At 63.2% G+C, this 230,686-nt stretch carries 194 protein-coding genes, 1 tRNA gene, 1 pseudogene and 1 riboswitch (1 of these 197 cut by a window edge); of the genes and pseudogenes, 67 read left to right on the forward strand and 129 right to left on the reverse strand.

Annotation, left to right across the window (positions count from 1 at the left end):
• The first annotated feature begins 222 nt into the window (after positions 1 to 222).
• On the forward strand, positions 223 to 1,434 hold the full coding sequence (locus QD172_RS02985) for a DEAD/DEAH box helicase (protein ID WP_279854899.1): 1,212 nt from the start codon (positions 223 to 225) through the stop codon (positions 1,432 to 1,434).
• Positions 1,435 to 1,508: 74 nt separating this feature from the next.
• Here the strand turns inward: QD172_RS02985 and QD172_RS02990 are convergent, their stop codons facing one another.
• From QD172_RS02990 to QD172_RS03000, 3 genes are all read right to left on the reverse strand, one after another.
• Positions 1,509 to 2,639 (reverse strand): GGDEF domain-containing protein, encoded by a 1,131-nt coding sequence (locus QD172_RS02990; protein WP_167593029.1) that lies wholly within the window; start codon positions 2,637 to 2,639, stop codon positions 1,509 to 1,511.
• Between the two features lie 198 nt (positions 2,640 to 2,837).
• On the reverse strand, positions 2,838 to 4,547 hold the full coding sequence (locus QD172_RS02995; RefSeq protein ID WP_271302007.1) for a potassium/proton antiporter: 1,710 nt from the start codon (positions 4,545 to 4,547) through the stop codon (positions 2,838 to 2,840).
• A 121-nt stretch (positions 4,548 to 4,668) separates the two neighbouring features.
• Entirely contained in the window at positions 4,669 to 5,628 is a 960-nt protein-coding gene (locus tag QD172_RS03000) for a hypothetical protein (RefSeq protein ID WP_176502673.1), read from the reverse strand.
• 125 nt (positions 5,629 to 5,753) lie between these two features.
• A riboswitch (TPP riboswitch) is annotated at positions 5,754 to 5,867 on the forward strand.
• A 61-nt stretch (positions 5,868 to 5,928) separates the two neighbouring features.
• On the opposite strand from QD172_RS03000, the gene QD172_RS03005 reads away from it, so the two are divergent.
• From QD172_RS03005 to QD172_RS03015, 3 genes are all read left to right on the forward strand, one after another.
• On the forward strand, positions 5,929 to 6,681 hold the full coding sequence (locus QD172_RS03005) for an ABC transporter ATP-binding protein (protein ID WP_077372784.1): 753 nt from the start codon (positions 5,929 to 5,931) through the stop codon (positions 6,679 to 6,681).
• Positions 6,678 to 7,445: an ABC transporter permease gene (locus QD172_RS03010; RefSeq protein ID WP_077372781.1), complete on the forward strand. Its 768-nt coding sequence runs from the start codon at positions 6,678 to 6,680 to the stop codon at positions 7,443 to 7,445. Before QD172_RS03005 ends, QD172_RS03010 begins: the two co-directional genes overlap by 4 nt.
• 65 nt (positions 7,446 to 7,510) lie before the next feature.
• Positions 7,511 to 8,698 (forward strand): ABC transporter substrate-binding protein, encoded by a 1,188-nt coding sequence (locus tag QD172_RS03015; RefSeq protein WP_279854909.1) that lies wholly within the window; start codon positions 7,511 to 7,513, stop codon positions 8,696 to 8,698.
• A 116-nt stretch (positions 8,699 to 8,814) separates the two neighbouring features.
• On the opposite strand, the gene QD172_RS03020 is transcribed toward QD172_RS03015, so the two are convergent.
• The 3 genes from QD172_RS03020 to QD172_RS03030 form a co-directional block, all read right to left on the reverse strand.
• On the reverse strand, positions 8,815 to 10,065 hold the full coding sequence (locus tag QD172_RS03020; RefSeq protein ID WP_157109485.1) for an MFS transporter: 1,251 nt from the start codon (positions 10,063 to 10,065) through the stop codon (positions 8,815 to 8,817).
• Positions 10,066 to 10,106: 41 nt separating this feature from the next.
• The gene (locus QD172_RS03025) at positions 10,107 to 10,943 is read right to left on the reverse strand and encodes an alpha/beta fold hydrolase (protein WP_279854911.1); all 837 of its coding nucleotides are present in this window, start codon (positions 10,941 to 10,943) and stop codon (positions 10,107 to 10,109) included.
• Between the two features lie 148 nt (positions 10,944 to 11,091).
• Positions 11,092 to 12,000, reverse strand: a complete 909-nt coding sequence (locus QD172_RS03030) for a LysR substrate-binding domain-containing protein (protein WP_077372772.1) — start codon at positions 11,998 to 12,000, stop codon at positions 11,092 to 11,094.
• Between the two features lie 168 nt (positions 12,001 to 12,168).
• Here QD172_RS03030 and QD172_RS03035 point away from each other — a divergent pair, with 168 nt between their 5' ends.
• The 3 genes from QD172_RS03035 to QD172_RS03045 all read left to right on the forward strand — a co-directional run bounded on the left by QD172_RS03035 (position 12,169) and on the right by QD172_RS03045 (position 15,695).
• Positions 12,169 to 13,221: a YeiH family protein gene (locus QD172_RS03035; RefSeq protein ID WP_240499556.1), complete on the forward strand. Its 1,053-nt coding sequence runs from the start codon at positions 12,169 to 12,171 to the stop codon at positions 13,219 to 13,221.
• A 178-nt stretch (positions 13,222 to 13,399) separates the two neighbouring features.
• Positions 13,400 to 13,666, forward strand: a complete 267-nt coding sequence (locus QD172_RS03040) for a GrxA family glutaredoxin (RefSeq protein ID WP_077372769.1) — start codon at positions 13,400 to 13,402, stop codon at positions 13,664 to 13,666.
• A 274-nt stretch (positions 13,667 to 13,940) separates the two neighbouring features.
• Entirely contained in the window at positions 13,941 to 15,695 is a 1,755-nt protein-coding gene (locus QD172_RS03045) for a monovalent cation:proton antiporter-2 (CPA2) family protein (RefSeq protein ID WP_077372766.1), read from the forward strand.
• Between the two features lie 92 nt (positions 15,696 to 15,787).
• On the opposite strand, the gene QD172_RS03050 is transcribed toward QD172_RS03045, so the two are convergent.
• Positions 15,788 to 16,687: a DMT family transporter gene (locus tag QD172_RS03050; RefSeq protein WP_077372763.1), complete on the reverse strand. Its 900-nt coding sequence runs from the start codon at positions 16,685 to 16,687 to the stop codon at positions 15,788 to 15,790.
• A 116-nt stretch (positions 16,688 to 16,803) separates the two neighbouring features.
• Between QD172_RS03050 and QD172_RS03055 the strand changes: the two genes are divergently transcribed.
• The gene (locus QD172_RS03055) at positions 16,804 to 17,574 is read left to right on the forward strand and encodes a DUF1338 family protein (protein WP_279854921.1); all 771 of its coding nucleotides are present in this window, start codon (positions 16,804 to 16,806) and stop codon (positions 17,572 to 17,574) included.
• Positions 17,575 to 17,928: 354 nt separating this feature from the next.
• Here QD172_RS03055 and nhaD read toward each other — a convergent pair whose 3' ends face one another.
• On the reverse strand, positions 17,929 to 19,236 hold the full coding sequence (nhaD, locus tag QD172_RS03060) for a sodium:proton antiporter NhaD (RefSeq protein ID WP_191236773.1): 1,308 nt from the start codon (positions 19,234 to 19,236) through the stop codon (positions 17,929 to 17,931).
• 274 nt (positions 19,237 to 19,510) lie between these two features.
• Here nhaD and QD172_RS03065 point away from each other — a divergent pair, with 274 nt between their 5' ends.
• The 5 genes from QD172_RS03065 (at position 19,511) to QD172_RS03085 (ending at position 24,213) form a co-directional block, all read left to right on the forward strand.
• On the forward strand, positions 19,511 to 20,413 hold the full coding sequence (locus QD172_RS03065; protein WP_176493044.1) for an acyltransferase: 903 nt from the start codon (positions 19,511 to 19,513) through the stop codon (positions 20,411 to 20,413).
• Complete coding sequence (locus QD172_RS03070) at positions 20,400 to 21,350, forward strand: LysM peptidoglycan-binding domain-containing protein (RefSeq protein ID WP_255304395.1); 951 nt, start codon at positions 20,400 to 20,402, stop codon at positions 21,348 to 21,350. Before QD172_RS03065 ends, QD172_RS03070 begins: the two co-directional genes overlap by 14 nt.
• Before the next feature lie 345 nt (positions 21,351 to 21,695).
• Positions 21,696 to 22,853, forward strand: coding sequence for a glycosyltransferase family 1 protein (locus QD172_RS03075; RefSeq protein ID WP_279854931.1), 1,158 nt, complete (start codon positions 21,696 to 21,698; stop codon positions 22,851 to 22,853).
• Positions 22,825 to 23,376, forward strand: coding sequence for a phosphatase PAP2 family protein (locus tag QD172_RS03080; RefSeq protein WP_077372749.1), 552 nt, complete (start codon positions 22,825 to 22,827; stop codon positions 23,374 to 23,376). The genes QD172_RS03075 and QD172_RS03080 overlap by 29 nt, the downstream gene beginning before the upstream one ends.
• A 75-nt stretch (positions 23,377 to 23,451) precedes the next feature.
• On the forward strand, positions 23,452 to 24,213 hold the full coding sequence (locus tag QD172_RS03085) for an alpha-ketoglutarate-dependent dioxygenase AlkB (RefSeq protein ID WP_279854933.1): 762 nt from the start codon (positions 23,452 to 23,454) through the stop codon (positions 24,211 to 24,213).
• Here the strand turns inward: QD172_RS03085 and QD172_RS03090 are convergent.
• Positions 24,205 to 25,128, reverse strand: coding sequence for a LysR family transcriptional regulator (locus QD172_RS03090; protein ID WP_136938128.1), 924 nt, complete (start codon positions 25,126 to 25,128; stop codon positions 24,205 to 24,207). The genes QD172_RS03085 and QD172_RS03090 overlap by 9 nt on opposite strands.
• A 427-nt stretch (positions 25,129 to 25,555) precedes the next feature.
• Here QD172_RS03090 and QD172_RS03095 point away from each other — a divergent pair, with 427 nt between their 5' ends.
• The 3 genes from QD172_RS03095 to QD172_RS03105 all read left to right on the forward strand — a co-directional run bounded on the left by QD172_RS03095 (position 25,556) and on the right by QD172_RS03105 (position 27,805).
• Entirely contained in the window at positions 25,556 to 26,257 is a 702-nt protein-coding gene (locus QD172_RS03095; protein WP_077373240.1) for a CoA transferase subunit A, read from the forward strand.
• A 92-nt stretch (positions 26,258 to 26,349) separates the two neighbouring features.
• Positions 26,350 to 27,012, forward strand: coding sequence for a 3-oxoacid CoA-transferase subunit B (locus QD172_RS03100; protein WP_084209001.1), 663 nt, complete (start codon positions 26,350 to 26,352; stop codon positions 27,010 to 27,012).
• A gap of 586 nt (positions 27,013 to 27,598) precedes the next feature.
• Positions 27,599 to 27,805 (forward strand): cold-shock protein, encoded by a 207-nt coding sequence (locus tag QD172_RS03105; RefSeq protein ID WP_077372737.1) that lies wholly within the window; start codon positions 27,599 to 27,601, stop codon positions 27,803 to 27,805.
• 276 nt (positions 27,806 to 28,081) lie between these two features.
• On the opposite strand, the gene gcvT is transcribed toward QD172_RS03105, so the two are convergent.
• A complete protein-coding gene (gene gcvT / locus QD172_RS03110; RefSeq protein WP_084209002.1) occupies positions 28,082 to 29,215 on the reverse strand; it encodes a glycine cleavage system aminomethyltransferase GcvT in 1,134 nt (377 codons plus the stop codon).
• A 145-nt stretch (positions 29,216 to 29,360) separates the two neighbouring features.
• Positions 29,361 to 30,728 (reverse strand): sodium:alanine symporter family protein, encoded by a 1,368-nt coding sequence (locus tag QD172_RS03115; protein WP_077372732.1) that lies wholly within the window; start codon positions 30,726 to 30,728, stop codon positions 29,361 to 29,363.
• 867 nt (positions 30,729 to 31,595) lie between these two features.
• Here QD172_RS03115 and gcvH point away from each other — a divergent pair.
• A complete protein-coding gene (gene gcvH / locus QD172_RS03120; protein WP_077372729.1) occupies positions 31,596 to 31,988 on the forward strand; it encodes a glycine cleavage system protein GcvH in 393 nt (130 codons plus the stop codon).
• 209 nt (positions 31,989 to 32,197) lie between these two features.
• Entirely contained in the window at positions 32,198 to 35,092 is a 2,895-nt protein-coding gene (gene gcvP / locus QD172_RS03125; protein WP_279854941.1) for an aminomethyl-transferring glycine dehydrogenase, read from the forward strand.
• 169 nt (positions 35,093 to 35,261) lie between these two features.
• On the opposite strand, the gene QD172_RS03130 is transcribed toward gcvP, so the two are convergent.
• From QD172_RS03130 to QD172_RS03160, 7 genes are all read right to left on the reverse strand, one after another.
• On the reverse strand, positions 35,262 to 36,914 hold the full coding sequence (locus tag QD172_RS03130) for an ABC transporter substrate-binding protein (RefSeq protein ID WP_240499748.1): 1,653 nt from the start codon (positions 36,912 to 36,914) through the stop codon (positions 35,262 to 35,264).
• 317 nt (positions 36,915 to 37,231) lie between these two features.
• The gene (locus QD172_RS03135; protein WP_279854943.1) at positions 37,232 to 39,253 is read right to left on the reverse strand and encodes a DUF4955 domain-containing protein; all 2,022 of its coding nucleotides are present in this window, start codon (positions 39,251 to 39,253) and stop codon (positions 37,232 to 37,234) included.
• Positions 39,254 to 39,456: 203 nt separating this feature from the next.
• Positions 39,457 to 39,729: a DUF2160 domain-containing protein gene (locus QD172_RS03140; RefSeq protein WP_043334560.1), complete on the reverse strand. Its 273-nt coding sequence runs from the start codon at positions 39,727 to 39,729 to the stop codon at positions 39,457 to 39,459.
• 73 nt (positions 39,730 to 39,802) lie between these two features.
• Positions 39,803 to 40,603, reverse strand: coding sequence for a carbohydrate ABC transporter permease (locus tag QD172_RS03145; RefSeq protein WP_077372718.1), 801 nt, complete (start codon positions 40,601 to 40,603; stop codon positions 39,803 to 39,805).
• 11 nt (positions 40,604 to 40,614) lie between these two features.
• Complete coding sequence (locus QD172_RS03150; protein WP_077372715.1) at positions 40,615 to 41,484, reverse strand: sugar ABC transporter permease; 870 nt, start codon at positions 41,482 to 41,484, stop codon at positions 40,615 to 40,617.
• Positions 41,484 to 42,698 (reverse strand): ABC transporter ATP-binding protein, encoded by a 1,215-nt coding sequence (locus QD172_RS03155; RefSeq protein WP_279854945.1) that lies wholly within the window; start codon positions 42,696 to 42,698, stop codon positions 41,484 to 41,486. Before QD172_RS03155 ends, QD172_RS03150 begins: the two co-directional genes overlap by 1 nt.
• On the reverse strand, positions 42,698 to 43,864 hold the full coding sequence (locus tag QD172_RS03160) for an ABC transporter ATP-binding protein (RefSeq protein ID WP_279854946.1): 1,167 nt from the start codon (positions 43,862 to 43,864) through the stop codon (positions 42,698 to 42,700). Before QD172_RS03160 ends, QD172_RS03155 begins: the two co-directional genes overlap by 1 nt.
• 438 nt (positions 43,865 to 44,302) lie before the next feature.
• On the opposite strand from QD172_RS03160, the gene QD172_RS03165 reads away from it, so the two are divergent.
• Positions 44,303 to 46,381 carry a sigma 54-interacting transcriptional regulator gene (locus tag QD172_RS03165; protein WP_279854947.1) on the forward strand — a complete coding sequence of 693 codons (2,079 nt, stop codon included), beginning with the start codon at positions 44,303 to 44,305 and terminating at the stop codon, positions 46,379 to 46,381.
• Positions 46,382 to 46,522: 141 nt separating this feature from the next.
• Here QD172_RS03165 and QD172_RS03170 read toward each other — a convergent pair whose 3' ends face one another.
• The 6 genes from QD172_RS03170 to QD172_RS03195 form a co-directional block, all read right to left on the reverse strand.
• On the reverse strand, positions 46,523 to 47,374 hold the full coding sequence (locus QD172_RS03170; RefSeq protein ID WP_077372706.1) for an ABC transporter permease: 852 nt from the start codon (positions 47,372 to 47,374) through the stop codon (positions 46,523 to 46,525).
• A gap of 3 nt (positions 47,375 to 47,377) precedes the next feature.
• Complete coding sequence (locus tag QD172_RS03175; protein WP_077372703.1) at positions 47,378 to 48,679, reverse strand: ABC transporter permease; 1,302 nt, start codon at positions 48,677 to 48,679, stop codon at positions 47,378 to 47,380.
• A 158-nt stretch (positions 48,680 to 48,837) separates the two neighbouring features.
• Entirely contained in the window at positions 48,838 to 49,995 is a 1,158-nt protein-coding gene (locus QD172_RS03180) for an extracellular solute-binding protein (protein WP_240499558.1), read from the reverse strand.
• 100 nt (positions 49,996 to 50,095) lie between these two features.
• Positions 50,096 to 51,229, reverse strand: coding sequence for an ABC transporter ATP-binding protein (locus tag QD172_RS03185; RefSeq protein ID WP_279855229.1), 1,134 nt, complete (start codon positions 51,227 to 51,229; stop codon positions 50,096 to 50,098).
• Positions 51,230 to 51,658: 429 nt separating this feature from the next.
• Positions 51,659 to 51,820 (reverse strand): YqaE/Pmp3 family membrane protein, encoded by a 162-nt coding sequence (locus QD172_RS03190; protein ID WP_043334518.1) that lies wholly within the window; start codon positions 51,818 to 51,820, stop codon positions 51,659 to 51,661.
• A gap of 82 nt (positions 51,821 to 51,902) precedes the next feature.
• Positions 51,903 to 52,163: a hypothetical protein gene (locus tag QD172_RS03195; protein WP_240499559.1), complete on the reverse strand. Its 261-nt coding sequence runs from the start codon at positions 52,161 to 52,163 to the stop codon at positions 51,903 to 51,905.
• A 335-nt stretch (positions 52,164 to 52,498) separates the two neighbouring features.
• Between QD172_RS03195 and QD172_RS03200 the strand changes: the two genes are divergently transcribed.
• The 4 genes from QD172_RS03200 to QD172_RS03215 all read left to right on the forward strand — a co-directional run bounded on the left by QD172_RS03200 (position 52,499) and on the right by QD172_RS03215 (position 57,569).
• Positions 52,499 to 53,248, forward strand: a complete 750-nt coding sequence (locus QD172_RS03200) for a glutathione peroxidase (protein ID WP_077372697.1) — start codon at positions 52,499 to 52,501, stop codon at positions 53,246 to 53,248.
• 114 nt (positions 53,249 to 53,362) lie between these two features.
• Positions 53,363 to 54,847 carry a dihydrolipoyl dehydrogenase gene (locus QD172_RS03205; RefSeq protein WP_077372695.1) on the forward strand — a complete coding sequence of 495 codons (1,485 nt, stop codon included), beginning with the start codon at positions 53,363 to 53,365 and terminating at the stop codon, positions 54,845 to 54,847.
• Positions 54,848 to 55,059: 212 nt separating this feature from the next.
• The gene (locus QD172_RS03210) at positions 55,060 to 55,479 is read left to right on the forward strand and encodes a CBS domain-containing protein (RefSeq protein ID WP_084209010.1); all 420 of its coding nucleotides are present in this window, start codon (positions 55,060 to 55,062) and stop codon (positions 55,477 to 55,479) included.
• Between the two features lie 653 nt (positions 55,480 to 56,132).
• Positions 56,133 to 57,569, forward strand: coding sequence for a D-serine ammonia-lyase (locus QD172_RS03215; protein ID WP_279854953.1), 1,437 nt, complete (start codon positions 56,133 to 56,135; stop codon positions 57,567 to 57,569).
• Here the strand turns inward: QD172_RS03215 and QD172_RS03220 are convergent.
• Positions 57,546 to 58,130: a VTT domain-containing protein gene (locus QD172_RS03220; RefSeq protein WP_084209012.1), complete on the reverse strand. Its 585-nt coding sequence runs from the start codon at positions 58,128 to 58,130 to the stop codon at positions 57,546 to 57,548. The two genes, QD172_RS03215 and QD172_RS03220, sit on opposite strands and share 24 nt — an antisense overlap.
• 137 nt (positions 58,131 to 58,267) lie before the next feature.
• On the reverse strand, positions 58,268 to 59,083 hold the full coding sequence (glcC, locus tag QD172_RS03225) for a transcriptional regulator GlcC (protein WP_218015034.1): 816 nt from the start codon (positions 59,081 to 59,083) through the stop codon (positions 58,268 to 58,270).
• Positions 59,084 to 59,443: 360 nt separating this feature from the next.
• Between glcC and glcD the strand changes: the two genes are divergently transcribed.
• The 4 genes from glcD (at position 59,444) to QD172_RS03245 (ending at position 64,123) form a co-directional block, all read left to right on the forward strand.
• A complete protein-coding gene (gene glcD / locus QD172_RS03230; RefSeq protein ID WP_279854956.1) occupies positions 59,444 to 60,943 on the forward strand; it encodes a glycolate oxidase subunit GlcD in 1,500 nt (499 codons plus the stop codon).
• A 148-nt stretch (positions 60,944 to 61,091) separates the two neighbouring features.
• On the forward strand, positions 61,092 to 62,294 hold the full coding sequence (gene glcE / locus QD172_RS03235) for a glycolate oxidase subunit GlcE (RefSeq protein WP_279854958.1): 1,203 nt from the start codon (positions 61,092 to 61,094) through the stop codon (positions 62,292 to 62,294).
• Positions 62,295 to 62,322: 28 nt separating this feature from the next.
• A complete protein-coding gene (glcF, locus tag QD172_RS03240; protein ID WP_279854960.1) occupies positions 62,323 to 63,648 on the forward strand; it encodes a glycolate oxidase subunit GlcF in 1,326 nt (441 codons plus the stop codon).
• A gap of 67 nt (positions 63,649 to 63,715) precedes the next feature.
• Positions 63,716 to 64,123 carry a heme-binding protein gene (locus QD172_RS03245; RefSeq protein ID WP_077372671.1) on the forward strand — a complete coding sequence of 136 codons (408 nt, stop codon included), beginning with the start codon at positions 63,716 to 63,718 and terminating at the stop codon, positions 64,121 to 64,123.
• A 123-nt stretch (positions 64,124 to 64,246) separates the two neighbouring features.
• Here QD172_RS03245 and QD172_RS03250 read toward each other — a convergent pair whose 3' ends face one another.
• Positions 64,247 to 65,152: a LysR family transcriptional regulator gene (locus QD172_RS03250; protein WP_279854961.1), complete on the reverse strand. Its 906-nt coding sequence runs from the start codon at positions 65,150 to 65,152 to the stop codon at positions 64,247 to 64,249.
• Between the two features lie 192 nt (positions 65,153 to 65,344).
• Between QD172_RS03250 and mgrA the strand changes: the two genes are divergently transcribed.
• Positions 65,345 to 66,373, forward strand: coding sequence for an L-glyceraldehyde 3-phosphate reductase (mgrA, locus tag QD172_RS03255; RefSeq protein ID WP_054556771.1), 1,029 nt, complete (start codon positions 65,345 to 65,347; stop codon positions 66,371 to 66,373).
• Between the two features lie 188 nt (positions 66,374 to 66,561).
• Here mgrA and xylB read toward each other — a convergent pair whose 3' ends face one another.
• The 10 genes from xylB to QD172_RS03305 all read right to left on the reverse strand — a co-directional run bounded on the left by xylB (position 66,562) and on the right by QD172_RS03305 (position 77,652).
• Positions 66,562 to 68,079 (reverse strand): xylulokinase, encoded by a 1,518-nt coding sequence (xylB, locus tag QD172_RS03260; RefSeq protein ID WP_279854963.1) that lies wholly within the window; start codon positions 68,077 to 68,079, stop codon positions 66,562 to 66,564.
• A 24-nt stretch (positions 68,080 to 68,103) separates the two neighbouring features.
• On the reverse strand, positions 68,104 to 68,805 hold the full coding sequence (locus QD172_RS03265) for a nucleoside/nucleotide kinase family protein (protein ID WP_307722823.1): 702 nt from the start codon (positions 68,803 to 68,805) through the stop codon (positions 68,104 to 68,106).
• Between the two features lie 60 nt (positions 68,806 to 68,865).
• A complete protein-coding gene (locus QD172_RS03270) occupies positions 68,866 to 69,708 on the reverse strand; it encodes an L-iditol 2-dehydrogenase (RefSeq protein ID WP_176502882.1) in 843 nt (280 codons plus the stop codon).
• 26 nt (positions 69,709 to 69,734) lie between these two features.
• Positions 69,735 to 70,445, reverse strand: coding sequence for an HAD family phosphatase (locus tag QD172_RS03275; RefSeq protein ID WP_240499560.1), 711 nt, complete (start codon positions 70,443 to 70,445; stop codon positions 69,735 to 69,737).
• A gap of 26 nt (positions 70,446 to 70,471) precedes the next feature.
• The gene (gene ugpC, locus QD172_RS03280) at positions 70,472 to 71,719 is read right to left on the reverse strand and encodes a sn-glycerol-3-phosphate ABC transporter ATP-binding protein UgpC (RefSeq protein ID WP_279854967.1); all 1,248 of its coding nucleotides are present in this window, start codon (positions 71,717 to 71,719) and stop codon (positions 70,472 to 70,474) included.
• 89 nt (positions 71,720 to 71,808) lie between these two features.
• Positions 71,809 to 72,696: a carbohydrate ABC transporter permease gene (locus QD172_RS03285; protein ID WP_205632704.1), complete on the reverse strand. Its 888-nt coding sequence runs from the start codon at positions 72,694 to 72,696 to the stop codon at positions 71,809 to 71,811.
• A gap of 28 nt (positions 72,697 to 72,724) precedes the next feature.
• Positions 72,725 to 73,612: a sugar ABC transporter permease gene (locus tag QD172_RS03290; RefSeq protein ID WP_043334545.1), complete on the reverse strand. Its 888-nt coding sequence runs from the start codon at positions 73,610 to 73,612 to the stop codon at positions 72,725 to 72,727.
• 258 nt (positions 73,613 to 73,870) lie between these two features.
• Complete coding sequence (locus tag QD172_RS03295; protein ID WP_279854969.1) at positions 73,871 to 75,214, reverse strand: sugar ABC transporter substrate-binding protein; 1,344 nt, start codon at positions 75,212 to 75,214, stop codon at positions 73,871 to 73,873.
• Positions 75,215 to 75,916: 702 nt separating this feature from the next.
• Positions 75,917 to 76,873, reverse strand: a complete 957-nt coding sequence (locus QD172_RS03300; RefSeq protein ID WP_077372656.1) for a sugar-binding transcriptional regulator — start codon at positions 76,871 to 76,873, stop codon at positions 75,917 to 75,919.
• A 185-nt stretch (positions 76,874 to 77,058) separates the two neighbouring features.
• On the reverse strand, positions 77,059 to 77,652 hold the full coding sequence (locus QD172_RS03305) for a Yip1 family protein (protein ID WP_077372653.1): 594 nt from the start codon (positions 77,650 to 77,652) through the stop codon (positions 77,059 to 77,061).
• Between the two features lie 289 nt (positions 77,653 to 77,941).
• Between QD172_RS03305 and dctP the strand changes: the two genes are divergently transcribed.
• Both dctP and QD172_RS03315 read left to right on the forward strand, forming a co-directional pair.
• Positions 77,942 to 78,937 carry a TRAP transporter substrate-binding protein DctP gene (gene dctP / locus QD172_RS03310; RefSeq protein ID WP_167593030.1) on the forward strand — a complete coding sequence of 332 codons (996 nt, stop codon included), beginning with the start codon at positions 77,942 to 77,944 and terminating at the stop codon, positions 78,935 to 78,937.
• A gap of 163 nt (positions 78,938 to 79,100) precedes the next feature.
• Positions 79,101 to 80,096: a TRAP transporter substrate-binding protein gene (locus QD172_RS03315; protein WP_170877354.1), complete on the forward strand. Its 996-nt coding sequence runs from the start codon at positions 79,101 to 79,103 to the stop codon at positions 80,094 to 80,096.
• A 109-nt stretch (positions 80,097 to 80,205) separates the two neighbouring features.
• Here QD172_RS03315 and QD172_RS03320 read toward each other — a convergent pair whose 3' ends face one another.
• Complete coding sequence (locus QD172_RS03320) at positions 80,206 to 80,844, reverse strand: LysE family transporter (RefSeq protein WP_191236754.1); 639 nt, start codon at positions 80,842 to 80,844, stop codon at positions 80,206 to 80,208.
• A gap of 329 nt (positions 80,845 to 81,173) precedes the next feature.
• On the opposite strand from QD172_RS03320, the gene QD172_RS03325 reads away from it, so the two are divergent.
• Positions 81,174 to 81,626: an HIT family protein gene (locus tag QD172_RS03325; protein WP_279854977.1), complete on the forward strand. Its 453-nt coding sequence runs from the start codon at positions 81,174 to 81,176 to the stop codon at positions 81,624 to 81,626.
• A gap of 579 nt (positions 81,627 to 82,205) precedes the next feature.
• Here the strand turns inward: QD172_RS03325 and QD172_RS03330 are convergent.
• The 3 genes from QD172_RS03330 to QD172_RS03340 all read right to left on the reverse strand — a co-directional run bounded on the left by QD172_RS03330 (position 82,206) and on the right by QD172_RS03340 (position 84,489).
• Entirely contained in the window at positions 82,206 to 82,841 is a 636-nt protein-coding gene (locus QD172_RS03330; protein ID WP_279854979.1) for a hypothetical protein, read from the reverse strand.
• Positions 82,842 to 83,214: 373 nt separating this feature from the next.
• Positions 83,215 to 83,288: transfer RNA gene (locus QD172_RS03335), tRNA-Gly, on the reverse strand.
• Between the two features lie 160 nt (positions 83,289 to 83,448).
• On the reverse strand, positions 83,449 to 84,489 hold the full coding sequence (locus tag QD172_RS03340) for an adenosine deaminase (RefSeq protein ID WP_347882023.1): 1,041 nt from the start codon (positions 84,487 to 84,489) through the stop codon (positions 83,449 to 83,451).
• Positions 84,490 to 84,798: 309 nt separating this feature from the next.
• On the opposite strand from QD172_RS03340, the gene QD172_RS03345 reads away from it, so the two are divergent.
• Positions 84,799 to 85,869: a tripartite tricarboxylate transporter substrate-binding protein gene (locus tag QD172_RS03345; protein WP_279854980.1), complete on the forward strand. Its 1,071-nt coding sequence runs from the start codon at positions 84,799 to 84,801 to the stop codon at positions 85,867 to 85,869.
• A gap of 50 nt (positions 85,870 to 85,919) precedes the next feature.
• Here QD172_RS03345 and QD172_RS03350 read toward each other — a convergent pair whose 3' ends face one another.
• Positions 85,920 to 87,530: an MFS transporter gene (locus QD172_RS03350; RefSeq protein WP_279854982.1), complete on the reverse strand. Its 1,611-nt coding sequence runs from the start codon at positions 87,528 to 87,530 to the stop codon at positions 85,920 to 85,922.
• Between the two features lie 392 nt (positions 87,531 to 87,922).
• Between QD172_RS03350 and QD172_RS03355 the strand changes: the two genes are divergently transcribed.
• From QD172_RS03355 to QD172_RS03365, 3 genes are read left to right on the forward strand one after another with little or no spacing between them, the layout of a single operon-like run.
• Positions 87,923 to 88,909 carry a tripartite tricarboxylate transporter substrate-binding protein gene (locus tag QD172_RS03355; RefSeq protein WP_084209024.1) on the forward strand — a complete coding sequence of 329 codons (987 nt, stop codon included), beginning with the start codon at positions 87,923 to 87,925 and terminating at the stop codon, positions 88,907 to 88,909.
• Complete coding sequence (locus tag QD172_RS03360) at positions 88,909 to 89,346, forward strand: tripartite tricarboxylate transporter TctB family protein (RefSeq protein ID WP_077372626.1); 438 nt, start codon at positions 88,909 to 88,911, stop codon at positions 89,344 to 89,346. The genes QD172_RS03355 and QD172_RS03360 overlap by 1 nt, the downstream gene beginning before the upstream one ends.
• Positions 89,346 to 90,866 carry a tripartite tricarboxylate transporter permease gene (locus QD172_RS03365; protein WP_077372623.1) on the forward strand — a complete coding sequence of 507 codons (1,521 nt, stop codon included), beginning with the start codon at positions 89,346 to 89,348 and terminating at the stop codon, positions 90,864 to 90,866. Before QD172_RS03360 ends, QD172_RS03365 begins: the two co-directional genes overlap by 1 nt.
• Positions 90,867 to 90,957: 91 nt before the next feature.
• Here QD172_RS03365 and QD172_RS03370 read toward each other — a convergent pair whose 3' ends face one another.
• On the reverse strand, positions 90,958 to 91,626 hold the full coding sequence (locus tag QD172_RS03370; protein WP_170877353.1) for a helix-turn-helix domain-containing protein: 669 nt from the start codon (positions 91,624 to 91,626) through the stop codon (positions 90,958 to 90,960).
• Positions 91,627 to 91,804: 178 nt separating this feature from the next.
• Here QD172_RS03370 and QD172_RS03375 point away from each other — a divergent pair, with 178 nt between their 5' ends.
• The 4 genes from QD172_RS03375 (at position 91,805) to putP (ending at position 98,578) form a co-directional block, all read left to right on the forward strand.
• The gene (locus tag QD172_RS03375) at positions 91,805 to 92,170 is read left to right on the forward strand and encodes a hypothetical protein (protein WP_077372617.1); all 366 of its coding nucleotides are present in this window, start codon (positions 91,805 to 91,807) and stop codon (positions 92,168 to 92,170) included.
• The gene (locus QD172_RS03380; RefSeq protein ID WP_077372614.1) at positions 92,170 to 92,928 is read left to right on the forward strand and encodes an AraC family transcriptional regulator; all 759 of its coding nucleotides are present in this window, start codon (positions 92,170 to 92,172) and stop codon (positions 92,926 to 92,928) included. The genes QD172_RS03375 and QD172_RS03380 overlap by 1 nt, the downstream gene beginning before the upstream one ends.
• Before the next feature lie 501 nt (positions 92,929 to 93,429).
• Positions 93,430 to 96,627: a bifunctional proline dehydrogenase/L-glutamate gamma-semialdehyde dehydrogenase PutA gene (putA, locus tag QD172_RS03385; RefSeq protein WP_279855231.1), complete on the forward strand. Its 3,198-nt coding sequence runs from the start codon at positions 93,430 to 93,432 to the stop codon at positions 96,625 to 96,627.
• A gap of 469 nt (positions 96,628 to 97,096) precedes the next feature.
• Complete coding sequence (gene putP, locus QD172_RS03390; protein ID WP_077372611.1) at positions 97,097 to 98,578, forward strand: sodium/proline symporter PutP; 1,482 nt, start codon at positions 97,097 to 97,099, stop codon at positions 98,576 to 98,578.
• A gap of 114 nt (positions 98,579 to 98,692) precedes the next feature.
• Here the strand turns inward: putP and QD172_RS03395 are convergent, their stop codons facing one another.
• The 10 genes from QD172_RS03395 to QD172_RS03440 all read right to left on the reverse strand — a co-directional run bounded on the left by QD172_RS03395 (position 98,693) and on the right by QD172_RS03440 (position 108,840).
• Complete coding sequence (locus tag QD172_RS03395; protein ID WP_279855232.1) at positions 98,693 to 100,426, reverse strand: glucosyltransferase domain-containing protein; 1,734 nt, start codon at positions 100,424 to 100,426, stop codon at positions 98,693 to 98,695.
• 169 nt (positions 100,427 to 100,595) lie between these two features.
• On the reverse strand, positions 100,596 to 101,435 hold the full coding sequence (locus QD172_RS03400; RefSeq protein WP_255317653.1) for a mechanosensitive ion channel domain-containing protein: 840 nt from the start codon (positions 101,433 to 101,435) through the stop codon (positions 100,596 to 100,598).
• Between the two features lie 186 nt (positions 101,436 to 101,621).
• Positions 101,622 to 102,347, reverse strand: coding sequence for a hypothetical protein (locus tag QD172_RS03405; RefSeq protein WP_279854990.1), 726 nt, complete (start codon positions 102,345 to 102,347; stop codon positions 101,622 to 101,624).
• The gene (locus QD172_RS03410; RefSeq protein ID WP_279854992.1) at positions 102,322 to 103,533 is read right to left on the reverse strand and encodes a hypothetical protein; all 1,212 of its coding nucleotides are present in this window, start codon (positions 103,531 to 103,533) and stop codon (positions 102,322 to 102,324) included. Before QD172_RS03410 ends, QD172_RS03405 begins: the two co-directional genes overlap by 26 nt.
• A 5-nt stretch (positions 103,534 to 103,538) precedes the next feature.
• Positions 103,539 to 103,958: a GtrA family protein gene (locus QD172_RS03415; protein WP_084209029.1), complete on the reverse strand. Its 420-nt coding sequence runs from the start codon at positions 103,956 to 103,958 to the stop codon at positions 103,539 to 103,541.
• Positions 103,948 to 105,036: a glycosyltransferase family 2 protein gene (locus QD172_RS03420; protein WP_279854995.1), complete on the reverse strand. Its 1,089-nt coding sequence runs from the start codon at positions 105,034 to 105,036 to the stop codon at positions 103,948 to 103,950. Before QD172_RS03420 ends, QD172_RS03415 begins: the two co-directional genes overlap by 11 nt.
• Before the next feature lie 509 nt (positions 105,037 to 105,545).
• The gene (locus QD172_RS03425; RefSeq protein WP_167593034.1) at positions 105,546 to 105,848 is read right to left on the reverse strand and encodes a cyd operon YbgE family protein; all 303 of its coding nucleotides are present in this window, start codon (positions 105,846 to 105,848) and stop codon (positions 105,546 to 105,548) included.
• A 58-nt stretch (positions 105,849 to 105,906) separates the two neighbouring features.
• Positions 105,907 to 106,008, reverse strand: coding sequence for a cytochrome bd-I oxidase subunit CydX (cydX, locus tag QD172_RS03430; protein WP_024951692.1), 102 nt, complete (start codon positions 106,006 to 106,008; stop codon positions 105,907 to 105,909).
• 90 nt (positions 106,009 to 106,098) lie between these two features.
• Positions 106,099 to 107,232 (reverse strand): cytochrome d ubiquinol oxidase subunit II, encoded by a 1,134-nt coding sequence (gene cydB, locus QD172_RS03435; protein WP_279854997.1) that lies wholly within the window; start codon positions 107,230 to 107,232, stop codon positions 106,099 to 106,101.
• Between the two features lie 6 nt (positions 107,233 to 107,238).
• Complete coding sequence (locus tag QD172_RS03440; protein WP_084209032.1) at positions 107,239 to 108,840, reverse strand: cytochrome ubiquinol oxidase subunit I; 1,602 nt, start codon at positions 108,838 to 108,840, stop codon at positions 107,239 to 107,241.
• Between the two features lie 554 nt (positions 108,841 to 109,394).
• Here QD172_RS03440 and QD172_RS03445 point away from each other — a divergent pair.
• The 3 genes from QD172_RS03445 to QD172_RS03455 all read left to right on the forward strand — a co-directional run bounded on the left by QD172_RS03445 (position 109,395) and on the right by QD172_RS03455 (position 112,199).
• Positions 109,395 to 110,258 (forward strand): lipopolysaccharide kinase InaA family protein, encoded by an 864-nt coding sequence (locus tag QD172_RS03445; RefSeq protein WP_279854999.1) that lies wholly within the window; start codon positions 109,395 to 109,397, stop codon positions 110,256 to 110,258.
• Positions 110,259 to 110,622: 364 nt separating this feature from the next.
• A complete protein-coding gene (locus QD172_RS03450; RefSeq protein WP_065392614.1) occupies positions 110,623 to 111,216 on the forward strand; it encodes an OmpW family outer membrane protein in 594 nt (197 codons plus the stop codon).
• Positions 111,217 to 111,494: 278 nt separating this feature from the next.
• A complete protein-coding gene (locus QD172_RS03455) occupies positions 111,495 to 112,199 on the forward strand; it encodes an OmpW family outer membrane protein (protein WP_240499562.1) in 705 nt (234 codons plus the stop codon).
• Positions 112,200 to 112,280: 81 nt separating this feature from the next.
• On the opposite strand, the gene QD172_RS03460 is transcribed toward QD172_RS03455, so the two are convergent.
• Positions 112,281 to 113,243, reverse strand: coding sequence for a DMT family transporter (locus QD172_RS03460; protein WP_279855003.1), 963 nt, complete (start codon positions 113,241 to 113,243; stop codon positions 112,281 to 112,283).
• A gap of 160 nt (positions 113,244 to 113,403) precedes the next feature.
• Here QD172_RS03460 and QD172_RS03465 point away from each other — a divergent pair, with 160 nt between their 5' ends.
• Positions 113,404 to 115,047 carry a PLP-dependent aminotransferase family protein gene (locus QD172_RS03465; RefSeq protein ID WP_279855005.1) on the forward strand — a complete coding sequence of 548 codons (1,644 nt, stop codon included), beginning with the start codon at positions 113,404 to 113,406 and terminating at the stop codon, positions 115,045 to 115,047.
• Here the strand turns inward: QD172_RS03465 and QD172_RS03470 are convergent.
• The gene (locus QD172_RS03470) at positions 115,044 to 115,931 is read right to left on the reverse strand and encodes a carboxylate/amino acid/amine transporter (RefSeq protein WP_084209035.1); all 888 of its coding nucleotides are present in this window, start codon (positions 115,929 to 115,931) and stop codon (positions 115,044 to 115,046) included. The two genes, QD172_RS03465 and QD172_RS03470, sit on opposite strands and share 4 nt — an antisense overlap.
• A 28-nt stretch (positions 115,932 to 115,959) precedes the next feature.
• Between QD172_RS03470 and QD172_RS03475 the strand changes: the two genes are divergently transcribed.
• Entirely contained in the window at positions 115,960 to 116,484 is a 525-nt protein-coding gene (locus QD172_RS03475) for a DUF6314 family protein (protein WP_279855008.1), read from the forward strand.
• 78 nt (positions 116,485 to 116,562) lie between these two features.
• Here the strand turns inward: QD172_RS03475 and QD172_RS03480 are convergent, their stop codons facing one another.
• The 4 genes from QD172_RS03480 to QD172_RS03495 all read right to left on the reverse strand — a co-directional run bounded on the left by QD172_RS03480 (position 116,563) and on the right by QD172_RS03495 (position 119,828).
• On the reverse strand, positions 116,563 to 117,246 hold the full coding sequence (locus tag QD172_RS03480; protein ID WP_279855010.1) for a carboxylesterase: 684 nt from the start codon (positions 117,244 to 117,246) through the stop codon (positions 116,563 to 116,565).
• A gap of 605 nt (positions 117,247 to 117,851) precedes the next feature.
• A complete protein-coding gene (locus tag QD172_RS03485; protein ID WP_279855012.1) occupies positions 117,852 to 118,613 on the reverse strand; it encodes a haloacid dehalogenase type II in 762 nt (253 codons plus the stop codon).
• A gap of 424 nt (positions 118,614 to 119,037) precedes the next feature.
• A complete protein-coding gene (locus tag QD172_RS03490) occupies positions 119,038 to 119,370 on the reverse strand; it encodes a hypothetical protein (protein ID WP_176502704.1) in 333 nt (110 codons plus the stop codon).
• A 116-nt stretch (positions 119,371 to 119,486) separates the two neighbouring features.
• The gene (locus QD172_RS03495; protein WP_279855015.1) at positions 119,487 to 119,828 is read right to left on the reverse strand and encodes a hypothetical protein; all 342 of its coding nucleotides are present in this window, start codon (positions 119,826 to 119,828) and stop codon (positions 119,487 to 119,489) included.
• Between the two features lie 991 nt (positions 119,829 to 120,819).
• Here QD172_RS03495 and QD172_RS03500 point away from each other — a divergent pair.
• Both QD172_RS03500 and brnQ read left to right on the forward strand, forming a co-directional pair.
• Positions 120,820 to 121,971 carry a DUF1853 family protein gene (locus tag QD172_RS03500; RefSeq protein ID WP_279855016.1) on the forward strand — a complete coding sequence of 384 codons (1,152 nt, stop codon included), beginning with the start codon at positions 120,820 to 120,822 and terminating at the stop codon, positions 121,969 to 121,971.
• A gap of 274 nt (positions 121,972 to 122,245) precedes the next feature.
• Positions 122,246 to 123,586, forward strand: coding sequence for a branched-chain amino acid transport system II carrier protein (gene brnQ / locus QD172_RS03505; RefSeq protein WP_219815740.1), 1,341 nt, complete (start codon positions 122,246 to 122,248; stop codon positions 123,584 to 123,586).
• Between the two features lie 114 nt (positions 123,587 to 123,700).
• On the opposite strand, the gene QD172_RS03510 is transcribed toward brnQ, so the two are convergent.
• Positions 123,701 to 124,201, reverse strand: a complete 501-nt coding sequence (locus QD172_RS03510; protein WP_279855020.1) for a gamma-glutamylcyclotransferase — start codon at positions 124,199 to 124,201, stop codon at positions 123,701 to 123,703.
• Positions 124,202 to 124,229: 28 nt separating this feature from the next.
• Entirely contained in the window at positions 124,230 to 124,595 is a 366-nt protein-coding gene (locus QD172_RS03515) for a YqcC family protein (protein WP_084209041.1), read from the reverse strand.
• A gap of 76 nt (positions 124,596 to 124,671) precedes the next feature.
• On the opposite strand from QD172_RS03515, the gene QD172_RS03520 reads away from it, so the two are divergent.
• Both QD172_RS03520 and QD172_RS03525 read left to right on the forward strand, forming a co-directional pair.
• A complete protein-coding gene (locus QD172_RS03520) occupies positions 124,672 to 126,660 on the forward strand; it encodes a cation:proton antiporter (RefSeq protein WP_084209042.1) in 1,989 nt (662 codons plus the stop codon).
• A 137-nt stretch (positions 126,661 to 126,797) separates the two neighbouring features.
• Positions 126,798 to 127,055, forward strand: a complete 258-nt coding sequence (locus QD172_RS03525) for a late competence development ComFB family protein (RefSeq protein ID WP_084209043.1) — start codon at positions 126,798 to 126,800, stop codon at positions 127,053 to 127,055.
• Positions 127,056 to 127,229: 174 nt separating this feature from the next.
• On the opposite strand, the gene QD172_RS03530 is transcribed toward QD172_RS03525, so the two are convergent.
• The 3 genes from QD172_RS03530 to QD172_RS03540 form a co-directional block, all read right to left on the reverse strand.
• Entirely contained in the window at positions 127,230 to 127,994 is a 765-nt protein-coding gene (locus QD172_RS03530) for an amino acid ABC transporter ATP-binding protein (RefSeq protein WP_077372546.1), read from the reverse strand.
• On the reverse strand, positions 127,991 to 128,665 hold the full coding sequence (locus QD172_RS03535) for an amino acid ABC transporter permease (RefSeq protein WP_077372544.1): 675 nt from the start codon (positions 128,663 to 128,665) through the stop codon (positions 127,991 to 127,993). Before QD172_RS03535 ends, QD172_RS03530 begins: the two co-directional genes overlap by 4 nt.
• 229 nt (positions 128,666 to 128,894) lie before the next feature.
• Positions 128,895 to 129,629: an amino acid ABC transporter substrate-binding protein gene (locus tag QD172_RS03540; protein ID WP_103751385.1), complete on the reverse strand. Its 735-nt coding sequence runs from the start codon at positions 129,627 to 129,629 to the stop codon at positions 128,895 to 128,897.
• 764 nt (positions 129,630 to 130,393) lie between these two features.
• Between QD172_RS03540 and QD172_RS03545 the strand changes: the two genes are divergently transcribed.
• The 4 genes from QD172_RS03545 to QD172_RS03560 all read left to right on the forward strand — a co-directional run bounded on the left by QD172_RS03545 (position 130,394) and on the right by QD172_RS03560 (position 134,267).
• Positions 130,394 to 131,512, forward strand: coding sequence for a DUF3549 family protein (locus QD172_RS03545; RefSeq protein ID WP_279855024.1), 1,119 nt, complete (start codon positions 130,394 to 130,396; stop codon positions 131,510 to 131,512).
• A 515-nt stretch (positions 131,513 to 132,027) separates the two neighbouring features.
• Entirely contained in the window at positions 132,028 to 132,537 is a 510-nt protein-coding gene (locus tag QD172_RS03550; RefSeq protein ID WP_077372535.1) for a RimK/LysX family protein, read from the forward strand.
• A gap of 151 nt (positions 132,538 to 132,688) precedes the next feature.
• Complete coding sequence (gene rimK / locus QD172_RS03555) at positions 132,689 to 133,597, forward strand: 30S ribosomal protein S6--L-glutamate ligase (RefSeq protein WP_077372532.1); 909 nt, start codon at positions 132,689 to 132,691, stop codon at positions 133,595 to 133,597.
• A 211-nt stretch (positions 133,598 to 133,808) separates the two neighbouring features.
• Positions 133,809 to 134,267, forward strand: coding sequence for a hypothetical protein (locus QD172_RS03560; protein ID WP_077372529.1), 459 nt, complete (start codon positions 133,809 to 133,811; stop codon positions 134,265 to 134,267).
• Between the two features lie 111 nt (positions 134,268 to 134,378).
• Here QD172_RS03560 and QD172_RS03565 read toward each other — a convergent pair whose 3' ends face one another.
• The 19 genes from QD172_RS03565 to QD172_RS03655 all read right to left on the reverse strand — a co-directional run bounded on the left by QD172_RS03565 (position 134,379) and on the right by QD172_RS03655 (position 157,158).
• The gene (locus QD172_RS03565; protein WP_279855233.1) at positions 134,379 to 135,005 is read right to left on the reverse strand and encodes an ElyC/SanA/YdcF family protein; all 627 of its coding nucleotides are present in this window, start codon (positions 135,003 to 135,005) and stop codon (positions 134,379 to 134,381) included.
• Positions 135,006 to 135,223: 218 nt separating this feature from the next.
• Complete coding sequence (locus QD172_RS03570) at positions 135,224 to 135,829, reverse strand: YceI family protein (protein WP_279855029.1); 606 nt, start codon at positions 135,827 to 135,829, stop codon at positions 135,224 to 135,226.
• 166 nt (positions 135,830 to 135,995) lie between these two features.
• Positions 135,996 to 136,571 carry a putative Fe-S cluster assembly protein SufT gene (sufT, locus tag QD172_RS03575; RefSeq protein WP_077372522.1) on the reverse strand — a complete coding sequence of 192 codons (576 nt, stop codon included), beginning with the start codon at positions 136,569 to 136,571 and terminating at the stop codon, positions 135,996 to 135,998.
• 165 nt (positions 136,572 to 136,736) lie between these two features.
• A complete protein-coding gene (locus QD172_RS03580) occupies positions 136,737 to 137,981 on the reverse strand; it encodes a cysteine desulfurase (RefSeq protein ID WP_077372519.1) in 1,245 nt (414 codons plus the stop codon).
• On the reverse strand, positions 137,978 to 139,390 hold the full coding sequence (gene sufD, locus QD172_RS03585) for a Fe-S cluster assembly protein SufD (RefSeq protein ID WP_279855030.1): 1,413 nt from the start codon (positions 139,388 to 139,390) through the stop codon (positions 137,978 to 137,980). Before sufD ends, QD172_RS03580 begins: the two co-directional genes overlap by 4 nt.
• Positions 139,390 to 140,139, reverse strand: coding sequence for a Fe-S cluster assembly ATPase SufC (gene sufC / locus QD172_RS03590; RefSeq protein ID WP_077372513.1), 750 nt, complete (start codon positions 140,137 to 140,139; stop codon positions 139,390 to 139,392). The genes sufD and sufC overlap by 1 nt, the downstream gene beginning before the upstream one ends.
• A gap of 75 nt (positions 140,140 to 140,214) precedes the next feature.
• Positions 140,215 to 141,657 carry a Fe-S cluster assembly protein SufB gene (sufB, locus tag QD172_RS03595; protein ID WP_077372510.1) on the reverse strand — a complete coding sequence of 481 codons (1,443 nt, stop codon included), beginning with the start codon at positions 141,655 to 141,657 and terminating at the stop codon, positions 140,215 to 140,217.
• Between the two features lie 125 nt (positions 141,658 to 141,782).
• A complete protein-coding gene (locus QD172_RS03600) occupies positions 141,783 to 142,313 on the reverse strand; it encodes an SUF system Fe-S cluster assembly regulator (RefSeq protein ID WP_084209053.1) in 531 nt (176 codons plus the stop codon).
• A 325-nt stretch (positions 142,314 to 142,638) separates the two neighbouring features.
• Positions 142,639 to 143,934: an adenylosuccinate synthase gene (locus QD172_RS03605; protein ID WP_077372504.1), complete on the reverse strand. Its 1,296-nt coding sequence runs from the start codon at positions 143,932 to 143,934 to the stop codon at positions 142,639 to 142,641.
• 134 nt (positions 143,935 to 144,068) lie between these two features.
• A complete protein-coding gene (locus tag QD172_RS03610; protein WP_077372501.1) occupies positions 144,069 to 145,253 on the reverse strand; it encodes an ATP phosphoribosyltransferase regulatory subunit in 1,185 nt (394 codons plus the stop codon).
• Positions 145,254 to 145,653: 400 nt separating this feature from the next.
• Positions 145,654 to 146,535, reverse strand: a complete 882-nt coding sequence (gene hflC, locus QD172_RS03615) for a protease modulator HflC (protein ID WP_077372498.1) — start codon at positions 146,533 to 146,535, stop codon at positions 145,654 to 145,656.
• On the reverse strand, positions 146,532 to 147,764 hold the full coding sequence (hflK, locus tag QD172_RS03620) for an FtsH protease activity modulator HflK (RefSeq protein ID WP_077372495.1): 1,233 nt from the start codon (positions 147,762 to 147,764) through the stop codon (positions 146,532 to 146,534). Before hflK ends, hflC begins: the two co-directional genes overlap by 4 nt.
• 287 nt (positions 147,765 to 148,051) lie before the next feature.
• Entirely contained in the window at positions 148,052 to 149,422 is a 1,371-nt protein-coding gene (gene hflX, locus QD172_RS03625) for a ribosome rescue GTPase HflX (RefSeq protein WP_065392482.1), read from the reverse strand.
• 15 nt (positions 149,423 to 149,437) lie between these two features.
• Complete coding sequence (hfq, locus tag QD172_RS03630; protein ID WP_065392483.1) at positions 149,438 to 149,686, reverse strand: RNA chaperone Hfq; 249 nt, start codon at positions 149,684 to 149,686, stop codon at positions 149,438 to 149,440.
• Positions 149,687 to 149,801: 115 nt separating this feature from the next.
• Positions 149,802 to 150,737, reverse strand: a complete 936-nt coding sequence (gene miaA / locus QD172_RS03635; RefSeq protein WP_077372492.1) for a tRNA (adenosine(37)-N6)-dimethylallyltransferase MiaA — start codon at positions 150,735 to 150,737, stop codon at positions 149,802 to 149,804.
• 108 nt (positions 150,738 to 150,845) lie between these two features.
• Positions 150,846 to 153,122, reverse strand: a complete 2,277-nt coding sequence (gene mutL, locus QD172_RS03640) for a DNA mismatch repair endonuclease MutL (RefSeq protein WP_279855034.1) — start codon at positions 153,120 to 153,122, stop codon at positions 150,846 to 150,848.
• A 195-nt stretch (positions 153,123 to 153,317) separates the two neighbouring features.
• Positions 153,318 to 154,727: an N-acetylmuramoyl-L-alanine amidase gene (locus QD172_RS03645; protein ID WP_084209056.1), complete on the reverse strand. Its 1,410-nt coding sequence runs from the start codon at positions 154,725 to 154,727 to the stop codon at positions 153,318 to 153,320.
• 168 nt (positions 154,728 to 154,895) lie between these two features.
• Positions 154,896 to 155,381 carry a tRNA (adenosine(37)-N6)-threonylcarbamoyltransferase complex ATPase subunit type 1 TsaE gene (gene tsaE, locus QD172_RS03650; RefSeq protein ID WP_136938177.1) on the reverse strand — a complete coding sequence of 162 codons (486 nt, stop codon included), beginning with the start codon at positions 155,379 to 155,381 and terminating at the stop codon, positions 154,896 to 154,898.
• Positions 155,362 to 157,158 (reverse strand): NAD(P)H-hydrate dehydratase, encoded by a 1,797-nt coding sequence (locus tag QD172_RS03655; protein WP_279855035.1) that lies wholly within the window; start codon positions 157,156 to 157,158, stop codon positions 155,362 to 155,364. Before QD172_RS03655 ends, tsaE begins: the two co-directional genes overlap by 20 nt.
• 324 nt (positions 157,159 to 157,482) lie before the next feature.
• On the opposite strand from QD172_RS03655, the gene queG reads away from it, so the two are divergent.
• A complete protein-coding gene (gene queG, locus QD172_RS03660) occupies positions 157,483 to 158,553 on the forward strand; it encodes a tRNA epoxyqueuosine(34) reductase QueG (RefSeq protein ID WP_279855234.1) in 1,071 nt (356 codons plus the stop codon).
• Between the two features lie 19 nt (positions 158,554 to 158,572).
• Here queG and orn read toward each other — a convergent pair whose 3' ends face one another.
• On the reverse strand, positions 158,573 to 159,145 hold the full coding sequence (gene orn / locus QD172_RS03665; RefSeq protein ID WP_084209058.1) for an oligoribonuclease: 573 nt from the start codon (positions 159,143 to 159,145) through the stop codon (positions 158,573 to 158,575).
• Between the two features lie 183 nt (positions 159,146 to 159,328).
• Between orn and rsgA the strand changes: the two genes are divergently transcribed.
• Positions 159,329 to 160,339, forward strand: a complete 1,011-nt coding sequence (rsgA, locus tag QD172_RS03670) for a small ribosomal subunit biogenesis GTPase RsgA (RefSeq protein ID WP_077372474.1) — start codon at positions 159,329 to 159,331, stop codon at positions 160,337 to 160,339.
• A gap of 128 nt (positions 160,340 to 160,467) precedes the next feature.
• Here rsgA and pepN read toward each other — a convergent pair whose 3' ends face one another.
• The 6 genes from pepN to QD172_RS03700 all read right to left on the reverse strand — a co-directional run bounded on the left by pepN (position 160,468) and on the right by QD172_RS03700 (position 167,645).
• On the reverse strand, positions 160,468 to 163,119 hold the full coding sequence (pepN, locus tag QD172_RS03675; RefSeq protein ID WP_279855036.1) for an aminopeptidase N: 2,652 nt from the start codon (positions 163,117 to 163,119) through the stop codon (positions 160,468 to 160,470).
• Between the two features lie 127 nt (positions 163,120 to 163,246).
• The gene (locus QD172_RS03680; RefSeq protein WP_240704164.1) at positions 163,247 to 163,717 is read right to left on the reverse strand and encodes a YbaN family protein; all 471 of its coding nucleotides are present in this window, start codon (positions 163,715 to 163,717) and stop codon (positions 163,247 to 163,249) included.
• Positions 163,718 to 163,890: 173 nt separating this feature from the next.
• Positions 163,891 to 165,042 carry a glycerate kinase gene (locus QD172_RS03685; protein WP_279855235.1) on the reverse strand — a complete coding sequence of 384 codons (1,152 nt, stop codon included), beginning with the start codon at positions 165,040 to 165,042 and terminating at the stop codon, positions 163,891 to 163,893.
• Between the two features lie 316 nt (positions 165,043 to 165,358).
• Positions 165,359 to 166,201, reverse strand: coding sequence for a S1-like domain-containing RNA-binding protein (locus QD172_RS03690; RefSeq protein WP_279855037.1), 843 nt, complete (start codon positions 166,199 to 166,201; stop codon positions 165,359 to 165,361).
• Between the two features lie 250 nt (positions 166,202 to 166,451).
• Positions 166,452 to 166,940 carry a YajQ family cyclic di-GMP-binding protein gene (locus tag QD172_RS03695; protein ID WP_077372461.1) on the reverse strand — a complete coding sequence of 163 codons (489 nt, stop codon included), beginning with the start codon at positions 166,938 to 166,940 and terminating at the stop codon, positions 166,452 to 166,454.
• A 78-nt stretch (positions 166,941 to 167,018) separates the two neighbouring features.
• Entirely contained in the window at positions 167,019 to 167,645 is a 627-nt protein-coding gene (locus QD172_RS03700) for an N-acetyltransferase (RefSeq protein ID WP_279855038.1), read from the reverse strand.
• A gap of 220 nt (positions 167,646 to 167,865) precedes the next feature.
• Here QD172_RS03700 and QD172_RS03705 point away from each other — a divergent pair, with 220 nt between their 5' ends.
• Positions 167,866 to 169,419, forward strand: a complete 1,554-nt coding sequence (locus tag QD172_RS03705) for a RimK family protein (RefSeq protein ID WP_084209062.1) — start codon at positions 167,866 to 167,868, stop codon at positions 169,417 to 169,419.
• 151 nt (positions 169,420 to 169,570) lie between these two features.
• Here QD172_RS03705 and QD172_RS03710 read toward each other — a convergent pair whose 3' ends face one another.
• The 5 genes from QD172_RS03710 to QD172_RS03730 form a co-directional block, all read right to left on the reverse strand.
• Complete coding sequence (locus QD172_RS03710; RefSeq protein WP_240499565.1) at positions 169,571 to 170,518, reverse strand: DUF2797 domain-containing protein; 948 nt, start codon at positions 170,516 to 170,518, stop codon at positions 169,571 to 169,573.
• The gene (locus QD172_RS03715) at positions 170,506 to 170,784 is read right to left on the reverse strand and encodes a DUF1315 family protein (RefSeq protein ID WP_176493003.1); all 279 of its coding nucleotides are present in this window, start codon (positions 170,782 to 170,784) and stop codon (positions 170,506 to 170,508) included. Before QD172_RS03715 ends, QD172_RS03710 begins: the two co-directional genes overlap by 13 nt.
• 108 nt (positions 170,785 to 170,892) lie before the next feature.
• Positions 170,893 to 171,783: a rhomboid family intramembrane serine protease gene (locus QD172_RS03720; RefSeq protein WP_176502719.1), complete on the reverse strand. Its 891-nt coding sequence runs from the start codon at positions 171,781 to 171,783 to the stop codon at positions 170,893 to 170,895.
• 316 nt (positions 171,784 to 172,099) lie between these two features.
• Complete coding sequence (locus QD172_RS03725; protein WP_279855040.1) at positions 172,100 to 173,167, reverse strand: metallophosphoesterase; 1,068 nt, start codon at positions 173,165 to 173,167, stop codon at positions 172,100 to 172,102.
• Between the two features lie 16 nt (positions 173,168 to 173,183).
• Entirely contained in the window at positions 173,184 to 174,068 is an 885-nt protein-coding gene (locus tag QD172_RS03730; RefSeq protein WP_077372443.1) for an NAD(+) kinase, read from the reverse strand.
• A 321-nt stretch (positions 174,069 to 174,389) separates the two neighbouring features.
• Between QD172_RS03730 and QD172_RS03735 the strand changes: the two genes are divergently transcribed.
• Positions 174,390 to 175,046 (forward strand): sigma-70 family RNA polymerase sigma factor, encoded by a 657-nt coding sequence (locus QD172_RS03735; RefSeq protein ID WP_205700458.1) that lies wholly within the window; start codon positions 174,390 to 174,392, stop codon positions 175,044 to 175,046.
• On the forward strand, positions 175,043 to 175,846 hold the full coding sequence (locus tag QD172_RS03740; RefSeq protein WP_279855042.1) for an anti-sigma factor: 804 nt from the start codon (positions 175,043 to 175,045) through the stop codon (positions 175,844 to 175,846). Before QD172_RS03735 ends, QD172_RS03740 begins: the two co-directional genes overlap by 4 nt.
• Before the next feature lie 216 nt (positions 175,847 to 176,062).
• On the opposite strand, the gene QD172_RS03745 is transcribed toward QD172_RS03740, so the two are convergent.
• A complete protein-coding gene (locus QD172_RS03745; RefSeq protein WP_077372437.1) occupies positions 176,063 to 176,449 on the reverse strand; it encodes a histone-like nucleoid-structuring protein, MvaT/MvaU family in 387 nt (128 codons plus the stop codon).
• A gap of 684 nt (positions 176,450 to 177,133) precedes the next feature.
• Here QD172_RS03745 and bioA point away from each other — a divergent pair.
• Positions 177,134 to 178,438 (forward strand): adenosylmethionine--8-amino-7-oxononanoate transaminase, encoded by a 1,305-nt coding sequence (gene bioA / locus QD172_RS03750; protein WP_191236734.1) that lies wholly within the window; start codon positions 177,134 to 177,136, stop codon positions 178,436 to 178,438.
• A gap of 185 nt (positions 178,439 to 178,623) precedes the next feature.
• Here bioA and QD172_RS03755 read toward each other — a convergent pair whose 3' ends face one another.
• Positions 178,624 to 179,244: a YrbL family protein gene (locus tag QD172_RS03755; RefSeq protein WP_077372434.1), complete on the reverse strand. Its 621-nt coding sequence runs from the start codon at positions 179,242 to 179,244 to the stop codon at positions 178,624 to 178,626.
• A 299-nt stretch (positions 179,245 to 179,543) separates the two neighbouring features.
• Between QD172_RS03755 and QD172_RS03760 the strand changes: the two genes are divergently transcribed.
• Both QD172_RS03760 and dinB read left to right on the forward strand, forming a co-directional pair.
• Entirely contained in the window at positions 179,544 to 180,890 is a 1,347-nt protein-coding gene (locus QD172_RS03760; RefSeq protein WP_077372432.1) for a Na+/H+ antiporter family protein, read from the forward strand.
• A gap of 154 nt (positions 180,891 to 181,044) precedes the next feature.
• Positions 181,045 to 182,103, forward strand: coding sequence for a DNA polymerase IV (gene dinB / locus QD172_RS03765; protein WP_191236732.1), 1,059 nt, complete (start codon positions 181,045 to 181,047; stop codon positions 182,101 to 182,103).
• A 396-nt stretch (positions 182,104 to 182,499) separates the two neighbouring features.
• Here the strand turns inward: dinB and QD172_RS03770 are convergent, their stop codons facing one another.
• Positions 182,500 to 184,290 (reverse strand): EAL domain-containing protein, encoded by a 1,791-nt coding sequence (locus QD172_RS03770; RefSeq protein ID WP_254696435.1) that lies wholly within the window; start codon positions 184,288 to 184,290, stop codon positions 182,500 to 182,502.
• Positions 184,291 to 184,963: 673 nt separating this feature from the next.
• Between QD172_RS03770 and QD172_RS03775 the strand changes: the two genes are divergently transcribed.
• Positions 184,964 to 185,830, forward strand: a complete 867-nt coding sequence (locus tag QD172_RS03775) for a 2OG-Fe dioxygenase family protein (protein WP_279855043.1) — start codon at positions 184,964 to 184,966, stop codon at positions 185,828 to 185,830.
• 390 nt (positions 185,831 to 186,220) lie between these two features.
• Positions 186,221 to 186,838: a LysE family translocator gene (locus QD172_RS03780; RefSeq protein WP_279855044.1), complete on the forward strand. Its 618-nt coding sequence runs from the start codon at positions 186,221 to 186,223 to the stop codon at positions 186,836 to 186,838.
• Positions 186,839 to 186,958: 120 nt separating this feature from the next.
• Here the strand turns inward: QD172_RS03780 and QD172_RS03785 are convergent, their stop codons facing one another.
• From QD172_RS03785 to leuC, 15 genes are all read right to left on the reverse strand, one after another.
• Positions 186,959 to 187,576 carry a YceI family protein gene (locus QD172_RS03785; protein ID WP_279855045.1) on the reverse strand — a complete coding sequence of 206 codons (618 nt, stop codon included), beginning with the start codon at positions 187,574 to 187,576 and terminating at the stop codon, positions 186,959 to 186,961.
• Positions 187,577 to 187,635: 59 nt separating this feature from the next.
• Positions 187,636 to 188,178 carry a cytochrome b gene (locus QD172_RS03790; RefSeq protein ID WP_077372418.1) on the reverse strand — a complete coding sequence of 181 codons (543 nt, stop codon included), beginning with the start codon at positions 188,176 to 188,178 and terminating at the stop codon, positions 187,636 to 187,638.
• A gap of 290 nt (positions 188,179 to 188,468) precedes the next feature.
• Positions 188,469 to 189,686: an O-succinylhomoserine sulfhydrylase gene (locus tag QD172_RS03795; RefSeq protein WP_077372415.1), complete on the reverse strand. Its 1,218-nt coding sequence runs from the start codon at positions 189,684 to 189,686 to the stop codon at positions 188,469 to 188,471.
• 232 nt (positions 189,687 to 189,918) lie between these two features.
• Positions 189,919 to 191,433, reverse strand: coding sequence for an amidophosphoribosyltransferase (gene purF, locus QD172_RS03800; RefSeq protein ID WP_077372413.1), 1,515 nt, complete (start codon positions 191,431 to 191,433; stop codon positions 189,919 to 189,921).
• 245 nt (positions 191,434 to 191,678) lie between these two features.
• A complete protein-coding gene (locus tag QD172_RS03805) occupies positions 191,679 to 192,356 on the reverse strand; it encodes a CvpA family protein (protein WP_279855046.1) in 678 nt (225 codons plus the stop codon).
• Positions 192,353 to 193,045 carry an SPOR domain-containing protein gene (locus QD172_RS03810; protein WP_279855047.1) on the reverse strand — a complete coding sequence of 231 codons (693 nt, stop codon included), beginning with the start codon at positions 193,043 to 193,045 and terminating at the stop codon, positions 192,353 to 192,355. The genes QD172_RS03805 and QD172_RS03810 overlap by 4 nt, the downstream gene beginning before the upstream one ends.
• Positions 193,046 to 193,096: 51 nt before the next feature.
• The gene (locus QD172_RS03815; RefSeq protein WP_279855048.1) at positions 193,097 to 194,542 is read right to left on the reverse strand and encodes a bifunctional folylpolyglutamate synthase/dihydrofolate synthase; all 1,446 of its coding nucleotides are present in this window, start codon (positions 194,540 to 194,542) and stop codon (positions 193,097 to 193,099) included.
• Positions 194,535 to 195,566: an acetyl-CoA carboxylase, carboxyltransferase subunit beta gene (gene accD, locus QD172_RS03820; protein WP_136938199.1), complete on the reverse strand. Its 1,032-nt coding sequence runs from the start codon at positions 195,564 to 195,566 to the stop codon at positions 194,535 to 194,537. Before accD ends, QD172_RS03815 begins: the two co-directional genes overlap by 8 nt.
• Positions 195,567 to 195,910: 344 nt before the next feature.
• Positions 195,911 to 196,543 (reverse strand): phosphoribosylanthranilate isomerase, encoded by a 633-nt coding sequence (locus QD172_RS03825; protein WP_279855236.1) that lies wholly within the window; start codon positions 196,541 to 196,543, stop codon positions 195,911 to 195,913.
• 22 nt (positions 196,544 to 196,565) lie between these two features.
• On the reverse strand, positions 196,566 to 197,639 hold the full coding sequence (gene truA, locus QD172_RS03830) for a tRNA pseudouridine(38-40) synthase TruA (protein ID WP_279855051.1): 1,074 nt from the start codon (positions 197,637 to 197,639) through the stop codon (positions 196,566 to 196,568).
• On the reverse strand, positions 197,639 to 200,404 hold the full coding sequence (locus QD172_RS03835) for a FimV/HubP family polar landmark protein (RefSeq protein ID WP_279855052.1): 2,766 nt from the start codon (positions 200,402 to 200,404) through the stop codon (positions 197,639 to 197,641). The genes truA and QD172_RS03835 overlap by 1 nt, the downstream gene beginning before the upstream one ends.
• Before the next feature lie 591 nt (positions 200,405 to 200,995).
• The gene (asd, locus tag QD172_RS03840) at positions 200,996 to 202,117 is read right to left on the reverse strand and encodes an aspartate-semialdehyde dehydrogenase (protein ID WP_141392275.1); all 1,122 of its coding nucleotides are present in this window, start codon (positions 202,115 to 202,117) and stop codon (positions 200,996 to 200,998) included.
• Between the two features lie 220 nt (positions 202,118 to 202,337).
• Positions 202,338 to 203,420 (reverse strand): 3-isopropylmalate dehydrogenase, encoded by a 1,083-nt coding sequence (leuB, locus tag QD172_RS03845; RefSeq protein ID WP_279855053.1) that lies wholly within the window; start codon positions 203,418 to 203,420, stop codon positions 202,338 to 202,340.
• Between the two features lie 142 nt (positions 203,421 to 203,562).
• Positions 203,563 to 204,216, reverse strand: a complete 654-nt coding sequence (leuD, locus tag QD172_RS03850) for a 3-isopropylmalate dehydratase small subunit (protein ID WP_191236725.1) — start codon at positions 204,214 to 204,216, stop codon at positions 203,563 to 203,565.
• 11 nt (positions 204,217 to 204,227) lie between these two features.
• Positions 204,228 to 205,679, reverse strand: a complete 1,452-nt coding sequence (leuC, locus tag QD172_RS03855; protein ID WP_141392273.1) for a 3-isopropylmalate dehydratase large subunit — start codon at positions 205,677 to 205,679, stop codon at positions 204,228 to 204,230.
• A gap of 320 nt (positions 205,680 to 205,999) precedes the next feature.
• Here leuC and QD172_RS03860 point away from each other — a divergent pair, with 320 nt between their 5' ends.
• The gene (locus QD172_RS03860) at positions 206,000 to 206,890 is read left to right on the forward strand and encodes a LysR family transcriptional regulator (protein WP_077372378.1); all 891 of its coding nucleotides are present in this window, start codon (positions 206,000 to 206,002) and stop codon (positions 206,888 to 206,890) included.
• A gap of 1,159 nt (positions 206,891 to 208,049) precedes the next feature.
• Here the strand turns inward: QD172_RS03860 and phaC are convergent.
• The 5 genes and pseudogenes from phaC to prmB all read right to left on the reverse strand — a co-directional run.
• Positions 208,050 to 209,780, reverse strand: a pseudogene (phaC, locus tag QD172_RS03865) (class I poly(R)-hydroxyalkanoic acid synthase); the annotation flags it as partial.
• A 505-nt stretch (positions 209,781 to 210,285) separates the two neighbouring features.
• Complete coding sequence (locus QD172_RS03870; RefSeq protein WP_167593039.1) at positions 210,286 to 210,735, reverse strand: phasin family protein; 450 nt, start codon at positions 210,733 to 210,735, stop codon at positions 210,286 to 210,288.
• 170 nt (positions 210,736 to 210,905) lie between these two features.
• Complete coding sequence (locus tag QD172_RS03875; protein WP_279855055.1) at positions 210,906 to 211,415, reverse strand: hypothetical protein; 510 nt, start codon at positions 211,413 to 211,415, stop codon at positions 210,906 to 210,908.
• A gap of 290 nt (positions 211,416 to 211,705) precedes the next feature.
• Positions 211,706 to 212,797 carry a chorismate synthase gene (gene aroC, locus QD172_RS03880; protein WP_054554938.1) on the reverse strand — a complete coding sequence of 364 codons (1,092 nt, stop codon included), beginning with the start codon at positions 212,795 to 212,797 and terminating at the stop codon, positions 211,706 to 211,708.
• Positions 212,798 to 212,908: 111 nt separating this feature from the next.
• Positions 212,909 to 213,871 carry a 50S ribosomal protein L3 N(5)-glutamine methyltransferase gene (prmB, locus tag QD172_RS03885; protein ID WP_054554939.1) on the reverse strand — a complete coding sequence of 321 codons (963 nt, stop codon included), beginning with the start codon at positions 213,869 to 213,871 and terminating at the stop codon, positions 212,909 to 212,911.
• A gap of 251 nt (positions 213,872 to 214,122) precedes the next feature.
• Here prmB and QD172_RS03890 point away from each other — a divergent pair, with 251 nt between their 5' ends.
• Both QD172_RS03890 and QD172_RS03895 read left to right on the forward strand, forming a co-directional pair.
• Positions 214,123 to 214,728: a Smr/MutS family protein gene (locus tag QD172_RS03890; protein ID WP_279855056.1), complete on the forward strand. Its 606-nt coding sequence runs from the start codon at positions 214,123 to 214,125 to the stop codon at positions 214,726 to 214,728.
• A 130-nt stretch (positions 214,729 to 214,858) separates the two neighbouring features.
• Positions 214,859 to 215,701 (forward strand): transporter substrate-binding domain-containing protein, encoded by an 843-nt coding sequence (locus QD172_RS03895; RefSeq protein WP_279855058.1) that lies wholly within the window; start codon positions 214,859 to 214,861, stop codon positions 215,699 to 215,701.
• 96 nt (positions 215,702 to 215,797) lie between these two features.
• Here QD172_RS03895 and QD172_RS03900 read toward each other — a convergent pair whose 3' ends face one another.
• From QD172_RS03900 to QD172_RS03925, 6 genes are all read right to left on the reverse strand, one after another.
• The gene (locus tag QD172_RS03900; RefSeq protein WP_279855060.1) at positions 215,798 to 217,036 is read right to left on the reverse strand and encodes a patatin-like phospholipase family protein; all 1,239 of its coding nucleotides are present in this window, start codon (positions 217,034 to 217,036) and stop codon (positions 215,798 to 215,800) included.
• A gap of 48 nt (positions 217,037 to 217,084) precedes the next feature.
• A complete protein-coding gene (locus QD172_RS03905) occupies positions 217,085 to 218,041 on the reverse strand; it encodes an alpha/beta hydrolase (RefSeq protein WP_279855062.1) in 957 nt (318 codons plus the stop codon).
• Positions 218,038 to 218,973: an alpha/beta hydrolase gene (locus tag QD172_RS03910; RefSeq protein WP_279855063.1), complete on the reverse strand. Its 936-nt coding sequence runs from the start codon at positions 218,971 to 218,973 to the stop codon at positions 218,038 to 218,040. The genes QD172_RS03905 and QD172_RS03910 overlap by 4 nt, the downstream gene beginning before the upstream one ends.
• Before the next feature lie 100 nt (positions 218,974 to 219,073).
• Complete coding sequence (locus QD172_RS03915; RefSeq protein WP_279855064.1) at positions 219,074 to 220,321, reverse strand: DUF4340 domain-containing protein; 1,248 nt, start codon at positions 220,319 to 220,321, stop codon at positions 219,074 to 219,076.
• Positions 220,318 to 223,026: a GldG family protein gene (locus QD172_RS03920; RefSeq protein WP_279855065.1), complete on the reverse strand. Its 2,709-nt coding sequence runs from the start codon at positions 223,024 to 223,026 to the stop codon at positions 220,318 to 220,320. The genes QD172_RS03915 and QD172_RS03920 overlap by 4 nt, the downstream gene beginning before the upstream one ends.
• Complete coding sequence (locus tag QD172_RS03925; protein WP_279855066.1) at positions 223,023 to 224,207, reverse strand: ABC transporter ATP-binding protein; 1,185 nt, start codon at positions 224,205 to 224,207, stop codon at positions 223,023 to 223,025. The genes QD172_RS03920 and QD172_RS03925 overlap by 4 nt, the downstream gene beginning before the upstream one ends.
• A 209-nt stretch (positions 224,208 to 224,416) precedes the next feature.
• On the opposite strand from QD172_RS03925, the gene QD172_RS03930 reads away from it, so the two are divergent.
• Both QD172_RS03930 and QD172_RS03935 read left to right on the forward strand, forming a co-directional pair.
• On the forward strand, positions 224,417 to 224,605 hold the full coding sequence (locus QD172_RS03930) for a hypothetical protein (RefSeq protein WP_084209085.1): 189 nt from the start codon (positions 224,417 to 224,419) through the stop codon (positions 224,603 to 224,605).
• A 29-nt stretch (positions 224,606 to 224,634) separates the two neighbouring features.
• Positions 224,635 to 225,585: an AEC family transporter gene (locus tag QD172_RS03935; protein WP_077372342.1), complete on the forward strand. Its 951-nt coding sequence runs from the start codon at positions 224,635 to 224,637 to the stop codon at positions 225,583 to 225,585.
• A 117-nt stretch (positions 225,586 to 225,702) separates the two neighbouring features.
• Here QD172_RS03935 and sixA read toward each other — a convergent pair whose 3' ends face one another.
• From sixA to QD172_RS03960, 5 genes are all read right to left on the reverse strand, one after another.
• Positions 225,703 to 226,212 carry a phosphohistidine phosphatase SixA gene (gene sixA, locus QD172_RS03940; RefSeq protein WP_136938215.1) on the reverse strand — a complete coding sequence of 170 codons (510 nt, stop codon included), beginning with the start codon at positions 226,210 to 226,212 and terminating at the stop codon, positions 225,703 to 225,705.
• A gap of 141 nt (positions 226,213 to 226,353) precedes the next feature.
• Positions 226,354 to 227,481, reverse strand: a complete 1,128-nt coding sequence (locus tag QD172_RS03945) for an NAD(P)H-dependent glycerol-3-phosphate dehydrogenase (RefSeq protein ID WP_279855067.1) — start codon at positions 227,479 to 227,481, stop codon at positions 226,354 to 226,356.
• Between the two features lie 309 nt (positions 227,482 to 227,790).
• On the reverse strand, positions 227,791 to 229,179 hold the full coding sequence (locus tag QD172_RS03950; protein ID WP_077372333.1) for an NAD(P)(+) transhydrogenase (Re/Si-specific) subunit beta: 1,389 nt from the start codon (positions 229,177 to 229,179) through the stop codon (positions 227,791 to 227,793).
• Entirely contained in the window at positions 229,179 to 229,511 is a 333-nt protein-coding gene (locus QD172_RS03955) for an NAD(P) transhydrogenase subunit alpha (protein ID WP_077372330.1), read from the reverse strand. Before QD172_RS03955 ends, QD172_RS03950 begins: the two co-directional genes overlap by 1 nt.
• Positions 229,508 to 230,686: the 3' portion of an NAD(P) transhydrogenase subunit alpha gene (locus QD172_RS03960; RefSeq protein WP_279855068.1), read on the reverse strand. It continues 54 nt past the right edge of the window; 1,179 of the gene's 1,233 nt are visible here — the last part of the coding sequence; the start codon falls outside the window, past its right edge — the gene reads right to left on this strand; its stop codon occupies positions 229,508 to 229,510. Before QD172_RS03960 ends, QD172_RS03955 begins: the two co-directional genes overlap by 4 nt.

Consider the following 230,686-nt stretch of genomic DNA (forward strand, 5'->3'; position numbering starts at 1 on the left):
GGCGTAGGTTAATAGCCTACCCAGGGTTCGAATCCCTGTCCCTCCACCACCTTGAATTCCGAAAGCCCCGTCTACTTCAGGTAGACGGGGCTTTTTCATTGCACACCTGCCTGCAGTGGCCATTCCTCATGGCATCCTCCCGGGGAGGTACAATGGATCACTCAACGCCTTGCGACACCCCGTGGTCGTACAATCCCTCCTCCCTTGAAAAATCGAGACACCATGCCATTTTCCGCCCTTGGATTGAGCGACCCCATCGTCAAGGCCGTTACCGAGCAGGGTTATCAGACCCCGACCCCGATTCAGGCGCAGGCGATTCCCATCGTGCTGGCCGGCGACAACCTGATCGCCGCCGCGCAGACCGGCACCGGCAAGACGGCAAGCTTCGTGCTGCCCCTGCTGCAACAACTGATAGACGCCCCCGAGGTTCGCGCCAAGCGAGTGCATGCCGTCATCCTGACGCCGACGCGTGAGCTGGCCATCCAGGTGGAAGACAACATCCGCCAATATGCCGCACATCTCACGCTCAGCTCCATGGCGATGTATGGCGGCGTGGACATCGCCCCGCAGCAACAGCGTCTGATCGAAGGCGTGGACATTCTGGTCGCGACGCCAGGGCGTCTTCTCGACATGTTGACCCGACGCGCGATCCATCTCGACGAGACACGCACCCTCGTCATCGATGAAGCTGACCGCATGCTCGACATGGGCTTCATCGCCGACATCAACAAGATCGTCGAGAAACTGCCCAGCCAACGTCAGAATCTGCTGTTCTCCGCCACTCTGTCGACCCAGGTACGCATGCTGGCCAGAACGGCGGTGACGGACGCCGTGGAGATTTCCATCGCGCCGGAAAACACCAGCGCTCCCGAGATCACCCAGAGCCTGATCACGGTCGACAAGGAATTCAAATCCGCGTTGCTCAGCCACCTGATCCAGAGTGGCGAGTGGCAGCAGGCGCTGATCTTCATCGAGACCAAGCGCGGTGCGGCCAAGCTGGTCAGCCAGCTGGAGAAGCGCGGCATAGCCGCCGAATCCTTCCACAGCGGACGCAGCCAGGCGATCCGCGAGCAGCTGCTGGCAGACTTCAAGGCAGGCAAGGTGCCATTTCTGGTGGCGACGGGCGTCGCGGCGCGCGGCATCGACATCGATGACCTGCAGCGGGTGGTCAACTATGACCTGCCGGATGAGGCAGAGAACTATGTGCACCGTATCGGACGCACCGGACGCGCCGGGGCAAGCGGTGAAGCCATCTCACTGGTATCGCGTGATGATTTCCGCAACCTGTGCGCCATCGAGCAGCATCTGGGCAACTTCATCGAGCGTGTGGTGATCGAAGGGTTCGAGCCCGGACTCGCCGTGCCCGCCTCGACGATGGACCCGCTGCCACGCAAGCCGGCCCGCGCTCGCCGCCGACCTGCCGGCAAGCGCTGAGCCATTCGCGCACCGTACGCGACACCGCGACAGTGGAACCTCCTCCACTGTCGCTCTCACTGCTGATCACCGCCTCACGACCTGCTGCCGTGAGATTCGCTGCTGCGCGATACCGGCCCCAGCTGGTTGTCGCTGACGAAACGATTGCAGCCTTCGCGCTTGGCGCGGAACAGGTTGACGTCCGCCTTGGCGATCAGGCTTTCCAGATCCTTGTCCCCGGACTGGCGTTGGGCGACGCCGATCGAGAGACTGACATCGAGACTGTTGATGCCGTCATTGATGACGAAGGGCAATGCCGAGGCCCCCTTGCACAGACGCTCCGCCACCTGGTCGGCGCGCTCACCATGCAGCCGCGGACTCAGCAGCACGAACTCCTCCCCGCCATAGCGACCGATCAGATCCTCTCCGCGCAGGATACTGCGCATGCGCTTCACCAGCTCCTTGAGCACCTGGTCGCCCGCCGCGCGTCCCCAGGTCTCGTTGATCAGCCCCAGGTGGTCGACATCCACCATCATCACGCTGATGGGCTGTGTCCCCATCAACATCTCACGCCCCTTGTCGATCAGTTCCGCGCGACTCAGCGCCCCGGTCAACTCATCGAACCGCTCGCGTGACTCGAAACGCTGGCGCAAGCGATCCGCCGACCACCCCATCTGTACCAGCACGAGGGTGAAGAACACGGTCAGAACGCAGAGATTGATCAGTCGGAACGCGAATGCCCACCCGGGCGGCAGCGGATTGGCCACCCCCTGGAACATCAGCACGACATAGGCCAGCAGCGGCATGCTCAGGCAGATGAGACACAGCAGCAGACGTCGCGTGAAGGGCATACGAATGCAGTAGATGCACAGCAGCGCACCGAAATAGAAATAATCGAAACCGGGGGCTGGACCGAAATAGCCCAGAGACAGACTTATCTGGGCACAGGTACCCAATGCCAGCAGGTTGGCGGCCAGCACCTCTCGGCGCGCGCGATGCAGCTGCAGACAGACAAGGTCCACCACCAGCATGCCCAGATCCAGCGCCAGAATGCCCATCTCTCCCAGCCAGAGCATCAGACCGGCATACAGCAGGTGACTCGCTATCGCGAGCACATACACCACATTGAAGGTGGCGTGGAAGGTCTTCTCGTCCTCGGTGAGGCCTGGTGGGAAATCCTCGAATCGCAACAGCCAGCGCGCAAGGTGTGGATGTGGACTGCCCATGAGACTATCTCCTTGGCTGCTGACCACCATTCGTGGCCAGCCAGACCAGGCGGGTAAAGGCCTGACGAGCCAAGGGTACGTCATCCCTCAGTCGAAAGGAGATCAGCACATTACACGCAATGCATAAACCCGCCACCAAGCGCCGAGCCAGCCTGGCGTCACGACAGGCAGAACCGGGTCACGACGCAAAGAACCGCGTCAATGCAGGCGCAGCCCCACCTTGGTGATGCGATTGCCCTCGACCTCATTCACCACCCAGTGAATGCCATGCCAGTCGACATCATCCCCGACCACCGGCACCCCGCCGACTCTGCGGGTGATGAACTCGGCAATGGTCAGGTGCTGCTCGCCCTGAGAGAGCGTCAGTCCGTAGACATCGGCGATATCCTGCATGTTGGCATCCCCTTCCAGGGTGAAGGTGCCGAAGAAGGCGCGCTGTTCATGCTGCAGACTCTCGCCATTGAACATGCGATTGAGGCTTGGCACATCGCAGGAGCGCCCGACGACGCACAGCACGTCCTTCTGATGCAGACAGGTGCTGCCCTTGGGATGGATCAGCACCTTGTTGCGGAACAGCGCCCCGACCTTGGCCCCGGAGGGGAAGCGCAGCATGCGCAATGCCACGCCTTCCAGCGCCGTGTTGTCGACCCGGTAGACCAGCATCTCGTAATCGTTGACGGGCATGATGCCCAGCAGATTGCGGCGGCTGGGCTGTGCACCCGGCGGCACCACCACCCTGAGCTTGCGCGCCATGGGAGCCAGCGACGAGCCCTGCACCAGCAGCGAGATGATCACCACGAAGAAGGCGACATTGAAGTAGACGCCGGCATTCTCGACCCCGGTGATCACCGGGAAGATCGCCAGCACGATCGGCACCGCTCCCCTCAACCCGACCCAGCTGATGAACCACAGTTCTCGCCAGCGGAAGCGGAAGAAAGGCTTGAGACACAGGATCACGGCCAGGGGGCGCACGAACAGGATCAGCGCCACGCTCAGAATGGCGGCCGGCAGCGCGAACTGCAGCATCGTGGAGGGTGAGACCAGCAGACCCAGCATCAGGAACAGCACGATCTGGGACAGGTGGGCCAGTCCATCATGCACCGGCAGGATGTGTTCGAGGTGGCGCCCCGGATGATTGCCGATCATCAGGCCACACAGATAGATGGCCAGGAAGCCACTGCCACCGAGCTCATTGGTCGTCGCGAACAGGCTCAGGCCCAGCGCCAGCGCCAGCAGGGAATAGAGGCCGGGCGCCAGATCCAGATAGCGCATCAGACGGGCGATCAACCAGCCACCGGCGATCCCCATGCCCGCGCCGACCCCGAACTGCAGCGCGAAGCTCATGAGTCCGGCGGCGACCCCCGTCAGCTGTCCGGTCAGTATCTCGGCCAGGGTGATGGTGAGGAAGATGGCCATCGGGTCGTTGGTACCGGACTCGATCTCCAGCGTCGCCCCGACCCGCTCGTTGAGGTGCACCCCCTGCCCGCCCAGCAGCGAGAACACGGCGGCGGCATCGGTGGAGCCTACGATGGCCCCGACCAGCAGGCCTTCGATCAAGGTCAGGTCAAACAGCCACATGGCCAGCAGCCCCACCAGCCCGCTGGTCATGAAGACCCCGACGGTCGCCAGCACCAATGCCGGCTTGAGACCCGCACGGAAGGTCGAGAGGCGGGTGCGCAGCCCCCCATCGAGCAGAATGAGTGCCAACGCCAGGTTGCCGATCAGGTACGCGGTAGAGGCATCATCGAACTGGATGCCGAGCACGCCATCCTCCCCCGCCAGCATGCCGAGTCCCAGGAACAGCAACAGCAGGGGCATGCCGAGACGAGCCGAGACCCGACTTGCCAGCACGCTCAAGGCGATGAGCATGCCCGCCAGCAAGAAGTAATAGTTCAGATTCTCTACCACGTGTGCTCCCCCGCCATTCCCGGCACCAAGTCTCGAATCACGTCTGCGACGGCCCAGAGACAGTATTCCATGTCAGCGACGAGGCTGCAGAGAAATTTCTCAAATATTCATGGACTTGCGATCAACATGTCAGGCTTCTCGGCGACACCCAAGCCGGGGCTGCCGCCAGCTCGGCGTAGCGGGTCGGACCGAAGGCTTCCATCGCCCACAACAGGGCTCGGCACAGCTCACGCTGACCGCCGATATCGACCATGCGCCCATGACGCGAATAACCGGCGAGGAAGGCCTCACGCTGACTCGGCGTCTCCAGCAACAACTCGATCAGTGCCCAGTCGAACTCGATCGGGGCCCACACCAGTGCCTCCCAGTCGCTCCATACCCAGCCGGTGGCGGCGCACAGATATTGGTCCGCGCGCAGGTCCGGCAGACTCCAGACGGCGCGAGCGGGATGCGAGAAGGTGCGTGATGGCAGGTCCCCCAGCTCGTGGGACAGGGGATGGCGCGCGAGAAAACGCGTCACGCGGGCATTCCAATGCAGCAACGGCATGGGCTGGGCAAGGGGCTGACCAAAGCCGGACACGGTGTCCTGATGCAGCCGCCCGACCTGATCTCCCAGCAACTCACAGAAGGTGTCACTGAGATCACTGGGCTGACCGCTGGACCACGGCAGATGCCAGACGGGCGCGCCATCGAGACGCCCCAGATAGGTCAGCGGCAGCGGAGGGATGGGCAAACGCGCCGGCAACGCGCCCGCCAGCCGTGTCAGGGCCTCAGGTTGCGCCCAGCGATCGGCGCCGAAGACACCGCGCATCGCTCGCCAGAAGGGGTCGTGATCCGGGCCGGTCCGCGCCAGCTTGATCAGGCCGGGGGTGCCGCCACGCTGTCGCCACAACCAGTTGGCACTATCCGGCCAGGCAAGTGCCAGCGGCTCCAGCGCATGCCCCAGATAGGTGGAAAGACGGCGAGTCAGCGCATCCTCCGGCCAGCCATTGGGCACGGATGTCGCGTCTGGCATCACGGGTCGCCGCGGTGGCACGGGATAACCGCTGGAGCAGGTCGAGAGATCCGGGGTATCAGGCATGTTGATCTCCTTGAGGCTGCGATACCTCGATAGCATACCCAACACCGGGCCATGCAGCATAGCCACACGACAGCCACCCCGACGATGGCAGGGATGCAACCGGCGGGCAGGTGACGGTACACTGTCGGCCTGGATGGGGGTGCCCGAAAGTGGGCTGAGAGCCGATGCGTCACGTCGCATGGCAACCCCTGGAACCTGATCCGGTTGATACCGGCGGAGGGAATTCCGGTCACCTGCCCAAGCGTCAGGCGCCCTGCGTGCTTCCTCCCCTCGGCATGCCGCCTGACCACGGATGACACTGTGTCGCTGGGACTCTCCCTCAACAACGCTCGCATCGATTACGCCAGCCATACGCTGTTTCGTGATCTGTCGGCGCGTCTGGATGCCGGAAGCTGGACGGCCCTGCTGGGCCGCTCGGGCTGTGGCAAGAGCTCACTGCTGCGCCTGCTGGCCGGCCTCGAGATGCCCGACCATCATACGCTGGAACTCACCACCGATGATGGCAAGCCACTGGCGGGTCGCGTCGCCTGGATGGCGCAGCAGGACCTGCTGCTGCCCTGGCGCCGGGTGCTGGACAACCTGTGTCTGGGAGATGACCTCCATCGTCGCCCTCGCGATACCGAGCGGGCCCGCGAACTGCTGGCAGCGGTGGGTCTGGAGGGGCGCGAGCAGGCCTGGCCAGACGCCCTCTCCGGCGGGCAACGCCAACGCGTCGCATTGGCGCGAACGCTCTACCAGCAGGCTCCGGTGGTGATGATGGATGAGCCCTTCTCCGCAGTGGACGCCATCACGCGACTCGAACTGCATGATCTCGCCAGCCGGCTGCTGGACGGACGCACCGTGCTGATGGTCACGCATGACCCGCTCGAGGCGCTGCGCCTGGCCGACCAACTGCTGGTACTGCGCCCGGGCCGCGACAGCCAGCAGGGGGCAGTGCTCGACTGCCTGCCCGGGCTCTCGCCGCCTCGCCCGGTGCCGCTGGACCTGCCCGCCCTGCAGCAGGCCCAGTCCGAATTGATCACACGCCTGCGCGACGGCGAGGAGACGCCATGAAACGCCTGCATGCCCTGCGTCATCTCGCCATCAGCGCCGCCGTCCTGCTGGGACTCTGGCAACTGGTGATCATCACCACGGCCGTACCGCCCTACATCCTGCCAGCGCCACTGGCAGTCGCGGAGGTGCTGGTCCGTCAGGCCCCGATGCTGGCACACCACGCCGGCATCACCTTCGCCGAGATTCTTGGCGGGCTGGTACTGGGGGTCCTTCTCGGACTGAGCACCGCGCTGGCACTGGCGTTCATCCCTCGTCTGCGGCGCACCCTGCTGCCATTGCTGCTGATCAGCCAGGTGATCCCGCTGTTCGCGATCGCTCCACTGCTGGTGCTGTGGCTGGGCTATGACATGCTCTCCAAGGTCGTGATGGCCACGCTGATCATCTATTTCCCCGTGGCCTCCACCGGCTACGACGGCCTGCGCCAGACCCCTCAGGGCTGGCTGGATCTCGCCCACACCCTGGGTGCCAGCCCGTGGCGACTGCTGCTGCATGTCCAACTGCCCGCCGCGCTGCCGGCATTGGCCTCCGGCGTGCGCATGGCAGCGACAGCCGCCCCCATCGGGGCCGTCATCGGTGAGTGGGCCGGCGCAAGCCAGGGCCTCGGCTATCTGATGCTCAATGCCAATGCCCGCATGGAAATCGACCTGATGTTCGCCGCCCTGCTGGTGCTGGTCGCCTTTTCGCTGCTGCTGTATTTCACGCTGGATGCCCTGCTGCGTCGCCTGATGCCCTGGCATCGGGATCGCCTGACCCGTTTGAACTGAGCGCTTCCGGCTGTCAGGCGATGTCTTGACGGCCTCACATTCTCGACACCACAAGGAATACCGCCATGCCATTCTCGCCATCGGCGATCCGCCGTTCCAGCAAGCTGTCCTGCCTCTTCGCGACGCTGCTGACAACCCTCAGCTTGAGCACCTTCGCCCTGTCAGCCGAGACTGGCGCCAGCGCCGAGCCCCAGGCCCCGACCGCCAGCGATAGTGCAGCGGCAGCGGTCACCAAGACCGGGCAGGACGGTGCCACCCTCGAGCCAGACGCTTCTGCCAAACAGGCTGCCGAGACCGAGCAACAGACCCGCCCCGCCGCTGGCGATGCGCAGGACCCGCAAGCGGCCGCCACCGATGCCAAGCCCCTCACGCACCTCAAGGTCATGCTCGACTGGTACACCAATCCCGGCCACGGGCCGCTGGTGCTGGCTCAGGAACTGGGCCTGTTCAAGCAACATGGTCTGGACGTCGAGCTGATCGCCCCGGCAGACCCCAGCGTCCCCCCCAAGCTTGCCGCGGCGGAGCGCGTCGACATCGCCATCAGCTATCAGCCCCAGCTGCACCTGCAGGTGGATCAAGGGCTGCCGCTGGTGCGCATCGGCACGCTGGTGGCCACCCCGCTCAACGTGGTGGTCGTGCGCGCGGACAGTGACATCCAGTCGATGGCCGACCTCAAGGGCAAGCGTGTCGGCTATTCCGTCGGTGGCGTGGAGGAAGTCCTGCTGTCCACCATGCTCCAGAACAGCGGCCTGACACTGGATGACATCACCCTGACCAACGTCAACTTCTCGCTGACGCCGTCACTGCTGACCCGCAAGGTCGATGCCGTCACCGGGGCATTCCGCAACTTCGAACTCGCCCAGATGGCACAGGAAGGCGTCAAGGGCCGCGCCTTCTACATCGAGGAAGAAGGCGTACCGACCTATGACGAACTGATCTTCGTCGCCAACAGCGACAGCTATTCTCGCAAGCACGAGCAGTACGCCGCCTTCCTGTCCGCCGTCGGTGAAGCCACCGCCTGGATGATCAACCACCCTGACAAGGGCTGGAAGCTGTTCCGCGAGTCCGACCCGGCACTCGATACCGCGCTCAACAAGAAAGCCTGGTATGCCACCTTGCCGCGCTTCGCCCTGCGTCCGGCCGCACTGGATGCCGGCCGCTACCGTGACTTCGAGAACTTCCTGTACGAGCGCGGCATGATCAAGCAGCGCCAGTCACTCGACCACCTGGCCATCGACGTCAACGCGCCCTGAATAGACGGCCGATGACAGACACGACGACGCCCTGCCGGTTTCCCGACAGGGCGTCGTTTGCTTTCCGCCAGATGACGCGAGGATGCCCCCGCCCCTTGCCTCCCGAGACCTTCCTGTCAGCGCCTGCCATCCACCGGACTGCCGGCTGACGCCCGCCTGGCCAGACGCCGCGCCAACCACGCCATCAGCACAGGCTGGATCACCAGCGCGACCACCAGCACCGCCACGAGCAGTGGCATGCCCTCAAGGGCGCCACCCGGCGAGCTGACCAGCAGCGCCGCCCCGAGATAACTGCCCGCGGCAGAACTCAGGTGCTGAACGGCGCTCTGGGTGCTGGTGAAGGCGGCCCGCTCGTGCTCGGCAGGAATGAAGCTGTTGAGCGTGTTCTGTGCCACCCGCCGCGCCGAGGAGAACAGCATGTAGGCACCAAACCCCACCCACACCAGCGACGGCCCCGGCGAATGAAGCAGGAAGGCCCAGCCCACCAGCGCCGTCAGCAGACAGGTAATGGTGCCGGGCCAGACACTGCCGAAGCGATCACACAGCCGCCCGGTCAGCTGCATGCCCACCAGCGACAGTCCGCCTCCGATCATGTAGAGCCCGCCGAGATCCTCGCGAGGCAGATCGAGATTGAACAGCAGATAGCTGGAGAGATTGGGAATCACCAGGAAGTTGCTGAACATCGCGGTGGCGATCAGCGCCAGCCCGAGCCGGTGATTCGGCTGCGCGAGAATGGTGGCGATGGAGGTACCGGCGCGACTGCGAGGATTGTCCAGATGCCCCCGGATCGGCGGCAGCACCCAGGCCAGCAACCCGCAGACCAGCAACGCCAGCAGCGCAACGGCCCGGAACGGCGCCTGCCAGCCAAAGCCTTCGGACAACCACAGCGCGAAGGGCAGCCCCAGCACCGAGGCCACCGAGAAGGCCCCCATCACCATCCCCATGGCGCGCCCACGCCGGATTCCCGGCACGACATCGATCACGATGGCCAGTGCCGTGGCCGCCGCCGGCCCACCGAACAGCCCGCCCAGCATGCGCGCGGCCAGCAGCGTCTCGAATCCGGTGGCGAAGCTCGCGATCAGATGACACAGCGCAGCACCGAACAGAAAACCCAGTACGGCCCAGCGACGATCGAAACGATCCGCATGCCGCGTCCACAGCAAGGTACCCACCGCCGCCGCCAGCGGGTAGCTGCCGACGATGTAGCCCAGGTGGTCCAGCGGAATGCCCAGCGACTGCGCGAAATCCGGCCCCAATGCCATCACCATGGTGAAACCCATGATGACGGCGAACTGCAGCAGCGTGACCAGCGCGATCACCAGACGCTCGTGACGCGTCACCGGTATCGTGCCGTCTTCGTCAGGCACGCGAGGCGCCGCCAACGGTGCAGGCGTATGACGTGAGCCGCTCAAGCGCGTGCGACGCGTTCAAGAAACGTCTCGACGGCCTGCTGGAACTCGCTTGCTCGCTCGGCATGCAGCCAGTGGCCGGCATCCAGCGAGGCATCTTCCAGGCGCGGGAAGCGCTCACGCATTGCCTGGAGCCCGTCGGCTTGCACGTAATTGGAACGTTCGCCCCACAGCAGCAGGGCCGGCAGTTCCACCTCGCCGTGTGCCTGAGGCGCCTCGACGATCTGGGGGTAACCCGCCGCGATGTGATCGAGCCCGACTCGCCAGCCCATACTGCCGTCCTCATCGCGCACCAGGTTGGTGGCGAGGAACTGACGGATAGCCGGCGTTTCCACATGGCGTGCCATCACGTTGTCAGCGTCCTTGCGCGAGGCAGGACGCGCCTCACGCACGGCCTCGAAGGCCGCGAATATCTCATCGTGCCCGTGTCCGTAGGCGATGGGCGCGATATCCGCCACCACGAGACTGCGCAGTCGTTCAGGTGCCTGCAGTGCGACCTGCATGGCCACCTTGCCCCCCATGGAGTGCCCCATGAGATCACAGGTGGGGATATCGAGCTGATCGAGCAGAGCGATCATGTCAGCGGCCTGCTCCGGGTAGCTCATGCCCGCCACATGCGGGCTGCGACCATGATTGCGCAGATCCACCGCGATGACGCGACGCGACTGCGACCAGAACTTGATATGCGAGCGCCAGTTGTCCGCGCTCCCGAACAGGCCATGCAGAATCACCAGCGGCGTCGCATCCTGCTCACCCGCCTCATTGCCCTGTGCGGCTTCACGGGCATCACTCTCGTTGTAGAAAAGCTCGACCGTCGTGCTTGTCGCAGTGCTCATCATCATCTCCATGGACGCTAGACAGACCCTCAGACGCTCCCGACCCTCACGCATCGCCCGCGATGGCACGCGCCAGTGCGAAGCGGCAACCTCGTGGCCGAGTGTCAGAAAACGCTCATGTTAGCAGACTATCAAGCCGCCGCGCGGCTCACCGCGGACTGGCTTCCAGATAGACCTTGACCGCCTGCCACAGGGGGCTTCGATAGCGCTCCGGATGCCAGAGCATGGAAAAATGCCGCTTGAGGTTGAGCTGGGGCGTCTCCAGCACGACCAGCTCCCCGCGGGACAGCTCCGCATCCACAGACAGGCGTGAAAGGCAGCCCAGCCCGAGACCGGCAAACACAGCCTGCTTGATGGCCTCGTGCTGCCCCAGCTCCATGCGCACCTTGAGGCGCTCGATTCGCCCGTGCAGTGCACGCTCGAAGACCGCCCGCGTGCCCGACCCTCCCTCGCGCAGAATCCAGTCGGCATTGGCCAGATCCTCGTCATCGAGTGCCGTTGCGCGTATCGCCAGCGGGTGGGACGGCGGCGCCACCACCACCAGTTCATCCTCACGCCAGGTCTGGCTCATCAGGCGTGGCGCGTGACAATCCCCTTCGATGAGCCCCAGCTCGGCATCGTAGTTGAGCACCGCCTCCACCACCTGATGGGTATTGCGCAGGCGCAGGTTGAGCTCGGTCCCGGGGTTTTCACGCATGAAGGCCCCTGCCAGGCCGGGCAACAGCCAGGTCCCGATGGTCGCGCTGGCGGCGATTTCCAGCTCGCCTCGCAGGAACCCCTCCTCCAGCCCGGGCTCACGGGCCTCCAGCTCCAGTGCATGGGTCTGTTCCAGCAGCTGTTCGGCACGCGCCAGCAGACGACGGCCATTGGCATTGAGGGCCAACCGTCGCCCGAGCCGCTCGAACAGCGCGACGTCAAGATGACGCTCCAGCTCTGAAAGCGCCTGGCTCGCCGCCGATTGCGAAAGTCCTATCTCTCGGGCGGCACCACTGACCGAGCCCTGGCGAGTCACGGCGACGAAGACCTGTAATTGGCGCAGGGTGATATGGATCTGCATATCGGTTTTTCCGGTAAGTGGTAAAGGAATAATCGACTAACTGCCCAATAATATTCCTGCATAAACTATTCATCAAACCAGAAGCACTAAGCATGCAACGCCCTCACATGCACTCAAGACCTTCACACGACAAGACCTGACCCGACACGCCCACCAAGGAGAAAGCCAATGGACGCACAGACGCTGACTGCCCCCCCTGTCACGGAACGGCTGCGCCGAATGGTGCCGGGACTCGCGCTGTGCGGCGGGCTGACACTGGCGGGGCTGGGGCTGCACGCCATTCCGACCCTCGCCGCGACCGGCGTCAGTCCGCTGGTCTTCGCGCTGCTGTGCGGCATCGTGGTCGGCAACCTGCCCGTCACCAGCCGCCATGCCCGGGCACTGGCACCAGGGCTGCATGTCGCGACCAAGAAGCTGCTGCGACTCGGCATCATCCTGTTCGGACTGTCGATCACCTTGCAGCAGATTCTCGGCCTGGGGTGGAGCGTGGTCGTGCTGGATGTCATCGTCATCGCCGCCGTGTTGAGCTGCGGCTATTTCCTGGGCACGCGCTGGCTGGGTCTGGATCGCGATACCGCCTTGCTGACCAGTGCCGGCTCTGCCATCTGCGGCGCCGCGGCCGTGCTGGCGACGGAATCCATGATCAAGGCACGCCCGGCAGCCACCGCCATGGCCGTGGCCACGGTGGTACTGTTCGGCTCGCTGGCCATGCTGGCCTACCCCTTGCTCTACCCGCTGACCGGCATGCATGAGGGGCTGTTCGGCATCTACATCGGCTCGACCATTCACGAGGTCGCTCAGGTCGTGGCGGCAGGTGAGGCGGTAGGCCCGGATGCCCTGGCCAATGCCCTGATCGTCAAGTTGATGCGCGTGATGATGCTGGTCCCCTTCCTGCTCCTGCTGCCCAAGCTGTGGGCCATGCGCAGCCGCAGCGAAGGGGATGACCGCGATGCCGGCGGCAGCATGACCATTCCCTGGTTCGCCCTCGGTTTCATCGCCATGGCCGGGATCAACAGCACCGGCGAGATTCCTGCCGCCCTGCACGCCAACCTGTCCGTGCTGGGGAGCGTCGCCCTGACCATGGCGATGGCGGGACTCGGGGTCGAGACACGCATGGATCGCCTGCGCTCACTGGGCATGAAGCCCTTCCTGCTGGCACTGATCCTGTTCGTGCTGCTCATGGTCGGCGGCTTCGGGGCCAACCTGCTGTTGATGGGGTGATACACGTCGGCAATGATTGAGTGTCGCAATCACCCAATTAGTGCCGCTCAATTGGCAAACCCGGTGAGGCTCAAGCACAATGGCACCCATCCATTGACTCACCGGTTCTGCCGGAAGCCCACGAACATCACGTCACGGTGGGCTTGACGAGTATCACGTACCCTCCAAGGAGAATCTCATGCTGGCAGTCATCTTCGGTCGTCCGGGTTGCCCGTTCTGCGTCCGCGCCAAGGAACTCGCGGAAGAACTTACCGCCAAGCGCGATGATTTCGATTTCCGTTACATCGACATCCACGCCGAGGGCATCACCAAGGCCGACATGGAAAAGACCATCGGCAAGCCGGTGGAAACCGTGCCGCAGATCTTCGTCGATCAGACCCACATCGGTGGCTTCACCGAGTTCAACCAGTACGTTCAGGACGAGGCACTGATGCCGCAGGCCTGATCATCGCCTCGACTTCTGTCTGATCCTGAAAAGCCCTCGCCCATGGCGGGGGCTTTTTTTGCAGCCTGCATGCCAGTTGCTCAGCTGATGCCCCTGCCACGCGCGCCGTCAATCAAGGGGCCAGCTTCCCACCTCTCGCCAGTGCCTTGACTCGTGCCTCCCTCAGGGCAGCCACTCACGGCAACGGGAAAGTGCGCAGCGGAGCGCTTGCGGCGCTTGCAAGCTGCGGCGACAATTCGCCTTTCTCCGCACGTAGCTGGACAAGGAAGCAAACATGAACATGTTGATGGAAGGCGCCGTGCTGCTGGGCTGCGCCGTGGTTGCCGTGCCGCTCTTTCAGCGCCTGGGGCTGGGGTCCATCCTGGGGTATCTGGCGATCGGGGTGCTGCTGGGGCCGTCATTGATCGGCTTCATCTCGGAACCGACCGAGGTGCTGCACTTCGCGGAATTCGGCGTGGTCATGCTGCTGTTCATGATCGGACTGGAACTCGAACCCAAGCGCCTGTGGGACATGCGCCTCAAGCTTGCCGGGCTTGGCAGCGCACAGATGCTGCTATGCGGAGCGCTGCTGACGCCCGTCGGGTTATGGCTGGGCCTTGAACTGCCGGCCGCCGCCTTGCTGGGCCTGATTCTGGCACTGTCCTCTACCGCCTTTGCGCTGCAGGTGCTCAGCGAGAATCAACAACTGGCGACACCCCATGGCCAGTCAACCTTCGCCATCCTGCTGTTCCAGGACCTGGCCGTGATTCCGCTGCTGGCGCTGCTGCCGCTGTTCGCCGACAACTTCGACGCTTCCACCGGCTCCGGCTGGGCCGGTGTCGCCAAGGGCATCGGCATGGTGGCGGCGGTCATCATCGTTGGCCGCTTCGTCGTTCCGCGCCTGTTGAAGATGGTGGCACGCAGCGAGATCCACGAGATCTTCACTGCCGCGGCACTGTTCGTGGTGATCAGTACTGCCCTGCTGATGGAATGGGTCGGGCTTTCCATGGCACTGGGGGCCTTCCTCGCCGGGGTGCTGCTGGCGGATACCGTCTATCGCCACGAACTCGAAGCCAACATCGACCCCTTCAAGGGCCTGCTGCTGGGGCTGTTCTTCATGGCGGTCGGGATGTCGGTGGACGTCTCGCTGGTCATGGAGCGCCCGCTGACGGTGCTGGGCCTGACACTGGCGCTGATGGTCGGCAAGGTGCTGGTCATCACGCTGGTGGGCCGCGTCGCACGCCTGAAGCTTGCCGAGGCACTGCCACTGGCCGCCGTACTGGCTCAGGGCGGAGAATTCGACTTCGTGTTGCTGACCGCCGGCATGGCCGCCGGCATCTTCGATCAGACGCTTACCAGTCTGGTCATCAGCGCCGTGACGCTGTCCATGGCCGCTACGCCCTTCCTGTATCGCTATGCGCGCAAGTTCGGTGCCGCGCGCGAAGCCAAGCGTCCCTACGATGAAGACTTCGGCCAGGAGGCGCCGCCGGTATTGATTGCCGGTTTCGGACGTTTCGGTCAGATGAGCGCGCGCATTCTCAAGACCCAGGGCATCAATTTCACCGCCCTCGACCCCAACATCACCCAGGTCGAGTTCGTGCGTCAGTTCGGCTCGCGCATCTTCTACGCCGACGCCAGCCGATCGGAGCTGCTGCGAGCGGCTGGCGCCGAGCACGCACAGATCATGCTGGTGGCGGTCGATGACGCCAGGATGACCACCCAGATCGTGCGTACCGTTCGACAACAGTTCCCGCATCTCAAGCTGTTCGTGCGGGCCCGCAATCGCCACCATGCCTGGGAGCTGATGGAGCTGGGCGTGGAACACGTGATCCGCGAGACCTACGCCAGCAGCCTGGAAATGGGCAACGAACTGCTGGTTGCCATGGGCTATCCAAGCGCACGTGCCGCCGAAGTGGTCCGCGCCTTCCGCGAGATGGATGACACCATGCTCAAAAGCGATTTCGAGAACCGCCATGACCCCGAGGCGCTGGTCACCAGCGCCAAGAGCGCCATGGAAGAGCTCAAGCGCCTGTTCCAGACCAAGGGCTGATGTCCACTCTCGCCAGCTGCTGTCGCTCCAGAACCGAAAACGCCGCCCCGAGAGGGCGGCGTTTTCAGTTCTGGCATCCACTGGCGTGCCATTCAGCTGCGAGTCACGGCTCCCCCGCGCAGGCGAGCGCGCCACTGCGGCCCGAAGAGATAGGCACACAGGCCCACGACGATGAAGAGCGCCCCCGCCAGCACGCGGCTGGAGACTATCTCGCCATTCAGGGCAGCGCCGAGACTCATGGCGAATATCGGCGTGATCAGGGTGGCCAATGCCACGGTACTGGCGGACAGGCGTGCCAGCACGAAGTAATAGCACAGATACCCGATCAACGAGCCGAAGATACCCAGGTAGACGATCGCCCCCAGCGGGCGCTGTGTCGGCCATGCCTGCGGCACACCATCGACCAGCAGGGCCGCGAGAAGATAGAGCGGAAGCGAGACGAGCAGCGCGCCCTCGGTCTGCACCAGCGGATGAAGCCCTGCTCGCTCTCGCTGGACCAATACGCCGGAAGCGGCAAAGCAGTTGACCGCCAGCAACATGGTCACCACCCCCTTCCAGCTGCCCGGTGGTAGCGCCAGCGAGTCCGAGACGGCGATGGCCAGTCCGCCCAATGCCAATGCGAAACCTAACCATTGCAGCTTGTCAAGAGGCGCACTTTTCAACCACCAGCGCGCGTAAAGTCCTGATAGCAGAGGAGCTAAGCCGAAAAGTAACGACATGATACCGCTTGGTAACCAACCGGCAGCAATATAGGCGAAGTACATCCCACCCCATATCCCCAGTGCAGCCGCCACGTAGCTGCGAATTGCCACGCGACCGAAATCCATTTTCAGCCCGAGCATGCGTAACAATGGGTAACCGATACATGCGGCAATTAACATTCTCCCCATGGCAGACCAGGCCGGCAGCCACCCGGAAGCACTCCATGAAATCGCCAGCGGTGTGGTTGACCACACCATGAGAACCACGCAATACGCCACCAGCACTGGCATTTTCACACTCCGAACAGTCGGTCAGAAAAAAAGGACAATGTCGTTGAATGGCCTTATCTGGCAGGTACCTATAATCGCTCCAGCACAGGGTGCCGATATCCCGTCAAGGAGGCTTCATGCAACGCGAGGAATTTCTACAACAGCTATGGCTGGACTTCGTTCACCGCCATCCGGATATCGGAGCGCTGGACATCTGGCCGGATGGCATCAGGCCCGAATATCTGATGTTCGTGACACTGGATCAGGGGCCATTTCGCAGCGAGAAACTGCGTCCCAGCCTCTATCATCAGGGCTATCGACGCGTGAAGCAGTACGCCATGGCCGACCGTGGCCTACTGGTGGATCTGCTGCTGCCGCCGGATGGCGGCTCGGCAGTCATGCTGGCCGAACTTCAGGCCAATAGCCTGCCTCCCCTTCACCGAGACCTGCTGAAGACGCTCATCAGCCAGAGTCACCGTGACGACTGCAAGGGACAGAACCTGCTGGCGCCGTGCCGCCCATGGGACATGCCGGACTGGCCCACCTTCGAGCGTCTGCTGGAAGCCAACCCGCTGGCGGCATGGCTATCGGTGATGGGCCCGCGCCTGCATCACGTGGGCTTCAACGCCGACGAGCTGGGAGAAACGCTTGAAGCTGTCTGCGAAGGCATGCTGATGCACGGCATGGCGCCGCAGAGCGGGCGCCACCATGCCGTACTCCCCATCAACCCCAAGCTGCAATACCACTACTATCCCGCGCACGCACAACGCATGGTATTCGCCGAAGGTGATGAGCACATGGTGGTGCTGGGAGGGCTGGCCCTGCTGGCAACGGCCGACAGTGGCCAGCATCAGCGCGCCGCCGAGCAACTGCTGCCAGAGCACACGCTCTGCCAGCTGAGTGCCTGACGGACAAGATTCACGAGCCAGATTCGCAAGCAGTAGTGCCGCAACGCCCCTGACGCCAGGGGCGTTTTCATTGGCAAGCCATGTCATGACTCACCGCCATGGGCTCCCCTCGCGAGCCACTGGCTGTCGTGCGCCATGCTCGGGTGCCCCATGAGGTCTGCTGGTGGCTCAGAGCCGTAATACGTTGGTCGCAAGCAGGTTATCAACAGAAGCTGTGGAAAAAGCTGTGAAGAATCTCTGTACATCCACTCATCGGCTTCGCGATCTGGCGACCGATGTCAGATTGATCAAAAATTCACCACTTCACCGCTGAGCGCCTGACTGTCACGAAAAAAGCCTCCGAAACCACCTCGCCTAACGCAGCAATGAGCCCAGTGACGTGAGCGCCACTCCCAGGTCCATCGGCGTGTCGGTGACCTGGCCCCCCAGCCAGTAGGCGCCGACGTATCCGACGCTGTACGCCAGCAGCAGCGCCGGGAAGAAGCGCAGGTAGCTCATGAAGGTCACCTCGCGCACCTTGGAGAGCGCAATCACTCCAGCGGCCGACCCGATGATCAGCAGTGATCCGCCCACGCCAGCGGCGTAGGTCAGCGCCAACCACTCAGCATCGTTCATGCCGACATCCGCCTTCAGCACCGCAGCCGTCAACGGCACGTTGTCGACCAATGCCGACAACAGGCCGATCAGATAATTGGCCTGCATGGCAGGCATCACGTCATAGAGCTGTGCCAGCCCTTCCAGCAGGCGGGCTTCCTTGAGCGCTCCCACCATCAGCAGGATACCGAGGAAGAATAGCAGAGTGTCGAATTCAATTATCCTGATGTAATCAAGAATTCTGCGCTCTTCGCTGTCACTGCGTCGCTCGGCCACATGCCCGAGCAGGAACATGATCGACATCCCGAACAGGAAGGTCAGCAAGGGCGGGATACCGAACAGCACGTTCAGGCCCAGCGTGGAGAGGATGGTGGCGAGAAACAGCCAGGCCACGAAGCGATCCAGACGCCGGGTCGGACGGCGTTCACGCGACAGATGGACTTCTCCCCCAAGCCCGGGCAGCAGCAGCGTCGCCAGCAGCATCACGCTGACGAAGGCCGGGATGGCCAGCAGCATCAGCTCACTGATACGCACCTTGTCGGCGAGGAAGATCATCAGTGTGGTCACATCACCGGTGATCAACGCCACCCCGCCGGAATTGACGGCAAACACCGCCAGCACCGCGAAACGCAGCGTCTTCTTCGGCGGCAATCCCAGAGACAGCACCAGCGTCAACGACACCAGCGTAGCGGTGATGTTGTCGGCCAGAGAGGAGAAGGCAAAGGCGAAGGTGCCGGTCAGATACAGCAGGCCTCGCTCATCGATGCGGCCCGGCAGCAATCGATAGATGAGATTGGCGATCAGTCCCTTGGCATTGAGAAACGCCACGAAGGTCATCGCCGCCATCAGAAACAGCCACAAGGTGGCGATTTCCAGCAGATTCTCGTTGAGCGACTCACCGACGTCATCGACTCCCAACGCACCGGGGCCGAAGATGAACAGCAGCAACCAGCTGAACGTCCCCAGCAACAAGGTCGTCTTGGCCTTGTTGAGATGAATCACGTCCTCGATGGCGATCAACACGAAGGCCCCGATCGCCAGCCCCACCAACACTCCCTGCAACCACATGTCGCTCTGCTCCCTGAAAGGGCGTCCATCTTGTGAGAGGACGTCGAGTGGCGGTGCATGCTCACGACGATGGCCGAGTGCCATGTCCGGCCTTCCCTTGCACCGGCCGACAGGAAAGTCGGCGCGCGAATGACACCACAGCTCACGAACCGCCACCATTCGACATCAGATGCGTACGGTTTGCGCAACGTCGAGTTGCTGTCCTCCACGCAAGCGGGGTGTGTTTCCTGTCACGGGTGAATTAGGATGGCGCGATCTGCTGAAGGAGTCGTTCATGTCGAGTATCAGAGGCGTCATCAGCCTGTTGTTTCTGATCATCAATACCCTGTTCTGGTCGGTACCGCTGTACCTGCTGGCATTGCTCAAGCTGCTCAGCCCGTCCCGTCGTCTGCAGCTTCATCTTCTCGAAGGGCTGAACCGTCTCGCCATGGGGTGGATCGGCACCAACAATCTGTGGATTCGCGCCTGGATACGCCCCCATTGGCAGGTCAACGTGCCGGACGCCCTGAAGGATGGCTCCGCCAGGCGACGCTGGTGGCTGGTGATCTCCAACCACCGCAGCTGGACGGATATCTTCGTGCTGCAGTATGCATTGCATCATCGCACGCCCATGCCCAAGTTCTTTCTCAAGCGCGAGTTGATCTGGGTCCCCGTCATCGGCCTGGCCTGGTGGGCGCTCGAATTCCCCTTCATGCGCCGCTACAGCCGTGAACGACTGGCCAATGACCCGCGCCTGGCGGAACGCGACCGTGCCGCGACACGCCGCATCTGTGAGCGAGCGGGCCAGTCGCCCATGTCGATCTTCAACTTCGTGGAAGGCACGCGCTTCACGTCAGGCAAGCATGATCAACAGCAAAGCCCGTACACTCATCTGCTCAGGCCGCGCGCCGGCGGCAGCGCTCAGGTGATCAGCATTCTCGGCGACCGCCTGTCAGGCATACTCGACGCCACGCTGGACTATCGTCACGCCAGCGCGAGCTTCTGGGAGTTTCTGTGTGGCAAGGGGGGAGATATCCATCTGGATATCGTGCAACGCCCGGTGGAACCCTGGATGCTGAACGGGGATTATCACGCGGACGCTGCCTACCGCGAACGGTTTCAGCAATGGCTCAATCAGGTCTGGAAGGACAAGGATGCCCGACTGTCACGTGCAGGACACGACATTGAACAACTCTGACATGCCCCACGAGCCGCTGGGCGCTGTGCGCCTGACCGTGGGCGCCATCTCGACATTTCTCCACAGGACATCTCGCGCGCCGCTGCGGCGACTGGCGTGGCTGAGCCTGGCATTGTGGCTGACAGGCTGCGCCACCGGCAGCTACTCCGGCTCACCGGCAGGCCAATGGATCACGATCCAGAAAGGCGACACCCTGGGGCAGATCGCACGCGACGCTGACATTCCCCTGTTGCGCCTCACCCGCTTCAACCCCGGCGTCAAGATCCGTGACCTCAAGGTCGGGCAGCGCATCCTGGTGCCCACCGCGCGTGAGCGTGCCCCCTCCGGTGGCCCCTATCGCTATCAGCTGCGCCCCGGGGACACCTACTCGAAGATAGGCCGTTACTTCGGAGCCAATCCTCAGCGCATCCAGACCGCCAACCCGGGGCTTCCCCCCAATGACCTGAAAGTCGGCACCCTGATCTCGGTTCCCCTCAATGGTGGCCCCAGCCGAAGCGCTTCCAATGCGCGTGCCAGCGGCGGCAGTCTCGTGGCACGCCCGGATCCGGGTCCGCTGAAGAAACCGCGTCAATCGTGGCGCTGGCCTGCCGCCGGCGAAGTCATCAGCGAATTCGGCACCAACCGCAATGGCCAACTGGCCCCGATGCGGATTCGCACGGCCAGCAATGGGGTCGCCAGCGCGCCGGCCAGCGGTGAAGTCCGCTTTGCCGACAACATGCGGCAATTGGGCAATGTGGTCATCCTCCACCATTCAGGCAATCTGCAGAGCGTATTGGCGCAGTGTGGAGAGATACTGGTCAAGGTCGGTCAGCAGGTCACGCCGGGCACCCCGCTGTGTCGCGTGGCACGTCGCAATGACGGTCAGCCTGAACTGCTCTTCGACGTGCGCCATGGCGGCAAGCCGATCAATCCACGCGAGCTGCTCGAGAAACGCTGAAACTGGGGCTGCCGGCCTCACTGGCGAGCCCTTCAGGGGCTCGCCTTGCCAAACGAGCGTCGGGCATGCCTCGCCCACGGCGTCCTTCATGCCGCGCCTGTCGCCCCCGCGTCAGTTTCGGCCAGCGTGATTGATCTTTGAGCTGTGAACTGTGACCTGTGAGCGCCTTGAATCCGCTGCCTCCTGGCAGCATTGCCTGCTGGAGATTGCCCGCGGGAGGTTGCCCGCTGGAGTGACCGCGGCTGCAACGACACCTGCGTGGGGTGTCATCACTTCGTCACCTCGCTGTTATGCAGGCGTCACTCCCATGGCCAATACTTCGTTCAAAGGTCATCAGGAGCCGTCATGGAGCGTATCGCCTTTGTCAGTGAAACCTGGCACCCGGAAATCAATGGCGTGGCTCACACGCTGAGCCATCTGTGCGATCAACTCATCACGCGGGGCTGCGAGCTGCAGCTCGTGCGGCCCGCACCCCGCGACGGCAGCCATGAACCACGAGTCGCGCAGGAGCTTCAGGTACGCGGCTTCCGTCTTCCGGGCTATGACACCGTCCAGATCGGCGCCCCTGCCCTGAGACGGCTGACGGCGCTGTGGCGCCAGCATCCGCCCTCCGTCATCTACATCGCCACCGAAGGACCGCTGGGGGTCAGTGCCCTGATGGTCGCGCGTCGCCTCGGCGTGCCCGTGGTGGCAGGCTTTCATACCAATTTCGACCAGTACAGCACCCACTATCATCTCAGGGCATTACGCCCCCTGGTACGTCAGGGGCTGAAGCACTTCCACAATGCCGCCAACCTGACACTGGTCCCGACACGCATCCAGGCCGCCACTCTCGCGCAACAGGGTTTCAAGCATGTCCGGGTCGTGGGACGCGGGCTGGATTGTCAGCGCTTCTCGCCCGTTCATCGCAGTGAAGCGCTGCGTCGCCAGTGGGGCGTCGGCCCTCAGCAGCCCGTCGCGCTGCATGTCGGCCGCCTGGCGGCGGAAAAGAACATCGAGCTGTTGATTCGCAGCTACGAGGCCATGCAGGCCGTGCAGCCGGATATCGCGCTGGTACTGGTGGGCGATGGCCCGCTGCGCGAACGCCTTAAGCAACGCCTGCCGGAGGCGATCTTCGCCGGCTTCCAGACCGGCGAGGCGCTGGCTGCCCATTACGCCAGTGCCGACCTGTTCCTGTTCCCCTCGCTGTCGGAGACCTTCGGCAACGTGGTGCTGGAAGCCATGGCCAGTGGATTGGCCGTGGTGGCCTTCGACTACGCGGCCGCTGCGGAAGTGATCCGCGATGACCACCAGGGGTTGCTGGCCCCCTGCACCCAGCCGGACAGATTCATCGAACAGGCAGTGGAAGTCTGCCAGCGACCAGCGCGTATCGCACGTCTCGGAAGAGCGGCCCGTGTACGCGTCGAGCCCATGGCCTGGAGCCAGGTCGCCGAGCATTTTCTTGCCTGTCTACGCCTCGCCGAGGAGAAGCCCGATGCACGATCGCAGCCTTCCCGTCTTTGAGCGACTCGACCTGCTGGAGTGGCGGCTGTGTCGCCAGGTGGCACGTCTGGCGCTGTATCGGCCGATCCTGACCCTCTTTCGCGTGGTCTCGCGCCTCGGTGACTGGCCCGTCTGGTTGCTGCTGACACTCAGCCTGCCCTTCCATCACGTGCAAGGTGGCTGGTTGATGCTGGAATTCGGACTGGCGGCGGGGGCCGGCGCCCTTTTGTATCGCGCCCTCAAGACCCGGCTGTGCCGGGAACGCCCCTTCATCACCTTCACGACCATCCAATGCACCATGCCACCGCTGGATCGCTACAGCTTTCCAAGTGGCCATACACTGCATGCGGTGCTGTTTGCCAGCCTGACGGCTCAGCAGCTGCCGGAACTGGCCATTCTCGTCACGCCGCTTGCCATGTTGATCGCGCTTTCCCGCGTGATCCTGGGACTGCATTACGTCAGTGACGTACTGGCGGGGGCGCTGCTGGGACTCGGGCTGGCTGAAGTGGCCATTCTGAGTCTTGAGTCCCTGACAGGACTCTGAGCCCGGTGCACGCTCTGTCGGCGGCAGGCCACCTTCGACTTGCCGACAGTCAATTCGCTCTGGCAAGCTCGCCTCATGACGATATCCTCCGAGGCCGGCGACCTGTTCGCCACGCATCCTCAACACGCCCCTTCCCGCACCCCGCCAAGCGGACAGCGACCGGCCGGCCTGCCGGACGACTGGCAGACACTGGCCCATGGCTGGTATCGCCATCCGCTGCACCCGCTCTATCTCAAGCCAGCCGCTCTGACTCCCCTGCAGGCCGACCAGGCACTGGTCACGCTGGATACCACGCTCGACTGGCAGCGGCCGAGCTTGAGCGTGCATGGCAAGACGCATCCCATCCCTCGCCGTCAGGTATGGATGGGGGACGCCGGGGCTCGCTATCGCTATTCCGGCAGCCTGTTCGAGCCAGCGCCCTGGCGTCCGATGGCCTGGCATCTGGGGGAGCTTGCCCGTCACGCCATCAACCGCGAGCTGAGCGCGCAGCCGGGGCAGGAACGCCATATCGACCAGCACTTCAACAGCCTGCTGGCCAATCGCTACGCCGATGGCAATGACCGCATGGGCTGGCATAGTGACAATGAACCGGAGCTTGGCGACCGCCCCATCGTGCTGGCCCTGTCACTGGGACGAGAGCGGCCCCTGCGCTTCAAGGGACATCCCCGCAGCCCCTACGCACAGGACCCCGCCTTCAACCTGTGGCTGCCCCATGGCTCATTGCTGGTGATGGGGCGCGGCTGTCAGGACCGACTGCATCACGCCCTGCCGCCACGCAAGCTCGAGGGCGTGCGCATCAGCCTGACCTACCGACAGCTATTGACGGCGTCACGCTAGATCCTCATCAGGCACGGGCGGCGGCGAGACGGGATAGCGGGCCCGCAGAGTGTCCAGCATCGCCTGGACCGCGACCGACAGCTCATGACGGCCGCGGCGAATCACGCCGACACGTTGCTCGATGACCGGCCCTTCCAGCCCCAGGCACCGACATCCCAGCGCTGACATCTGATCGGCGCTCATCGCCGGTACCGCGCTGACGCCAAGTCCCTCTGCCACCATACGTCCGCAGGTCACCAGCTGATGGGTCTCGAAGGCGACGGTGAGCTTGAGTCCCGCCTCTGCCAGGCGCCGCTCCAGCATGTGTCGCACGCCCGAGGGACGTTGCAGGGTGATGAAATCCTCTTCCAGCAGCTGATCCCAATGGATGGTCTCGGGAGCGCCCTGCAACAGGCCGTGCCCCTCGGGAATGATCGCGATGTAGCGATCCTCGAAGAGTGATTCGAAGACAAGGTCCTCGCGCACCCCGGGATCGAAACAGATCCCCAGTTCCACGCGCCCATCGGTGACACGCTCCACGACTTCCTCGGCGATCACGTCATTGACCTCGATGGTGATCTCCGGGAACTGCCGTCGAAAATCCGCCAGTACTCCTGGCAGCAGATTCCCGGCGAAGGTCGGCATGGCAGCCAATGCCACACGCCCGCGTCCGAGACTGAATCGCTGGCGCATCTCGTCCTCAGCATGCTCCCAATCCGACAGTATCCTGCGAGCCAGCGGGAAGAAGGCCCGTCCTTCCGGCGTCAGGCTGACCTGTCGAGTGGAACGCTGGAACAGACGCCCACCCAACGACTCCTCCAGATTCTTGACGGCCAGCGACAATGCCGGCTGGGAAAGATGCACCAACGTGCCCGCTTCCACGAAGGACAGGGTTCTGGCCACTGCGACAAAGGCTTTCAACTGTTTCAAGGTCATGCGGCTTCCTTCCTGTGGGGTCCCTGGGGGACGCGCCTTGAGATGACATTCGGGGAAACAGGCTCAACCCGTCGCCGGGAGACCCGTCGGCCTCTACACCATTGGTCCAAGGTGGCCAGAGCCGCTTGCGCAGCCTTGCACCGCGAGTCGTCCAGCCCTGTCGTGTATATCCGCCGCTGACCCGCACCACAGGCAGATCTGTGCAGGAAACGAGCGGGCAAGGCGATATCGTACTGCCCCAAGACTCTTCATGAAAACTTATCAATGGATAGAAAAAACAAACTTATCAAATATATACAGCCACCAGATTGTCGGCAATGATGCACTCAAGCCTTTGCCAGACGCCTGCCCCAGGCGCCGACCACGGAAGATGAGCAGCGACTCATCACCGTCAAAACGACAACACAAGATGCTCAAGGAGAACTTCATGGCAGGATTCAACAAGGTAGTGACCCGCTACGCCGATGCCATGGCGGGCCTGGAAGACGGCATGACGGTGATCGCCGGCGGATTCGGACTCTGCGGTATTCCCGAGAACCTGATCCAGGAGATCAAGCGTCGTGGCGTGAAGGACCTGACCGTCGTCTCCAACAACTGCGGCGTGGACGGCTTCGGGTTGGGCATCTTGCTGGAAGATCGCCAGATCAAGACCATGATCGCCTCCTACGTCGGCGAGAACGCCCTGTTCGAGCGCCAGCTGCTGGACGGAGAGCTCGAGGTCATCCTGACCCCCCAGGGCACGCTGGCCGAGAAGATGCGCGCCGCCGGGGCCGGCATCCCCGCCTTCTTCACCGCGACCGGCTACGGAACGCCCATCGGAGAAGGCAAGGAAGTCCGCGAATTCGACGGTCGCCCTTATATTCTCGAGGAAGCCATCAAGGGTGACTTCGCCATCGTCAAGGCGTGGAAGGCCGACCGCTACGGCAATGTCGTCTACCGTCACACGGCACGCAACTTCAACCCGCTGGCCGCAACCGCAGGCAAGATCACCGTGGTCGAAGTCGAAGAGCTGGTGGAACCCGGCGAGCTGGACCCGGCCGAGATCCACACTCCGGGCATCTATGTCGACCGCGTCATCAAGGGCAGCTTCGAGAAGCGCATCGAGAAACGGACCGTTCGCTCGCGTTGAGCCTAGGCTCCGCCTGCATCCGTTTTCTCGCGACGACACTCCCCGACACGGCAAGGCGTCACCTCGATGGCGCTTCAGACAAGGAATACATCATGGCTTTGACACGCGAACAGATGGCCCAGCGAGTGGCACAGGAAATCCAGGACGGCTCCTACGTCAATCTGGGCATCGGCATTCCGACCCTGGTCGCCAACTACATCCCGGATGGCATCGACGTGATGCTGCAGTCCGAGAACGGCCTGCTTGGCATGGGACGCTATCCCTATGACGACGAGGTCGACGCCGACATGATCAATGCCGGCAAGGAAACCGTGACCGCCATCGATGGCGCCGCCATCTTCGACTCCGCCGAATCCTTCGCGATGATTCGCGGCGGGCACGTCGATCTGACGGTACTCGGCGCCTTCGAGGTGGACGTGAACGGCAACATCGCCAGCTGGATGATCCCCGGCAAGCTGGTGAAAGGCATGGGCGGCGCCATGGACCTGGTGGCGGGTGCCGAGAACATCATCTGCACCATGACCCACGCCTCCAAGCATGGTGAGTCCAAGCTGCTCAGCCAGTGTGAGCTGCCACTGACCGGTGCCGGCTGCATTCGCCGTGTCCTGACCGACCTGGCCTTCCTCGAGATCAAGGACGGTGCCTTCCACCTGCTGGAACGCGCGCCAGGCGTCAGTGTCGAGGAGATACAGCGCCTGACCGCAGGCAAGCTCATCGTGCCCGACAACGTCCCCGAGATGCAGCTGGACGCCTGAGACGACCCAGATGCATCGCTTGACACTCCATCTCTCCGGCGATGATGGGCGCATCATCGCCGCTCTCCGAGAGTCTTGATGGTTGCAAGACCATCCACCGGCAGCGCTGCCATCGCTGCCGGTTTTTTTGTCTCTTTCCCTCACCAAGCATGACGACCTGGCGGATCCTTCGCGAGGAGCTGCCCACTGCCTTGAAAGCCCGCACGCACGCCCAATCCCCACGACGATGACTCACCTTGGCAACCTCTCAAGCGTGGCAATATACGGCGAGGTTCCATACCGACCAGAAACCAGGATAACGGGATAAAAGCAAGTCACTGTCAATCCTTGCGAAATCTGGAAAACTGACTGGCGCAATGCCGCCCATTCGAGAAGAATCTGCTCACGAGACACCCGACCAAAGGCGAAGTTTTTGATATTTCATTTGACCTTGGAGGCGCAGCAGCGCAGTATTGATCTCGTTGGTTAGCAAGTCGTATATCGTCAGTCGTGATCGAAACACTTCGGTACCTGGTGCATATCCTCCTTGTTTTACCCACGTATATCGGGTAACTCCCGGCAATATCATCAGTAAGGAATTACGATCATGGCAACTGGTACAGTCAAGTGGTTCAACGACACCAAAGGTTTCGGCTTCATTTCTCCGGACGACAACGGTGACGACCTGTTCGCACACTTCTCCGAAATCCAGGCTGAAGGCTTCAAGTCTCTGCAAGACGGTCAGAAGGTTTCCTTCGACGTCACCCAGGGCAAGAAAGGCCTCCAGGCCGCTAACATCAAGATCATCGACTGATCATGAGTTAGCTGAAAGAGACTAACCTCTCTTTCCACGGAAAAGCCCGCTTCGGCGGGCTTTTCTGCGTCTGGAGATTGCCTCGAAAGCCATGACGCCCCCCCCCTGCCAGCCAGTTCCTTCATGCCTCAGCGCCACTTGCCTGCAGCGCACGACACGATCCAGGTCTCCCGGACCAGAGCCGAGCCTGCTGCCTGACGCCTCCCACAGGCAACGAAAAAGGGACCGCCGAAGCAGCCCCTTTCCCGTCCAGCCTTGCCTGTCTTCAGCCCATCATCAGCCGCGGTAATAGCGCTGCTCGACGAAGGGCATCTTCGTCACGGTCATCGGCAGTCGCTTGCCGCGTACGTCCGCGAAGACCTGAGTGTCCAGCACGCTGTGTGCGATCGCCACATAGCCCATGGCGACCGGCTTGCCGTAGCTCGGGCCGAAGCTGCCCGAAGTCACGACACCGATGCGGTTGCCCTCGCCGTCGAAGAGCTCGGCACCTTCGCGAATCGGAGCACGCCCTTCAGCCACCAGACCGACTCGCTTGCGGGTGTGATCCTTGTTGGCGATCTGGGTCAGGATGACGTCCGCCCCCGGGAAGCCGCCTTCACGTGCACCGCCCTGACGACGCACCTTGCCCAGCGCCCAGATCAGGCTGGCTTCCACTGGCGTGGTCGTGGTGTCCAGATCATGACCATACAGGCACAGTCCAGCCTCGAGACGCAGAGAATCCCGCGCCCCGAGACCGATGAACTCCACCTCTTCCGCCGCCAGCAGCAGACGCGCGAAGCGCTCCGCCTCAGCATCGGGGACGGAGATCTCGAAACCATCTTCACCGGTATACCCGCTGCGACTGACCCAACACTCGATGCCATCGATGGTGACATGGGCATGATGCATGAAGGTCAGCTCGCAGGCCTCGGGCGACAGACGCTGCATGACCGCGTGAGCCAGCGGCCCCTGCAGGGCGAGCAGTGCCCGATCCTCCAGCACCTCAAGCTCGATCTCCATCGGCAGCCCCACACGCAGATGCGCGACGTCCTGATCCTTGCAAGCAGCATTCACCACCACATAGAGGTGATCGCCACCATTGACGATCATCAGGTCATCGAGGATACCGCCGGTATCACTGGTAAAGAGTCCGTAACGCTGCATGCCCACCGGAAGATCGACGATGTCCGTCGGTACCAGCGTCTCCAGCGCCGCCTGCACGTTCTCTCCGCGCAGGATCAGCTGCCCCATGTGCGAGACATCGAACAGCCCCGCCTTGGCACGCGTATGCTCGTGCTCCTTCTTGACGCCCAGCGGATACTGGACGGGCATGGAATAGCCTGCAAACTCGACCATCTTCGCTCCCTGCTCGACGTGCAGGTCATGAAGCGCGGTCTGCTTGAGACCGGTGACAGCGGCGGAATCGGACATCATCATTCTCCAGAGTGGCATGCAACATCTCTCCGACAGCCAGGTGAATCTGGCCCTGTGCTGCCGGAGGCTAGTGATCGAGATAGGACAATCTGAGGGGGCTCACCCCGCCGCGCCTGCCAGCGACGGGGGACTCCTGATGCGATCAGCGGTCTTCGCCCGCCAGCACTTCCTTGCCGTCAAAGTAGTCGCGGGTCAGCTTGAAGACCACGGGCGACAGCAGCGCCAGACCAATCAGGTTCGGAATGGCCATCAAGGCATTGAAGGTATCCGCCATCAGCCAGATGAGATCCAGCTTGGCCATCGCGCCCACCGGAATCGCGATCACGAACACGATGCGATACAGCATGATGGCGCGCGTACCGAACAGGTACTGGAAGCACTTCTCGCCATAGAAGGACCAGCCAAGGATGGTGGTGAAGGCAAACACGGCCAGCGCGATCGCGACCAGATGGTTGCCGACACCCGGCAAGGCCTGATCAAAGGACATGGAGGTCAGCGCCGCCCCCGTCTCACCAGAAGACCACAGGCCGGAGGTGATGATGGCCAGCGCGGTGATGGTGCAGATGACGATGGTATCGATGAAGGTGCCCAGCATGGCGACCAGCCCCTGACGTACCGGGTTCTTGGTCTGCGCGGCAGCGTGGGCGATGGGCGCACTGCCCAGGCCGGCTTCATTGGAGAAGATACCGCGCGCCACACCGAAACGGATGGCCGCCATCACCGCCGCACCGGCAAAGCCGCCAGTCGCCGCGACTGGATTGAAGGCGTAGGTGAAGATGAGGCCGAAGGCGTGACCGATCTGGTCAGCATTGATCACCAGAATGACGATGCCCGACAGGAAGTAGGCAATCGCCATGAACGGCACCAGCTTGCCCGCCACGCTGGAGATGCGCTTGATGCCACCCAGGATGACCGCACCTGCCAGCACCATCATCACGACACCGGAGGCCCAGTGCGGAATGGCAAACGAGGTTTCCAGGGCATCCGCCACGGAGTTGGACTGCACGGTATTGCCGATGCCAAAGGCCGCGAAGCAGCCGAAGAAGGCAAAGGCGCCCCCCAGCCAACCCCACTTGGCCCCCAGTCCGTTGCGGATGTAGTACATCGGACCACCGACGTGGTTGCCGTTGTCATCCACTTCGCGATAACGCACCGCACAGACGGCCTCGGCGTACTTGGTCGCCATGCCGACCAGCGCCGTGATCCACATCCAGAAGATCGCCCCCGGTCCACCCAGCGCGATCGCCGTCGCCACACCCGCGATGTTGCCGGTACCGATGGTAGCGGAGAGTGATGTCATGAGGGCATTGAACGGCGACATTTCACCATCGCCATCCTTGCCGGGCGCGCGCCCGCTCCACAGCAGCTTGAAGCCGGTACCCAACTTGCGGATCGGCATGCCCTTGAGGCCCGCCTGAAGATAGAAGCCGACCCCGAGCAGCAGGATCAACATCACCGGGCCCCACACCACGCCATTGATGGCGGTAAAGAGAGAACTGATCATTTCCACGCAGATTTCCTCCGCTGAATTGTTGTTATGACTCGATGCGAGGAGAGACACATCGGAAATCCCGTCTGGCCAGCCGGTCAACCGGCCAGCACGCCAAACGGACAGCTCACATTAGCGGAAGCTTCCAGTCTTCACTACCCCAACAGGGCTTTACGCTGGAATGTGAGCAAAACGTCACGCAAAAATCATGAAAATGTGTCAATCGCCTGAGGGATTCAGCCCGTTGATGGGCGTCACTCAGTGGATATCTCTTTCCCTTGTGCCGGCAACCTGAGCTTCTCCCGCGTCTTCCCACACACCTCTCGCGGGCAGTCCCGTGACGACAGGCACGCTCCGCCGGCGCTCGGGGATGCCTGCCATCAGGACACGCCTGATCATCAGAGCGTGAAGGAGCTTCTCTCAGCGAATGTGGGTGTCGCTGCCTGCGACACCATTGACAGCACGTGAATCTGGACACAACATGGGAAACAAGTTTCCAATACGAAACAGGCGACACTCTACCTCGACTCAACAGGGCTCGCAAGCGCAGGCAAGTGGCATCAGATTCTCGCTGGAAACCCACCTCCCGTCAGAGAATGAGGACCTGGAGAACTGACTTCCAGCGGAGAAAAAACGGTCTGCACCCTGCACTCATGGGCCTTGTGCGCTGATACCTTCGCGCCATGGCGCAGTTAGACCGGGCGTGGCAATGCGAGACACTGGACGCCCGGAGCACGACGGACCACGATGAAGAGGGCAACTCGCTTGCCACTCGCCAAAAGTCGTAGAGGCACGCCGCGCTCAGCTACTGCCACGTGTCGAGACCTTCGTGCATAATGGCGCAACGATTCCCTGAATCAGAAAATCTTTTCACATAGGAAAACACTCATGAGCAACATTCCTGCCACGCTTAAGTACACCGAGAGTCACGAGTGGGTTCAGGACAACGGTGACGGTACCGTGACCATCGGCATCACCGACCACGCTCAGGAAGCGCTGGGCGACGTCGTCTTCGTCGAATTGCCGGAAATCGGTCGCGAACTGGCGCTGGAAGAAGAGTTCGGTGTCATCGAGTCCGTCAAGGCGGCCTCTGATCTGTACGCGCCGCTGGCCGGCGAAGTCATCGCCGTCAACGAGAGCCTCGAAGACGCGCCGGAATCCGTCAACGAAAGCCCCTATGACGATGCCTGGATTCTGAAGATGAAGGTCGCTGACAGCGCCGAGCTGGAAAAGCTGCTCGACGCGGACGCCTACACCCAGCTGGTGGAAAGCGAAGCCTGATCACGGTTGGCCTCCAGCCGCTGTCCGAGACAGCGCTGTCACATGGCTGGAGGCCGCTTGCCCGTCTCACCCGGTAGTACGCTGGCTCGGCGCCCCCCAGCCGAGGCTTCACGATTCCCGACGCCCTGCCCGCCCTCCTGCGCCGGCAAGGCGATGTTCCTCCCCCGGACTGTCACTTGCAGTTCCCGTTGCAGCACAGGATTCCTTGCATGGCTCACGAGACGCTTACCCTGGCCCAGCTAGCCGGGCACGATGATTTCATTTCCCGTCACAATGGCCCGACTGCCGCCAATGTCACGCGCATGCTGGCGACACTGGGTGAAGACAGCATCGAGACGCTGATTGACCGCACCGTGCCGGCGGCCATTCGTCTGGGACGCGAGCTGGACCTCGAAGGGCCGCGCACGGAATCCGAGGCACTGGACTATCTCAAGCGCCTGGCGCGTCAGAACAAGGTATTCAAGACCTATATCGGCCAGGGATATCACAACACCCACCTGCCGGCGGTCATCCAGCGCAACGTGCTGGAGAATCCGGGCTGGTATACCGCGTATACGCCGTACCAGCCGGAAATCGCCCAGGGCCGTCTGGAAGGGCTGCTCAACTTCCAGCAGGCGGTGATGGACCTGACCGGCATGGAACTGGCCAATGCCAGCCTGCTGGATGAGGCCACCGCCGCGGCCGAAGCCATGGCGCTGTGTCAGCGTGGCAACAAGAAGAACAAGAGCAATCGCTTCTTCATCGCCGACGATGTCCTGCCCCAGACGCTGGACGTCATGCGCACGCGTGCCGATTACTTCGGCTTCGAGCTGGTCATCGATGCTGCCGAGAAGGTCGGTGAGCACGACATCTTCGGCGCCCTGTTCCAGTATCCGGGCAATACCGGTCAGGTACGCGATCTCGCACCGCTGCTGGACGCGGCACGCGCCAATGGCGCGATGACCGTGGTGGCCGCCGACCTGCTGAGCCTCGTGCTGCTCAAGTCGCCGGGCAGCCTCGGCGCCGACATCGTCGTCGGCACCTCCCAGCGCTTCGGCGTGCCGATGGGCTTCGGCGGCCCGCACGCCGCCTTCTTCGCCACCACCGACAAGCTCAAGCGCTCGATTCCGGGCCGCATCATCGGGGTCTCCAAGGACTCGCGCGGCAATCCGGCGCTGCGCATGGCGATGCAGACCCGCGAGCAGCACATCCGCCGCGAGAAGGCGACCTCCAACATCTGTACCGCTCAGGCACTGCTGGCCAACATCGCCGGCTTCTACGCCGTCTATCACGGCGCCGAAGGCCTCAAGCGCATCGCCACCCGGGTGCATCGCCTGACCAGCATTCTCGCCGAGGGCGTCACGCGCTGCGGCATGACACTGGCCCACGACAGCTGGTTCGATGCCATCACCGTCACCGGCGTGGATGCCGGCAAGATCCATGGTCGCGAGCTGACCCACGAGATCAACCTGCGCCACCACGGCGATGGCCGCATCACCATCAACCTCGACGAGACCACCACCGCCGCTGACGTCGGCGTGCTGTTCGACGTGCTGCTCGGCGAGGAGCACGGCCTGTCCGTCGCCGCGCTGGACCAGGACCTGATGGCCAAGGGCGCAAGCGCGATTCCGGCGGCCTGTCAGCGTGACAGCGACTTCCTGACTCACCCGACCTTCAGCCGCTATCACTCGGAAACCGAGATGCTGCGCTACCTGAAGCGCCTGGAGAACAAGGACCTGTCGCTGACCCACGCGATGATTCCGCTGGGCAGCTGCACCATGAAACTCAACGCCACCACCGAGATGATTCCGGTCACCTGGCCCGAATTCGCCAACGTCCACCCCTTCGCACCCTCGGATCAGGTGGTCGGCTACAAGCAGATGATCGATGAGCTGTCGGCCTTCCTGGTCGAGATCACCGGCTACGACGCCATCTCCATGCAGCCGAACTCCGGCGCTCAGGGGGAATATGCGGGACTGGTCGCGATCCGTCGCTACCAGGCGTCCATCGGTGAAGGTGCGCGCGACATCTGCCTGATTCCCAGCTCCGCCCACGGCACCAATCCGGCCTCCGCTGCGATGGCCGCCATGAAGGTGGTGGTGGTCGAGTGTGATGCCAGCGGCAACATCGACATCAATGATCTACGCGCCAAGGCCGAGCAGCACAGCGACAAGCTGTCCGCGATCATGATCACCTACCCGTCCACCCACGGCGTGTTCGAGGAAACCGTGCGCGAGGCCTGTCAGGTCGTCCACGATCACGGCGGTCAGGTCTACATCGACGGCGCCAACATGAACGCCCAGGTCGGCATCTGCCGTCCGGGTGACTTCGGCGGCGATGTCTCGCACCTCAACCTGCACAAGACCTTCTGCATTCCCCACGGTGGCGGCGGTCCGGGCATGGGCCCCATCGGCGTCAAGTCACACCTGGCACCCTTCGTCTCCAACCACGTGGTCACCCCGCTGGAAGGCGTGAAGCCGGAATGCACCGCCGTCTCGGCCGCCGCCTTCGGTTCCGCGGCGATCCTGCCGATCTCCTGGGCCTACATCAAGATGATGGGTGCGCAGGGGCTGCGTGAGGCCACCGAGCTTGCGATCCTCAACGCCAACTACATCGCCACGCGTCTCGATGGGCACTATCCGGTGCTCTATCGCGGCAAGAACGGCACCGTGGCGCATGAGTGCATCATCGATATCCGCCCGCTGAAGGCCGCTTCCGGCATCAGCGAGGAAGACATCGCCAAGCGCCTGATCGACTACGGCTTCCACGCCCCGACCATGTCGTTCCCGGTGGCGGGCACGCTGATGGTCGAGCCCACCGAGTCCGAGTCGCTCTACGAGATCGACCGTTTCTGTGAGGCGATGATCGCGATTCGCGCCGAAATCGCCCGTGTCGAGCAAGGCGAGTGGACCCTGGAAGACAACCCGCTGGTGCACGCGCCGCACACCCAGGCGGACCTGATGGACGCCGAATGGGATCGTGGGTATTCCCGCGAGATCGGTGCCTTCCCCAGCGAGCACGTCAAGGCGGCCAAGCAGTGGCCGGCCGTCAACCGGGTCGACAACGTGCATGGCGATCGCCAGTTGATCTGCTCCTGCCCAAGCATCGACCTCTACCGTGATTGAGAGTTTCGATTGAGAGTCTCGATTGAGAGCCAGCAATGAGGCAGTGATGAAACGCTGTCGCTGATCGCTCTGGCAAAAAAACGCCCCTGCCGGGTAACCGGCAGGGGCGTTGTCGTTGCAGCGGTCATTCAGGAGCCTGCTCAGTGGCGCAATGACGCGCCAGCCGAGATCACTCCTTCCAGCTCTTGAGCAGCTCGTCATAGGCGATGGTCTCGCCCTTGGGCTTCTCGTTGTCCAGCTTGGCCTTCGGCGCACCCGGCTGGGCGAACCAGTACTCCGCATCACGTTCCTCGTTGAGCTTCGGCCCACAGTTGTCCATCACCTTGGCGCGCTCGAGACGCTCGAGAATGCGGTCCTGCGCCTTGGCCAGGCCATCAAGCGCTTCCTGCGGCGTGGCTTCACCACTGGCGGCCTGGGAGATGTACTGCCACCACAGCTGGGCCAGTTTCGGATAATCCGGCACGTTGGTGCCGGTCGGCGACCACTGCACCCGTGCCGGGCTGCGATAGAACTCGACCAGACCGCCCAGCTTCGGCGCGGCATCGGTCATCGCCTGGGACTGGATATCCGACTCGCGGATCGGCGTCAGGCCTTCCAGGGTCTTCTTGAGCGAGACGGTCTTGGCGGTCACGAACTGCGCATAAAGCCATGCGGCGTGACGATTCTTCTCCGGCGTGGAGTCGAAGAAGGTCCAGGCACCCACGTCCTGATAGCCAAGCTTCATGCCCTCTTCCCAGTACGGGCCATGCGGTGACGGCGCCATGCGCCACTTGGGCGTGCCGTCGTCGTTGACCACCGGCAGGCCATCCCGTGTCATGTCAGCCGTGAAGGCGGTGTACCAGAAGATCTGCTGGGCGATGTTGCCCTGGGACGGCACCGGGCCGGACTCGGAGAAGGTCATGCCCTGAGCTTCCGGCGGTGCGTACTTGCCCAACCAGTCGACATACTTGGTGGTGGCATAGACGGCCGCCGGGCCATTGGCCGCGCCGCCACGCGTCACCGAGGAGCCCACCGGCTGACATTCCTCGACACGAATGCCCCACTCATCCACCGGCAGGCCGTTGGGCAAGCCCTTGTCGCCGGCACCCGCCATGGAGAACCAGGCATCGGTGAAGCGCCAGCCAAGTGACGGGTCCTTCTTGCCGTAATCCATGTGGCCATAGACCCGCTTGCCGTCGATTTCCTTGACGTCATTGGTGAAGAAGTCGGCGATGTCTTCATAGGCTGACCAGTTGACCGGTACGCCCAGCTCGTAGCCGTACTTGTCCTTGAACTGCTTCTTCAAGTCTTCACGCTCGAACCAGTCGGCGCGGAACCAGTACAGGTTGGCGAACTGCTGGTCCGGCAGCTGATACAGCTTGTCATCCGGGCCGGTGGTGAAATCCAGCCCGATGAAGTCATCCAGATCCAGGGTCGGCGAGGTGAAGGCCTTGCCGTCGCCTTCCATCATGTCGCTGATCGGCACGACCTTGCCATAGCGGAAGTGCGTGCCGATCAGGTCGGAGTCATTGACGTAGCCATCGTAGATGTTGCGCCCGGACTGCATCTGGGTCTGCAGTTTCTCGATGACGTCGCCTTCCTGGATCAAGTCGTGGGTCAGCTTGATGCCGGTGATCTCGCTGAAGGCCTTGGCCAGCACCTTGGACTCGTATTCATGGGTGGTCAGGGTTTCCGAGGCCACCTTGATTTCCATGCCGCGCAGCGGCTCGGCGGCCTTGATGAACCACTCGAGCTCGGACATCTGCTCGTCCTTGCTCAGCGTGGAGGGTGAGAATTCCTGGTCGATCCACTTCCTTGCCGCATCCTGATACTGATCGGCCATGGCCTGACTGGAAAGACCTGCGAGCCCCGCCGCCGTGGCGAAGGCGATGGCGTAACGCAGGCGTGCGGGTCGAATGATGTGCTGACTCATGGGATGTCCCTTCATTGGCGTTATTGTTGTGTCGCGTCGTCCAACAACCACTTCCGTCAATCACGTGTCGCGCGGCGCGATATGCCGCGCGTGTCTCCTGCCGGTACTGCTTGTCCTCCTGTCGTTCCGGGTACGCTGTCTTGCCTTTGCTGCGTTGCTGCTCGGCTGGCCGGGCATCTGACTGTCAGTCCGTCTGCCAGATGCCCGACGGATTCAAGCTTTCCGGGTCACGGGTGCGTCTCGCGAAGCAGCGCGCGTTGAGCACGATAGAGCGAAGCTGGCTCAACGGCCTCGCCGGGGGATTCCACTCGCGCCTGCAGCTTGTCCAGCGCCTCAAGCTGCGGGTAGTCCGTCACGCCCTTGGCGTTCATCACCCGCTCGTAATCATGGCGACTGGCGATGCCCAGCGCGCGGCCGGTGGCGCCCACTACCGTCGGCATGATCACCTTGCCGAAGTGTGAGTCGGCGCGCATGAAGGGCCAGGCATCGTGCGGCTTGCCGGTATTGACCGGATTCCACAGCACCAGCCCGCGCAGATGATTGGGCTGATGGCCGACACTGGCGCCCCAGCGGTCACGTACATGGCCGCCTCGCTTGCGGTCGAAGAGATTGTCCCGCGGCTGCTGACCATGCAGTTCGATCCCACTGTCACCGCCATGCTCCAGTTCAAGGTAGACGTTATGGGTCGCGTAGCGGGCCACGCCGGGCGCATGCCAGGCATGACTTTGGTCGACCACCTGCCTTGCCAGCACCTGATTGCTGTCACTGATCGTCATCGCGATATGCCCCGGCTTGCCGGTCATCCTCACGTCCTCGAGCGTCACCTGGGAGCTGTGGCGCACCTTCACTCCCTGATTGAAACTGTCGAGCCGGACATCACGCACCCAGCCATCGGTGATGCCATCGAGATCCAGCAGGCCGAAGCCGCTGTCGTCCTCGGCGCTGCGGTGATGCTTGAAATGCCCTCGCCAGTTGCCCTTGAGCGTGATGCCTTCGACCCCGACCTCATGCGCCGGGTGGATGCGCGCGATACGCCACTGCTCACCGGGGAAGCGCTCGTGCACCACGGGCAACGACAGCGTCAGCCGATTGCCTTCTCGTGCCAGCACACGGTAGCGAGCGCGCTTGACCACCCCATCCCGCTCGATCAGCCAGCGCGACTTGCCGGTTCTGGCCTCCTTTTCCATCTGATAGGGTGCCAGAGCACGTGCTACCGCTTGCGGGCGCTTGTCGATGCTCTCCAGCAATACCTCATCCCCCGCCTTGAGCGATGACGCCTGTGCCACGCCCGCCAGTGTCACCGTGTCCTGCGTATCGGCAGGCTGCACGCGAGCCGTCGCGGCGATCGGCTGCCAGGCTTCCTGACTCCCGCCCTCGGCCAGCGTCCTGCCTTCCTCCAGATTGCCAAGATGCAGCAACCAGGGCGTGCTCCAGTACCAGCTGGCGTGCAACGGCAGCATCGGTCGGGTCTGCTTGAGACGGGTCCTGTCGCTTCCGTCTCCCGCCAGTGTCCAATGACTGCCGGCCAGGCTCAGCCCCTGCATCTTGAGCAATGCCTCGCGCAGCGTCTGCTGGCGCGCCTCATCCGGGACTGCCGCCTTGAGCGCGATCATCCGTGCATAGAACCAGTCGCGCTCCGCGGGGCCGAACAACACATAGTCACCGGCAGGAAAATAGAGCACCCCGTGCCGCTGAGGGCTGTCCGCATCATGCTCGCCCTGCTGCTGCCAACGACGCATCGCGGCATGGGCGCGCAGTACCGCCTCTCGGTCACTCACGTCGTCCGTGCCATCAGCGCCATAATCCGTGACATCGAAGCGCCTGACGCTGCGAGACTCTGATTCCCGCTTCCGCGCCTCTTGTGCATTGGCTCCCGTCGCCAACGCCGCCGGGGGTTCTCCTCCCTGGTGATAGCCAGCTTGCGAGAAGTCCGGCAAGGGCAGCGGCTCGCGCTTGTCTGCCGGCAGCGCCTGATTGGCCTGCCACACTCGCTGATACGCCTGCCACAAGGGGGGTTGCCCTTTGTCCTGCTGCCCGCCACTTGCAGTATGGCCCTCTGAAGAATGGCCCTCGCCAGCTCCGCCCTGCTGATCCTCCACCGACACGGGAGTCGTGACCCACCAGCCGATGGCAACGACACAGACGAGGCCCAGTCCTGTCAGCCCGGCACGAATGACACGACGGCTTTTCCTGCCGGAAGAAACAGAGTCAGTGGTAGACGAATGACGCGAGGATTCGGTAGACGACATGCAGCAGGGTTCCAGAGCGATGACAGATGACACTGGCTTGGCCAGTCAGAACCGCTTGGGACTCCTGTCAGCACCTCGGGTTCCCTGTTGCCAACGGGCGACGCTGCCCGTCGTCAACGCTCACACCCATTCCCGACATCTCACTTCACTTCTCGTTTCTTCACCTCTCGTTTCTTCTCATCCCCCCTCACTTCACCCTCACCTCATCCCCACTTCATCAACACCAGCATCCAGACGACACAGACGATGCTGATCATCCACAGCACCTGATCAGTGAAGCCCAGCCACAGCAGATGCAGCCAGCCGCTGGAGAGCAGGCCGATGAACAGTCTGTCGCCACGCGTGGTCGCGATGGGCAGAAAGCCCTGGCGACTCAGCGTCGGGGTCACGAACTGCCAGGCGGTCATGCCCAGCAGCAGGGTGCCGATACCGGCAAAGAAGAGTGACGTGGGCAGTGTCCAGGCCATCCATTCCATCATCATGTCCTCTTGTAGGCCGTCAGCAGCGACTCGCTGGCGGCAATGACAGCGGCGCTCGTCTGGCCGCCGCTCACACCCGACCCAGGGCGAAGCCCTTGGCGACGTGATTGCGCACGAAGTAGATCACCAGAATGCCGGGAATCAGCGTCAGGGCGCCGGCGGCGGCCAGCACGCCCCAGTCGATGCCCGAGGCCGAGACCGTTCGCGTCATCACCGCCGCGATCGGCTTCGCCTCCGTCGAGGTCAGGGTTCGCGCCAGCAACAGCTCCACCCACGAGAACATGAAGCAGAAGAAGGCGGTCACCCCGATGCCCGGGCGAATCATCGGAATGAACAGCGTCAGGAAGAAGCGCGGAAAACTGTAGCCATCGATATAGGCCGTCTCATCGATCTCCTTGGGCACGCCGGACATGAAGCCTTCCAGAATCCAGACCGCCAGCGGCACGTTGAACAGACAGTGCGCGAGTGCCACCGCCAGCGGAGTATCGAACAGTCCCACCGAGGAGTAGAGCTGGAAGAACGGCAGCAGGAAGACCGCCGGCGGTGCCATGCGATTGGTCAAGAGCCAGAAGAAAAGATGCTTGTCACCCAGGAAGCGATAGCGCGAGAAGGCATAGGCCGCCGGCAGTGCCACCGTCAGCGAGATGGCCATGTTGAGCACCACATAGCTCATCGAGTTTACATAGCCCATGTACCAGCTGGGGTCGGTGAAGATCACCCGATAGTTGTCGAAGGTGAAGTTCTCGGGCCACAGGGTCAGGCCGCCGAGAATCTCCTGATTCGACTTGAACGACATGATCAACAGCCAGTAGATCGGCACCAGCAGAAACAGCAGGTAGATCGTCATTACCAGACGCTTGCGTGTTTTCATCACTCGTCTCCTCAGGCGTCGTCACTGTCCTGGTGGGTCATGGCGGTATAGAACAGCCACGAGACCAGCAGGATGATGAGGAAGTAGATCAGCGAGAAGGCAGCGGCGCGTCCGAGATCGAACTGGCCGATCGCCATCTGGGTCAAGGTCTGGGACAGGAAGGTCGTGGTGGTACCCGGCCCGCCACCGGTGAGCACGAAGGGCTCGGTGTAGATCATGAAGCTGTCCATGAAGCGCAGCATGATGCCGATCAGCAGCACGCTCTTGAGCTTGGGCAGCTGGATGTAGCGGAACACGGCCCAGGGTGAGGCACGGTCGATGCGCGCGGCCTGATAGTAGACATCGGGAATGGCGCGCAGCCCCGAGTAGCACAGCAGTGCCACCAGCGACGTCCAGTGCCAGACATCCATCACCAGCACCGTCACCCAGGCGTCGGCCGGATTGGAGGCGTAGTTGTAATCGATGCCCAGTTGCCCCAGCGCCCAGCCATAGAGCCCGATATCCTCACGCCCGATGATCTGCCAGATGGTGCCGACCACGTTCCAGGGAATCAGCAGCGGCAGGGCCAGCAGGATCATGCACAGCGAGACCATGAAGCCCTTGCGCGGCATCGAGAGCGCCACGGCGATCCCCAGCGGAATCTCGATGGCGAGTACCGCGAAGGAATAGACGAACTGGCGAACCAGCGAGTCGTGCAGGCGCTCGTCGCGCAGGATCTCGCGATACCATTCGGTTCCCACGAAGAAGCGTGTGGAGGGATCGAAGATGTCCTGCACCGAGTAGTTGACCACCGTCATCATCGGGATGATGGCCGAGAACGCCACCACGATGACCACCGGCAGCACCAGCCACCAGGCGCGATTGTTGTGTGTGCGTTGCATCAGGCGTTTCCTCCCGGCTGCTCTCCACTTTCCCCTCTGGCAAAGCTGTCCGCCTCGCCGCTGTCGGGCGCGCCGGCCTGTGACAGGTCCAGCAGATGCTCATCGAGATAGAAGCGCTGCCAGCGGGCCGGTAGCCGCAGCCGCACACGCCCGGCAGGGATAGGCGCATCTTCCTCGATACGTGCCTTGAAGATGCAGCCACCGCCGATGTCGAGATCCACTACCTTGTAGGTGCCAAGATCCTGCACCAGCGTGACCTGACCACTGAGCCAATGCTCGCGGGTGTCGGAAACCGCCGCAGCGGGTGAGCTGTCGCTGGCCTCGAGCTCGACGAATTCGGGGCGAATGCCCAGCTTCAGCTCGCCCTTGCGCTCTTCAAGCGTCGCCAGCAGCGCCCGTGGAAGGTGCAGCAAGGGCGCATCCTCTCCCGTCCCGAGTCGCACGCCCTCTGATTCCAGCGTGATGCTGGCCAGGTTCATGCCCGGCGAACCGATGAAGTAGCCCACGAAGGTGTGAGCGGGGTCCTCGAACAGCTCGCGCGGGGTACCGAACTGCACGATGCGGCCTTCATACATCACCGCAATCTTGTCGGCGAAGGTCGAGGCCTCCAGCTGGTCATGGGTGACGTAGACCATGGTGATGTTGAACTGCTCATGGATCTGCTTGAGCTTGCGCCGCAGCTTCCACTTGAGGTGGGGGTCGATGACCGTCAGCGGTTCATCGAACAGGATGGCGGCCACGTCATCGCGGACCAGCCCGCGGCCCATCGAGACCTTCTGCTTCTCGTCGGCCGTCAGGTTGCTGGCACGCCGCGTCAGCAGGTCTTCCAGCTCCAGCACCTGGGCGATCTCACGTACCCGAGACTGCACCTTGTGCTCCGGCTGGCGCTGATTGCGCAGCGGGAAGGCCAGATTGTCGAAGACGGTCATGGTGTCGTAGACCACCGGGAACTGGAACACCTGAGCGATGTTGCGCTCTTCCGGCGGCAGCCGATTGACCACGCGATCATCGAAGCGCACCTCGCCCTCGGAGGGGGCCAGCAGCCCGGAGATGATGTTGAGCAGCGTGCTCTTGCCACAGCCCGACGGGCCGAGCAGCGCATAGGCACCGCCCTGCTGCCAGACATGGTTCATGCGCCGGATGGCGTAGTCACTGTCAGCCGCAGGCGCCGCCAGGTAGCTGTGCGCCAGATCATTGAGGTGTATTTCCGCCATCAGGCCAGCCCTCCGCCAGTCGTGGTGGGTCGCTCGGGCGAGCGGATCAGTGCCCCGTCGCCGCTCGGGCCTGCCACTTCACCGCCAGCGCGGCCCTTGTCATCCGCAAAGACGAACAGCTTGTGGGCGGGGGCATAGACACGAATGGCATCGTCCACGGCGAAGTCGTGGATGCCGGACAGATGCAGCACCAGCGAGTGGTCGGCATTGCTGACATGCAGGAAGGTCTCGGAGCCGGAGATCTCGGCGATATCCACCGTGACGGCGAACTCGAGATCATCGTCGGCCAGCGGCGCCAACCCCAGATGACTGGGACGGATACCGAAGCGATAGGCCCCGCTCTCGAGCCCCACCAGTGGTGTGGGCAGCACGAACCGGCTGCCCTGCTCGCCGGCACTGGCGGCACCGGAGAACGCCAGTTCACGACCACGCACCTCGGCCTCGAACAGATTGATCTGCGGCTCGGAGTAGAGCTTCGCCGCCTCGACACTCACCGGATGATGGTAGACGGCCTCGGTAGGCCCGGACTGCAGCACCCGCCCTTCATGCATCAGGGTAGTGGTGCCACCGAGCGCCAGCGCCTCACCGGGTTCGGTGGTGGCGTAGACGGCGATGGTGTTGCGGGTCGCGAACAGGCTGCGCATCTCGTGGCGCAGCTCTTCGCGCAGCTTGTAATCAAGATTGACCAGCGGCTCATCGAACAGCACCAGGTCGGCATCCTTGACCAGCGCCCGCGCCATGGCCGTACGCTGCTGCTGACCGCCGGAGAGCTCCGCCGGCTGACGCGCGAGGAACTGCTCGATATGCAGCATCTCGGCGATCTCGTGCACGCGGCGACGGATTTCCTCCGGCGCCATGCGCGCCAGCTTCAGCGGCGAGGCGATGTTGTCGTAGACGCTCAGACTCGGGTAGTTGATGAACTGCTGATAGACCATCGAGATATTGCGCTCGCGCACCGGGCGGCCGGTCACGTCCTCGCCGTTCATCACGATTCGCCCATCACTGGGCACATCGAGGCCTGCCATCAGGCGCATCAGTGAGGTCTTGCCGGACAAGGTGCGTCCCAGCAGCACATTGAAGGAGCCGGGCTCGAAGGTCAGGTCCACCCTGTCGATATGGGTCTCGCGGCCAACCCGGCGGGTGACCGCCTCAAGGCTCAAGGACATGGCGCTGTCTCGTCTGGTGAAAGTCATCGGGGCAGGGACACGGCCAACCACTGCCGAGTGTTCATACCCACCTGGTGACTCTCATCTAGCGAACCCTGTGCCAGCCGCGCGCAATCCCGTGCCCACCGACACCCTCTGCCAGCCATCGGATACCGCCAGATCGCCCTCTTTCGTTGATCATTCAGTCACTTGCCAGATGCGACCAAGGCAGGGGCAGACCATGGTCTAGCCCGTCAACCACCCCGTCTGCCGCTACTCTGATGAACAGTGTCTGAACACTGGAGTCCTCGGAACTGAACACTCGCCACGCACAAGTGAACATTGCCGTGAACACTCCCCAAGACCGAAAACAGCATCGATGACAGCACCGATAACAGCACCGATAACAGCATCAATAACAACAGAGGCCTGAAAGGCCCGCCGCACAAGGGATGTCTCATGACAGCACGCCATCATTCCGCCAGCCACGTCGATAACCACGTCGATAACCACGTCGATAACCACACCGCCGCCACCCCAGCTCACTCCACGCCCCATCCCGCCGCTGCTCCCGTGGCACTTCAGCATTCCTCACTGGTGTGTCCGCCGGAAGAGCTCGTCTGGCGTCAGCGTCAGGCCGCCAGCCTGATGGCGACGGTGGCGTCAGCGGTGGCCGGTCATACCCTTAACCTGCTCGATCACTGGCAGGCGTGTCTGGTACTGACCGACCGCGACGGCGTGGTGCTGGCAAGCTACGGCCATCACCAGCTGCTGGGCAATGACGCCACCCTGCTGCACCCCGGCGCGCGCTGGCGTGAGGAGTCGCTGGGTCACAACGCCATCGCCGAGACCCTGAATGCACCGCGTGCCAATCGTCTGGCGCGCATCGCGCTCGAGGCGCATGACGCCGAGTGCCTCAAGGGGCTGGCCAGTGCCAGTGCCGCCCTGCTGGCGCCCGCCAGCTGGAGCAGCCACCGCGGGCTGACACCCGGTGCCTGCGAGGGCTGCCTGGGGCTGATCTGCGACCCCTACCGTGTCCGCCAGTACAGCCTCGGCATGCTCGGGGTACTGGCGGATGACATCGAGCAACGCCGTCTGAGCGAGGCCCACGGGCACGACCATCACCTGTTGCGCCTGCATCTCAACCGCTCGCAGCTGGATTCGCCCAGCGCCGCCCTGCTGGCCATCACGACGCAAGGTCAGGTCGCGGCTGCCAGTCGCCGGGGACTGCAGCTGCTGGCGGCTCACCTTGAACTCACGCCCGCCTCCGACAGCGCAGACAACGCATCTCACAGCGCAGCCAATGCATCGAACAGCGCGGCCAATGCAGTGGACAGCGACAGCTGCGCCACCCGCGATGACATCCACCTGCTGCTGGGCCAGCCCCTGTCTCGCTGGCAGCTGGACTGGGCACCGCTGGCCCAGCTTGATGACGCGGAGTGCCTGACGCTCTCGCAACACCCGCATTTCACGGGCTACGCCTTGTGCGGTGTCCTGCCCAGGCCACGCATTCAGGCACGCGCGCCAGCCACTCACCCCACCGATGAGCGAACAGGCCCGCTGGCCACTCAGGCCGCTGCCTGCCATCCGAGCCTTGCGCGCCTGCATCATGGCGATGCCGGCTGGGCCCGAGTCTGCGAACTGCTGGTGCGGCTGGTGAACGCTCGCCTGCCACTGCTGCTGCAGGGCGAGACAGGTGTCGGCAAGGAAGAGGTGGTCAAGGCGCTGCATCAGGCCAGTCATCGCGCCCATCAGCCACTGGTCGCCATCAATTGCGCGGCATTGCCCGATGAGCTGGTCGAGGCTGAGCTGTTCGGGTATCGGCGCGGCGCCTTTACCGGTGCCGACCCTGCGGGGCGCGAGGGCCGACTGATCGAGGCCAATGGCGGACGCCTGTTTCTGGATGAGATCGGCGACATGCCACTGCATGTCCAGGCGCGTCTGCTGCGCGTGCTGCAGGAGCGTGAAGTCACCCCGCTGGGCGGCGGCAAGCCGCAGCGGGTCGACTTCGAACTGGTGGCCGCCACCCATCAGCCTCTCAGCGAGCTGGTCAAGGCAGGTCACTTCCGGGCGGACCTCTACTACCGACTGTGTGGCGCCAGCATCGCCCTGCCGCCACTGCGCGATCGCCAGGACATGGCTGGATTGAGCCATGCCCTGCTGACACGGCTGTGCCGGGAGCAGCAACGCGAGCTGCCACGCATCACCCCTGATTTCCTGAACCGTCTCATGCAGCATGATTGGCCGGGCAACGTGCGTGAGCTGGACAATGTGTTGCGTCTGGCACTGGCGCTGTGCGATGGGCCGTCTCTTGAAGCGTGCCACGTGATGCTGTCGGGCGAATTCAGCAGCGCATCGCATGCACAACATTGCGCCATGCTGCCGCCCGAGAAGCCTCCCCTGCCCCCGCTGCATGACCTCTCCAGTGCCGAGGAGCTGCAGAGCGCGCTGGACGCGCTGGGCGGCAACGTCTCGCGTCTCGCTCGGGAGCTGGGCATCAGTCGCACCACGCTCTACAAGCGACTCGGCGCGGCCTGACGCAGCAGGCTTCTCCTCAAGCCCCGGCCCTGAAACGCCCGTGCCCCCGCAGACAGACTCTGCGGGGGCACGGGCGTTTCACACGACTCACATTTCTTACCGCTACCAAGCACCTAACACTCAGCACTCAAGGACAGGGAGTCAGCTCGGCGTCAGGCCGCGCAGGCGCTCATTGCGACGGCGAATCAGCTCCAGTGTCGTCAGCAGCAGGATCGAGACCAGCACCAGCAGCGTGGCCACCGCCAGAATCGTCGGACTGATCTCCTCGCGGATACCGGACCACATCTGGATCGGTATGGTGGTCTGCGCCGGCCCGGCGATGAACAGCACCACCACGACTTCATCGAACGAGGTGATGAAGGCGAACAGCGCACCGGACACCACGCCCGGCGTCACCAGCGGCAGGATGATGCGGAAGAAGGTGCGACTCGGACTTGCCCCCAGCGAGTGCGCCGCACGCGTCAGAGAGTGATCGAATCCGGAGAGCGTCGCCGTCACCGTGATCACCACGAAGGGAATGCCTAGCGCGGTGTGCGCCAGAATCACGCCCAGATAGGTCTGCGTCAGCCCCAGCTTCGAGAAGAAGAAGAACATCGCCGCGGCACTGATGATCAATGGCACGATCATCGGCGAGATCAGGATCGCCATGATGGTGTTGCGAAACGGCATGAAGCGACTCGAAAGCCCAAGCGCGGCAAGCGTGCCCAGTACCGTGGCCAGCACCGTCGCACATACCGCGACGAAGATGCTGTTCTTGATCGAGCGCATCCACTCATCCGACGTGAAGAACTCCTGATACCAGCGCAGCGAGTAACCCTCCGGGTCCAGCGACAGCATCTTCTCCGAGAAGGTGAAGTAGGGTTCGGCATTGAACGAGAGCGGAATGATCACCAGGATCGGCCCGATCAGGAACAGGAAGATCAGCGCACAGAGTGCGCAGAACACCCAATGCCAGATCCGCTCACCACGTGTTGCATAGGAAGGTATGGCCATCTGTCACCCCAGTTTGACCTTGTCGACACCGATCAGGCGGTTGTAGACGAGATAGAAGAGGATCACCACGACCAGCAGGATCGAGCCAATGGCCGCTGCCAGTCCCCAGTTGAGCGAGGTCTGCATGTGATAGGCGATGAAGTTGGTGATGAAGCGGCCCGACTGCCCGCCCACCAGTGCCGGCGTGATGTAGTAGCCGATGGAGAGGATGAAGACCAGAATCGAGCCTGCTCCGATACCCGGCAGGGTCTGCGGGAAGTAGACGCGTCGGAAGGCGGTGATCGGCCCGGCACCCAGCGAGCGCGCCGCGTGCATGTAGCTGGGCGGAATGGTCTTCATCACCGAGTACAGCGGCAGGATCATGAAGGGCAGCAGGATGTGGGTCATCGCGATGATGGTGCCGGTCTTGTTGTAGATCATCTGGATGCGCGCCTCCTCGGCGAGTATCCCGACGCCCACCAGCATGTCGTTGAGCACCCCCTGCTGCTGCAGGATCGCGATCCATGTCGTGGTGCGGACCAGAAGCGAAGTCCAGAACGGCAGCAACACCAGAATCATCAGCAGATTGCCGCGCCCGGCAGGCAGGGTCGCCAGCAGCCAGGCCACCGGATAGGCCAGCAACAGACATAGCCCGGTGATCGCGGCGCTCATCCAGAAGGTGCGGATGAACAGCGAGACATGGATCTGCAGATATTCCGGCTTCTCGACGATCTCGCCAGTGGGAGAGAACTGACGATCCACCGCCGCCAGATAGTAGGAAGCCGTGTAAGGCGTGGACTCGCGCTTGATCAAGCGCCAGATGTCCGGGTCCTGCCAGTCCTCATCGGCCTCGATCAATGCCGCTTTGTAAGGGGCCTCCATGCGAGCGGCCTTGCGTGCACTCTTCATGAACAGTGAGCGCATGCCCGACATTTCATAGTTGAGACGTGAGGCGACACGCCCGAGATTGCGCGCCTTGAGGCCCGCGGCAAGGTCATCTGCCAGCGCGGCGTAGGTAGCCTCATCCGGCAATCCCTCGCCGTCCCAGTCAACCAGCGCCTCACTGGTGCGCGGCAGATAGGTGGAGACTTCCGGGTTGTCGACACTGCGCGACAGCATGTCGAAGATGGGCATGACGAAGGCCAGCCCGATGAAGATCAACAGCGGTGCCACCAGCAGCAACGCCTTGAGACGGCTGCGGCGGATGGCACGATTGAGACTCTGTTTCAGGGGCACGCCGTCGGCGGTGGTCAGTGCCGCGCCGGGGGCTCCATTGGGGTCATGTTCTGCGCTTCCGGACGTGGCCGGGGCGGAGGAATCGCTCATCCTGCACTCCTTGATCGGCTATCCGAGGATGCCTGAGCCGTCAGCCGATTCCCGCACGTGAAGGCGGGGACGAGCACGAACTGCCGGGCGATCAGGCATGATCAAAAAGGCCCCGGCGCGCGGTCGTGCGCCACCGGGGCCATCGGGTCAGTGCGGAATCAGCGTGCCAGCCAGGCGTTGAAGCGCTGGCTCAGCTCATCGAGGTTGTCGGCCCAGAACTCGTCATCCTTGGGAATGGCGGTCTCGAAGTTGGGGCCGTAGGTCGGCATGTGCGGCTTCATGTCGATGCCCGTGTCGGCGTGGGTCGAGACCAGCGCCGCAGACGAGGTACGTGCCGGGCCGTAGGAGATGTACTTGGCCTGATCCGCCAGACGCTGGGTGTCGGTGGCAAACATCAGGTAATCCTTGACCTTGTCGAGCTTGCCGGTCGGGACGACCCAGCCGTCCAGCTCGAACACCTGAGCATCCCAGACGATGGCGAAGGGCTGCTTCTCGTTGACCTCGGCATTGAAGATACGGCCGTTGTAGGCAGAGGCGAAAGCCACTTCCTTGTCCGCCAGCAGCTGCGGCGGCTGGGCACCCTCCTCCCACCAGATGACGCTGTCCTTGATGGTATCGAGCTTGGCGAAGGCACGCTCGATGCCTTCATCGGTCTCCAGCATGTCGTAGACCTCTTCCGGTGCCACACCATCAGCGACCAGTGCCCATTCCATGTTGTTGATCGGCTTCTTCTGCAACGCACGCTTGCCGGGGAACTCCTCGAGATTGAAGACATCATCGATGGAATCCGGCTGCTTGTCCTCGGGGAACATCTCGGTATTGAAGGCCACGATGTTGGAATAGACGATCTGCGGCACGAAGCACTCACTGAGCGAGCCTTCGATGAAATCCTCACTGGCCGGTGTTCCATCCGGCGCTGCCGCGAACAGGGTGTCCGGGTCCAGCGGCTCGATCAGCCCTTCGGAGCAGGCGATCAGCGCGTCGCTGGGCAACATGTCGACCAGATCCCAGGTGACGTTGCCTGCCTGTACCTGGGCACGCAGCCCCGAGAGCGCATTGGACGACTTGTCGATATTGACGACGGTATCGCCGCTCTTCTCTTCCCATGGCTCGTGATAGGCCTTGAGCTGGCTTTCACTGTACGCCCCGCCCCACGACACGATATTGAGTGTCTCGGCCTGAGCCGCGGTGGCGCCAAGGCTTGCCGTGGCGACCGCCACGACCAGAGCGGCACGCAGTGGCATGCTGGCCCCTGCGCAGGAACGCGACACCTGGGCGATGCGACGTGAAGAGATGAATCGATTGATCACTGACATGGGTGAATCTCCCTGAATTCTTGTTGTTGTACTGCACTCTTGTCGCGAATCGTGCTGTTGCTCTCTCGGGTAAGGCCTGCGTTCGTCTCCTGTGCTGTCGTCAGGCATCCAGTGCTCGGCAATCGCAGGCATCCCACCCGACCTGCAATGTCTGTCCGGGCCGCAAGGGTGGATAGCCTTCGGCATTGGGTGTCTTGATGATGAATTCGTCACTGCCACATACCGCCACTCGCGTGCGCAGATGATCTCCAAGATAGATCACCTCAAGCACCTCGGCGGTAAAGACATTGTCGGGGGGGGATGAAACACCTGCCTCTTCGCTGGACAGCAGGCGCACCCGCTCCGGGCGGAGCGACAGCTGGGTACGCTCGCCAATCTCATTGACGGCGACCTTGAGTGCCCGCACCTGCTCGCCACTGTCGAGGGTCACGGTGCAATGCGCGTCTTGTGCTTCCATCTGTGTGACCTGCCCGTTGAGGCGGTTGTTCTCGCCGATGAAATAGGCGACGAAGGCATTCTCCGGCGCTTCATATAGCGCCTCGGGGGTCGCCAGCTGCTGGACGATGCCATCATTGAAGACCGCGATGCGGTCCGACATGGTCAGCGCTTCCGTCTGATCATGGGTCACGTAGAGCATGGTGACGCCGAGACGCTGGTGGATGCGCTTGATCTCGAACTGCATCTCTTCACGCAGATTCTTGTCAAGCGCCCCCAGCGGCTCATCCATCAGCACCAGTTCCGGCTCGAAGACCAGCGCGCGCGCCAGGGCGACCCGCTGTTGCTGTCCGCCGGAGAGTTGTCCAGGGCGGCGATCCCCGAATTCGCCGAGCCGCACCATGTCCAGTGCATTGGCCACCTTGGTGGAAATCTCTTCCTTGCTCATGCCGCGCACTTCCAGCGGAAATGCCAGGTTCTCGGCCACGCTCATGTGCGGAAACAGGGCGTAATTCTGGAAGACCATGCCGATGCCGCGCTTGTGCGGTGGCAAGTCGTTGATGGGGGTACCGTCGAGAAGGATGTCGCCATGAGTCGGCGTTTCGAAACCCGCCATCATCATCAGGCAGGTGGTCTTGCCGGAACCGGACGGCCCCAGCAGGGTGACGAACTCGCCGCGCCGAACTTCAAGATTGAAGCCCTTGACCACCAGCGTTTCGCCGTCATAGCTCTTTTGCACATCATTGAAGATCGCGAAGCAGGAGCTGGTCTCCTGCGGCGCGTCGGGCTCTGCAGTCATGACCATGCGTGGTATCCATCATGTTGTTGTTATCGCGAAGCCCGCGATCGACCGGGCTTCACCCGCCCCGTGATCACTGCTCTCACTGCCATTTGACCCTACGGTGGCAGACCAAAGGCGACAAGCGGCACTCCCGCTGAATAGCGTTGAAAGCAGGCTATGCGAAAGTCTGAACATTGGACTATGAGCACGTTGCTTCCCGCCGCGAACCTCTCTCGCGGGACTCACGGGGCAAGGGCCTTGCCCGGCGAGCGCCCACTAGAAAGCCCCGCCTGCACGAATGTCAGACGGGGCTTCAGGTCTTTCAACTTTCCAGGCCAGGTGGCGGCACCGATCATGTCAGCCGGTCGAATCAGCCGGTCAAGTTCGCAATGCCTCACGGGATGCGAACCCGCCACACGGGGCCCGGACCGGGTCGCCCAGACCGGGTCAGAACTTGGTGATGACCCACACGGCGTGGATGATCCCCGGCAGGAAGCCGAAACAGGTCAGGATGATGTTGATCCAGAAATGCTTGTTGGCGACCCCCACCTGCATCAGTACGCCCAGCGGCGGAAGGATGATGGCCAGAATGATGCGAATGATATCCATAGTTTGCTCCTTGCGGGTGGAATTGGGTGACCTGATCCTCTCGTCCAACGTCTACCTGCAGCGTGACACACGAATGACGCACTCATGGCTTCCGTGGCGGTTCATCCTCATCTGTCGAGTCCTGCGACTTGACCCGGGAGTCACGATTGACCTTCTGTGCAAGCGACTCGGACTCCGCTGCCAGTTGCTCGTGATAACGCTCCCAGTCCTCCCAGTCATGTGGCGTGCCACTGCGGGGGCGGTGACTGCCCGACTCACGTGCACGTGCCCAGGCGTGTTCTTCCAGACTCTGAGGCTTGTCCTCCTCCTTGTCCTTGTCGCCATCCAGGCCGTGCTTTGCCATGTACTCTCTTGCGTTCATCTGCTGCCTCGCTTGTCAGGCGCGAAACCTGACGATGCTGTGACTTACCCACTACCTGCGGCTGACACCGAGCAATATCAAGCCTGCACACCGCTTTCGAACAAAAAACTCCGCAAACGTTCAGTCGTCCAGGCTCACGTCATCAAGAAAAGCTATCGCATCGCTTGATGCAATCAAATTCACCCGCCCCCGGCATCTGCATAGACTGGCTCCAGTTTCGCAAGGCACTGATTCTTCGAGGTCCTGCTTTCCTTTTCGAAGTCTTCATCGCCTGCCAACCCATTCAGTATTCTCTTGTCGAGATCGGAGCCAATTTCATGCAACTCGAGTCACACGAAGGCCAGCAAGTCCCCAACGTCAGCTTCAAGATTCGCCGCGACGGCCGTCTGGTCGAGCGCACCAGCGAGGAGATCTTCTCAGGCCGCAACGTGGTGGTCTTCGCCCTGCCGGGTGCCTTCACCCCGACCTGCTCTTCCACCCACCTGCCGCGTTACAACGAACTGGCCGATCGTTTCTATGCGGTCGGGATCGACGAGATCGTCTGCCTGTCGGTCAACGACGCCTTCGTCATGGAATCCTGGGGCGAGCATCAGGAAGCCGAGAACCTGAGCCTGATCGCCGATGGCAACGGTGACTTCGCACAGGGCATGGGCATGCTGGTCGACAAGAGCGATATCGGCTTCGGCAAGCGCAGCTGGCGCTACTCCATGCTGGTGCGCAACGGCGTGGTCGAGAAGCAGTTCATCGAGCCGCAGAAACCGGGCGACCCCTTTGAAGTCTCCGACGCCGACACCATGCTGGATTATCTGGACCCGGAAGCCGGCCGTCCCAGCTTCGCCACCCTGTTCAGCAAGCCGGGCTGCCCGTACTGCGCACGTGCCAAGCAGATGCTTGATGAAGCCCGCATCAGCTACGAAGTCATCGAAGTCGGCACCCGTGGCGTGACCTCTCGCACCCTGCGCGCCATGACCGGCCAGGCCACCGTGCCTCAGGTCTGGATCGACGGTGAGCACGTCGGCGGCAGCGATGAAGTCGCCCGCTACTTCGGCAGCCTGACCAGCGCCTGAGCGCTTCACGCTGACGTAACCCCATCGCCATCTCGTTTCATCATGCGCGGGTCCCCCCGCGCCTGAGACCCCATTCAGTCAGGTGCGCCGCTGGCGCACCTTGAGGAGTACGACGTGAACGAACGCCAGGTTGAAGTCGCCATCATCGGCGCAGGCAGTGCAGGACTCGGCGCCTATCGCGCCGCCAAGGCCCACACCGATTCCGTGGTCATGATCGAGGGCGGCCCCTACGGCACCACCTGTGCCCGTGTCGGCTGCATGCCCTCCAAGCTCTTGATCAGTGCGGCGGAAGCCGCGCATCACGCCCGTGATACCGCACCGTTCGGCATCAATATCGAAGGCGAGGTCAAGGTGGATGGCCGCGCCGTGATGGACCGCGTCAAGCGGGAGCGCGACCGCTTCGTCGGTTTCGTGGTCGAGTCCGTGGAAGGCATCCCGCCGCAGGACAAGCTGCGCGGCAATGCACGCTTCGAGACCGCCAACAGCCTGATCATCGGCGACAACGAGACCCGCGTGACCTTCGAGCGTGTCGTGATCGCCACCGGCTCACGCCCCAGCTACCCGGGCTTCTTCGAGAATGCCGGTGATCGCCTGATCATCAATGACAACGTCTTCGAGTGGGACGACCTGCCGGAATCCGTCGCCGTCTTCGGCCCGGGCGTCATCGGGCTGGAGCTGGGCCAGGCGCTCACGCGTCTCGGCGTGCGCATCCGCATGTTCGGCGTCGGCGGCGCCATCGGCCCGCTGCGTGACGAGAAGCTGCGTGCCAATGCCGATCGCGTCTTCAACGAGGAGTTCTATCTGGACCCGGACGCCAAGGTCGAGAAGATCGAACGTGTCGAGGACGAGAACGGTGCCGGTGTCGAGATCACCTTCATCGAGCGTGGCAGCGAAGCTCGCCTGACCGAACGTTTCGACTATCTGCTCGCGGCCACCGGTCGTCGCCCGAATGTCGATCGCCTCAATATCGACGCCCTCGGGCTGAAGCTGGACGAGCGCGGCGTGCCGATCTTCAATCGCCACACCCTGCAGACTCGCCTGAGCGATGACACGCCGAGCCATGTCTTCATTGCCGGCGACGCCAACAACGACCTGCCGCTGCTGCACGAGGCCTCCGACGAGGGCCGTATCGCCGGTGACAACGCCGGTCGCTTCCCCGAGGTGCGTGCCGGTCACCGCAAGAGCACCATCGCCGTCGTCTTCAGCGATCCGCAGATGGCGACCATCGGCCTCTCCACCGCCGAGATCGAACAGCGCTACGGTGCCTGCGACTGCTACGCGGTCGGCGAAGTCGACTTCACCGGCCAGGGCCGCTCCCGCGTGATGCGCATGAACAAGGGCATGCTGCGCGTCTATGGCGAGCAAGGCACTGGCCTGCTGCTGGGTGCCGAGATCTTCGGTCCCCGTGCCGAGCACCTCGCCCACCTGCTGGCCTGGTCCCATCAGCAGCGCATGACCATCGAGCAGATGCTGGAAATGCCCTTCTATCACCCGGTGATCGAGGAAGGTCTGCGCACCGCGCTGCGGGATCTCAATGCCAACCTGCAGCTGGGGCCGGCCGTGGTCGAACGCTGCATGGAGTGCGGCCCGGGCGACTGATCTCGCCGCACGACGCTCGGGGAGTCTGATGGCCACTGGCGATCGGACTCCCCGAGACAAGGCGACAAGCGGCGTCGGGCAGCTCACGATGGGATGCTCTATGCTCTGAACGAGACGTCGACATGCCGTCGGCTACCGCCTGGCGGGTAGCCGACATCCATCGAACGACTCCCTGCCCGGGCGTCGTCAGCGGCGAAGCAGGAGACCTGCCCATGAAAGCCACACAACTGAAGGTCCCTTCGACCCTTCGCGACATCATGTCCCGCGACTGTTATCGGGTGAAGGCACGCACCAGCATTCTGGAATTCGCCCACGGCCTGACCCATCACCGTCTGCCGGGTGCGCCTGTGGTCGATGACCTGGATCGTCTGGTCGGTTTCATCTCGGAGCAGGACATCCTCGGCAAGCTGCTCGACAGCGCCTATCACTGCGGCCAACACGCACAAGTCGGTGACCTCATGCGTCACGAGGTCCTGAGTGTCGGCCCCAATGACAGCATCACCGACCTTGCACAGCGCATGAATGGTCATCAGCCCAAGGTCTATCCCGTGGTGGAACAGGGACGCCTGATCGGTGTGGTGACACGTCGTGATGTCCTGAGTGCCCTGCTCACCATGCAGGCGGGTTGCTGAACTGACATCCGGCGCGTGATTGCCTGACGACGCTGGCCAGACATGGCGCCGCGTGAAGGAGCATGCAGAAGCATGCAGCGCCCATGAAAAAGCCCGCGCAGACATCCTGTCTGCGCGGGCTTTTTCATGTCTCTTTGACCATCCGATGTGCGAGGCCTTGCCTCACATGATTACCTGCCAGCTAACCCATTCATGTCCGGGTCATGATCTCTGGAGCGTCACCCCAGGACGGAAAAGTGCTTGCGAACGTAAGCCATGACGTTCTCTCGGGCAATGACGCCGTAGCATTGACTCGATGACCACGCCCTCGTGACCAAAAAAAACCGCCAGGCAGTGCATGGCGGTGGATAAGAACAGTTAAAGCCAGACATAACATCGCGATAACATCATGTCCTTGCCAACTATGACTGCAGCTTTGGCATTTCTATCCCGAGGGTGGCCAAAAAAATCGGCCTTTTTTGTCACAGACCTTTACCAGATGTGAAAGCTGGGCTACGTGCGTTGCCTGATGAAGACGCATGAGTCGGCTCGCATCATGTGCAGGGCCGAATGTGCAGGCCCGATTGATCCGAGACATGTCGGGCAAGGACGCGCTAGCCTGAGGCCTGTTCCACATTGCTGCGCAATCGAGCCCCCCATCACAAGGACATCGCATGTCTGCCACGCCCCATGATCTGAGTGCCCTCACCCTGCATCATCCGGAAATTGCCACCTTGAGGGCTCGCCGGGAAATCAGCTGGCTGAATCCCGGACGACTCGACATCACGCAAGCGCAGGCCTCGCCGGCATTGCAGGCAAGTGGCGTGGGCGAACAGGATATCGAGGCTGCCGAGGCGCGCCTGGCACGTTTCGCGCCCTGGATTGCCGAGGCCTTTCCTGAGACGGCCGCCGCGTCAGGGCGCATCGAATCACCGCTGGTGGCAGCGCCCAGCTTGCAGCAGGCGCTGGGCGAGTCCCTTGCCACGCCTGATACCTCCCATGCCTCCAGGCAGACACTCCCCGGCCGCCTGATGATCAAATGTGACCATCAACTGCCGATCTCAGGGTCCATCAAGGCACGTGGTGGCATCCACGAGGTGCTCAAGCATGCCGAGCGTCTCGCCGTTGACGCAGGGCTTGTGCGTCTTGATGACGACTATCGCGCCTTCGAACACCCCGCGATTCAGGCACTGCTGGCCAACCAGCGGATACTGGTGGGCTCCACCGGCAACCTGGGACTCAGCATCGGGATCATGAGTGCCCGACTCGGCTTTCGCGTCACCGTCCACATGTCGGCGGATGCCAAGCAGTGGAAGAAGGATCTGCTGCGCTCGCGTGGCGCAGAGGTCGTGGAGCACAGCGGCGATTACAGCAAGGCGGTCGAGGCTGGACGCCGGGAGGCGCAGCAGCCAGACGCCCACTTCATCGATGATGAAAGCTCGCGGGATCTGTTCATGGGCTACGCCACGGCAGCCAGCCGCCTCGCGCGGCAGCTCGAGGATCAGGGGATTGCCGTGGATGCCCGCCATCCGCTGTGCGTCTACCTGCCCTGTGGCGTCGGCGGCGGCCCGGGCGGCGTGGCCTACGGCCTCAAGCAGGTCTTCGGTGACGCCGTGCACTGCTTCTTCGCCGAGCCGGTCAATTCCCCCTGCATGCTGCTGGGCATGTTGACCGGGAAGCATGACGGCATCGCGGTGGAGGATATCGGACTGGACAATCGCACCTGTGCCGATGGCCTGGCGGTGGGGCGCGCCTCGGCCTTCGTCGGGCAGGTGATGGCACCGCTGCTCAGTGGCATCTACACCCTGTCGGATGACAGCATGCTCGAATGGCTGGCGCTGGCGCATGACAGCGAAGGGCTCAAGCTTGAGCCGTCGGCGCTGGCCGGGGTGCCCGGCATCATCCGCGTGCTGCGCAATGACGCCCCCGAGTGGCACGCCTGGCGAGCGGCTGTCGGGCTGGATGACGGCGAAGTACAGGCCAACACCACCCATGTCATATGGGCCACCGGCGGCAGCATGGTGCCCGATGAGATCTGGCAGGCCGACTATCAGCGTGGCAAGGCGTTGCTGGCGACTGCCGGCAGATCAGGCGATGAACGCCTGCCATAACCACACGCCCGTCAGGGTCAGCCCGATCACGCCCAGTGGGCGTGAATAGCGTTGCCAGAGGGCCATCGCCTGATCCTCGACCAGTGCCACCAGGGCCGCCAGTCCGAAATAGCGCACTCCGCGCCCGACCAGTGCCGCCAGCAGGAACAGCCCGACCGGATACCCGCTGGCACCGGCGACCAGCATGGCGCTCTGGAAGGGAATCGGCACGATGCCGATCAGCATGATGGCGAGGAAGCCCTGCTCGCTGAAGCGCTGCTGGAAGGCTTCGAAGGCCTGCTGGCCGCCGAAGAAGCTGATCAACCCATCGCCCCACGCCGCCAGTGCATAGGCCCCGAGATAGAACCCCAGCAGCGCCGCGGTGAGGTTGCCGGCCAATGCCACCGCGGCCACTCGCCAGCGGCGCTCGGGATGGCGCAGCATCCACGGGATCAGGATGACCTCGATGGGAATCGGGATCAAAAGGGTTTCCAGCATCGAGGCGATGAACAGCCACAGCATGGCGTGGCGGGATTGATTGAGGCGGTCGAGCCAATCACTCGCGGAAGAGAGTTTCCACATGAAGGCAGCACGTTGTCCTGGATGATGAGCTGACCACTTTGCCTTGAGTCCGCCCCGCTTGCCAGCCTGGCCACACGCCTGACCTCGAAGCCTGTTCTCAAGGCCAGCTCTCAAGGCCAGCTCTCAAACCCTGCGCGCTACTCGAAGCCTTCCAGGCGCATGGCAGAGCGGATGAGCCGCTCATCTTCCGCTTCCAGCTCACGCAGACTGTCGCGAATGCCGTGCAGGTGGTCCAGCGCCGCGCTTTCGGCAGCGTCCGGCTGCTGGTCCATCACCGCACGATAGATGGCCGTGTGCTGAGCATTGATCTGGCCGCGGGGAATCGGCCGATGGTAGAGATTGCGCAGCGAGGCGAACACCGAGCTGAGCAGCAGGTCATTGATGCCCTTGAGCGTATGCACCAGCACCGGATTGTGGGATGCCTCACAGATGGCGTGGTGAAAGGCGTGGTCGTGACGCGCCAGCTGCTGGGCATCCGGCAGCACCTCATCACCCTGCGCTGAGGACGGAAAGTCCGGCGGATACTCGCGCACGCAGGCCGCCATTGCCTCGTAATGACGCCGGATCAGTACTCTATCCGCCGGCGTGCCGCGCTGGGCGGCCAGTCGCGCCGACTGCCCCTCCAGCAGCGCGCGCACCTCGAGCAGGTCATACAAGGTGCGCGGCTGGTCCCGAAACAGGTGCATCAACGGACTGATATCGCCGCTCGGCAACAGCTGAGCGACGCTCGAGCCCTTGCCGTGGCGCGTCTCGATGATGCCCTTGCCACGCAACAGCCTCAGCCCTTCGCGCAGCGAGGCGCGTGAGATACCCAGTCGCTCACAGAGCCTGCGTTCCGAAGGAATCATCTGCCCCGGCTTGAGCACACCATCCAGTATCAACTGCTCGAGGCGCGCCGCCGCATGCTCCGGCGCACGCTGCTCACCGCACGCCATTCTCTCTGACACCTGCATCCCTGCCCCTCCCCTGATGAACCGGCCGAGCCAGCCCGGCTGGCCTCTCCCGGGGTGCTCGTCTCTCATCTGCCGCTCGCCTGCCCACATGCGGCAAGGAGACTGCCGCCTTTCTCACTGGTCAGACCACGCTCTCTACCCTAGCGAGCTCTCCTGTCGCCAGCGACACCCGATGACATGAACTAGACGAATGTCTGGTCAGACCACTGTGGCTTCGCATGGACAAGGCGCAGCCCTCACTGCCAGATTGGAGACACACCCGCGCGTCGTGACCTGCACACCCGACACGCCGCATGCATCACCGGCGCAATGGACACCCGACACAGCATTGCGAGTACCGGACTCTCCTGGAGGCATGGCATGAATATCCTGTATGACCCGACGCTCGATGGCCCTCTCCCCCAGCACGACAAGTCCCGGGTACTGGCGCACCTCACCACGCTGCTGCCCGACCTCACCCTGCTGCATCGCGAAGAGGATCTGCATCCCTTCGAATGTGATGGACTGGCGGCCTATCGCGTCATGCCGATGCTGGTCGCGCTGCCCGAGCGTGTCGAACAGGTCGCCGCCCTGCTGCGCGAATGCCACTCGCTGGGGGTTCCGGTGGTCACGCGCGGTGCTGGCACTGGCCTTTCCGGCGGCGCCTTGCCGCTGGAACAAGGCGTGCTGCTGGTGATGTCGCGCATGGCGCGAATTCTCGAGATCGACCCCGATGCGCGTACCGCGCGCCTGCAACCCGGGGTGCGCAACCTGGCCATTTCAGAAGCTGCCGCCCCATACGGGCTCTACTATGCGCCGGACCCCTCCTCGCAGATCGCCTGCTCCATCGGCGGCAACGTGGCCGAGAATGCCGGCGGTGTGCACTGTCTCAAGTACGGCCTCACCGTGCACAACCTGCTCAAGCTCGAGGTGCTGACCATCGAGGGCGAGGCGATGACGATCGGCGCCGACAGCCTCGACTCCCCCGGACTGGACCTGCTGGCGCTGATGACAGGCTCCGAAGGCATGCTGGGCGTGGTCACGGAAGTCACGGTGCGTCTGCTGCCCCGCCCCGAGACGGCCAAGGTGCTGATGGCAAGCTTCGCCGATATCGACAAGGCCGGCCGTGCGGTGGGCGACATCATCGCCTGCGGCATCATCCCCGGCGGGCTCGAGATGATGGACAATCTCGCCATCCGCGCCGCTGAAGATTTCATCCACGCGGGCTATCCGGTGGAGGCCGCGGCCATCCTGCTCTGCGAGCTGGATGGTACCGAGGCCGATGTCGTTGATGATTGCGCACGGGTTCGCGAGGTGCTGGAACGCGCCGGTGCCACCGAGATCCGGCTCGCCCGTGATGAGGCCGAGCGCGCGCGCTTCTGGGCCGGACGCAAGAATGCCTTCCCTGCCGTGGGTCGCATGTCGCCCGATTATTACTGCATGGATGGCACCATCCCGCGCCGCGAACTGCCCGCCGTGCTCAACGGTATCGCCGAACTCTCGCGCCAATCGGGGCTCGCGGTGGCCAATGTCTTCCATGCCGGTGACGGCAACATGCACCCGCTGATCCTGTTCGATGCCAACAAGCCCGGGGAGCTTGAGCTGGCCGAGGAGGTCGGCGGCAGGATTCTGGAACTGTGCGTGGCCGCCGGCGGCAGCATCACCGGTGAACATGGCGTGGGCCGCGAGAAGATCAACCAGATGTGCGCGCAGTTCAATCACGAGGAGATCAGCGTCTTCCATGCCGTGAAGGCCGCCTTCGACCCCACCGGGCTGCTCAATCCCGGCAAGAACATCCCGACGCTGGCGCGCTGTGCCGAATTCGGTGCCATGCATGTGCATCACAACCAGCTGCCACATCCGGAGCTTCCGCGCTTCTAGACAGCTGCCGCATTTCTGGACAGCTTGCGCGCGTCTGGACGGTTTTTCTCGGTTCTGGACAGCTCGCACATTCGCCGCCACCAGACCTTCTGCCACCTGATTTTCGCCACTTCATAGCCACTTCATCGCCACTTCATAGAGATATGCCATGCCAGAGCCAGATGATTCGCTCCAGGATCAGGTGCCAAGCCATGCCGAGTGCGCCACACCTGCCGCCAGCCAGCACAGGCAGGAACACGATGCCAGTGAGGCACTTTGCGAGCAGGTCCGCGCCGCCCATGAGGCGAGACGCCCGCTGCGCATCGCCGGCAGTGGCAGCAAGGCCTTTCTCGGGCGTAATGTCGAGGCCGAAGGTGTCCTGGACATGCGCACGCACCACGGCATCACCCACTATGACCCCGTGGAGCTGATGGTCTCGGTACGTGCCGGCACACCACTGGCGACGCTGGAGGCCGTGCTCGCCGAACAAGGCCAGCATCTGAGCTGCGAGCCGCCCCACTTCGGCCCCGCAGCGACCGTCGGCGGCACTCTCGCCTCTGGACTCAGCGGCCCACGCCGCCCCTGGAGCGGCAGCCTGCGCGACCTGGTGCTGGGCACGCGCATCATCAGCGCCGACGGCAAGGCGCTGCGCTTCGGCGGCGAAGTGATGAAGAACGTAGCGGGCTACGACCTCTCGCGCCTGATGTGCGGTGCCCAGGGCACGCTGGGCGTGATCAGCGAAGTCTCGCTCAAGGTGATGCCGCGCCCGGTGGCGAGCGAATCGCTGTGCCTGGAGCTAAGTCTCGCCGAGGCGCTGACTCGCCTGGATGCCTGGGGGCGCACGCCGCTGCCGGTCACCGCGACCAGCTGGCATGACGGTCGCCTCACCCTGCGCCTGGAAGGGGGCGAGCGTTCGGTCCAGGCCGGGCGCGAGCAATTGGGTGGCGAGGTGTTGATGCCTGACCAGGCATCGGCGCACTGGACTGAGCTGCGTGAGCACCGCCTGCCCTTCTTCACCGCGCGTGCGCCACATCAGGCCCTGTGGCGACTGTCCTTGCCGCTGGCACTGGATCACGTCGAATGGCAAGCCGCCGTCAGCGAGCTGCTGGGTCATCTTGAGGACGCCGACCTGCTGTGTGACTGGGCAGGCGCCCAGCGCTGGCTTTACAGCGACGCCCCCGCTGACAGGGTTCGTTCGCTGGCCAGCCGGCTGGGTGGCCATGCCATCTGCTACACCCCGGGAGCCGTCGCTGCCGAGGACAGTCCACTGATGCCACTGGCCGCCATCAATGCCCGCTATCACCTCCAGCTCAAGCAGCAGCTGGATCCTCACGGCATCCTCAATCCCGGTCGTCTATATGCCGAGATGTGATTCACTTCATGACGGGAGACGCACCTGAATGCAGACCCACTTCAGTGACGCCGCACTTGCCAGGCCGCACATCCAGCAAGCCGACAAGGTTCTGCGCAGCTGTGTGCATTGCGGCTTCTGCAATGCCACCTGCCCGACCTATCAGCTGCTGGGCGATGAGCGCGATGGACCGCGTGGACGCATCTATCTGATCAAGCAGCTGCTGGAAAGCGATCCCGAAAGTCCCGACGAGGCAGTTCGCGAGCAGGCAACGCAGATCACCCGCGAGACCCAGCAGCATCTGGATCGCTGCCTGAGCTGTCGCAGCTGCGAGACCACCTGCCCGTCAGGCGTGCAATATCACACCTTGCTGGATATCGGCCGTCAGGAACTGGAACGGCGCGTCGGACGCCCCTGGCGTGAGCGCCTGCTGCGCACCGGGCTACGCCATGCGCTGGTCGAACCTGCTCGCTTCAAGGCCTTGCTGGCACTCGGGGTGCGCTTCCGCCCGCTTGCGCCGGGCGCGCTGGCCGACAAGATCCCGCTGGCCCGCGAGCACGACCGTCACGCTGAGCACCCGGGCGGCCCCGTCACCGCGACGCCTTCTGATCAGGCGCTTTCGCGCCAGGTGCTGATGCTGGAGGGCTGCGTACAACCGGGTCTGGCTCCCAACATCAACGCCGCCACCGCCCGCGTGCTGGCGCGCTTCGACATCGGCGTCACGCCGATCCGCGAGGCCGGCTGCTGCGGCGCCATCGACTATCATCTCAACGCCCAGCAGGCCGGTCGCGCGCGCATGCGTGCCAACATCGATGCCTGGTGGCCGGCCATCGAGGCGGGAGCGGAGGCGATCGTGCAGACCGCCAGTGGCTGCGGCGCCTTCGTCAAGGAATATGCTGAGATGCTGGCCGATGACCCGGACTATGCTGAGCGCGCCGCGCGCGTCAGTGCCCTGGCGCGTGACATCGTCGAGGTGCTCGGTGAGGAGATCGCCCGCGATGACCGACCGACGCTTTCCGCCGCCTCCCCTGACCCGCAGCCGCTGGCCTTCCACTGCCCGTGCACCCTGCAACATGCCCAGGGTCTGGGCGGTGAAGTGGAGAAGATATTGCGCGCGCTGGGCTTCACCCTGACCCCGGTCGCCGAGGGGCATCTGTGCTGCGGTTCCGCCGGCACCTACTCGATCACGCAACCGGAGTTGTCACGCCAGCTGCGAGACCGCAAGCTTGAGGCGCTGGAGGCCAACGGGCCTGCGCGCATCGCCACTGCCAACATCGGCTGTCAGACGCATCTCTCGAGCGCCGGACGCACGCCGGTAAGTCACTGGATCGAACTGGTGGATGACGCCCTGCCCGAGACGCTGCCGCAGGCATGACGATTCACCGTTATTGTTACTCTTGCTGTCACTTTCACTCACTCGCACCACTTGCCAAGGAAGCCCGATGATCACTCGCCACGTACTGACCCTCGCTGACGTCAATCAGATGCTGGACGCCGCCCAGAAGGAAGCCGAGACCAACGGCTGGGCCGTTTCCATCGCCGTTGCCGACGATGGCGGCCACCCGCTGGGCCTGCGTCGCCTGGACGACACGCCGGCGATGACCGGCTACTTCGCCCAGCAAAAGGCCAAGAGCGCTGCCCTGGGGCGCCGCGAGACCCAGCTGTTCGAGGACTCCATCAACGGCGGACGCACCGCCTTCCTGTCAGCGCCGGAGCTGGAAGGCATGCTGGGCGGCGGCGTGCCGGTGATGGTCGAGGGCCAGATCGCCGGCAGCATCGGCGTGTCCGGCGTCAAGCCGGAGCAGGATGCCCAGATCGCCAAGGCCGGGGTCGCCGCACTGGGTCTCTGAGACCCCGCCAGCCTGGTCAAGAGGCCTCACCGGTCTGAATAAAAGGCGATTAAAAAGACCGCCGCGCCCATCAGGGCACGGCGGTCTTTTTGCATACGCCACTCTTGCGTCTGTGCCTTTCGGTCACGCACTGCGAGGTGGCATGGCGGCTTCCACCGCCGCCATGAAGGCGCGCAGCTTGCCCGACTGCGGCAGGCGCTGGGGATAGAGCATGTAGATGCTGTTGGGCTCGCCCTCCTCGTGCGCCAGCAGACGCACCAGACGCCCCTCGGCCAGCTCACGATCCACCAGGTAATGAGCGACCCGGATGATGCCGGCGTGATCCAGCGCCTGCTGCTTGAGCAGACGATGATCATTGATCGCCAGTCCGCCAGCGGGGCTTATCTCACCACTGGCCAGCGGCCAGCCGGATTGCCCGGCCCAGCGGTGGCAACGGTGGTCGGCAAGTGCTGCGGCCGTGTGCGGGGTGCCCTGCGCCGCAAGGTACTCGGGCGAGGCACAGCAACAGTGGACGTAATCCAGCAGGCGCCGCGCGATCAGGTTGTCCGGTGGCGTGCGCGTGGCGCGAAACGCCACGTCAAACGGTTCGCGCGTCAGATCATGACTCTCGTAACTGACGTCCAGGCGCAGCTCGACCGCCGGGTGGCGGGCCTGGAAGTCATTGCAGACCCCGATCAGATAACGCTCGGCAAACAGCACCGGTGCCGTGATGCGCAATACGCCGCTGAACCCCTGTCGCGGGTGCTCCCTCCCATGCTCGAGGTCGTGCTCGAGGTCACGCTCCAGTGCCAGCAGCTCGCTGCGCACGCCTTGCATGCGCTGGCGGATACGCTCGCCCTCCTCGGTCAGGCGCACCGCCCGCGTGGTGCGAATCAGCAAGGGCGCCCCGATATCGTGCTCAAGGCGCCGCACCTGCTCGGACAGATGGGCGCGCGAGATGCCCAGCACCCTGGCCGCCTGCGTGAAGCTGAGCGATTCCGCCACCTGAGCGAACAACATCAGGCGCTCTACCTGCTTGTGATGCTGCATCCAGCCTACTCCTCATGCCAGCTACCCGAGATTTCAGTGATCGAGCCTGCCACAGCATTGTGCGCTATGGCGAACAATCTATTCGTTCGCATGTACTTATCAGACCGACAGACGCGACCTAGACTGAAGGCGTCTTCCGAGGTCATTTCCTCCTTGAGACATCCCCGCCTTCACTCGCGAAAGGACTCCGCCATGCGCTATACCCCGGCTGAAGATCGCTACGAACGCATGCAATACCAGCGCTGCGGCAAGAGCGGCCTCAAACTGCCTCGCCTGTCACTGGGGCTTTGGCACAACTTCGGCAACAACGCCCATGAAGACAATGCGCGCGCCATCTGCCACACCGCCTTCGATCTGGGCATCACCCACTTTGATCTGGCCAACAACTACGGGCCGCCCCCGGGCAGCGCCGAGGAAATGTTCGGCCGCATGCTCAAGCGCGACTTCGCCGGCTATCGCGATGAGATGGTGATCTCCACCAAGGCGGGCTATCACATGTGGCCTGGCCCCTACGGCGAATGGGGCAGCCGCAAGTACCTGCTCTCGAGTCTGGATCAGAGCCTCAAGCGCATGGATCTCGATTACGTCGACATCTTCTACTCGCATCGTTTCGACCCCGACACGCCGCTGGAAGAGACGATGGGGGCGCTGGACAGCGCCGTGCGTTCCGGCAAGGCGCTCTATGCGGGCATCTCCTCCTACAATGCCCAGCGCACCCGTGAAGCGGCCGCCATCCTGCGCGAGCTGGGCACGCCCTGCATCATCCATCAGCCCAGCTACTCGATGATCAATCGCTGGATCGAGGAAGACGGCCTGCTCGACACCCTCGATGACGAGGGCATCGGCTCCATCGTGTTCTCGCCGCTGGCCCAGGGCGTGCTGACCGACAAGTATCTGGGCGGCGTGCCACAGGACAGCCGCCTGGCACGTGGCGGGGCGATCAAGGAAGACCACCTCACCGAGGACAACCTGGAGCGGGTGCGCGCCCTCAATGCCATCGCCGAGCGGCGTGGCCAGTCGCTGGCGCAGATGGCGCTCGCCTGGGCACTGCGCGGCAACCGCGTCACCACCGCACTGATCGGCGCCAGCCGTCCGCAGCAGGTCAGTGATTGCGTCAAGGCGCTGGATCACCTCGACTTCACCCAGGCGGAGCTTGATGAGATCGACCGCTACGCCGTCGATGGCGGCGTCAATCTATGGGCGCGCTCGTCCAATGCCTAAGCTCGTGCATAAGCTCGCACCCAAGTTCTCGCTCAAGCACGCAATCTAGAGCCTGATAGCGTACGAGAGCCTGATAGCGTACGTATGAGCTGCGACTGATACAGTGAAGTGCCTGAAACACATCGCCCCCGCCGAGTGAGTCTCGACGGGGGCGATGTTGTCTGGCTTGAAGCGCTGATGGCAGGAATTCAGCCGCCGGTGGGAATGCCGTGCTCGCTGGCCAGCAGCGCGCGGTAGTCAGCGTAGCCCTTGCGGTAGGCGGCCACTCCCTCGGGCTGGGGCTGGGTGTGGGTCGTCAGGTCCAGCGCCACCAGCCGATCACACAGCGCCTTCAGCGTCTCGCTGCGTGGCCCCTCTCCCTGCGCGTCCCGCTGGCGCAGACACCAGCCGGCCTGAATGGCGGCGCCCAATGCGGCGGCCTCGGTCACCTGCGGGCAGACCACCTCGAGGTCGAGAATGTCCGCCAGCATCTGACGCCACAGCGGGCTCTTGGCACCTCCCCCCACCAGCCGAATCTGGCGCGCCGCACTGCCCAGCGGCCCCATGCACTCAAGCGCGTAGCGCAGGCCGTAGCTTGCGCCTTCCATGGTCGCGCGGCACAGGTTGGCCGGGGTGGTGTTGCGGCTGTCCAGCCCATGGAAACTGGCCTGGGCACGCGGTAGCATCGGCACGCGCTCGCCATTGAAGAACGGCAGGATCTGCACGCCCTCGGCCCCGGGAGGCGCGCTTGCCACCTGCGCGGAGAAGGTATCGATGTCGAAGCCGAACATCTCGCGCACCCGCGTGGTGGCAGAGGTGACATTCATGGTGCACACCAGCGGCAACCAGCCGCCATCGCTGGCGCTGAAGGCAGCCACCTGAGGGTCACAGCCCTCGGGATACTGAGCTGACCACGCGCATACCGTGCCGGAGGTGCCCATGCTCAGCGTGACGCGCCCCGGCGCGATGTTGCCGGTGCCGATGGCACTCATCATGTTGTCGCCGCCACCACTGGAGACGATGACGTCCGGGCGCAGCCCGAAGCGCGCGGCGATCTCGGGCCGGATATGCCCGGCAGGCTCATGGGATTCGATGAGTCTGGGCAACACGCGCTGCGCGTCCAGTTCCGGGGCGATCTGCGCGAAGACATCCTGATGCCAGCAGCGGCGCCGGGTATCGAAATAGCCGGTGCCCGAGGCGTCGCCATATTCGGCGACATGCTCCCCGGTCAGCCAGAAATTGAGATAGTCATGCGGCAGCAGGATGCTGGCGATGCGCTGATAGCGCTCGGGATGCTGTTCACGCAGCCAGGCGAGCTTGGAGGCGGTGTAACCGGTCTGCAGCACCAGTCCCAATGCCTCCAGACAGCCCGCCTCTCCGCCCAGCGCCTCGATCAAGGCGGCGTTATGCTCGCGGGTCTCGGTATCACACCATAGCTTGGCCGGATAAAGGGGTACGCCCGCCTCATCCAGCACCACCATGCCATGCTGCTGACCGGACACGCCGATCGCCTCGATGCGCCGCGGGTCCAGCCGCGAGGTGGTCAGTGCCTCATCGAAGGCACCTTCCAGCGCGGCGACCCAGTCGAGCGGGTCCTGCTCACGGCGTCCGTTGGCCCCTTCCTGCAGCGCATGACTGCGCTGGCCCTGGGCCACGATCCGCCCGGAGACCGGGTCGAGAATCACCACCTTGGTGCTCTGGGTTCCACAGTCAACGCCAACCCACATGCGGCTCTCCTTGCCATCCATCATTCAGCTGTCATCCGCGTCGGGGCCGATGGGGTCGTTCGCCAGACGCCAGCGCCAGTCGGCGTTGAGCGAGTCCTGCTTGATCAGATGCGCATTGAGCATGTCCTTGTGATGGGTGCGCTCATGGGCACCCCGCGCATCCTGGCCCATCTCGCGCCAGCGATGCAGCAGGCGCGGCACCAGGACCTCATCCTCGATGTCCAGGAAGATGCGGATATCGAACAATTCCAGCAATGCATCCCAGGGCGCGTGGCGCAGCAGCAGATAGTTGCCCTCGACCAGCACGATGCGATGACGGGGCTCGACCACGCGGCCTCCGGCACGCGCCAGATCCAGCGGGCGGTCGAACACCGGCACGGCCACCGGGCCATCATCGGCGCGCACCCTGACGAGGTCGTGATAGAGCCCGCGCGCATCGAAGGTCTCCGGAGCGCCCTTGACGTAGAGCAGCCCCAGAGGGGCCAGCACGGCGTTGTCGTAGTGATAGCCATCCATCGGCACCACCACGGCGATGCCGGGTTCCAGCGCGTTGAGGGTCTCGCACAGGGATTCCGACAGCGTCGACTTGCCCGCCGCCGGCGGGCCGGCGAGGGCCACGATGGTACGTGTGCGCTGACTGGAGGCATGTTCCGCCAGCACACGGCTGGCCATGTCGTCCAGTGAGGGCGACATGTGGGCCAGGCGAGAATCGGGTAAAGATGTCACGTGACTACCTCATTCATGGATGCACACCGCTTGCAGCAGGACGGAAGGTGTCTTTCATCCTTAGCTCATCCAGTTGCCACCGTCGACATTGAGTGTCTGGGCGACGACGAAATCGCTGTCTTCACAGGCCAGGAATACCGCGGCGCCGGCGTGGTCATCCGGCAGCCCCATGCGCCCATAGGGCACGGCCTCCCCGACCAGCCGCTTCTTCTCTCCCAGCGGGCGCTGTTCGTGATGGGCAAACAGCGCATCGACCTGATCCCACATCGGCGTATCCACCACGCCCGGCGCGATGCCATTGACATTGATGCCATGGCGGATGAGATCAAGCCCGCAGGACTGGGTGAGACTGATCACCGCCGCCTTGGAGGCGCAATAGGCGCTGACCAGCGCCTCACCCCGCCGCCCTGCCTGCGAGGCCATGTTGATGATCTTGCCGCCCTGCCCGCGCTCGACCATCGTCCTGGCCACCGCCTGCAGGGTGAAGAACAGCCCTTCGACATTGACCGCCAGCTGGTGGCGCAACATGCCTTCGCTGACCTCAAGCACCGGCGCCATGGCGAAGACGGCCGCATTGTTGACCAGAATGTCGATCGGGCCCAGCTGGGCCTGCACGCACTCCAGCATGCTCTGACGCGAGACGCTGGAGGTCACGTCCAGCGTCACCGCCAGCACCCGCGCCTGCGGCCCGGCCTGTGCACGCAGTCGCTTCGCGGCACGCTCGGCCGCCTCGCCATTGATGTCCGCCAATGCCACATAGGCACCTTCCGCGACATACCGGGTGGCGATGGCCAGACCAATGCCTCCCGCACCGCCGGTGACCACCGCCACCTTGCCCTTGAGCCTTGCACTGCGGGACACCGGCGACGTCACGGAGTCACTGTCAGTGCGTCCAGAAGCCATGTGCATGTGTCACCCCCTGACGGTGCTCATGTGGCGCTCAGGTCGCTGGCCTGGCCAGCATGCAGCTGGCGAATCAGACCGTTGACCTCCTCCATGGTCGCACAGCTCTGCCAGGCACCCGCCTCCTGCTGACGCTGCGCATGCCCCGGCGGAATATGTCCGGCACCGGTAAAGCCGATCACGCGCAGACCGGCCGCGACCGCCGCGCTGACACCGGCCAGGCTGTCCTCGACCACCACGCATTCCTCGACATCACGCCCCAGCTGACGCAGTGCCAACTGATAGACATCCGGCGCAGGTTTTGGCCGTGCGACCTGCTCGGCCGTGAACAGCGGCACCTTTCCCAACCAGCGATCCAGACCCGTCGCGGCCAGCGAGGCACGCACTCGTCGCTCGGCGCTGTTGGAGACGATCGCCACCGCCAGACCCCGGGTCATCAGCTCGCCCAGCAGTTCCGCCATGCCCTGGATGGGCGCAAGCTCACTGGCCAGACGCGACTCGATGGCGTGATCGATGCGCTCCATCGCCTGCGGCGGCAGCGTGTGTGCGCTCATGGCCTCCAGATGCCCCAGAATGGCATCAGTGGTCATGCCCAGCGCCGCACGCAGCTCCGCCTCGGTATCCAGGTCCGGCAGCCATTCCCCCAACTGACGTGACAGCACCTCCTCCGCCAGTATCTCGCTGTCCACCAGCACGCCATCACAATCGAAGATCACCTGCTGCAAGGGTGTACTCATGTCGGCCTCCTCCTCGGGCTTCCCGTTCATGCGCGGGCTGCCTGTGCGGCACCGGCACTGGACAGTGAATTGTCCTGACGCGTCAGGCTGGTCAGCGGGTGACGGTTGAGATTCTGCAATGCCAGGCCCGCGGCGGTGAACAGATGCGCACGCTCGGTCTCGAAGCCGTAGCGGATGCGGTCTCCCACACGGCTGTCGACGTCGCCATCCGCCATCAGGATCCAGCCGCTGTCGGACTGCTCGTCAGACTTGAGGCCGCCGATCGGCGCATCGCCGGAGCCGTCCGGGGTCGCCAGATAGAGCGACGTCACCCCGCCCAGACGCTCGATGACCTGAATCTGACCCGTGAACGGGCCATTCTCGTCGAGCACCAGATGCTCCGGCCGCACGCCCAGCGTCAGAGTATCGCCGACACACACCGAGGCACCGTCTTCCGTCTGACTCACGACCGGAATCAGGTGCTCACTGCCATCCGGCAGACGCACCGTGACCCCTTCGACCGCCACGGAGGTGACGGTGAGGTCGAGGAAGTTCATCTTCGGTGAGCCGATGAAACCGGCCACGAAGCGGTTGCGCGGGTGATGGTAGAGCTCCATCGGCGAGCCGACCTGCTCGACCACACCGCCCTGCAGCACGACGATCTTGTCAGCCATGGTCATGGCCTCGACCTGATCGTGGGTCACGTAGATCATGGTCGCCTTGAGCTCGGCATGCAGGCGCGCCAGTTCGATGCGCATCTGCACGCGCAGCGCGGCGTCCAGGTTGGAGAGCGGCTCATCGAACAGGAAGATGCTCGGGTTGCGCACGATGGCACGCCCGATGGCGACACGCTGACGCTGACCACCGGACAGTGCCTTGGGCTTGCGATCCAGCAGCGGACCCAGTTGCAGCACCTCGGCGGCCGCATTGACCTTCTCGGCACGCTCTTCCCTGGAGACGCCGGCGAGCTTGAGGCTGAAGCCCATGTTCTCGCCCACCGTCATGTGCGGGTAGAGCGCATAGCTCTGGAAGACCATCGCCAGGCCGCGCTCGGCCGGGCCGACATCGTTCATGCGATTGCCGTCGATCAGGATGTCACCGGACGTCGCGTTCTCGAGTCCGGCGATCATGCGCATCAGCGTGGACTTGCCGCAGCCGGACGGGCCGACGAAGACCACGAATTCCTGGTCCTTCACTTCCAGATCGACCCCCTTGATGACCTGGGTCGTCGTGGCGCTGGCGCCGCTGCCGGAGGTGAATTCCTTGACGATGTTCTTGAGCGTGAGTGTGGACATGGGAGGTTTCCTTATCCGCACCTGCCCTCGGGCAGGTGATGGCAAATTTGGGTGGCATGGCATCGAGGCGACATGCGTATGGCGCGCCGTTACTTGACGGCACCGAAGGTCAGGCCGCGAACCATCTGCTTCTGGGTCATCCAGCCGAAGATCAGGATCGGCGCGATGGCGAGCGTGGAAGCCGCGGAGAGCTTGGCCCAGAACAACCCTTCAGGACTGGAGAAGGAGGCGATGTAGGCAGTCAGCGGTGCGGCGTTGGAGGTGGTCAGGTTCAGGCTCCAGAACGCCTCGTTCCAGCTCAGGATCACGCACAGCAGGCCGGTGGAGGCGATGCCCGGCAGGGTCAGCGGCAGCAGCAGGTGGAAGATCTCCTGCAGCGTGCTGGCGCCGTCCATGCGTCCGGCCTCCAGGATGTCCTTGGGAATGTCCTTGAAGAAGGTGTAGAGCATCCAGACCACGATCGGCAGGTTCATCAGCATGTAGATGATGATCAGGCCGGTGCGGCTATCCAGCAGCCCCAGATCGCGGAAGATCAGATAGACCGGCAGCAGTACGCCCACGGACGGCAGCATCTTGGTGGACAGCATCCACAGCAGCGTGCCCTGGGTGCGCTTGGTGGGCAGAAAGGCCATCGAGTAGGCGGACGGAATCGCGATCAGCAGCGCCAGCAGCGTGGCACCCAGCGAGATCACCACGCTGTTGAGGGCATACTTGAAGTAGTCCGCACGCGCCTGGATCTCGATATAGCCCTCGATGCTGGGCGTGAAGAACAGGCTCGGCGGCGTGGCGATCGCCTCGGCCTCGGTCTTGAAGCTGGTGAGGATCATCCAGAAGATCGGGAAGAACATCACCAGCGCGATGGTCCAGGCCACCAGGGTCAGGACAAGCTTCTTGTTGATCACGCTGCGGCGCGCACGACTGGCGCTCACTGCTGCGCTGGCGGCGGCCACGGAATTGGAAGTTGAAGTCGACATCATTGAGTCTCCCTGTGCTGAGCGCTTGTCATCAGTTCTCGAGATTCTTGGCGACGGTACGCACCAGGAAGAAGGCCACGATATTGGCCAGGATGATGGCGATCACGCCACCGGCGGAGGCACCCCCTACATCGAAGTCCAGCAGGGCGCGGATGTAGATCAGGTACGCCAGGTTGGTCGAGGCCAGCCCCGGACCACCGGAGGTGGTGACGAAGATCTCGGCGAAGATGGTCAGCAGGAAGATCATCTCGATCATCACCACCACGCTGATGGCACGCTTCAAGTGCGGCAAGGTGATGTAGAAGAAGATCGCTACCGGCCCTGCCCCGTCCATGCGTGCCGCCTCGACCTGGTCGTCATCCAGTGACTGGATGGCGGTCAGCAGGATCAACACCGCGAACGGCAGCCACTGCCAGGTGACGATGATCACGATGGAGGTCAGCGGCAGGCTGGCGAACCAGTCGATGGCCGGCAGACCGAACAGCCCGGCGACCCAGGCGAGAATGCCGTTGACCGGGTGCATCATCATGTTCTTCCACACCAGCGCACTCACGGTGGGCATGATGAAGAACGGCGCGATCACGAACAGACGCGCGACGCCACGCCCGAAGAATTCCTGCTGCAGCAATACCGCCAGCAGCGTGCCGCCGACCACGGTGGCCACCAGCACCCAGCCCACCAGCAGCAGGGTATTGCCCATGGCCGTCCACAGGGACGGGTCGGTCAGCAGATAGTAATAGTTGTCGACGCCGGCAAAACCGGACACCGACGGCATCATCAGGTTGTAACGCTGGAAGGAGAACCACAGGGTCATGACCAGTGGTACCAGCATCCACATCAACAACAGGCTTACGGCTGGGGCTTGCAGCGACAGGGTTCGCAATCCCCCGACGGTGCGTCCGGATGCTCTCGTGCGCATGGTGAGTCCTTCGATACGGTGAGGAAGTCCGGCAATGCGGTGGGCTTCAGGCCGAGGCTCCCCGTGCCACGCCGCGAGGGCGTTGCAGAAGTCTCGAGAGGAAGAGGTTGCCGCGGGTGCCGGACGGGCTCCCGCCGTGCTTCGAGTCAATTCGTGTTGAGGCTCAAGGCAAGGCGGGAGGCCGTTGAAACATTCAGGTCAGATCAGACCAGATCCTTTGAGATCACAGCCGTTGAGATCACAGCCGTTGAGATCAGATCAATAGCCCGACTGGCGCATGGTGCGCTCGGTGGAACGCTGGGCGGAGGACAGCGCCTGCTCGACCGACATCTGGCCCGCCAGCGCCGCGGCGATCATCTGACCCACCTGGGTACCGATGGACTGGAATTCCGGAATGGTCACCATCTGCACGCCGACATACGGCACCGGCTCAAGCGTCGGATCGGTCGGGTCAGCACTGGTGATGGCGTCCATCACGAAGCCGGCGAAGGGGGCGGCGTCCTTGTAGGACTGATTCTCGTAGGTGGAGACACGGGTGCCCGGCGGAATGCTGGCCCAGCCTTCACGCTCGCCGACCAGATTCACGTATTCCTGGGATGTGGCCCAGGTGATGAAGGTCTGGGCGGCATCCTTGGACTTGGAAGACTCAGGAATGGCCAGTGCCCAGGACCACAGCCAATGCGAGCCCTTCTCCGTCTTGGCGATCGGCGCCGGCGCGAAGCCCAGCTTGTCAGCCACGGAAGATTCCTTCGGGTTGTAGAGCTTGCCGGCTGCGGACGTGGCATCGACCCACATGCCGCACTTGCCGCTGGAGAACAGCGCCAGGTTCTCGTTGAAGCCGTTGGAGGTCGCCCCCGGCGGGCCGTACTTGCCCATCATGTCGACGTAGAAGTTGATGGCCTCGCTCCAGGCCGGCGAGTCCAGCTGCGGCTCCCACTCCTCATTGAACCAGCGGCCACCGAAGCTGTTGACCATCGTGCCCAGCACCGCCATGTTCTCGCCCCAGCCCGGCTTGCCACGCAGGCAGATCCCGTAGACACCTTCATCCGCGGAGTTGAGCTTGGCGGCCCAGTCGTTGACCTGTGTCCAGGTCGGCTGCTCCGGCATCTCGATACCGGCCTTCTCGAAGAGGTCCTTGCGGTAGTAGAGCATGGAGCTCTCGCCATAGAACGGCAGCGCGTAGAGGCCCTGGTTCTCGCCTTCGGTCAGGCTCAGACCATCACGCACCGGCTTGATCAGGTCATCGACCTGATAGTCGTCCGGCAGATTGTCGAGCTTGGTCAGCCAGCCGTGCTTGGCCCAGATAGGCACTTCATAGGTACCGATGGTCATGACATCGAACTGGCCACCCTGGGTCGCGACATCGGTGGTCAGGCGCTGACGCAGCACGTTCTCTTCCAGCACCACCCAGTCGAGAGTGATATCCGGATGCGCCTTCTCGAATTCGCTGGTCAGGCTCTGCATGACCACCATGTCGGCGTTGTTGACGGTCGCCACGGTGATGGTCTCGGCACTCACCTGTGCGCTGAGCGGCGCAATGGCGGCGACGCTGGCGAGCGTGAGCAGATGACTGCGGGGCTTGGTGATGTGAGGTAGGCGCATGAGGGCACTCCATCGGGCGTTATTGGCATTGTTATTTTCGAGGGTAGCGGCACCTGAGGCACCGATACCTTCCCATCTACCGGTCTGGTGCTCGAATGTCCTGGCGAGACATCTCGGCACAAATACGTTCGATCAAAACGTCATTCAGTGAACAAATGATCGGATCAGACCTTTGAAAAAGCAAACTCTGAAGCGCTATACCTTGGGCTATACCACCTTGGGATCTGATCCTTTGGGTGTAGACCGATAGCCGGCATGACCTCTGAGCTTGCGACCCGATCAGCCTATACAGATATTAGCGTTAAACGAAACAACGCAGCCCTTGATCGAGGCGGAAATTCGCCGCCATTGAGTCGAACAATCCTGCCGGAATGTCTGACAAGAGATGACAGGTTTCACAGCAAAATCCGTGGGCCAGACGAAGAAAGGAGAGAAAGAAAGAGAAAAGAAGGTGAGAAAGAAGAGGGAGAAAAAGAACAGAAATGGCGGCGCGATGTTGTGTGCATATCCCAGGCATCGCGCCAGCAAGACAACGCCAGACACTGCCCCCGCCCTGCTCCCGACGACTCGCTCGGCGCCTTGTACGGCGTCTATTCACGAGAGCCTGTCATCGGGAGCCTGTCGTCGAGCGCAAGCCGTCAGCAGAACGCCATCAGAATGCCCCCATCACTCTGAAGCCATTCGAAGGCAGCCGTCTCCTGCTCAGTCCTTGAGTGCCGCGCAGACCCGCTGGGCGGCCACCTCATCGATGATCAGCCCCTGCAGCCAGCCACCGCGCAATGCACTCAGAATGGCCGGCACCTTGTCGTGCCCGCCCGCCAGCCCGATCAGCGGCTGTGCCTTGAGCGAGGTCAGCGGCACGCTGGTGATTCGCTGCGCCAGCGGGCAATCGATCAGCTGCCCATTCATGTCCAGAGGCCAGCCCATCAATTCGCCCACGGCACCGACTTCCATCAACTCATCGCGCTCGGCGGCGCTGATGAACTGATCCTGGAACAAGGTCGCCTGGGCATCGAGTCGCCCGATGCCGATCATGCCCACATCGGCCTCGCAGGCGACGCTGAACACCGCCTTGACCAGACTCTGACTGAGCAGTGACTCCTTCTCCTCGACACTGGCCGCCACCACCGGTGCAGGCAGCAGAAAGCGGTCCGCACCGATCTTGTCCGCCAGCAGCATCACGCCGTCATAGCGGTTCGAGGAGCCATTCAGAGCGACATTGCCGACCAGCGACACGATACGGTGCTGGGGCCGCTCACTGCGGCTCAGGGCTTCCACCGCCGCACGCACTGCGCGTCCGGTACTCAACGAGATGGTCTGTGGCTGCTGTCGGCCGAGATAGAACGACAGGCGCTCGGCACCGGCCACCGCGAGATATTCCGCAATGCTTTCCGGCGACTGGGTGTCCGAGGGCACCACATCGCAGAAGCTCAGACCGAATCGCTCCACCAGCGCATCCGACAGCGCCATGCTGCTGGCCACGGGGTGATCGATGGAGATCTTGACCAGGCGTTCCTGACGCGCCAGCGACAGCAGGCGCTGTATTCCCGGGCGAGAAACCCCAAGCTGGGTGGCAATCTCATCCTGGGTTCGCCCTCCCACATAGGACAACCATGCGGCACGCGCAGCCTGCTCCAGTCTCAGCTCAAACTTGTCCATGCGCTTTCTTCCACACTGTCTATTGAGTCCAACACTTTCCACGCCGCTGCCGCCGAGCACAAGGGCCACGGACCAACACGGTCACGAAACGGCGACGCCCCGCCGGTGAAGGCGAGGCGTCGAAGGTGTGTTTTCTCAAGCAGTTGGCATCACGTCACTGACATCGGGGTCGTTGCCTCACGGGGCTACATGAACCAGCGTGCGCCGTACCCCCACAGCAGCACGGTCACCGCCAGCAGTCCTTCCAGCACCAGCACCCCGATCCCGAGCGTGGAGCCGGTGACCAGAAAGCCTTCCTTGTTGGAGATGTCCAGCAGTGGCGGGATGCCCAGATACAGCAGATAGGCGCTGTAACACAGGCCGATGGTACCGGCGAGAATGCACAGCCAGATGATGGGATACAACGCCACCAGGCCTGCCAGGAACATCGGCGTGGCCACATAGCCTGCGAAGATGATGCAGCGACGACGACTGGGATGACCCGAGAAGCGCTGCGACAGCAGGTGTATGACGGTGCCCATGAAGGCGATCGCCGTCAGGATGGCGATGTAGAAGGCGATACCGGCATAGAAGGCATCGAGGGGTTCCAGCAGGATGGCGTGGCCTTCCGTCAGGCTCCAGCCGACCTGGGTGGTACCGATGTAAGCGCAGATGACAGGCACCAGCGCCATGAGCAGCACATGATGTGCGTAGAGGTGGGTGATGGATTCGTGTTCCTTGCGGATGGTCTGCCATTCCCGTTGCGGATGTGCCATCAAGCCCCATACGTGGGTCAGCATGTGGTCTACCTCCCGTTGACAGTCGTCGACAATCCGGTCATGCGGTCCCGGCGCGGAATTCGTGTCAGGGCAGTTGCACGGCCTTGTTCTGAGCGTAGACCACATTGCGTCAACTGGCAGTTCAACGCCCGTTGCGCCGCCCTGAACCCTGCGTTGGTGCAGGGGAAAGGAGAGCGGCGGCTTGCGTTGACCGAAACACCAACGGCAAGGGAGGCGCGAATGAGAGATACTGGATGTATCAGACACAACGGATGGATGACGACACATGCCAACTGGACAGCGCTCAAGCATGAAGAGAGTGCTCGGAGTGATCCTTGCCCTGGGTCTGGCGCCAATGGGCGCGGACGCCCGGGCTGACTCGGTCGAGCTGACCATGAGCCGGGAGTATGGCCCCCAGACCATGATGGGGCAGCGTGCCCAGGCATTCGTCGAGAAGGTGGCCTCGCTCAGCGAGGGAGAACTGGTGATCCATTTCGGTGAAGGCCCGCTGACTCGCCTGCGGTCAGTGAATCATCTTGAAGCCATCAACGCCGATATCATTCAACTGGCGGACTCCCACAGCGGCGCCCTCGCCACCAGCATGCCGCTGTTCAGCATCAGCTCACTGCCCACGCTGGTCGACAATCCGCGCCAGGCCCGAGAGCTCTATCGCCTGGCTCGCCCGAGTTACGAGGCACTGCTGGCGCGCCATGATCAGATTCTGCTCTACGCCCTGCCCTGGCCTCCCAGCGGACTCTGGTCGCGCAAGCCGATCGCCGAGCGCCAGGACCTCCAGGGGCTGACCGTGCGTGCCTATGACCGCAATACCCAGCGCGTGCTGCTGAACCTCGGCGCCATCGCCAGCGTGCTGAGCTGGGAGCCGATGCAACAGCAACTGGCCGAAGGCCGCATCGAGGCCGTGATGACCTCGGCATTGGGCGGTCTGACAGCCGAGCTCAACCGCACGCTGGATCACTACACCGCCCTGCAATACGCCATGCCGCTCAATATCGTGCACATGAGCCAGGCGAGATTCGAGGCCCTCGACGCCCCCCAGCGCGAGGCGCTGCTCACCGCCGCGGCAGAGATTGAAGATACCAGCTGGGACGCCATCGCCGGCATCCTGGAAGAGACGCACGCCCAGCTTGAACACGCGGGCGTGACTGTCCGCAATCCCCTCACGCCTGATCTCAAGCAGTCACTTTCCCGCGCCAGCATCAGCGTGATCGAAAGCTGGCGCAGCAAGGTAGGCCCGAAGGAAAACGAATTGCTGGATCACTATCTTGACGTGCGCTCCACGCTCTAGCGCCGCCACGCTCTCCAGTCCGCCCAGGTGTCTCGCGACACCCGGGCATGAAGCGCGAGCCATTCGGTCTGGCGGATCAGCCCCGAGCCGAGGGCCGTGGGAGCGCCCTCGAGTGTCCCGATGCCGGACACCCGGAATGACAACAACGATAAAGGCCCCCTCCATGACGCCATCCTCTCCTCTGCGCCGATTCCGTTCGCTCATGGCGCTCACCGCGCTGTTGACGACCCCCCTTGCCCAGGCCCAGACGACGCTCAGCATGAGCAGCGACTACGAGCCCGATACCCTGATGGGCCAACGCGCGGCAGAATTCAGCCAGGAAGTCACCAGGCAGTCCGATGGTGATCTGGCCCTGACGCTGCGCTCGGACATTCGCTCGGCCAGTCACCTGCAGGCCACTTCCGCCGGCGTCATCGACATTGCCGCGACGCTGAGCGGTGCCCTCGCCGAGGAGATTCCCTTCTTCGGCATCTCGTCGTTGCCGGCCATCGCCTACAACCTCAAGGAAGCGAACCGTCTCTATCAGCTCGCCAAGCCCCGCTATCGCGAGCTGCTAGAGGACCACCACCAGATACTGCTGTTCGCGCTGCCATGGCCCCCAAGCGGCCTGTGGAGCACTCGGCCCATCGCCGATGGTGATGACCTCAAGGACATGCCGATTCGCACCTATGACCGCAACACGCAGCGTATCCTGCTCAATCTGGGGGCCGACCCGCGAGTCATGAGCTGGGGGGAACTCAAGCCCCTGCTCGAAGCTGGCAGCATCCACGGCGCCCTCACCTCCGCCATGGGGGGTGTCAGCGCCGAGCTCTACCGGTACATGCCCAATTTCACGACGCTCAACTACGCCATGCCGCTCAATATCGTTCACATGAATCGTGACAGCTTCGATCGTCTCGACAAGCGCCAGCAGACGGCACTGCTCGCTGCCGCGAAGGCAACAGAAGAAAACGCCTGGGCATCTGCTGAAGCCGTGCTCGCCGAGGCCTATACCACCTTGCAAGCCAATGGCGCACGCCTGATCACCCCTGCACCGCCGGCACTTCACCGTGACCTGGAAGCCGCCAGCCAGCATGTCTTCGATAGCTGGAAGCAGAAGGTGTCACGTCAGGACGGCAACCTGCTCGAAGAGTATCTGGAATCACGTCCTGAACGCTGAGCCTAAAGCACTGATGATCAACAGGCTCCAGACACGACAACGGCACCCTCGGGTGCCGTTGTCGTCTTCGTGCGCTTCATGTCTTGTGCAATGGCAGCCAAGGCTCGGCTCACCGATGCGACGCCGCCAGCCCCGCGCCGGCCACGACGAACAGACTGCCCGTGGTGCGATTGAACAGCCGCACGCGCCGGTGGCTATCAAACCAGCGACTGATGCTGGAACCCGCATGGGCGTAGGTGCTCATCGTCAGCAGGTCCACCACCAGCCAGGTCAGCGCCAGCACCACGAACTGGGGCAGCTGCGGCTGGGCCATGTCGATGAAGTTGGGGAACAGCGCGCCGAAGAACAGCAGGTCCTTCGGGTTGCTGATCCCGATACCGAAGCCCTTGCGGCACAGTTGCCAACGCGTGGCTCTGGCGCGGGTCTGGCCCTCATCCCCCACGGCGTCGAACACCACCGGCTGGGATGGCGCCCGCCAGGCCTGAATGCCCAGATAGATGAGATAGAGCGCCCCGACGATCTTCAGCACTAGAAACCCCGTCTCCGACGCCGCCAAGGCCGCGCCGAGGCCCAGCGACGACAAGGCCATCAACACCAGTGACGCCGCCGCTCCGCCCGCCACCGTCGCGAACGAGCGGCGTCGACCGTGGCGCAGGCCATGATCCATGCACAGCAACGCAAACGGTCCGGGAAAGGTGATCAAGGCGGTGATGACGCTGACATATGCCAACCAGACGGTGAGTTCCACTGGGGTTCCTTGTCGTTCAACGAATGACGAACTGCTGAAAGGTGACCTGCCAATATCGCGGCTCTCCGCCGCATCAGCAACACTTTTCGCTTCGATCGGCTCGGCAAGACAGTCACGCGGCACTTCATCGAGCAGGCTGCTGCCGTTACCCTTTCTGCGGGAACTGCCAAGCATTGACAACCAGACTCCATCAAACTTCACTCACACAAGGAGACTCCCAAGCTCTCTTTACAAAGACTCTGTTCACAAGGGCCCTGCTCACAGGGCTCAGATCACTGTGACCCAGAATCAGGACGAATCTGGTGACACTTAACTATCAGGGAAGGATCATGAGTGACTGCGTATTTTGTCAGATCGTTACTGGCCAGAGTCAAAGCCATATCGTGGCCGAAGATGAGCACTTCCTGGCCTTCCTCTCTATCTTCCCCTCTACCCCGGGCAACACGGTCGTCATTCCCAAACGCCATCTGGGCAGCTGCGTGTATGAACAGGATGACGAGGTGATTCTCGGCCTGATGCGTTTCACGCGTGGCGTGGCGCGCAAGCTCGATGCCTACTTCGGAACAGCACGCACCGCCATCATCTTCGAGGGCTACGGCGTCAACCACCTGCACGCCAAACTCATCCCATTACATGGTACACAGCCAGGCGGATGGCAGGCCAGACACTCGAAGATGAAGTACTACATGACCGAATATGATGGCTACATCGTCAGCGCGGATGGCCCTCGAGGGGACGATGCTCAGCTCGCAGTACTGGCGGAGGAGTTACGTATAAGGTAAGGCAGATGAACAGCGAGATGGATTTAGCTTTTTACTAAAGGGTACCGTATCAACACCAATCTGACATGTCACTCGAGCCTCTACCTGCAAGATGGCATGACCTCCTTAGTGAAGACTTCGGGCTCCTCAATGGACATATCCTCAGCAGCTCAAGAGGTTTATGCTGTCAAGTAAAACCGTGAGGAAAGTACATTTTTTGCCTGATTTTTTCTTGCTAAAAATTGTGCAAATCCTTTGACTTGTAATATATTAAAACTGTGACTCGGGATCACGTCATGCAGTCGGGTGCTGCCGCCTTCGATGACTGCGTAAAAATAGAAATAGGCAGCAGGTCTGGGCCCCCTATCCCGACTCTACATGAGATCAGGGGAGTTGAATGAGGGACGCTATGTCAACCCATAAGTCAACACGCTCAGCTGGTCTAATGATGAAAGCTATGGCGTATACTATGATTTTTCCTGTATTGTCTGCATCTTTGCCAGTATGGGTAGCTGTAGTCATTGCAGGTGTAGTGGTCTACGCTTTAGCGCGATTCTAAGACTATTGCTCTCGGCAAGATGTTTGCCGAGAGCACCTCGTTTAAGCGGTTAAGGCTTTGAAGTATCCATTCATTTCAAATGCCCATATTAGCTCTCTGTCTAGGTCTTGCATAAAACCATCTACTACTTGATTCATTGAAACTATATCTTGTACATGTTCATCACGCCATTTGATAACTTCACTTATAAACTCTTCCTCTTCGACCTCAATTTCAACGTCGGCCACCTTGCTATAAAGATATTTAAGCCCTTTGATTTGAGCACACATCAATTCTTCTATCTTATCTAGCACACTGTATTTTAGTTCATTTAACAACTCATCTTTATCTATAGAAGACAATAATTCCAACATCATCGGAACTCTTTGATCCGATATTCTACTTGATGCCCAGCCACCCTCATGCTTCATAACCAAACCAAGCGAGATCTGGTATAGCTTTAACTTTGTTTTCTTTAGTTTTTCAATTTCTTCTTCTGCTTCAATTGTCAATCTTCTTAATTTAACTTCCATTCCAGCAACTGCTATAGTTGACAACCTTGGGTATATGAGGTTTAAAAAACCACATGCAACGCCCAAGGTAGTTAGCGAAACTGCATCACTTCCTGAAAAACCAACACCCCAATACATCAATAAAAAGCTTGCTAATAATGAAACCACAACCAACAAAATTGACATGAACACTCTAAGCTTACTTGCAGTCCTTTCCATAATATCTCTAGCCTCTTTTAACTAAAAGTTATCAAGCCAACAAAAATCACTAAACAATATAAAATTCTATTTAGGCTAATTTCCTATGCAGCTACATTCATACTAGCCTGCTTTAATAGGTCTGGCTAACACACAAGTCGCTTTTGCTAATCAGCTTCCTATTTTTTGATGTTAAAACTCCATATCAGAACAAGCCAAAGCAGATTGGCCTCTACCCTAAAATTCTTCATGTAGGGGAAAAATACCTTTTATCGGCAAGATATCGGAAACAAGAAAAAGAAGATGCTCTAAGCCCCAAACACAAAAAAGCCTCCCATTCGGGAGGCTTTTTTGAAGAAACTGGAGCGGGTGAAGGGAATCGAACCCTCGTCTTAAGCTTGGGAAGCTTCTGCTCTACCATTGAGCTACACCCGCAGGGCGGTGCATTGCGCACGCCAGAACTGCATTGTACTCAACGACTTAGCATGGTCAAGCAACATCTGATGGAGCGCTTGCCGCAGGCGGCGTCATGCTGGCGATGTTGGTGGACAAGCCGTTGATTACATTCAGTATTCAAGCGTCAGTGTTAATTGCGTCACGCCACGCAGCTATCGAGTTGCGCCAGCAGCACATCACGGCGGGTGTCACTCATGCCGAGGCCTTCAGCGCGCTGCGGGAAGGCGGCGTCGATGGCATTGCGACACAGGGTGATCCACTGCGCTTCGCTGAGATCCAGCGCCTGCTGCACGGCGATGAAGTTGTCGAGCATGCCACCGCCGAAATAGGCCGGGTCATCCGAATTGAGGGTGATATTGAGCCCGGCCTCGATCAGCTTGGGCAGCGGGTGGTCGTCCATGCGCTCCACCACCTTGAGCGCGACGTTGGAGAGCGGACATACCGTCAGCGGGATACGCCGCTCGGCGAGTTCCGCGACCAGCGCCGGGTCTTCCAGGCAGCGCACGCCGTGGTCGATACGCTCCACCCCCAGCACCTCAAGCGCGGTGCGAATGTACGCAGCCGGGCCTTCCTCGCCGGCGTGAGCGACACGGTGCCAGCCGCGCTCCCCCGCCAGCTGGAAGACCTCGGTGAACTTCTCCGGCGGGTTGCCGATCTCGGCGCTGTCCAGCCCGACACCCACGAAGCGTGACTCGAAGGGAATCAGCGCCTCGAACAGTTCGCGTGCAGATTGCGCGGAGTGGCAACGCAGGAAGCTCGGCACCAGTGCCGAGGTGATATCGAATTCCTTCACTGCCTCACGACAGGCGCGCTCCAACCCCGCGAACTGGGTGGCCAGGCTCACGCCACGTGACAGATGCGCCTGTGGGTCGAAGAACAGCTCCAGATGCTTGACGCCATCGGCACTCGCGCGACGGAAATAGTCCTGCGCCAGTCGGTAGAAATGCGACTCGTCATTCAGCACGCCCATGCCCTGATAGTAGAGCGCGAGGAAGGCGGGAAGATCCGCGAAGTCATAGGCCGCCTCGACTTCCTCCAGAGTGGCATAGGGCAAGGCGATGCCCTGCTCCGCCGCCAGCTCGAACATCAGCGCAGGGGTCAGCGAGCCCTCGATATGCAGGTGCAGCTCCACCTTGGGCAGGCGGGCGAGAAAGTCATGCATGCGCGGGGTAAGGGTCATGGCCCGTCTCCTCAATGAAAGGCGGCGGCTGGGAGATCGCGAAACGTTCATCACAGCCTGATGGCGCAATTCTAGCAATCCCGGGACCACCTTGAGGAGAGAGGCTTGGGGAAATGCCGATTCCTGCCAGGACGCCTCAGCCCTGCGCCTTTCCGCTTGGTGCGGAAATAGGCTATTTTCGTTCATTCGTACTCTCGCAATGACTCACCATGCCAGAACCCGCGAGTACGCAAGCCAGCCGCAGAAGACACGCCGCCCTGGCTGACATAACCATAACGATCGACGCTGAACACCCAAGGACACCCTGCCATGTACGCCACCTTGCCTGCCCGCCGCACCTTGCTGCGCCGCCTGCATTCTCGCCTTGCTGCGCCTCATCGTGCCGGCGCCCTGCCCGCTGCCCTGCTGCTGAGTCTTGGCCTGATGACACCATTGAGCGCCTCCGCCGAGGAAAGCGCGGCCGATGACGTTGCCCCCAGGGGCAAGACTGAATGTATCGCCCCCGCCAAGCCCGGTGGCGGCTGGGACTTCACCTGTCGCAGCGTGGCACGCCTTCTCGATGAGCAGAATCTGATTCCCGCCGGCATGCAGACACTGAATGTGCCCGGTGCCAGCGGGGGTGTTGCCTTCGCGCACGTGAAGTCAAAACGCCATGACGATGAGCAGGTCATCGTGGCAGCCTCCAGCGCCACCACCACTCGCCTGGGGCAGCACGCCTATCAGGACGGCAAGGTGGACGACGTGCGCTGGCTGGTGACGCTGGGCGCGGATTACGGCGTGATCGCGGTGGCCGCGGATTCCCCCTACCAGACCCTGGGCGACCTGATGAGCGCCATGCAGGCAGACCCCAAATCAATCCGCTTTGCCGGGGGAGATGTCGCGGGCGGCTTTGATCACCTCAAGGTGCTGATGGCCGCGCGCGAGGCGGGAATCGAGAATCTGCGCGCCCTGCCCTATCTGGCCTATGACTCCGGCTCCGTGGCCATCACCCAGGTCATGGGCGGCCACCTGGAGGCCTTCACCGGCGACATGACCGAGGCCCGCGGCTTCGTCGAATCCGGCCATCTGCGCCTGCTGGCCGTGTTCAGCGAAGAGCGCCTGCCCGGCCAGTACGGCGACATTCCCACCGCACGCGAACAGGGCATCGACGTGGTGGCCCCCAACTGGCGGGGCTTCTATCTGCCGGGTGGCGTCTCCGATGCCGCCTTTGCCTGGTGGGAGCGGACCCTCAACCGCATGGCGGATACGCCCGAGTGGCAACAGGTGATGCAGGACAACGGCCTGATGCCCTTCCACAAGTCCGGCAAGGCGCTGGAGACCTTCATCACCCGCCAGGTCAGCGATGTGGAGCAACTGTCGCGTGAGCTGGGCCTGCTGTGACGGCCTGTCGTCGCAGATAAGCGTGAGACGCGCCCCTCACTGAGCGGATCTCAAGGCGTGGAGGGCGGCCACTGGGCCTTGAGCGCGTCGTGAGACGTAGATGTCTGCCACGCCGGCTCGTCTGATCCCCCCGCTGCGGCGGAGTCTGTCCTATCTGACTTCGCTGCGGCGGGGGTTTTTCTGCCGTCTCTCTGATCAATAATGCTCTGCTCAATACCGCTCTGATCAATAGTGCTCTGCTCAATACCGCTCTGATCAATGGCGCTCTGATCAGCAGCGCCCTGAATGTCCACTGGCGTCTCATTGGCCGCAAAGGCCTCATCGAGAGCCTCTTCCAGCGCCTCCTCGAAAGTTTCCTCCAGTTCATGTTCGAAGGCCTCTTCCTGTGCGGCCGCTTCAGCTGCCGCTAGCGCTTCCTGCTCGTCCTCGGCATGTTCATGCGCCCACTCCACCGCCACTTCCACCGCCATCGGTGACGCCGTCGGCAGGATATTCAGATAGCTGTCGGTGTCCTCCAGCGGCACCCTCGCCTTCTGGGTGACCTGATAGAGCGCATATAGCGAGATGGCCACGAAGGTGACGGCCAGCACCAGCCAGAAGGCATGGGGGTCGAGCATCTCCATCGCGCCCCCTGCCGCCAGCGGCCCGAGGATGGCGCCGAGTCCGAAGGAAAAGACCAGCCCGCCCGAGGCGCCCGGCATCTCCTCGGCAGACAGCGAGTCATTGGTGAAGGCCAGCAGCAGGGCATACAGCGGCGTGGTCACCCCACCGGCGAGGAACGCGGCGGCGATCAACGGCCACAGGGCATCTCCCGCCATCCAGCCCAGCGCGCAGGACGCTGCACCGGCGGCGGCCAGAATCCCGATCAGCACTCGGCGATCCATGCGGTCCGACAACCAGCCGATGGGGGTCTGCAGAACCAGCGCGCCGGCGAACAGCGTGGCGATGAACAGCGCGATCTGAGCCCCCGAGAGGCCGATCTGGGTGCCGAATACCGCGCCCATCCCCGACTGGGTGGCGTAGACGCTACCGAGCAGAAAGATGCCGATGGCCCCCAGCGGCGAGGCCCGGAACAGCTGACCGAATGACATGGCCCGCGAGACATCCACCACGGGCGCCACGACCGCCGACAACAGGATGGGGCCGAAGGAGACCGACACGAGAATGGAGGCGCAGATGAACAGCACGGAAGTCGCGGCATCTCCCAGCGTCAGCAGACCCTGGGCCCCGATGATGCCCAGGGTCTGCGCCATCATGTAGGCCGAGAGCACCTTGCCACGGGTCTCGTTGCTGGCCGCCGCGTTCAGCCAGCTTTCCGCCGTCACATAGATGCCGGACATGCAGAAGCCGATCAACATGCGCAGCAGGGTCCAGGCCCAGGGCTCGGTGAGCAGTGGCAAGGCGATCAGTGCCGCCGAGATGAAACTGCCCAGCGCGGCGAACACCCGCACATGTCCGACCCGCTGGATCAGCACCGGGGTATAACGTGCCCCGGAGAGAAACCCCACGAAGTAGCCCGAGGTGACGATCGCCAGCTCCGCCGAGGAGAACCCCTCGATGGCGCCACGCAGGCCGATCAGCGTGAAGTGCATGCCGTTGCCGAGCATGATCAGCACGATCCCCAGCAACAACGCCCACACTCCCCCCAGTACCTTGACCATGACGCCTCCTGTTCCTTGCCCCTCGCTCGTCGTCAGGCGATGGCGGGCTTCGGCTACACGCTAGCCCTCGCCAGCCGGCGCTGCAGTTGCTGCAACGCCGCATGAGGTCTCATTCACGACATGCCATGCCGTCATGACCGATAGCAGGACAACGTCGAAGCCCCTTCGATGCACCGCCCTGGTGCAGGGAGGCGTCTTTCGACCAAGGTCGGTGCGACGAATGGTGATCTTGCGAGGCAGGGCCGAGGGGACTAATTTCACCATACAGAATAAAGTTCTGCCTTACAGAACTGTAAGGTTGCTGACAGGAAACCGGGAGACGAAGCCCGCCACTGTCCTGCCAGCGCAAAGAGTGCATACCAATAACAAGCTCAACGACATCAGAGGTCGCCATGACACGCCATCTGTCTCTCAAACTCCTGACCGCCGCGGTGGTCACCGCCATGTCCGCCCAGGCCCTCGCCTTCGAGCCCAAGGGCAAGGTCGACTGCATCGCACCGGCAGACCCGGGCGGCGGCTGGGATTTCACCTGCCGCAGCGTCGGCAAGCTGCTGTCTGATCTCGAATACGTGCCGGGCAACGTCCAGACCATCAACATGGCCGGTGCCGGTGGTGGCGTCGCCTTCGCCCATACCGTCTCCAAGCGCGCCGGTGATGAGCAGCTGCTGGTGGCCGCGTCCACCGCGACCACCACGCGTCTGGCTCAGGGTCAGTTCCCGGGCATGAATCAGGATCAGGTCAACTGGATCGGCGCACTGGGCGCGGATTACGGCGCCATCGCCGTCTCCAAGGACTCGCCCTACAACACCTTGAGCGAGGTGATGGAGGCGCTGAAGAAAGACCCGAAATCCGTCAAGTTCGCCGGCGGCAGTGCGGCAGGCGGCTGGGATCACCTCAAGGTACTGATCGCCGCCCAGGCAGCCGGTGTCGAGAACCTGCCCAAGGTCTCCTACCTGTCCTACAACAACGGCGGTGAGGCGATTACCCAGGTCGTCGGCGGCCACGTGCAGGCCTTCACCGGTGACATCTCCGAGATCCAGGGCTTCATGGAGTCCGGTGATCTGAAGGTACTGGCCGTGCTCTCCGAAGAGCGCCTGCCGGGCAAGCTGGCTGACGTCCCCACCGCACGCGAGCAGGGGATCGATGCCGTCGCGCCCAACTGGCGTGGCTTCTACATGCCGGCCGACATCAGCGATGACGCCGAGCAGTACTGGACCACGACATTGGACAACGTCTACACCAGCGATGAATGGAAGGACGTGATGACCAAGAGCGGCCTGATGCCGTTCCACAAATCGGGTGCCGAGTTTGATGCCTTCGTGAAGGCACAGATCAAGGACATCCAGACGCTCTCCAAGGACATTGGGCTGATTCGCTGATGAATGACCGCATCTTTGGTCTGCTGATGCTCACCCTGGCCGTCGCGTACGGCTGGGGTGCCCAGCAGTTCCCCGAACCCTTCGGTGGGGCCGAGTCCATCGGTCCTGAAACCTTCCCTACCGTGCTGTCCATCGTGCTGGGCCTGAGCAGTCTGTACCTGATCCTGCGGCCTGACCCTGACCAGCACTGGCCGTGGAGCCGCACCGGCGCCGAGATGGTGCTGGCGATCGTGATCCTGTGCCTCTACACCGCGCTGCTGGAGCCGCTGGGCTTCATCGTCACGACCACCGCTGCGGTCGGCACCCTGTGCTGGCGCATGGGGGCCACGCCGCTCAAGGCCTATGCCACGGGGCTGGTCGGCGGCATCGTCGTCTTCGCCCTGTTCAACTTCGTGCTTGAGCTACCACTGCCGCTGGGCATTCTGGAGGTGGCGTAATGGAAAGTCTTGGCTTCTTGATGCAGGGCTTCGGCATCGCCCTGCAGCCAGAAAATCTGATGTTTGCCGTGCTGGGTGCCTTCCTCGGCACCTTGATCGGCGCCCTGCCGGGTCTGGGCCCGGCCAATGGCGTGGCCATCCTGATTCCGCTGGCCTTCACCCTGGGCCTGAGCCCGGAGACGTCGCTGATCCTGCTGACCTCGGTCTACGCCGGTGCCATGTACGGCGGGCGCATCTCCTCAATCCTGCTCAACATCCCGGGCGATGAGCCGGCGATGATGACCTGTCTCGATGGCTATCCGATGGCCCAGAAGGGCAAGGCCGCCGAAGCGATGGCCATCTCGGCGATCGCCTCCTTCATCGGCAGCCTGATCGCTACCATCGGCCTGATCGTGATGGCACCGTGGCTGGCCAGCTTCGCGCTGACCTTCGGCCCGGCGGAGTACTTCGCGCTGTTCGTGCTGGCCTTCGCCACCCTGGGTGGCATCACCGGCAAGAACCCGGTCAAGACCCTGATGGCGGCGGCCATCGGCCTGATGATCGCCACCGTCGGCATCGATGCCTCCACCGGCACCCAGCGCTACACCTACGACATTCTCGAGCTGTATGAAGGCATCGACTTCATCATCGCCATCGTCGGTCTGTTCGCCATCTCGGAACTGCTGTTCTTCATCGAGCAGCACGCCGGGGAAGGCAAGGCGATGATCGCGATGAACAAGATGACCCTGAAGCTCAAGGACATCGTGGCCATCCTGCCGACCGCCTTCCGTGGCGGGGTGCTGGGCTTCATTTCCGGCGTGCTGCCGGGCGCCGGGGCCTCGCTGGGCAGCTTCATCAGTTACACCCTGGAAAAGAAGATCATCGGCAAGAAAGGTCACTTCGGTGAAGGGGACCCGCGTGGGGTCGCCGCGCCGGAAGCCGGCAACAACGGGGCGGCCTCCGGTGCCCTGGTGCCGATGCTGACACTGGGCGTGCCCGGTTCCGGTACCACGGCGGTACTGCTGGCGATGCTGATCTCGCTCAACATCACCCCGGGACCGCTGATGTTCTCCCAGCACGGTGACATCGTGTGGGGCGTGATCGCGGCACTGCTGATCGGCAACGTCATCCTGCTGCTGATGAACATTCCGATGGTCGGCATCTTCGTCAAGCTGCTGTCCGTGCCGCCCAAGTACCTGCTGCCGGTGGTGACGATGGTCGCCTTCGTCGGCATCTACTCCATCAGCCACTCCGCCTTCGACTTGTACTTCATGGTCGCCTTCGGGGTCGCCGGCTACTTCCTGCGCAAGCTGGACATCCCGCTGGTACCGGTCATCCTGGGCATGCTGCTGGGCCCGGAGATGGAGAAGAACCTGCGTCACGCCATGCAGCTGTCCGACGGCGACTGGACCATCCTGATCGGCAGCCCGCTGGCCGTGACCCTGTGGTGCATCGCCATCGCCGGCCTGCTGCTGCCGGTGATCGTCGGCCCCATCCTGCGTCGCCGCATGGGGGCCGCCAAGGCCGCCACCGACGCCTGAGGCAAGCGCTTCCTGCAAAGGGAAGACGGCCAACCACACGACGCCCCCGCCGGTTACCCGGCGGGGGCGTCGTGTCATTCAGCCCTCCTCTTCACCTGGCGCTCTGCTGCCACTCCTGCATCAGCTGCCGTGCCTGGCCGGGCGTCAAGCGAGCCGATGGGCCGCTGAGCATGATGACTTCCGCCGGGGCCAAGCCCTCATCGTGATGCGGGGCGACGCTCACTGCCAGGGCTGCCACCGTCAGCCCTGCGGCCTCACCGACCTCGATCTCGCCACTGTCGATGCAGTGATGCAGCAAGGCGGATAGCGCCTCCTCGATCCATTCCCCCTCCTCCAGCTGATGGCGCAGCGGCGCCTCACTGACGCGAACATAGCGACAGATCGCCTGACGGGGGCGGGTCAGTCCCTCGACGGGACGCGCCTGCGCAGCCGGGCCATGCTCGACCAGCAGCAGGCTGGCCGTCTCACCACTGGCCGCATGCAGGCGTGCCAGCCAGCCACGCTGCAGGGTCTCGCGGGCATCGAGTCCGGGTGCCAGCTCGGCGAAGCGCCCAAGCGCCGCGCCGATGGCATAGATTCCATGGCTGTCACGCGTCACGTAGCCGAAATGCTCGAGCGAGCCCATCAGACGCAGAATCGTGCTCTTGTAGAAACCGCTGGCCTGGGCCAGCTCGTTGAGCGTCAGACGAGGCGTATCGGGGGTGAAGGCTTCCAGCAGGGTCAAGGCACGCTCGACCGCTTCCACGCGTTGATTGGCCATGATTCGGCATTCCCCTTGGATGGACGGGTCACTCATGACCCTGCGGATGTCGCGAGAATCATGCCATATCGTTCTGCCAGACAGAACATCACCCGACACGCCGGACTGACGATGGCGCCGGACAGCCGTGGTAGAATGCCCCATCATTCCCTCGGCTCTGCCCGCACAAGGTTCGCTCATGACCATCTTCATCATTACCTTCGTGGTCTGCCTGATCGTCAGCGTCGGCACTGTCGCTCTGCTCATGATGTCGCGCACGCCGCGATTTCGTACCGATTTCAGTGATATCGCCCGCGTGCTGGATCAGGCGGTCAGCGGCGAGATCAACGAGAACGAGTGGCATAGCGTGATCGGCTACCCGATTCGTCATGATGAATATCTGGAAAGCCTGCGCCGCCGCTGTCAGGGCATCTTCGACAAGCACGCCAGACCCTGGCAACTGGCGCAGGGCGGCGCGCTGTTCTCCCGCGAGGGCCGTGAGGAACTCAACGTCCTGCTGGGACACCTGCGCGCCCGCACGGGCGTGGCGGAGACCCGCGCCTGATGGTCAACAGCGAGATGCGCCTGATCCCGCTTTCCAACCTGCGGGAGCACCATGATCACAGCTACCACCAGCTGGTGATCGGGCTGGATGGGCTGGCCGAATTCGAGATCGAGGGCCAGGGCGGCGAGATTCGCCCCCTGACCGGCTGTATCGTGCCGGCAGACCACGTGCACTATTACGCGGGCATCGGCGAGAATCGCCAGTTGATTCTGGACCTGCCGGATGACGCGCCCTATCTGACCGGTCAGCATCGTGACCTGAAGCGTCTGTTCGAGCGCCCGCGCTTCTTCACGCTGGATACCCGGCTGCGCGGCTATCTGGAATTCATGCTCGCCGAGGTCAATGATTATCAGCAGGCCCCCGGCGACCTGCTGGCTGCCACCTTCCTCGCCTGTCTCAACTCGCGTATCGCCGAGCCGATGAGCGCCCTGAACGGCACCGGCCGCCAGCTGGATCTGGTCGCCCTGAACCGCTTCATCGATGCCAACCTGCATCGCCGACTGAGCGTGGCGGATCTGGCACGTCAGTCCCACCTGTCCGAACAGCATTTCAGTGAGCGCTTTCGCGTGTTGACGGGGCTTTCGCCCTATCAGTACCTGCTGCGCCGCCGCCTGGACGAAGCGCGCCATCTGCTGGACAGCAGCGACCTCTCCCTGTCGCAGATTGCCGAGCGCTGCGGCTTCGCGAATCAGAGCGCACTCTCGCACGCCTTCCGCAAGCACCTCGGTTTCCCGCCTTCCGCACTGCGCAAGTCCTGAACGCCCCCACCCAGCGTCTCCCGATCGCAAGCTCTGACCACAAACGCTGAGCGCCAGCTCTGATCACAAGCCCTGAACGCAAGCCCCGGCCAGGGGCGCTGTCCTTAGAGCGTGACCGGCAGGGATCTGACACAGGACACTCCGACCTTGGTCTAACAAGTTCGCGTCAATTGACGTCATGCTTTTCGACGAAGGTCGCAGATAGCGGCAGGTTTCACGCCACGCCCGTGGATTTGACACGCGCAGCCGAGAAATTGGAAAGACCCGCCCCCCTGCACCACCCTACATTCACCGGTATCCAACAAGACGTGCCGATGTCCCGCCCGGATGCGCCTCGCATCACCTTCGCGCATCGTGCCCGGCAATCCTATCTGGCGTAATGCCACCCAGCAGCAGGGGGTTTGCTCAATGACCACCGTCACTCCGGCCGTTCCGGCCACTACCCAGCCGTCCGATTCCCTCAAGGAAACGCCGCGTACCGCTTGCCCGCTGGGCGAGACGGTGCTGCGTGCCGACGAGATTCTGGCGCCGAATACCTGGCAACGCGATCCGAGCAAGCTGTTCTCACGGGTCAGCGACCACTATCTGGTCGACGAAGATGGTTTCGTGGCTGAGCTGGTCAAGCTGCTGGACGTCAACGATGCCGACATCAAGCGTGTCGGTGACAAGGCCGCGGAGCTTGTCCGCGAGATTCGCACCATGGACACCGCCGTCGATTCCATCGACGAGCTGCTGCAGCAATACAGCCTCGACACCCAGGAAGGCGTGCTGCTGATGTGCCTGGCCGAGGCGCTGCTGCGCATTCCGGACAAGGACACCGCCGATGCGCTGATCGAGGACAAGCTGGGCGTGGCCGACTGGAAATCCCACCTCGGCCAGAGCGAGTCCTGGTTCGTCAATGCCTCCACCTGGGGCCTTCTGATGACCGGCAACGTCATCAAGATGGATCTGCCCAAGAATGACGGCAAGCCGGCAACCTTCATCAATCGCATGGTCAACCGCATGGGCGAGCCGGTCATCCGTCGCGCCATGTATCAGGCCATGAAGATCATGGGCAAGCAGTTCGTGCTGGGCCGTGACATCAAGGAAGCGCTCAAGCGCTCCCAGCCGCAGTTCGAGAAGGGCTACACCTACTCCTACGACATGCTCGGCGAAGCCGCCTGCACGCGTGCCGATGCCAAGGGCTACTTCGATGACTACGCGCGCGCCATTCGCACCGTGGGCGAGACCTCTCGCAAGCTGAAGGCCGCGACGCCGTCACCGTCGGTCTCCATCAAGCTGTCCGCCCTGCACCCGCGTTATGAATTCGGCCGTCGCGAGCAGATTCTGGAAGAGCTGGTCGCCAGCGTGCGCGAACTGGTCAGCATCGCGCGCGAGCTGGAAGTCGCCATCACCATCGATGCCGAAGAGGTCGATCGCCTCGAGCTGTCGCTGGAAGTCTTCCGCGCCGTCTACGAGAGCGACACCTGCCGCGGCTGGGGCAAGTTCGGTCTGGTGGTGCAGGCCTACTCCACCCGCGCTCTGCCGACGCTTCAGTATCTGAACCGCATCGCCGACCTGCAGGGTGACGAGATCCCGCTGCGCCTGGTCAAGGGCGCCTACTGGGACAGCGAAATCAAGGAATCCCAGGAGCTGGGGGTCGACGGTTATCCGGTCTTCACCCGCAAGGCCTCCACCGATGTCAGCTATCTGGCCTGCGTGCGCTTCCTGCTGTCCGAGAACACCCGTGGCCGCATCTATCCGCAGTTCGCGACCCACAACGCTCACACCATCAGCACCATTCTGGACGTGGCCAACTCAGGCGAGACGCGCCAGTTCGAATTCCAGCGTCTGCACGGCATGGGCGAGGCGCTGTACGACGCCGCCCTCAAGCGCGCTCCCGAAGGGACCTGGTGCCGTATCTATGCGCCGGTCGGTGCCCACAAGGACCTGCTCCCCTACCTGGTGCGTCGCCTGCTGGAGAACGGCGCCAACTCCTCGTTCGTCCACCAGCTGGTCGACCCGCGCGTGCCGGTCGAGAGCCTGTGCGTCCACCCGGTCACCACGCTCTCCCAGTTCAAGAGCTACCACAATCCGCGTATCGCCCTGCCGCCGCATATCTATGGCGAGGGCCGTCGCAACTCACGCGGCATCAATCTGAACATCAACAGCCAGTACCAGCCGCTGATGGACGAGATGGCCAGGTTCATGGACAGCACCTACGACGTGCGTCCGCAGCTGGCCTTCGATGTCGACGCCAATGCCGAACGACGTCAGGTCGTGACCTGCCCGTTCGATCGCCGCGTCACCGTGGGCCACGTGCAGTGGACCAGCGCCGATGAAGCCTCCCGCGCCATCGACGCCGCCTGGGCCGCCTTCCCGCGCTGGGAGATGACCCCGGTCGAGGAGCGTGCTGCCATCCTCGAGCGCTTTGGCGATCTGATGGAAGCCCATACCGCGGAGCTGATGACCCTGTGCTCCCGCGAGGGCGGCAAGCTTCTGACCGATGGCATCGCCGAGATTCGCGAAGCCGTCGACTTCTGCCGCTACTACGCCAACCGTGCGCGTGCCGACTTCGGTGCCCCCACCGTCCTGCGTGGCCCGACCGGCGAGCACAACGAGATCTTGCTGGGCGGCAAGGGCGTGTTCGCCTGCATCAGCCCCTGGAACTTCCCGGTCGCGATCTTCTGCGGTCAGATGGTCGCCGCGGCCGTCACCGGCAACACCGTGGTCGCCAAACCGGCCGAGCAGACCTCGCTGGTCGCGCACCGTGTCGTCGAGCTACTGCGTGAAGCCGGCATGCCGCGGGATGTCGTGCAGCTGCTGCCGGGCGATGGCCCGACCGTGGGCAGCGTGCTCTCCAGCGACCCGCGCATCACCGGCGTCTGCTTCACTGGCTCCACCCAGACCGCCCAGATCATCAACCGCTCTCTGGCGGCACGTGAGAATGCCCCGCTGCCGAGCCTGATCGCCGAGACCGGTGGCCTCAACGCCATGATCGTCGACTCCACCGCCCTGCCGGAGCAGGTCGTCAATGACGTGGTGCAGTCCGCCTTTCAGAGCGCCGGGCAGCGCTGTTCCGCCCTGCGTGTGCTCTACGTCCAGGAAGATGTCGCCGAGCGCGTCATCGGCCTGCTCAAGGGCGCGATGGATGAGCTGAAGATCGGCGATCCGCGCGACCTGGGCACTGATGTCGGCCCGGTCATCGATGAAGAGGCACGTGCCGGTCTGCTCAAGCACATCGAGGAATATCGTGCCCAGGGCCGCGTGGTGGCGGAAGCCAGCATGGACCCGGCGCACACCGCCGAAGGCACCTTCGTCGCGCCGATCGCGCTGCGCATCGACGGCATCGACAGCCTGGAAAGCGAGCAGTTCGGGCCGATCCTGCACATCGCCACCTGGAAAGGCGGCGATATCGACAAGGTCATCGATACCATCAATGGCCTGGGCTATGGCCTGACCTTCGGTGTGCATTCCCGAAACGAAAGTTTTGCTAATGCAGTTGCACAGAAAATTCGTGTTGGTAATGTCTACGTCAACAGGAATATCATCGGCGCAGTGGTGGGTGTACAGCCGTTTGGTGGTCAGGGCTTCTCCGGTACCGGTCCGAAAGCCGGCGGCCCCCACTACCTGCACCGTTTCGCCACCGAGAAGACCCGTACCATCAACACCACGGCACTCGGCGGCAACGCGTCTCTTCTGGCCATGGGCGACGAATGATCGGCGCTATCGCCGGTGACGGGCTCGGCATGACGGGCCTGCACGACGAGTAGCATCGGTCCCGCCTGACAGAGGACTGCATGCCGGACGTGCATGAAGTAGTCAGGCAACGGGCATCAGGACGATGCCTGGCACACCCTCTCTGCAGCACGGGGGGTGTGCTTCGGACACCGACAGGGATGCCACTTGCAGGCAGGCCGAGTGACTGGTCTGCCCGCCAAGTGCCCTGCGGTGTCCGTTGCCGTTCTCCTGCTTGATTCGACGGCGACATGCGGGGACGGAGAGGCTTCAGATGATTCGTTTATGCGCTAGTCTGAACATATACAGAATGGCACCAGCCCTTGCAGGACGGTGACATTCGGTAGGTGCTCAGGGCCATGGCGGTGATGCACCAGGCGGTGCCATCTCCTCCGGGATTATCGGAACGCTCGACGTCCGACAACAATAAATGCAAAGGATTTACTCCACGATGGTCGAAAATAGCCCCACAATTCTCATCACGTTTGCCGTCTATCTGGCGGTGATGCTTGGCATCGGCCTGCTGGCCTACAAGCGCACCTCCAACATGTCGGACTACATCCTGGGCGGCCGCTCACTGGGCCCCTGGACCTCCGCGATTTCCGCCGGCGCCTCTGACATGTCCGGCTGGCTGCTGCTGGGCCTGCCGGGCGCGGCCTACCTCAGTGGTCTGTCCGCTGCCTGGATCGGCATCGGCCTGCTGGCCGGTACCTGGCTCAACTGGCTGATCGTCGCCAAGCGCCTGCGTATCTACAGCTTCGTCGCCAGCGACTCCCTGACGCTGCCGGATTACTTCGAGAAGCGCTTCCGCGACAACTCCAAGATGCTGCGTGTCATCTCGGCCGTCTTCATCCTGCTGTTCTTCCTCTTCTACACCAGCTCCGGTCTGGTGGCGGGCGGCAAGCTGTTCGAGACCGTCTTCGGCCTCGACTACACCATCGCCGTGACCGTCGGCACCATCGCCATCGTGTCCTACACCTTCTTCGGCGGCTTCCTCGCCGTGTCGTGGACCGACCTCATCCAGGGTCTGATGATGGCCGCCGCGCTGATCGTGGTGCCCATCGTCGCGCTCACCGACATGGGTGGCGTGGCAGAAGCGAGCTCGCGCATCACCGCCGAGAACCCGCTGCTGCTGGAATGGTTCCGTGACGCCTCCACCGGTGAAGCCCTGACGCTGGTCGGCATCATCTCGTCACTGGCCTGGGGTCTGGGCTACTTCGGTCAGCCGCACATCCTGGCGCGCTTCGCGGCCATCCGCAGCGAGAAGGATGTCGGCACCGCACGCACCATCGCCGTCATCTGGTCAGCCCTGGGGCTGTTCGCCGCCATCTGCATCGGCCTGCTGGGTCTCGTCTATGTGCCGAAGGATCTGGCCGACAGCGAGAAGATCTTCATGGTCATGGTGAACTTCATCTTCCACCCGGCGGTCGCCGGCGTGCTGCTGGCCGCCATCCTGGCTGCCGTGATGTCCACCGCCGACTCCCAGCTGCTGGTGTCTTCCTCTGCGCTGGCCGATGACTTCTACAAGGCACTGTTCAAGAAGGACGCGACCCAGTCCGAGCTGGTGTGGGTCGGTCGCTTCGCCGTGATCGGCATCGCCATCATCGCGTGGGTGCTGGCACTGGACCCGAACTCCAGCGTACTGGGCCTGGTGTCCTACGCCTGGGCCGGCTTCGGCGCGGCCTTCGGTCCGGCGCTGATCATGTCGCTGTACTGGCGTCGCATGAACCGCTTCGGCGCCCTGGCCGGCATCATCGTCGGTGGCGTGACCGTGGTGGTCTGGAAGCAGCTGTCCGGTGGCATCTTCGACCTCTACGAGATCGTGCCGGGCGTCATCTTCGCCTACATCGCCATCTACGTGGTCAGCATCATGACCGCAGCGCCGAGCGATGAGATCACCGACGAATTCGAACAGGTCGAGAACCACGCCTGATCGAACTCGGCAGCATGATCTGCCGTGAGACACGACAACGCCGCCCCTCGGGGCGGCGTTGTCGTGTCTGGATAAGCGCCTAGGCAAGCGCCTGGGCAAGCGTCTGGACGCACGTCAGGGTCTCACGTCTACTCGGCGACAATCCTCGGCGGTGCGAAAGTCGATCACCCAGACACCCTCCCGCAAGGTCTGGATGAAGATTCTCGGCGATCCCCTCTCATCTCCCGGGGCATCCACTGTCGCGCGCTCGTCACAGACAGGCGGCTCCTTGATACTGGCCTTGCGCTCATCATCGCGCAGCAGGGTCGCCGCACTGGCACCGGCCATGCGCAATCTCACCACAGCCCAATAGTTGTCAGGCGTGAAGGCGGCGATCAGGTTCTGGCGCACGGCGGGCACCTGACGCTCAGCGACCCGCGCCAGCGGTGCCAGCGGCGCCTTCCCCAGCACCTGCACCGCCAGCTCGTCATCGGGCCGATAGGTGTCGCGGTCACGTGGTGAAGTGATCGGCAGTCCCAGCTCACGTGCCTGGGTGACGATCTCACGCGCCAGCTGGGTCTCATGGGCCTGCTGGGCGGCCAGCGCATTGCTCCAGGCCGCGAAGATCAACCAGTGTCGCAGCAACAGCAGTGCCGCCACCGCCAGCAGACAGCGCCGCAGCGTGAAGCGCTCGGAGGCTCTCGCCTGCCGGCCCGCCAGGCTCAGCATCAGGGCACCGCCCAGCAGTGCCCCCCAGCCCACCAGGGTGCGCGAGTGAAAGACCGGCTCCGCCAGCATCAGCATCGGCCCCCACAGTGCAGGTATCAGCAGCAGCGCCCACAGCAGACGACTCAGACGCTCCAGCGTCAGCTGGCGCGAGGACACCTGGCGTGCGCCATGCCGCCGGCCTGCTGTCATCAGCGCCGCCCCCAGCGCTACCACCAGCAGGCTGCCACTCAGTGCCCCGCTGACGAGATCCAGTCCGCCACGCAGGGCGGCAAGTGCCTGTACGAGATGCTGCTCCAAGGCGGCCAGCAGCGCCGGGAGATCGCCCAGCGACAGCATCTCGCCGTGCTGCTGGCTGTAGTCGCCCGCCACCAGCAGTCGTGACAGCGGCAGGTAGAGCAGCAAGGCAGCCAGCACCAGTCCGCCGCGCTGCAGCAGCGCAAGCCAGGCGCGCCATACCGATTCACTCTGTTCGGTCTTTCCCTCTTCGAACTTCCTCTCTTCGGTATTTCTCTCTTCAGCCTCTCTCCTTTCGACCCCGCGCGGGCGCGACCCCATCAGGGCGTCCAGCAGGCTCAGTACCAGAAAGGCGTTCAGCGCCGGCTGGTAGCAGCACAGGGCCAGCAGCAGCAATCCCAGCGCCATCAATGAAGGTTGCCAGCGGCGCTGCGAACGTTGCACCGGCCCGTGGACACCCGGGCGCAGGATCAGGCTGGCCAGCATCGCGCTGGCAAGCCCGAGACTCATCGGCAGACTGTCATAGGCATAGCTGAAGTTCTGCAGCGTGAAGGGTGTCAGCCAGATGAGCGCATTTCCCAGCACGCAGACGCCCGGCGAGAGTCCCGGCACCCGACGCCACCAGACCAGCGCCATACCGGCCGCGATGCCCCAGGCCGCCAGCTGCGGCAAGGGCGTGACATTGACAAGCTCTCCCCCGAAGCCCAGCAGGCGCATCACGCCTTCCGCGGCCGGGCGGGCATTCAGCCCCCATCCGAAGTAGCCATCCAGGGTACGACTCATGTCATCCAGATAGAGGGCCTGCTGGCTTAACAGCGGCACGAGCCCGATGCCGAGCACGGCCAGGCTGGCAAGCAGAAGGCGCCACGCCTGGCGACGTTGGCGACGAGTCAGATCCATGATCATGTACAAGAGACGACACTCCCGGTCCTGGAGGATGAACCACTGCCACACTCGAGAGTAGCTGACTCGCGCCACAAAAAAACGCCACCCGAAGGTGGCGTTCTTTTGTGTCATATCACGGCATGTCATGGCATGTCATGGCAAGTCATGCCATCACGCGAGGACAGATGGCTTACTCGGTCGCCCTGCCCGGCTGATGGATATGCACATCGCGCTGCGGATAGGGGATGCTGATGCCGCGCTCATCGAAGGTCAGCTTGATGCGCTCGGTCATGTCCCACTTCAGTGCCCAGTAGTCGGAGGCCTGGCACCACATGCGGAAGTTGAAGTTGACCGAGCTGTCGGCCAGTTCCGCCACGGCGATCAGGTAGGACGGCTCCTTCATGATGCGCTCGTCGCTGTTGACCAGCTCCTCGAGCACCGCCTTGACCTGACGGATGTCGTCGTCATAGCTGACCCCGACCACCAGATCCAGACGACGTGTCGGCAGTGCCGAATAATTGGTGATGGTCTGGGACATCACGCTGGAGTTGGGCACGGTGACCTTGCGATTGTCCGGCGTCACCAGACGAGTCTGCAGCATGGTGATCTGGTCGACGCTGCCGGACGTCCCGGCGGCCTCGATGTAATCGCCCTTCTTGAACGGACGCAGCGTCACCAGCAGGAAGCCCGAGGCCAGATTGGACAGTGAGCTCTGCAGTGCCAGACCGATGGCCAGACCCGCCGCACCCAGCGCCGCGATCATCGACGTGGTATCGACCCCCACCTGATCCAGCGCGGTCAGCAGCACCATGACCACCAGAATCGCGTAGGCGATCTGACCGACGAAGCCTGCCGCCGCCTCGTCCATGCTCTTGCGCTGCAACAGCGAGGTGACCCACCGGGTCAGACGCTTGGCCACCCACATCCCGAACACCAGCACGGCCAGTGCTGACAACAGGGTTCCGCCCCACCACAACGCCAGCTCGAACAACTGGTCGGTTTCCATGGGAATGGCATTCAGAAAATCCACACTAACTCCTTGTAAGCCCCTTGCGATGACAGTCACTGACTACCGGGCGCTTTCTCTTGATAGGACGCGAGCCGTTCACCATCAGGCGAACTGCCGCTCGGTCGGACGGATCATTCACGTTGCCGCGCACACAATTTACCTGACTATCGCCGCCGCGTCAGTGTCATCGCGCGCCGCCGGTCAGGGTCATGGAGCACTGTCGGGCGGCGTCAGCCCCAGGGTCGAGCGCAACATCACGCTATCCAGGCGCAGGCCGACGGGAAACTTGTTGCCGTCGATCCCGACATCCCGCGGGGCAATGGGCGGCGGCCCCTTGAGCGTCAGATGCAGGCTGCCGTCCGGCTGGATCAACCGCTCCGGCACCTCCACCTCGTGGCTGGCCTGACGACCGCCCACCGGCCAGCGGGCCAACAGCTCGCCTTCCCCCCACACCTCCACCGGGCGGGGTTCGGCGTCATCGGGATAGCGTGACAGCGCGAGTGCCACCACGACCGGCTGCCTGAGGCCCGGCGTGACCTTCAGACGCAGACCCACCTGCGCCTGGCGTGCACTGACCGGCCGATCCTCCTTGGGCGAATAGAACCCTTCCCACAGCACGCTGCAGTTGCCAAGCGGCTCCCCCTTGCGCACGGGATAGCGCTCGCCCAAGGCGAGAACCGGTACCTCGCCCATCGGGCGATAGCAGGTGGTGGCGTGTTCGATGAAGTAGCGTCGGTAGTGGTCATCCACCTGAGGGGTGCGTGCCAGCCACAGCATGCAGAGTTCGAAGGCCAGCACGGCGGCCGTTGCCAGCAATAGCCAGAGACGCCGCCGGCTCAAGCGGGTCGGCACGCCGTAACGCGCGTCGGCACGCCCTCCCGAAGTGGCGGAGAGGTCCGCACTCACATCAGACGAGCCAGAATGCGGCGTCATACCAGTTCTCCACCAGCCAGAGGTTGAAAAGCGCGCCCAGGGCGACCAGCCCCCAGGCAAGTCGGCTCGGGAGGCGCGTTAGCAGATCCAGCAGCGCCAGCACGAACACCGGCATGCCGATCAGGTAGCGCGGGATGGCGTCCAGCCCCGTGGCCAGCGGAATGAACAGGGTGAACGCCGCCAGGCCCAACTCCAGCCAGCGCCGCTGCAGGCCCAGCCAGCCGATCAACGCGATGCCGATCAGCGCCATGCTGGCCTGCCAGGCGGGCCGGAGCGTTTCCGGCGCCGTGAACCAGTACCCCAGCCCCTGCACCAGATTGACGATGGGATTTCCCATCTCGCGGCCCCAGGAGATCTGCACGTGACTGAAGGCCAGCGCATCGCCCGTCTGGTGGTAGAGCACCGCCATGAACAGAAACAGCCCCAGCGGCCCCATCACGCCGATCAACAGCCAGTCGGGGCGGCGCCACAGCTCGGCGAAGGCCGCCAGACGCAGACGCGCCAGCAGCTCAATGCCCATGGCGATGACCCAGAACACCCCGGTGGCCCGTGTCATCGACAGCAGCAACGTCCACAGCATCACCCGTCCGGTGCGCTGACAGCGCCAGTCGATCAGGGACGCGAGACACAACAGCCAGAACAGCGATTCCGAGTACAGCGCACTGAAATAGAAGCTGTACGGCATGCTGGCGACCAGCCACACGAACAGCAGCGGCGAGGCATCAGGGCGCGTGATGGCAAGATAGCGACACCCCAGCCCCAGGGCCGCCGCCAGCAGCACATTGCTCAGCAGTACGCCCATCAGCTCCGGGTCGAGCTGGCCGCCCAGCGTCACCAGCCACAACAGGGCAGGATAGAGCGGAAAGAAGGCCCAGTTGGCGGCATCACCGTCGCTCATGCCCCGGGCTTCGACATCGTAGCCACGGGTCATGATGCCCTTGAACCAGCTGCCATCGAACTGGGCCATGGCATGCAGGTAGCTTTGATCGCCATGGGCGGCGATGGCCAGCCACGCAAGCCGCGTGATCACCAGTGCCAGCAGGATATGTGCCCAGGGAATGCTGGCGGTGCGTGCGCGCACCAGCGCGTCGCTCGGCGATGGCGTCTCGGCGATCAACGCGGCCCCCAGGGCCGCCAGCCGCCCCTTGCCCATCCGCTCGGCCTTCACGGCAGTGCTGTCGTTCATGAGGCTCATTCCTTGAAGGCCCAGAGTCGTGATGCCAGATAGGTCACGACGGGTACCGAGAGCGTCGCGATCGCGATGGCCACGAAGCCGCTCATGCCGAGCCCCTGGATCAGCACGGCCAGCAACCCGTTGTTGAGCGCGAAGCCGCTGGCCGCCACCAGCGCGAACCGCCAGGCGCTGCCCTGCCGCTTGAAGGTCAGACGTCGATGCCCCACCAGCGAGACCTGGAAGGCCACACAGAAGGCCACGATATTGGCGATGAATTCATTGAGCGGTGGCCAGAGAAACAGCATCAACGCGGCGACCGCGAGGTGCACCCCCGTGGCGGCCAGCCCCACCAGACCGAAACGGGTGGCGGTGCCGGCTTCCTGTCGTGCCCGCTCTGCGGTGCTGGACGTCTGGCGTGACGTGGCATCATCCCTCACGCGAGTCTCCTCGCGTCATGTCAGGCTCGGCACTCTGACAGGATTCACGGTCACGCTGTCCGCGCAAGACCCGCGCCGTGCTGAGGCCGCTGTCCAGCCCGCTGTCCGGCGAGGTAGCGCCACCGGGGCCATCCTGCAGGCTGTCGTGATCGATCAGATACAGCGGCCGCTGCTTGGTCTCCATGAACAGGCGCCCGAGATATTCGCCCAGCACGCCGATGGAAATCAGCTGCATGCCGCCGAAGAACAGCACCGCGATCATCAGGGACGCATACCCCGGGGCATCAATGCCGAACAGCACCGTCTTGCTGATGATGACGAGGATGTAGAGGAAGGACAGCCCCGCGATGCACGCGCCGAGGTAGGTCCAGACCCGCAGCGGCCAGGTCGAGAAGCTCACCACGCCGTCCAGGGCGAAGTTCCACAGCTTCCAGTAGTTGAACTTGGTCGTGCCGGCGGTCCGCGCCGGGCGCTGATAGGTGACGCCAACCGAGCGATAACCGGGCCAGGAGAACAGTCCCTTCATGAAACGGTTGCGCTCCGGCATGCGGCGCAACGCCTCGACGACCCGACGATCCAGCAGTCGGAAATCCCCGGCGTCCCGTGGAATCTCGGTAAAGGTCAGGCGATTGAAGATGCGATAGAACCATCCTGCCGTCTTGCGCTTGGTGGCGGTGTCTTCATCACGCGCGGCGCGGACGCCATAGACCATGTCGTAGCCGGCCTGCCACTGGGTGATGAATTCGAGTATCACCTCGGGCGGGTCCTGCAGGTCGACATCCATCGGCACGATGGCATCGCCACGCGCCTGCTCGATGCCGGCGCTCATGGCCGCTTCCTTGCCGAAGTTGCGTGTCAGACTCAGATAACGAATGCGTGAATCATCGGCCGCGGCAGCGTCCAGGCGCGCCAGGGTGGCATCGCTGGAGCCATCGTCGACGAACAGGATTTCCAGGTGCGGTACCTGTGCTGCCAGGGTGGCATCGATGGCGGCAAGAAACGGCGCGATCGTCTCCTCTTCATTCATCACCGGCACCACCAGCGACAGCACCCAGTCGCCTGATTGGCGCCGTGTCATGTCGCGCGGGATATAACCTGCAGACGCCGTGGACGGCCTGCTTCCCTCGGGTCCGCGGGCCGAACCGCGGGCAGAGTCAACGGATGATCGCATGCCTTCCTCCTCGAAGAGCGGTCTGGATATCGCTCGTGAACCATTGTTGTTGATATCGGTCGCCCAGCCATACCCCCACGACAGCACGCTCGGGCGCACAGGGGGTCTCTTGTGTTAGGTGGGGCTCGCAGGAGGGATTGCAATGACGCCTGGCCCACCACGCCCGGATGCACAAGCCAAGGGCATGGGCCAAGGGCATGAGCGAATCGCGGTGACCTCCAGTCCCCCTCTCACGCGGTTGCACTGGCGTTATAGGGCGCGGACTGGCGGGATGTAAAGCGATATCGCATGTCGCTGCCGCTCAAGAAGGGCTCGCTTGCCTCCCCGGTGACACTTCTCGCGCCGGCCCCCCCCCCAACGCAAGAGGGGCCACTCATGGAGTGACCCCTCTCGGGACTTTCAAGGCATCGCAGTGGCTAGCTCATGCTCAGGGCGATCAGGGTGATCAGCAGCAGACACCAGCTCAGCGGTGCGCCCAGCAGCCAGGCGCGCGTGGCATGACGCGGCACCAGCCCGACCCCATGCGTGAAGCCGGCCCCCAGCCCCCACAGCGCGATCAGCAGCATCAGATAGCGCGGCCCGGTGGCCATCGAGGCGATGGCATCCGGCCCCAGCAGCATCCAGATGGCCACCATGGCAGACAGCAGCAGCGAGGCCAGATGGGCAGGGCGAGTTCGGCACCAGGCCGGTGGTCGTGAGGCGTACCAGGGTCGTGACATCGAGCTCTCCTTGATCAGAACGGTCGGCGGCGCAGAAGCATCGTTGAGGCCGCCTGCCTCAATCATCGTCAAAGGTGTGAGTCTGCTCAAGCCACAATGCATTGATGATGCCCGCGAAGCAGGCCAGCAGTACACCGAGAATCCAGGCGAAATACCACATGAAGTCGTCTCCCTGCGAGGGCGGCGCCCTCGCCCAATGATGCAGTTATGAAGCGTACGGGAAAAGCGGTTGCAGTGTCGGCTGCCTGCCTCAGTACAGACTGTGTCCGTCCTGCTCGACGTGACTCACCGTGACGCGCCGCCACATCTTCACGTAGCACCAGGTGGTGTAGAGGATGATGGTCGGCACCATCACCAGCCCCGCCACGGTGACGATGGACAGTGTCAGCTCGCTGGAGACCGAATCCCACAGCGTCAGGCTGGCCTCGCCCATGCGCGAGGACGGCACGATGAACGGGAACATGCTGATGCCTGCGGTGGCGACCACACCGCCGACCCCGACGGAACTGGCCGTGAAGGCTGCCCCGCCCTGACGTCTGGCCGAGAGCCACATCGCGGTGACGATACCCGCCACGGCGCCCAAGGGCGCGAGCAACGTCAGCGGCTCACGCGCGTAGACATCCATCCAGCTGCCGGGGCCGACCTGCTTGTCCAGCAGCTTTAGCGCCTTGCCGGTATCGCCCATCTGGTCGATGCTGTAGCCCATGCCGGACAACCACACCCACAGTCCGCCCAGGCCAAACAGCCCGAGCGAAAGCAGTCCCAGCGGCTGCACCAGACGCGCACTGCGCGCCGCCACGGCGTCATCGGCACGCGCCACCAGCCAGGTACCGCCATGCAGCATCACCATCACGACGGACAGCGCCGCACACAGCAACGCGAAGGGATTGAACAGCCCGAGATAGCTGCCGTCGTAGCTGGCACGCATGTACTGATCGACTTCCAGCGGCACGCCCTGCAGCAGGTTGCCGAAGATCAGCCCGAAGAAGGCAGTGGGAATCAGGCTGCCGGCGACGATGCCGCGGTCCCACCAGCCCCGCCATTGGGGGCTCTCGAGCTTGGAGCGATAGTCAAAGCCCAGCGGACGGAAGAACAGCGAGAACAGGATGGTCAGCATCGCGAAATAGAAGCTGGAGAACGCCGCGCCATAGACCACCGGCCACACCGCGAAGACGGCACCGATGGCGGTGACCAGCCATACCTGATTGCCATCCCAGTGCGGCGCCAGCGTGTTGATCACCACGCGCCGTTCGCTGTCACTGCGACTGACCAGCGGCATCAGCATCGCCGCGCCCATGTCCATGCCATCGGTGATGACGAAGCCGATCAGCAGCAGACCCACCGCCACCCACCAGAACAGCTTGAGGATCTCGTAATCCCACATGATCCATTACTCCTTGAATGACAGCGAAGGATTGAGCGACATGCCCTCGTCGTCTCGCAGGGCGCCGCGCTCGAAGTGATAGCGGCCGGTATGCAGGGAAGAGGGTCCCTTGCGCGCGAAGTGGAACATCAGCCACATCTCGATCACGAAGAACAGGCTGTAGAAGGCCAGGAAACCGCCGATGGACCACCACAGATCCGACTCATCCAGGCTCGAGGCCGCCATGAAGGTCGGCAGAATCTCTCCGACCGCCCAGGGCTGACGCCCGAATTCGGCCACGAACCAGCCGGTCTCCACCGCGATGAACGGCAGCGGGATCGACAGCAGGCAGATCCACAGGAAGGGGCGCACATCGAAGCGATGCTTGGCACTCATCCATACCGCGACGATGAAGATCGCGAGCATCGCCATGCCACAGGCGACCATGATGCGGAACGAGAAGAACATCGGTGCCACCGGGGGGATCGAGTCGGCCGCGGCCTTGTCGATCATCTCCGGCGTGGCATCGGAGGGCGTCTCGACATAGCGCTTGAGCAGCATGCCGTAACCGAGATCTTGCTTGACGGCATCGAAGGCCTTACGGGTCGCGATATCGTCCTGACCCTCACGCAGCTGCTGGAGCAGATCATAGGCCTGCATGCCATTGACGATGCGTCCGCGGTGCTCCTCGGTCAGCTCCTTGATGCCCGGAATCTCGGTATCCAGCGAGCGCGTACCGATCAGCCCCATCACATAGGGAATGTGGATGCCGTAATCGGTGTGCTGGGTCTCCTCGTTGGGCAGACCGATCAGCGTGAAGGACGCCGGCGCCGGCTCGGTCTCCCACATCGCCTCGATGGCGGCCATCTTGGCCTTCTGCACGTCGCCCACCTCATAACCGGACTCATCGCCCAGCACGATGACCGAGGCCACCGAGAACAGTCCGAAGGCCGCGGCGATGGCGAAGCTGCGCTTGGCAAAGCCCAGATCCCGCCCCTTGAGAAGATAGAAGGCACTGATGCCGAGCACGAACATGGCGCCGGTCACGTAGCCTGCCGACACGGTATGCACGAACTTGGCCTGGGCGACCGGATTGAAGATGACATCCGCGAAGCTGGTCAGCTCCATGCGCATGGTCTCGAAGTTGAAGGCCGCCCCGACCGGATTCTGCATCCAGCCATTGGCGATCAGGATCCACAGCGCCGAGAAGTTGGAGCCGAAGGCGACAAGCCAGGTCACCATCAGGTGCTGACGCTTGCTCAGGCGGTCCCAGCCGAAGAAGAACAGCCCGACGAAGGTGGATTCGAGGAAGAAGGCCACCAGGCCCTCGATGGCCAGCGGCGCACCGAAGATGTCGCCGACGTAATGCGAGTAATAGGCCCAGTTGGTGCCGAACTGGAACTCCATCGTCAGGCCGGTGGCGACACCGAGCGCGAAGTTGATGCCGAACAGCTTGCCCCAGAACTTGGTCATGTCCTGGTAGACCTGCTTGCCGGTCATCACATACAGGGATTCCATGATGGCCAGCAGGAAGGCCATGCCGATGGTCAACGGGACGAACAGGAAGTGATAGAGCGCGGTCATGCCAAACTGGAACCGCGACAGCTCCACTACGGTATCGGAGATCATGTCTAACCCCTTTGCGATAAGACGAACGGCCAGACTGCCGTCTCTGCATGCGCTTGCCACCGACGTCGGGGGCAGTCTCCCCCCGACTCCCGCCGGAAAGCGCACAGGCAATGGCACCGTGGTACCAAGACCTTGGTCGGACATTCTCTGCCCTCTCGCGACAGGCTCCAGATGACAGGTTGTCGCAGCCGCACTCCGGCAAGCGCCGCCTGCGGGGATCGCAAGCCCATGAGCTGACAGCGGAAACGTCCATGGCCCGCATCATTGCTGGGCTGACGCGCAGTGGACCGCCAGCGGCCTCTCAACGCTCTTCCTGCGCACCTGCACGACACCTGCGACCTTCCACCACACGCCACAGAGCACGGGCCTGCACGACAGCAGCCATGCACGGCTCGGACAATCCTGCGACGCGTGTTGAATGCGCAGACACAGGAGTTGCCGATCAGCGACTATCACTTCACCAGCAGGCTAACTATCATAGGGCGATCCATCGCTGGGTCCTGCGGCAGGGATTGCCCGTGACCCACCTCCCCTCTTTCGCTCGTGAACTTGCCATGACCTCCTTTTCCCGCCACTCCCTGTCCAGCGCCTCTCGGGGCCCACGTGCCACGGCGCCCCGTGGCCATGCCGACTACTGTGACCCCGCCCTGGGGTATCTGCTGGATTACCACGGCCTGAACCGGTTCGAGGCCCTGTGGCACGTGGCCGCCCAGGACGTTGATGCCCCTAACCGTGAGCGCGGAGGCATCTCGACGGTCTCGCTGCTCACTCTCGAGGACGAGCAGGGCCAGACACATCGCCTCTACCTCAAGCGCCAGACCAACCATCTGGGCCGCAGCCTGTCACGCCCACTGGGCGAGCCGACCTTCTCGCGCGAGTGGCGTGCCATCCGCCACTATCACGCGCTGGGCATTCCTTCGGTGGATGCCGGCTGGTATGGCGAGCGCCGCACCGGCAAGGAGTGGCGCGCCATCCTGATCACCTTCGATCTCGACGGCCGCGATGATCTGGACCACTGGCATGCACGCTGGACGGCGCTGGACGATACCCGACGCACGCAAGTCATCACTGCCAGCGCGCGTCTCGTGCGACAGATTCATCAAGCCGGCATGATGCACGGCTGCCTGTTCCCCAAGCATCTGTTCCTCAGCCGCCCACAGCCCGCCGCCGACGGTGCCAGCGCCATGCAGGAACAGATGGATGCCGTCATCATCGACCTGGAGAAGACCCGACGCTTCGTGCTGCGCCGTCACGAGTGCCAGCGCGACCTCTACGTGTTGTGGCGCCGCCTCAAGGCCTGGCAGGCAGCGGAGTGGCGAGAGTTTCTGGCCGTCTACCTCGACTGTCCCGCGCAGAGTGACGAGGTCAGTCGATGGCTCAACGAGCTTGAAGCACGTGCCCAGCGCAAGCGTCGCTGAATTCCCACACTGGTGGGCGCATCACGCATTGCGTAGCATGCGCTCACCTCACGAGCCGCCTACGACCAACGTCTCATGAATCTGTCGTAAAAATGAACGGCCCTGTCGCTGTCCTGCGCCACCTCCAGTCTCATCCTCGAGACATGCACCTTTTCTGAAATAATCGGTAACATCCGCTAACAAGACGTCAAATATGTTTTCAAACATTGTTCTAAAAAAATGCTTGCCAAAAAGAACAGTGTTTTTTATAGTTCATCTCGTCCCCTGAACAAGGCAGCCTTGCCACACTCGGTACATCCCCCGAGTTCGCCAGGCACCGCCGACAGGAAGCCCCCGAGGCCACAAGCTTCAAGGAGAACATCACATGAAAACCATCAAGATCCTGACTGCTACCGTCATCGCCGGCACCATGGCAATGGGTGCACAATCTGCACTGGCCTACGGCAAGGGCGACATCTTCCTGCGCGGCGGCGTTGCCAAGGTCGACGGCAAGAGCAACAACGGCAATGGCCTGATCGCCAAGGATGAATCCGGTTTCGCCGGCTCCGTGGGCTACATGTTCCACGACAACCTGGCAGTTGCTCTGCAGTCCACTGAAGCATTCAGCACCGACTGGAAAAACAGCGACGGTGGCTTCGATCAGATGCCGATCAACCTGATGCTGCAGTACTACCCGCTGGGCGGTACCGAAGCTCGCGTTCAGCCTTACGCTGGCGTCGGCCTGAACTACACCCACTTCTCCGGTGAGTCTGCCGGTGGCCAGAGCATGGACATCGACGACAGCTACGGCGCAGCTGCCGAGCTGGGTGTTGACCTCAACATCAACGAATCCTGGGCCGTCAATGGCTTCGCTCGTTACGCTGACGTCAAGGCCGACACCAAGATCAACGGCCAGGACGTGAACGACACCGAGCTGGACCCGGTCACCGTCGGTGCCGGTGTCACCTACCGCTTCTAAGTGCTGAAACACGCACTGACGAGCCGCGCCGAGCCATGACGCATCAGGGGTGATCCCCTTTCCTCATTGACGACGCACAAGAACGCCGCAGGCCTCAGGGCCTGCGGCGTTCTTGCATGCGCGGACAGTCGGCGAGACAGACGGAACTTGATTTGAATCAAGTGTGACGGACCCTTGTCGTACATGACGGCAAACCCTTGTCATGGATCAATTTTTCGTCGACATGAGCTCCTAGACTGACATCTCCTTTCTCACCCCCTGTCACTTCGGGAGCGAACATGTCAGCCGCACAGTCCTTCTTGCCCTTCTCCTTCTGCCGGTCCTCTTCACGCCCGCTGCGCATGGCGGCGATCACGGCCGCACTCACGCTGACTGCCACGTCGGCTGTCGCTGCGCCGTTCTCGTCGACTGACTCAGGCCTCGAGAACCTCGATTATGGTGCCGGCCAGTTCTGGACGCGTGCGGGTGTCGCCAAGGTCTCGCCTAAGAGCGACAACGGTCGCATCGATGCCATCGGTGCCGACGTGGACGTCGATGATGACAGCGCCTTCGCCTTCACTCTGGGGTATCGCTTCACCGATACCCTGGGGATCGAGCTGCTGGCCGCGCAGAATTTCGAGCATGACATCTCGCTGAATGGCCAGAAGGCCGGCTCCGTCGATCATCTGCCACCGACCCTGACACTTCAGTACTACCCCCTCGGTGGACGCGACTCCCGCATCCAGCCGTACATCGGTGCAGGCGTCAATTACACCCACTTCTCCGATGAAACCCTCGATGACGGCACCAAGCTCGAGATGGATGACAGCTGGGGCGCGGCCGCACAGATCGGTGTCGACCTGGTCATCAATGAGCATTGGGCGGCCAACGTCGCTGCCTGGTATCTGGATATCGATTCCGATGTCACCGTGGCGGGCAGCGTCAACGACAAGGTCGAGATCGACCCGATCGTGACCATGGCCGGTATCAGCTATCGCTTCTGAGTCGCGCATCTGACTGGCCACAGATGACAACGCCCCGCCAGCCCATCACGGGCCGGCGGGGCGTTATGCTTTCAGGGTGAATCAGCGCGAGGCGGCCTGCCCGCTGCTCGGTGCCGACGTCTCGAGCGCTGACGGCGCCGTGTCGTCAGCCGGCGCCCTGGCTACCTTGCCCGGACGGGGGCGATCCAGCACCAGTCCCAGCACGACCAGCGCCGCTCCCACCACCATCAAGGCGGTCCACTGCTCATCGAACAGCCACCAGGCCATCAGTGCGGCACACGGCGGCACCAGAAAGAAGGTACGTGCAACCTGATGGGCCTCGCCACGTTCGAGCATCAGCATCAGCAACCAGATGGCACCCACCGAGATGGCGATCACCAGCCAGGCGAGGGTCAGCAGCAGACGAGGCGTCGGGTCGAAGGCGAAGCTACCTACGCTGCTGGCTGCGATGAGGAAGACACAGCCCGCTCCCAGATACTGGAATACCAGCCCCTCCACCAGCCCCATCCGACCACCGACACGCTTCTGCCACAGCGTCGAGCTGGACACGCCGATGAGCGCCACCAGACACCACAGCAGGCCGATCATCGGCCACTCGAGCGTGGCGCTTGCGGCGCCTGCCCCCTGAAGCACGCCCGCCCCCAGCACCAGACTGACGCCAATCGCGCCACACCCCAGTCCCAGCCACTGCCTGGCGCCCAGACGGATACCGAACAGCGGCAGTGACAGCGCAGCCGTCACCAGAGGGTGCAGGCTAACCAGCAAGGCCGTCAGCCCCGCAGGCAGCCCGGCCTTGACCGCCGCGAACACGCCACCCAGATAGGCGCCGTGCAACAGCATGCCGATGCCCATCTGAGCCAGCTTGTCATGGCGCTGCCCCCATTGGCGCGGCTTGCGGCGTATCCACAGGATCAGCCCCAGCACCGGCAGTACCAGCAGGCTACGCACCAGCAGCAGCGTGAAAGGCTCAGCATCCAGGGTTCCGAAACGTGCGGCGATGAACCCGGTGGCGAACAGGAAGACGAAGGTCAGCGGCATCCACATCAGATTGACTCCAGAGCACGAGAGACGGGACCTCACTGTCCCGAGGAGCGCTCACACCGAGCGCGTCAGGCATCGCCGGCGTGATGTGACATGAGCTTGCCGCGAAGGCACCAGGGGATACAAGATACAGAGAATGGCTTTTTCAGGGGATACAGTCCGCATGAGTGGCACTCAAGACCTCCCATCAGCGCCGCGCTACCAACAGCTGGCGACGCGCTTGAAAGCCGAGATGGCGACGGGGCAACTCGTCCCCGGACAACGGCTGCCCTCATTGCGCCGCCAGGCGGCCCTGTCAGGGCTGGGACTCAACAGCGTGATCCGCGCCTATGGTGAGCTGGAATCCGCCGGCTTCCTCGTGGCTGTCCCGCGCCGGGGATTTCAGGTCGCGGCCGCAGCGGCGCCTCCCTCTTCCGCCAGCCGCGATCACGATGCCGCCCCGTCACGCTGCACCCCTCTTGCCACTCCGTCACTGGCCATCGATGACCCGGCCTGGCAGGCCATGGCACATGCCAGCGACCCGGCGCTGGCTCCGCTGGGCGCGGCGCATCCCGAGCTGGATGCGCCCGCCGTGCGGCGCCTCTATCGGCTGGTGCGCCAGAAGCTCAAGCATCACGCCGAATCCCCCAGCGCCTACGCGCTGCCCCCGGGCTCCCCCGCCCTGCGCGAGGCCATTGCCTCTCACCTCAGCCACCATGGCCATCACTGTCACGGTGACACCCTGTTGCTGTGTCAGGGGGCTCAGCAAGGCATGTCGCTGATTCTCCGACAATGGCGCGCAAGCCGGGGACGCTGTCGCATCGGCATCGAGGCCCCCGGCTATTTCGGTGTGCTTGCGGCGGTGGAAGCCAATGGTCACGAAGCCATTGCCCTGCCGACACATGCCGGAAGCGGACTGGATATCGAGGCATTGGCCAGACTACTGGAGGAAGGAGAGGCAAGGCAGATGGACAGGCGGCAGACGTGTGCAGGCAAGACGCGGCCAGAGATGCCGCCCACGGCCGGGCACCGACACGGCAAGGCCGCCCTCGACGCGCTGATCGTCTCACCGGATTGCCACAACCCGCTGGGTGGCCAGCTGAGCCTGACGGATCGAGATCGCCTGCTCAAGCTGGCCCAACGCCACGGGGTACAGATCATCGAGAATGCCACCTTCGCGGAACTGAGCTTCGACACCCGCCTGCCCTGGCTGATGGACCTCCATCAGCGTCAGGCACCGTCACCGGAGCAGACAACGCCACTGGGACAGACAATGTCACCGGAACAGGCACCCGGCGTGATCACGGTGGGCTCGCTGTCCAAGACGCTCGACCCGCGAGCACGCTGTGGCTGGGTGTGGCTCCCACGGTCCGAAAGCGTGGCACCTGACGCCGAGCTGGGCATGCAGGGGCTGATTCGCGCACGCTGGGCCGATGGCATGGGCGACATGCCATGGATGCACGCCGCCCTCGCGGAGCTGATCGCCAGCGGCGATTACGGGCGCCATGTCCACCGCATGCGCCGCTGCTACGCGAAGCGCCTGCAACTGCTGCGCGAGACGCTTGCCTCTGCTCTCGGCGATGGCGTCTGGCTGCCCGGTGTCAGTGGTGGCTATCTGCAGTGGTGCGGCCTGCCGGGACTGGATGGCGCGGCCCTTTCCCGCCTGCACCGCGAGCTGCTCGAGGCTGGCATCGCCACTCTGCCCGGCTACCTGTTCAAGGCGGTCAGTCCCGGCCTGCGCCTCAATGCGGCCCAACTGCAGAACGATGAGACCCTCGCACGATTGACCACGACCCTGCGCAACGCGCTGCACGAAGCCGATGCCTAGCGAACGCTCTGCGCCTCACGCGCGCGCTGCTCACGCTGGCGCGCCCAGAACTGATTGATCAACAGCGCCAGCACGATGACCGCCCCGCCCAGCGCGAGACGCGGCAGGTCCGCGTCGCGATTCCAGATCAGCAGATTGACCAGCAGTCCCGCCGGTACCAGCGCATTGTTCATGATCGCCAGGGTACCGGCATCGACGCGCGTCGCTCCCTTGTTCCACAGGAAGTAGCCCATCCCGGACGCCACGATGCCCAACCAGCCCAGCACCACGAAGTGCACCGGCTGCGAAGGCAGCTTGTCGGTATTGCCGAACAGCAGGAACATCACGACCACCAGCGCCAGGGCGCCAAGATAGAACCAGCCGAACACATGACGGTGCGCGACACCTTCAGGCAGCTGGGGCGAGAGATGACGATAGGCGACCTGGCCGATGGCAAAGCACAGATTGGCCCCCTGAACGACGGCAAAGCCGAGCCAGAAGCCCTCGGTGACCCCGTCGTAGCGAATGATCGCCGCACCGATGACCGCCACCATCGCCGTGAGCAGGTAGAATGGCGACAGCCGACGTTTCATCATGTCATCCAGGAGGGTGATGTAGATGGGCGTGAAGATCGTGAACAGCAGCACTTCCGGGACGGGCAACAGCAGGAAGGAGCGGTAGAAGAAGATGTACATCAGCCCCAGCTGCACCGCACCGATGGCCATCAGCTGCCAGCGGATGCGGCCACTGATCGCCCGTGGGCGCAGAAAGGGAGCAAAGATCAGGCTGGCCAGCACGATGCGTGTCAGCACGGCCAGATAGCTATCGACCTGACCGGACAGGTAGACGCCGATCAGGGAAAACGAGAAGGCCCACAGGGCCGTGACACCGATCAGGTAGGACATGACGAGTAAACCCGTTAGGCAGAGAAAGTTGACAGGCATTGTAACCCTCCACGCGCTGCTTGAGCAGATACGCCACCTGGAATTTTCGTCACGCTCAGGGCCTGCCTCACGCAACGCCTGGTCCGGCCATGGCAGCGGTGAAGTGCGCCTCGAGAAGGAGATGCCTGATGGGGCCGGCAGGACTGGGGCGGAAGACTCGTGGGACATCCTCTTCAATGAACAGGGGCAGTTCCGACTGGAGGGCCAGGCCAGCAGTGTCACGTTCCGCAATCGCTATCGCTGGCGACTGAGCCCCGACGGCACGGCCCTGTCACTGAGCCATGAGCGCCGCGGCCGCGATGCGGCGGTCTTCCTGTTCGACCTGATCGAGGCTCCCGCAGGCGATGGTGACCACTTCATCAGCCGCGAGGCACACCTGTGCATCGATGACCTCTATTCCGCCACCCTCGTCATCGTGCGCGATGCGGATGACAAGCCCTGCGGCTTCGACCTTGACTGGCGCATCACCGGCCCGCGCAAGGATGAACATCTCGCCTATCGCTATCACTGCTGAACGTGACCCGCGCTGCCGGCACATGAAAACGCCGCTGACGAATCACTCCGTCAGCGGCGTTGTGGGACTGGCGGCCGATCAGGCCAGCAGGCGTGCCGTGAACCATTCGCCGATCGCCTCGATCTCCTCGAGACACACGGCGTGCGCCATCGGCCAGGTCTGCCATTCAAGCGGATGCCCGAGGGCGCGAGCACTCTCGGCGCCAGCCTCCCCCAGTGCCAGCGGCACGATGTCATCCTGGGTGCCGTGATGGACACTGATGGCCAGCCCCCGATTGGCGGCTGATGGCGTGATGGTCGCGCTGGTGGCGAAATAGGTGGAGAGCGCCAGCAACCCACCCAACGGCCGCTCACAGCTCAACGCCGCCTCGTAGACCACGGCTCCGCCCTGAGAAAAGCCTGCCAGCAGGATGCGCTCACTGGCGATCCCCTGCGCGACCTGCTCCTCGATCAAGGCATGCACGTAAGCCGCGGATTCGCGCAGCTGCACTTCATCGACACGCCGCCCAAGATTCATCTCGAGAATGTCGTACCAGGCCGGCATGCGCATGCCGCCATTGACAGTCACGGCCAGCTCACGCGCGTGCGGGAAGACGAAACGCACGCCGTGATCCGCCGGCAATCCCAGCGCCGGCACCACGGGCACGAAATCACTGCCGTCCGCCCCCAGCCCATGCAACCAGATGACACAGGCATCCGCCTGGCCCTGAGGCTCGATGATCTGCGGACTACGGTGGCCATGCTGGGGTGATGCGTCGTTCATCTCTGCGCTCCTGTCTGGAAAAGGGGAATGCCGCCCAGCCTACCATTGACATTGCCTTCTGCCACCTGCGCTCCCCTCATTCAGAGCCCGACCGCGCGATGCAGTACGCCTGCTCGGCCTGCGCTCCCCCTCTTCTGGCGCGCCCTCACCATGACACTGCCTCTGGACGCGAGACATAAAAAACCCGCCAATCGGGCGGGCAATGAATGTCGGGACAGCGACACCCAGGACAGGAAAGCGCTTGAGAAATCGTGCCTGCGGGGGGCTTTCTCAAGCACTCTGGGTCTTTCTGACGAACATCCTTCTCGAGATCGCCTGAGGACTGTCACGCCACCTCGATGCGACCTGTCAGCGCGCCATTCCATCATCACGCACCATCGATCCACATCAACGAAACACAGCGCATGACAGCGGAAAACCATCACGAAACCTCGACAATATCGCCAGAATACTTGCGGAGTATTCACGATGAATCTGCCAGGCGACGGGACCGGCAGCCTCCCGATTGACAGGATATGATTTCTGTCAAAGGAGATTCGCCAGCCCCACCGATACCGCGGACTTCAGGGTGACAGGATCTCGATAGCCCCCGCCAATAAAGGAAATTACTCCAGAATGTCGGCCAGTTCGTTCACATCCTTCACGACATGATCCGGCGCCTTTGACAGCGGGAAGAGTGCCTTGCCCGGGCGGGCGATGAAGGTGGTCTGCAAGCCCGCTTCCTTTGCACCCGCGACATCCCAACCATGTGCAGCGACCATCATGGCTTCTTCAGGTTCGACATCGAGCTTGTCCAGCACCCACTCATAGGAACGCAGGTCCGGCTTGTAGATCTGGATATCTTCAATGCTGTAGCGAGCATCGAAATACGGCAGCAGTCCCGCGTTCTCGAACTGGGCCTTGACGCCCTTGTTGGACGAGTTGGTCAGACTGACGATCTTGTAGCCTTCGGCCTTGAGCCTGGCCAGACCTTCCTTGACATCAGGGTGAGGCGGGAGTGTCAGCAACGGTGTGATGATGGCCTCCTTCGCCTGCTCATCCGTCAGTTCGACACCGTTGTTCTGCGCGACCACCAGCAACGAGGCGACACCGATCTGCCCGAAATCGTGATAGTCCCGGGTCACGGTAGACACCAGGGAGTAATGCAGCATGGTCGAGAACCACAGGGGCAGCAGGTCTTCTCTTCCCCCCAGTGCCTCACCGACCGAACTGCGCATCGAGGTCAGGTCCAACAGCGTTTCATTGACATCGAAGATGAGCACCTTGGGCTTATCGACGACATCATCCGCCATCGCATTCCCCGACATCAGGCCGATACCCAACAACACTGAACCTGCCACCTTCTTGAGTTTTCCGCGCACCATCATGGGTCTCCACTTGATCGATATCATGGCATCCGGCCTCGACATTTCCGGTATGCCGCTCGGCAATCAACAACGTTTAATCACCGTGACCCACCATGACACCCTCACCATGAACTGGCGATGAATCTTCACGAAAAACGCGGGAAACATCTGCAATGATCCAGATGAATCACCCTTCCTTACGAGGACTGACTGGCTTGTCATTCTCGAGCGCCTATCACGCCTTTCGCCCCAGAAATCGTCTCAAGTCTTCTCAATTACACATCGCAGATATCAACATCCAATCGACGTAATATGGGGCAATAATGCCTCACGAAGACTCAAGGAAATCCTCCAGTACCTTGTCGACATCCAGCACATATCATGCGCAGAGACGGCCCACCCGGTGGCGGCAGCCAAGACCATCCACCAATGCGATCCCCTGTCCTCAGACGCTTTCGCTCAGGGCATGCTGGACGCGGGTAGCGGAAACGCTCTTGCCGGCATCATTGACGTACTCGCGGGAATCACGAGTGATCTGCGCCTGCTGACCATTGACGCTCTGGTTGTTCAGCGCCTGCTCGACACGACTGGCCGCAACACTCTTGCCGGCGTCGTTGAGGTGCAGCGGCTGAGTCGCTGCCTGCTGGGCCTGACCGTGGATCACGGATTCGCTGATGGTGGCGCGGACCTGCTGGTCGGCAACGCTATCAGCGTTGGCAACGCCTGCGGTGGTGACGGAGAGAACGGCGGCGGCGATGAGGGCATTGAAGGTCTTCATGATGTGACTCCTGGAAATAACACTGACGAAAGAGGTAGGGAAAGACAGAGTGCTTGAGAGCGACGCGCCGAGAGGCCGTGTCTTGCGACCCGTTGACGACTCAGCGTTGCGTCGGCTCAGGCGTTGTCGCTGATGCTCTGCTGGACTCGGCTGGCTACGACACTCTTGCCCTGCTCGGAAACGGTGTCATTGGCCCGGGATACGGCAGCGGTCTGCTGGCCACGAATGTGCTCGGCATTGAGTGATTGCTCGACACGTCCGGCGGCAACGCTCATTCCAGTCTCCGCGAAGCTCTGCTGGCTGGTGGCTGCCGGCTGGGACTGGCCGATGATCTGCTGGCTGTTCAGCGCATTCTGGACGCGCAGAGCGGCAGGGCTGTCATCAGCGGCAAGGGCGGACGTGCTGGCAGTGGCGATGACGGCGGCGGCGATCAATGTCTTCAGTGTGGTGTTCTTCATGGTCTATCTCCTGGTCCTGGGTAGCGGATGATTCCGCGTGAAGTCGTTGTCAGCGAGTGAAGGATCTGGCGAGTAGCCCCTGTCCGGGCTCCGTCCTCCATTGGCTGTGGGTCGTGCTTCGCTTCGATAATTAACAGACTAATCTTTATTCCGCTTTCTAACTAGCCGTGCCATTGGAAGCTCACTGTTTCGCCTTGAGCAACAAACTCGCGGTGGGCTGTCGATTCCGGGGCCAGCCTCTTCCGCGCGCCCCTCGAGATCGAAAATTCTTGTCAGAGTCACGGACAACTCTTGTACAACCATAATGGCGCAGAAACTTCCTGATTCCGTGCCGAGCCAGCCATCTGACTGACGCCTTGCCCTGGCAGAATCCTTCGGTGCTCGAGAGAAGTCCCCGTCTCGAGACTCCCCTCGGGAGAACATGTCGCCAGCGGTGAAGTGTGTCGTCATGTTCTGATGAGACATACGCCAAGGCCTTGAGACTGGATGCAGCAGAAAGAGAAATAATGCGTTTATTTTTCTGTCGGCCAGCGACAGGAAGCCGGATAACTCCCTTGCAGAGCAGAGGATTGTTCACCCCGGTCGCCCGAATTGTTCCTCACCCACCGGGTACGCCGAAGGTCGCTTCCACCATCGCCGGGGGCCCTGGCTCAAGCACGCTGCCTGGGCGCGATCGTCAGATGACGGCTCCGTCCTGGTCAGGTGACAAGGGGGCATTCAGACCTCAAGAGACACGCGCACATTGCCTGCATATTGTCTGCATGTTGCATCTACCCTTCGTTGAACACGCCGAGAGACGTGCAGCGCGTGGAGTACCGGCCTGACCATCACGGGTTGGTTCTCATGAGGAATCAATTCTCAACGACGATGCCCTCGCCAACACCGTCAGCAGAGGTCGCGGGTCCCTCTGGCACGAATGGCCGCGTGGGTGAGTGAGCGTTACACTGGCGACATGCCCAACCCGCCACCCATTCCTGACAATGACGCGCTTTTGCAGGCCCCTCCCACCCGCTGGCCGAAGACTGCCGGGCAGACCCTGCGTGGCGAATGCGAGCGCTATACGCATCCGCGCGTCAGGGATATCGCCTGGCTGTTGAGTGCCCCGGACCTGCTGACACTGCTCCCCTATCAGCGCCCGGCTCTCGAGGCGTTGGGACTGGGCGACGTCATCGCTCGCCATCGCTGGCTGAGCGAGCTTGAGCAGGCCCCCGAGGCACTGGAATCCGCGGTGGATGAGCGTCGCCACCATCGGCTCGGTCTCTATCACGAGCTGCTGTGGCGGTTCGTACTGGCCCACGCCCCGGGCAGCCGACTGTTGGCCCACAATCTCAGGATCATGGAAGGCAAGATCACGCTGGGCGAGCTGGACATGCTGTATCTGGCGGCAGGCGATACGACCCCCACCCACCTGGAAGTCGCGATCAAATTCTATCTGGGATTGCCACAAGGTCCGGGGCCGGCGGATGGCCTGGAGCGCTGGATCGGCCCGGGCGGCGCCGACAGTCTCGCCATCAAGACGCGACGCAGTCTTGCGCACCAGCTGCCACTGGCGCTCAGCGAGCGGGGGCAACAGACGATTCGTCAGGCGCTTGGTCTACCCGTGAGCGACGCCGCCGAGGCGACGGGAGACTCGGCCCCCGGGTGGCTCGCGGGCCAATGCCTGGCCATGCCCGGCGGTCTGTTTCGCCCCTGGCAGCCGGAGACACCTGCCGATGAGCAGCTGCCGCCACCGCGTCACTGCCATCCTTCAAGCGCGGCGCAGGCTGGCTGGTGGGTCCCCGTGAGCCAGTTTGCCGCCTTCTGCCAGAGCCTCGACAGTACCGCGATGGATACCGCGCCGCTGCTGGGCTGTCTCAGGGAAAAGCCCGCCTGGCTGGCCCCTCCCCCTGCGCAATCACTGACCGGGTGGCGCGAGCTGCAACTCTGGCTCGAGGACTATTTCGCGCCCTCTGACGGGGAAGTGAACCCACCAACGGGCACTCCCCGGCAGGCGCCGCCTCAGCATCCGCGTCAGCTATGGCTGGAACGCGCGCCGCGCCGGCCCTTGGACTCGCGACACGAGGCCTCCTCTCAATGGCGGGTATTCGTGGTGCCGGATGGATGGCCTCACTTCATCCCGCTGCCCCCGGCTTCCCCCACCTGACGGTTCACGTCGCGATCAGACCGGCAAGCGGACTGCTCGGGAGGGAGTACTCACTTTGTCTTGATGCGTGAAATCAACGATAATGCGCCGCGTCAGATTCAGGCGACTCACAGGTTGGCCTGTTTCTCGCCATGAGACGCGGGCTCCGCACTACCCCGCGAGCCCGAGTCTGCTGGTGACCTCACCCCTGTCGCTGGCCAACGGCTTCCCGGCAGCGTGTCGACTCCGACATCCTGCTGCCGCAACGCATCCGCTGAATCCGTAGGACGTCATCTTGAAAACACGACTTTCCAGCCTCGATATCGTGGCGCTGGGCTTCATGACATTTGCGCTCTTCCTTGGCGCTGGCAACATCATCTTCCCGCCTCAGGTAGGTCAGGGCGCAGGGGCCGAGTTCTGGCCAGCCGCACTCGGCTTTCTGACCACCGGTGTCGGCATGCCGCTGGCCGGAATCGTTGCGGTCGCCGTGATCGGCGGCGGGCTCGACAAGATCACCTCCCCGCTGCCCAAGTGGGCGGCAGCGGCCTTCGGCGTCGCCATCTACCTGTCCATCGGGCCGATGTTCGCCATCCCGCGTACCGGTACCGTCGCCTTCGAGATGGGCATGCGTCCGTTCATCGACATGACGCCCGAGTCAGGCCTGGCATTGCACTCGGTGGTGTTCTTCGGCATTGCCACCCTGATCGCCCTGAGCCCCGGCAAGCTGATGGACGTGGTCGGCAAGTGGCTGACCCCGCTGTTGATCGCGCTGCTGGCACTGATCGCGCTGTTCACCATCATCGACCCGCAGGGACCGCTGGGCCCGGTGAGCCCCGAGTGGGCCGAAGCGCCCTTCATGACCGGCTTCCAGCAGGGCTACCTGACCATGGATGCGCTGGCCTCGATGGTGTTCGGCATCCTGATCGTCTCCGCGATCAAGGCGCGTGGCATCACCGCCACCGCTGACGTGACGCGCTACACCCTGTGGGCCGGCGCGATCGCCGCGATCTGTCTCGCCGCCGTCTATCTGCCGCTGACCTACATGGGCGCCACCAGCCATGCTCTGGTGACGGAAGCCGCCAAGGGCGAACTGATTCCGGTCTACGTCGAGGCCTTGTTCGGGGATGCCGGCAAGCTGATCCTGGCGCTGGTCATCACTCTGGCATGTCTGACCACCGCGGTGGGCCTGCTGACCTCCTGCGGCGAGTTCTTCCATCGTCTGCTGCCGAGCGTGCCCTATCGTCTGCTGGTGATCGTGATGGCCGTGGCCTCGGCGTTGATCGCCAACCTGGGCCTCTCGACCCTGATCAGCGTCTCGATTCCGGTGCTGGTCACGCTCTATCCGCTGGTGCTGGTGCTGACGCTGCTCTCCTACCTGCGCCCGCGCCTGCATGATGCACCGCGCGTGTTCGCCTGGAGCCTGGGCCTGACCCTGCTGGTCAGCCTGCTAGATGGCTTCGAAGCCAGTGGCATCGATTCCCTGATGGCCATCTCGCACCGAATCGAGCCGCTGCTGCCGCTGGCCTCCATGAATCTGGGCTGGCTGGCACCTGCACTGGCGGGCCTGATCATCGGCATGCTGACCAGCCGTCGTGACCAGACGAATCTGGACCCGGTACTGACCGAGCAACGCTGAGCGCCCCTCGGCCTTCCCTTGGTGGCATGATGTTGCCATGGCGTTGCCATGAAAAAGCCCGCCCCTCGTGATGAAGGGCGGGCTTTTTTCGTCACGGCTGTCTTCTCTGGCGTCTCAGCCCGGCGTGCTGCGTGACAGCCCCAGCCGTGCGAGCGTGTCATCATCCAGCGAGTGCACCGCTTCCACGTCTGCCAATGCCGTGAAATAGTCCGGGGTCAGGAAGTCACGCCCACCCAGCAGGTGCTCGAGATACTCACGGGCCGGCTTGAGTCCCTGACCGGTGCGCTCCGGCAAGGCGATGTACACCCAGGCCTCGATGACACCGTCACGTGTCACGATGGCATGACGAAAGCGCTCATATTCATGTGGGCGCCCCTCGTAGGGGTCCATCAGGGTGATCTGCTCAGGGTCGCGCAGCTCGTAGAGCACCCCTTCGACACGCTCACCCCGCGCCGGTTGCACATTGGCATGTGCGATCCCCGGAACACGCGACGCCTTGTCGAAACTCAGCCGATGCTCCTCCAGCCAGCCATGCAGGGCACGACGCGTGTCACCGATGCGTGCCGCGACACGCGCCGGATTCATGTTGCTTCCGTAGGCGAAGTAGTACGGCATACCCGTCTCCCGTGTGAACCGCGACGACTCAGTTGTCGGTGATCAGCGTATCGATCTCGCGCACGACTTCCGTCATCGCCACGCGGCGCTCCGGACGCGCATCCTTCAACCAGGCCTCGATGGCAGGCGCCACGTCACACTTCACCGGGAAGCTGCCACGCGCGTCACACAGTGCCTCGAGACGCGCGATGAACACGAAACGCAGCCACTGCCCCATGTCCATGCGGTCCACGCAGAAGGGCTCCACGCTCATGAAGGCCTCTGGGGTCGGTGTCTCCATGCGCCACAGATCCGCCGCCTTCATCGTCGCTTCCAGGCGTGCCAGCAGGTCACGCAATTCGTCATGCGCGTTGCCGGCGAGTTCGCCGTCCTGGGGTATTTCGGTCGGGTTCATGACACCTCCGTCAATTCATGCATGATGCGTTCACGGTATTATCCCGTTCATACGCTTGGAAGGCCAGGAGGGCCAGATGGCAGATAGCCTGTTCAATGACGTGATGATCCTGCTGGGGGCCTCGGTGGTCGCGGCGGCGCTGTTCCGACGCCTGCACCTGCCACCGGTACTGGCCTATCTGGCGGTGGGCTTTCTGGTCGGCCCGCATCTGGCAGGCTGGATAGGCCGTCCGGAAGAGCTGGCCTTTCTGTCGGAGTTCGGCCTGGTCTTTCTGTTGTTCTCGCTGGGATTGGAATTCTCGATGCCCCGCATGCGAGCCCTCAAGACCACCGTCTTCGGACTGGGAGCCTCCCAGGTGGTGGTCTGCAGCGGACTCTTCTGGGCGCTGGGCTGCGCACTGGGGCTGACCCCTGCCGCGGCGCTGGTCGCGGCCGGCGCACTGGGACTTTCTTCCACGGCCATCGTGACGCGGGAGCTGGCGCGCTGGAACGAGCTGGACAGCCCCCACGGCCATGCCGCGGTGGGAGTGTTGCTGTTTCAGGACCTTGCCGCCCTGCTGTTCCTGATCCTGATTCCGGCCATGGCGGGAGATGGCAGCCAGCTGCTCAGCGATCTGGGCGTGATGCTGGCCAAGGGCATCGGCCTGGTGGTGGTGATGATGGCCATCGGCAAATGGGTGCTGCCACTGGTCTTTCAGGAAGTCGCGCGCTCACGCTCGGAAGAGCTGTTCGTGCTCACCGTATTGCTGGTGGCCCTGTTCTCGGCCTGGCTGACCCATAGCCTGCACCTTTCGATGGCGCTCGGCGCCTTCCTGGCGGGCATGATGCTCGGTGAAAGCCATTACCGGCATCAGATTGAGGCGGACATTCGCCCGTTCCGGGACATCCTGCTGGGCCTGTTCTTCGTCTCGGTCGGCATGCTGCTCGACCCGCATGTCCTGCTGGCACAGTGGTACTGGGTGGTGATCGGCGTGATCTGCCTGCTGACCACCAAGGCACTGTTGATCACGGGGCTTGCCAGACTCTCCGGACGACCACTGGATTCGGCCATGCGCACCGGCCTGGTGCTGTCACAGGGCGGAGAGTTCGGGTTTGCCCTGCTGGCACTGGCCAGTCAACAACAGCTGATGGACACCGATACCGTGGGACTGGTGGTGGCGATCATCATCGGCTCGCTGGTCGTCACGCCCTCGCTCATTCGTCACAACCAGCATCTGTCGCAACGTGCCTGCCGCTCACATACCCCCACCCAGGAAAATCCGCACACCACGGCGCAGTTGAGCGAAGCCACGGCCCCGCTGCACGATCACGTCATCGTGTGCGGCTTCGGGCGTGTCGGTCAGACGGTCGGGCGCTTCCTGACCCAGGAGAAGCTCCAGTGGATCGCCATCGATGCCGACCCCATCCGCGTGCATGAAGCCGCCAGCGCGGGTGAACCGGTGGTCTTCGGTGATGCCCAGCGTCAGGACATTCTGCGCGCACTGGGCATCGAGCGCGCCCGCCAGGTGGTGATCACCGTCAACCAGCTGCCGCATGCACTGGCCATCCTGCATGCCATCCAGCCGTTGCAGCTCCCCGAGCTCAAGGTGCTGGTGCGCACCCAGGATGATGCCGACCTGGACACCTACAAGGCCGCCGGCGCGACCGAGGTGATCCCGGAGGTACTGGAAGGCTCATTGATGCTGGTCTCGCATGTGCTGGTCAATCTCGAGGTGCCATTTCGCCGTGTGGCGCGCTCGATCCAGAAGGCCCGCGAGGCCCGCTACAGTCTGCTGCATGGCTACTTCCACGGCCAGCAGTCCCAGCTGACCGACAAGCGTGGCAACCCGCTGCTGAGACGCCATCCCGTGACCCTGACCGAGAGCACCTGGGCCTGTGAGCGCCGACTGGACGAGATCTCCCTGCCGGAGCGCAGCGGTATCCTGATCTCCCGCATCGTGCGCGCCAACGGGGACTGCATCGAGGAGCCCACCGGTGATCTTCGTCTCGCGTGTGGCGATACGCTGGTATTGTCCGGGCTGGCTGATCATATTGAAGAGGCAGAAGCGCGTCTGTTGTCGGGCTGAGGCTCTGTCCGTCGGACGGGCACAGGAGACCGGCCTTTCGACAGCAGGCAATGACCGCCTTCGTCACGTCACAAGGGAGACTCATCATGCACGGACAGCACGCAACGTCTTGCTCGACCCAGGGGAGCCCACAGTCGATGGGCGTCCACAATTACATGGAGCAACTGGTGTTCGATGGCATACGCCTGCATGCCACGGCCAGCGGCATGGATGGCGACAGCCGCGAGGATGTCGCCTGCATCGCGCTCAATCAGCTGGCACCGCGCTACATCCGTCATGATGTGGACATGGCCTTCTACATGACCCCTGCCGAACAGGAGCTGCTGGAAGAGCGTGTGGCCCTGGCTCTCGATGATGCGGTGGCCAGGGTGCACAGCATGCCGCGACGCAGCTAGTCGCCGCCCTCTTCTGCCCCGGGCGCATCCCCGCGATGCGCCCGGGCAATCACGATGCTCGCCATCAATCACGACGGGCCTCACCAACCACGACGAGCCTCACCAACCACGACGGCCCACCTGCGCAGGCAGGTGGGCCGTCGTGATAAGGGTTGCCCTTGAGATGGCAGCCGCTCAGATACCTGCCGCTCCCTGCGGCGGGACTTCATCGAGCACCTTGCGCAGGAAGGCGCGGGTGCGGTCATCCTTCGGCGCGCTGAACAGCTGACTCGGTGGCCCCTGCTCGACGATACGCCCGCCTTCCATGAAGATGACGCGGTCAGCGACTTCCCGCGCAAACTGCATCTCGTGGGTCACCACGATCATGGTCTGACGCTCCACCGCCAGCTGCTTCATCAGCTCCAGCACTTCGTCGACCCACTCCGGGTCGAGCGCCGAGGTCGGCTCATCGAACAGGATGACCTCGGCCTGGGCCGCCATGGCACGCCCGATGCCGATGCGCTGCTGCTGTCCACCGGAAAGCGCCGCCGGGAAGGCATCCGCCTTCTCGCTCATGCCGATGCGCTCGAGAATCTCGCGGGCGCGTTGATGCGCCTTGGCCTTGGGCCAGCCATTGACGACGATCAGGCCCTCGGCAATGTTCTCAAGCGCCGTCTTGTTGGCGAACAGCGCATAGTTCTGGAACACGAAGGCGCTGTTGCGGCGCAGGGCAAGAATGTCATGGCGACTGGCGCGTGTGGCCGCGACCTTGTGCTCGCCGATCTGGATTTCCCCGTCATCGGGTTGTTCCAGGAAGTTGATGCAACGCAGCAAGGTGGACTTGCCGGTACCCGACGGGCCGATGACGACGATGATCTCGCCCTGCTTCACTTCCAGCGTGATGCCATCGAGTACGGCCTGCCCGCCGAATTTCTTGATCAGATTTCTGACTGCAATCATCGCTGATAGGCCTTGTTGAGACGTTTCTCCATCCAGCGCTGCACGAAGGACAGCCCTTCCACCATCACCCAGTAGACGATGGCCACCATGATGAAGGATTCAAAGTACAGGAAGCTGCTGGCCGCTTCCTTCTGGGTCGCGCCCATCAGTTCGGTCACCCCCAGCGTGAAGGCCAGCGACGTGGACTTGATCATGTCCACGAAGTAGTTCATCAGCGTGGGAGCCGCCACACGGGCTGCCTGTGGCAGCACAATGCGACGCATCAACTGGACATTGGTCATGCCGATGGACAGCGCCGCCTCGGTCTGGCTGCGATCGACGCCGACGATGGCCGCACGGATCGACTCGGCCATGTAGGCAGAGAAGTGCAGCGTCAGGCCCAGAATCGTCGCAGTCACGCCATCGATCTGGGTGAGGAACGACATCACCTGCGGCAGGCCGTAGTAGAACAGGAACAGCTGCACCAGCAGCGGCGTACCGCGGAAAAAGGAGATGAACACCACGGTCAGCGCATTGAGCACCGGCACCTTCAGCACCCGCACTACCGCCAACAGCGAGGCCAGTACCAGCGCGGCCACCATGCCGATACAGGCCATCTTGAGTGTCAGTGGCAGGTATTTGAGCATGACCGGCAGCAGGCCAAGCATGTAATCGATATTGAGAGTATCCATTCGTTATCCGGACAGGCTGAGGGCTTGGCTGAGAGTCTCACGGAAGACGCCCATCGACGTGATGACGGCAATATCCCGGCGACACGTGGAGCATCATCACGGCAACGGGGTGACGGTTGTGCCGTCACCCCGTTTGCTCACGACATCGATTGACGCGCCTGCACATGACACCGTCATGCGTCAGGCTCGTCCACGGGTGCCCCCTGTATCAGGGCGCGCCCGTCAATGTTCAAGGCGTGGTGATGTCATTGCCGAACCACTTGTTGGAAATCTCGGCCAGACGACCATTTTCCTTGAGCTCGGTCAGCGCGGCATCCACCGCGTCACGCTTGGCTTCGCCTTCGGCATCCTTGCGGAACGGCAGCGCGTTCTCGAGACGTGAGAACGGCGTGCCTGCCAGCTCCAGCGGCAACGGTGTCTTCTGGATCACCTGGCTTGCGCTGACGCGGTCCATCACGAAGGCATCGACACGGCCCAGGGCGGTGTCCTGCTCGATGTTGGATTCATAGGTCTTGATGTCGATCTGGTCGGCGTACGGCAGCTCCTTCATCAGCGCTTCGTAGTTGGACCCCAGATTGACCGCCACGCTGTGCCCCTTGAGGGACTCGACGCCGGTGATCTCGTCATTGCCACGACGCTTGACCACCTGCGCCCCGTCATAGACGTACGGCTGGGTGAAGGCGAACTTGGCCTTGCGCGCATCGGTGATGGTGATCTGGTTGGCCACGGTATCGATACGACCCGCTTCCAGTGCACCGATCAGACCGGAGAAGCTCATGGTGACGAATTCGACATCGTCGCCGGTGATCTCGCCCACGGCATTCAGGACATCCACCTCAAAGCCCTGCAGCTTGTCCTGCTTGACGAAGGTGAACGGGAAGTAGCCCCCGGACATGCCGACCTTCAGGGTGTCGGCGTGAGCGGCCAGGCTGCCCATGGCAGCAGCCCCCAATGCCGCCGCCATCACGGTGCCCTTGAGAGCAGTGGCAGAGAAGGCGGCAGCAAGTGAACGTGAATGGCGCATCGGAAATCCTCGATGGTGGCAGACTTATGCGGGCAAGGCATGTGTCGAAGTGCAGACGTCATCCACCGTCCCACACGCAGCGAGCACATGACAGCAACGAATCAGGCATAAGCGACAGCATTTATATGTGATTTAGTTTTATAGAATAACGAGCCTGTCGCGCATTCCCAAACATTTCCTCCACTTTGGTAAGAACGAAAAGGAATAACGCTACATGCGCGAGCAATGGTGAGATTCTAGCATGCCTGCCCCTGCTGACCAGCCATGCGCCGAGGCGTCCCGGCGGGCGCAACGACCGCTGCCACTCGGATTGAGTGTGCCCTCTCAAGAGCACGCCACCGGGTAGCGGCTAACGATGACAGCCTGAGGTCATCAGGATGACAGTTATTCACGTCTTCCGTGGACGATACTGTGGATAACCTTGTGCTTCCTCGCTGCAAGCCGCGCCAGAACTGGGCAGGAGAAAATTGATCAAATTTTCATCAGCGAGTCACCAGGACGTCTCCCAACGGCCCCATAGCCGGCAATCCTTCTGCAATCAAGGTGTTGCGACAATGCGCGACAGCCTTCGCGGGTGGCATGCAAAGAGGCGAATCGCTAAAGTCTCAGCCATTCTTGGCGTATCCTTGCCGATATCACGCCCAATCTCAGGTCGTCCCGGACGCGTACTGCGTCCGGGGAGCCCAACCGCAGCGGTGAGCCTCATGACTCCACTCTCCTCCCTGAGCAACTTCTTCCAGCGCACCGGCGCTGACGTGCACCTCTATCACCTGGGGCGCATCCTGTCCCCCTTGAGCCTTGAAGAGCTGGAAGCCTTCGAGACCCAGCAACAGCCGTGGTCGCAACCTTTCAAGGGACAGGCCCGGCTGGCGTGCGTCTTCCGACCCGCCGGCATCGACGATCCACTGGTATGGTTTCTGGCCCTGCCGCTGGATGAAGAAGGCCGGCTTTCTCCGCCGCAACGAGATGCATTCCTCGAACGCCTGCTGACCACACTCGGCCAGACGGCACTGAGCGTCGGTCGTTCTGACCTGTTGCAGGCCGAGGCAGGCAAGATCGACAACCTGATGCAGGACAATCCCCTGGCCTTCACTCCAGATGACAGCCTGCGCGCCATGCTGCATGCCCGCGCCAGCATCGACTGTGATCGCCCTGCCAGCCAGTACTATGAACAGGCGGAACGCTATCTCGCCGCGCAACTGCCCCTTGATGACTGGCCCAGCGTTGGCCTGCAGGGCATCGCCGATGGGCTGACGCGTCGCGGTGAGTTCACCAATGAACTTGCCGAGGCGATGATCGAACGGATCGGCTATCTTCCCGACACGCCGCTGCGCGCGCTCGCCCTGTGCCTGGAGCAGGCTCCCCCGGCCCATCCGCAGCTGGCCAGTCCGCTGACGGACAGTCTGGAGGCGGAGCTGCTCGACAGTCTGATTCACCGCGGTCAGACGGCACGGGAGCTGGGAGACCTGGAAACCCTGTGCGCCTGCCTGCGTGCAGCGGCTGCCAGCCCCCTGCCAGCGGCCGCCGAATGGCTGGATACGCTATTGGCGGACGAGAGCGCCGCCAGCGTGGATGTGCTGGTCGCGATCGCCGCACGCGGTTATGCCCATCTGGAAGATGCCGAGCGCCTGCCGACCTTCCTCGTGCGACTGGCCAACTGCCCGCAGGCCAGCTTCCAGGCTCTCGCCCGTGATCTGGCGCTGATTCCGCGTCTGCGTCTGCCGGTACTGATGACGCTGCGCAACGCCGAACCCGACAGCGCCCTGGGGCTCGCCCTGGCGTCGCTCACCGGCCGGACGGTGGCGCCGACGCAACGCCACTGAGCCTCTGAATTACTGAGCCTCTGAGCCAGCCCTGCCATCAGGACCCGCCGCCCTCGCCGGTCCTGATGGCCAATCCCCTGCCGGCCCGTCCTGGCCAATCTCTCCTCTCGGCTCGTGCCCGGCACTGCGCCACGTACCTCGTTCGGCCCCAGGCCCAGCCCTATGCCTAGCTCTAGGCCCAGCACCTTGCCCGGTGGTCGCCAGCGCAAGCGACAGGTGAGCATCACAGTCCTTGAGATCATGCGCATAACCCACGACACTTGGGTGAGGCCTGATCATCGTGCGCGAGAACTGCCCGGTGAAAGCGCTCTGCAAGGCGCCAGGCACGGGAGCGGCGCTGCTCGCAGCCAAAGATATGCCAACAAGGATTGCTGCTGATACGGTAAGTGACTATGCTGCGCGCCCGTCTGGTCGCAATCCCGCTGTCTGCCACGCGCCATTGCGATCACCACGGTGCCTTTCATGCCGTGACCCGACCTCCAGGCCAGGTCATGCCCTCTGATTCAGGATGAAACATGCCGCATTCCAAGACCCCTGCTCGTCATCACGCTCACAAGGCACCGCCTCTGGATCTCAGATCCCTGAACCACGATCTGCTCGGCTTTCGGCCGCGAGCCGTCGTCGGGCGGCGTGAACTGATCGAGCTGCCGGAGCTGCATCTGCACCTCAACGCCAAGATCGACACTGGCGCGCACTCGAGCGCACTGCACGCAGAGAACATCGAGGTCTTCGAGAAGGATGAAGACCTGTGGGTACGCTTCATCACGCGCAGTGGCGGCAGTGATTCTCCGCCCCATGATGTCGAGACACGGGTCCACGACCGGCGTCGGGTCAGGTCTTCCAACGGTCAGGCACAGTGGCGCTACGTGATTCGCTCCCGCATGCAGCTCGCCGGGCTCGACTACGACATCGACATGACACTGGTCGATCGCTCCCAGATGCGCCACCCCATCCTGCTGGGGCGCCGTGCACTGCGTCGCCTGCTGGTGGCACCGGGTGCCGCCTATCTGCATGGCGAGCCCTGACGACCTTCACATTGCGCAAGACTCGCCCCCGGCATGACTCGAACGGGCACGCCGCCTTCGCGGCGCTCGCGCAAGACGCCTCCTGACGCACCTCTTTCATCCTTTCGCCACCTTCTCATTCCTGACGGCCCTTTCGGCTCTGGAGGATTTCATGCATATCGGTATCCTGTCGCGCAATTCCCGCCTCTACTCCACTCGCCGCCTGATCGAGGCAGCCGAAGCCCGCGGGCATACCGCACGCGTCGTGGACACGCTGCGCTGCTACATGAACATCGCCTCGCACCGCCCCTCCATCCATTACAAGGGTGCCGAGATCGAGCATTTCGACGCCGTGGTGCCGCGCATCGGCGCCTCCGTCACCTTCTATGGCTGTGCGGTACTGCGCCAGTTCGAGATGATGGGTACCTACGTGGTCAACGACTCCGTGGCCATCGCGCGCTCGCGTGACAAGCTGCGCTCGCTGCAGCTGCTGTCGCGCAAGGGACTGGGCCTGCCGGTCACCGGCTTCGCTCACTCCCCCGATGACATCCCCGACCTGATCACCATGGTCAAGGGCGCGCCGCTGGTCATCAAGCTGCTGGAAGGCACCCAGGGCATCGGGGTGGTACTCGCCGAGACCAATCAGGCCGCCGAGAGCGTGATCCAGGCCTTCATGGGCATGAAAGCCAACATCATGGTGCAGGAATACATCAAGGAAGCGCGCGGCGCCGACATCCGCTGCCTGGTGGTGGGTGACAAGGTGGTGGCGTCCATGAAACGTCAGGCGGCTGATGGCGAGTTCCGCTCCAACCTGCATCGTGGCGGCACCGCGAGCGAGATTCGCATCACGCCGGAAGAGCGCTCCACCGCCATCCGCGCCGCCAAGGCCATGGGCCTGGCCGTCGCCGGTGTCGACCTGCTGCGCGCCAACCATGGTCCGGTGATCATGGAAGTGAACTCCTCACCGGGTCTGCAGGGCATTGAAACGGCAACCGGCAAGGACATCGCGGGGATGATCATCGACCACATCGCCAAGTCCGCCGCACCCGCCAGGAAGATCCCGCCCAAGCCCAAGGGGTGAAATGCCGCCGGCTTGCCAGAGCATTCTGGGAGACATGACGCTGATCACGGACAGCCGTGACACTGTCGGACGTCACGATAACGTCATCGAACTGTCGTAAAATGAGTGGATTGACGCTACGGGAAGAAATATCAGGACTTTCTGCACATCAGGGGTAGAAAAACACTGTTTTCACCCGCACAATCTCTCCTGACGGAGGAGGTGACCGCCCATGTTTCTCGACAATCGCCAGGTGGCGATGGATAGCGTCCAGGAAGCCCTGGCAGACAGTCTTGATTATTTCGAGGACAACGCCGAACGGCTGCGTCCCGGGCTGCTGAAGGCCTTTGAACCCTTCTATGCCCGGCGCGTGGAGCTCAAGCAGGCGCTGGAAGTCGAGACGCGCAAGCATCTGAGCCTGATGCCGCGAGATGCTGATGTCGAGCGTGATGACTACATGTGGCTGTGGAGTCGCCTGAAGAGCATCGTCAGCAACGACAATCAGGTTCTGATCAACGAACTGCTCGAACAGGAGCGCGTGCTGATGCAGGCCTGCTCGACGGCCTTCACGCATCCTCTCCCGGACAGCATGGAGAAGGTGCTGGAAGCGTGCTTCCACAACTGCCGCCAATTGATTCGCGAGCTCTATCGTCACCAGACCGGCATCGCGGCACGCCGCCGCGCCGGCTGACCTCGGGCCCGCTCAGCGGAAAAAGCCTCGAGCAGACACGAAAAGCCCCCGCTTCCTATCGGAAGACGGGGGCTTTTCGTGTTGGCCGGCCGGTACGCTGAGCCGCTGTCGTCAACTGCCTGACACGGCCGGTACGGCTGGCAATACCGGTGTCGGCAGTCGCTCCGCCGGCCCCAGGAAACGCGGCTTGCGGCCCCACAGGTAAAGATCCCCCACCGTAGCGGCACGCGCCAGCCATTCGCGCACCATCAGCCGCAGCCCCGCAGGCCGACGCTCGGAAACCGCCGGACAGCCGACGGCATCCAACCCCAGCACGTCAGCGATGAACAGTGCCCGTGGCAGATGCCAGGGCTGAGTGACCAGCACCGCCTGATCGACACCGAAGACCTTGTGCGCACGCACCAGCGTATCGAAGGTCGAGAATCCGGCGTAATCCAGCGTCATGAACTGCTGTGGCACATTGCGATCACGCAGGTCACGCCACATGGTCATCGGCTCATTGTAATAACGCGTACGATTGTCCCCTGACAGCAGCAGGTTGCTCACTCGATGCAGCCGGTAGAGCTGGGCTGCGGTGTCGAGACGAGCCTGATAGTGCGGGTTGCGTCCTCCGCCCACCAGGCCATGGGAAGTCCCGAAGACGATTCCCACTTCACGGCTTTCGCAGGTCAGCGGGGAAGACGCGATGCGATCACGGGTCGACATCACGACCCAGAGATTGAGCCCGACCACTATCATCAGGCTCACGACCAACAGGCCAATCATGGCCATCACGGCCCGCTTGATCACTCGTCGCATCTGCTCCCCGCACCCATCCTTGCCTGTCACTACCGAATATCGCCATTCACTGCATCATGCAAGCATGAGCGCCCAGCCTACCCAAGCCATGCACGCAGCACCAGCGAGATGACGCCTGCAGGCTCGAAGCCACGGGGTCAGGGCAGACGCCTGTCGGCTCACTCTTCCTGCGTCATGATCGCCTTGACGCTGACCGGCACCTGGGTCGCGATGTTGCCCAGTCCCGCCAGGTCACGCAGGGTACGGATGCCATCCACCAGCGAGAACTGGCTGGCATCGACCATCACCGGCGCGTCCGTCTGCACCAGCCAGCGCTCCCCCTGCAGACGTGTCACCTGCAGGCTCACCGGCAGGGTCTGGGTGCTGTCATGCAGCGTCAGCTGCCCTTCCAGGCTGACATGCTGGGTATCGCCCGGCTCCATGACCTTGAGCGTCGGCATGTCCAGTGACGCGGTCAGCACGGCCAGGGGATAGTCACCGGCCTCAAAGAGTTTCTCGCTGACACGCTGATCACGGATCTCGATACCGGTATCGGCGGAGTCCAGGTCGATCTCGACCGACAACTGGCCCGCATCATTGACGCGAGCACGCCAGGAATCGAAGGCGTGCTGCTCGACAGTGCTGGCACCGTTCTTGCTCATCTTGGTGGACTGGAAATTCAGTTGCGAGGCATCGCTGTCCAGTGTCCATGACGCCTGTGCACTGACGGCAGTACTCATGATCAGGCTGGCGGTCAGGACACGTAAGGCTGTCGGGTAGTGCATTGGGATATTCCTTGCTGGCAGAGAATCACGATCTTCGACGCCACATGACGCAACGACGGCGCCATGGTGCAGTCCTTGGCACGGCTTGGAAAGCGATTGGTGCGAGAGGTTCCGTCAAGACGGCCGTGCCGCCCGTTGCGCGATTGCGCCCGAGCGACACGCAGCGTCAGAACATGCCAAGTTCAAGGCGCGCCTCTTCACTCATCATCTCCCGCGACCAGGGGGGCGAGAACACGATCTCGACGTGAACCTTGGAGACATCCTCCGCGCCCAGGATCTTGCGCTTGGCATCCTCGGCGATCACGTTGCCCATGCCGCAGCCCGGTGCCGTCAACGTCATCTTCAGATTGACCATCTTCTCGCCGCTGATCAGGGTGTCGATACGACAGCCATAGACCAGCCCGAGCTCGACGATGTCCACCGGGATCTCGGGGTCGAAACAGGTGCGCAGCTGCGCCCAGACGAAGGCCTCTATCTCAGCGTCGCTCTGCCCGGCCGGCAGATGCGGGCGCGGCACGGCGTCCAGTCCCAGTGCATCGAGGCTGAAGCTCTCGATCAGGTACATGCGGCCCTCGTACGCCACGCTGACGGTGCCGCCCTTGGCCTGCATGACTTCGACCACCGAGTCCTCATGCAGGGTCACCGACTTGCCGAAGGGTACCGAGATACCTTCCACGTCACGCTGCAACGGCATCTTCTGGCCCTTGCCGAGGCTGGCCAGCTGGTCTTCAGTGTGGCTCATGCCCTCTCCTTGCCGAACCGCATGACAGCCATGCGGATCAAGAATACTGTGGGTTCACTCAGGATGTGCGGGTCACAACATCCCCTGGCAAGCGCCGATAGCAATGAGGCCCGCCATGCGCGAGCCTCATTGATCAGCGCCCGTCAGGGCCACCGCAGGGGATGCTCAGCGCACCATGGTCAGCACGCGCTGCAGAGCCTCGACGAACAGGTCGATCTCCTCCGGCGTGTTGTAGGCCGCGAAGGAGGCGCGACAGGTGGCATCGACACCGAAACGTCGCAGCACCGGCTGAGCGCAGTGATGACCGGTCCGGATGGCCACCCCCAGCTGATCGATCAGCAGACCGATGTCCTGGGCGTGGGCACCGTCGACCACGAAGGAGATCGCGCCGGCCTTGTCGGGCGAGTTGCCGATGATGCGCAGCCCGTCCACTTCGCGCATGCGCTCGGTGGCATGGCGCATCAGCTGCTGCTCCCAGCGCGTGATCAGCGCCATGTGGGTGCAGTCCAGCCAGTCGATGGCCTTGCCCAGACCGATGACCTCGGCGATGGGCGGCGTGCCAGCCTCGAACTTGTGCGGCAGATCCGCGAACAGGGTGCCGTTCTCGAACGAGACCGTGCGGATCATCTCGCCGCCGCCCTGCCACGGTGGCATGGCATCGAGCAGCGCTTCCTTGCCGTAGAGCACGCCGATGCCGGTCGGGCCATACATCTTGTGGCCCGAGAAGACATAGAAGTCGGCGTCGATCTCGCGTACATCGACCTGCTGATGCGGCACCGCCTGGGCGCCATCGACCAGAATCAACGCGTCGTGAGCATGCGCCAGCCTGGCCATCTCGGCCACCGGGTTGATGCTGCCCAGGGCGTTGGAGACCTGATTGACGCAGACCAGGCGCGTCTTCTCGCCCAGCAGGTCACGGTAGGCCGCCATGTCGAGCACGCCATCGTCGTCACACGGAATCACCTTGATGACGATATCCAGGCGTTCCGCCAGCATCTGCCAGGGCACGATGTTGGCGTGATGCTCCATCACCGAGATCAGCACTTCATCACCGGCATTCAGCCAGTTGGCCCCCCAGCTGTTGGCGACCAGGTTGATCGCCTCGGTGGTGCCGCGCGTGAAGATGACTTCACGCGTCAGGCGCGCATTGATGAAGGCACGTACCTTCTCGCGCGTCCCTTCGTAAGCGGCCGTCGCCTCGTCCGCCAGGCTGTGCAGGCCACGGTGGATATTGGCATTGGTGTTGCGGTAATAATCGCTCATCGCGTCGATGACGGCAGTCGGCGTCTGGCTGGTGGCGGCGCTGTCGAGATAGATCAGCGGCACGTCACCATGCACGCGACGCTCGAGGATCGGAAAATCCTCGCGGACCCGCACGACATCGAGCATCAGATTGTCGAGTGCGCTCATGCGAAGTCCTCATCACGCGCCACTGCCACTGCCCCACCGCCCAGCTCGACACTCAGATCCACCAGCTCATCTAGGTGGAAGCGTGACGGCAGGCGACCCGCGACGCTGCGCTCGATACGCTCGGCGATGGCGTCGATGCCCAGACCGGACATGACCTCATTGGCGAAGGCCAGGGTCAGCAGGCCGCGGGCCGTCTGCTCATCGATGCCACGCGCGCGCAGTGCGAAGACAGCCGTCTCGTCGAGCTGGCCGGTCGTGGTGCCGTGGGAGCACTTGACGTCGTCGGCATAGATCTCGAGTTCCGGCTTGGTATTGATCTCGGCGCGGTCCGACAGCAGCAGGTTGGCGTTGTTCTGATGCGCCTCGATCTTCTGACTGTCACGCTTGACCAGCACGCGGCCATTGAAGACACCACGCGCGCGGTCGGCCAGGATGCCCTTGTAGTTCTCATCCGAGAAGGTCAGAGCCTCGTTGTGATTGACCAGCGAGTGGGTATCCACGTGCTGACGATCACGACCGAAGAACAGGCCATCGAGGCGTGCATGGGCATTGCTGCCGTTGAGATCGCAGACGATGTCGTTGCGCACCAGACCACCACCGGTATTCAGGTTGATGGAGCGGTACTGGCTGTCACGCGGCTGCTCGACCTGCAGTGAGGCGATATGCGTCTCGCCGGTGGCGGCCTCACCCAGCTTGTAGTGATTGAGCACGGCGCCGCGCTCCAGCATCACTTCGCTGACCATGTTGGTGAAGTTGGTCGCGCCGGTCTCGCCGATGTGATGCTCGATCACGCTGGCTTCGGCACGGCTGCCCAGCTGCACCAGCAGACGCGGATGGCTCATGGTCACGGGCTCGCCTTCGACGGCGGCGCGCGACAGGAACAGCGCATAGACCGGCTTGTCGAGCACCGTCCGCGGGCCGACCTGAATCACCGCACCCTCTTCGGTGAAGGCGGAGTTCAGCGCCACGAAGGGCGTGAAGTCGATGCCGGTCAGGCGATTCAGCGAGCCGCCGATCACTTCCGGCTGATCGATGATGGCCTGGGACAGCGGCACGACACGCACGGTGTCCGGCAGGCCCGCGACATCGGAGAGCTCGGCGTTGTAGAGACCATCGACGAACACCAGGCGGTAAGCATCGACGGCGAGCGCCAGCTCGTCCTTCACCGCCGCCGAGAGATTGGCATCGTCGGCGAGACGGTATTGCTGGCGACCCAGCGCCTGGGTGTCGGTGTACTTCCAGGCCTCGACCTTGCGAGTCGGCAGACCCAGCGCTTCAAAGCGGGCGATGCCGGCCTGACGGCGCGCCGCCATCCAGCTCGGGTCAGCCGCGAAGCGAGCCTTGCGCGCGGCGAATTCGCTGGCGAAGGCTTCGCTGCCGGGGACGGACGCGGTAGCAAGTGCTGTCATTACGCGGTTTCCTCCTGCAGCCAGTCATAGCCCTGGGCTTCGAGTTCGAGGGCCAGCGACTTGTCGCCGGACTTGACGATGCGGCCATCCATCAGCACGTGGATGTGGTCCGGCACGATGTGCTCGAGCAGACGCTGGTAGTGCGTGACCATCAGTACGGCGCGGTTCTCGTTGCGCAGGGAATTGACGCCCTTGGCGACGATCTTCAACGCATCGATGTCGAGACCGGAGTCGATCTCGTCGAGCATGGCGAGCTTCGGTTCCAGCACCAGCATCTGCAGGATCTCGTTGCGCTTCTTCTCGCCACCGGAGAAGCCCTCGTTCACCGCACGCTGCAGGAAGCTGGCATCCATCTGCATGAAGGCAAGCTTCTCGCGGATCAGCTTCATGAATTCCGGGGCCGGAATCTCGCCCAGGCCTTCGGCTTCACGCTTGGCGTTCAGCGCCGCCTTGAGCAGGTAGACATTCTTGACCCCCGGGATCTCCACCGGGTACTGGAAGCCCAGCAGCAGGCCGGCACGCGCGCGCTCCTCGACTTCCATCTCCAGCACGTCCTCGCCTTCATAGGTGATGGTGCCCGAGGTCACTTCATAACCGTCCTTGCCGGCGATCACGGAAGACAGCGTGGACTTGCCCGCACCGTTCGGCCCCATGATGGCGTGGACTTCACCCTTGTTGATGGTCAGGTCGAGCCCCTTGAGGATTTCCTTGCCTTCCACCGAGACGTGCAGATCTTTGACTACGAGCATGATGATACCTTTGGCTGACAGGCCGCCCGCAAGCGGCCCTCAAGAATGGGGATGAATGCGAAACAGGCTGTGGCGTTAGCCGACGGCGCCTTCGAGGGTGACGTTGAGCAGCGCCTCGGCCTCGACGGCGAACTCCATCGGCAGCTCCTGGAAGACGTCCTTGCAGAAGCCATTGACGATCATGTTGACCGCATCTTCCTCGCTGATGCCGCGCTGACGGCAGTAGAACAGCTGATCCTCGCCGATCTTGGACGTCGTCGCCTCGTGCTCGACGGTAGCGGTGGCGTTGCCGATCTCCTGATACGGGAAGGTGTGCGCACCACAGCGATCGCCGATCAACAGCGAGTCACACTGGGTGAAATTGCGCGCGCCCTTGGCCCGTGGACCGATCTTGACCAGGCCACGATAGGACTGCTCGGAGTTGCCCGCCGAGATGCCCTTGGAGACGATGGTGGACTTGGTGCCCTCACCGATGTGGATCATCTTGGTACCGGTGTCCGCCTGCTGGCGACCATTGGTGACGGCGACGGAGTAGAACTCCCCGACACTGTCCTTGCCACGCAGGATGCATGACGGGTACTTCCAGGTGATCGCGGAGCCGGTCTCGACCTGGGTCCAGGACACCTTGGAACGATCACCGCGGCAATCGGCGCGCTTGGTGACGAAATTGTAGATGCCACCCTTGCCGTCTTCATCGCCCGGATACCAGTTCTGGACGGTGGAGTACTTGATGTAGGCATCTTCCAGCGCGACCAGCTCGACCACGGCGGCGTGCAGCTGGTTCTCATCACGCTGCGGTGCGGTGCAGCCTTCCAGATACGAGACCTGAGCCTGCTTCTCGCAGATGATCAGGGTGCGCTCGAACTGGCCGGTGTTGGCGGCATTGATGCGGAAGTAGGTGGAAAGCTCCATCGGGCAGGTCACACCTTCCGGCACGAACACGAAGGAGCCATCGGTAAAGACGGCCGCGTTCAGCGCGGTGAAGTAGTTGTCTGCCTTGGGCACGACGGTCCCCAGATACTGCTTGATCAGCTCCGGGTAGTCCTGGATGGCTTCCGAGATGGAGCAGAAGATCACGCCCGCCTCGGACAGTTCCTTCTTGAAGGTAGTGGTCACCGATACGGAGTCGAATACCGCATCCACCGCCACGCCAGCCAGCGCGGCGCGCTCGTGCAGCGGGATGCCCAGCTTCTCGTAGGTCTCCAGCAGCTTGGGGTCCACCTCATCCAGACTCTGCGGACGATCTTCCGGCTTCTTCGGGGCGCTGAAATAGGAAATCGCCTGGTAGTCGATCTCGGGGTAATCCAGGTGTGCCCAGGACGGCGCCTTCATCTTCAGCCACTGATGATAGGCATCCAGACGCCACTCCAGCATCCACTCCGGCTCACCCTTCTTGGCCGAGATGAAGCGAATCACGCTCTCATCCAGTCCCGGCGGAATGGTGTCGCTCTCGATGTCGGTCACGAAGCCCTGCTTGTACTCTCGCTGTACAAGCTGCTCCATCTCCTGGCTCGCCATGCTGGTCTCCTCTCCCGGAGAAGCTCCGGGTCTGTTCAGATTCCTGATCACCCCGCCTCAACTGCGGCGAAGCTCGAATATTCGAATGTTTCTGAAGCCTGGCCCGCTACCGTGGGGCTGAGCATTCAGCGCCCGGACATGCCGTTGACGACGCTTCCTGCACTGCTGTCCTTGTCAGGGGCTCCCCCGTCAGCCTCTTCATCGCTGTAGAGACTGACGGCCTGAATGGGCAACTGGATCGGCATCCGCAGCGGTGCGGTGGATGCCAGATGTGCCAGCGTCACGCTGCCCAGCAGTTCACCGATGGCGCGCGAGACTCTCTGCCAGTTGTCGGCCACGCCACAGGTGTTGACCAACTCGCAATCGCCATCGGCGTGGCTGCATTCCGTGACGGCCACTGGACCTTCGATGGCGCTGATGATGTCACTGGCCGTGATGTCACTGGCGGGTCGCGCCAGACGGTAGCCCCCCTGCGCCCCACGACGTGACTCCAGCAATCCGGCGCGTACCAGCGCCTTCAAGGTCTTGCTGACGGTGGGATGCGGCAACTGAACGCTTTCCGCGAGATCGATCGCTGCATGGGCCGACTCCGGCTCGCGAGCGATGCGCGCCATCACCACGGCGGCATAATCGGTCATTCTGGAAAGCTTCAGCATCTTGCCTCCACTGCGGGGTTATCAATTGGGGACCATTTTAGTCCTGTATCAGAACGATGTGAAGCCAAGCACTCAGCGAAAACGCCAAATTGCGGCCTGGGCAACCAGTTTGCCGACAAGATAGCCGCCGATCACAACAAAAATAACAATCATTCCCATTTAAAATTCCTACTGACCACCCCACCCTGCCACTCTCAAGACTGTACAAGCCCTTCTGCTGCCAGCCTTGGAACGCAAGACACCCCGCCGGGAAATCCCGACGGGGTGTCTTGGTCTTGCATCATCTCGACATCACGCGCCGCTCAGGAGAGCGACGTGGTCATGATCAGTCGTGGAACGGATTGCGCAGCACGATGGTCTCGTTGCGATCCGGGCCGGTGGAGATGATGTCGATCGGCACGCCGACCTGCTCTTCCAGGAAGCTGATGTAGGCACGGGCATTGGCCGGCAGCTTCTCGACTTCACGCACGCCGATGGTGGAGTCGCTCCAGCCCGGCAGGTCCTGGTAGAGCGGCTCGATGGCTTCATAGCCTTCGGAATCCACCGGGTTGTCCAGCACGTCGCCATCCTTGCTGCGATAGCCGATGCAGACCCGGATGTTCTCGAGACCATCCAGCACGTCCAGCTTGGTCAGGCAGATGCCGCTGACCGAGTTGATCTGCACGGCGTGACGCAGGGCGACGGCATCGAACCAGCCACAACGACGCGCACGACCGGTGGTGGCACCGAATTCGTGGCCACGCTCGGCCAGATGACGGCCGAACTCATCGAACAGCTCGGTCGGGAACGGGCCGGAACCGACACGGGTGGTGTAGGCCTTGGTGATGCCCAGCACGTAGTCGAGATACAGCGGGCCGACACCGGAACCGGTGGCGGTGCCGCCGGCAGTGGTGTTGGAGCTGGTGACGTACGGGTAGGTACCGTGGTCGATGTCGAGCAGTGAGCCCTGAGCACCCTCGAAGAGGATGTTCTCGTTGGCCTTGCGCACGGAGTGGACCAGATCCACGGTGTCGCAGACCATCGGGCGCAGCTCTTCGGCCATTTCCATGGCTTCGTCCAGCACCTGCTGGAAGTCGACCGGCGCTTCACCGTGATAGTGCTGCAGCACGAAGTTGTGGTAATCCAGCACTTCGCCCAGCTTGGAGGCGAAACGCTCACGGTGGAGCATGTCACCCAGACGCAGTCCACGACGCGCGACCTTGTCTTCGTAGGCCGGCCCGATGCCACGACCCGTGGTGCCGATCTTGGCGACACCACGCGCCTTCTCGCGCGCCTGATCCAGGCGCACGTGATAGGACAGGATCAGCGGGCAAGCCGGCGACAGACGCAGACGGTCACGTACCGGCACGTCGTTGGCTTCCAGCTCGCGGATCTCCTTGATCAGCGCTTCCGGAGACAGCACGACGCCATTGCCGATGACGCAGGTCTTGCCCGGGTGCAGGATACCGGACGGGATCAGGTGAAGAACGGTCTTCTTGCCATCCAGCACCAGTGTATGGCCGGCGTTGTGGCCACCCTGGAAGCGCACGACGGCGCTGGCGGATTCGGTCAGCAGGTCAACGACCTTGCCCTTGCCTTCATCACCCCATTGGGTGCCGAGCACGACTACATTCTTGCCCATGATTCCTAGTCTCTTTCGGTGAATAACCGTCGGTGAAAACCCACTCACAAGTGCAGCCACCTCAAGGGCAGCTGCACCTCGGGACCTGGTGGCCCCTGCTGTTCTGCTGGCTGGCACGCATGGCCGTCAGCGGATCACGACTGCAACGTCACGACCTGCCAGGCGCCATCGACCTGGACAAGCTCGCGGTTGCAACGGTGCGCATCGGCACCGGTGGTCTGGCCCGGCAGCGCGGCGATGACACGCTCGCCGTCGGCGCGCAGCTGATCGACACACTCTCGCAGCGCGCTGTCATTGAGCGCCGGTGCCCAGATGCCATCGCAGGCCGGAGGCTGCACGGCGAGCGACGCCAGCTGCTTCAGGTCCATCGAGAAGCCGGTGGCCGGACGCGCACGTCCGAAGGCACGCCCAGTATCGTCGTAGCGCCCGCCCTTGGCCAGCGCCTGACCGTAGCCCGGCACATAGGCCGCGAACACCATGCCGGTGTGATATTCATAACCGCGCAGTTCGGCGAGATCGAAGTACAACGTGACCTGCGGGTGACGCTCACGCACGACCTGGCTGAGGGCGGCAAGCTGATCCAGTGCGCCGGCGACGGCAGCGGGCGCGCCGGCAAAGGCGGTCCGGGCCTGGGCAAGAATCTCTTCATCCCCGTGCAGGTGCGGCAGGGTCTTGAGCATGCCAGCCACCACCTTGTCACCCACCACGCGATCGATCAATGCATCGAGAGCGGAATACTGCTTGCGTTCGATGGCGGCGAACAGCTCGCGCTCGTGCTCGTCGCTCATGCCGGCTTCGGCGATCAAGGCACGATAGATGCCGATGTGCCCCAGCGCCAGGTGCAGCTCGCCAGCACCGGCCTGCTCGAGGCTGGTCAGTGCCAGGTGCAGGATCTCGTGGTCGGCCTCAAGGCCAGCATGACCGAACAGCTCGGCACCGACCTGCACCGGGCTGCGTCCGCCCTGATGCTTGTCCGCCTTGGTACGCAGCACGTTGGCGCAGTAGCACAGACGCACCGGCCCTTCACGATGCAGGGAGTGGGCATCCATGCGTGCCACCTGCGGGGTGACATCGGCACTGGCTCCCATCATGCGCCCGGTCATCTGATCTGTCAGCTTGAAGGTCTGAAGGTCAAGCTCGGTACCGGTGCCGGTCAGCAGGGAATCAAGGAATTCGACGGGAGGCGGCAGCACCAGGTCATAGCCGAAGCGATGATAGAGGTCGAGCAGCGCGCGGCGCAGCGCCTCCATACGGGTTGCCTGAGGCGGCAGTACCTCATCCATGCCATCCGGGAGGAGCCAGCGATCTGCGATGGTCATTGCGCTATCCTGCGAGAAATTTTTGACAAGGAGTGGCGCGTATCGCGCGTGCCGTCAGTGCAGGGACATGCCGCTGCAACTCAGTGACGAAACACCCGCGCAACACGCTGGACACTCGACGGCAACGCCCTTGAAACACGGCGTGAGACAGGCTCGAACCGCGCCTTGAGGCGGCTTCGCGAGCAAGGACTGCCACGCTGACAGCGCCTGTCCGGGGCCCATCGGGACTTCGTGGGAACGTCGTCGATAGAGGAAAAACGGCCACAAAAAAACCGGGCGGTGCCCGGTTGCAGGAGTCTAGCATGAATCCTTTCGGGATGAACCCCACACGAGACTTCGTGCGGGGTTCATCCGCGGCATCGTCATCTGTTCGCCTGATGACGATGCGGACGGTCAGCCGTTACTGAGAGCCGCCCTGCGAATCCTTGAAGAAGCGGAAGAATTCGCTATCCGGCTGGATGACCATCATGTTGCCATCACCCTTGAAGCTGTCGCGATAGGCCTGCAGCGAGCGATAGAAGCGGAAGAACTCCAGATCCGCCCCGTAGGCCGCAGCGTAGATGGCGGCCGCTGATGCGTCCCCCTCACCACGCAGGGTCTGCGCCTGCTCTTCAGCCTGTGCAAGCAGTACCGAACGACGGCGGTCCGCATTGGCCTGGATCTTCTCGGCCTGCTCCTGACCCTGGGCACGATATTCACGTGCCTCACGCTGACGCTCGGTCTTCATGCGCTCATAGACCGCCTGAGAGACTTCGTCCGGCAGGTCGATGCGCTTGACGCGGATATCGAGAATCGACACCCCCAGCTCCTTGCGCATCACCGCGTCGAGCTCTTCGGTGGGCTTCTTCATCAGCGCATCACGCTGTTCGGAGATGATCTGCACCAGCTCGAGCTTGCCGAACTCGTTACGCAGACTCTCGTCGACACGCGGCGCGATCAGACGCTCTGCCATCTGCTCATCACCGGACGTCGCCTCGTAGTAGCGCTTCGGGTCGATGATCTTCCACTTGACGAAGGAGTCGACGATGACCGCCTTCTTCTCGCGGGTCAGATAACGGCTCGCCTGGGCATCCAGTGTCAACACGCGCGTATCGAAGGTACGAATCGTGTTGTAGACCGGCAACTTGAAATGCAGGCCCGGCTGGATGTTGTCTTCCACCACCTCACCAAACTTGAGCTTGATGGCGCGCTGGGTCTCATCGATCGTGTAGAGGCTGTTGCTGGCGAACCAGGCAACGACGGCCAGACCCGCCACGGCCATCAGTGAGCGATTGTTGATCATTGACGACCCTCCCGACGAATGCTGTTGCTGCTGTCATTGCTGCTCTGGCTGCTGCGGCCGAGAGCGTCGCTCGCCTGTCGGGACACGCGATCCAACTCACTGCGACTCATGCCACTGGCATCCTCGGACGTGGCATTGGACTTGCCAGCCAGCTTGTCCAACGGCAGGTACATGAGGGAGTTGCCGTTCTCGACATCCACCAGCACCTTGTTGGTCTTGCCGAGCACTTCCCCCATGGTCTCGAGGTACATGCGCTCGCGGATGATCTCCGGTGCCTTCTGGTACTCGGTCAGCAGGGAAGTGAAGCGATTGGCCTCACCCTGGGACTTGGCCACCACCGACTCCTTGTACCCTTCGGCTTCCTCGATGATGCGCTGCGCCTGACCTTGAGCCGCCGGGAGAATCGAGTTCTCGTAGGCCAATGCCTGGTTGATCGTGCGCTGACGATCCTCACGAGCCTTGATGACGTCATCGAAGGAATCCTGGACCGCTGCCGGCGCCGACGTGGACTCGACGTTGATGGTCTGCAATGTCAGACCCACGCCATAGTTGTCCAGGTAGGACTGCAGACGCGACTTGACGTTGCTGGCCAGCAGTTCACGCCCGGAGGTCAGGATGTCGTTCATGTCGGCGCTGCCGACTTCGTGACGCAATGCAGAATCCATGGCGTTCTCGAGGCTGACCTCGGGAGCACGCACGTTGAGCAGGAAGTCACGCGGGTTGGATACCTGATACTGGACGGACATCTGCACTTCGACGATGTTCTCGTCCTGCGTCAGCATCGACTTGGTCTGGGAGAGCGAGCGCACCTTGGTGACGTTGATCTCGCGCACGTCATCGATGATCGGCGGATTCCAGTGCAGACCCGGGCCGACGATGTCGTTGTACTTGCCGAAGCGAAGCACCACGCCACGTTCGGACTGATCGACCAGATAGAAGCCGGAAGCCGCCCAGATGGCGACCAGCACCACCCCGATGATGCCCGGCAGGGCAAAGGCATTGGTGCTGCCACCACTGCCGCCGTTGCCGCCCCCGCTGCCGCCACGACGCTTGCGGCCGTTGCCCAGCATGCCGTTGAGCTTGTCCTGGAACTTCTTCAGCGCTTCGTCGAGGTCGGGCGGTCCACCGTTGCCACCGCCGTTGCCTCCACCCCCTTTCTTGTCCCCGTTGCGGCCACCGCCACTCCAGGGGTCATGCTGGTTGCCGCCACCCGGCTCATTCCAAGCCATACGTCGTCTCCACTCAGTCGATGTTCCGCTCGTCATTATGATGACGCCGCCCATGCCGGCTTTCGTTGCCGGGAATCGTCCCCGGCAATTGATGACCGGTTCTTTGCTATGACACGGCGGCGCGCCCCTTGCGGGAGAAGGCCATGGCCCTGCCTGACAACCATCCTCTGCCAGGCGGCATCCGACAATCCCTTCACGTCGAATGCCTGTTGCTCGCTGCACGTCACTAACCGTGCAAGGGCATCTGCATCAGGTACCTGCAGATGCCAGATGACGCAATCACTGCGTCAGGACTTGTGCGTCACCGAGAGGCGATGCTTCTCGGCGCGCTCGGCAGACAGCTCACGCTGCCAGGCCTCACGATCGTCATGCTCGCCCCCGAGGTAGGCCTCGGGAGATTCCCCAAGATGCGACAACAGCTGGAGAAAGTCGCGCTTCTCGAGACGAATGTCCATCAACGCATTGCCCTGCTCGTCATACGCTTCACTCTTGACGGCATCCAGCTCATGCAGACCGGCACGCAGGCGTGACTTCTCCGGCCCCAGCGTCAGACGGGTCGAGATGACATTGTCTGACAGCAGCTCGGAGAAGGCCTGCATCAGCAGATCCAGCCCCTTGCCGTCACGCGCCGACAACCATACGACCAGCGGACGCCCGAAGCCGTCGCGCTCGATGCGCGGCGCCATGTCGAGGCGATCGACCTTGTTCATGACCAGCAGGCGTGGCACGTCACCGGCCTCAATCTCGTTGAGCACCTCGTTGACCTGCTCGGTATTGCGATCATTTTCCGGGTCAGCCGCATCGATGACGTGCACCAGCAGGTCCGCCTCGGCGGCTTCCTGCAGGGTGGCCTGGAACGCTTCCACCAGCTTGTGCGGCAGGTGCCGAATGAAGCCGACGGTATCCGCAAGCACCGCAGGGCCCACGTCTTCCAGCTCCAGACGGCGCAGCGTCGGGTCGAGCGTGGCGAACAGCTGATCCGCCGCATAGACCTCAGAGGTGGTCAGCGCATTGAACAGCGTCGACTTGCCGGCGTTGGTATAGCCGACCAGTGACAGGCTGGGGATCTCGGCACGTGCCCGAGCACGGCGGTTCTGATCGCGCTGCTTGTGCACCTTCTCGAGCCGCTTGTGGATCGACTTGATCCGGGCACGCAGCAGACGACGGTCGGTCTCGAGCTGGGTTTCCCCCGGGCCACGCAGACCGATACCGCCCTTCTGACGCTCAAGGTGGGTCCAGCCCCGCACCAGGCGGGTGGACATGTACTCGAGCTGAGCGAGCTCCACCTGCAGCTTGCCCTCGTGGGTACGCGCGCGCTGGGCAAAGATGTCGAGGATCAGACCGGTGCGGTCGATCACGCGACACTGGAGCGAACCTTCAAGGTTGCGCTGCTGGGAAGGGCTCAATGAATGGTTGAAGATCACAAGCTCGGCTTGGTGCTCGGCCAGGGCCTCACGCACTTCCTCAAGCTTGCCTTCTCCGATGAACGTACGGGAGTCAGGGCGGGGCCGGCTACCCTCGATGAGGGTGGCCGGCACGGCGCCTGCCGAACGTACGAGTTCGAGGAGCTCACCGGCATCCTCGCGTTCTTTTTCGTCCCGGAAATTGACATGGACCAGGACGGCCGTTTCACCGGCTTCGGGTCGTTCGAAGAACAATCAGCGCCTCGGATTTCAGCTTTCTGTGGAGGGCACGGTCGCATCCTGGGCCGGCAGGCGCACATTGCGCGAGGGCACCACGGTTGAGATAGCGTGCTTGTAAACCATCTGGGAGACGGTATTGCGCAGCAGGATGACGAATTGATCGAAGGATTCGATCTGGCCCTGCAGCTTGATGCCGTTGACCAGGAAGATCGAGACCGGAATACGTTCCTTGCGCAGGATGTTCAGGTACGGGTCCTGGAGTGATTGACCTTTGGACATGTGACTCTCCGTAAAAAATGTCTCGTTCGAGGCAAGTATGGTTATGTTCGCCAGCGCTCCGGGTTGCCCTCTTTGGGGGGCTTCACGGGCGCGGGTCGTGACAGCTCATGTTACGCTAAGTGCTGGTCTGGCGCACGATTTTCAAGGTTTCACTGTAAGGATTTACACCCATGGAATCCACGTGGTGAATCCCCTTCCAGCTACGCAGCCAGGTCAATTGACGCTTGGCGAGCTGGCGGGTGGCAATGATGCCACGCTCACGCATCTCGTCACGCGTCAGATGCCCCTCCAGATAATCCCACACCTGACGATAGCCGACACAGCGTATCGAGGGCAGCCCGGGGTGCAGCTCCGGGCGAGCCTTCAGCGCTTCGACCTCGCCAATCAGGCCCTGTTCCAGCATCTGGTCAAAACGCGTCTCGATACGTTCATGTAACACGGCTCTGTCATGGGGCGCCAGTGCGATCGGGATCGGCCGGAACGGAAGCTCGGCTTCCGGCTGCTCCGCGAGCAGCTCCGTCATCGAGCGCCCGCTCAACAGACAGACTTCCAGCGCACGTGTCAGACGCTGCGGGTCCGAGGGCCGGATCCTCTCGGCGCTCGCCGGATCCAGCCTGGCAAGCTGCGCATGCAGCGCCGGCAGCCCTTCGTCTCGGGCGCGTGCCTCCAGCTGTTCACGCAGCGCGGGATCCGCCGCCGGCAGCTCCGCCACACCTTCCAGCAGCCGCTTGAAGTACATCATGGTGCCACCGACCAGCAGCGGCATCTTGCCGCGGGACTGGATCTCGGCGATATGCGCCAGTGCATCGCGACGAAACTCCGCTGCCGAATAGCTCTCCAGCGGGTCCAGGAAGTCAATCAACCGGTGCGGCGCCCGCGCCAGCTCTTCGGCGCTGGGCTTGGCGGTCCCGATGTCCATGCCACGATAGATCAGCGCGGAATCGACGCTCACCAGCTCCGCCCCCTGCTCCTCGTGCCAGCGGATGGCCAGGTCCGTCTTGCCGGAGGCTGTCGGCCCCATCAACAGCATGACGGGCGGTTTGTCAGCCAGCTCAGGCGCGGCACGGGGGGAAATATCGGGGGATTGCGTCTGGGTCATGACCTATTGTCTGGGCTAGGAGGTGAATCAAGGGTGAACCACTGCCGTTGCCGGGCAGGCTTACTGCCCACGCAGGAACAGCTTGTCGAGTTCATTCATGGAAAGTTCGGTCCAGGTAGGACGGCCATGATTGCACTGACCGGAGCGCTCGGTGCGCTCCATGTCTCGCAGCAGGGCATTCATCTCGGGAACCGTCAGGCGACGATTGGCCCGCACGCTGCCCCGACAGGCCATGTCCGCGAGCAGCTCATTCATGTGAGCTTCCATGCGATCGCTGCGGCCGTAACGCTCGAGATCCTCCAGCATGCCGCGCACCAGTGGCTCGACATCGGCATTGCCGAGCACCACCGGCACCTGTCGCACCAGCAGGGTTTCCGGTCCGGCGGCGTCCAGCTCGACACCCAGACGCGTGAATGCCTCGGATTCGCGCTCGAAGGTCCCCATCTCGCGCGAACTGACGGCAAGCGACACCGGCACCAGCAGCGGCTGGGCCTCCAGATGACCGCCGCCATGCACATGGCGCTTCATGCGCTCGTAGGTGATGCGCTCATGGGCGGCGTGCATGTCGACCATCACCAGTCCACGCGAGGTCTGTGACAGGATGTAGACCCCGTGCAGCTGCGCGATGGCGTAGCCCAGCGGTGGCGTATCATCCTCGGCGCTCTGGGCTGGCAGGCCACGCATCACGATGTCAGAGGCGACAGGCGTGGGTCCGTCAGCGGACACATTCTCTGCCGGGACTCCCGACAATGGCTCCGCTGACGGTGCCGAGACCTGCCAACCGGCGGCAGATTCGCTGATACCGGCCGGTGCGTCATCCTCACCTTGGCGCATCCCTTCGCCCAGGGTGACACGCGGGGCGCGCCGCGCCTCGCGCTCGGCACTGGCGATGGCGGCAGGGTCGCGAGCAGCGCCATGCTCAGGCGTCGTGCCCGCAGGCCCGCCACCCGGCGTCAGCAGATGGTCTTCGCTGGGATGCAACGCACGATAGCCGGCCATGAACTGACGCACCCGCTCAGCACTCAGGCGCTCGCTGGAGCGGCCATCTCCGGCCGGCGGCAGCTGTGACGATGGCTTCCAGGGCGCGGCAGCGCCTGACGGCTCACCTGCAGCGGCTGACTGATCCTTCCCGGCCGACGCACCACCACCAGGGGATGACTGCGCTGACGCACCATGCTCCTGCGCATCCTGCTCCTGACGCCCGAGACGCATGCCCTGCTGCTGCCAGCCGGGATCCTCCTCCTTCTCCTGGCCCTCGATACCGGTGGGCGCGGCGCTGTTGTCACCGGGGCGCACCTCGGCCAGTGCCTTGTGCAGGCTGGAGAACAGGAAGTCGTGCACCAGGCGTCCGTCGCGGAAGCGCACTTCGTGCTTGGTGGGGTGAACGTTGACATCCACCACCGTGGGGTCCAGCTCCAGATAGAGCACGAACACCGGATGCCGGCCGTGGAACAGCACGTCGCGATAGGCCTGACGCACGGCATGCGCGACCAGACGGTCACGCACCACGCGGCCATTGACGAAGAAATACTGCTGGTCCGCCTGGGCACGCGAATGCGTCGGCAAGCCGACCCAGCCGGAGAGACGCAAGCCGGAGGCCTCGATATCCAGATGCAGCGCATGCTCGAGGAAGTTGCGACCCAGCAGTGCGCCGATCCGTCGCTCCACCGTCAGCGTGTCCTCGCCGGCACGCAGCTGATGCACCACCTTCTGGTTGTGGCGCAACGTCCAGCCGATGTCGTGACGCGACAGCGCGAGACGCCGGAAGCTTTCCTCGACATGGCCGAATTCGGTCTTCTCGGTACGCATGAACTTGCGACGCGCCGGCGTATTGAAGAACAGGTCACGCACGGCCACGCTGGTGCCACGCGGATGGGGCGCCGGCGAGACGCGCGGCGACATCTCACGGCCTTCCGCCACCACCCGCCAGCCATTGGCGGGCTCATCCGATACGTTCGAGAACAGCTCCAGGCGCGAAACCGAGCTGATCGAGGCCAATGCCTCCCCCCGAAAGCCGAGACTCGCCACACCTTCCAGGTCATCAAGGCTCTCGATCTTGCTGGTCGCGTGACGTGACAGGGCCAGCGGCAGATCCTCCTCGGTGATGCCGCAGCCGTTGTCACGCACGCGAATCAGCCGCGCACCGCCGCCTTCCAGTTCCAGTTCGATGCGCGTACTGCCGGCATCGATGGCGTTCTCGACCAGTTCCTTGACCACGGAGGCCGGTCGCTCCACCACCTCGCCCGCCGCGATCTGGTTGGCAAGACGCGGATTGAGAATGCGGATACGCCGCTCACGTGTTTCAGCGACATCCGTATCAGATGGCTCGACGGACATGGAAGAACTCCTGATTATGCATGCGTAGAGGGCGTCTCTCTGAAAACGACACTGCCCGCCGACCCGGCCTCTCCGTGCGGCGAGCACGCAAGAGCCGAGTCAGCGGACAGTCGACGGGCTTCATGCCCGATGGATAGCGTGCTCGGGCTGCCACGCCCGCCTGCCGCCACATCGAAGGAGCAGGCGGCCTGACACTCAGCCGCGTGGAATCTTGAGCACCTGACCGACGCGGACCGTGTCCCCGCTCATGCCATTGGCCTGCTTCAGCGCGGCCATGCTCACGTTGTGACGCTGTGCGACTTCCGACAGCGTATCGCCACTCTTGACGCGATACTCGCCACCGTTGCCGCCTCGTGCCTGGCTGCGTCGCCATGCCAGCAGACTGGCAGGCGGCGGATTGCGCTCGAAGTGACTCTGGATACCCGAGAAGATCGAGCGCGCCAGCTTTTCCTGATAGGCGCCACTGTTGAGGTTGCGCTCTTCCTGGGGATTGGAGATGAAGCCCGTTTCCACCAGCAGAGACGGGATGTCCGGCGACTTGAGCACCACGAACCCGGCCTGCTCCACCTGACGCTTGTGCAGCGAGTTGATGCGGCCCAGATTGGCCAGCACGCCGCTGCCTGCCGCCAATGAATCATTGAGCGTGGCGGTCATGGTCAGATCCAGCAGCACGCCGCGCAGCATCTCATCCTTGTCATTCAGGCTGAGGTTGCCATCCACGCCGCCGATCAGGTCAGCACGGTTCTCGGTGGCCGCCAGCCAGCGGGCGGTCTCTGAGGTGGCGCCTCGGCTGGAAAGCGCAAAGACCGAGCTGCCATGCGGCCGCGGACTGTTGAAGGCGTCGGCGTGCACCGAGACGAAGAAGTCTGCCTTCTGCTCACGCGCGATCTCGGTCCGCTTGCGCAGCGGGATGTAGTAATCGCTGTTGCGGGTCAGGATGGCCTTGAAGCCGGGCTGCTCGTCGAACATGCGCTTGAGGCGCTTGCCGATCTTGAGCACCACATCCTTCTCCTTGGTACCGCTCGGGCCGCTGGCGCCCGGGTCCTCACCGCCGTGACCGGGGTCAATGGCGATGATGATATCGCGCTTGGGATGCGTCGCCGCCTTGCTGCTCGGCAGCGGCGCGGCAGGCTCGCCCTTCAGCTTGCGCTTGGCTGCCGCCTGCTCCTGCTCGCGGATACGGGCTTCGATCGGGTCAATGGGATTCTCGACCGCGGACTCGCCCGGGAACTCGAGATCCACCACCAGACGGTTGCCGTACTTGTCGTTCGGCGCCAGCGTGAAGTCCTTGGGATTGACCTGGCGCGTCAGATCCAGCACGACCCGCAGGGCATCGTCCTGTCGTCCGGTACGGATCGCCTTGATGGCACTGCCTTCCAGATCCAGCGCATCGAGCTTGCGCTTCACCGCGTTGCTGGCCACCTCGCTTGCCGCGAGGTCGATCACCAGACGCCGAGGATTGTCGAGGCTGAAGATGTTGGCACTGGCTGCGCTATCGAGATCGAACACCAGCCGCGTGTGGTCCGGCGCGGTCCACAGCCGCAGATTCTCGACCTTGGCGGCCAGCGCCTGGGGAGCGAGCGCGAGACTTGCCAGCGAGCACATCACCCCCCCCGCCAGGCAGCGACGTAGACCGCGCATCATGCGCAGGCGAGAGGATTGGGGCGCAGTTTCAGGCATCGGAAAGGGTGACTCGAACAGAAGGAACATGGATGAATATAGCGAAGGATGACCAGACGCAGCCACGAAGATGATACGGCACGTCAGGCGCCATCATGCCTGAGAGGCGCGTCGCTCGGCCAGTGCCTCAAGCCAACCCTCTCCTCGCGGTGTGAGGGCATGCAACTCGGCCTCGCGGCCCTGCTCGGCGACGGACAACGTCACGCGCAGGTCCGGCACCGGCAGGAAGCCCTGACCACAGCTTGGCCACTCGATCAGCGCCAGGCTGTCATCGGCAAGCAGGTCTCGCCCGCCGATGAACTCAAGCTCCTCCGGGTCAGCCAGCCGGTAGAGATCGAAATGATTGATGTGCCATTCGCCCCCCTCGGGACGTGGCAGCACATAGGGCTCCACCAGGGTATAGGTCGGACTCTTCACCGCCCCCTCATGCCCGTAGGCACGCAGCACGCCACGCGTGAGAGTCGTCTTGCCGGCCCCCAGCTCACCTTCCAGGAACACCAGCCCGCGGCCGGCAAGGACGTCGCCCAGCTGGCTGCCAAAGGCAACCTGGGCATTTTCATCAGACAGGAGTATGCGCATTTCGGGCCCGTGGATTGAGCAATAAATGCATATAGGATGCCAGATCACCCGCGAGCAGGCCACGCTCGCCGCGCTCCTGCACCGCACGGTCGGCGGCCAGGGCGTGCACCAGCACGCCGACCCGTGCCGCCTGCGCCATGCAACGCGTGACATGCGCCGCCTGTGCCGTGCCCTGCTCATGGGTGCGTGACTGGCGTGCATCGAAGCCACCATTGAGCGCCTGGGCCGCCAGCCCCGCGATGATGCCGCCCAGCACGTCCCCCATGCCGCCACTGGCCATGCCGGGATTGCCATAGGGACACAGCGCCACGTCTGGCCCTTCCAGTACGCCGGCGGGACTGGCAATCAGACTGCCGGCCCCCTTGAGCACTACACTGCCGCCATATCTTTGCTGCAGGGCGCGCACGGCGCTGGGCCGGTCCTGCTCGACCTGTGCCACCGAGCAGCCCAGCAGGCGCGCCGCCTCTCCGGGATGCGGCGTCAACACCCAATCGTCGCGTCGGATCACCTCACCTTCACCGGCTCGCCAGGCCAGCAGGCTCAGGGCGTCGGCATCCACCACCAGCGGCTGGTCGGCCGCGAGCACGCGAGACAGTCCTCCCCAGCCCCACAACAGGCTCTCCAGCGGCTCCGTCCCCATGCCGGGGCCGACCAGTGTCACGCTGGCCTGTGCCATCTGGGCTTCCAGTACGGCAAACCCGTCATGACTGCTGCCCTCCGGCCCGCTCTTGAGACCACGCACCATGACTTCCGGGCAGCGTGTCAGGCTGGCGCTGACATGCGCCGGCGCGGTAAGCAGCGCCACCTTGCCGGCACCGGCACGCGCGGCGGCTTCACTGGCCAGCAGAACGGAACCGCCAAGCCCCGGCCCGCCGCCAAAGACCAGCACGCTGCCGGCATCCCCCTTGTGCGCCAGCGGAGAGCGCGGCACCAGCTCGGTCTCCAGCCAGCGCGGCGTGAGGCGCTGCACGGACTCGCACGCCAGCAGCGCTGCCGTTCGGGTCTGCTTGACCACCTCCGGCAGCACCCGAGCCGCACCAAGCCGCGCCAGACTGACGTGTCCGGCATGCAGCTCGGCGCGCCCGGTGTGCAGACCCGGCTTGTCGACCAGAAATGTCAGCGTGACATCCGCCTCCACGGCGACACCGGCCACCGCCCCCGTGGCGGCATCAAGCCCCGAGGGCACATCCAGCGCCATGACATGCGCGCCCTCCCGGTGACGTTGGTTGATCAGCTCGATGGCGTGGGCGACCGCGCCGCGGGGCGCCTCGCGCAGACCGATACCGGTCAGGGCGTCCAGCAGCAATGGCCAGCCCTTCACCAATGATTCTGCCGTGGCGGTATCTTGTGGCCAGGGGTGACGCTCGACCCCGGCTTCCCGCGCGGCAATCGCGGCCAGCTGGGCATCGCCCGTCAATTGCGCCTCATCCTTCAAAGCGATGATGCGCACCTCGAACCCCGCCAGCTGGGCAAGACGCGCCACCAGATAGCCGTCGCCCGCATTGTTGCCGCCACCACACAGGACACACAATCTGCGCGTCTCGGGCCATCGCTGCCGCAGCAGGTCGAAGGCTGACTGCGCCGCCCGCCCCATCAGACGCTTGTCCACCGACGCTTCAGGCAAGCCGTTGGTCATCGAGACGGTCTCTTCCGCCAGCAGCCAATGCTCGAGGTCACGCAGCGCCGCGATGGGCCACAGGCAATTGACCGAACGCCACAAGGCTTGAGTGGCGGATGAGACCGGCGTCACATCGCAGGGGTTAGAGGAATCGCTCACGGCCATGCCCACACTCCATGTCTGATAAACTGAGTCGTGCCCGCGCCCTGGAAAAGCGACGCCGCACGCCCTGAAATACTGGGTAGCGCACACCTCACATGCCGCTTGGGCTGATCGGCAAGTTACGCTAAGGTGGCGCCCTTTCGCACGCACCGCCGACTCCTCGCCGTGAGACGCCAGCGTGCACCATGCTCCTGAACATCCTGTCCAGCTGGAATGCCCATGCCTGCTTCATCCGCCACCATGTCCCTGCCCGCCGACGCAGCCGCAAGCTCTCCCGACGAGACATCCGGTCATGACTCGCGCGTCGCCGACCCTCAGGCCATGGCGGAACTGGCAGCCCGCATCAAGACATGGGGGCGCGAACTGGGGTTTCAGCAGGTCGGGATCACCGATGTCGACCTCTCGGAACACGAGGCCTACCTGGAACGTTGGCTGGCCAATGGTCATCACGGCGAGATGAACTTCATGGCCAAGCACGGCACCAGACGCACGCGCCCGGAGGAGCTGGTGCCCGGCACGCTGCGCGTCATCAGCGTGCGCCTCGACTACCTGCCGCCCGAGGTCGAGACCACCCAGGTACTCAGCCAGCCCGAGCGCGCCTACGTCTCACGCTACGCGCTGGGACGCGATTACCACAAGCTGATGCGCAAGCGGCTGGCCAACCTGGCCAAGCAGATAGAGAAGGAAGTCGGCACGTTCGGCTACCGCGCCTTCGTCGACTCCGCTCCGGTCATGGAGCGCGCGCTGGCCCAGAAGGCCGGTATCGGCTGGTTCGGCAAGAACGCCATGCTGATGAACCAGCAGGCTGGCTGCCTGTTCTTCCTGGGCGAACTCTACACCGACCTGCCTCTGCCGGTGGATGCCCCCTTCGAGAAGGAGCACTGTGGCAGCTGCAACGCCTGCAAGGTCGCCTGCCCGACGGATGCCATCGTCGAGGACAAGGTCGTCGATGCACGCCGCTGCATCTCCTACCTGACCATCGAGCTGGATGGCGCCATCCCCGAAGATTTCCGCCGTGCCATGGGCAACCGCATCTATGGCTGCGACGACTGCCAGCTGTTCTGTCCCTTCACGCGCTTTGCCAAGGCGACCCAGGAGGCGGATTTCTCGCCACGCCATGATCTGGATCGCATCGAGTTGATCCGGCTGTTCTGCTGGGGGGAGCAGGAGTTCCTCGACAAGACGCAAGGCAGCCCCATCCGGCGTATCGGCTATGAGAAGTGGCTCTCCAACATCGCCATCGGACTGGGCAATGCGCCCTGGTCGGAGCAGGTCGAGCATGTCCTGCGTGCCCGCCTGCCCTATCCCAGCGAGCCACTGCGCGAGCACGTGCGCTGGGCACTGAAGGAGCAAGCCATCAAGCGCGGCGCCCGTCTGGCCACCGCGCTCTGAGACTCTCACGCTGCGTCGTTCAGACGATGCCCTGCTGGGTCAGCTTGAGGAAGGTCTTGCGGTAATGCGCAAGCTCCGCCAGTGACTCGCGGATATCATCCATCGCCTGGTGAGTCGCGCGCTTCTTGAAACCGTCCAGCGCGGCCGGATTCCAGCGCTTGGCGAGTTCCTTGAGGGTCGAGACATCGATGTTGCGGTAATGGAAGAACGCTTCCAGCAACGGCATCTCATGCTGCAGGAAACGGCGGTCCTGATGCACGCTGTTGCCGCACATCGGCGAGGCGCCTGCCGCCACGTGGCGGGCCAGGAACTCGAGAGTCTGACGTTCGGCTTCGGCGGTATCGATCTGACTTTCCTTGACGCGCGTCACCAGTCCGGATTCGCCGTGGGTGCGCGTGTTCCATTCATCCATCGCCTCCAGCAGGCTGTCCGGCTGATGCACGGCCAGCACCGGCCCTTCGGCAATCAGGTTGAGATCTCCGTCGGTGACCAGCGTGGCCACCTCGATGATGCGCTCACGCGCGGGGTCCAGCCCGGTCATTTCCAGGTCGATCCAGATGAGTCGATCGGCCTGCGCGGTGGGATTTGCCATGGGTCACTCCTTGCTGAACGGGGAATGGGAAGACGCTGAGGATCCGCCTGTGACGGCAGTATCACACGCCATCCCGGGGTGTCGCACGACACCCGAGGGCGCAAAGGGTACAATCGCGCCGCAGAGGGGGGAAGACGCTCCCATCCCTGGCGAACGAACGGCGACCGGAGTCACCAGCCAAGCATGAGCAAACGCAAGCTAAGCCGCCAGCAACAATGGCGCATCGAGAAGGTCCAGGCCGAGCGTACCAAGCGCGCCGAAAAGCGCGAGACGCAGGACCGCGACAAGCTCGACGCCGGCGAATACGGCCCGGAACAGCACGGCCGTGTCATTGCCCACTACGGGCGCAGCCTGGAAGTCGAAAGTGAATCCGGCAGCCTGCATCGCTGCCACCTGCGCGCCAACCTGGAAACGCTGGTCACCGGTGACCGCGTGATCTGGCGTGAAGCCAGCGATGCCACGGGTGTGGTGGTGGCACGCGGTGCCCGCACTACCGAGCTTGAACGCCCGGACATGCGGGGGGTGCTCAAGCCGGTGGCCGCCAACATCGACCAGATCATGATCGTGTTCGCCGCCGAACCCGCGCCACAACCCAATCTGATCGACCGCTACCTGATCGCCGCGGAAGCCACCGGCATCACGCCGGTGCTGGTGCTCAACAAGGTTGACCTCCTGCCCGAGAGCGGTGGTGTGCTGCGTGACCTGCTGGCACGCTACGAGGCACTCGGCTACGACGTCGTCGCCTGTACCACGCGCGGCGAGGCAGGCCTGGACGCCCTGAAGGCACAGCTGAGCGATCGCACCTCGGTGTTCGTCGGTCAGAGTGGCGTCGGCAAGTCGTCACTGGTCGGCATGCTGCTGCCCCGAGAAGAGATACGTGTCGGCCCGCTCTCCACCGAATCACGCCAGGGCATGCACACCACCACCACGGCCTGGCTCTATCACATGCCGGACGGCGGTGATCTGATCGACTCACCCGGTATCCGTGAATTCGGCCTGGTGCACCTGACGCCGGAGCAGGTCACCGATGGCTTCCGTGAATTCCACGACTACCTGGGGCTATGCCGCTTCCGTGACTGCAAGCACGAGAAGGAGCCGGGCTGCGCCCTGCTTCAGGCGGTCGACAGCGGCGAGATAGGCCGCGTGCGCTTTGACAGCTACAAGAAGATCCTGCTGTCACTGACCGAGAGCTGAACGTGCGCGACTGACGCCTCTCTTCAAGGCCTGGTTCGCAAGCACCACGAAAAACCCCCACCCGTCACAGACGGGTGGGGGTTTTTCATGTCAGTCGAACTGACGGGGCGAGGACGTGATCCGGCGGATCAGGCCAGCGCCTTCTCCACGACCTCGTAGAGATTGCGCGACAGCTTCTCGGCCCGGATACGCTCGAGCTCAGCCTTCATCAGCGCCTGACGCTTGGCATCGAAACGCTTGTAGCGCGTCAGCGGCGTGATGATGCGCGCCGCGATTTCCGGATTCAGGCGATTGAGTTCGATGACCACATCCGCCAGCAGGCGATAGCCTTCGCCATCGAGGCGATGGAAGTTGACGCGGTTCTGGCCGGCGAAGGCACCGATCAAGGCGCGCACCTTGTTGGGGTTGGTCAGCGAGAACGCCGGATGCTCCATCAAGAAGCGCACGCGATCCAGCACGTCAGCCTGCGGACGCGTGACCTGGATCGAGAACCACTGATCCATCACCAGCGGATCATGTGACCAGCGCTCGGCGAAGGCCTTGAGGGCCGGATCGCCCAACTCGGTGCGCGAGGAGTGCACCAGCAACGTCAATGCCGCGCGTACGTCGGTCATGTTGTGCGCCGCGGCCAGCTGAGCCTGGGCCAGACGCACGCCCTCCTCGTCCTCGATACTCATCAGATAGCTGAGCGCGGCATTCTTGAGGCTGCGGCGCGCCATCTGCTCGAAGGTCGGCGCGTAGTCGCCCTGCTGCTCATTGGCGTGATAGAGCGCGACGAAATCATCGCGCAGTGCCGTGGCCAGTTGCGCCTTGGCGGTCTTGCGCGCCCAGTGGATGGCATCGACATCGACGACAGTCTGCTGCTCGGCGATATAGGCCTCCGACGGCAGGGTCAGCATCTCGGCCAGCACGGCACGATCGGACGGCTCGCTCTGGAGCAGGAAGCGATAGGCGGCCAGCATACGCGCATCGAGTGATGCCTGGGTGTCGCCCTGCTGCCAGGCGGCCATCAGATCCTCGAGCGCTGCCAGCGCCAGACGCTGACCGGCATCCCAGCGGTTGAAGCCATCGCTGTCATGCTGCATCAGGAAGGCCAGCTGCTCACGGCTGTAGGCGAAGGACAGCTTGACCGGCGCCGAGAAGCCGCGCAGCAGCGACGGCACGGGGTCGGCACCGGCCTCGAGGCCAGTGAAGACGAAGGTCTGCTCGGCCTCGGTCAGCTCCAGCACCGTTTCCGTGCCCAGCGCCTCGCCGTCGAGCGTGAGCGCCAGATCACTGCCATCCGCACCCACCAGGCCCATGCGTACCGGGATCACCAGCGGCAGCTTCTCAGCCTGCCCCGGTGTCGCCGGGGTGGACTGATGCAGCGTCAGGGAATAGCGGCCCGACTCGGCATCGAAGTTGCCGCGGGCGCTGATTTCCGGCGTCCCCGCCTGAGAGTACCAGCGCATGAACTGGGTGAAATCTCGCCCGGAGGCTTCGCTCATCGCACTGATGAAATCCTCGATGGTGGCGGCGCTGCCATCGTTGCGCGCGAAGTAGAGGTCACTGCCGCGGCGGAAGGCCTCTTCGCCCAGCAGGTTGGCGACCATGCGCACCACTTCGGACCCCTTCTCATAGATGGTCAGGGTGTAGAAGTTGGAAATCTCGATATAGGACGCCGGGCGCACCGGATGCGCGGTGGGACCGGCATCTTCCGCGAACTGCGCGGTGCGCAGCATGGCGACGTCTTCGATGCGCTTGACCGGCGCCGAATTCATGTCGGCGGAGAAGGTCTGGTCACGATAGACGGTGAAGCCTTCCTTCAGGGACAGCTGGAACCAGTCACGGCAGGTGACGCGATTGCCGGACCAGTTGTGGAAGTACTCGTGTGCCACCACCCCTTCGACGCGCTGGAAGGCGGCGTCGGTGGTGGTGTCGGGATTGGCCAGCACACAGGCGCTGTTGAAGATGTTGAGACCCTTGTTCTCCATCGCGCCCATGTTGAAGTCATTGACCGCGACGATCATGAAGATATCGAGGTCATACTCGCGCCCATAGACCTCCTCATCCCACTTCATGGAGGCCTTGAGAGAGTTCATGGCGTGCTGGGTCTTGTCGAGATTCTCCGGCTCGACCCAGATCTCCAGGGCGACATCACGCCCGCTCATGGTGGTGAAGCTGTCGGCATGCTTGACCAGATCCCCCGCCACCAGCGCGAACAGGTAGCACGGTTTGAGGTGCGGGTCCTGCCAGGTGACGAAGTGACGGCCGCCGTCCAGCTCGCCACGCTCGACGGGATTGCCGTTGGAGAGCAGGATCGGATAGTTCGCCTTGTCCGCGATGACGGTCGTCGTGAATACCGACATCACGTCCGGACGATCCGGGTAATAGGTGATACGGCGGAAGCCCTCGGCCTCGCACTGGGTGCAGAACATGCCGGAGGACACATAGAGCCCTTCCAGTGCCGTGTTGGCCGCCGGGTCGATCAGCACGACCGTCTCGAGCTCACAGCTGGCCGGCAGCGCCGCGAGGGTGAGATGCGTCTCGTCGACCTTGTATTCATCACTGGCGAGCGCTCGCCCATCGACACGCACGGATTCCAGCGTCAGGTGCTCGCCATTGAGCACCAGCGGTGGCGTCGCGTCACTGCCCACGGCGGCATCGGGATTGGCCTCGAGGGTCAGCACGGCCGTCACGCGGGTCGCGGACGGCGCCAGATCGAACGTCAACCGAGTGCTGAGAATGCGCCAGGCCGGCGCTTGATAATCATCAAGATGAATGGCGGCAGGTTGTGACATGAAGGACTCCACGATCAACGCCGCGCGGACGATGCCACACGGCAGGAAAACATCGGGCAGCGATGGCAGCCTGCCACCGCGCCCGCGATGAATGGCCCCTCACGGGAGGGGCGGGACACGCGAATGACTAGTCGTTCTGCAGGCGTTCGCCGCTGACGGGTCGGGAGGGCTCATCGAAGGGCTCGGCCGGGGAAGGCGCAGGCGCGAGTTCCTCGTATCCCCCGCGCGGCTCGGGGCGCGTGCCCAGCCAGATGGCCAACAGGGAAAGGAAGATCAGCAACGAGACCTTGACCGCCATCACGGAAACGGTGAAGAGAATGATCAGCATCGAGACCACCAGCATGCCGACCGCCAGGATGCGTGCACGCAGCGGGATGGCACGCTCGCGCTCCCAGGAGATCAGGGGAGGCCCGATCTGGGGGTGTTCGCGAATGTAGCGCGCGAAGCGAGGGGAGCCGCGACTGGCACAGGCCAGCGCCAGCAGCATGAAGACGGTCGTCGGCAACAGGGGCAGGAACATGCCGGCAAACCCGATCGCGAAGAACAGCCAGGCCAGCCCCAGCCAGCAGATCCGCTTCATGCGCCGAAAAATCATCATCTCAAGGTCCCCTCAACCATCGGGCGCACACCGCGTGCCACCTGCTATCAGTCAAGCGCCAGATGCCTCCCGAGGGAAGTGCATTCTGGCTATCTTTCCCATAGCTGCTGCGTGCATGGTAACGGGCTTGCCCGTGACACGAAAGGCGAACGGGGTTGCGGTGCAGGCGACATTCAGTCGCTGTGCGCCACCTGCCAGAGGCGCATGATGGCTTCACAGCGGTCCGCCAGCAGTTCAGCGGTGCGCGTCAGGGCCTGCTCCAGCGGCATGGCAGCGTCACACAGGGTGAAGACGGCGCTGACGCCTTCGTCATGCGCAGCCTGCCAGCCATCCGCGAGACGCCCTGCCAGCACGATGGCCGGCACTCCGGCCGCTCGGGCGGCACGCGCCGCGCCGATGGGCGTCTTGCCCCCCAGGCTCTGCCCATCCAGCCCGCCCTCGCCGGTGATCAGCAGGTCACACCCTTCCAGGCGCTGCGCCACGCTCAGTCGTTCCATCACAAGCTCGATGCCCGGGCGCAGCTCCCCCGTGAGCCAGGCCGCCACTGCGTAGCCCATGCCGCCTGCGGCACCAGTGCCCGGCAGCTGCTGGTGGTCCTCCCCCAGCACCTCGGCACTCATCCGCGCGAAACGCCCCAGCGCGACGTCCAGCTCCTTGACCACCGCCTCATCCGCGCCCTTCTGGGGCCCGAACACGGCCGTCGCGCCACGCGGGCCACACAGCGGGTTGTCGACGTCCACCGCCGCGGACACCTTGAGAGTCGCCAGCCGCAGGTCCAGGCCACTGGCATCCAACCGCGCCAGTCGTGCCAGCGCCGCGCCTCCGTCCGGCAGTTCGTCACCCGCCTCATCCAGCAGGCGCAGACCGAGTGCACGCAACATGCCGCTGCCGCCATCGTTGGTCGCGCTGCCGCCCAGCGTGACGATCAAGCGCTCGGCACCGGCCTCCAGCGCGGCAAGCACCAGCTGTCCGACGCCGTAGGTACTGGCGATGCGCGCATCACGCTCATCGGGGCTGAGCAGGTGCAGACCACTGGCCTCGGCGAGCTCGACGATGGCCGTGCGGCTACCCGCTTGCCAGCCCCATTGCGCAGTGACCTCACGCCCCAGCGGATCACGTACCTGAGCGCTGCGCGCCTCGATGGGATCTGCCTCGCTTGCAGCGGCCAACAGTGCCGCCAGGGTGCCCTCTCCGCCATCTCCCAACGGGCACAGGTCGAGCTCGGCCTCGGGCATTACGCGCCGGATGCCGCTCGCCATTGCCTCGGCAGCCTCCAGCGCAGGCAGCGCTTCCTTGTAGCTGTCAGGGGACAGCAGGATACGCAACGCCGAACGAGAGGAGGAAGTGGAAACGGGAGACATGGGCTGACGATCCTTGTTGTCAATGGTGGGGATGATCTCAGGTGCTCCTGCGTGATCAGGCATGCGCTGGATGACGCCACGGCACGCACGGCGCGTCATGGACAAGCAGGGCGACTCATGGTCCGCAGGGTCCTGACGCTCATTGGTGCCATGCGCTGCCCACAAACGCAACTGCCACCCGCCGGAGAACCGACGAGTGGCAGCGAAATTGCCGACGGGAAGCTTGTGATGCTGGCGCGGCAGAAGCCGCTCGGGCGATGCGCGACGCATCACCGGCGCCTCACTTGACCAGGCGCGTCTCGGTGGGGGCCAGTGTCACCTTGCCCTCGCGCTTCAGGTGGCCGATGGCACGCTTGAAGTTGGCCTTGCTGGCGCCGAAGGCGTCGCTGATGGCCTGGGGGTCGCTCTTGTCACCCAGCGGCAGCACCCCGGCGTTGGCTTCCAGACGTGCAAGGATGCGGTCCGCCAGCTGTTGATGGCCTGCAGGGCCCGGTGCCTGCGGGGTCAGGTCGATGTTGCCGTTGCCATCATTCTTGAGCACCCACAGACGCAGACGATTGCCGATATGCAGGCGGGTGAAGATGCGATCATGGTGCACCAGCCCCCAATGGGCATTGTCGATGATGATCTTCATGCCCAATTCGGTCTTCGCCGCCACCAGGCCGGAGATTTCCTGACCGACGGTGTACTCGGCCGGAGTCTTGTCCAGCCAGCGATCCAGGCGCATCGACGCGACCATGCGATCGCTGTGCTTGTCGAGCCCCACGTGCACCATGGCGAACTGGCCCGCCTTGAGCTCACGCTTGCGCTCGCCGTAGGGCAGCAGCAGGTCCTTGCCCAGGCCATTGTCGAGGAAGGTGCCGATGTCGTTGACCTCGACCACCTTGAGGGCGGCGAACTCACCGACCATGGCGCGCGGATAGCGCGTGGTGGCCAGCAGGCGGTCTTCATCATCAAGACTCACGAAGACATCCACCGCGTCACCGATATCGGCACCGGCAGGAATGAAGGGAGTCGGCAGCAGGATTTCACCGCGGTCACCGCCGTCGAGGAAGACGCCGAAGCCGACCCGCTTGGTGATGGTCAGGGTATTGCGCTGGCCGATAGCGAGCGGAGCAGACATGTAACCTCTCTTTGCGCAGCCCGACCCACCCGGGGCGAGCGTCACGCGAATATGACGAACGAAGATGGTGAAACGCTTTGAGAGCGCAGCGCCTGAAACGGGTACGTGACGCTTTCAAAGCGATTCAAACGAACACAGCACCGCTCGCCGAGAGCGAACGGTGCTGAGAGTGGCGCCCCTGACACTTGTCGACGACATTTGCCGCTGACAGCGGTCAGCCGTGACATGAGCGCCAGGCGCGCGAGGAAGATCAGTCGCGGAAGTTGTTGAACTGCAGCGGCAGCTCGATGCTCTCGTCACCTTTCAGCAAGGCCATGGCCCCCTGGAGATCATCACGCTTCTTGCCGGTGACGCGCACCTTCTCACCCTGGATCTGGGCCTGGACCTTGAGCTTGGCATCCTTGAGCGCCTTGACGATCTTCTTGGCGGTCGGCTGGTCCAGCCCCTGACGCAGCACCAGCTGCTGGCGGGCACGCACACCGCCGGTGTCGGCGTCCTTCTCTTCCAGGCAACGCACGTCGATGCCACGCGCGATCAAGCGACCCTTGAGCAGCTCGATCATCTGACGCAGCTGGAAATCGGCGTCGGCTTCCAGATTGACGGTCTCTTCCTTCTCGAGTTCGAAGCCGGCAGTCACGCCCTTGAAATCAAAGCGTGTCGCAAGTTCGCGATTGGCCTGATCGACGGCGTTCTGAACTTCGTGCTTGTCGAGTTCGGAGACAATATCGAATGACGGCATGGGAGCGATTCCTTTGAAGCCATGAAGAATAAACAGCGCATCCTAGCCCATGGGGGCGACGCGCGCCATGCCCGGCCGTCAGGCAGCGCCCGCATCTCCCCACGTCGAGATCCCCTCAGCCCTGATGTCGCTGCTGCTGGCGGGCGGGTTTGATGAGGGAATCACCAGTGACTTGCGCATCTTCCAGGCCGCCGCGCCGTCGGCGTAGTAATCGCGCAGGCGACCATTCCTGGCAAAGCCGTGGCGCTCATAGAGGGTGATCGCTGCACCGTTGCCGGTATGCACTTCCAGATCGAACTGCTCACAGCCCTGCTCGATGGCCAGCTGCTCGAGCGCGATGAGCAGACGCTGGGCGAGACCGCGTCCGCGCGCCTCGGGATGCAGACAGAAGGAATAGAGTCGTGCCCGGCGTGAATTGCGTCGGAACAGCACGGTGCCATAGCCCAGCACGCTGCGCAGCGGGGTGGCGTCATCCTGCGCCACGCTGCCCGCCGGCCACAGTGCGGCCATCGCATTGCCTGCCGCCGGCAGGGCGTCCGAGCCATCGCCTTCTGGCTGGATGATGACGAGGGTGCGTGCATTGGCACGCAGAATCAGATGGGACAGCTGACGACGACTGAACCAGTCGCTATCGAAACTGACTTCCTCGAGCTCTACCAGAGCATCGAGATCGGCCCGGATCGCCGGACGCAGAATGGGGGTCATGATGCAGGCTCTCCCGCCTGTCAGCGCCCTGAGGCAGCCCTGAAATCAAGGTGTCGTGGGGCGGTAGCAATCCGCTGCATTCTGGGCATGCAGGCACGTCTTGTCTCGACCTATTTGCATGAAATTATTTCATCTTGTTGTCTATTGCGATGACGGAGATTGTTTTTCATGATGCGCTGCATTCGGCATCGCTTCGGTGCCCGCCCTTCGAGGCTACTCAATGTCCCGCCTGCGTATCGTGGTTGACCGTGTCAGTGACTGGCGCGCCTTCTATCCCAGTGATGATGTCATCAGCGCCCACGACTTTCTGTCCGAGCTCTCCCACGACAGCTCCGTGCCCACGGACCGGGCAGACCAGGACGCTCCGCAGCCCGCGACCCACGTCATCAATCTCTGCGGCGGGCTCGATTACCTCGGGATCGGCTATTACGTCTCGCTGCTGGCACAGGCGCGCGGACAGAAAGCCCTGCCGTCGGTGGAAACGCTCAACCAGCTGTCGCGCAAGTCACTGATCGACATGGAACTGGGCAGCATCCGTGTGCTGCTTGAGGAGCTGACGCGCAAGAGCGCCCTGCCCGCCCCGCAGACAGTCCCCCACGAGACCGGCAAGCATGCGCATCTCGACCTGCTGCTGACCTTCGGTGAGAGCGATGACCCCGCACTGGCACGTCTCGGTCGCAAGCTGTTCGAGCGACTGCCCTGCCCGTTGCTCGAGGTGCGACTCGAGGCGCGTGGCGAGCGCTGGACCCTCAGGCGAGTGCGCCCGCAATCCTTGAACCATCTGGCGGAAACGGACGAGGATCGCTTTGCCCAGGCGCTCAACCGCCATTCCCGCAAGGTCTGGCGCACCCCGAAGGCTCGCCGCCACTATCGTTTCGACCTGGCGATGCTGGTGGACCCGAATGAGGCACTGCCACCGTCCAATCGTACAGCGCTCAAGCACTTCATCCGCGAGGGACGCCGCCTTGGCATCGACGTCAGTCTGATCACCAAGCGTGACGAGGGACGTCTGGCCGAATTCGATGGGCTGTTCATCCGCGAGACCACAAGCCTGGACCACCATACCTACCGCATGGCCAAGCGAGCCGAACACGAAGGGCTGGTGGTGATCGACGACAGTCAGTCGATTCTGCGCTGTACCAACAAGGTCTTTCTGCATGAGCTCCTGAAGGCTCGCGGCCTCAGCGCCCCACAGGGACGCCTGATTCATCGCGGCGAACTGCGCCAGCTGGCCGAACGCGGACAGCACATGCGCTATCCGCTAGTGATGAAGGTGCCAGATGGTGCCTTCTCGCGCGGCATCGTCAAGATTGACGGGCCGGAGACACTGGTGCGTGAAGCCGAGCGACTGTTCCATGACTCCGCTCTGCTGCTGCTGCAGGAATGGCTGCCTACCGAGTTCGACTGGCGTATCGGCGTGCTCGACGGCAAGGTGCTGTTCGCCAGCCGTTACTACATGGCGCGTGGCCATTGGCAGATCTATGACCACAGCGGCGCCCGCACCCGCTCCGGCGGCTTTGCCACCGTTGACCCGAGTGACGTGCCCCCCGCCGTGATCAAGGCGGCTCTCAAGGCGACACGTCTGATCGGTGATGGGCTCTATGGAGTTGACCTCAAGCAGCTCGAGGATCGTGTTGTGGTCATCGAGGTCAATGACAACCCCAATCTGGATGCGGGGGTCGAGGATGTCGTGCTGGGACGCGAGCTCTACCACCGAGTGATGCAGGTCTTCCTGGAGCGCATGCAGGCGCGCCGCCAGCCCGTGCTCGGCTGAATCCCCCGGCTGAATCCGCTGGCTGAACCAGTCGGGCCGGCATCTTTCTTCGATATCCCCAAACCATACGACAACGCCCGCACTCCTGGAAGGGAGCGCGGGCGTTGTCATCCTCATTAGCCTTGAGCTTATTCTTCAACACGGGACGACGTCATTCGCCGAGCTGGACCTCGACCTCATACCCCGTGAACTTGCGCAGATTGATCACCCCGCTGTCGAGGATCAGATACTGACCCTTGAGCCCTTCGAGCACGCCTTCCACCACGGGTGTCTTGTCGAAGTTGAACGAGGTGACCTTGGTCGGCGCGGTACGCACCGGAAACTCGAAGGCCAATGCCGTGGTATCCAGTACCCGGATGGCGTCTTCACCGCAATGCGCCTGCAGCGCCGCCAGACCCTCGGCCATCTGCTCAAGCAGTGCATCACGCTCGGCTTCCAGATCCAGCTCGGCCACATCGCCCTTGAGCATCGCGCGCCAGTTGGTGCGGTCATTGAGTGCCTGCTTGAACAGCACCTCGACCAGCCCAGACTGCAGACGATTGGAGACCTCGACGATGGGCAAGGCCTGGATGGCACCCTGATCGAACCAGCGCGTCGGCATCTGGGTCTTGCGGGTGATACCGACCTTGAGGCCGGAGGAGTTGGCCAGGTAGACAATATGCGGCTGGAAGCAATGCTCCTCACCCCACTGAGGATCACGACAGGTTCCTTCCGCGAAGTGACAGGTCTCCGGCTTCATGATGCAGCCATCACACTGTGGCAGCTTGCGAAAGCAGGGATAGCAATGCCCCTGCGCGAAGCTCTTCTTGGTCTTGCGCCCGCAATGGCTGCAGTGGATCTGACCGGTGAAGTCCAGGCGTACCTTGTGGCCAATATAGGCGTTCAGCGGCTGGGTGATCTCGCCCAGTCGCAGGCCATAGCTGGCCGCCAGCGGCTCACGCGAGACTGACTGCGCATCCGCCGAGGTATCGATCGCAAGCGCCTCACCGGCAGGCACGATGGACATCTTGCGGATGTCCCCTTTCAGGGTCACCGACTCCACGGCGGGCTGAGGTGCGCCATCGACGTCCAGTGCATCATCCAGTGTCAGTTGACCCACTTGATCTGCTCCGGCTCATCGCGTGAAGCAGTGTCGTCACCGTCACGTGGACCGCAGGTACCGTTGTCGATGAAGCCGACACGTGACTCGGCAGGCACGTTGTTGTGGACCTCGTACTTGATGACGGCCTCCATGCACAGCTCGACCTGCTCCGAGGTCAGCACCCGGCCGTCCGGCCATTTGCGCAGCTGCATGGACTGCTTGAGGCTCTCGTAGATGGCCGGGGTCATCTGTTCGACCATCCCGTCGAAAGTCATGTCACTCATGGGGGTTCTCCTGATGCTGGAGCACGGCGCGGGGACAGCGCCACGCGGGCAACGTGACGCCACGCCGTGCAAAATGCGCCCATTCTATCATTGTCATCCGCCTGGCTGTCATGACGTGGCGCCCGGCGCGCGGCGCGGCAGCACGAATCCCAGCACCAGCCCTGCCAGCAGCCCACCGAGATGCGCCTCATTGGCGATGGCCCCAAGGCCGATGGCACTCGATAACGGTGTCATGCACAGCACCAGATAGATCAACATGAAGATCATCAGCGAGCGCTGCATCTGATAGCCCAGCATCGGCCGTCGACGAGCCGCGATGAAGACATAGCCGATCACGGCGAAATCGATTCCCGAGAGCCCACCGAACAGCACACTGCCGGTGGCGTACTGCGCCAGGTTGGCAGCCACCCCGCTCACCAGCACCACCAGCGCGAAGCGCCAGGCGCCATCGATGGCCTCGATCTGGCGCCCGAACACCCATAGCCACAGCAGATTGAAGACCAGATGCAGAATGCCGAAATGCATCAAGGAAGGCGACCACAGCCGCCACCACTCCCCCGCCAGTGTCGTGGACAACGGCGCCGGTGCAATGTGCTGACTGCCCACCAGCTCAAAGGGCACGATGGCCAGCCATTCGAACACCGCCGCCTGACCCAGCACGTACTGACACAGTACCGTGAGGCAACAGGCGAGCCCGACCAGCCATGTCAGCGGGGTCTGTCTGACGAGCTGCCAGAGACCGCCCGATGAACCGCTTGAGAAACCCGACGCCTCCGCAGCCTCATCGCGCAGCGGCTCTCCGCGTGAGTGGCGCTCCAGCATCGCGATCACGCGGGGGAGCTGCTCGGGGTCCGCCAGCCACAGCATCTGACGCACCGCTTCCCCGTCAGGGGTCGAGACGCGCTCGGAGGTGATCTGGTGGCCGATCTTCTCCGCCCACAGCGCCTGACGCAGTGCGAGCGTATCGAAGGAGTCGTCTAGAGTCAGAACCTGGAACATGCAGTGTCCTTGCAGTGACAAGTCAGCGTGATGGCATCTCTCGACAGTAGCCCGACGTCGAGAGCGCCGATGGGCGGTCGGTGGCAGATCCAGCTGATGCCACTCTGGATAGGGACTTGTCTGGAGAGCCGCGATGGCGGCGATGACAAACTGACAGGCATAAAAAAAGTCCGGTGGGGGGCACCGGACTGAGCAAGGGATCATTCAAGGGAACACTTACTCTGAGTCCGGGATGGCGCTTTGGTTCACTGGCTGCTTATTGAAAAAAACAATGGCAATGAGAAAGGACCGGTAGATATGACTATGGCCCAGCACGCTATCCCCTCATCTCACCGCGCCCCGACAACTCCTCGGCCGGCAACTCTTCCGGCAGTGGACGACTCGAGGGTTCGCGCGGCACCGGCACCCAGACGAAATTGGCGGCATCCAGCGTCGCTTCGCCACTGAAGCGATAGGCGACCAGGCGACCGCACTTGACGGCGCTGTAATCGAGACAGGCGATATTGGTCGCCGGGAGCGCAGGCACCCCCTCACACCAGTAATGCCCCAGGAACAATGGCAATTGCTCTGGTCCGTAATACGGCAATTTCTCGAGCTCGCCCTCGCTCAACCAGCGCGACTCCAGCTCTCCCGGCAGATTGTCGGGCTGGAACACCACATCGCCATAGGTGCGAGGCTCGCGCGCCCAGAAATGCGCCCGGAAACTGCGGCGCGTGAAGCCATCTCCCGAGTGAATCTCGACGCCCTCCGGCAAGCGCAGACTGGTCCCCCGAGTCAGGCGATCCAGCACCCGATAGGCAAAGCTCGAGGGGTCGACGGAGTCCTGCAGGAAGGCTTCATCGATGCAGCCATCCGGAAAGCGCGCCAGAAACGGACGCACCAGCGCTTCATCCCAACAGGCGTGGACCACGCGCAGACCACTCTTGCCCTCTCCCAGCGACGGCAGTTCAAGACACAGTGGCATGCGCATAAACCAGCTCAATGCGTCATCCCACTCATCGGGATGATGCTGATACTGATCGAGCGTCTCGCGAATGATGCGATTGTGCCGCGAGGTATGCGGGCGCAGAAAATTACGGTGATCGCCACTCTCCCGCAGGCGCGCACGCCGACAATAGGCCAGCGCGTTGTATTCATGGTTGCCCATCACGATCAACGCCTCACCGGCTTCCACCATCCGGCTGGCCAACTGGACGGCCAGTCGGATACGAGGCCCACGATCGATGATGTCACCAAGAAAGATCACCTTGCGCGTGGCATGACGATACACGCCATCCTTCAGGTGATAGCCGAGCTTCTCCAGCAGCGCCGCCAGCGTGGCGCCACAGCCGTGCACATCACCGATCAGATCATAGCCATCCCGTGGCGCCACGAATGCGTTCATGCTGCTTGCCTTGATGTCATTCGCCGAGGCGGTTGCTCCAGCCGAGCTTGGTGCGACAGATCTCGAAATAGTTGTGCTCCAGCGGATGGATCAGCGTCAGACGTTCGCGCTTGCGACGAATCTTGAGCACATCGCCGGGCTTGGCCACGACCTGAGTCTGGCCATCGCAGCTGATGTGGGGATAGGTCGTGTTGCTGGCGCTGATGTGCAGGAGTATCTCGCTGGCCGCGTCGATCACGATCGGACGACTGGACAGCGTATGCGGGAACATCGGCACCAGCGTGATGGCCTCCAGGCGCGGGTGGACGATCGGCCCGCCGCCGGAGAGCGCATAGGCAGTCGAGCCGGTCGGAGTGGCCACGATCAAGCCATCGGAGCGCTGGGAATAGACGAACTGGCCATCGATGAACAGCTCGAACTCGATCATCCGCGCCGCCTTGCCAGGATGCAGCACGACATCGTTGAGGCCGTCCGCCGCACCTATCTTCTCGCCGTCCCGAAAGACTTCCGCCTCCAGCAGGAACCGCTGCTCACTGAGGTAGTCACCCTCGAGCACCTCGGCGACCTTTTCCTCCAGCTCATCTGGACGGATGTCGGTGAGAAAGCCCAGACGGCCGCGATTGACGCCCAGTACCGGCGTGCCACTGCGACACAATGCACGCGCCGCGCCCAGCAGACTTCCATCACCGCCCACCACGATCACCAGATCACAGCGCTCGCCCATCTGACGACGGCTCGCCACCTCAAGGCCATGGTCAAGCAACAGCGTCGCCGTGCGCTCCTCGATGATCATCGCCAGCTGGCGAGCCTCAAGAAAGCGAATCAAGCGCTTGAGCGTGTCCACTACCTGAGCACTGCCCAGTCGACCAATCACGCCGATCGTATTGAATTGCTGCTTCATCACGCCTCCCGGGCTGTCATGCAGAACATTATGCGGACTCCCTTCACCAGCGGCAATGCACCTGCATTTTCCGTTGCTGCATCAAGCCACTACCCACCCTTGGCGATATCAGCACATCCAATTGCCTGAATGGCGCGTTAGTTCAGGCATATCGCAAGACATTGTCCCGGTCCACGCCCGCGTGTGACAGACAGCGACTCAACGGGACCGGACCAACACGCCATGCTCTGCATGTCTCGCCATCAAATCACCTTCATGCCTCCTCGACGTGCACCATCAATGTCACAGCCGAGGGGTTCACACGACTCTGGAGCTCTCTCCATGTCACTTGCCAACCTCTCATGGGGCGACTACCGTCAGCTGAACGATGGATTCCCAGCCAATGGAGTCGGGCCCCCGATGCCAGCACACACGACACCCGTCAGTTCGCAAGACCCGGACGACTTTGACCACGCCAGTGCCATAGAGGCCTGTGCGCTCGGTGATGAAACCGCCTTTCGTCGCCTCTATGACCTTGAGTCCGGCCGCATGCTGGCACTTGCCATGCGCCTGCTCGGCAGCCGGGATCAGGCCGAGGACGCCGTCCACGATGCCTTCATCAAGCTGTGGTCCAATGCCGGCCAATATCGCCGTGAACTCGGCAATGGCCGCGCCTGGCTGTTCACCATCCTGCGCTATCGTGCACTGGATCAGCTGCGGGCCCAGGGACGGACGCCCCGCGGTGACAGCGAGGCGCTCGATAGCCTCGCCGACTTGCTCGCCAACCCGGAAGCGGCAGCACACGACAGTCAGACAGCCCATCAGCTGAGCGATTGTCTGGGTGAGCTGGAAGCCCCACGACGCGAACCCATTCTGCTGGCATTCTTCAAGGGCCTGACCCACGAGCAGATCGCCGAAAAACTCAGCGCCCCGCTCGGCACCATCAAGGGTCGCATCCGTGCCGGACTCAAGCGACTGCAGGAGTGCCTGTCACGATGAACCATTCCCCGATCCCCGAATCTCCACAAGAGCAGAATCTGTTGCTGGGTGAACACACCCTGGGCCTGCTGGACCCCGAACGTGAAGCCGAGGTGCGCGCCTGGATAGAGCGCGACGATGAGGCCGCCCGCATGGCACTTCGCTGGCAGCAGCACTGGCTGAGCGTCAGTGATCGCCTGCCGCCGGAACCGGCCTCCGATTCGCTGTGGAAACGCATCGATGCCAGCCTGACGCGCCTCAAGCAGACTCCGACGCCAGCCAATGACACGGGTGGCGCTCCTGCTCCGCAAGCCCCCTGGCTGTGGCGCTGGCTGGGAGGCGGGCTGGGTCTGGGGCTGGGCGCCGGACTCGCCCTTGCTCTGGCGATGCAGGTGGGACCCTTCGCGCCTCAATCACCACAAGATGGCACCCCGCCGGTGGCGACCGAAGTGCCCGAGTCATCCGCGCAGCGCATGGTCGCGGTGCTGCAGACTCTCGAGGATCCTGCCACGCCGACCTGGGTCGCCAGTGTCACGGCCGGTGGCGGACTTCAGCTGACACCCAAGGTCACTATCGAGCGTCCGACGGATCGCGCCATCGAACTCTGGACCCTGACCGATCCAGCGGAGGGCCCGCGTTCGCTGGGTCTGGTGGACCCGGCGGCAGGTATCGAGTTGAGCGCCGAACAGATCGGCCGCATGAGTCCTGGCCAGTTGCTCGAGATGACACTGGAACCCAGCGGTGGTTCGCCGACCGGCAAACCGACCGGCAAGGTGCTGGCCATCGGCCGCCTGGTCAACCTGGGACAGATCGACAGCTGACGGGAGCGCTCTCTGCCCAGGCTCGCCCGCCCTGCTCTCGGAGGCCCCCCAGGCCATGGGGAGCAAGGTCAGCGCAATGGCAACATCAGCGCCAGACACGAACGCCAGACACGAACGCCAGACACGAACGCCAGACACGAAGAAGCCCCGCCATGGCGGGGCTTCTTCGTGTCTGGTCAACCGTCTCTTCAGCAGATGCTCAAGGAAAGTGTCAACTCAGCTCTCGGTACGCTCGAGCCAGGATTCGACGGTTTCGGCACCGTGCTCTTCCTTCCACTCTTTCAGCTGCTTGTGATTGCCACCACGGGTCTCGATCACTTCACCGGTATTCGGGTTCTTGTAGACCTTCAGCTTGCGCTTGCGACGAACGCCGCCAGCCTTGGTTTCCGCGCTCGCGGCAGCTGCCGGCGTCTGGCTGGCTTTCGGATCCAGCAGGCCAATCACGTCGCGAGTGGACTTGCCGTATTCACTCATCAGGGAATCAAGCTTGTCCTTGAATTCCAGCTCATTCTTCAGGCGATCATCGTTGCGCAGGCTTTCCAGTTGCTCTTGAAGTTTCTTGAGCTCTTGTTCTTTCTGCATGAAATCGGTCAACAGGGACATGGGGTTCTCCAAGGGTATCGGGACAGTCAGGAATTCACTTCCGGAAACAGGTGCTGCGAAAGAATTCGCCGATCAACAAATAACAGCTGCTTCCTGGATTTGGCTCACGCAGGGACTTGGGACAGTAAGACCCTACAGAAGCTGAAGGGATTATAGACCAAGCATGTCCACGCCGTGAAGCACTAATCAACTAACGACAAGTTAATCAAGCGCTCTCTGGAATGCAATAGCTGGCACTCGAAAAGATATGTGAATTCAAAATAGTCTCTGCCTGCAAATATCGTTAATTAGAATCGACATGAGCCTAGAGTCCCTATATGGCGGGCGTCAGCGGCCGTCAGGCGGTATTGTAGAATCACATCGACATCACAGGCAGGTAAATTCTCTCGCTGGCAAGCCGCAGCTTTCATGAAGTATTCATATTGTGACTTTTTCAGTAGCTCTTTCATCACACATCATCACTCCGAGTCCCTCTTGTTCTTGAGCGTATCCTCAAAAGCATGCAGACACAGAGGAAAGTAAACCTTCGCTTCAGCTCCACCAATCCCCCAGCACTATTTCCGCCGGCAATATTAGAGACATCACCCCCTCCAGAAAGTGACACTTCACAAATCATGTCAACCTGATAAAGTGGTCAAGGTTAACAAAGAGGCTCAATTGCCGTCAGCGTCGATGGAGAACATCATGTCCTACCCCCAGACCGCCTCACATGCCGATCAGCCACAAGCGCTTTGGCATCCGTATACGCAGATGCACGCGATGCCTGCCCCGCTTGAGGTCGTGGGCGGAGTCGGGCCGCGCATGACACTGAGTGACGGCGAGACCCTGCTGGACGCAACCTGCTCCTGGTGGTGCATGATCCATGGCTATGGCCATCCTCGACTCGTCTCCGCGATTCAGCAGCAAGCGGCTCAATTGTGTCATGTGATGCTCGGGGGCATTCGGCACCAACCGGCGATGGCGCTGGCCGAGGCACTGGTGCGCATCACCCCGGAGGGGCTGAACCACGTGTTCTTCTCGGACAGTGGCTCTGTCGGCATGGAAGTCGCCATGAAGATGGCAGTGCAATACCAGCAACAGCGTCAGGATCGTGATGACACTCGCGGGCGGACGCGAATGCTGTCGTTGATGAAGGCCTACCACGGGGACACGGCAGGCTGCATGGCGGTCTGCGACCCGGAAGAGGGCATGCACTCACTGTTTGCCGACTTCCTGCCCAGACATCATTTCGCGCCGGCACCGACGGCGGGATTCACGGCGCCATATGAAGAGGTCCTCGGTGACATCGCAGCGCTGCGCAGAGAGCTCGAGACGCATGATGACATCGCCGCCCTGCTGATGGAGCCGCTGCTCCAGGCAGCCGGCGGCCTCAACATGTACTCGCCTCACTACCTGAAAGCGGCACGTGATTTATGTGACGAGTTCGGCGTGGTGTTGATCTTCGATGAGGTCGCGACAGGATTCGGACGTACTGGAAAACTGTTTGCCTGTGAGCATGCAGATGTGACGCCCGATATCATGGTGCTGTCAAAAGGACTGACGGGAGGGTATCTGGGACATGCTGCCACCCTCGCCCAGAGCCATATCTTTCATGCCTTCGATGGCAAGGATGCCAATACTGCCTTCATGCATGGCCCGACGTTCATGGGCAACCCATTGGCTTGCCGAGTGGCACTGGAAAGCCTCAAGGTTTTCGAGGAAGACGATTATCTCGGCAAGATCGCCAGCCTCAATCAGGTACTACGAGAGGAACTCGCGGATTTCTCACATCCCGCCATTGGCGACATACGCGTATTGGGAGCCACTGCCGTGATAGAAGTTCACGATGCAGCAAGTCTTGAAGGGGCTCAGGCTCACGCTCGTCAGCAAGGGGTCTGGTTGCGACCCTTCGGCCGCTGGCTCTATACCATGCCGGCATATATCACCTCACACGACGACTTGCGCAAGATCACGCATGCCATGAAGAGCCACTTTACCGACAATCTCTGAGGCAAGACGTCAGGACAGGGATCTGCTCGGCTGCCTGTCGGCTGACGGGGAGTGACTGAGAGTGACGATCGCCCTCATCACTCCCCTCTTCTTCCTTCACTCTTCTCTCAACTCCTATCTTCTCTCTTCTCTCAACGCCGAGATTCGAGGCCCATCTCCCGGCAGGGGAATGCGGTCGGAAGCGCTCAATCTCCCCATAGACGCCGCTCGAGGCGCGCATGTGCATCTGCCGTCAGCATCCCGCCCTTCATCAGTTTCTTGAGAAAATGACGATAGCGGCGGGCGATCTTGCGGCGCGCCAACCAGGCGATACCGGTGGCGAGGGGGATGAAGTCCGGATTGGAGATGCCATCGATCAACCACAGGCGCGGGGATTGATGCTCGCGAAACTGGACCACGATGTTGCGATCATTGAGGTCGGACGGTATCAGCCAACGCTTGTCGAGATAGCGATAGAGGTTGGCCAGCTCATCCATCAATGCCTCCTCCCCCACCCGCTCGGGAGTTTCATGACAGACCTCTCGCAGACGGCGCGAGGTCGTGCCGTCATCGTCGAGTATCAGATCGAAGACCAGCCCGAGGCCCTCTCGGGTCGCCACGCTGCCATGATAGGCAGGCACGTAGGACCAGTCGTGCACACCTCGCCTCACGAGCCCTTCGAAGTAGCGCTGCTCGCGCTGATTCTGGCGGCTTCCTTTGTCGGGATAGCGCGGTACCTTGATGCAGCGCCGAGGATCACGGGGGTCCTGATAGACACGGCGATCATTGCCCATGCCGATGACACGGGCATTTTCAAGCTCCAGCATGCGCTCTCCTGTTGAATAACGCCTGCGACTGCAGCCGCCGGGCAGCGTGGCATTCTACAAAAAGCCCTTCCCTTGCGCCAACCGTGCCGCCGGCGGCCGCGTTCCATGAGGTCATTCATCGGCCATTCAGCTTGGGACCTCGCTCTGGTATGATAACGCGCCGTTTTCTGGCAGTTTCAGGACGAAACCGCCTGACGTAAGCGATCAGCACGACTTGCGAGGTATTGCCCGGGATCGGGTGGCCGCGCACACCTGCAACCCCCGCTCCATTGGCACATCTCCCTTAATGAGGTACTCGCATGAATGCGGTAATACTGGCCGTTCTGGTCATGGTCGGCCTGTCACTGGCCCGAGTCTCGGTCGTCTTCGCTCTGGTGGCCGGCGCCTTGGTCGGCGGCCTGTTCAGTGGCCTGTCTCTGACTGACACTCTCGGCGCCTTCAACGACGGCGTCGGCGGTGGTGCCAAGGTCGCCCTGGCCTATGCCACGCTCGGTGCCTTTGCCGTGGCCCTGTCTCGCTCCGGCCTGCCGGATCTTCTTGCCGCACGCCTGATCGGCATGCTCAATGGGGAGAGCACCCCTCGCCGTCAGACCGCCATCAAGTACGGCTTGCTGGGCAGCGTGACATTGGTGGCGATCTCGTCCCAGAACCTGATCCCTGTCCACATCGCCTTCATTCCGATCCTGATTCCGCCACTGCTGGTGGCCATGAACCGCCTGCGCCTGGATCGCCGCGCTGTCGCCTGTGCCCTGACCTTTGGTTTGACGGCTCCCTACATGCTGCTGCCGGTGGGCTTCGGTTCCATCTTCCTCAATGACATCCTGCTGGCCAACATCAATGAAGCGGGCCAGGCAATGGGGCTGGAAGTCACCCGCGGCATGGTGCCGATGGCGATGGCCATTCCGGTAGGCGGCATGTTCCTGGGACTGCTGACTGCGGTCTTCGTCTCCTATCGCAAGCCGCGTGATTACGCCAATCGCGAGATCAAGTCGACCAATGTCCCGCACCATACTCCAGTGCACGCACCATCCCGCAGCGGCCTGATCATGGCTGGGGTCGCCATCATCGCCGCCCTGGGCATCCAGCTCTATTCCGGCTCGATGATCCTGGGCGGCCTGGTCGGCTTCGCCATTCTTTCCCTGGGTGGCCTGTTCAAGTGGAACGAAGCCGACGACCTGTTCACCTCCGGCATGCGCATGATGGCGCTGATCGGCTTCATCATGATCTCGGCAGCCGGCTTCGCCTCCGTCATGAAAGCCACGGGTGATATCCAGACCCTGGTGGATGCCTCCTTCCACATCATCGGAGACAACAAGCCGTTGGCCGCGCTCGTCATGCTGATGGTCGGTCTGTTCATCACGCTGGGCATCGGCTCCAGCTTTTCCACCATCCCGATCATCGCGGCGATCTATGTCCCGCTGGCCCTGCAGTTCGGCTTTTCCCCTCTGGCGACCGTCGCCCTGATCGGCACCGCGGCCGCACTGGGCGATGCTGGCTCCCCCGCCTCCGACTCCACGCTCGGCCCGACGGCAGGCCTGAATGTCGATCAACAGCATGATCATATCTGGGACAGCGTGGTGCCGACCTTCATCCACTACAACATCCCGTTAATCGTCTTCGGCTGGGTAGCGGCGATGACGCTGTAATCCGCCGGCCAGGGTAGCCTGGCAACGGCAACAGGAAATACGACAACGCCCGGCAGGCATCACGTCTGCCGGGCGTTGTCGTCTCTGGGCGAAGAATGAGGCGACACGCCGCCTGACACTGGACAGCCATCCAGTCTTTTAGGATGATGCGCGAATGCGCAAGATCCTTCATGCTGACTGCGATTGTTTCTACGCCGCCGTCGAGATGCTTCGTCACCCAGAGTGGCGCGAGGTGCCCATCGCCATCGGTGGCCGCACCGAGCAACGTGGCGTGATCGCCACCTGCAATTATCCGGCTCGCGCCTTCGGCGTCCGCTCTGCGATGTCCACAGCGCGCGCCCTGCGCCTGTGTCCGCAACTGATACTCGTCCCCCCCGACTTCGAGCGCTACCGTGCCGTCTCGCAGGAGATCCAGGCACTGTTTCACGAACTGACACCACTGGTGGAACCTCTATCGCTGGACGAAGCCTACCTGGACGTCAGCGACATCGAGGAATTTCAGGGAAGCGCGACCTGGATGGCGCGCTGGCTGAAGGAAGAAGCCCTGAAGCGCACCGGGATCACGCTGTCGATCGGCGTGGCCGCCAACAAGTTCCTGGCCAAGATCGCGAGTGATTGGGAGAAGCCCGATGGCCTGACGGTGATCACGCCAGAGTCCAGCGACGCCTTCATTCGTAAGCTGCCCGTCGGCAAGCTGCATGGCGTCGGCCCGGCCACGCTGGCCCGCCTCAATCGGCTGGAGATTAGCACCTGCGATGACATCCGCACGACACCACTGACCACACTGGTCGAACACTTCGGCAAATTCGGACATCGCCTGCATGAACTCTCTCATGGCATTGATGACCGCCCTGTCAAGGTCGAGAGAGAGCGAAAGTCCATCAGTGTCGAACGCACTTTCGATCAGGATCTTCCGGATCTCTCCGCCTGCCTCGCCAAGCTTCCCATGCTGATGGAGCGCCTCGGGGAGCGTCACGCACGCCAGGAACAGCCGGTGCTGGCCAAGCAGTTCGTCAAGGTACGCTTCAACGACTTCACCAGCACCACGCTGGAAAGCCTCCTCCCCGCCTCCACCCTCTCATTGCCGGACGCCAGGAGTTTCGCACTGCTGATGGAGCAAGCCTGGCAACGTGGCCATCGACCGGTGCGCCTGCTGGGAGTCGGTGTCCGACTCAAGGCCCACGAAGAGACGCAACAGCTGGGGCTGTTCTGAGAGGGTGCCGCGCCTGACTGGCAACCTTGACGGACGGATGACAGGCATAAAAAAAGCCAGTCACAAGGACTGGCTTGTCCGGTCATCGATACCCCAAGGGTATCGCCGGAAGGGTCGTGAAACCCGCTCAAGGAACCATCGCAACCTGCAATGCAGGCAGGAAGCGAGAGTGGGCGAACAGCTCTGCGCATTGAACGACGCAGCCACTCTCGGCAAACGCCTGCGGGGAGCATGAGATGCTCGACCCGCAGGTGTCAGGAAGGAATGCCCAGATTCATCGATGATGATGACAGTCCATCCGCTTCAACTGTCAGCATCATATCTTTTAGCCCGCAAACTAAAAAGCCGATCCACAGCAACAGTCCCATGCCACAACGGCACCGGATCAACGCTGACTCAATGGCAACCGTTGGATGCACTGGTTGGATCACTGGACGGGCGATGGGCGCCAGGATGAGGCGGGTTGTTGCCCCCGGACAGCAGCCGCTGGATGTCCGCCGCCGCCATGGGCTTGTAGAAGTAGTACCCCTGAATGAGATCACAGCGCATTTCACGCAACAGCTCGAGTTGCTGGATATTCTCCACCCCCTCGGCCACCACCTCCAGCCCCAGTCGATGCCCGAGGAAGACCGTCGCTTCCATGATGGCGCGATCCTTGGGTTCCTGAGCACATTCGATCACGAAGGAGCGATCGATCTTGAGCGCCGTCACCGGCAGCATCTTGAGGTAGCTCATCGAGGAGTAGCCGGTCCCGAAATCATCGATCGCGATCTTGTAGCCTCTGTCGTGCAGGGCACGCAGGCTATCGCGCACCTTGACGTCAGCATCGATCAATACGTTCTCGGTCAGTTCGATGCCGATGTCCCGTGGCGTCAGGCCATATTCCGCCACGCATGCCTCAAGACGCTGGAAGACGTCGCTGTTGATCGCCTGACGCCCGGAGATATTGATATCGATCCGATAGCCCTTGATCCCCATGGCATGCCACTCGGCCTGCTGGCGACATGCCTGGCGAATCACCCAGTCACCCAGGCGCTCGATCAGATTGGTGCGCTCTGCCACCTTGATGAAGTCAGTCGGGGGAATGGGCCCCTCGGGCGCATGCCAGCGCATCAGCGCCTCTACCGACTCGATACGCTCACTGCGCGCCGCGACCTGAGGCTGGAAGTGGAGGAACAGCTCGCCACCCCCATCCTCGCTCAGCAGCGTCTGAAGGCGCCCCGCCAGATGATGCTGATGCAGCATGGCATCGCGCACTTCCTGGTTGAAGAACTGATATCCATCACGCCCGGCCTGCTTCGCTCGGTGCTTGGCGACGTCCGCATTGCGCACCAGTTCCGGCGCATCATTGCCATTCTCGGGATAGAGGCTGACGCCGATGCTCAGACGCAGCAACAACTCACGCCCTTCTATCTGGAAGGGGCGCTGGAAATCTTCGCGGATCCGCTGCACGACCGACAAGGCATCACTTTCATAATCCAGGCGCGGCATCGCCATGACGAATTCATCGCCGCCGAAGCGTGACAGTAGATCCTGACTCCGCTGGAACCCCTGCAAGCGCGACGCGACGCTGCGAATCACGAGGTCCCCCATCTCATAGCCCTGGGTATCGTTGATCTCGGTGAAGTGGTCGATATCCAGGAACAGCACCATCAAGGTATCGCCGTGACGCTGACACTCCCCGAGCATGTTCTCGAGCTCAGTCTCGAACGTCTGCCGATTGGGCAGTTCGGTCAACGGATCGAATCGCGTCATGTAGTCCAGCTCACGCTGCACCTTGCGCTCGCCCGCCAGATCGATGTCGATGCAGAACATCAATGGATTGTCCGACCGCTCACCCAACATGACGTGGTGAGAGAACACCGGCACCGGTGCGCCTGACTTGTGCTTCAGCTCAAGCTCGCTCGCCGGGATCTGGGTGCCGTGATTGACCCACGCGTGGTGGGCATCCACCACGATGTCCGCCATTTCATCCGGTATCAGCAAGGCTTCAAGACAACGCCCTCGAGCTTCCTGCTCGCTGAAACCATACAGTCGCTCGCTGGCCTCATTCCAATAGATCACTCGGCGCTGGCTGTCGTACCCCTGCACTGCCACACGTGGCAGGCTTTCCAGCAATTCGCGAAAGCGCTGGTCACTGGCGGGGAGTCCCATGCTGGCCGAGGGGCCAACAACACTAGTCTGCATGACCGCCTCCTGCGTGTGCTGTTGATATGCCATCTGACGATGACGAATCAGCATGATGCCCGCAGTTGCGCCAATAATCACCATCAGCAGCGCTGAAGGCCAGCGGCCGATGATGTCCTGCACTGCCACGACCCCCACCAACAGGCCGATCGCGATGGCAGCGACCACTGTTCCAAAGAGCGCAATCCCAGTCGCTCTTCCGGTCTGACGAGACCCATCTGCCATGATCCAGGATACCTCCCCTACCATCTTGTCTACCGACCGGTGCTCGGCGGGGACACGCACGTTGCCTGAATCCGCTGAGTTATCGCGATATACATCACTGGAGCCAATAGCAGTCTAAGTGTCTGCCTCGCATAAACACAGTGCCAAACCCGCCGTGACACACGCCTCCTCTCAACGCTACCAGCACCTGCGTCACGCATTGCCCATGCCGTTTTTCGCCGAAAGGCGACAAAGAATACCGCTCATGACTGACATGATGCCAGGAGATCAGACCTCTAATACCCCTCCATCGCCCAGACGCCCATATTGATGATACTTACGCAAGATTAACGCTCTAAGCCGCGCGCTTGGTTTGACTCTCTCTCATGCATCTTCCCATTCTCCTCGACGTTGCGAACGCAACACCTTCCAACAGGCGCTAAATGCCGAAACATCGAGGAATTCTTGCATGAACATCGTAAACCGTGGTGTACGTCAGCTGGCCGATGCTTCCCGTAAACTCACTCTGGACCAGAGCGCTCTCAACGATCGCTACCCGGCAACGTCATCAGAGAATAGCGCTCTCTCGCTGCCCAGGATCTCTGAGTACTGGCCGACAAGCGTGCATGAGGAGCTGGCTCGTCAGCACTGGAGCAAGGCAACGATCACTCCACACATTGACTTGAACGCCTGGCAGGGTTTCCTGGACAACCTTCCCCGTGACCCTTACGTCAACACACGCTGGAAGCGCATGTCCTGGCTGCACCTGAATGACCAGATGGAAGTCGAAACCCTTGGCGAGTGCCCGATGGCGCAGGGTGGACGCTTCAATGATGCTGCCAGCATGGCGGACCGCCTGAGATACTACGATCCGCTGGAAGCGGCGTTCACCGAGCGCGACGACGTGCGCGCCTTCGTCAAGGCCTGGGCCGACATGTGGGGCATCGGGCCGCGTGAGCCGATCCTGATGCAGATCACGGGTGTCCGCGGCGACGGCACCATCGACCCTCTCCAGGGACAAGGCATTCACGCCGACGGCTGCAAGTACTTGAGCATTCTGGTACTCAATCGCGAGAACGTCAGTGGTGCCATCAATACTCTCTACCGCGACAAGGCCGGCAGCGAGTTGCTGGCGACCACCGAGCTGGCACCGGGAGAGGTTCTGCACATCCATGATGACCAGCTGTTCCACAGCGTCAGCTCCATCACTCAGGATAACGCGGGCCAGCACTTCGAGCGCTTCATCATCATCATCAACTGCTCATTCATCGATGAGTTCCAGAACCGCATGCTGCGTCGTCACTTCCCGGGGGCAGTCCTGAACGACTGCGAGTGAAGCCATTCGAATTCACTGAGCAGACTGGCAACCCGGTGTCCGGGCATCGCCCGCACAACTGCCTCGACGACAGCTTTCCTCATCTCATCCTGGGGGATCGGTAGCTTCCGAGGCCTCCCCACCTGACCTGCACTCAAGCGTCGCAGCACGCTACCTGAGCACGACACGAGGAACCAGCCGGGCAACCGGCTGGCCTGGCGTGCCACTCCTGACTGGCCCGAAGGCCTCAGCCTGATCGCGACCGACCCCCTCCTGCAACAGCCCCGCCAACGGCTTCCGCCTGCATGCCAAGCGCATCGGTTTCATTGTCCGCGCGCCATGTACAGGCGATATACTCGACTCATGACAGAGGCGTTGCCCACGATGCGCCTTCCACGACAGGAAATCCTCATGACGCTTGAATCAGGACTGACCTTCTTCCTTGCCATCTTCCTCTTCGGGATCACTCCCGGCCCCGGAATCCTCGCCCTGATGGCGCGTGGCATGAGCCAGGGAGGCAATGCCTGTGTCCCGATGGCCGTCGGCATGAGCCTCAGTGACGTCTGCTACATGCTGGCGGCCGTCTTCGGTCTCTCGGCACTGGCGACCCATTGGAGCGAGCTCTTTCTGGTCATCCGCCTGCTGGGGGCCGCCTATCTGATCTACCTGGGGTACAAGCTCTGGACCTGCCGACCCAGTCTGGAATACACGGAAATTCCCGACATACGCGGAAGCTGGTGGCGTGGCTTCCTGCAAGGCTTCCTGATCTCGGCCTCCAACCCCAAGGTCATCCTGTTCTACATCGCCTTTCTGCCGACCTTCATGGACATCACCCGCCTGAGTGGTGGCGATATCGTGATCGCGGCCGCTCTCAATCTCAGTGCCTTGCTGATCGGGGTCGTCCCTGTCGGTTACGCCGCAGGCCGCATTCGTCGCCATCTGCGCTCGACGCGAGCCGTCAGACGCCTCAACCGCAGTGCTGCCAGCCTGATGATCGGTGCCGGCAGCTACCTCGCACTGCGTGGTTGAGCACCGGCCTCCTGCGCCAGTCTGGCCGCCGATACGAGAACGCCCCTGTCAATCACATGACAGGGGCGTTCTCTTCGATCACTGAGGCAATTCGCTCAGGTCATGCAACGGATGGCACCGTTACTGACGGATACCTTCCACCACCAGGTACATGTCGACCGTCGAGGCCGCTGGCCCAAGCTTGGAGGTGTCGATGCCATAGTCGGCGAGCTTGAGCGTGGTGGTGCCCTCGAAGCCCTGACGATAGCCGCCCCAGGGGTCTTCGCCACCGCCGATGTGATCGACATCGATGGTGATCGGCTGCGTCTCGCCATGCAGTGTCAGATCCCCCGTCAGCTTGCCGGCACCATCACCGGAAGAGGTGAACCCGGTGGAGACGAAAGACGCCGTCGGGTACTCGGAAGCATCCAGGAAATCAGCGGACTTGATGTGCTTGTCTCGCTCGGCGTGGGCGCTGTCCAGGCTGTCGACATCGACTTCGACCTTGACGCTTGACGCCTCGGGCTGACCCTCGTCATAGCGGAAGGTCCCCGTGAAGTCCTTGAACTCACCCAGGACGTAGGAGTAGCCGAGATGGCTGATCTTGAACTGGATGAAGGCGTGCTGGCCCTTGGTGTCAATGACATAGTCCGAGGCCTGAGCCTGGCCCGCCATCAAGGGGAGTGCCGCTGCCAGAAGGCCGCCAGCGAACGTCTTGCCCAGCGAGAAGGCCTTGGGTGTCAGGGATGTGTCGTTCATGTCCTAGCTCCTTGAGGATTCGTCATGCATGGTGCCGCCGTGGTGGCCGGCAATTCCTTTCAGCGCAGCGGCCAGAGCATACGTCGCAACGTGTCCTGGCCCTCCATCAGATGATGCTTGAAGGCGGCAGCGGCGTGACCAAGCGACAGGATGACAAGCGCCCAGGCCGCGTACCAGTGAACGTCTCCTGCCAACGTCGCCTGATCCTTCATCCCGCTGAGCAAGGCAGGCACGTCAAACAGCCCGAATACGCTGATGGCTCGTCCATCCGCCGTCGAGATCAGATACCCCGAGATCATCACCAGCAACAGCAATGCATACAGCAAGGCATGCCCGATGCGCGCCGCCCGCTGCTCGATGCGGGAGCCATGCGCCTGTGGCGTCGGCTGCATGGCTCGCCAGACAAGGCGCAGCAACGTGATCACGAACAGCACCACGCCCACGGAGCGATGCCACCAGGGACCCAGCTGATACCAGCGATCATAATAGCCCAGTGATGTCATCCACCACCCGAGGGCGAAGAGGCCGATGATGGCCAGCGCCGACAGCCAGTGCATCACGATGACGGGCCAGCCCCACCCCCGACGACTATTGCGCCACATGCTTGTCTCCCTGTCCTGTCATCCAACGCGCCGAGCGTGAGCCCACCTGCCGTGATCGACGCTCTGAACCGCGATACGACACCGTATCGTGATGATGCCTTCCCATGGCTGCCAGCTTACCCACTGGCCTGCCACGCGCCAAGCGATAGTCCCACCCCTTTCTCATCATGCCGCGCCAGCCATGCCGGCGCTGAGCGCTCTCTTCCCGAGACACCGGCCACCGTCACGGCCGAGCAGATGCAGAAACGCCCGGCATGGCCGGGCGTTCCCTCACGAAAGTGCTGGTCGACTCATGCAGACGCCAGGCGATCCAACCCAAGCGCCAGATCACGCTTGATGTCATCGAGATCTTCCAGGCCCACTGCGATGCGCACCATGCCGTCCACGATACCGGCGGCCGCTTTCTGCTCATCACTCAAGCGGCCATGCGTGGTGGTGGCAGGATGCGTGATGGTGGTCTTCACATCACCGAGGTTGCCGGTGATCGACAGGATGCGCGTGGCATCGATGACCGACCAGGCCCCTTCACGGCCTCCCTTGATGACCACCCCCAGCACGGCACCGAAGGCCTTCTGCTGAGCCTTGGCGAGTGCATGCTGCGGATGACTCTCGAGGCCTGAATAGTGGACGCGCTCGACCGCAGGATGCGCTTCCAGCCAGTGCGCCAGCTCCAGCGCACGTGCACAGTGGGCCTCCATGCGAATGTTGAGCGTCTCCAGTCCCTTGAGGAAGACCCAGGCATTGAAGGGGCTCAGGCAGGGCCCGCACGTCCGCACCACGCCGAAGACCTCTTCCATCAACGCGCTGCTGCCGACCACTGCCCCGCCCAGAGTCCGCCCCTGCCCATCCAGATACTTGGTGGCGGAGTGGATGACGATATCCGCGCCCAGGGTCAGCGGACGCTGCAATGCCGGGGTGCAGAAGCAGTTGTCGATGGCAAGCCATGCATCATGTTCATGTGCCAGCGCTGCCAGCGCCTTGATGTCACCGATCTCGGACAACGGGTTGGACGGCGTCTCGGCGAACAGCAGCTTGGTGGACGGTGTGATGGCCGCGCGCCAGGCCTCGAGATCCCCCAGTTCGACGAAGCGCGTGGTGATGCCCAGCTTGCCGAAGTACTTGGTGAACAGGCTCACACTGGAGCCGAAGATGGAACGCGAGGCGACGATCTCATCCCCGGCTTCCAGCAGGGCCAGCACGGTGGACATGATCGCGGCCATGCCGGAGCTGGTGGCCACGCAGCGCTCACCGCCCTCCATTGCCGCCAGTCGCTCCTCGAAGAAGCGCACCGTCGGGTTGGTGAAGCGCGAGTAGATGTTGCCGGCTTCGTCACCACCGAACTTGGCTGCCGCCTCGGCCGCACTGCCATAGACGAAGCTGGACGTGGTGTAGATGGGCTCGCCGTGCTCCTGCTCACCGCCACGCAAGTGACCGGCGCGGATGGCGAGCGTCTCCAGTCCCAGCTCATCGCGGGAAAGGTCGGCGCGGGAAAGATTGTCGTCGTGCATGGTGTCCAGTACCTCTACTGATGGAATCCGCTGATCTCTGTCTCGGATGACATGGCTCACGGGATTGTCAGGTTTCGCGCCGCGGGCGCTTCTTTCATGAGCCGGGAAACAGAGCAGAAAGCTGTCGGTCAATGTTACCGGTTTTGAACGCGCAACGGGCCCCGGATTTCTCCGGAGCCCGTTGCGAATCACTCACCCTGCCATGACCTGTCACGCGAGACAGGTCATGGGGTCAGTCGATGTCTTCGGAATCGTTGTGCAGATCCACGACCGCGTGGGTCTCGCCTGCGTTCTTGGCACCATCGTTGCGTGAGGCCTGCAGATCGTTGAGGTAGGCCTCATCGATATCGCCGGTCACGTAGATGCCATCGAACACGGAGCAGTCGAACTCGTCGAGGGCAGGATTGACCTCGCGACAGGCGTCCTTCAGGTCATCGAGATCCTGATAGAACAGACGATCCGCGCCGATCAGATCCGCGATTTCCCTCTCGGTACGACCATGGGCGATCAGCTCTTCCGCGGCCGGCATGTCGATACCGTACACATTGGGATAGCGAACCGCTGGCGCCGCCGAGGCGAAGTAGACATTCTTCGCGCCCGCCTCACGGGCCATCTGGATGATCTCGTTGCAGGTGGTGCCACGCACGATGGAATCATCCACCAGCAGCACGTTCTTGCCGGCAAACTCGATATCGATGGCGTTGAGCTTCTGACGCACGGACTTCTTGCGCAGCGTCTGCCCCGGCATGATGAAGGTCCGTCCGATGTAACGGTTCTTCATGAAGCCTTCGCGGTAAGTCACTCCCAGATGCTGAGCCAGCTCGAGAGCGGACGTGCGCGAGGTATCCGGAATCGGGATGACGACATCGATGTCCTGCTCCGGCCATTCCCGCACGATCTTGTCGGCCAGCTTCTCCCCCATGCGCATGCGGGTACCGTACACATAGGCACCGTCCAGCAGGGAGTCCGGACGCGCCAGATAGACGTGCTCGAAGATGCACGGCTTGAGTACCGGGTCATCAGCGCACTGCAGGGTATGAAGCTGACGCTCCATGTCGATGAAGACGGCTTCCCCCGGTGCCAGGTCACGGATCAGCTCGAAACCGGCGACGTCCAGCGCCACGGATTCGGAAGCGATCATGTACTCGGTACCTTCAGCAGCCTCGCGCTTGCCGAAGCACGCCGGACGAATCCCGTGCGGATCACGGAAGGCGACCAGGCCGGTGCCGTTGATGATCGATACGGCGGCATAGCCACCCTTGCAGCGACGGTGCACACGACGTACCGCATCAAAGACATCACCCGCGCCCAGACGCATGCCCTGCTTGCCCAGCTCGTGAGCGAAGACATTGAGCAGCACTTCGGAATCGGAGCTGGTGTTGATGTGACGCAGGTCGGAGGAGAAGAGCTCCTGCTTGAGCTGCTCGGAGTTGGTCAGGTTGCCGTTGTGCGCCAGGGTGATGCCGTAGGGCGAATTGACGTAGAACGGCTGCGATTCCGCCTCGCTGGAAGAGCCAGCGGTCGGATAGCGAACATGGCCGATGCCCATGTTGCCCTTGAGTCGCTGCATGTGACGAGTGCGGAAGACATCACGCACCAGGCCATTGCTCTTGCGCAGCAGGAAACGACCCTCGTGCCAGGTCATCATCCCCGCGGCATCCTGCCCACGATGCTGCAATACGGTCAGCGCGTCATACAGCGCCTGGTTTACCGAGGCGTTGGCCATCAAACCTACAATCCCGCACATCCCGTCATTACCTCACTGATACACACTAGGAGAGGGAGGCGCCAGCCATCATCAGCGCGCCTCCACATGGCAATATGAGTGCTCACATTCCGCAATTGTCAGGCCTGCCCACACCACAGGCAACACCTGACCGATGGGTCAATCGATACCACGATGCTTGCTGCACCTCGACGCGCTGACCTGCTCGGAGGGTCGAGCAGACAAAACAAAAGCGCCGAGCAAGAATGCCCGGCGCTTCTGTCGTCTCAAGGTGCTGCGGTGTCACCATCACGCTGCTGATGCTGCTGACGCATGAACTGCTCGGCGACCTGCTGACTGACGCCTTCACTCAGCGTGCGGCCTTCGTGGCGGGCACGCTCGAGCAGGCCACTCGCCTGCTGCTGGAAACCGGCAGTCTGTGAGGATGGAGCCGTCCCGTCCTGCGGCAACTGCCAATCCCCTCCCGTGTCCCACTCACGGTAGCGTGCCAGCGACCAGTCGCGCAGCTGCTCCAGCGTCGGGCGCAGCTGCGCCGCCTGCCAGTCCGCACTGTCACGCAGAGGTGTCAGGCCGACGACAGCCGTCACCAGCACCAGGATCACCGCCGCCCGAAGCGCGCCGAAGACACCCCCCAGCAGGCGATTGAAGCCCCCCATGCCGACCGCCTGGACCAGGCGTTCGAGCAGACGCAGCATCAGACCCCAGACCAGCACCGTGCCCAGTACCACCAGCACGAAGCCGACCGCGGTGCGAATGCCCGGAGACAGGATCACCTCGTCGAGCAGGGCCCCGGCTTCCGCCCCGAACTGGCGTGCCGCCACCAGGGCCACCAGCCAGCCTGCCAGTCCCAGCGCCTCGCTGAGCAGACCACGCATCAACCCCAGCAACACGGAGATGATCAGCAGCCCCAGACACAACCAATCGATCCAGACCAGCTCGTTCACTCACCCTCCTTCCGGCGTACCAGAAGGCCCTTGATATTGACCTGCTCCTGAAGGCGAGAGCGCGCGGACTCACCAATCTCGGAAGATTTGTAGGGACCGACGAATACCACGGTCAGATTGCCATCCCGCGCGACGCGATAGGCCGCGAATCCCTTGCTCTGCAGGTCCTTCTGGAGTCGCTCGGCGTTGGCCGGCTTGCCGAAGCTGCCGACCTGCACCGCCCAGCCACCGGCGGAAGAAGATGGCGCGCTGGCGGCAACGGCAGGCTTGGGCTCAGGCGCCGGCTTGGGCTCTGGCTTGGGTGTCGGGGCCGGCTTGGGCTGCGGTGTCGGCGCAGCCTTCGGCTCGCTGCTGGCCACGGATCTGGTCGGCGACAGCTGCTGCGCCTCCGCCACGCGAGCTCGCGACTCGGAGGCGTTATCGATGCCGGGTCCTGGATCACTGTCACGCACCTTGCCATTGCCATCCACGAAGGTGATGGGGACATCGGTACCAATCTTCAGCTCGCTGGGTGGCTGCGGTGCATCCACCGTCGAACGGTCGATATCCACCGGCTTGCCCAATGTCATCACCGGACTGGGACGCTCATCACGGGCCGGCGGCTCATCAAACAACATCGGGATGAAGATCACGCCCAGGGCCAACAGGATGACTGCGCCGCTGATCCGTTCTCGCTTGCCATATTTCATCGTGCCATCTCCCTTGCACCCGGATTCCAATGACCGCGGTCCTGCTTCACCTCAGGCATCCTCGTCGTCAAGCCATGCCAGCGCTTCGCCGACCGTGAAGAAGGAGCCGCAGACCAGCACCTCCCCCGCGGTGGCATGCTCCACCAGCCAATTCGCCGCCTCAGCGACCGAATCACATTCCGCCAGCACGGTCCCCTGGCAGGCACGCACCACGGCAGCCAGCTCACTGGCCTGGCGAGCACGCTCGCCGCCCAGTGTCGCCACGACGAAGCCATCCACCACGGGCGACAGCGCCTCGATCACGCCTCGCGCGTCCTTGTCTCCCAGCATGGCCAGCAGCACCAGACGCGGTCGAGCGGAAGGCTCGCGCGCCGCCAGACGACTGGCCAGATAACCTGCCGCATGCGGGTTGTGCCCCACATCCAGACACCAGTCACGCCCATGACGCTGGACCCATTGCATGCGCCCCTTGAGCTGGACATTGGCCATGGCATGGCGCACGCATGACACCTCAAGCGCCACACCGGCCGCGACGAGCGCATTCAGCGCACTGGCCGCGTTGTCGCGTGGCAGGCCGGGGTTCGGAAGTGCCTCGAGGGTCATGATGGGGTCGCTCAGTCGCTGCCAGTGCCAGAGCCCATCCGCTGACGACCCTGCCGGGGAGGCGAGGTCCTGCTCGCAGGCGTCCTGCCAGACAAAGTCCTGCCACAGCACCTGAGGCGTCACACCCAGCGAGCGGGCGTGCTCGGCACAGCTGCTCGGCAAGTGATCGGAGCCGAAGATGGCCGGGCGCCCTGCACGCAGGATACCCGCCTTCTCGAAGCCGATGTTCTCGAGGTCCGTGCCCAGGAAGGCAGCATGATCCTGTGCCACGGTGGTGATCATCGCCACATCGCAGTCGATGATGTTGACGGCATCCAGACGCCCGCCGAGACCGACCTCCAGAATCGCCAACCGTGGCTGTCGCTGAGCGATCAACCACAGGCCAGCGAGCGTGCCGGCCTCGAAGTAGGTCAGGCTGATCACGCCCTGCCCATCTCCCGCATCCGAATGACGCGCCGAATCCACCTGCTCGAAGGCAGTGATCAGCTCGGCATCACTGGCGTGCTGCCCATCGAGGGTCACACGCTCGTTGTAATGCAGCAGGTGCGGAGAGGTGTAAGTCGCGGTCGTCAGACCATGCGCACGCCCGAGCGCCTCGAGCATGGCGACCGTGGAGCCCTTGCCGTTGGTACCGGCCACGGTGATGACCCGCTCGCCAATGCGACGAGCCCCGGGGCCGACAAGCCCCAGACGCTCAGCCACGCATTGCACGCGGGCGAGCCCCATGTCGATGCTGACGGGATGCTGGCGCTCCAGACGCGAAAGCCAGTCTTGCAGTGACAGCTCGCGTGGCACGGCCTCATGCAGGGCAGCAACGCTCAGCGGAGGCCGCTCACGGGACTGCAGCACCTCTCGGGTGCTGCAGTGGCCCGGCGCATTGGCCTGCTCAGCCATCGCGACGATCGCCTTGCGGCTTGTCGGCGGAGAATGTCTCGTCAAGCACGCTGTCAACCGCGGAGCGCGGCTCTGCAGGCTGCGGCTCGCTCGGTGCAGCCTCGACAGCCTCACCTTCGACGACGACTTCCGTGGCATCTACCCCCGGTGCCTGCACGTCAGCCTTGACCGGTAGACCCTGCAGCTTGAGCAGGATGCTGGAAAGACGCTCACGCATGTCGCGACGATGGATGATCATGTCGACCGCGCCATGCTCGAGCAGGAACTCTGAACGCTGGAAGCCTTCCGGCAGTTTCTCGCGCACGGTCTGCTCGATGACACGCGGGCCAGCGAAGCCGATCAGGGCATTCGGCTCGGCAACGTTCAGGTCGCCCAGCATGGCAAGCGATGCCGATACGCCACCGAAGACCGGATCCGTCAGCACGCTGATGTACGGTACGCCTGCCTGCTTGAGCTTCTCGAGCGCAGCGGAGGTCTTGGCCATCTGCATCAGGGAGAACAGTGCTTCCTGCATGCGCGCGCCACCGGAGGCCGCGAAGCATACCAGCGGCACTTCTTCCGCCAGCGCGAGTTCGGCGGCACGCACGAACTTCTCACCGACGATGGCCCCCATGGAGCCGCCCATGAAGCTGAATTCGAAGGCGACGGCCACGACAGGCTGTCCGGAAAGCGTGCCGCGCATGGCGACCAGCGCATCCTTCTCGGACGTCTGCTTCTGGGCGGCGCTCAGGCGATCCTTGTACTTCTTGGAATCGCGGAACTTGAGGCGATCGACCGGCTCCAGATCTGCCGCGATCTCCTCGCGACCCTCGCTGTCGAGGAACCAGGACAGACGGGCACGCGCAGTGAGACGCAGATGGTGGTCACACTTCGGGCAGACGTTGTCGTGCTTGGTCAGCTCCGGAAGGTACAGGACTGCTTCGCACTTGGGGCATTTACGCCACAGGCCATCAGGAATGGAGGTGCGCCGATCCTTGCGTTGGATACGGCTCATTGACGGCACAATCTTGTCAAGCCAGCTCATGGTGGGGAGGCTTCCGTTTTGCTGCTGTTCTGGGCACCGCTCGACGACTGTCGGCGGCCATGCGAGTTGGCACACGCCCACCTCTCCGGGAGGCAAGGACGTGGCGGGCAACAACTGACACCCTCTTCGCCCCCTTGTCTCGGGACGCTGGAGGAAGTCAGTGGCGCCAAAGGAAAAGACCGTGCAACCCATTGGTCGTACGGCCCCTTTTCCAGATTCTGGCAAACATTGTAGCGGCTTCGCCCCCCTTGCGGGTAGTGCGATATGCCAATTGCCTTGTGGAGTCCAGTGTTGCGCCTGTCCCGCGCAGGCCTTGCGGCATGCCGCGCAGGGCATCAGTGGAGTCAGTCGGCGGCTCGTACTGCCTGACAGAACGCCTGGAGGCGCTCCCATGACTTCTCGCCAGGGGCAGACTCTACCCCTCCCGAGACATCGACCGCGTGGGGCGCTACCTGCCTGACCGCCTCCGTCACGTTGCCGGCCTCGAGCCCGCCCGCCAGGATCACCGGCAGGGACAATTCTCGAGGGATGCGCGACCAGTCAAAGGTCTCGCCCGTGCCACCGGGGACACCGGGACGATAGGCATCCAGCAGCAGACCGCGTGCGTCATGGAAGCGTTCTGCCTCTGCCGCCAGGTCGATCCCGTCACGCATGCGCAACGCCTTGATATAGGGGCGGCCAGCGGCGCGGCACTGCTCGGGCGTTTCGTTGCCATGGAATTGCAGCAGATCGAGATGCGGGGCAGCGGCGGCCACTTCGGCCTCACTGGCATCGACGAACAATCCGACACGCATCACGAATGCCGGCACCAGGCGCGAAAGCTCCGCCAGGCGAGCAACGTCCACCGCCCGCTTGCTGCCCGCCCACAGCACGAACCCCAGCGCATCGGCACCTGCCGCCACGGCGCCGGCGATATCCTGTTCACGTGTCAATCCGCAGATCTTGATTCGGGTACGCTGGCTCGCTCGAGCGCTCATCTCGGTCATGGGATCACTCCGTTCAACGTGAGGATTCATTCTGTGCGACAGGCGATCCTGCGACAGGCGATCCTGCGGCAGGAATCGCTTGTTCATGTTCCCGACTGAGACGCTCGGCCTCACGGGCAACGCTTGCCAGCCGAATGGCTTCCTTTTCACTGAGCTTGCCTGCCGCCCGAGCCTCTTCGGCACCCTCGGCTTCGGCACGGGCCAGGCGTGAGCGTACCATCGGGCAATCCGGCAAGGGGCGCTCTCCCGTCCACTCCCCGAGATGGGCCACCAGACCAGGCCCGAGCGGCTCCCTGGGCAGCTCATAGCGGGGCGGATAGATGACGTCGACGAAGTGAAGTCCCGTGGCTGCTGCCGTGGCACTCGAACGCGTGCGATCTCCCCCGCGCATCAGCTCGACGATCCACTCGACAGGCTTCTCGCCACGCCCGATGGCCATCAAGGTACCGGCGATATTGCGCACCATGTGGTGCAGGAAGGCATTCGCCTGGATGTCGATCATGACCAGCTGGCCGTGACGACTCACCTCGATGAAATGCACGTGGCGTCGTGGCGAGCGCGACTGACAACCTGCCGCACGGAAGGCCGAGAAGTCCAGCTCCCCTACCAGATGGGCGGCCGCCGCCTGCATGTCGGCGACATTCAGGGGTTCACGACACCAGGTGGCGTTGTGACGCTCCATCACCGGCCGAAAAGGCTGATTGATGATCATGTAGCGATAACGACGCGCGATGGCGCTGAATCGGGCATGGAAGTCATCGGGAACGGGGACCGCCCAATGGATGCCGATATCCGGGGGAAGATTGACGTTGCCGCCCATGCGCCATGCCTTGCGGCTGCGGCCCACGGGGGTATCGAAGTGCACGACCTGACGCACGGCGTGCACACCTGAATCGGTGCGCCCGCTGCAGTGGACGGTGATGGGAGTGGAAGCCACCTTGGAAAGCGCCTTTTCAAGCGTTTCCTGCACGGAAGGTGCGTGGCTGAGGCGCTGCCAACCGCAATAGCGGCTGCCATCATACTCGACGCCCAGAGCGATGCGCCCCGGGCGTCTTTCATTATCATCAAGCGGTGTAAAAAAGGGCATCAGGTCAGACCAAAGCGCTCCATCAACGCCAGCGCCTCTTCACGGATCATCCCGTCACTGGCGGAGGCGAGCGGCTCAAGCAGCGCTGCCGCTTGATCATCCTCACCATCCACCAGCAACTGGCGGGCTTCCTCAAGCTGCTGGAAGGCCACGCTGTCCTGGGCGCCAGCCCCTGCCCCTGCCATGCCGACAGAGGGATAGGCATTATCCTGATCCCCGGACTCGAACGCCACTTCCTCCACCTCGAATTGCGAGATATCACGACGAGGGACATCCACCTCTTCCAGCGTCATGCTATCCAGCGACGGCAACTCGTCGGCTACTGAAAAGGCGCTTGCAGGCGCCACCTCGTCGCCTGAAGGTGCACTGGATTTCGCAGATTCACCTTCCTCATCGATGGAGGCGGAGGTAAATTCGACCGCCTCACCCTTGAGTGCCTCGTCCGCCTTCTCGGCACTTGCCACTGCCGCAGGCTCCACACCGTCGTCAAGCGTCAGTTCCGGCGCCTGGTAATCGATCACGTTGTCACTGAAGAAACTGGTATCGGGTGCCGCCTTTCCGTGCTCGGGACTCTTGCCCTTGAGGCCGGGCTCGAATGCGACTCCCACGTCTGCCGGAGTGTCATTCGTGACGGCGGCATCAGCGTGCAAGTCATCCTCGAACGAGCCACTGTCCTGCCCTACGCCTGAAGAGTCAGACACGTCACCCTCCGGCTCGCGCTCATCATCCTGCAGGTTCGCGCCACCTGCCGCCAGCCTTTCAGAGGCTGCGCTGGCCGAGGATGGCACACGCAGGGACTGGGCATATTGACTGACGACACCGGAGAGATGCGTCACGTTGCTTGCGGCCACCGCGCCACCCATGGCAGCACGCATGGGGCTACCCATTCCGGCGTAACGGTTGAGCAGCGCCTGAGCCTCTTCACGCTCTTCTGCATTGCCCGCCGCCAATACCTTCTCGCTTTCGTGATTCAGCGCCTCGAGATTGCCAAGTTCTCCATGCACTCCCATCAGCTTGAGACGCAGGTCCTGACGACTCTCATCGTCTGCAAGACCGGTTTCCAGCAGGGCTTGCGCCTGATCGAAGCGTCCATAGGCGATGAAGATATCCGCCTCGCTGATGGCAGCGGCCTCAGGCTGGGCCAGAGGCTCAAGAGTGTGAGAGCCACGACTTGCCACTGCGGACGTCTCTTCCGGGACCTGTCTGTCAGCGGTACCCGCTGCAGCACCAAAGGCACCCCGTGACGGGTCCTGCAGGTCCTGGTCGTTATGACGCACGGCATCCGCGAAGCTCATGCTGGAGTCATCCTTCGGCCCCGAGCGACGACGCAGCAACAGCAACAGCAGCAACAGCAATGCTCCCGCCGCGCCGCCCACCATCATCAGATTGTCCTGTACCCACTTCCACGTCGCCTGCGGCCAGGGCTGGCTGGGCAACACGAGATTGCCTTCACCATCACGCGGCTGGCCCAGATCCACCCCGGCAGCGACCAGACTCTCGGGTAGCGTCAAGGGAGTGATGCCGCTGTTGACCAGCAGACGGTTCTGCTTGGCCAGCAATACCTTGGCCGTTTCCAGCTGCTCGGTACGCTCGGCCAGGGAAGCACGCAGCTCACCGACCTCACTGCGCAATGAAGCGACTTCACTGCGCAGGTCGTCACGCTCCTGCTCCAGTTGATCCAGACGCTGCTGGTTGGTCAGCAACTGGTCTTCCAGCGATTCGAGGCGATCCGACAGCTCATCGATGGCCTGCTGGCTACCCGCGGAAATCTGCGTACTGGCGGCCGCCTTGCTCGCCGGCGTGGCCTCTTCATCGATCAGCGTCAGGCGCGGCTTGCCGTCAGCACCCGCACTGGCGGGGCCGCTGGGAGCGGGCGCTGCAGCGGGCGTCTCACTGGCCGAGGCGGTATCCTTCGGAGACGCGGGCGTCGTCTTCTTGCTGGCCGGAGCAGGAATGGTCTTGCCTTGCGCCCCCGCGACCCACTGCTGATATTGCTCACGCACTTCGCGATCGGCCGCCGTGCGCGAGCGGCCCAGCATGGTGGCGCGATCGGGAACGCTCAGGACCACCCCCGCCCTCAGCTTGTTGATGTTGCCGCCCGGGAAGGCACTGGGATTGGCTTCCTGAATCGCCAGCATGGCCTGACGGATGCTGACCCCGGCATCCGGCCGCACGCGTCGTGCGATGGTCCACAGGGAATCGCCACTGCGTACCTTGATGCTTGACGGCGTTTCGCCCGCCGCGGGCGCAGCGCTTGCCGAGGACGACTGACCACTGTCACGGAAGACCACGGAACGCGAGGGTGTCGACCCCGTGTCGGCCAACGGACGTGAGCGCGCACCAGAAGGCGTCACCAGTGCCGGCTGACTGGAATAGCCCGCCGGATCGAACAGCAGCGTGACCTGACGCTGCAGCTTGCCATTGGGCCACTCGACGTCCAGCAGAAGATCCACATAGGGCTCACGTACCGCCCCGTTGGTGGTCAGCTGAAGATAATAGCGGCTGCCCTGCTGCTTGATGGCCACCTTGACGTCATCACTGACATAGCTGCGGTCCACACCGGCACGCGCAAAGGCGGCGGCATCGGAGACGTTCGCCTTGATCAGGCTGCTATCAAGCCCGGAGGTATCTGTCAGGCCGATGCGGGCATCCAGCGGTTGATTCAGATTCGAGCGCAATCGCGGCGATTCCATGCCGACCGCCAAGGCCTGAGCACTATAGATGGCGAAGGAGATCGCCAGTGCGAGAGGAAGCTTGCGTCCCATTGAGTGTCCCTTCGTATGCGACCGATTCAGTGTCCGGCCGGCGCATTATGTTACGTATTCTTACATATAAGATACCAGAGAGTCCGCCTCATGATTCAGGCAAGGCGCGACTCAGCCAGAAAAATTTCAACGCTAGCGGGCGTCGTCCCCTCTGATAGCCCACCTGCTCCCCGGATGACAGGAGTGACCAGCTCCACCTCATCCGGCTGACACGATACTCAAATATGCATACGAGATGCCATCATGCATCAACATCGCCAGCCAAATTCGCAAAAAATGCGCAAGCCGGAATGAAGCCGGTCAGTCATTGGAATGACATGCCGGTCATCTGATGCCCATGGCACTGCCGATCATCGGCACGACCGACCATCGCAATCACCCTTCATTGGGCATTCGGGGAATGACCGGGAACCCGGACATGGTCCGCCAAGACATTCGTCAGGGACGTTCGAGTGCATGGATATTCGATTGCAGGATTTTCGATTGCAGAATTTTCGAGCGCAAAAAAGTCGCCCCCGGCTCCGAAGAGTCGGGGGCGACGTCTTGCATCACGCCATGGCACTCAACCGCGAGGGCCAGCCATCGTGATGATCAGGCAGCGCGATGTTCCCGCAGAATGGTCAGCATGCGCTTGAGCGGCTCCGCGGCCCCCCACAGCAGCTGGTCACCCACGCTGAAGGCAGACAGGTATTCACCACCCATCGCCAGCTTGCGCAGACGGCCGACCGGAACGGTCAGGGTGCCGGTAGCAGCAGCCGGTGTCAGGTGCTTGAGGCTGTCTTCCTTGGTGTTGGCGACGACCTTGACCCAGTCGTTGTGCTTGGCCAGGCGGTCTTCGATCTCGTCCAGCGGCACGTCCTGCTTGAGCTTGACGGTGAAGGCCTGGGAGTGGGAGCGCATCGCACCGATCCGCACGCACAGCCCATCGATCATGATCGGGTTGCCCTGGCTGTCGAGAATCTTGTTGGCCTCGACACCGGCCTTCCACTCCTCGCGGGTCTGACCGGATTCCATCGGGGAATCGATCCACGGCAGCAGCGAGCCGGCCAGCGGCGCACCGAACTGCTGGGTCGCAAAATCATCGCCGCGCATGGTGGCGGTCACCTTGCGGTCGATATCCAGAATCGCGCTGGCCGGGTCTGCAAGCTCCGAGGCCACGCTGCCATTGAGCTGGCCCATCTGGGTCAGCAGCTCACGCATGTGGCGCGCACCGCTGCCGGAAGCCGCCTGGTAGCTCATGGAGGTCATCCACTCGACCATGCCGGCCTCGAACAGGCCACCCAGGCCCATCAGCATCAGGCTGACGGTGCAGTTGCCGCCTACGAAGGTGTTGGCGCCGGCGCCGATCTTCTCATCAATCACGTGACGGTTGACCGGGTCCAGCACCAGCACGGCATCCTTTTCCATGCGCAGGGTGGAGGCCGCATCGATCCAGTCGCCCTTCCAGCCGGCTTCACGCAGCGGGCCGAACACCTGCTTGGTGTAGTCGCCGCCCTGACAGGTGACGATGACGTCCAGCGCCTTCAGCTCGTTGATGTCGTTGGCATCCTTGAGCGCCGGCACCGGCGTGCCCACATCCGGGCCGGCCTGACCGACCTGGGAAGTGGAGAAGAATATCGGCTCGATACCGGCGAAATCGTTGTCATCACGCATGCGCTGCATCAGCACGGAACCGACCATGCCACGCCAACCGACAAATCCGACTTTCAACATGCTTGTTCTCCTTGTTCATGCACGGCCGGGAACACGGAAGACACCGAAGCTCCCGGCACAGGAATGACCCGCAGCGAGCACAGGCAACTCACACGAGGCGAGCCTTGCCCAACGCTCCAGCCGCAGGTCCTGACACGAAAGCCCAGCGACGCACGCCAGGCTTCCTCATGATCATCTCGCGTGAACGCCACTCACGAGCGGCGTTCACGCGGGTCTTGCCTTACGCCTGGGCCTTGAAGGCGGCCAGCACGGCATCGCCCATCTCGGAGGTAGAGACCTTGCGAGTGCCGGCGTAGGCGATATCGGCGGTACGCAGCCCTTCATCCAGCACCACACCGACGGCCTTCTCGATACGCTCGGCCCACGCCGCTTCATTCAGCGAGTAGCGCAGCATCATCGCCACCGACAGGATGGTGGCCAGCGGGTTGGCGATGCCCTGACCCGCGATGTCCGGCGCGCTGCCGTGGCACGGCTCATACATACCCTGGCCGCTGGCATTCAGCGAGGCGGACGGCAGCATGCCGATGGAACCGGTCAACATCGCGGCTTCATCCGAGAGGATGTCGCCAAACATGTTGCCGGTGACCACCACGTCGAACTGCTTCGGTGCGCGCACCAGCTGCATGGCGGCGTTGTCGACGTACATGTGCGACAGCTCGACATCCGGGTAGTCGGCGGAGATGCGCTCCATCACGTCACGCCACAGCATGGTGACTTCCAGCACGTTGGCCTTGTCGACGCTGCACAGCTTCTTGTTGCGCTTCTGGGCCATCTCGAAGGCGGTACGGCCGATACGCTCGATCTCGGATTCTGAGTAGACGTAGGTGTTGTAGCCGACCTGCTGTCCGTCGCGCGCCTCGATGCCACGCGGCTGGCCGAAGTAGATGCCACCGGTCAGCTCACGCACGATCATGATGTCCAGACCGGACACCACTTCCGGCTTGAGGCTGGAGGCCTCGGCCAGCTGCGGGTAGAGAATTGCCGGACGCAGGTTGGCGAAGAGTTCAAGCTCCTTGCGCAGCCCCAGCAGGCCGCGTTCCGGACGCAGCGAGATGTCCTCGAGCTTGTCCCACTGCGGGCCACCGACCGCGCCGAGCAGGATGGCGTCTGCCGCCTTGGCGGCGTCCAGCGTGTCCTTCGGCAGCGGATGGCCCGCCGCGTCATACCCTGCACCACCGACCTTGCCTTCGCTCAGCGTGATGTCCAGCCCTTCGCTGCGTGCGGCTTCAAGGATCTTCACGGCTTCGGCCGTGATTTCCGGGCCAATGCCATCACCGGGCAGAATCAGGATATTGCGGCTCATCTGGAACTCCTTGGGCCGGAGAGCATCCGGCAAGACCGACGGTTCACCGCCGGTGCTGAGACTGGGCTCGCTGCCACTCTGGACGGCGAGCCATGACGAATGTGTTGCGACTTCGGCGCTGACTGGCGTGACGCTGGACAGATCAGGCCGTCTTGCCATCGCGGAACAGCCACGGACGCTCGGCGCGATGACGCGTCTCGAAGCTGTCGATGGCGTCCTGATCTTTGAGGGTCAGACCGATGTCATCCAGGCCTTCCATGAGGCAATGCTTGCGGAAGCTGTCCACCTCGAAGGGGATCGACTCACCGGACGGCGTGATGACGGCCTGCGCCTCGAGATCGATATCCAGACGATACCCTTCCACCGCTTCGGCTTCCTTGAACAGGCGATCCACCGTGTCCTCGTCGAGGGTGATCAACAACAGGCCATTTTTGAACGAGTTGTTGTAGAAGATATCGGCGAAGCTCGGCGCGATGACGACACGGAAGCCGAAGTCGGTCAGTGCCCAGGGCGCGTGCTCCCGCGAGGAGCCGCAACCGAAGTTGCGACGTGCCAGCAGCACGCTTGCGCCTGAGTAACGCGGCTGATTGAGCACGAAATCCGGATTCAGCGGACGCTTGCTGATGTCCTGTCCGATATAGCCCTCATCGAGATAACGCAGCTCATCGAAGAGGTTCGGGCCGAAGCCGGTACGCTTGATCGACTTCAGAAACTGCTTCGGGATGATCAGATCGGTATCGACGTTGGCGCGATCGAGCGGTGCCACGAGGCCCTGCTGGCGAATGAACTTTTCCATGTCGGGCCTCCTCAGGCTGCGTGGGTATCGGAAGTAGGAATGGGGGCAAAGTCACGAACATCAACGAAGTGACCCGCAATCGCGGCAGCGGCGGCCATGGCCGGGCTGACGAGGTGCGTACGCCCACCGAAGCCCTGACGGCCTTCGAAGTTGCGGTTGGAGGTGGAAGCACAATGCTCGCCGGCGCCCAACTTGTCGGCGTTCATCGCCAGACACATGGAGCAGCCCGGCTCGCGCCATTCAAAGCCCGCGGCGAGGAAGATCTCGTGCAGTCCTTCGGCTTCCGCCTGTGCCTTCACCAGGCCAGAGCCCGGCACGACCATCGCCTGCTTGAGGCTCTTGGCGACCGTACGGCCTTCGGCCACGCGCGCCGCTTCACGCAAGTCCTCGATACGCGAGTTGGTGCAGGAGCCGATGAACACGCGGTCCAGCTTGATGTCGGTGATCTTCTGCTGAGCGCTGAGGCCCATGTACTCGAGCGCACGGGTGATGCCACGCGCTTCGGTGTCATCGTTGGCGGCTGCCGGGTCCGGCACCACGCCATTGACGCTGGTGACCTGCTCCGGGCTGGTGCCCCAGGTGACCTGCGGGGCGATGTCTTCCGCCTTGAGCACGACGACCTTGTCGAATTCGGCGTCTGCATCGGAGACCAGATTGCGCCAGTCGGCCACGGCCGCTTCCCACTGCTGGGCGTTCGGCGCATAGGGACGGTCGCGCAGGTAATCGATGGTGATGTCATCGACCCCGACCAGACCGACCCGTGCACCGGCTTCGATGGCCATGTTGCAGATGGTCATGCGGCCTTCCATGGAGATGTCCTGGATGGCGGAGCCGCCGAATTCGATGGCATAGCCGGTACCGCCGGCGGTACCGATCTCACCGATGATGGCGAGCACGACATCCTTGGCGGTGACGCCAGTGCCGAGACGACCATCGACGCGCACCAGCATGTTCTTCATCTTGCGCTGGATCAGACACTGGGTGGCGAGCACGTGCTCGACCTCGGAGGTGCCGATACCGTGAGCGAGTGCCGCGAAGGCACCGTGGGTCGCGGTGTGGGAATCGCCACACACCACGGTCATGCCCGGCAGGGTTGCGCCCTGCTCCGGCCCGACCACGTGCACGATGCCCTGACGCGCATCATTGATGGTGAACTGCTCGATGTTGAAGCTGTTGCAGTTGTCGTCGAGGGTCTGCACCTGGATGCGAGAGGTTTCATCCTCGATCCCCGCGATACCGGCAGCGCGCTCCTTGAGAGAGGTCGGCACGTTGTGGTCCGGCGTTGCCAGGTTGGCATCCAGACGCCACGGCTTGCGACCGGCCAGACGCAGCCCTTCGAAGGCCTGCGGCGACGTCACTTCGTGCAGCAGGTGACGGTCGATGTAGATGAGTGCAGTACCGTCTTCACGTTGCTTGACCAGATGCTGGTCCCACAACTTGTCATAAAGGGTCTGACTGGCCATGTCGTGTCTCCTCGTGGCGCCCTACGGTAAGAGCGCTTGCTGCCTCGGGGCTCGTGGCGGCCCCTTGATGAGGTGTGTCGTCCAGTGTTGATGGCGGGGCGGTCGTGCGAGCCATGTCGCAGGTGGCTTGCCACCAGAGGCTCGAGCATCGCCGCCGCGTCCTGTGTCATCAAGAGTACTCGGCGGCGATGAATAAAAGCAATTCATGTTTTTCATGCTTTGGATTCCCAAAAGGAATACCATTGTCTCAGCCGACATTCCCCCTGATCGCACGGAAGATCATTCTTCTGAACGCCCTCATGACAGGATAGCTGCCTCACATGGACACTCCCTCTCTTCAGGCCTTCGTTGCCGTCGCGGAAACCGCTTCCTTCTCGCTGGCGGCCGAGCAGCTGCACCTGACACAACCCGCTGTCTCCAAACGCATCGCGCAGCTGGAACAGCTCCACGGCGCGCGGCTGTTTGATCGCATCGGGCGGCGCGTCACCCTGACGGAGGCCGGCAACATCCTGCTGCCGCGGGCCCGTGCCATTCTGGTGATGCACGATGACACGCGGCGCGCGCTGCGCAATCTGTCCGGCGAGGTAAAAGGCAGCCTGACGATGGCGACCAGCCACCATGTGGGCCTGCACCGTCTGCCGCCACTGCTCAAGGCCTTTACCATGTCCCATCCCGAGGTACGCATGGACATGCGCTTCCTGGATTCGGAACAGGCCTATCAGGGCGTACTGGATGGGGAGCTGGAACTGGCCGTCGTCACTCTGGCACCGCATCGCGATCCCAATCTGACGGTGGTGCCGGTGTGGCTGGACGAGATGCGCTTCGTGTGCGGACGAGACCACCCGCTGGCGGGACACAAGGCGTTGCCGCTGGCCGCCCTTTCACAGCACGACGCCGTGCTGCCGGGCCACCTGACCTTCACGCGCGGCATCGTCATCGACACCTTCGCGCGTGACGGCCTCTCGGTGGAAGTCTCGATGTCCACCAACTACCTCGAGACCCTCAAGATGATGGTCGCCATCGGCCTGGGCTGGAGCGTGCTGCCGGAAAGCATGATCGACGACGAGATCGAGATCCTGCCCATCGACCACCGCCCCATCGAGCGCCAGCTCGGCTACCTCTATCACAACAACCGCACCCTCTCGAATGCCGCCAGCGCCATGATCGAGCTGCTGGAAGGGGCAAGGGATGCGGCCTCGAGACACCGCTGACGAATTTCGAAAGCACAACGCCAGCCCTGAGGGCTGGCGTTGCTGTAGAACGTCCAGCTGGTGGTGCCGCTGATCAGCGCTTGCCAGTGTCCTTGTCATTGCCCGCTGAGCCATCCGTCTTGCTGGCCGCAGGCTTGGCATCGTCCTTCTTGGCCTCTTCCGCTGCCTTGGCGGCGGCGGTCTTGCTGGCGTTGGAGGGACGGCCACGGCGCGGCTTGGGCGCGGCGCTGCCGGTATCACTCTTGGCATCTGCACCCGCCGCACTGCCAGTGTCACTCTTGGCGGCAGATCCAGCAGCCTTGGCTGTGCTTCCAGCACCTGTGCTGCTGGCGGTCTTGGCAGTGCTTCCAGTGCTCGCACTCCCCGTCGAACTGGCGGCCGACTTGCTGGCCGCAGGGCGCTTGGTGGTGCTGGCTGTCGTCTTGCTGGAGGCCGCCGGCTTGCTTGCCGCGGTGCTCTTGGGAGCACTGGCCGCCGCCTTGCTCTGTGTCGCAGGCTGCTTGGCAGCGGGCGATGTCGCCGTGCTGCTGGAGCCCGAGGCAGTGGAAGCAGCGCCGCCGGTTGAGGTACCGGACGCAGACGGCTTGCTGTCAGAGGCTGACTTGCTCGCAGTCGTCTTGGCCGCAGTTGTCTTGCTCGCGGTCGTCTTGTTGGCAGTCGTCTTGCTGGCAGCTGTCTTGCGCGGCATGGAGGTCTTTCTCGCCGTGGTGGTCTTCGCCGCTGAGCTACCTGTACTGCTGGCAGCCGTGCTGGCAGTGCTCGGTTTTGCCGTGCTGTCGCTGGCCGTGCTGCTGGTGGTCGTTGCGCTCTTGGAAGCAGTGCTCTTGGCAGCAGTGCTCTTGGGTGCAGCACGTTTGCGCGGGGCGGGCTTGCTTGCCGGCGCTGCTGACTCAGTAGCCGCTGATGCCGCCTTGGAAGCGGCAGGCCCGGTGCTGGCGCCTTGCGCCCTGGAGGCACCGGACGAGCTGCTGCCCTTCGCGTCGCTGGCATCATTGCTCGCCTTGCCCGCCGCGCTCCCTGTCATTGCCGACACCATCTCTTCCAGTGGCAGCGTGACCTGCTTGAGCGCGTCATTCATGCGCTTCTCGACCGTCTCCTGCACATCACGCACGGTCTTGAGCTGCGCCTGTGCGGCTGAGGTGATCTCTTCCGGCACAGTCTGGCCGAGTACTTCGGGGATGGTCTGGCGCGCATAACGCCCCGGCGCCGCTTCGATCACGTCGAGCTTGCCCTCACCCGGCGTGCGCGCAGAGACTTCCGGTTCCGGCTCGACGAAACCATTGCCGGACATCCAAGTCTGCCAGTCATTCCACCAGGAGCCTTCATGTGCCTCGGTGCCTTCAAGCCAGGCATCCGGTGTCGCCGGCAGCTCGTCATTGGTGACGTAGCCGTACTTGTTCTTGTGCGGCGGATTGACGATACCCGCGATATGGCCTGAGCCACCCAGCACGAAGCGCTTGATGGAAGCCTTGGGCAGCTGGGTGCCGTTGTAGGTGGTCTGCCACTTGGCGATGTGATCCTCGCGGGCGGAGACCCAATAGCTGGGAATCTCGATCTGCGAGAGGTCGATCGGCACACCGTCCAGCTCGATACCGCCGGGCTGCACAAGGCGGTTCTCCAGATACATGTGACGCAGATACCAGGCATGGGTACCGGCCGGCAGGTTGGTGCCGTCGGTATTCCAGTACAGCAGGTCGAACGCGGTCGGCGCTTCGCCCTTGAGATAGTTGGAGACGTAGAACGACCAGAAGAGGTCATTCTCGCGCAGCAGATTGAAGGAGAACGCCATCACGCGGCCATCCAGGTAGCCGTCCTGCGCCATCTGCTTCTCAAGGCCCTGCAGTACCGGCTCGTTGAGGAAGACGCCGATCTCGCCGGGATCGGAGAAGTCCTGCAACGTCGCCATGTAACTGACCGAGCGCACGCGATCCGCCTGTTTCCTGGCCGTGAGATAGGCCATGGTGCTGGCCGTCAGCGTGCCACCGATGCAGTAGGACAGGATATTGACCTGCTTCTCGCCGGTGGCCTGCTCGATGGCATCCATCGCGGCAAGCGGCCCCATCTGCATGTAATCGGCCCAGGTGAGATCGCTCTGCTCCGGCCCGGGATTGCGCCAGGAGATCAGGAACACGGTGTGCCCCTGCTCCACCAGCCAGCGCATCATCGAATTGTCCTGACGCAGATCGAGAATGTAGTACTTGTTGATCCACGGCGGCACGACCAGCAACGGCGTACTGAAGGCCTTTTCCGTCGCCGGGCGGTACTGGATCAGCTGGATCAGCTCATTCTCGAACACCACATCCCCCGGCGTGACGGCGATGTTGTCACCGAGACGGAAGGCTTCGGTGTCGGTCATCGCGACATTGATGCCTTCGGCGGAGTTGGCAAGGTCTTCCCGCAGACGCTTCAAGCCGTCGAGCAGATTCTGGCCGCCGGTTTCGCGGGTCACTCGCTGCACTTCCGGGTTGGTGGAGGCGAAGTTGGAGGGCGAGAAGGCACTGACGTACTGGCGCGCGTAGAACTCGAGATTGCGCTTCTGGCTCTCTGGCAATCCCTTGATGCCCGCCAGCATCTCATCCACGGCGCGCGAGAACAGCAGATATTGCTGCACGAGGAAGTGATAATACGGTTCGCTGTGCCAGGCCTCATCGCGGAAGCGACGATCAGAGCGTGCGGGGCTGATCACGGGCTCGACACTCTCACCGCTCATCTCGCGCAGCGTGCCCTGCATCAGGGCCATCTGGTCCTGGAAGAGGCGGGTCTGCGTGGAAATCAGCAATTGGGGGTCACGTGCCAGCGCCTCCGCGCCTGCCTGGAAGCAACGTCCCATCTCGTCGTAGATGGTGGAGGCAGCAGCACTTGGCCACAGGCGCTCCAGCATGTCACTCATCAGAGCCTGATACTGGGTGCTGGCTTCCTGTACCACGCCGGCCCATTCACCGCCGTCGACGCCATCGGGGAACAGATGGGAAAAGGCCTGAGAGAATGCCTGAGAAAGTGCCTGCTGCTGGGCTGAAACCATATCGCCCGTCCTCCTTGTCATTGGCTATCGAAGCATGGCTGTCGAACGAACGCCGACATGCACGATTTCATCGAACCGAATCCTTCCGTACCTCTGCAGTGCAATGCCCTCGAAAGGCGTTCGCGGCGCCGTCACTGGCACCTTGCACCGACTCTCTTCACTCTGGCAGGCCAGAGCCTTGCAGTCCGCTTTCCGTCGCATTCATGCCAGAGGCGCGAATACGACGGAAAGCCGGCTGAGACCTCTCATCTGTCGTCTTGCCGCCTCGGGGGGGGGGGGGCGACTCTCAGCATGCACCCGGGCCGTGATGGGGGCAATGCCTGACCTCGCCAAAAAAAGGGCTGGCGCGTGCGCCAGCCCTCTCGATGATTCTTCAGCTCTGCTTGGCGCGGCTGGTGGCACTTGCCGGCTTGCTGGTGCTGTCTTTCGCGGCATCCGCCGTGGCGGAAGACGCCTTGCTGGCAGCGGAAGATGCCTTGTCCGTGGCTTCCTTGCCCGCATCGGAATAGGCCTGTTCCATCTGGCTGCGCATCTCGTTGCCCATTTCCGCCAGTTTCAGGGAATCGTCCATCATCTGCTGAGACAGCTCGGTGGCCACTTCCAGCTGACGATTGCCGAATTCGCTGAGCTGCTCGACACTCTTCACTTCCGTCGCGGCGCGGGCACGCTCGAAACCGGTATCGGCATAGCGCTTGGCGGCATCCATCTGGAACTCGGCCACCTTGCTCATGTGGTCGAGCACCAGGCTGTTGAGCTTGCGCATCGGCTGATAGAAGCTGCGGGCCTGCTCGGCAAAGGCGTTGAACATCTGATCCTGTTGCATGACGGTTCCTCCCATGGATTCCGTACCGGAAGAGCGCGCAGAAGACTCTGCGCCATCTTTGGAGCGCAGCATTATGCTGCACTGCACAAAGACTAGTCTGCTCCCGAAGCGGTTGCAATCCCATGACGATAATCCTGCACCGCAATGCCTTCAGCTTCCCTCGTCATCCATCAGTCACGCTGACTGCGTGAGCGCGCGCTGGCGGCCTTGGGTCTGTCCTCGGCGGTCGCCTTCTGCGCAGCTCCCGCATGCGGGTCATTCCCAGCGGGCTCACTGTCGCCACCACTGGCCCCACCACTGGCGTTGCCCGTGCCCTGCTGACCGAACTGCTGCAAGGTATCCAGCATCATTTTCTGGTACTGCTGGAAAGCCGCCATGCCCTTGGCCATGCTGTCGCCCATCTCGTTGGATGAGGCCCCCGGGGAATCGGCCGCTGACGCGCCGCCCATCCCCGCCATGCCTTCCCCCATCCCCGGCGGCATGAACCGGGCAAACGGCGTGCCCGCCCCCGGTGTCATCAGCGGCTTTAGCAGGCTCATCGGATCATAGCCCTCGACGCCCGCTTCCATCTGGCGACGAAAGCGCTCCATCAATTCCTGTTGAAAGGCTTCCACATCCGGCAGGCCCATCGCCTGGCGAAACTCCTGAGGCGTCAGGTCGAATTCGACATTGATCTTCATGGCAGTGTCCTTGTGTTGTCTGCCCGCGCACGGCGTGGTGCACGAGTCCGCTGGCATGCTTGCCATTCGAGTCTAGCAGCGAGAATGACACGAGGGCAGCCTGCTACTTACGCCTTTTCTTATTTACTTTGTGCAAGCCAACCCACCACGCAAGACGCCCCAGCCACGAAGGATGCAGGGCATCACTCCACGGATGGGGCGTCTCTTTCTCACTAAAAGTTCAGCAGCTTGGCAGCGTTACAAGTTCAACAGCTGGGCAGCGCCAGCAGTTCAGCCGCGCCGCAAGCGGCTTACACCTCGCGCAGCACCGGTGTGTCGACCTTGACGTCGGCATTCTGGCCACGATGGCGCAGCAGGTGGTCCATCAACGTCAGCGCGACCATCGCCTCGGCAATCGGCGTGGCACGGATGCCGACACACGGATCATGACGGCCAGTGGTGATCACCTCGACCGCCTCGCCGTTGACGTCGATGCTGCGACCCGGCAGTCGCAGGCTGGAGGTCGGCTTGAGCGCGATGCTGGCACGCAGGGTCTGGCCGCTGGTGATACCGCCCAGGATGCCGCCGGCATGATTGGAGAGGAAACCTTCCGGCGTCATCTCGTCACGGTGCTCGGTACCCTTCTGGCTGACCACGGCGAACCCGTCCCCGATCTCGACGCCCTTGACGGCGTTGATGCTCATCAGGCCATGGGCCAGCTCGGCATCGATGCGATCGAAGATCGGCTCACCGAGACCCACCGGCACGCCAGTCGCCTCGACGGTGACCTTGGCGCCCACGGAATCGCCTTCCTTGCGCAGGGCGTCCATGTACTGCTCCAGCTCCTCGAGGCGGTCCGCATCGCCACAGAAGAACGGATTGGTGTCGACCAGCGACCAGTCCTTGACCTCAAGCTCGATGGGACCGAGCTGGGACAGATAGCCGCGCACCTGCACGCCGTGACTCGCCAGATACTTCTTGGCGATGGCACCGGCGGCGACGCGCATGGCCGTCTCGCGCGCGGAGCTGCGGCCACCGCCACGGTAGTCACGCTCACCATACTTGTGGTGATAGGTGTAGTCGGCGTGGGCCGGACGGAACTGGTCCTTGATCTTGCCGTAGTCCTTGGAGCGCTGATCGGTGTTCTCGATCATCAGGCCGATGGCCGTGCCGGTGGTGCGGCCCTCGAACACGCCCGAGAGAATGCGCACCTGGTCCGGCTCGCGCCGCTGGGTGGTGTGGCGCGAGGTGCCGGGACGGCGGCGGTCCAGATCGATCTGCAGATCCGCTTCGCTGATCTCGATGCCCGGCGGGCAACCATCGATGATGGCGCCCAGCGCCGGGCCATGGCTTTCGCCGAAGGTGGTGACAGTGAACAGCTTGCCGAAGGTATTTCCGGACATTCAGGGGGTCCTCAGGCGATGCCGCCGGTCATGGCCGACGGCGTTCTGATAATAGTTGTCGTGAGCTTTTCAGGTCTGGGGCTGAAGCGAAGGCACCAGACGAGCCTGTCTTCAGGCGAATTCGGGGGCGCAGACGTCCAGTGTCTGGGCATCGATGGCGAAGACGCCGTTGCCGCCGCGCTCGAACTCCAGCCACATGAAGGGCACGTCCGGGAACGCGTCCATCAGGTGGCGCTCGGAGTTGCCGACCTCGACGATCAAGACGCCGTCGTCGGTCAGGTAGTCACGCGCCTCGCGCAGGATACGGCGCACGATATCCAGGCCATCATCACCGGCGCCCAGCGCCAGCGCCGGCTCGTGGCCGAATTCCTGCGGCATGTGGGAGAGATCGAAACTGTCCACGTAGGGCGGATTGGAGACGATCAGGTCATAGCGCTTGCCGGCCACGCCCGCGAACAGGTCCGACTGCACGGCGATGACCCGCCCTGCCACATCGTGACGCTCGATGTTGCGACGCGCGACTTCCAGCGCCTCGCTGCTGATATCGACCAGATCCACCTCGGCGGTCGGCATCACCAGCGCCGTGGCGATCCCGATGCAGCCAGAACCGGTGCACATGTCGAGCACGCGAGTCGGCGGCAGTTCCGGGAACCAGGCCGAGAAGCCGCTCTCGATCAGCTCGGCGATCGGCGAGCGCGGAATCAGCACGCGCTCATCGACATCGAAGGGCACACCGGTGAAGAAGGCCTCACCGAGCAGATACGGCAGCGGCTTGCGGGTGGTGATGCGCTCACGCACCAGCGCCACGATGCGCGCTCGCTCCATGGTCAGAAGGCGCGCGTCGATCACGGCGGGGTCCGTGTCCCACGGCAGATGCAGCGCACCCAGCACCAGCGCCACCGCCTCGTCCCAGGCAGAGTCGGTGCCGTGGGCGAAGTGCAGACGGTGCGCGTGGAACTCGCTGGTCGCCCAGCGAATCAGGTCGCGCAGAGTCACCAGCTCCTCGACGAGACGGGAATCCGGCTCACTGAGGCTGGAAGGATGGCGCAGGTCGGACGCGGAAGTAGTGGACACGGTGATTCCTGTAAGCGGACAGATGGACAACGAGCGCCGCCAGTCATGAAGCGTCGGTGGCGTCTCGCGCAGGCATTGTAGCGTTCACGAGGCGTGGCGGCGACCCTTGCACGCGCCATGGTCACCGCGCGTGACGTGCGCGACATCATGGGACGCCACTGACCTTGTACGGCACGGCGCGGTGCTTCACAGCACCGACAGCCACGCTATACTGCGCCCCTTGCCATTCACCGCTTGCGGAGCCCCCAGCCATGCCCCCCCGACACGACGACAGCTCGGATGACGGCGACGATTTCAACGCCTTCCGCGCCGCCCTCAAACAGGCCGGCGTGCGCAAGATCACCAGCAACCGGGCAGACCCCGGCCGCAAGCCGCTCAGCCGGGACGAGCAGGCCCGACTGGCCGCGCGTCGCGCTGCCGCCAGCGAAGCCTCGACCGACACGCTCGGCACGCCATCGCGCACCACGGACGGCCAGGTCGAACCGGTCACGCCCAGCCAGCTGCTCGACTTCGCGGTACCGGACCTCCCCTACCGCCAGCGCCAGCGCCTCAAGCGCGGCGAGATCGCCTGGGAAGCCGGTCTCGATCTGCACGGCTACACACTGGAGCAGGCGCGCAGCGAGCTGGAATCCTTCATCGATGACGCCATCGCGCGGCGCTCACGCTGTGTGCTGGTCGTGCATGGCAAGGCGTGGACCGGCATGGCGGATCACCCGATCATCAAGAGCCACGTCAACGCCTGGCTGCGCCAGTGGCCGGACGTGCTGGCCTTCACCTCGGCGCTGGAGCTGGACGGCGGCAGCGGCGCAGTTTATGTATTGTTGCGCAGCAAGGGCCGTGATCCGCTGATGGACTGAGCGAGCCCCTCCATCGCCACGCCACGGAGTAGCGACACAGGACATCTGAGCATCTGAACACCTGAGCAACGGAACATCTGAAGCAGGCCTCACGCCGAGCCTGCCACCATAACGACAAGGGAACACCCCGATGACACCCAACGCTGAACACTCCACACGCCAGCCCTCACGCCGCGCGCGCTCCACCGCCATCTTCAGCGGCGTGACCGCAGCCACCCTGTCACTGACGCTTGCCATGCCCGCTGCCGCCAGCGATTCCCTGGCCGACAGCACGCTTTCCCGCGTGAAGGAGACTCAGGTGCTGAAGGTCTGCACCACCGGTGACTATGCCCCCTTCAGCCATCGTGAAGACGACGGCGAGTTCGAGGGCATCGATCTCGACATGGCCGCCTCGCTGGCCGCAAGCCTGGACGCAAGCGTCGAGACGGTTCCGACCAGCTGGCCGACGCTGATGGAAGACTTCACCTCCGGCAAGTGCGACATCGCCATGTCCGGTATCTCGATCAAGCTGGATCGTCAGGCACAGGCCTACTTCAGCCTGCCCTACCAGACCGGCGGCAAGACGCCCATCGTGCGCTGTGAAGATGTCGACAAGTACCAGACCGTCGCCCAGATCAATCAGCCGAGCGTGCGCATCACCGTCAATCCGGGCGGCACCAACGAGCGCTTCGCCAATGAATTCCTGAGCGATGCCACGCGCGTCGCGCATAACGACAACCGCACCATCTTCAACAACATCATCGAAGACCGCGCCGACGTGATGGTGACGGATGCCATCGAGACCCAGCTGCAGGCCAGCCGTCACCCGGCGCTGTGCAGCGTGCATCCTGATGCGCCATTCACCTTCTCCCAGAAGGGCTATCTGCTGCCGCTGGGTGACAATATCTGGAAGGCCTACGTTGACCAGTGGCTGACCCAGATGCAGGGCACCGGCGAGCAGGCCGCCATCTTCGAGAAATGGATCAAGGGCTGAACCAGCGCGTCAGCGTCAGCCTGAGCCACATGCCAAAAGCCCCCGCCAATCTCGTTTGGCGGGGGCTTGCGTCATTGCCGCGTGCTCATCGACCTCCTAGCCATCCAGCCCCTTCTCATAACGATCCAGCGCCTCGGCGGCCAGGTGACGGCCCAGCTTGATCAGGCCTTCGGCCCGATGGAATTCGTAGGCGCCACACACCGTCTTGGGGATCTCGACCAGAATGTCCGGCGGATACCCGGCGATCTTGTACTTGGCCAGTGTCGCCTGGGTGATATCGAAGGAGCGCATCATCATGTCGAGCTTGCCCCAGGCCTGCTCCGGCGAATTGTCGTCGTCGACTCCCTCCTCGATCTCCGCGAGCCGCCGCGACTCCCGATTCTCACTCTGACGCCCCTGCGCCTCGCGCGGATCAGCGGCGTCCCGGCCCTCCTTCACGGCCTGATTCAGCACATCATTCAGGGTCGCGCCCGCGCTGGTGGCGGGCTCCGTCTCCGGCGCCTCCGACAAGGCCGTGAAGGGCGGGGCGAGACTGCCTCCCGGCGGCAGCGGCACGCCGCCCAAGGGGCTCACCGCCGAGGTGGAGGATGGCGGTGGCTCGGCGAGTTCAGGAGGCTGCGTCGTCTCACGCTCGGCCGAGAACATGCGCTCGGCACTGCGGCGCACGCCACGCAGCCAGTCGCCGAATCCGCCCTCCTGCGCCTGCAGCGCGGCCTCGCGTGCTTCCTCTTCGGCCGCCTCCGCCGGGGGCAGCATCTGCTCCAGCGTCTGGTTGCGCGGCGAGTGCGCGGTGGCATTCACCGCCAGCACCAGATCCACATGCGCGGCCACCAGCGGCGTGATGGGCAACGGATTCATCAATCCACCATCCACCAGCATCTTGCGATCGCGCTGCACCGGCGTGATCACCCCCGGCACGGCGATGGAGGCCCGGATCGCCTCGAGCAGATTGCCGCTCTGGAACCAGACCTCCTTCTGCGCGATCAGGTCCGTGGCGACGGTGGTGAGCGGTATCGGCAGGTCCTCGATGCGCGTATCCCCGATCAGGGCCTCCAGCTCTTCCATGATGCGACGGGCGCGAATGGCGCCCATCGGGCTCCAGGTCACGTCCACCAGTCGCAGCACATCGAAATAATCCAGCTTGCACACCCAGTCCCGATAGGCGTCGAGCTGACCGGCGGCATAGATACCGCCCACCAGCGCGCCCATGGAACAGCCGGAGATGGCGCGAATGTCGTAGCCCCGCGCCAGCACTTCCTCGATGACACCGATATGGGCATAACCGCGTGCCCCGCCACTCCCCAGTGCCAGGGCGATGGTCTTGCGCTTGGCCATGGCATGTCTCCCGATGACGATGATGAAGGATGACCTTGGCGCGACGGACTACTCCCCCGCGACGGTCCAGTCGATGATCCGTGCCGCGACCGCCACGACATGTCCCGGCTCCAGATGCAGGTGATGGCCGCCGGGCAGGACGCAACGCTCCAGCCCGCGCACGGCCGCTCGCGCCAGCTGCGCTTCGGGCCGCTCTCTCAGGATACCCTGCTCCCCCTCGATCAGCAGCACCGGCTGATTGACGGCGGCCAGCAGCGCCAGTACCTGCTCCGGGGTATAGCGCATCACCGAGGGTCTGAGCAGACGACGGTCACTGCACAGCCGCCAGCCCTCTTCGAGGGGTTCGAGGTTGCGCTCGACCACCGGGCGTATCGTCTCGGCATCCACGGGCGTGACGCCACCGGCCACACGCGCCGCCACCGCCTCCTCGATGCCACGATAGTGCGCACGACGCGACGGCTGGCTCCCTGAGGCCTCTCGCGAGAGCGGACGCGCATGACGCGCCAGCAGGCCACGGCGCAACTGCCCCACCACCTCGTCAGCCGGTGTCGCCAGCGCCCCGATACCGTCGATCAGCACCAGTCGTGCGACAAGCTCCGGCAGGGCCGCTGCAACTTGTCCGGCGACGGCAGCGCCAAGCGAGTGCGCCAGCAAGGTGACCGGTGCCTCCGGCATGCCCTCGCCTCGCAACCCTTCCAGCGCTTCGATGACATCGTGACAATAATCCCACACCGCATAGTCGCCATCCGGCCCCTGGGGACTCGAGCGACCATGCCCGACCAGGTCGATGGCCACGATCCGGATGCCCAGTCGCTCACACAGCAGAGGTGCCAGGCGCGTGAAGCTGGCGGCATTGTCGAGCCAGCCGTGCAGCGCCAGCCATACCGAGGCGTCAGCGCTGGCCTGCTCGGAGCACCACTCCAGCGCCGCTATCTCGCCGCCGCAGCGCCGCGTGAACGTCAAGGGACGAGGGGATGGGCGTGATGTGCCCGTCGTGCAATTCATGCCATCAACTCCGGTGCCAATTGCATGAGGGTCGCCAGCAGCGCCTCACGCGTCAGATCAGGATGCTCAAAGGGATACATGTGTCCGCCCGGCACCGTGGCGACCTCAAGCCCGGCCCGTTGGAGCCTGGCGATGCGCGGTGGCGTCAAGAGGTCCGACTGCTCACCTGCCAGTATCTTCACCGGTACCTTGAGCCTGGCCACGGAGCCCGTGAGGTGATCACTCAGATGGCGGAAGATCTCCACCTCGTGACGCGTATCGAAGCTCAGCGACAGGCTGCCATCGCCGTGGCGATGCGTGGCATGCTCGATGTAGTCCGCAAGTGCCCGGGGCGTGAAGTTGGCGAACAGCGAGCGGCGACGCAGGTAATCATGCATCGCCTGAGGCGAATCCCAACGGGCGCGCCGCCCACGCGTGCGCCCTGCCGGCGTGACACGGTCGATGAAACCGAAGCGCTTGGCGATCTTGAGGCCGATGGCATCACGTCCCAGCATCAAGGGCGGGTCAAGCAGGATGACGCAGTGGAAACGCGCCGGCTGCTTGAGCGCGGCCATGTAGTTGACCACGCCTCCCAGCGAATGCCCTACCCCGATGACCTTGCGACTGTCCGGCGTGCCTACCGGCCCCAGCGCCGTGTCCAGACAGGCCAGCCATTCGTCCCGCAGCGCGATCAGATTGCGCCCCACCGGGTAGGCGGGATCATGCGCCAGCCTGTCCACCGGCAGCAGATCGAACGACTCTGCCAACGGGGCCAGCAGGCTGTTGTAACAGGCGCCGGTGAAGCCATTGGCATGGGCAAACGCCAGCAGCGGACGTGACTCTCGCGGCTCGGACACCTCCCGAGGCTCCGCTTGCGGCGTGACCTCTACGGCCCCCGCCACGGCGGCTTGCCCAGCGGATGCTGATGAGGCATTGCGGGATGGCACTGTCATCATGAAGTCTCCTCACCTTGCATGGCGGTGTCGCCGGATGCCACAGAGCAAACGGTCGTTTGACCCAGTCTCCCAGCATGCCAGCCCCACCGCCACCACGCTACTCGCCTAATGTCTCACCTTGCGCGGCAGACCTGGCATCCGCCGTCGAAGCCACCTCTTCGCTCGCCTGGGAAGCCGCCTGCAGAGCGGCCTGAATCGCCGTTGGCGACAGTCTGCCCGCCTGGAGGCCACCGCCCGCCTCTGCCGAGCCAGCGGACACGCCAGGATGAGGCCCGGTATGGGTCTCGATGACCTTGCCCAGACCGATCAAGCGCTCGCGCAGCGCACCGTTGACCTGGATCTCCACCGCCGCGAGACGCCGTACCAGAGCCGCCGGCCAGCGCGTACCCTCCAGGGTCAGACGCGCCCAGGGCTTGCTGCCGGATGCGATGGACAGCGTCAGCTGCAGGTGATCATCCCGCGATGGCGGCTGGCGATACTGCCGCGCAGCGTGGGACCAGTTCAGGGTCAGCGTGACCGCCGGCTGCCAGTCCGCCTGCGCGACACGCAGGCGCAGATCGTTCTGGTTCAGGGGCGAGAGCGCCGCCATGAGGGCCTCGGCCGCCGCGCTGTCGGGGGCAAGCCCCCGCGTGTGCGGGGTATGGGATGCCTGCGGATGAGGCGCCAGACGCACCTCCACACGACTCAGCGCGGGCGGCCCCTGCTTCTCGTGCAGCAATGCGGACAGATCCAGCACCTCGCTTGCCGCCAGGCCGCCCCGCCAGTCCGGCAAGCCGATGTCACGAGACAGTTCCAGCACCGGCGAGTCCGGCAGCGAAAGCCAGCGCACGTAACGCCCCGGCAAGGCATCAGCACCACTGCGGGCAGCCGACGGCGTGCCGCCCAGTTGCAGACTCACCTCACCATCACTGCCGGTGATATTCACTACCGGAGTCTGCCCCGCCAGCCCCAGCGCCTGAAGCGCCTGGTCAGTCGCGGGCTTGCGCGTGCGCAGGCGTGCCTCGCTCAGCTGGTGCAGCAGCCCGGTCACCTTGTCCTGACGCGCCGGCCAGTTGCCCAGTGATGCCAGCTGCCAATCCCCCTTCGGGTCTCGCGTCAGACTCAGCCAGTCCTGCGCCTCATCGGGATGGCGACGAATGCCGATTCTCTGCGCCGTCGCGGCGACATGCGACAACGCCGGCAGCGGTGTCAGGATGGCGCTTGAGGCCTCGCCCTCCTGAAGCGGAGCGCCTGGCCCGGCATCCGGAAACGAGCCCGACTCACGCGGGCCGAGCGTCAGAGCCCCGATCGCCAGCAACGAGGCCAGTGCTGTCAGCGCCCATCCGGCGCGATTGAAGCGACTCATGCGTCATCTCCCCTGCGGCGCTCGCCGCGATGATCCTCAGCGGCTCGGTCAGACGTGCTGGATGAGTCCGGTCTGCCGGTTGCCGACGCCGTCTCGGCGCTGGTGGACGCGGACAGTCCCCCGCCACCGAGGCGATGACGACCGGGCTGACGATGGCCGGACAGTCGCCCGGCAGGGCGATAGCCCGCTCGACGACTCGCGTGATAGCGCCGCCAGCAGATCAGCTCACCCAACAGGCCCAGCAACACCGGCAGCGCCAGCAAGGTCCAGAGACGAAGCCTGCGACGCAGATCATCACGCTCGGCATTCGCCGCGCGCTGCTGGCGCGCGAGTGCGCTCTCGAACGCCTGTTGCATGTCATCCAATGCCGTTCGCTGGCGTGTCGCCTCCGCCTTGTCGGCCACCGGGGCAGCCCCCAGTGCACTCAGGCGCGACTGCCAGTCATTGCGCAGACGGGTTTCCTCGGCCGCCTGGCGATCCGCCAGCTGATGCAGTCGCGTCAGCTCGCGCACCTGATGGGCACCGGCACGCAGCGCCACCAGCTCCGGGCTGCCCGCCAGCACATCCACCGCGTTCTCCAGCCAACGGGCATTGGCATTCAGCTCGCGCTCACTGCCGTCCGCCGCGCTGCGCCGCCAGAGGCGATCACTGGCCATGTCGACATCGCTGACCACCAGCAGCTGGCCCTCACGCCCGTCTTCATGCCCGTCGTCACGCGCTCCCTGACCCACTGGCGCCGGCCAGTGGGTCAGCACCGCCAGCCCACCCTCCTCGACGCCCTGTCCAGACAGGCCGGACAACGGCCGCGGGTCCATGCGGTTGGCGTACACCTTGTCGGCCGGCAGCAGGCGCGTGGTGTCGGCCCCTCGGATCAGCCACTGCCGCGAGGTCGCTGGCGGTGTCTCCGCCGTCTCCTCACGCGGGGCCAGCCAACCGGCGCTGGACATCACCAGCTGATCGACATTCTGGTTCAGCAAGGCATCCGACAGACGGTCCGGGCCGATGCCAAGCAGCGTCGGACTGAGGGCGCGCGTGCCGTCCAGCAGACCGATCGGCAAGGCAAGTCGGGTGTCCGCCACCACCTCGCCCGAACGTGACTCAAGTCCTGCATGGGCCAGCAAGGCGCTCAGAGCCTCGGAGGCCGGGGCTGGCTGATCCAGCATCTCGGGGAGCGGGTCCAGCATCATCAGCACTCGCCCACCACGATCCAGATAGTCGCGGATCGCCGTCAGCGTCTCAGTCGGCAACAGGCGCGGGGCGATCACCAGCAGCGCATCCTGATCGGCGATCGGGCGCGCCGGGTCATCCCCGCCGGACAGCCAGTCGATGCGCAGGCGGGCATTGAGACGTTCCATCAGCCCCCAGCTGCCCAGTGCCCGGCCCTGCTCCATGCTCGGCTGACCCATCACCGGCAGGCTGGAGATCACGCCCAGACGGGGTGGCTGGGTGCGCGAGACTTCCTGGATCTGACGCGCGACCTGCGCTTCCAGTCCGCCGAGATCGGAGGCCTTGAGCATCGGGATCGCACGGCGCTCGGAATAGGGGCCATCGATGATCAGACCGAACAGCATTCTTTCACCGCCAGGCAGCGAAAGCGCCGTGAGTCCCTGGGCCTCGAGATCCGTGAAATCGGCACTGTCCGGCTGCGGGTCCACCCGCTTCAGGCGCACCTGAGGCTCACGCGCGAAGGCGCCCAGGCGCGTCTCGATACGTGTCGCCAGCTCCCGCAGCTGCGGGAGGTCCGCGGCAAAGCGCTCGCTGTAGGCGAAGGTCAGCGTCACGGGGGATGTCAGCCGCGACAGCAGCTCCCGGCTGGCAGGGCTCAGGCTGTGCTGGCGGGTATCGGTGAGGTCATGCGCCGTGATCAGCGGATTGGACGCGTTCGGGGATACCATGGCGGGCAGACGCTGGGCGGCCAGCAGCACGGCCGTGACACTTGATGCCACGGCCAGGGCGACCAGCCACTGGGGCGCCTGCCGACGCGTGTTGCGCTCCTGCTTGAGGCCACGCACCTGCAGCACCAGACCGGCCAGGGTCAACGACAGGAAGTAGCCGACATCCAGCAGCGCGGGGCGCCCTTCGCTGAAGGGCGTGAGATGGGCCGGCAGACTGATCAGATCCAGCAGCTGCACCCAGTGTGGCGCCAGATGACGCGCCAGCTGAGCAGTCACCGCCGGCGTGCCCGGCAGCATCAACGCCAGCCCCAGCACCAGTGCCCCCAGCCAAGCCGAGAGCGCCGAGGGCGCACGGACCGCCAGCGCCTGACCGAGACTTGCCAGTGCCATCACCAACAGCGCCATGCCAAGATACCCGCTGAGCACAAGGCCGAGATCGGGATCGCCCAGCCAGTGGATCAGCACCAGCAACGGTGCCGTCATCGCCAGGCCCAGCCAGCCCAGCACACAGGCGCTTGCCAGGCGGGCGCCCGCCAGCCGCCATGGACCAAGCCCGAGCCCTGACAGCCATTCAAGCAGGCCATTGGCGCGCTCTTCCGGCCAGCCACGCAGGGCCAGCAACGGTGTCCATAGCACCAGCAGCCATGGCAATACCTGCCACAGCGCTCCCAGGTCCGCACGATCACGTGCCAGAAGATCACCGACCTCGAAGGCCCCCAGCGGGGCCAGCACCGCCATCACCACCAGCAGAGACCAGCTGGCCCCCTGGGTCATTGCCTGATGCAGGTCACGCCGCACCAGCGCCATCATGACGACACCTCCTGATCCGTATCCAGGGGGCGCTTCACGCGCGGCAATGGCGCGGGCTGCTCGGCCATGCGCGCCACCAGCTGACGGAATGCCACCTCGATGTCCCCCCGCTCATGCACGCACTCGTCGAGCCGTATCTGCATGTAGCTGCACCACCGCGCCAGCGCGGAGCGCGGGTCCTGCCCGGGCCTGCCCACCAGTCGATAGGCCGGGTCCGCCATCAGGCGTCGCCCTGAGCGGGACATTCGCTCGGCGCCCTCGGGCGACACGGCGGTGATGGCCGCGACACCGGGCAGCCGCGAGACGCTGGCCAGTTCCAGCTCGCTGAGTTCACGGCTCAGGATCACCCGCCACACCGGCAGGGGCGACGTGCCGCCATGAGCGGCACCGAGTCGCTCACGATAGGCAATGGGCACCGCCTCGCTGACGGACAGGGCCGCCAGCGCCGCCGGCGTGTCATCGAAGCCCAGCTGGCCGTTGGCCATGACCAGCACGCGATCACAGATGCGCGGCACCTCTTCCAGCAGATGAGTGGAGACGATGATCAGACGCTCGCGCCCCAGCTCACGTATGAAGGCGCGCACGCTGTCCTTCTGCAGCGGGTCCAACCCATCGGTGGGCTCATCCAGCAGCAGGATGTCCGGGTCATGGGTCAGCGCCATCGCCAGTGCCACGCGCCGGCGATAGCCTTTGGATAACACGGCGCACAATTGATTGGCGAAGGGCGTGATGTCGAGGCGATCCATCAAGGCAGGCAGGCGCTCCTTGCGAGTCCTGCGCGACAGACCATGCAGGCCCGCGACGCACTCGAGCGTCTCGCGCACGGTAAGCTGCGGCCACAGTGGCGCCCCTTCCGGCAGATAGCCGATCCGTCGCTTCAGGCGATTGAGCTGACGCTGACCGGCTCGCCCATCGAAGGCCTCTCCCTCGAGCGACAGTTCGCCATCGGTTGCCGCCAGGGTGCCTGCCAGCATGCGCAGACTGGTGGTCTTGCCGGCGCCATTGGGCCCCAGCAGGCCGATCACTTCGCCGCGAAAGGCCTTGAAGGAAAGTCCGGACACGGCCTGGTGAAGGCCGAATTGACGCCCCAGCCCCCGGCTTGCCAGCAGTGGCACAGGCGCAGGCTGATGGGGCAAGGGCACGGAAGACGATGCGGCAGAGGTCGCGTATGGGTCCTGCAAGTTACCCGCTCCTTGTGATGATGTGGGGCCTGCGCCCGAAAGATTGCAGCACAGGGTAAGCGGACAGCCTGCGCTCGCCAAGCCGGGCGCGCGCCTTCCAGTCTGCTGCGCTGCAAAATCCTGATATGCTGGCGCTATTCTGCCGCAAGGCGAGGCGCCGGACATCCGTGAGGCGCCGGGACCACGCGCTCACCCTTCCAGGAGTTCCCATGCCCGATCCGCACGTCAACTCGCCCTCTTCCGGCTCCCGTTCGAACGCCTCACCGACACCCGAGGACCTGGAGTCTTCCACGGACGAGCGCTCGACCAGGCGCCCGCAGCGTGACACACGCCTGCGCAATCGCCTGTTCTGGGCACTGCTGACGGCAGCATTGATCACCGGCTTCTGGCTGATCTGAGGGCGGACTGACATGAGCGAGAGACTGGAATGAACGACATGCTGGCGCTGTTCGTCGCGACACTCAACATCACCGTGCCGGTCTTCGCGATGGTATTTCTGGGACTGGGTCTCAAGCGTCTCGGCTGGATCGATGACACCTTCATCGGCACCGCCTCTTCCCTGGTCTTCAAGGGCACCATGCCCGCACTGGTGTTTCTGTCCATCGTGCGAGCGGACCTCGATCACGCCCTGCGCCCCGGCATGCTGCTCTACTTCGCCTGCGCCACGCTTGGGACCTTCCTGCTGCTGTGGGGCTGGGCCATCTGGCGCATTCCGCTGAAGGAGCGCGGCGAGATCGTCCAGGGGGCGTTTCGTGGCAACTGTGCCATCGTCGGGCTGGCACTGGCAGCCAACCTCTATGGCGATCTCGGCCTGTCGATGGGCGGCATCCTGATGGGCGTCGTCATCCTGTCCTACAACATGCTGTCAGTGGTGGTGCTATCGAGTTATCTGGGCGATGGCCGCACCAGCTGGAGTGCCATCGCGCGCGGCATCATCACCAACCCGCTGATTCTCGGTGTCCTGGCGGCGCTGCCCTTCGCGGCGTTCAGCTGGCAGCTGCCCCAGTGGCTGGAAACCTCCGGCGACTACTTCGCGCGCATGACGTTGCCGCTGGCGCTGATCTGCATCGGCGGCACCCTCTCGATGCGCTCACTGCGCGAAGGCCGCCAGCTGGCGCTGAGTGCCAGCCTGATGAAGATGATCAGCGTGCCACTGGTGGCCACGGCCTTCGCCGTGCTGCTGGGCTTTCGCGGCACGGAACTCGGTGTGCTGTTCCTGTTCTTCGCCTCACCGACGGCGGCGGCAAGCTTCGTGATGGTGCGGGCCATGGGCGGAAATGATCGCCTCGCCGCCAACATCATCGCCATCAGTACCCTGATGGCCGCGCTCACCATCACCCTGGGCATCTTCCTCCTCAAGCTGAGCGGATTGGTCTAGCACCCTTCGGATGACGCAACGCAAGCGCCCCCGACAGCGAATGGCTGACGGGGGCGCTTGCGTCTGAAGCTCATGTCCCGGTCCCGGGCACGGTCCCGGGCACGCGCCTGCGCGTGTTCAGTCAAGCTCCGCCGGGCTGACGAAGTGGTGCAGGTCCGCCAGACCTGCCGCCCAGATATCGGCATCCAGCCACGCCAGACTCGCGGTGGCAAAGGCCAGCTGAGTGCTGCCGGGGCCATCCACCAGCGCACTGGCCAGGCTCGACACCAGCGGGTTGTGGCTGATGATCAGCCAGTCACGCGGCTCACGCGCCTCGCTGCAGGGCGGGACGTGGGTCTGCAGCCAATCCAGCACCGGCGTGAGCGGGTCATCCGGGGTGATGATTTCCAGAGTCGTCTGTTGCTCACCGGCAAGCTTGAGCGCCGAGGAGACTTCCTGCGCCGTCTGCTGGGCACGGGTGAAGGGGCTGACGACGAGGGTCAGACGGGCACGGCGTTCCGCGGGCAACTGATGCGCCAGCCATTGCCCCATGCGGCGGGCTTCTTCACGCCCTCGGGCGCTCAATTCCCTGCTGGCGTCCGGCGAGCCGGAGCCTGCCTCCCCGTGACGCATGATCAATACACTCATGGCTTTCTCCTGAAGGGTGACTACCGCGCGGGACGAAGATCCGCCCTCGCCGGTCGATGACAGTGCTCGCACGGCCGGAGCGCCGAGCGAGGAACGGGATGGCACCACTCAGCCGATGCCACGCCATGGAATTGAGAGTCTTCAGGAGCCATCAGGTTCCAATTGACGCGCCTGCTTGACGGACTCGCGCGACAGCACGAACTCCACATCCGTGGATTGCTCACCGCCCATCAGGGCGCGGGCCATGTGGTGAGGATCGACATCCTCGAAGAGCACCTTGGCCATGCCATTCACCAGCGGCATGTAGATCTCCAGACGCTCTGACTCATCCTGGACCAGTCGCACCGTATTGACACCTTCCGCGACCTGCCCCAGCACCTCCACGGCCTGATCCAGAGTACGCCCCTCCCCGAGGGCGTAGCCGACCCGATAGTTGCGCGACAATGGCGACGAGCAGGTGACGATGAGATCCCCCACGCCGGCCAGGCCGAGGAAGGTCATCGGATTGGCGCCCTTGGCCACGGCGAAACGGCTCATCTCGGCCAGCGCCCGTGTCATCAGCATGGCGCGGGTGTTCTCCCCCATGCCCAGGGCCGCCGCCATGCCCGCGGCGATGGCGTAGATATTCTTCAGCGCCCCGCCCAGCTCCACCCCGTAGCGATCATTGCTGGCATAGACCCGGAAGTAATCACAGCCGAAGGCCGTCTGTACGCGTGCGCGGGTGTAGGGGTCATCCGAGGCGATCACCGTCGCGGTCAGCTGACGCTGAGCGATCTCACTGGCCAGATTGGGGCCGGAGAGCACGCCGATGTGGGAGAAGCCGGTTTCCTCTTCCAGCACCTCGCTCATCAGGGTGAAGCCTTCGCTCTCGATCCCCTTGGTGGTCGCGACCAGAATCTGCTCATCGCGCAGATGCGGGCGCGCTTGACGCACCACACTGCGAAACGCCTTGGAGGGAATCGCCACGCACACCAGTTCCGCCTCCTTGAGGGCCTCTGCCATGTCGGTGGTGGCCCGCACGGCCGAGTTGATGACGAAATCCGGCAGATAGCCCGAATTGCGGTGCTCGGTGTTGACCTCTTCGGCTTGGCTTGCATCACGCATCCACTGGGTGACATTGGCACCATTGTCGGCGGCGATCGAGGCGATCGCGGTGCCGAAGCTGCCGCCGCCCAGCACACAGACATTCAAGCCGGCTGCCTGCGATGCACTTTCCGAAAGCTCGCGATCACGGATGGCGCGACGAGGAGCGGGTGAAGAGGCAGACATGAAGACTCCTGGTAGTGGCGTAAGAAGGAGAAAGAAACGCGGATTCGGCAACTGTCGCGCATTGTACCTCTAGTCAGTGCCTGTCGTCGGCACCTGTCGGGCTGCCCACGCAAGCCAAAGCCTGCGTGGGCGATGACATCCTGACAGTGGTGGCGATGACGTCACATTCAACTCTCCTTGATGAGGGATGGCGAACACGAAAACGCCGGCAACTCTCAAGGCAGGAGCCCCGGAAGTTGCCGGCGTCGTCACGAAGGCCGATGGCCATCGCGTCTTGCATCAGGCAGCGATCACCGCCCGGCAGTCAGTTCAGAGTGTCTTGAGCGCCGTGATCATGTCGCCCACCACCTTCTGACCATCGCCATAGACCATGCGCGTGTGGTCCAGATAGAACAGGTGATTCTCGACACCCGAGAAGCCTGCTCCCTGGCCACGCTTGATCACCAGCACGTTGCGTGACTGATCGGCATTGAGGATCGGCATGCCGTACAGCGGGCTAGAGGGATCGTTCTTGGCGACCGGATTGACCACGTCATTGGCGCCGATGACCAGCGTCACGTCGGTGTTCTCGAAGTCGTTGTTGATCTCGTCCAGGTCCGCGATCATGTCGTAGGGCACCCCGGCTTCCGCCAGCAGCACGTTCATGTGGCCCGGCATGCGACCGGCGACCGGGTGGATCGCGAAGCGCACTTCCACCCCACGCTCGCCCAGCAGCTCGACCATCTCCCAGACCTTGTGCTGCGCCTGGGCCACCGCCAGACCATAGCCCGGCACGATGATGACGCGCTCGGCGAAGGCCAGCTGCACGGCAGCGTCCATCGGATCAGAAGCCTTCATGCTGCCTTCGATCTCGCCCTGCTCCGCGCCGCTTGCGCCACCGAACTGCTTGAACAGCACGTTACGGATCGGTCGGTTCATCGCCTTGGCCATCAGCTGGGTCAGCAGCGTACCCGCCGCCCCGACCACGGTACCTGCGATGATCATCGCGGCATTGCCCAGCACGAAACCTTCCATTGCCACCGCAAGGCCCGTCAGCGCATTGAACAGCGAGATGATCACCGGCATGTCCGCGCCGCCGATGGGCAGTGCCAGCATGGCGCCGAACAGCAGTGCCAGCACGAAGAACACGATCACCAGCGAGCTTGACGGCTCCACCGCCGCGATCACCACCCCGAGATAGATCGCCAGGCCCAGAACGATCATGTTGATCAGCTGCTGATTCTGGAAATGGACAGCCTTCTTGATGCGCCCGTCCAGCTTGGCCCAGGCGATGATGGAACCGGAGAAGGCCACCGCACCGATCAAGGCGCCGAGAACGCCCAGCCACAGGGCCAGCGAGCCGTGCTGCTCGATCAGTCCCGGGTTGTCGCTCATGCGCATCAGCTCGACCGCGGCGATCGCCGCCGCCGCGCCGCCGCCCATGCCGTTGTAGATGGCGATCATCTGCGGCATGTCGGTCATCGCGACCTTCTTGCCCGAGTACCAGGCAATACCGCCACCGATCACGATGGCCAGCAGCATCAGCCCGTAGCGCCCGTCAATCTGCGGGTGCAGGAAGGTCAGCAGCGTGGCCACGACCATCGCGATCCCGGCCCAGTGGATGCCGCTGCGCGCCGTGGTGGGGTGCGACATGCGCTTGAGGCCCAGAATGAAGACCACCGCTGCGGCGAAATATCCTGTTTCGACCAGCCAGTTCATCAGCGAGCCTCCTTGTCGTTGATGGCGTTGGCCGCGTCAGCGCCCTTGCTGCGATCACTGGCCTTGAACATTTCCAGCATGCGCTCGGTGACGACGTAGCCGCCCACCGCGTTCCCCGCACCCAGCAGCACGGCGATGAAGCCGATGAACTGCTGCATGCCGGTCTCGGCCTGGCCGAGGGCGATCATCGCCCCGACCAGCACGATGCCATGGATGAAGTTGGAACCGGACATCAGCGGCGTATGCAGGATCACCGGTACCCGGGAGATGACCTCGTAGCCGACGAAGGCCGCCAGCATCAGGATGTATATGGCTGAGAGTCCTTCGATCATGCGGCGTCCTCCGCGCGAGCGCGTACGTCATCGTGGGTGATGCGACCCGCTTCGGTCAGGCGCATCGGGCCGAGTACCGCATCCTCGAAGTCCAGCGACAGTTCGCCATCCTTCATGAAGGGTGTCAGCAGGTTGAAGAGATTCTTGGCGTACATCTCGCTGGCATTGACCGACAGGCTGGAGGCCATGTCCAGCGGGCCGAGCACCGTGACGCCGCCATGTTCGACCCGGGCACCGGGCTGGGTCAGCTCACAGTTGCCGCCCCCTTCCGCCGCCAGATCCACCAGCACGGCGCCGGGCTTCATGCCCTCGACCATCTCGCGGCTGATGATGCGTGGCGACGGACGCCCCGGAATCGCCGCGGTGGAAATCACCACATGGGCATCGCCCATGTGACGCGCCAGTGCCTCGGCCTGCTGGGCGCGCTCCTCATCGGTCAGCTCACGGGCGTAACCGCCCTCACCGGAGGCATCGACACCGGTATCGATCATCTTGGCCCCCAGCGACTCGACCTGCTCACGGGCGGCTGCGCGAATGTCATAGGCCCAGACCTGCGCCCCGAGACGCTTGGCGGTGGCGATGGCCTGCAGCCCCGCGACACCGGCCCCGACCACCACGACACGTGCCGGACGCACGGTGCCGGCAGCGGTGGTCAGCATCGGGAAGAATACCGAGGACTCGTTGGCCGCCAGCAGTGCGGCATGATAGCCGGCCACGGCGGCCTGGGAGGACAGGGCATCCATGCTCTGGGCACGCGAGATGCGCGGCACGAACTCCATGCACAGGCTGGTCAGCCCGCGCTGGGCAAGCGTCTGGATCAATTGCGGATTCTGATACGGCGTCATCAGGGCCACGATGACAGCACCCTCACGGAAGTCGTTGATCTGGGACTCGCTGGGCGTACGCACGCAGAGGATGAGGTCCGCCGCGGCACGTGCCGCCGGGATGTCCTGCTCGGCGACGATGGCGACTCCGGCCTGCTCGGCATAGGCGGCATCATCGAAGTGCGCATGGCGCCCGGCGCCGCTCTCCACGTGCACGATGGCGTCGCCGGAGTCAGCGATGGCGCTGTCCAGATGACGCGCCAGCTTGCCGGCCGTCACCGGGTCCAGCGCGACACGACATTCTCCGCGCGCCAGGGTGGGGTCTGCGCTGCCCTGCTGTCCGTCTGCGGC

It is taken from the genome of Cobetia sp. 10Alg 146, assembly GCF_029846385.1.
Classification (GTDB): domain Bacteria; phylum Pseudomonadota; class Gammaproteobacteria; order Pseudomonadales; family Halomonadaceae; genus Cobetia; species Cobetia marina.

Bases quoted from the DNA above. Each gene is read 5' to 3' on its own strand.
- QD172_RS03095 (WP_077373240.1), top strand. From the start codon at position 25,556: ATGGCAGGATTCAACAAGGTAGTGACCCGCTACGCCGATGCCATGGCG.
- QD172_RS03955 (WP_077372330.1), bottom strand. From the start codon at position 229,511: ATGATCGAAGGACTCTCAGCCATATACATCCTGATGCTGGCGGCCTTC.
- QD172_RS03480 (WP_279855010.1), bottom strand. From the start codon at position 117,246: ATGAACGACGCATCACCCCAGCATGGCCACCGTAGTCCGCAGATCATC.
- QD172_RS03605 (WP_077372504.1), bottom strand. From the start codon at position 143,934: ATGGGCAAGAATGTAGTCGTGCTCGGCACCCAATGGGGTGATGAAGGC.
- QD172_RS03720 (WP_176502719.1), bottom strand. From the start codon at position 171,783: ATGTTCCAGGTTCTGACTCTAGACGACTCCTTCGATACGCTCGCACTG.
- QD172_RS03610 (WP_077372501.1), bottom strand. From the start codon at position 145,253: ATGACCATCGCAGATCGCTGGCTCCTCCCGGATGGCATGGATGAGGTA.
- glcC (WP_218015034.1), bottom strand. From the start codon at position 59,083: ATGCAGGTGTCAGAGAGAATGGCGTGCGGTGAGCAGCGTGCGCCGGAG.
- hfq (WP_065392483.1), bottom strand. From the start codon at position 149,686: ATGTCCAAAGGTCAATCACTCCAGGACCCGTACCTGAACATCCTGCGC.
- QD172_RS03135 (WP_279854943.1), bottom strand. From the start codon at position 39,253: ATGTCGTCTACCGAATCCTCGCGTCATTCGTCTACCACTGACTCTGTT.
- QD172_RS03755 (WP_077372434.1), bottom strand. From the start codon at position 179,244: ATGCTGGAGCTTGAAAATGCCCGTGTCATCGGCATGGGCAATGATCGC.
- QD172_RS03395 (WP_279855232.1), bottom strand. From the start codon at position 100,426: ATGATCATGGATCTGACTCGTCGCCAACGTCGCCAGGCGTGGCGCCTT.
- putP (WP_077372611.1), top strand. From the start codon at position 97,097: ATGGTCGAAAATAGCCCCACAATTCTCATCACGTTTGCCGTCTATCTG.
- QD172_RS03760 (WP_077372432.1), top strand. From the start codon at position 179,544: ATGAATGCGGTAATACTGGCCGTTCTGGTCATGGTCGGCCTGTCACTG.
- QD172_RS03530 (WP_077372546.1), bottom strand. From the start codon at position 127,994: ATGATTGCAGTCAGAAATCTGATCAAGAAATTCGGCGGGCAGGCCGTA.
- QD172_RS03000 (WP_176502673.1), bottom strand. From the start codon at position 5,628: ATGCCTGATACCCCGGATCTCTCGACCTGCTCCAGCGGTTATCCCGTG.
- QD172_RS03910 (WP_279855063.1), bottom strand. From the start codon at position 218,973: ATGACAGTGCCATCCCGCAATGCCTCATCAGCATCCGCTGGGCAAGCC.
- QD172_RS03380 (WP_077372614.1), top strand. From the start codon at position 92,170: ATGGTCAACAGCGAGATGCGCCTGATCCCGCTTTCCAACCTGCGGGAG.
- QD172_RS03210 (WP_084209010.1), top strand. From the start codon at position 55,060: ATGAAAGCCACACAACTGAAGGTCCCTTCGACCCTTCGCGACATCATG.
- QD172_RS03445 (WP_279854999.1), top strand. From the start codon at position 109,395: ATGACCTCCTTTTCCCGCCACTCCCTGTCCAGCGCCTCTCGGGGCCCA.
- mgrA (WP_054556771.1), top strand. From the start codon at position 65,345: ATGCGCTATACCCCGGCTGAAGATCGCTACGAACGCATGCAATACCAG.
- QD172_RS03450 (WP_065392614.1), top strand. From the start codon at position 110,623: ATGAAAACCATCAAGATCCTGACTGCTACCGTCATCGCCGGCACCATG.
- orn (WP_084209058.1), bottom strand. From the start codon at position 159,145: ATGGCAAATCCCACCGCGCAGGCCGATCGACTCATCTGGATCGACCTG.
- QD172_RS03275 (WP_240499560.1), bottom strand. From the start codon at position 70,445: ATGAGTACACCCTTGCAGCAGGTGATCTTCGATTGTGATGGCGTGCTG.
- QD172_RS03165 (WP_279854947.1), top strand. From the start codon at position 44,303: ATGACAGCACGCCATCATTCCGCCAGCCACGTCGATAACCACGTCGAT.
- QD172_RS03490 (WP_176502704.1), bottom strand. From the start codon at position 119,370: ATGAAGACCTTCAATGCCCTCATCGCCGCCGCCGTTCTCTCCGTCACC.
- QD172_RS03600 (WP_084209053.1), bottom strand. From the start codon at position 142,313: ATGCTGAAGCTTTCCAGAATGACCGATTATGCCGCCGTGGTGATGGCG.
- QD172_RS03945 (WP_279855067.1), bottom strand. From the start codon at position 227,481: ATGTCTGCCTCTTCACCCGCTCCTCGTCGCGCCATCCGTGATCGCGAG.
- QD172_RS03285 (WP_205632704.1), bottom strand. From the start codon at position 72,696: ATGATGTCGACTTCAACTTCCAATTCCGTGGCCGCCGCCAGCGCAGCA.
- QD172_RS03920 (WP_279855065.1), bottom strand. From the start codon at position 223,026: ATGATGGCGCTGGTGCGGCGTGACCTGCATCAGGCAATGACCCAGGGG.
- QD172_RS03330 (WP_279854979.1), bottom strand. From the start codon at position 82,841: ATGTCAATTTTGTTGGTTGTGGTTTCATTATTAGCAAGCTTTTTATTG.
- QD172_RS03025 (WP_279854911.1), bottom strand. From the start codon at position 10,943: ATGAGCACTGCGACAAGCACGACGGTCGAGCTTTTCTACAACGAGAGT.
- QD172_RS03930 (WP_084209085.1), top strand. From the start codon at position 224,417: ATGCCCGATCCGCACGTCAACTCGCCCTCTTCCGGCTCCCGTTCGAAC.
- tsaE (WP_136938177.1), bottom strand. From the start codon at position 155,381: ATGCGCATACTCCTGTCTGATGAAAATGCCCAGGTTGCCTTTGGCAGC.
- QD172_RS03030 (WP_077372772.1), bottom strand. From the start codon at position 12,000: ATGCAGATCCATATCACCCTGCGCCAATTACAGGTCTTCGTCGCCGTG.
- QD172_RS03700 (WP_279855038.1), bottom strand. From the start codon at position 167,645: ATGACCCCCATTCTGCGTCCGGCGATCCGGGCCGATCTCGATGCTCTG.
- QD172_RS03355 (WP_084209024.1), top strand. From the start codon at position 87,923: ATGACACGCCATCTGTCTCTCAAACTCCTGACCGCCGCGGTGGTCACC.
- QD172_RS03150 (WP_077372715.1), bottom strand. From the start codon at position 41,484: ATGCAACGCACACACAACAATCGCGCCTGGTGGCTGGTGCTGCCGGTG.
- pepN (WP_279855036.1), bottom strand. From the start codon at position 163,119: ATGTCACAACCTGCCGCCATTCATCTTGATGATTATCAAGCGCCGGCC.
- glcD (WP_279854956.1), top strand. From the start codon at position 59,444: ATGAATATCCTGTATGACCCGACGCTCGATGGCCCTCTCCCCCAGCAC.
- QD172_RS03215 (WP_279854953.1), top strand. From the start codon at position 56,133: ATGTCTGCCACGCCCCATGATCTGAGTGCCCTCACCCTGCATCATCCG.
- cydB (WP_279854997.1), bottom strand. From the start codon at position 107,232: ATGTGGGATTACGAGATCCTCAAGCTGTTCTGGTGGGTGGCGGTGGGT.
- QD172_RS03545 (WP_279855024.1), top strand. From the start codon at position 130,394: ATGACTCCACTCTCCTCCCTGAGCAACTTCTTCCAGCGCACCGGCGCT.
- QD172_RS03860 (WP_077372378.1), top strand. From the start codon at position 206,000: ATGGACACTCCCTCTCTTCAGGCCTTCGTTGCCGTCGCGGAAACCGCT.
- QD172_RS03130 (WP_240499748.1), bottom strand. From the start codon at position 36,914: ATGGCCGATCAGTATCAGGATGCGGCAAGGAAGTGGATCGACCAGGAA.
- dinB (WP_191236732.1), top strand. From the start codon at position 181,045: ATGCGCAAGATCCTTCATGCTGACTGCGATTGTTTCTACGCCGCCGTC.
- mutL (WP_279855034.1), bottom strand. From the start codon at position 153,122: ATGTCCGTCGAGCCATCTGATACGGATGTCGCTGAAACACGTGAGCGG.
- QD172_RS03040 (WP_077372769.1), top strand. From the start codon at position 13,400: ATGCTGGCAGTCATCTTCGGTCGTCCGGGTTGCCCGTTCTGCGTCCGC.
- QD172_RS03470 (WP_084209035.1), bottom strand. From the start codon at position 115,931: ATGTCCTACCTGATCGGTGTCACGGCCCTGTGGGCCTTCTCGTTTTCC.
- sufD (WP_279855030.1), bottom strand. From the start codon at position 139,390: ATGACAGCACTTGCTACCGCGTCCGTCCCCGGCAGCGAAGCCTTCGCC.
- QD172_RS03520 (WP_084209042.1), top strand. From the start codon at position 124,672: ATGGCAGATAGCCTGTTCAATGACGTGATGATCCTGCTGGGGGCCTCG.
- QD172_RS03645 (WP_084209056.1), bottom strand. From the start codon at position 154,727: ATGTGCTCGCTGGCAAGTCTCGCGCTCGCTCCCCAGGCGCTGGCCGCC.
- QD172_RS03895 (WP_279855058.1), top strand. From the start codon at position 214,859: ATGACACCCAACGCTGAACACTCCACACGCCAGCCCTCACGCCGCGCG.
- QD172_RS03915 (WP_279855064.1), bottom strand. From the start codon at position 220,321: ATGAGTCGCTTCAATCGCGCCGGATGGGCGCTGACAGCACTGGCCTCG.
- QD172_RS03345 (WP_279854980.1), top strand. From the start codon at position 84,799: ATGTACGCCACCTTGCCTGCCCGCCGCACCTTGCTGCGCCGCCTGCAT.
- QD172_RS03950 (WP_077372333.1), bottom strand. From the start codon at position 229,179: ATGAACTGGCTGGTCGAAACAGGATATTTCGCCGCAGCGGTGGTCTTC.
- QD172_RS03560 (WP_077372529.1), top strand. From the start codon at position 133,809: ATGTTTCTCGACAATCGCCAGGTGGCGATGGATAGCGTCCAGGAAGCC.
- QD172_RS03580 (WP_077372519.1), bottom strand. From the start codon at position 137,981: ATGAGCGCACTCGACAATCTGATGCTCGATGTCGTGCGGGTCCGCGAG.
- QD172_RS03195 (WP_240499559.1), bottom strand. From the start codon at position 52,163: ATGGCAAAGCACGGCCTGGATGGCGACAAGGACAAGGAGGAGGACAAG.
- hflC (WP_077372498.1), bottom strand. From the start codon at position 146,535: ATGATCAACAATCGCTCACTGATGGCCGTGGCGGGTCTGGCCGTCGTT.
- QD172_RS03790 (WP_077372418.1), bottom strand. From the start codon at position 188,178: ATGTGGCGCAATAGTCGTCGGGGGTGGGGCTGGCCCGTCATCGTGATG.
- gcvP (WP_279854941.1), top strand. From the start codon at position 32,198: ATGGCTCACGAGACGCTTACCCTGGCCCAGCTAGCCGGGCACGATGAT.
- QD172_RS03900 (WP_279855060.1), bottom strand. From the start codon at position 217,036: ATGGCCAAGCGCAAGACCATCGCCCTGGCACTGGGGAGTGGCGGGGCA.
- QD172_RS03290 (WP_043334545.1), bottom strand. From the start codon at position 73,612: ATGCGCACGAGAGCATCCGGACGCACCGTCGGGGGATTGCGAACCCTG.
- truA (WP_279855051.1), bottom strand. From the start codon at position 197,639: ATGCCCTTTTTTACACCGCTTGATGATAATGAAAGACGCCCGGGGCGC.
- QD172_RS03905 (WP_279855062.1), bottom strand. From the start codon at position 218,041: ATGAATTGCACGACGGGCACATCACGCCCATCCCCTCGTCCCTTGACG.
- QD172_RS03815 (WP_279855048.1), bottom strand. From the start codon at position 194,542: ATGGCTGAGCAGGCCAATGCGCCGGGCCACTGCAGCACCCGAGAGGTG.
- QD172_RS03935 (WP_077372342.1), top strand. From the start codon at position 224,635: ATGAACGACATGCTGGCGCTGTTCGTCGCGACACTCAACATCACCGTG.
- QD172_RS03730 (WP_077372443.1), bottom strand. From the start codon at position 174,068: ATGAAGCAGCAATTCAATACGATCGGCGTGATTGGTCGACTGGGCAGT.
- dctP (WP_167593030.1), top strand. From the start codon at position 77,942: ATGAAGAGAGTGCTCGGAGTGATCCTTGCCCTGGGTCTGGCGCCAATG.
- QD172_RS03360 (WP_077372626.1), top strand. From the start codon at position 88,909: ATGAATGACCGCATCTTTGGTCTGCTGATGCTCACCCTGGCCGTCGCG.
- accD (WP_136938199.1), bottom strand. From the start codon at position 195,566: ATGAGCTGGCTTGACAAGATTGTGCCGTCAATGAGCCGTATCCAACGC.
- QD172_RS03785 (WP_279855045.1), bottom strand. From the start codon at position 187,576: ATGAACGACACATCCCTGACACCCAAGGCCTTCTCGCTGGGCAAGACG.
- QD172_RS03735 (WP_205700458.1), top strand. From the start codon at position 174,390: ATGTCACTTGCCAACCTCTCATGGGGCGACTACCGTCAGCTGAACGAT.
- QD172_RS03540 (WP_103751385.1), bottom strand. From the start codon at position 129,629: ATGGCGGCGGCATTGGGGGCTGCTGCCATGGGCAGCCTGGCCGCTCAC.
- QD172_RS03690 (WP_279855037.1), bottom strand. From the start codon at position 166,201: ATGTCTGCTCCGCTCGCTATCGGCCAGCGCAATACCCTGACCATCACC.
- QD172_RS03250 (WP_279854961.1), bottom strand. From the start codon at position 65,152: ATGCAGCATCACAAGCAGGTAGAGCGCCTGATGTTGTTCGCTCAGGTG.
- queG (WP_279855234.1), top strand. From the start codon at position 157,483: ATGGCGGAACTGGCAGCCCGCATCAAGACATGGGGGCGCGAACTGGGG.
- gcvT (WP_084209002.1), bottom strand. From the start codon at position 29,215: ATGTCCGATTCCGCCGCTGTCACCGGTCTCAAGCAGACCGCGCTTCAT.
- gcvH (WP_077372729.1), top strand. From the start codon at position 31,596: ATGAGCAACATTCCTGCCACGCTTAAGTACACCGAGAGTCACGAGTGG.
- sufT (WP_077372522.1), bottom strand. From the start codon at position 136,571: ATGAGCCACACTGAAGACCAGCTGGCCAGCCTCGGCAAGGGCCAGAAG.
- QD172_RS03160 (WP_279854946.1), bottom strand. From the start codon at position 43,864: ATGTCCTTGAGCCTTGAGGCGGTCACCCGCCGGGTTGGCCGCGAGACC.
- QD172_RS03825 (WP_279855236.1), bottom strand. From the start codon at position 196,543: ATGAGCGCTCGAGCGAGCCAGCGTACCCGAATCAAGATCTGCGGATTG.
- QD172_RS03740 (WP_279855042.1), top strand. From the start codon at position 175,043: ATGAACCATTCCCCGATCCCCGAATCTCCACAAGAGCAGAATCTGTTG.
- hflK (WP_077372495.1), bottom strand. From the start codon at position 147,764: ATGGCTTGGAATGAGCCGGGTGGCGGCAACCAGCATGACCCCTGGAGT.
- QD172_RS03325 (WP_279854977.1), top strand. From the start codon at position 81,174: ATGAGTGACTGCGTATTTTGTCAGATCGTTACTGGCCAGAGTCAAAGC.
- QD172_RS03365 (WP_077372623.1), top strand. From the start codon at position 89,346: ATGGAAAGTCTTGGCTTCTTGATGCAGGGCTTCGGCATCGCCCTGCAG.
- QD172_RS03680 (WP_240704164.1), bottom strand. From the start codon at position 163,717: ATGATGATTTTTCGGCGCATGAAGCGGATCTGCTGGCTGGGGCTGGCC.
- QD172_RS03270 (WP_176502882.1), bottom strand. From the start codon at position 69,708: ATGGCTTCTGGACGCACTGACAGTGACTCCGTGACGTCGCCGGTGTCC.
- QD172_RS03725 (WP_279855040.1), bottom strand. From the start codon at position 173,167: ATGAACGCATTCGTGGCGCCACGGGATGGCTATGATCTGATCGGTGAT.
- QD172_RS03870 (WP_167593039.1), bottom strand. From the start codon at position 210,735: ATGCAACAGGATCAGATGTTCAACGCCTTTGCCGAGCAGGCCCGCAGC.
- QD172_RS03065 (WP_176493044.1), top strand. From the start codon at position 19,511: ATGTCGAGTATCAGAGGCGTCATCAGCCTGTTGTTTCTGATCATCAAT.
- QD172_RS03155 (WP_279854945.1), bottom strand. From the start codon at position 42,698: ATGGCGGAAATACACCTCAATGATCTGGCGCACAGCTACCTGGCGGCG.
- QD172_RS03340 (WP_347882023.1), bottom strand. From the start codon at position 84,489: ATGACCCTTACCCCGCGCATGCATGACTTTCTCGCCCGCCTGCCCAAG.
- QD172_RS03570 (WP_279855029.1), bottom strand. From the start codon at position 135,829: ATGCACTACCCGACAGCCTTACGTGTCCTGACCGCCAGCCTGATCATG.
- QD172_RS03305 (WP_077372653.1), bottom strand. From the start codon at position 77,652: ATGCTGACCCACGTATGGGGCTTGATGGCACATCCGCAACGGGAATGG.
- QD172_RS03180 (WP_240499558.1), bottom strand. From the start codon at position 49,995: ATGTCAGTGATCAATCGATTCATCTCTTCACGTCGCATCGCCCAGGTG.
- aroC (WP_054554938.1), bottom strand. From the start codon at position 212,797: ATGTCCGGAAATACCTTCGGCAAGCTGTTCACTGTCACCACCTTCGGC.
- QD172_RS03090 (WP_136938128.1), bottom strand. From the start codon at position 25,128: ATGACCTTGAAACAGTTGAAAGCCTTTGTCGCAGTGGCCAGAACCCTG.
- QD172_RS03410 (WP_279854992.1), bottom strand. From the start codon at position 103,533: ATGAACGACAGCACTGCCGTGAAGGCCGAGCGGATGGGCAAGGGGCGG.
- QD172_RS03695 (WP_077372461.1), bottom strand. From the start codon at position 166,940: ATGCCGTCATTCGATATTGTCTCCGAACTCGACAAGCACGAAGTTCAG.
- QD172_RS03460 (WP_279855003.1), bottom strand. From the start codon at position 113,243: ATGTGGATGCCGCTGACCTTCGTCTTCCTGTTCGCCACCGGGTTCATC.
- QD172_RS03465 (WP_279855005.1), top strand. From the start codon at position 113,404: ATGAGTGGCACTCAAGACCTCCCATCAGCGCCGCGCTACCAACAGCTG.
- QD172_RS03455 (WP_240499562.1), top strand. From the start codon at position 111,495: ATGTCAGCCGCACAGTCCTTCTTGCCCTTCTCCTTCTGCCGGTCCTCT.
- QD172_RS03835 (WP_279855052.1), bottom strand. From the start codon at position 200,404: ATGGGACGCAAGCTTCCTCTCGCACTGGCGATCTCCTTCGCCATCTAT.
- sufB (WP_077372510.1), bottom strand. From the start codon at position 141,657: ATGGCGAGCCAGGAGATGGAGCAGCTTGTACAGCGAGAGTACAAGCAG.
- rsgA (WP_077372474.1), top strand. From the start codon at position 159,329: ATGAGCAAACGCAAGCTAAGCCGCCAGCAACAATGGCGCATCGAGAAG.
- glcF (WP_279854960.1), top strand. From the start codon at position 62,323: ATGCAGACCCACTTCAGTGACGCCGCACTTGCCAGGCCGCACATCCAG.
- QD172_RS03035 (WP_240499556.1), top strand. From the start codon at position 12,169: ATGGACGCACAGACGCTGACTGCCCCCCCTGTCACGGAACGGCTGCGC.
- QD172_RS03810 (WP_279855047.1), bottom strand. From the start codon at position 193,045: ATGAAATATGGCAAGCGAGAACGGATCAGCGGCGCAGTCATCCTGTTG.
- glcE (WP_279854958.1), top strand. From the start codon at position 61,092: ATGCCAGAGCCAGATGATTCGCTCCAGGATCAGGTGCCAAGCCATGCC.
- QD172_RS03515 (WP_084209041.1), bottom strand. From the start codon at position 124,595: ATGAACCCGACCGAAATACCCCAGGACGGCGAACTCGCCGGCAACGCG.
- QD172_RS03190 (WP_043334518.1), bottom strand. From the start codon at position 51,820: ATGGATATCATTCGCATCATTCTGGCCATCATCCTTCCGCCGCTGGGC.
- sufC (WP_077372513.1), bottom strand. From the start codon at position 140,139: ATGCTCGTAGTCAAAGATCTGCACGTCTCGGTGGAAGGCAAGGAAATC.
- asd (WP_141392275.1), bottom strand. From the start codon at position 202,117: ATGTTGAAAGTCGGATTTGTCGGTTGGCGTGGCATGGTCGGTTCCGTG.
- nhaD (WP_191236773.1), bottom strand. From the start codon at position 19,236: ATGTGGTTGCAGGGAGTGTTGGTGGGGCTGGCGATCGGGGCCTTCGTG.
- QD172_RS03795 (WP_077372415.1), bottom strand. From the start codon at position 189,686: ATGCACGACGACAATCTTTCCCGCGCCGACCTTTCCCGCGATGAGCTG.
- QD172_RS03170 (WP_077372706.1), bottom strand. From the start codon at position 47,374: ATGGCCATACCTTCCTATGCAACACGTGGTGAGCGGATCTGGCATTGG.
- QD172_RS03315 (WP_170877354.1), top strand. From the start codon at position 79,101: ATGACGCCATCCTCTCCTCTGCGCCGATTCCGTTCGCTCATGGCGCTC.
- QD172_RS03715 (WP_176493003.1), bottom strand. From the start codon at position 170,784: ATGAGTGACATGACTTTCGACGGGATGGTCGAACAGATGACCCCGGCC.
- bioA (WP_191236734.1), top strand. From the start codon at position 177,134: ATGTCCTACCCCCAGACCGCCTCACATGCCGATCAGCCACAAGCGCTT.
- QD172_RS03705 (WP_084209062.1), top strand. From the start codon at position 167,866: ATGTCCCGCCTGCGTATCGTGGTTGACCGTGTCAGTGACTGGCGCGCC.
- purF (WP_077372413.1), bottom strand. From the start codon at position 191,433: ATGTGCGGGATTGTAGGTTTGATGGCCAACGCCTCGGTAAACCAGGCG.
- QD172_RS03045 (WP_077372766.1), top strand. From the start codon at position 13,941: ATGAACATGTTGATGGAAGGCGCCGTGCTGCTGGGCTGCGCCGTGGTT.
- QD172_RS03510 (WP_279855020.1), bottom strand. From the start codon at position 124,201: ATGCCGTACTACTTCGCCTACGGAAGCAACATGAATCCGGCGCGTGTC.
- xylB (WP_279854963.1), bottom strand. From the start codon at position 68,079: ATGTGGGTTGGCGTTGACTGTGGAACCCAGAGCACCAAGGTGGTGATT.
- cydX (WP_024951692.1), bottom strand. From the start codon at position 106,008: ATGTGGTATTTCGCCTGGATTCTCGGTGTACTGCTGGCCTGCTTCGCG.
- QD172_RS03100 (WP_084209001.1), top strand. From the start codon at position 26,350: ATGGCTTTGACACGCGAACAGATGGCCCAGCGAGTGGCACAGGAAATC.
- QD172_RS03145 (WP_077372718.1), bottom strand. From the start codon at position 40,603: ATGAAAACACGCAAGCGTCTGGTAATGACGATCTACCTGCTGTTTCTG.
- QD172_RS03875 (WP_279855055.1), bottom strand. From the start codon at position 211,415: ATGAAGATCAATGTCGAATTCGACCTGACGCCTCAGGAGTTTCGCCAG.
- QD172_RS03780 (WP_279855044.1), top strand. From the start codon at position 186,221: ATGACGCTTGAATCAGGACTGACCTTCTTCCTTGCCATCTTCCTCTTC.
- leuB (WP_279855053.1), bottom strand. From the start codon at position 203,420: ATGAGCCGCAATATCCTGATTCTGCCCGGTGATGGCATTGGCCCGGAA.
- QD172_RS03015 (WP_279854909.1), top strand. From the start codon at position 7,511: ATGCCATTCTCGCCATCGGCGATCCGCCGTTCCAGCAAGCTGTCCTGC.
- QD172_RS03055 (WP_279854921.1), top strand. From the start codon at position 16,804: ATGCAACGCGAGGAATTTCTACAACAGCTATGGCTGGACTTCGTTCAC.
- QD172_RS03375 (WP_077372617.1), top strand. From the start codon at position 91,805: ATGACCATCTTCATCATTACCTTCGTGGTCTGCCTGATCGTCAGCGTC.
- QD172_RS03485 (WP_279855012.1), bottom strand. From the start codon at position 118,613: ATGATGGTGCGCGGAAAACTCAAGAAGGTGGCAGGTTCAGTGTTGTTG.
- QD172_RS03245 (WP_077372671.1), top strand. From the start codon at position 63,716: ATGATCACTCGCCACGTACTGACCCTCGCTGACGTCAATCAGATGCTG.
- QD172_RS03105 (WP_077372737.1), top strand. From the start codon at position 27,599: ATGGCAACTGGTACAGTCAAGTGGTTCAACGACACCAAAGGTTTCGGC.
- QD172_RS03370 (WP_170877353.1), bottom strand. From the start codon at position 91,626: ATGGCCAATCAACGCGTGGAAGCGGTCGAGCGTGCCTTGACCCTGCTG.
- QD172_RS03010 (WP_077372781.1), top strand. From the start codon at position 6,678: ATGAAACGCCTGCATGCCCTGCGTCATCTCGCCATCAGCGCCGCCGTC.
- QD172_RS03745 (WP_077372437.1), bottom strand. From the start codon at position 176,449: ATGTCCCTGTTGACCGATTTCATGCAGAAAGAACAAGAGCTCAAGAAA.
- QD172_RS03050 (WP_077372763.1), bottom strand. From the start codon at position 16,687: ATGCCAGTGCTGGTGGCGTATTGCGTGGTTCTCATGGTGTGGTCAACC.
- leuD (WP_191236725.1), bottom strand. From the start codon at position 204,216: ATGGAAAAGTTCATTCGCCAGCAGGGCCTCGTGGCACCGCTCGATCGC.
- QD172_RS03535 (WP_077372544.1), bottom strand. From the start codon at position 128,665: ATGGATACTCTCAATATCGATTACATGCTTGGCCTGCTGCCGGTCATG.
- leuC (WP_141392273.1), bottom strand. From the start codon at position 205,679: ATGGCCAGTCAGACCCTTTATGACAAGTTGTGGGACCAGCATCTGGTC.
- QD172_RS03350 (WP_279854982.1), bottom strand. From the start codon at position 87,530: ATGGTCAAGGTACTGGGGGGAGTGTGGGCGTTGTTGCTGGGGATCGTG.
- QD172_RS03770 (WP_254696435.1), bottom strand. From the start codon at position 184,290: ATGCAGACTAGTGTTGTTGGCCCCTCGGCCAGCATGGGACTCCCCGCC.
- QD172_RS03565 (WP_279855233.1), bottom strand. From the start codon at position 135,005: ATGATAGTGGTCGGGCTCAATCTCTGGGTCGTGATGTCGACCCGTGAT.
- QD172_RS03085 (WP_279854933.1), top strand. From the start codon at position 23,452: ATGACGATATCCTCCGAGGCCGGCGACCTGTTCGCCACGCATCCTCAA.
- QD172_RS03140 (WP_043334560.1), bottom strand. From the start codon at position 39,729: ATGGAATGGATGGCCTGGACACTGCCCACGTCACTCTTCTTTGCCGGT.
- QD172_RS03200 (WP_077372697.1), top strand. From the start codon at position 52,499: ATGCAACTCGAGTCACACGAAGGCCAGCAAGTCCCCAACGTCAGCTTC.
- QD172_RS03495 (WP_279855015.1), bottom strand. From the start codon at position 119,828: ATGAAGAACACCACACTGAAGACATTGATCGCCGCCGCCGTCATCGCC.
- QD172_RS03075 (WP_279854931.1), top strand. From the start codon at position 21,696: ATGGAGCGTATCGCCTTTGTCAGTGAAACCTGGCACCCGGAAATCAAT.
- QD172_RS03220 (WP_084209012.1), bottom strand. From the start codon at position 58,130: ATGTGGAAACTCTCTTCCGCGAGTGATTGGCTCGACCGCCTCAATCAA.
- QD172_RS03080 (WP_077372749.1), top strand. From the start codon at position 22,825: ATGCACGATCGCAGCCTTCCCGTCTTTGAGCGACTCGACCTGCTGGAG.
- QD172_RS03295 (WP_279854969.1), bottom strand. From the start codon at position 75,214: ATGCGCCTACCTCACATCACCAAGCCCCGCAGTCATCTGCTCACGCTC.
- QD172_RS03420 (WP_279854995.1), bottom strand. From the start codon at position 105,036: ATGACACGGCGCCAATCAGGCGACTGGGTGCTGTCGCTGGTGGTGCCG.
- QD172_RS03175 (WP_077372703.1), bottom strand. From the start codon at position 48,679: ATGAGCGATTCCTCCGCCCCGGCCACGTCCGGAAGCGCAGAACATGAC.
- QD172_RS03185 (WP_279855229.1), bottom strand. From the start codon at position 51,229: ATGACTGCAGAGCCCGACGCGCCGCAGGAGACCAGCTCCTGCTTCGCG.
- QD172_RS03440 (WP_084209032.1), bottom strand. From the start codon at position 108,840: ATGATCTCCGATACCGTAGTGGAGCTGTCGCGGTTCCAGTTTGGCATG.
- sixA (WP_136938215.1), bottom strand. From the start codon at position 226,212: ATGAGTGTATTGATCATGCGTCACGGGGAGGCAGGCTCCGGCTCGCCG.
- QD172_RS03890 (WP_279855056.1), top strand. From the start codon at position 214,123: ATGCCCCCCCGACACGACGACAGCTCGGATGACGGCGACGATTTCAAC.
- QD172_RS03550 (WP_077372535.1), top strand. From the start codon at position 132,028: ATGCCGCATTCCAAGACCCCTGCTCGTCATCACGCTCACAAGGCACCG.
- QD172_RS03525 (WP_084209043.1), top strand. From the start codon at position 126,798: ATGGGCGTCCACAATTACATGGAGCAACTGGTGTTCGATGGCATACGC.
- QD172_RS02985 (WP_279854899.1), top strand. From the start codon at position 223: ATGCCATTTTCCGCCCTTGGATTGAGCGACCCCATCGTCAAGGCCGTT.
- QD172_RS03300 (WP_077372656.1), bottom strand. From the start codon at position 76,873: ATGGACAAGTTTGAGCTGAGACTGGAGCAGGCTGCGCGTGCCGCATGG.
- ugpC (WP_279854967.1), bottom strand. From the start codon at position 71,719: ATGTCCACACTCACGCTCAAGAACATCGTCAAGGAATTCACCTCCGGC.
- QD172_RS03425 (WP_167593034.1), bottom strand. From the start codon at position 105,848: ATGTCACGACCCTGGTACGCCTCACGACCACCGGCCTGGTGCCGAACT.
- rimK (WP_077372532.1), top strand. From the start codon at position 132,689: ATGCATATCGGTATCCTGTCGCGCAATTCCCGCCTCTACTCCACTCGC.
- QD172_RS03775 (WP_279855043.1), top strand. From the start codon at position 184,964: ATGAACATCGTAAACCGTGGTGTACGTCAGCTGGCCGATGCTTCCCGT.
- QD172_RS03405 (WP_279854990.1), bottom strand. From the start codon at position 102,347: ATGACGCCGCATTCTGGCTCGTCTGATGTGAGTGCGGACCTCTCCGCC.
- QD172_RS02990 (WP_167593029.1), bottom strand. From the start codon at position 2,639: ATGGGCAGTCCACATCCACACCTTGCGCGCTGGCTGTTGCGATTCGAG.